Genomic DNA, 226,045 nt, shown 5'->3' on the forward strand with positions numbered 1-226,045 from the left:
CGAAAACCTGGTGCTCACCGGCACGGCGGCCGTCAATGGCAGCGGTAACGCCGGGAACAATGTGTTGACGGGGAATGCGGCCGCCAACACCTTGAAGGGCGAAGAAGGCAACGACACCCTGAATGGGGGGACAGGTGCCGACATGCTGGTAGGAGGCCTCGGTGACGACGCTTACACAGTGGATGACGTCGATGACGTGGTAGTGGAGCTCGCTGGTGAAGGTACGGACACGGTCAAGTCGTCCGTCAGCTACACGCTCGGTAGCGAAACTGAAAAACTGATACTCACCGGTACGGCCGTCATCAATGGTGCCGGCAACGCCGGGAACAATACCCTGACAGGCAATACGGCCGCCAACACCTTGACGGGCGGTCAAGGCAACGACACCCTGAATGGGGGCGCGGGCGCGGACACCTTGATAGGCGGTGCTGGCAATGACAGTTTCACAGTGGATGATGCCGGTGACGTGGTGTTGGAGCTTGCCGACGAGGGGACGGATACGGTCAAGTCGTCCATTAGCTATGTTCTCGGGGACAACCTTGAAAACTTGACCCTTACCGGAGTGGACGCCCTTGAGGGTATCGGCAACGCAAGTGCCAATACCCTGACCGGCACCGCGGGAGACGACCTTCTTGCAGGCAAGGCCGGCAAGGACAAACTTTTGGGCGGCGCCGGTAACGACACCTATCTTCTAGGTCGGGGTGACGACAGCGACACCATCCAGGAAAACGACGCCATGGCCGGCAATACCGACGTGCTCCAGTTCATGGTCGGCATCAACTCCAACCAGCTGTGGTTCCGCAAGGCGAGCAACAACCTGGAGGTCTGCATCATCGGAACAGCCGACAAGGCCACGGTCCAAAACTGGTACCTGGGCAATGCCTACCACGTGGAGCAGATCAAGGCCGGCGACGGCAAGCTGCTGCTGGACACGCAGGTGCAAAGCCTGGTGCAGGCCATGGCCGCCTTCGCGCCGCCGCCCATGGGCCAGACGACGCTGACAGCCGCCCAGCAAACAGCGCTGGCCCCTGTGCTGGCCGCCAGCTGGCATTGATTGATTCCCCCATACCATGGAGCCATGCCATGACAGTGATCGCCGTGCTTGCTGCCGTCCTGATAACGGCTTGCATTGTGTTTGTCGCCGCTTTTGTGCCCAGTGAAAGCAATACAGCCGGCAAGGATGCCGCCATCTTGGGCCTTGGGGACAACTGGAAAATCTACCTGGTGGCCTTGGCAGGCACGGCCGTGGCGCTGGCTTTGGGACGCCTTTGGCTGGAGGGGAAAACCTATACCCAGTTTTCCGATGCATTCATTTTCTACACTCCCTTGCTGGTGGTATCGCCGGGCGCCCGCAGGATGTACCGGCGGATGAAGGGTTTCTTCCTGCGACGCTGACTTTTAACGGCCCGGGTGTCAGGAGGCCGCATTCACGACGGTCTCAGCGCGCGGCCAGCGCCGCGCGGTTGGAGAGCAGGATATTGCCTTTCTCAAGCCGGCCGCCGGCTTCTATGGCCTTGATCCAGGCATCGGTCGACCCGGCCGCGGCAAAGCGCGAATGGAAGACCACGCTGAACACGCGGTGGATCTCTTCGGCGCTGGCGCTGCCGGCTTCGTTGGCGTAGGGCAGGGCGCCGGTGGCGTCGCTCAAAAACTCGACGTGCAGGCCGCGGTGCGTGGCTTCAAAGATGGTGGAGGCGTCGCAGTTGTGCGTCATGTAGCCGATCACGGTCAGGGTGTCTATGCCGCGCTGCTCCAGCCAGACGGCAAAGTCGGTGCCGGTGTAGACGCTGGGCCAGGCTTTTTCGATGTAGTGGTCGCGCGGGCGGCTGGCCACGGCCTCGTGCAGCGCCCAGGTGGCGGAGCCCTTGGCGAAGACCGGCGCGGCGGCGGATTCGCTGTGCTGCACCACGACGACCGGAATGCCGGCTGCGCGGGCGGCGTCCATGGCGCGGGCGATGTTGGGCAGGCTTTGCGCCACGGGCGGGTGTTCGATCAGCAGGCCGCCGCCGGCGAAGTACTCCATTTGCACGTCAATGACGACGAGGGCGCGGCGTGGGGCTTTGGGTGTGTTGCTTGCGGTCATGAAAAGTTTCCTGTGTTGAAAGCGGTGGTTGATGTAGGGATTGTTGGCCGGCGCCCGTTTTGTCGACAGTGGCCCAAATGCCAATACTCGATAGAATCGGGCCATGTCACCACGCACCCTGAAACCACGCCGAAAAGCTGCCAAACCTGCCAGGCCCGCAAAACAGGACGGCAGCGTGGCCGTGGTCGCATTCGACGGCATCAGCCCCTTTCATCTGTCGGTGCCCTGCATGGTGTTCGGCAACGATTTTTCGGGGGCCGACCTGCCGCGCTTCAAGCTGGTGGTCTGCACTGAAAAGCCGGGCACCTTGCATACCACTTCGGGCTTCGGCATCAGCGTGCAAAAAGGGTTGGGTGCGCTCGCAAAGGCGCAGACCATTGTGGTGCCGTCCTGGCGCGACGCGATGGAGCGCCCGCCCGAGGCCTTGCTAAAGGCTTTGCAGGCCGCGCATCAACGCGGCGCTCGCATTGTGGGTCTGTGCCTGGGCGCGTTTGTGCTGGCCGAGGCCGGCCTGCTCGACGGCCGACCGGCGACCACGCATTGGGCGCTGGCCGGCGAATTTTCCACGCGCTACCCGCAGGTGCGGCTGCAGCCCGATGTGCTCTATGTGGATGACGGCGATGTGCTGACTTCGGCCGGTACGGCGGCGGGCATAGACTGCTGCCTGCATGTGCTGCGCCTGGACTACGGCGCCGAGATGGCCAACCGCGTGGCGCGCCGCATGGTGGTCGCGCCGCAGCGCCAGGGCGGGCAGGCGCAGTATGTGGAGCAGCCCTTGCCCGCCACGGGAGCGGGCCACCGGCTGTCGACCATCCTGGCCTGGGTGCAGAAAAACCTGGACCAGCCGCACAGCCTGGACGCGCTGGCGGCGCGGGCGCTGATGAGCCGGCGCAGCTTCACGCGGCACTTCCGGCAGGTCACGGGCACCACGGTAGGCCAGTGGCTCACCAGCCAGCGCCTGGGCCTGGCGCAACGCCAGCTTGAATCGACGGACCGCTCCATGGAGCAGATCGCACTTGATGCGGGTTTTGGCTCGGCGGTGTCGCTGCGCCAGCATTTCGCGGCAACGCTGGGGACTTCGCCATCGGCCTACCGGCGCGAGTTTCGCTCCGCCTGATGTGTTGTAGGCGCGGGCGACGCCGCGGTGTCGGCCTTGGCGGCCAGGGTTTCCCGGCAAATATCGCCAGGCGCGAATACCGGCCCTTTTTGCGCGCCTAATGGGTGGTGATGGCGACGGGTTCCCGCCGCCGCGGACACACAGGCTCCTTTTGCGGAGCCAATTCCCAAGGCACAAGACACCCTATGGTCAGGCTTGAATTTTCCGCCGTGCTGGCCTACGAGGTGATGGCGCCGGGCTGCGATTTCATCTTCAACATCCAGGCCGCCTACACACCGCGGCAGCTGGTGATGCACGAATCCCTGGGCCTGAGCCAGCCGGTGGCCACCAGCAGCTACACCGACCCCGCCACGCAAAGCCGTTTTTTGCGCCTGCATGCCGAACCCGGCAACTTCACGCTGAGCTATACGGCGGTGGTGGACCTGGTCCACTACGAGGCGCAGCCGGGCTCGCTGCCTGAGCTGAGCCCGCTGGCCCTGCCTGGCGAGGTGCTGCCTTATTTGTATCCCAGCCGTTATTGCCAGTCGGACCGTTTGCTGGCCCTGGCCAACAGCCAGTTCGGCCACCTGCCGCTGGGTTACGGCCGGGCGCGGGCGATCTGTGACTGGGTGCAGCAGCATGTGAGCTTCCAGGGCAATACCAGCAACAGCACGACCTCGGCCATAGACACCCTGATAGAGCGGGTGGGTGTGTGCCGCGACTTCGCGCACCTGATGATCGCGCTGTGCCGCGCGGCCAGCCTGCCGGCGCGCATGGCCAGCGGCATGGACTACGGCGCCGACCCCGCGCTGGGCCCGCCGGATTTCCATGCCTATGTGGAGGTCTACCTGGGCGACCGCTGGTACCTCTTCGACCCTTCAGGCACGGCGATTCCCATGGGTTTTGTGCGTTTCGCCACCGGGCGGGACGCGGCCGACATCGCGTTTGCCACGATTTTCGGCAGCGTGCGCGCGGCGCAGCCGCAGGTCCACATCGAAGCCGTGCCCAACAGCATGGGGCAGCTGGTGCTGCCGCAGCATGTGAACTACGCGCTGTCGACCGATGGGCCCTGACCGCCTGAAGCAGGCCGCCCAATAAAAAAGCGCGCAGGCCTGCGCGCTTTTTTTCGGGTGGTCCTGCGCTCAGGCCTGCTGCGATGCCGCCTTGGCGGCATTGCGGCGGCGCTCCAGAAAGGCCTGCAGCTCGCCGATCACGCCCTTGCGGAAGGCCAGCACGCAGATCACAAAGATCACGCCGATGATGACGGTGACCCAGGAGCCGACCTTGTCGGCCAGCAGGTTTTGCAGCGCGATCACGATGCCCGAGCCCATGACCGGGCCGAAGAAGGTGCCGACGCCGCCCAGCAGCGTCATCAGGATGACCTCGCCGGACATGGACCAGTGCACGTCGGACAGCGTGGCAAAACCCATGACCAGGGTTTTCATGGACCCGGCCAGGCCCGCCAGCGCGGCCGACAGCACAAAGGCCAGCAGCTTGTAGCGGTCCACGTTGTAGCCCAGCGAGATGGCGCGCGGTTCGTTCTCGCGGATCATCTTGAGCACCTGGCCGAAAGGCGAATGCACGATGCGCGAGATGAACAGGAAGCAGGCCACAAAAATCGCCACCACCACGTAATACAGGTTGATGTCGGATTCGAGCGGCAACAGGCCGAAGAGCTTGCCGCGCGGCACGCCCTGCAGGCCGTCCTCGCCTCCGGTAAAGCTGGCCTGCAGGCAGACGAAATAAACCATCTGGGCGATTGCCAGCGTGATCATCGCGAAATAAATGCCCTGGCGGCGTATCGCCACCAGGCCGACCAGCAGGCCTATCAGCCCGGCCGCCACCGCGCCGGTTAGCAGGGCCAGCTCGGGCGTCCAGTTCTGCGACTTGATGAACCAGCCGGTGACATAAGCGGCCGAGCCGAAGAAGGCCGCGTGGCCGAAAGACAGCAGGCCGGTAAAACCCAGCAAGAGGTTGAAGGCGCAGGCAAACAGCGCGAAGCACAGCAGCTTCATCACAAACACCGGATACAGGCCCAGGAAAGGCGCGGCCAGCGCAAACGCCAGCAGGACGAAGTAGGTGATGCGCAGCATGCTGGCGGCTTTGGTGGAGAGGGCGCTCATGTTCAGGCTTCCTTTCCGAAGAGGCCGGCGGGCCGGAACATCAACACGATGACCATGATGACAAACACCACGATGTTGGAGGCTTCAGGGTAAAACACGCGGGTCAGTCCTTCGACGATGCCCAGGCCCAGGCCGGTGATGACCGAGCCGAGTATGGAGCCCATGCCGCCGATGACGACGACGGCGAAGACCACGATGATCAGGTTGGAACCCATGAGCGGGTTGACCTGGATGATGGGCGCGGCCAGCACGCCGGCCAGAGCCGCCAGCCCGGCGCCCGCGCCGTAGGTCAGCATGACCATCATGGGCACGTTGACGCCGAAGGCCTGCACCAGCGGCGCGTTTTCGGTGCCGGCGCGCAGGTAGGCGCCCAGCCGGGTGCGCTCGATCAGGAACCAGGTGCCCAGGCAGACCACCAGCGAGACCACCACCACCCAGGCGCGGTAAATCGGCAGGCGCATAAAGCCCAGGTCCATGGCGCCGGCCAGCAGCTCGGGCACGTTGTAGTTCTGGCCCGAGACGCCGTAGATTTCACGGAACACGCCTTCGAACACCAGGGCCAGGCCGAAGGTCAGCAGCAGGCCGTAGAGCGGGTCCAGCTTGTACAGGTGCTTGAGGAAAAGCCGCTCGATGACCACGCCGAGGATGCCGACCACCAGCGGCGCCAGTACCAGCGCGAACCAGTAATTCATGCCGAACTGGTCCAGCATGATCCAGGCGGCGAAGGCGCCCAGCATGTAAAGCGCGCCGTGCGCGAAGTTGACGATGCCCAGCAGCCCGAAAATCACCGCGAGCCCCAGGCTCAGCATGGCGTAGAAGGCGCCATTGACCAGGCCCAGCATCAGCTGGCCCATAAATGCTTGCAGGGGAATACCGAAAATTTCCATGGGAACCTGTCAGGACACCGATTGCCGTTAGTCGTGGCGAAAGCCGTAGGGACTTTGAAGGAAGCAGCCGGTCATTTCGCAGAAATGACCGGCTGGACCAAACCCCTCGTTCTTCTCCGTTTTCTCTCTTCTTGTCAGTTCAGGGCTTGCGCCATCACTTCTTCACGGCCGCGCACTTGGATTCGGCCACCGTGGTGAAGGCCTGCTCGCCCGGCACCTTGGCCACGGTCTTGTAGTAGTCCCATGGCGTGGTGGACTCCTTGGAACCCTTGACCTGGAACAGGTACATGTCGTGGATCATGCGGCCGTCGGCGCGGATCTGGCCCTTGTTGTAGAAGTCGTCGATCTTCATGCCCTTGAGCGTGCTCATGACCTTGTCGGAGTCGGTGGTGCCCGCGGCCTGCACGGCTTTCAGGTAGCTCATGGTGGCCGAGTAGTCGGCGGCCTGCAGGCTCGAAGGCATGCGTTTGTATTTGTCGAAGAAGCGCTTGGCGAACTTGCGCGAGGCGTCGTCCTGGTTCCAGTACCAGCTGTCGGCCAGTTGCAGGCCTTCGGTGTTGGCCAGGCCCAGGGAGTGCACATCGTTGATGAACACCAGCAGGCCGGCCACCTTCATGGTCTTGCCGATGCCGAATTCCTTGGCGGCCTTCATGGCGTTGGTGAAGTCGCCGCCGGCATTGGCCAGGGCCAGGATCTGCGCCTTGGAAGACTGCGCCTGCAGCAGGAAGGACGAAAAGTCGGAGGCGTTCAGCGGGTGGCGCACGGTGCCGGCCACGGTGCCGCCGTTGGCCTTGACCACGTTGGAGGCGTCGCCTTCGAGCGAGTAGCCGAAAGCATAGTCGGCGGTCAGGAAGTACCAGCTCTTGTTGCCGGCCTTGACCAGGGCGGAGCCGGCCACCTTGGCCAGCGAGACAGTGTCGTAGGCGTAGTGGACGGTGTAGGGCGAGCAGTCCTCATTGGTCAGGCGGGCCGAGCCGGCACCGATGACGATGAAGGGTTTTTTCTTTTCGGTGGTGACCTTGGACATGGCCAGCGCCGTGCCGGAATTGGTGCCGCCGATCAGCATCTGCAGGCCGTCCTTGTCTATCCACTCACGCGCCTTGGACGACGCGACGTCGGCCTTGTTCTGGTGGTCGGCGCTCAGCACCTCGATGGGGCGGTTCAGCACCTTGCCGCCGAAATCCTGCGCCGCCCACCTGAGCATTTCCGCGCCGGCGGGGCCGTCGATGTCGGCGTACAGGCTGGACATGTCGGTGATGATGCCGATCTTGATCGGGCCGGTGTTTTGCGCAAAGGCGGCGCCGGTAAGGCCTACGGCAAGTGCGGCAACAAGTGCTTTGAGTTTCATGGTGTCTCCTGGTATGGATGGGGTGAACGGGGGAATCAAAAAAATAAAAATGGACGGCCGCCGGCCTCAGACGCCAAGGTATTCCTGCAGCATGCCCATGTTGCCGGCCAGCTCGGCCTGGGCAAACTGCTTGACGATGCGGCCGTGTTCCATCACGTAGAAGCGGTCGGCCAGTGGCGCGGCAAAGCGGAAGTTCTGCTCCACCAGCACGATGGTGTAGCCCTTGGCCTTGAGCGTGAGGATCATCTCGGCGAGTTTTTGCACGATGACGGGCGCCAGGCCTTCGGAAATTTCATCAAGCAGCAAGAGGCGCGCGCCGGTGCGCAAAATGCGCGCCACGGCCAGCATCTGCTGCTCGCCGCCCGACAGGCGCGTGCCGGGGCTTGCGGCGCGCTCCTTGAGGTTGGGGAACATCGCGTAGATCTCGTCCAGGCTCATGCCGCCCGGGCCTATGGTGGGCGGCAGCATCAGGTTTTCCTCGGCCGTGAGGCTGGCAAAAATGCCGCGCTCCTCGGGGCAGTAGCCCACACCCAGCCGGGCTACCTTGTGCGGCGCGAGCTTGATGGCTTCTTCGCCGTTGATCTTGATGGAGCCCTTGCGCGCGCCCGTCATGCCGACGATGGCGCGCATGGTGGTGGTGCGGCCGGCGCCGTTGCGGCCCAGCAGGGTCACCACTTCACCTTCGTTGACCGTGAGGTTCACGCCGTGCAGGATGTGCGACTCGCCGTACCAGGCGTGCAGGTCTTCTATTTTGAGGAGCTCTTTGGTCATCTAGTGGGCTCCCTGCAGCTCGGTGTTCGCCGTGCCCATATAGGCTTCGATCACCAGCGGATTTTTGGCGACTTCGGCATAGGGGCCATCGGCGATGATGGCGCCGCGCTGCAGCACGGTGATACGGTCGGCAATCGACGACACCACGTTCATGTTGTGCTCCACCATCAGGATGGTGCGGCCGGCCGAGACTTTTTTGATCAGCTGCGTCACACGGTCCACGTCTTCATGGCCCATGCCCTGGGTGGGTTCGTCCAGCAGCATCAGCTCGGGCTCCAGCGCCAGCGTGGTGGCGAGTTCCAGCGCGCGCTTGCGGCCGTAGGGCAGGTTCACGGTGAGCTCGTCGGCAAACGCGCTGAGGTCGACCTCGGCCAGCAGTTCGCGGGCGCGGCCGTGCAGGTGGAACAAGCTGTCCTCGGCCTTCCAGAAATGGAAGGAGGTACCCAGGTTGCGCTGCAGCGCCGCGCGCACGTTCTCCAGCACCGTCATGTGCGGGAACACGGCAGAGATCTGGAAGGAGCGCACGATGCCGCGCCGCGCGGTCTGCGCGGGCTGCTCGAAGGTGATGTCGCTGCCGTTGTAGACGATGCTGCCGCGCGTGGGCGTCAGGAACTTGGTGAGCAGGTTGAAGAAGGTGGTCTTGCCGGCGCCGTTGGGCCCGATCAGCGCGTGGATATGCCCGCGCTGGACCTTGAGGTCCACGTTGTTGACGGCCACGAATCCCTTGAATTCCTTGGTCAGCCCTCGTGTTTCGAGAATGAACTCCACGGACAAATTGCTCTCCGGCAGGTAAGGGGTTGGACATCACGGTGCGCCAGGGCGGCCGCGACGGGTATGCAGCCGCGGGCATAGGCCCGTGAAACACAGCTGGTCATCCTAGCTATCCCCTCCCGCAGGCGGTACCCGGTCAGACCCTTAGGTAGTTTTGCGTGATCCCGCGCCGCCGGTTTATTGCTCGCGGTTTCGGTTGGGGTTTCCTTCGCCGCGTGCCTGGCGGGTGGGTTTGTCGGCGGCGGCCTCCCTGGCCTGGGCGGCTTCGCGCTGCGCCTGTTGCTGCTGCCGCCGCTGTTGCTGTTCCTGGGCTTGGGCTTGGGCTTGGGCTTGGGCCTGGTGCTGGCGTTGCTGCTCCTGCTGGGCACGTAGCTGTTGTTGCTGCTGCTGTTGCAGATGTTGTTGCTGTTGCTGCTGCTGCTGCCTTTGCGCGGCCTGTTGCTGGCGCGCGTTTTCCTGGTCGCGCTGGGCCTGCTCGCGCAGGGCGCGCTGGCCAATGGCTTCTTCACCCGAGCGGCGCTGCTGTTCCAGCTGGGGGGCTTGCAGCTTTTCCCGTTGCTCTCGCTGTTCCCTCTGCTCCCTTTGCTGGCGCTGCTGTTCGCGCTGGGCTTGCTGCTGGCTGCGCTGCGCCTGTTCGGCGGCATGGCGCTCGGCCTCGGCGCGGGCTTGCGCGCCGGCATTGGCATTGGCCGCCTGGGCGCGTTCCTGCGCCTCGTTGCGGGCCCGCGCGTCGCGCTGGGCCTGCTCGCGCAGCGCGCGCTGGCCTATGGGCTCTTCGCCCGAGCGGCGCTGCTGTTCCAACTGCGGGGCCTGCAGCTGTTCCTTCTGCTCTCGTTGCTGGCGTTGCAGTTCGCGCTGCGCGTGCTGGCTGGCTTCGGGGGTGCTGCGCTCCGGTGCGGGCGCAGGACGTGCGGCTCCCGCGGCAACGGGTGCGGCGGGGCCGGCGCGCCGTTCATCCCGGTTGTTGTCATCGCGGCGGCCGTCACGGCCATCACGGCGCTCATCACGCCTGTCGTCGCGGCTGCTGACGACGGGCACGGGCCGTGCAGCCACTGTCGGTGGCGGCAAGGCGGCTGCAGGGCGTTGCCGTTCGCGAAGCTCCGCTGGGTTGGGGCGGTGCGGCAGCGCGCCGCGGTCGGCCACAAGCTGCGCGCGGCCCAGGTCGGCGCGGCTCAGCGCCTGCTGCACACGCACCGGCCGGCCGCGCTCGAAGTCCTCGCGGCTGACGGCCGTCACGGCGGCGGGCTGGCGCTGGTAGCGGTACACATTGGTCACGTTGATCGTGTTGTTGACCACGATGTTGTTGTTCACCTGCGTGACGTAGCGCGGGCTCACGCGGTAGGCCGGACGGAAGGCCTCGCCGGGCGCCAGCGGGAACCAGCCCACGCCGGGGCGCGCCGCGCCGCCTATCGAGATGTTCCAGCTCACGCCGCCGTTGCTGCCGCCCACAAAGGCGACCAGCGCGGGCGCGTACACCGGGCGCGGCGCGAGCCGCCCCGGCACCCAGGCCCAGCGCGGGCCTATCTGCGCCCAGCGGCCGTAGTGAAAGGGCGCGAAGCCCCAGGGCGCGTCGTCCACCCAGGTCCAGCCCCAGGGCGAGACCCAGGCCCAGTGGCCCATGCGGTAGGGCGCCCAGTTGACGGGCACGGCGCGTGGTATCCAGATGGCGCCGTAGCTCGGGTCCTGGCTCCAGCTGCCGTAGCTGTCGAGCTGCTGGTAGCCCACGGTTTCGCGCGGCACATAGCGCGCGGACACCGACTGGTCCTCCAGCCGGTCGCGGTTGGCGGCCCACAGGTCGAAGTCATCCTGGCGCGAGGCGCCCGGCCCGGCCGGCACCAGCTGCGTGCCGCTGAAGTTGGCCTGCTGGCCGGCACTCAGGTTGACCGAGGCCGAGTTGTCGCCATAAATCACGCCACCGCCCGATTGCGCGATCACGCGCGTGGTATTGCCGGCCGGGTCCACGTCGAGGCGGTAGTCGCCGGGCTGCGAGACCACAAAGGCCAGGTTGGGCGTGTCGATTTCCAGGCGCTGGCCGTCAAACAGCTGGCGCACGCGCAGCTTGAGTGTGCCCTGGGCCAGGCGCAGCTGGGTGGTGTTGTCGTCCAGCGCGAGCAGGTCCAGGCTGGTCTGGTGGTTCATGCGCACGGCGGTGGAGCCGGCATGGAGTTCGGCGCGGGCCTGCGGGCCCGTCCACAGCCTGTCGCCGGCGGTCAGCGGGCGGTTCAGTGCGGCGGGTGTCCAGGCATCGTTGGCATCGGCGGGCGCGAAACTCACGGCGCCTTCAACCAGGTTGAGCCGGGCCACGCGGCCGGGCGGGTCCAGCGCATCAGCCTGCGGTGCGGGCTGCTGGGCCCAGGCCACGGGCTGCAGCAGCGCCAGCACGAAGGCGATCGCCAGCAGCACGAGGTACCAATAGAGGTCGGAAAAGCGAAAGCCCCGGAAATCATGGCCGGTGTCGCTGCGGGATGGTTCGATGTCGGTGCGGGTCATGGTGCACGCTCTCTTCCTGTCGTTGCGGGCTCATCGCTGACGAGGCCGGGGTGGAGGCTGTGGCCCTATGAGAACCACCATACCTAAGACAACGTGCCGCACGATGGATGGAGTGCTAACAAGCGGTAAAGATTGCGCCATTCGCGGGAGCGATGAAACAGGATGTAAGGCACGGGCACCGAAACACACCCAAACGATGTGCGACGATGTCGCCCATGCAAGATTTCTGGCCCTCCAGCGGCTTCAAGCAACTGCGCCGCACCCCGCGCGGCTGGCTGCAGCCCACCGACGATTACCTGCGGCTGTTCCTCGCGCGGCCCGAACTGGCCCTGGTGCCGGAGTCCTGCGAGGCCGAGCGCGCCCTGCATGCCGCGCTGGCGGCTGCGCCCTCAAAGCCGGTGGCGCCAGCTGAATTGCAGGCGCTGCAGGACGCCGACGCGCGGGACAACTATGCGCATTTCCTGCGTTTTCGCGACGGCCTGCTGGCGGCGGGCACGCTCGAGGCCTATTACCTGCGCCTGTTCCCGCGCGACGGCTCGGGCCGCGTGGACATACCGCCGCTCTTCATCGACCTGATGGTGCAGGCCATGCTGCGCAGCCTGCTGGACGATTGCACCGATGCCTATGAAGTGCGCGCGGCCGAAATGCTGTTTCGCCCGCAGCGCATCAGCACCGAAGGCGGCCGGGTGCTCAGCGGCGACCTGGCGGTGCTGGACATGCTCCATGAAACCGGCGGCGTGGGCGACTTCGGCCGCTTCCTGGCCGAGGCCGGCGCGCCAGTGCCCGCCATCGAACTGCGGGTGCTGGCTGAGGACAATGCGGCCGCCTATTGGCAAGAGACCGAAGAGGCCGAAGGGGCGGGCGGCCGTCGTTTTCTGCTGGACCTCACGCATGAGATCAACAATGAACTGGGCCACGGCCTGGTGCTGACCGTGGTGCGCGCGCACTCGGGCCTGAAAGCGCTGGCCGCCGTGCTGCAGAAATGGATTGCCCATTTGCTGGGTGTGGCCGTCACCGTACGCCCGGTGCAGAAGGTGGACGACGAAGCCTGGCGCTGGCATGTGGGGCTGGACGCCGGGGCCACGGCCTTGCTCAATGATTTGTACGAAGGCCGCGAGGTGGAGCCGGCGCGCCTGCAGCGGCTGGTCAGCCTGTTCCGGCTGGAGTTTGCCGACCCGCGCGAGATGCGCGCCGACGTGGCGGGCAAGCCGGTCTACCTGGGAATGACGATGGACGCCGGCGGCGTGCTCAGGCTCAAGCCGCAAAACCTGCTGGTCAACCTGCCGCTGACGGACGCGGCTTCCTGATCGCGCCGCAGGTTCAGTCGCTGCCCTCCACTTCGACCACCAGCACGCGGGCTTCGCCCACCGGCGAGGCGACATGCTCGGTGCCCGCGCTCGCGAAAAAGATGTCGCCGGTTTCCAGCATTACCGAGCATTGGCCGCAGTTGTCGCGGTAGCGCATCTCGACGCGGCCGTCGAGCACGGCGAACACTTCCTCGCCTTCGTTGATGTGCCACTTGTAGGGCTTGTCGGTCCAGTGCAGCCGGGTGGTGATGCCCTGCATATTGGCCACCGTCATCGCGCCCCAGGCGCGTGTTGCGGTGAAATCCTTGCTTCGAATGATCTTCATGTGGGTCTCCAACAGGTGAGCGCGTGGCGCAATGAAAGCCACGCCATGCTACGTCGCGGGGCCGCCGCAAACATGAATTCTTCGGTGTGGATTGATTCCGTATCCGCATCACTGACATGAGCGGCCGAGAGCTAAGATGACCGCATGAAAACCGTATTGCTGCCCGGTGGCGAAGCCGTTCCCGCCCTCGGAATGGGCACCTGGAACATGGGCGATGCGCCATCGCGCCGCGCCGACGAACTCGCGACCTTGCAGCTGGGCCTGGACCTGGGCTGCACGCTGGTCGACACCGCGGAAATGTATGGCGAAGGCCTGTCCGAGGAACTGGTCGGCGAAGCGCTGCAAGGCCGGCGCGACGAAGCCTTTGTCGTGAGCAAGGTGTATCCGCACAATGCGTCGAAGGCCAGCATGGTGGCGGCCTGCGAGCGCAGCCTGCGCCGCTTGCGCACCGACCGCATAGACCTTTATTTGCTGCACTGGCGCGGCTCGGTGCCGCTGGCCGAAACCCTGCAGGCTTTCATGGCGCTGCAAAAGGCCGGCAAGATCAGGCACTACGGCATCAGCAACCTGGACATTGCGGACATGAAAGAGCTGTGGGCCTTGCCCGGCGGCAAGGACGTGCAGGCCAACCAGCTGCTCTACAACCTCACGCGGCGCGGCATCGAATGGGACTTGCTGCCCTGGCTGCGCGAGCGCCGCGTGCCGGTGATGGCCTATTCTCCGATTGAGCAGGCGCGCCTCTTGCGCCATGCGGGCCTGGCCCGCTTTGCCAAAAGCCACGGCATGACGCCCTCCCAGGCAGCGCTGGCCTGGCTGCTGGCGCAGCAAGGCGTGATCGCGATCCCCAAGACCAGCCACTCGGACCGCTTGCGCGAGAACGTTGCGGCGGCCGGCATTCAACTCAGTGGCGGACAACTGGCTGAGCTGGACGCCTTGTTCAAGCCCCCGGCGGGCCCTGCGGCGCTTGAAATGCTCTAGGCCCATCGCCGGACGCGAGGCCGGCCCCCGCGGATCACGGTCCATCCAGGCCTTGTATAGACAGGTCGGCGAATAAAATCGAGAGTCAAAAACCGGCTGCACGCGGGGTGCCCATCTTGGCCTTATGCTTGCAAGCCCCATCTGGAGACCTTCCCCCATGCTTCGCAAAATCCTGTCCTTTCTGGCCCTCGCGTTCGTGCTCTGCGCCGCGCAGGCCCAGAGTTATCCCACCAAGCCCATTCGCCTGATCGTGCCTTTCCCGCCCGGCGGCGGCACCGACATCCTGTCGCGCCTGGTGGCCACCAAACTCACGGAGGCCAGCAAGTGGACGGTGGTGCCCGACAACCGCGGCGGCGCGGGCGGCACCATAGGCATTGCCGAAGCCGTGCGCGCCGCGCCCACGGGCTACGACATGGTCATGGGCCAGAAGGACAACCTGGTCGTCGCGCCCTGGCTCTATAAAAACCTGAGCTACGACCCGACCAGGGACCTGGTGGCCGTGGCCCACGTGGCCTACACGCCGGTGGTCATCGTCACGGGCGTGCAGTCGCGCTTCAAGACCCTGGCCGACGTGGTGGCGGCCGCCAAGGCCGCGCCCGACAGCGTGACCTACGGCTCGCCCGGCAACGGCACCACCATCCACCTGGCCGGCGAAATCTTCAACGGCGCCGCCAATATCAAGCTGCGCCACGTGCCCTACAAGGGCTCCAACCCGGCCATGATGGACGTGCTGGCCGGCAATGTGGACCTGATGGTGTCCTCGCTGCCCTCGGCCATCGCCCAGATCAAGTCGGGCAAGCTGCGCCCGCTGGCCGTCACTTCGGCGCGCCGCAGCACCTCGCTGCCCGAAGTGCCCACCGTGGCCGAGCTGGGCTACAAGGACTTTGACGTCAGCACCTGGTACGGCCTCTTCATGCCGGCCGGCACGCCCAAGGACATCGTGGCCACCGTCAATGCTGAGGTCAACAAGCTGCTGGCCACGGCCGACATGAAAGCCGCCATCCACGCCCAGGGCGCCGAGGTGCAGAACATGACGCCCGAGCAGTTCTCCAGCCTGCTCAAGACCGACTACCTGAAATGGAAGAGCATCGTGCAGGCTTCCGGCGCAACCATCGAATAAGCGCGTTTTCAGGCTTGCTTCCCGCATAAGGCGGCGCCCAGACGGGCGCCGCTTTTTTTTGACCGCAGTGCTACGTGTAAACCCTAGGAGGCTGAAGCTTTGCTACATGACATGATCTAGTCATCTATAGGACTAGATCAATCATGAGTGCCCCCACCCTGACCGTGGTGCCCGAGCCGGGCCAGAGCCGTTATGCCGCGCTGGCCGCCGCCTTGCGGACGCGCGTGGTGGCGGGCGAATGGCCGCCGGGCAGCGCGCTGCCGGCCGAGCAGACCCTGGCCGCCCAGCACGGCGTGGCGCTGGGCACGCTGCGCCGCGCGCTGGAACTGCTGGCCAGCCAGGGCCTGATTGAGCGCATCCATGGCCGCGGTACCTTTGTGCGCGCCGGCCTGGCGGGCGACACCATGATGCGTTTCTTCCGCTTCGGCGAGGGCACGGGCGAGGTGCCGGTCTCGCGCATCGTGTCGCGCCAGCTGCTGATCGCGCCCGCCGAGGTGGCGCGCCGCCTGGGCCTGGCGCCCGGTGACACGGCGCTGCGCCTGCAACGTGTGCGCTCGCTGTCGGGTCACCCCTGTGTTTATGAGGAAATCTGGCTGCCACTGGCCTTGTTCGCCGGGCTTGCCGAGGGGGATGCCGCCAGCTGGGGCGATCTGCTTTACCCCATGTTTGCCGAACGCTGCGGCGTGCGCGTGGCCCGCGCGATCGATGAAATCGCCTTCGGCGTGCTGACCGCGGCGCAGGCCGGGCACCTGGCCCTGTCGGCCGGCCACCCCTGCGCGCTGGTCACGCGCAGCGCCTACGACCTGGCCGGCCGCTGCGTGGAAGTGCGCCACACGCGCGGCGATGCCCATGCCTTTCACTACACCGTCACCATCACCTGAACGCGTTCTTGCGCGTCCTTGAACCATCCCTGAAACCGGAGAAACCATGCCAGCCAAAACCCATCACCCCGCACCCGCGGCCCGGCCGCTGAACCGCTCGCGCCGCCTCATGCTGCAGGCCACGGGCGCGGCCGTTGCCGCACCCTGGGCTTTTGCCGCCAGCGCGGCCGGCCAGATCGCCGGCGGCAAGCCGATCACGCTGGTTGTGTCTTACGCCGCGGGCGGCGGGGCCGACCTGATGGCGCGCCTGATCGCGCCGCGCCTGGCGGAATTCCTGGGCCAGCCCGTGCTGGTGGACAACAAGCCCGGCGCTGGCGGCCAGATCGCCGCCACCCAGGTGGCGCGCGCCACGCCCGACGGCACGCAGCTGCTGGTCGATGCCTCGTCCTTCGCAGTCAACCCCGCGCTCTATCCCAAGCTGCCCTACGACGTCGACACGGCCTTCGCGCCGCTGGCCGTGCTCGCGCAGTTTCCCAATGTGCTGGTCTGCACGCCCGGCTTTGAGGCCAAAAGCGTCAAGGACCTGATACGCATGGCCAAGGCCAAACCCGGGCAGATCGCCTATGCCTCTTCGGGCAACGGTTCGGCCCAGCACCTGGCCGGCGCGCTGTTCGAGGACTTGGCCGGCGTCAAGCTGGTGCATGTGCCCTACCGCGGCGGCGGCCCGGCCATGAACGACGTGATGGCCGGCCAGGTGCCGCTGTTCTTCGCCAACGTGGCCTCGTCGCTGGGGCAGATCCAGTCGGGCCGGCTGCGCCCCCTGGCGGTGACCAGCCGGCGCCGCACGCGCTCGCTGCCCGACATGCCGACCATGGAAGAAGCCGGCGTGCCGGCCTACGAGGTGCTCGAATGGAACCCGGTGCTGGCGCCGGCCGGCCTGGACGCCAAATCGAAGGCCGCGCTGGTCGCGGCCATCCGCAAGACCATGGCCGACCCCGAGGTGCTGGGCCGCATCCGCAGCCTGAGCGGCGAGGTCTTCCCCGACGGCCCCGAAGCGCTGACCGTGGCCTTTCTCAAGGCCCAGCAGCTCAAATGGGGCCGCATCATCAAAGACCGCAAGATCACCGCTGGATAAAACATGCGGCATGCAGCGATAGCCCCGGTGGCGCCCGGCTGGGACAGCCACGTGCATGTGTTCGATGCCCAGGCGCCCGTGGCCGCGGGCCACTACCGCCCTGTGCACCGGCCGCTGGCCGACATTGAGGAACTGGCCCAGGCCTACGGCTTCGGCCACCTGGTGCTGGTGCAGCCCAGCGTCTACGGCACCGACAACAGCGTGCTGCTCGGCGCGCTGCGCGCCGGCCGGGGCCGGCACCGCGGCGTGGTGGTGCTGCCGCCCTCGGTGGACGACGCGACGCTGGCCGACATGCATGCGCTGGGCGTGCGCGGCGTGCGTTTTAACCTGGTGTCGCCCGTCGGCGACAGCCTGAAAGCGGCGCAGGGCGGCGCGGCGGAGCGCTTCCAGGCCCTGGCGCCGCGCCTGCGCGCCCTGGGCTGGCATGTGCAGTGGTACGCCTCGCCCGAGGACCTGCCGGCGATCGCGGCCCTGCATGCCGCCCACCCGGTGCCCGCGGTGCTGGACCATCTCGCGGGCATGCACGCGGGGATTGGGCCCGGCCACCCGGCCTGGCGCGCGCTGGAGCAGCTCACGGCCCAGGATGCCTGGGTCAAGCTTTCGGGCTGGTACCGCCTGGGCGCGCAGGCGCCGTATGAGGCGCTTTATGACGTGGTCCGGCGAATGGCGGCGCTGTTCGGCCGGCGCCTGGTCTGGGGCTCCGACTGGCCGCATACCGCTTTCGCGCCCGATGCACTGCCGGCCTATGCCAGCACCTGGGAGCCCGTGTCGCGCGCGCTGACAACGGTTCAAAAGCAATGCGCCCGGGAGCAGGCGCCGGCCGCCCTGTACGGCTGATCGCCCCCTGGGGCGGCCCCGAGCCCGGAGTGGCTTAAAATCACGGGCTACGCCATTTTTAACCGGAGTTCTCCATGCCCAAGAAAATCAGAGTCGAAGCCGACATCTGCGCCCCAAAGCCAGTCCCTCCCAAGGGCTACACCATCACCACCGGCCGTGGCCAGAAGATCAGCCTGGAGCGTGGTTCGCACACCCGCAGCAAAAAGAACCCAGGCAAGCGTCCCCACCAGGGTTGAGCCGGTTTTACTGATGCGGCCCCAGAGGCTGCGTCCAAAAAAGCGCCCCCTCAGGGCGCTTTTTTCATGGTCCAGAGGTGACGCTCGATGAGTTTGGCTCAAATACCGGTCAATTCAGAGAAAAGATCTGGACTTGCAGTAGAAACGCCTCTTGACGGGAATCGGCCTTGATTTCTAATCGCCTTTGAAATCATCGGAGGGGATTAAAAAAATGTTGCCCAGAATTGCAGTGTTCCTGGCCCTGGGGTTGGGATGTTTTTCCATTTCAAGCGCCCAGCCGCTTGCAAACCCGATTGCAACAAGGCAGATAGGAACGCCGAACGCATTCCCGATGGCGATCTACAAAAACATCAAAGTGCAGGATTTGAATCAAATCCTGACTGATTCGTTTGTGGAATCCGGCTTCACCCTGCTTGCCGCAAAAAAAGACGCAGACAGTGCCACGGTCTTCCGGTTTTCTTATCCCGTGGACAAGAATGGCAAATACGGCGTTGTGATTTTTGGATTCAAGGTAGATGGCACCGTTGTCAATGGCCGGTGCATGAACTGTTTTTTGCGATGGGGAAAAATACAGGACGAAACGGACATCGGGAAATTTCCATGGATGGTCCAGTACGACCTGAGCAGCAGGCTCTACCCGGACATTGACCAGGCGTATTCGTCCATCAAAAACAAATCCCTGAACTACCTGGATCCCCAGCGCGGGTTTGATTACAAAAACGCATGGGGCGGAGAGCGTAATCGCTGGACTTACGACAACTCCTATGTCAAGGTCAAACTGCCGGATCTGAAGCGGGAGTGGGTCCGCGCCCTCACTGATTCCGGTTTCATCCTGTTACGCGACAGCAATCCTGCCGCCGATGCCTCTGATTCTGTTGTGGATTTTTCATTTCCCATCGACAGCGATAAACCCGGTGGGGTGGTTTATTCCATTCAATTCCGGAGCCAGTTTGATGCCGATGGGCTTTGCTACCCTTGTGAAGCCAGCCCGTGGTATGACCCCTACCAGACGTTGCCGCCCGCTGGTTTGTCTGCCATGCCCGGCAGGCTGACGCTGGCTTCGCGGTTTGAGGCCGGCCTCAACAGCGCATACGAGCAGATCAAGGCGTCGACGGAACGCAATCTTCGGCCAAGAACCCAATTCACCCGACCGCCAAAATACGTTCCACCTGGCTCTCCGCGGCCGCCTCCAGTCCCTATGGTTGTGACATGAACCTGCACTGGTCGGTCGATACCGCCAATCACGGCCCACTCCTCTACGGACCGTGGTTTGACAGGCTGTTTCTCTTTGGCACGGTCGGCATTGCGCTGGTCCTGGGCGCTTTGGCGATGATCTCGCCGGCGATGTTTTTGGCGGTAGTGCTGGTCGACGTCTGGCTGTTCGCCAGCCCCCACGTCATTGCCACCTACACCCGCATCGGGTTTGACAAAGCCCATGTCAAAAAGCACTGGTTCCTGATTTTTGGTTTGCCGCCCATCGTGCTTGTCGGGGTCACGATGGTCGCGCTGGCCTATGAGCTGGGCGGCCTGTTCACCCTGTACTTCATTGCGCAGACCTACCATGTCACCCGGCAGTCGTTCGGCATTGCAAGGGCGTACAGAAGGGCCGACCCGCAGGCCACGGGCCCGGATCGTTTGTCGGAAAGCCTGATCTATCTCTTCCCGCTTTGGGGCTTGATGCACCGGTGTACAACGGCCCCTGAATTCTTTTATAGCTACCCCATCTATCTTCCAGCCGTTGACGCCGCACTGGCTGACGCAACAGGCATAGTCGCGGTCCTTGCCGCCGCATGGTGGGCGTATCGGCAGATACGCCTTGCGCTGGCGGGGCGGCTTAACGCAAGGCACAGCCTGTTTGTGGCATCGCACCTGCTTGTCATCAGCGTGGCCTACCTGTGGGTCACGGACATCACGTCAGGGTGGCTGGTGGTCAATATCTGGCACAACCTGCAATACCTGCTGTTTGTCTGGCTGCAGAATGTCCGTCGCGATGCGCAACGGCCAGGTGCGGCCTGCGAGCGGTCCATTCACGGCCAAGACCTCGAGCGACTGACGAGGCCGCTAAGGAGTGCGGGTAAATACCTCGCACTGTGTTTGGTGGTGGGGGCGGCCATGTACCAGGCACTGTCGGTGGCCGGCCAGCAACTGGTCTGGCTGGGACTGCCCACCGTGTTCATCCTGCATTTCACCGTGAATTTCCACCACTACCTGGTAGACGGCGTGATCTGGAAAAGACCTAAACCCGGCGCGTGACGCATCCGGCGCGGGCCCGGCCGGTTTCAGCGCTCGAGCGCAGCCGCCATGCGGTGCGGCATGAGGCGTTCGCGTGGCGCCGCGCCGCCCCACAGGCTCAGCATCAGGTCCACGATGACCGGTCCGAAATCCTGGTGCGGAATTTCGACCGAGGTGAGCCACGGGGCGAGCCAGGCATTGATCGGGTTGCCGTCGATGCCGACCAGCTCGCAGTCGCCGGGCACCCGGATCCCGCTCTCGCGGGCCACGCGGTGCAGCCCATAGGCGACCTGGTCGCTGATGCACATCGCGCCACGCGGCCAGGCACCGGGCGCCGCGAACTGGGCCGCGGCGGCGTAGCCGATTTCCAGGTGCGAGATGCCGGGGGCCTCCACCCGGCGGATCCGGTCGGCTGACAAGCCCCTGGCGACGGCCCGCTCGCAAAAGCCCTGCACGCGTTCCCGGGTCGTGGACGATCCGCGCGACGGAAATACCACGGCCGGCGCGTCGATGCCGCGGTCGAGCAGGTAGTCTGCGGCGGCGGCGCCGGCCGCCAGGTTGTCAGGCCCCACGAAGGCGCAGGTGCCGAACGGGCTGCGCCGGCTCACGAAGACCATGGGCGCACCGCGCTCCACGAAGTCGCGCAGGCCGTCACTGGGCTGCGCCGCGACCATCACGTAGCCCTGCACGACCTGCGAACGCATGGCGTTGAGATAGTCGTCCTGCAGCTCAGGCCGGTCGTGCGTGTCGCACAGGATCATGGTGTAGCCGGCCTCGCGCAGCGCGGCCTCGGTGGAGGCGGCCAGCGTGGCCATCACCGGGTTGTCAAGGTTGGCGGCCAGCATCGCGACCAGGCGGCTCTCACGGCTGCGTAGCGCGCGCCCCAGCTGGTTCGGGTGGTAGCCCACGGTCTTGATCGCCTCGCGCACGCGCGCCAGCGTTTCCGGCGAAGCCCGCCGGGTTTCGCCGTTCACGATGCGCGAGACGGTGGAGATGGAGACGCCGGCCTGCACGGCGACTTCGCTCAGCGAAACCGGGCCGACGCCCTTGCGCCTGCGCGGGGTGTCGTCGGTCATCGCTGCGGGCGGCAGGCCTGCCGGGTCTGGGCGCCGCAGCGAATGTTGGGTTGGCGCGAAGGCCGGTCATGCGGCTGGCGAGGCGGGAGTCCGGCGAGTGGAAAGCGAGGCATCGATGGGGCGTATTGTGGGAAAACAAAGGGCGACGGCGGCCGGCCGACCGGCGGCGCGGCCGGTGCATGCCAGCAACTACATATAACCGAGAAAGCCGCCACAGACAAGTATGGCAAACGATTGCCAATCGTTGGCAAACGTTTGCCATAATAGCCCAAAGCCGACAACAATCGCAAGACGACGGCACAAGAAGACATGGTTTTCACCTCGCCGGCCGCCGGCGCGCATTCCTGAAGCCGACGACCGATCGGCCCCACCTTCCTTTTTTCCAGAAAGAGACAAACATGAACTTCCAGCTTCGTTCTCTCGCCAGGCACGCCATGCGCGCCGGCCTCCTGGGCGCCGCCGTCGCCACGCTGGGCACCAGCGCCTTCGCCGACATCCGTGTCATGTGCTACCAGGACGGCAATGAATGTGATGTCACGGCCGACCTGATCAAGCGCTATGAAGCCCAGAACGCCGGCGCCAAGGTGATCCTTGACGTGGTGCCCTACAAGACCGTGGTTGAGCAGCTGCCCGTGCAGCTCGCGGCCGGCCAGGGCCCCGACATCGCGCGAGTCGCCGAGATCGGCGGCCTGTCGAAGAACTACATCGACATCAGCGCCTATGTGAAGGACCGCAAGTACTGGGAAGACAACTTCGGCAGCACCTTGCCCTGGATGCGCAACAAGGCGGGCGACAAGGGCATTTACGGTTTCCTGTCGCAGATGACCATGACCGGCCCCTTCGTCAACAAGACCTTGTTCGAGCAGGCCAAGGTGCCCATGCCCGGCCCCAAGGCCACCTGGGAAGAGTGGGCCGATGCGGCGCGCAAGGTGGCCAAGGCCACGCAGACCCCGGCCGCCATGGCCTGGGACCGCTCGGGCCACCGCTTCGCGGGCCCGGCCGTCAGCTACGGCGCGAAGATCTTCGACGCCAAGGGCAACCTCACGGTTGATGCGGGCTACAAGACCGCCGTGGGCAAGTTCGTCGGCTGGCACAAGGACGGCACCATGCTCAAGGACGTCTGGGGCGGCTCGGGCGGCTCCAGCTATGCCGATGCCGTGGGTGAATTCAAGAACGGCCGTGTGGTGATGATCCTGTCGGGTTCATGGCAGATCAACCGCATGCAAAAGGAAATCGGCAATGCCTTCGACTGGGTCGCCGTGCCCAACCCTTGCGGCCCCGCGGCCTGCTCGGGCATGCCCGGCGGCGCGGCCTGGGTGGCGCTCAAGACCACCAAGTCTCCCAAGGAGGTCGGCCGCTTCCTGGACTTCATGGCGCAGGAAGCCAATGTCGCTGAATTCGCGTCGCGCACCAACACCATTCCGGCCCACGCCGGGGTGGCCAAGCGGGGCCTGGCGTACACCAGTGCGGGCCCGGCCGCCAAGGCGGCGCTGACCGTCTTTACCAACGGCACTGGCACCATCGCGGCCCCGGCCTACGCGCTGCAGGGCTACAAGTACAACCGCGCCCTGATGCTGCCGACCGTGACCCGCGTCACCCAGGCCATCGTGGGGGAAATCAGCGTGGATGAGGCCGTGACCAAGATCGGCACCGACATGGCCGAGGCGGTCAAACAAGCTGAGAAGTAGGCACACCCCCGTGGCGCGCACTGCGTGCGCGCCTCCCCCCTTGCAGGGGGCGACAGCTGCGGCCCGGCAAAGCCGGTTCCGCGCTGTCACTGGCATAAGGCCGGGGCGTAGCGAGTGCCCTTGGGACAGTAGATCGGAGTCGGTATGTCAGTCTTTTCGGCCTTTCTGGGCTTTTTGTTCAACCTGTTCGAGCCGGTTTTCCGGCTGGGCCAGAAATGGCTGGGCGCATCGCGCATAGGCTGGCTTTTTGTCGGGCCCAACCTGGTGATCATCAGCATCTTCACCTTTTTGCCCATCGTGGTGAACCTGGTGTATGCGGTGACCGGCGGGGTGAACCTGCTGCCCACACAGCGGCCTTTCACGGGGCTGGAGAATTTCGCCATCCTGCTCGAATGCCGCGACTATGCGGACCTGCAGACTTGCCGCACCGACATCTTCTGGCGCTCCATTGCCAACACGGTCAAGTTCAGCCTGATCCAGGTGGCCTTGATGGTGTTTTTCTCGCTGGCCACGGCCCTGGTGCTGAACCGAAAAATCATAGGCCGCGGTTTTTGGCGCGGCGTGTTCTTCTACCCGGTGCTGCTGTCGCCGGTGGTGGTGGCGCTGATCTGGAAATGGCTGCTGCAAAGCCAGGGCGTGTTCAATGCCGGCTTGGTGGCCATGGGCGGCTCGCCCATGGACTGGCTGCTGGACAGGCACTGGGCCTTCTTCTGGGTGGTGGTGGTGTCGATCTGGGCCCACATGGGTTTTTACACGCTGATCCTGCTGGCCGGCCTGCAGGCCATTCCGAAAGACGTGTATGAAGCCGCCGAGATGGATGCCGCGCCGCCCTGGCGCGTGCTCAGGCGCATCACGCTGCCGCTGCTCATGCCCAACCTGATCGTGGTGCTCGTGCTGGTGATGATCCGCGCGGTGCAGAGTTTTGACGAGGTCTTTGTGCTCACCGGCGGCGGCCCGGGCTCGGCCACCACCTTTATCGTGCAGTACATCTACCAGACCGGCTTTGCCGAGCAGATCCATCTCTACGGCCTGGCGGCAGCGGCCTCGCTGATCCTGGCCGCCGGCCTGATGGCCCTGACGCTTGCGCAGCTGCGACTGTCCAAAGCCGGTGAGGCCGGCAAGACCAAAAAATAACCCAGAAATAGGAAACGGTGATGGCAAATTTCTTCACCCGCACCAAGGGCCGCAAATACGGCGGTACCCACCTGCATTGGACCGACTGGGTCTCTTACGCCTACCTGCTGGCCGGCCTGATCGTGATGTTCGGCCCGGTGCTCTGGCTGGTGATGTCGTCCTTCAAGACTGAAAGCGCGCTGAGCCAGTTCCCGCCGACCTTTCTGCCCTACAGCCAGAAGGAAGTGGTGGTGGCCGGTTACGACAAGCCCCTGCCGCTGTTCCAGGCCAGGGACGAACAGGGCAAGACCCGCGAGCTGGCCCAGGTGCGCCGCATAGGCCTGGTCGCCACCATGGTCGACCCTGCGGCGCCGCAGACCGAGCTGCGCGTCAACATCAATGACCGCAAGCCGGTCAATGAACTTAAATTCGCCGGCGGCAACTACACCGAGCTGTTCGGCAAGTTCGCCTTCGGCACCTATTTGTGGAACAGCGTGTTCATCACCGTGGTGGCCACCCTGCTCACGCTGCTGTTCAACTCCATGGCGGCCTTCGCGCTGTCCAAGTACCAGTTCACCGGGCAGAAAACGGTCTTCGTGCTGATCATCGCCACGCTGATGATCCCGCCCACCATCATCCTGGTGCCGGCCTTCCTGGTGATCTCGGAACTGAACCTGCTCAACAACCTCTGGGGCGTGATCCTGCCCGCGGTGGCCACGCCCACCGGCGTGTTCCTGCTGCGCCAGTACATGCTGACCATTCCCGACGAGCTGCTGGAAGCCGCGCGCATGGACAACGCCAGCGAGTGGCGCATCTACTGGAAGATCATCCTGCCGCTGGCCGCGCCGGCCATGGCGGTGCTGGCCATCTTCTCTTTCATGTGGCGCTGGAACGATTTCCTCTGGCCGCTGATCGTGCTGTCCAAATCTGAGCACTTCACCCTGCAGCTCGCGCTCAACGCCTTCCAGGGCGAACTCAACACGCAGTGGCATTACCTGCTGGCGATGACCGTGATCACCTTGATCCCGATCACCCTGGTCTTCGCCTTCCTGCAGAAATACATCGCCACCGGCATTGCCAGTGCCGGCGTCAAATAAACCGAGGACTCTTTCGTGGCCACTCTTGAACTCGCCAACGTCGTCAAAACCTTCGACAAAGCCACCATCATCCATGGTGTGGACCTGGCCGTCTCCGACGGCGAATTTGTGGTCTTCGTCGGCCCTTCCGGCTGCGGCAAATCCACGCTGCTGCGCATCATCTCGGGCCTGGAGCCTGCCAGCAGCGGCGACATCCGCATAGACGGCCAGCGCGTCAACGACGTCTCCGCCGCGCACCGCGGCTGCTCCATGGTGTTCCAGTCCTATGCGCTGTACCCGCACATGAGCGTCTACGACAACATGGCCTTCGGCCTGGAAAACCTGGGCGTGGCCAAGGCGCTCATCGAAAGCAAGGTCAGCGCCGCCGCCGCCATGCTGCAGCTCACGCCGCTGCTGCAGCGCAAGCCCACCCAGCTTTCGGGCGGCCAGCGGCAGCGCGTGGCCATAGGCCGCTCCATCGTGCGCGAACCCAAGCTGTTTTTGTTCGATGAGCCGCTGTCCAACCTCGATGCCGAGCTGCGCGTCTCCATGCGCGCTGAAATCCGCGACCTGCACGCCCGCCTGGGCGCGACCATGATTTACGTCACCCACGACCAGGTCGAGGCCATGACCATGGCCGACAAGATCGTGGTGCTGCGCGCCGGCCGCATCGAGCAGGTCGGCTCGCCGCTGGAGCTGTACAACCGGCCCTGCAACCAGTTCGTGGCCGGTTTTATCGGCAGCCCGCGCATGAATTTTGTGCCGGCGGCCGAAATGCCCGGCGCCAAGGCCGGCGCCCAGACCGTGGGCATCAGGCCCGAGCATGCGAGGCTGGCGGACGACGGTCCGCTGCAGCTGGCGGTGTCCCAGGTCGAGCAACTCGGCAGCACCAGCATCCTGCACGGCAAGGTGGTGGAGGGCGTGCCTTTCGAGCTGATCCTGAGCGGCCAGACAAACATCAAGCGCGGCGACACCGTGCGGGTGAGCGCGCCCGCGGAGCAACTGCATTATTTCGACCAGAACGGCCTGCGCCTGTGAGCGCCATGCCCTCCCCACACAACACGCCCGCCATGCGCCTGGACCATCCCCCCGTATTCGCCCTGCAGTCCCGCAACGGCAACCACCTTGTGCTGGCCAGCGACGGCGCCGCCGTGGCCCACATCTGGGTGCTTGAAGAAGACATCGTGCGCGTGATGCTGCTGCCGCAAGGCCGGCCGCAGATGCCGCGCAGCTGGACGGTGGCGCCCGGCTTGGAGAACCTTCCCGCCGAAGGCCGCGACCGCTTTGACGTGAGCGGATTTTCGCTGCCCGCCTTTGCGTGTGAGCTTGAGCAGGACGGCGCGCAGCTGCGCATCAGCACCGCCGCCGTGCGCCTGAGCATCACGCTCAAGGGCTTCTTCTGCAATTGGGAAAGCCGCCACCAGGGCCGCTGGCAGGCCAGCGCCGCCGACCGCCCCACCCAGAGCTACAACTTCGGCTGGTGGGACGACAAGGTCTACCATTATTTGCAGCGTGAGCGCGGCGAGGCCTACTTCGGCCTGGGCGAGCGCGCCGGCGACGCCAACCGCGCCGGCCAGCGCTACCGCATGTGCAACCTGGACCCCATGGGCTACAGCGCGCGCAGCACCGACCCGCTGTACAAACACATCCCCTTCTACATCACCCGCAAGGGCGGCGAGAAGGATGCGGGCCTTTGCTACGGCCTGTTCTACGACACCCTGTCCGACTGCAGCTTCGACATGGGCCGCGAGATGGACAACTACCACGGCCATTACCGCTACTTTGTGGCCGACCACGGCGACCTCGACCTGTATTACATCGCCGGCGACGGCCCGGCCGCCATCACGCGCCGCTACACCTGGCTCACCGGCCGGCCCATCTTTCCGCCGCGCTACGCGCTGGGTTATTCGGGCTCGACCATGAGCTACACCGACGCGCCGAATGCGCAGGAGCGCATGGGCGAGTTCCTCGAGCGCTGCGAAGAGCATGACATTGCCTGCGACTCCTTCCACCTGTCCTCGGGCTACACCTCCATCGGTCCGGGCCGCTACGTCTTTAACTGGAACCGTGAGAAATTCCCCGATCCGGCGGCCTTTGTACAGAGCTACCTGGAGCGCGGCGTGCGCCTGGTGCCCAACATCAAGCCCGCGTTGCTCAGCAACCACCCGCGCTTCGAGGAAGCCCGGCAGGCCGGCCTGCTGGTGCAGGACCCGGACGGCCAGCCCACCGCCATCCAGTTCTGGGACGGCACCGGTGCCTACCTCGACTTCACCAACCCCAAGACCATTGCCTGGTGGAAAAAGCAGGTCACCGAACAGCTGCTGCAATACGGCATTCCCGCCACCTGGAACGACAACAACGAATACGAAATCTGGAGCGACAAGGCGCTGGCCCACGGCTTTGGCGCGCCGCGGCCCGCGCGCGAGGTGCGCCCGCTGCAGACCCTGCTGATGATGCAGGCTTCGCACGCCGCGCAGACCGAATTCGCGCCCGCCGAGCGGCCCTACCTGGTGTCGCGCTCGGGCGCCGCCGGCATGCAGCGTTATGTGCAGACCTGGTCGGGGGACAACTACACGGCCTGGGAAACCCTGCGCTACAACATCCGCATGGGCCTGGGCCTGGCGATGTCCGGCGTCTCCAACACCGGGCATGACATAGGCGGCTTCTCCGGCCCCGCGCCCGGGCCTGAGCTGTTGGTGCGCTGGGTACAGCACGGCATCTTTCTGCCGCGCTTCAGCATCCACTCCTGGAACGACGACAAGACCGTCAACGAACCCTGGATGTACCCCGAGGTAACCCCCCAGGTGCGCGCGCTGATACGCCTGCGCTACCGGCTCATGCCTTACCTCTACGACCTGGTGTGGCGTTACCACAGCGCTTACGAGCCCATCATCCGGCCGACCTACCACGACTTCCCCGAAGACGCGCGCTGCCTGGAGGAAAACGATGACATGCTGCTGGGCGCCAATTTGCTGGTGGCCTCGGTGGTCGAGCCCGGCCAGACGCGGCGTCCCGTGTGGCTGCCCGGCACCGGGGGCTGGTACGAGGTGCACACGGCGCGGCGCTTTGATGCCGGCCAGTCGATCACGCTGGAGGCGCCGCTGGACGGCCCGCCGCCCTTGCTTGCACGCGAAGGTTGCGCGATTCCGCTCAACCTCGGCGAGGTCCATTTCGCCAAGGCCCAGGATGTGCGCGGCTTCCAGCTCTTTCCTCTTAGGGGCGAGGGTAGTTTCGAAGCCAGCTGTTTTGAAGACGACGGCCATAGCCAGGCCTGGCGCAGCGGGGCTTATGGGCAGTGGCGCTTGCGTGTGGAGTCCACCACGCAAAGCTTGCACATCACGGTCTCTCGCGAGGGCCAGCGGCCGCCGGTGCAGGACACCTTGGTCTTGCTGCTGCCGGCCGCCGAGCAACGCAAGCTCAGCTTTGCCGGTGGGGCGCTCGCGCAGGAGCAGCAGGAAGGCGCCTGGCGGCGGCTGGCGCTAAAGCTCTAGCCCGGCGGCGCGACCGCGGCGCCCTCTATGTGATGGCGCGCCAGGGCCTCGGCCACAAAACCGCTGGCCTTCATGTCCTCAACAAAAGCGCGCAGCGCGTCGGCGGCCGCTTCGCCGCGCGTCTTGGGCACGCCCATGGCCTGCCGTATCACCATGAAGTGGCCCGGCAGCAAACGCAATCCGCCCCTCTGCCGGGCATCGGCCTCCAGCTGCTGCTTGACGCCGGCCGCGACATCGAGGTTTTGTTCGATAAAAGTGGCCACCGTGGTCGGCGAGCTTGGTGCCCTGACGATTTCGGCGTGCTTGAGCTCCCGGGTCAGAAACAGGTCATAGGCACTGCCCAGGCCTACCGCGACACGGCGGCCGGTTTTGTCCACCTCTTCATTCGCGCTTAACGGGGAGTCTTCGCGCACCAGGTAGCAGCCTTCGATCAGCACATAGGGCGCGGTGAAGGCGATCTCCTTGCCGCGCACCGGGTCGATCGCAAAAAAGCCGAAATCGGCACGCTCCTCGTTCACCGCCTGCACGGATTTGGCCGCGGTGTCCACCACCACCAGCTCCAGGGGTACGCCCAGCCGCTGCGCAAAGGCGTTCGCCAGGTCTATGGACACACCGAAGGGTGCGCCCGTGGCCGGGTCGGTATTGGCAAGAATCGGGTTGCCCAGGTTGATCGAGGCGCGCAGCGTTCCGGTCGGCGCGAAGAGCTTGGCAAGCGAGGCGTTGGTTGGCATCGGGTCTCTTTCTTCAGGTGCGAGGACTTTGGTGATTTTCTCCGGATTGTGCCGTGTGCTGCAAAGGTGCCCGCACTCCGGGAGACCGGACAGCTTCAATGACACCAAGCCCTAGCCCGCATGGCTCTGAACCTTGTAGACCTGCCAGGACCCGGACTTCTGCTTGCGCAGGTAGAAGCGAACCGAGCAATCAAAAAAATCGACGGTGACCTCCGCTGGATCCGGGTCCATGTTGCCGGCCAGGCGGCGAAGGCGGTTGCCGTTTGTCTGGAAGGGCGTGAACGATGTCGGTTTGACGCAGCTGCGCAGCCGGGCTTTCCAGCCGGCCTCAGCTTCTGCGCCTTCGATATAGGCATGGGTCGCGGCGATGGCTTCTGCCGGCCTGTGTTCGCGCTTGATCCAGAAAGCAAGCAGGGCCGCGCCGACAAAAAATGTGGCAATAAGGGGCATCAGGGCTTTGCGCATGGGCTGTTCACGGCTCCTGCAATATGCGACTGCTTACCGTATCACGGCGCGGGAACAAAGACTTCACCTGCCATCAGCCGGCGCGCGCTCCGGCTCATGACTGCCTTGGTCACGACCCAGCCATCGGGTGTCTCCTGAGCCTGCGCACCGACACTGAGCGCACCTGAGGGATGGCCGAAGCGTACAGCAGCACTGGAGCCTGAAGGAAGAAGGCGGCTCACCAGGGTGCCGGATATGGCGCCTGCCACTGCAATCGCCACGGCACCTGTTCCCGTCATTGCATGGTGCAGCTTGCCCATGGACATGATGCGTACCAGGATGTCGATGTCCGCCGCGGCAACAAACTTTCCATTCGATGATGTGTAGTCCAACGGCTTGGCCGCAAAAGCGAGTTTGGGTGTATGGAAGCGCTTTTCGGTCGCTTCGGCCGCGGTGCTTGCCAGCCCCATGAGAACCGCACAATGAGCACGGATGGCCTCGCAGCGTGCCAGGAACTCCGCGTTCGAATTGACTGCATCCTGCAACTCATTGCCTTTTAAACCCACTGTCGCGGCATCAATGAAGATGGTGGGGTTGCCGGCATTGATCAGGGTTGCCTCTACAGTGCCGACACCGGGAATGTCTATCTGGTCAATCATGTTGCCTGTCGGGAACATGGCGCCGCCTTCGCTGTCTTCGTCGGCGCCGGGGTCCAAAAACTCCAGCTTGATCTCGGCGGCTGGAAAGGTCACCCCGTCGAGTTCAAAGTCGCCCAGTTCCTGGACCTGGCCGCCAGCCATTGGCACATGGGCCACGATTTTTTTGCCGATATTGGCCTGCCAGATTCGAACCACGGCCACACCCTCTGAAGGCGCTTTGACCAGGCCGCGAGTGATCGCAAAAGGTCCTACAGCTGCGGTCAGGTTGCCACAATTCCCGCTCCAGTCAACCACGGCCGTGTCGATGGACACGGCGCCAAAAGAGTAATCCACGTCGCAGTCCGGCCGGGAGCTGGGGCCAACCAGAACCACTTTGCTGGTGCTGGACGTTGCGCCACCCATGCCGTCGATGTGTTTGCCATAAGGGTCCGGGCTTCCCACGACACGCAGCATGATGGCGTCGCGCAGCGCTGAATCCCTTTGAGCCGGGGCAGGCAGGTCCTCGGGTGTGAAGAAGACGCCCTTGCTGGTGCCTCCGCGCATATAGGTGGCTTTGATTCCGATCTGTTGTTGTGGGCTCATGGCTGTGCTTTCCTGAAGATAACGCAAACCGGGCTTTCGGTCTGAAGGAGTGGTTGAAATTTCAAAGCTTCGTGGCGGGTGGCGTTCAATGCCGCAGCCGTCAAGCTGTCGGTGTCTTCGTTGGCGGCCAGAAGCAGATCGTCATCGGGCATGCAACTGATAAAGCGAGGGGTCGCACCGCCTGTCGATGCCCACGTCGGGTCAGTCAAGGTTCCTGTGTCGCCGTCGACCCGGAAGGACGCAACGCTGTCATGTCCTCGGTTGGAAACATGCAAGGACCGGCCCGCGCTTGCGATGACGATGCCCGCGGCGGAGCCGGAATCGGCGCCGGCGGGTACGGTGGATACCGTATCCAGCAAGTCGAGCTCCCCGGTTGCGGGGTTGACCCGGCAGGCGGAAACCGTTCGATCCAGTTCGCCGACGACATAAGCCCTGGGCAAGCTTGGGTGCATGGCCATATGGCGTGGGCCGGTGCCGGATGGAAATTCCAGTGTGCCGGCAAGTTTGAGCTCACCGCTTCCTTCATGCAAAGACAAGCTGAATACCTTGTCCAGGCCTTTGTCGGGGACATACAGCCACCGACCCATGGAGTCCATGCAGATCTGGTGCGGATGCGATCCCTTCTGCTGGGAGTGTGGGCCGTGGGCGCCCGGCAGGCTCAGCGAACTGGCCATCTGCCCCAAGGAACCGTCAGGCCGCACTGGAAGTGACACCACATTTCCGGTCGCGTAGTTGGCGACCAGAAGCCAGCGCTGCGAACGGGAAAGCACCAGGTGAACCGGATTTTTTCCGCCCGCGTCTTGCTCTCCGGTCTGCTCCACCATGCCACTGCGCGGGTCGATGCTGAAAGAGCTGACGTGGCTGTGATCCCCATGCACGGTATAGAGCGCGGCCCCGGAGAACGCCAGGCACAGAAATGAAGGATTGACGAGGCCGGTGACCTGTTGCACCAGCGCCCACGGGCCGCTTGCGGGAACTCCGTAGACCGACAGCCCTTTTCCGCGGGCGTTGCGCTCGCGAGTGGTTCTGCAGCCGACGTAGGCAAACCAGCGATAGGCAGAAGCGGGCATCAAGCGGCCGCTTTCATGAACTCCGTTTCAATGCGCTGCAACAGGCCTCCAGCGGCAAAGATCTGCCGCTCCTCTTCGGTATCTATCCTGCACACCACGGGAACGCGCGCGACGGATCCTCCCAGGCGATGAATGACCAGCGTCAACTCTGAGCCAGGGCCTGGAGACGCCTCTTCAATTCCCTCGATGTCGAATGTTTCGGTTCCGTCAATTTCCAGGGTCTTTCTCGTCACACCCACGGGGAACTCAAGCGGCAGTACGCCCATGCCTACAAGATTTGTGCGGTGTATGCGTTCGAAGTTCTCGCAAACCACCACCTTGACGCCGATCAGCCGAACGCCTTTGGCGGCCCAGTCTCGTGATGAGCCCGACCCGTAGTTTTTGCCGGCAACGATGATGAGCGGCTGGCCCCGTTGCATATAGGTCTCGGCGGCGTCGAAAAGCCTCATCACGACACTGTCGGGCTGCAGGCGTGTGAGCGATCCTTCCCGGCCGGCCATTTCATTCTTCAGGCGGTGGTTGGCGAAGGTAGCGCGGATTGCCGCTATATGGTTGCCCCGGCGGGTACCGTATGAGTTGAAGTCCGCTGGCGCAACGCCGTGCGATTGCAGGAATTCTCCAGCGGCGCTGTCCGCGAGAATGGCGCCCGATGGCGACAGGTGGTCGGTGGTCACGTTGTCGCCGAGGACCGCAAGCGGGCGCAGGCCCGTGAACTTGCCCACTGTGGTGAATTCGTCCTCCCAGTAAGGCGGGCGGCGAATGTAGGTGCTGGACTCGCGCCAGGCAAACCGCACCGGTACTTCTTCCTCGGCTCCTGATGCCTCACCTGAACCGCGGTTGAACATGGGGTCATAGACGCTGGTGAACTGTTCGGGCTTGACGCTGGCTTGCAGCGCCTCGTCAATCTCGGCGTCCGAGGGCCAGAGCTGCGACAGCAGAACGTCCGCGCCGCCGGCATCTTTGGCCAGGACCCCCGACTCCATGTCGACGCGGATGGAGCCCGTGATGGCATAGGCCACGACCAGCGCAGGCGATGCCAGGAACGCTTCCTTGACATGAGGGTGCACCCGGCCGTCGAAGTTTCTGTTGCCGGACAGCACGGCGGTGGTATGCACCTTGCGGGAAAGAACCTCACTTTCAATGGCCGGCGCCAGCGGGCCCGACATGCCATTGCACGACGTGCACCCGAAGCCAATGATCCCGAAGCCCAGTTGTTGGAGCGGCTCCAACAGGCCGGCTGAAGCCAAATACAGCTCAACGGCTTTGGAGCCGGGCGCCAGTGATGTTTTTACCCAGGGCTTGCGTGTCAATCCCCGTTCGACGGCCTTGCGGGCCAACAGTCCCGCGGCGATCATGCTGCGTGGATTGGAGGTGTTGGTGCAGCTGGTGATCGCCGCGATCAGCACCGCACCGTCAGGTATCGGGCCGCTTGTCGGTACATTGGGCGATTCCTGGGCAATGCCTTTGGTTCTGAGGCTTGCCAGAGAAATCCGCTGATGGGGGTCGCTGGGTCCCGCCAACGACCGGACGACGGTTCCCAGGTCAAACGACAGCGTGCGGTCAAATTCCGCTTCGGAGAATTGATCGGCCCACAGGCCTTGCGCCTTGGCATAGGCACGAGTCAGGTCGACCTGCGCTAGGGTGCGCCCCGTCAGCAGCATGTAGTCGAGCGTGCGTTCGTCGATGGCAAACATCGCCGCCGTGGCGCCGAATTCCGGCGCCATGTTCGAGATGGTGGCTCGATCGGCCAGTGGAAGTGCCGCGGCACCGGAGCCGTGAAATTCAAGAATCGCGCCAACGACATTCTGTCCGCGCAGGAACTCGGTCAACGCAAGCACCACGTCGGTTGCGAGCACGCCAGGACGGACGGCTCCTTCAAGCTGCACTTTTATGAGTTGGGGCAGGCGCATCCAGATCGCACGGCCGAGCATGACTGACTCAGCCTCCAATCCGCCGACGCCCCATCCCACGACACCCAGGGCATCGATCATCGTGGTATGGCTGTCCGTGCCGACCAGCGTATCCGGATAAGCGATGCCTTTGTCCACCTGGATGACGGGCGACATGCGTTCGATATTGATCTGGTGGAGGATGCCGCTGCCTGGCATCAAGACATCCAGGTTGGTGAAGGCCTTCTTGCACCAGGCCAGGAATTCGAAGCGCTCGGCGTTCTTGTGCTGTTCGCTTTCCATGTTTCTGCTCATGGCGTCTGGTTCCGAGCCGGCCACTTCAACGTTGAGCGAATGGTCAACGACCAGCTGCGTTGGAACAACCGGGTTCACCCGGCGCGGGTCGCCGCCGGCTTCTGCAACCGCATCGCGCATTCCGGCCAGGTCAACCAGCGCCGGCGTGCCCAGCAGGTCCTGCAGTACGACACGGGCCGGATAGAACGGGAAATCCTTGTCGTGGCTGCGGGCGGCAAGCGCACTCAGGAGAGCGGGCAAGCCCTCCTTCAGGGCTTGCGCCGAGCTTTTCCTCAAGAGGTTTTCCGCGAACACGCGGGACGTATAGGGCAGTTTTACAAACGTGCCCGGGGCGACAGCCTCGATCGCGGATCGGACATCGTAGTAAGAGAGCTTGGCGCCAGGCAGAGGAATGGGGGCGATGGAGGTCATGGTTTGTCCGGATGAGCGGCGGGTTGATTCTTTGTTGATTGTATTTTATGATCACATTCAACAATCGTCAATCGACGTACTTATTGATAGGAGACGCCATGAACCCCATTGACCGCAGAGCCCTTCTCAAAGCCATGTCCGCTGCGGCACTGCCCACGCTTGGCGGATTTCTTCCCCTGGCAGCCGGTGCCCAGGGCCGCTATCCCAATAAGCCCATTACCCTGATCGTTCCGCAGCCCGCCGGCGGCGATGCGGATGCCGTATGCCGGACTCTCCAGGCCAAGATGCAGGAACTGCTGGGGCAGCCGGTCATCATCGATAACCGTGGCGGCGCTGCCGGGAACATTGGAACGGCGCTCGGGGCCAAGGCCGCGCCTGATGGCTACACCGTGACCTTTGTCAACCAGGGTACGATGGTTTTTAATCCGCACCTGTATCCCAATCCGGGTTTCAAGCTGGACCAGTTCGAGCCGGTCACCCAGCTTGCTTCGATCGACCTGGTGATCTGCGCGAATCCCGGGGTTCCCGCGAATACATTGAAGGAGTTGCTGGAGCTGGCGCGCAAGGAGCCGGGCCGGTTTACCTATGGCACGGCCGGCAGCGGCAGCGCGAACCACATGGCCGGCGAGATGCTCAAGGCCATGGCCAAGGTCGACCTGACCCACGTTCCCTATAGGGGCGGCGGCCCCGCCATCGTCGGCACATTGGGCGGCGAGACCAATCTGGTGCTGGCTTTCCCGCTGGGTGCGCTCCCCCATATCAGGGCCGGAAAACTCAAGGCTTTGGCCGTGACGGGCAGCAAGCGCTCCAAGGTGCTCCCCAATGTGCCGACAGTGGCAGAAAGCGGGGTGAAGGGTTATGAGTTTGCCTCCTGGTTCGGCCTGGTTGTCCCCAAGAGAACGCCACAAGAAGTGATTTCGCGGCTCAACTTCGCGGCAACCGGAGCGCTCAAGACGCCTGAAATCAGCGAGCGGCTGCAGTCCGGTATGACCGAACCGGTCGGTTCCAGTCCGCAGGATTTTGGACGGCTGATTGCGCAGGAAAGCGCGCGCTGGGCCAAGCTGATCAAGCAGCTCAACATGAAGATCGACTGACTCAGCGGAATTCAGGCGACGGGCTAGACTATGCTGATGAGTACTTCATCATCTCGCGAACTCACCCCCCTGCAAACCAAGGTTGCCAGGGAAATCGTCGCGCTTGTACGCCGGGAAGGCCGGCGCGCCGGTGAGCACTTGCCGGAGGTGCACCTGTCCGAGCAGATTGGAACCTCCCGATCCCCTGTGCAGGCCGCGCTGCGGCACTTGTCAAAACTCGGAGTCCTGCAGCAGGATCTCAACCGCGGCTATTTCCTGGTGCAGGACGCCAAGGCCTGGGACGCAGTCGCCGCCAGGTTCTCGAGCCAGCCAGACGATCCCTTGTATCTCGCCATCGCCGAGGAGCGCCAGGCGGGCAAGCTATCCGACGAGGTGACTGAAGCCGAGCTGATGCGCCGTTTTAATGTCGCGCGCAGCACCTTGCGCAAGGTGTTGGCGCGCATCAGCGAGGAAGGCTGGATCGAGCAGCGCGTGGGGCACGGATGGTGCTTCAGCTCGATGATCGATTCGCCCGAGGCCTATGAAGAGAGCTATCTATTCCGGCAGGCCGTGGAACCCACCGGCTTGCTGGGCCCATCATTCCGGTTCGACGCCGGCCAGTTGAGGGAGCTTCGCCGCGAGCAACAGCTCATCGTCGATGGCGGCTTCAAGACCATGACCGCCATTGAGCTGTTCGAAGCCAACAGCCGCTTTCACGAGACCTTGGCGCAGTGGTCAAACAACCGCTTTGTCCTGCAATCCGTCAAGCGAATCAACCAGCTTCGCCGCCTGGTGGAGTATCGGCAAGCTTCGAAACGTGGGGCGCGTCAAACGCAGGCGCAAGAGCACCTGGGCATCCTGGACGCCATCAATCAGCACGAGTTTCTGCAGGCCGCCTCGCTGATGCGGGCACACCTCGACGGTGCCCGCCGCGGAAAAGTCCACGGCAAGGACGTCTTCACTCGCTAAACCTTTGTTCAAGTTCAAATCAATAAGCACGCCTATTAATGTTGAAAGTGATCATTTAATACAAATTAATGGATCCTTGTTTTTGACATCCCGCTTCATCTTTCATCAAAACCTACAGGAGACAGATATGCATCCCACGATAAAAACCTTGGCCGGCAGGCTTGAAGGGCCGCAGCTGCTGCGGGCCGTTTCATGGTGGTCCATCAAGCGATGGGCCTGTCAGCGAGGCCGCCGGATCTTGATGGCCGGCCTGGTCGCGGCCACCTCCTTCGGGCTTGGCTCAATGGCCGTTGCACAACCCAGCTACCCATCCAAACCCGTCAAGATCGTCGTGGCCTTTGCGCCGGGTGGCGGCTCGGATTTCATTGCACGCCTTCTGGCAGTCAGGCTGGGCGAAAAGCTCGGGCAGCCCGTCATCGTGGAGAACAGGCCCGGGGCCGGCGGCAATCTGGGCGCCGAGCTGGCGCTGAAGGCACCCGCTGACGGCTACACGCTGTTCCTTGCCGCCGCGAGCTACACGGTCAACCCCAGCCTCTACAAGCTGTCCTTCGATTCTCTCAACGACATCACACCGATCGCGCAGTTGGCTCGTGGGCCCTTCATCGTTGCCGTCAATCCGAAGGTTCCGGCCAGGAACTTACAGGAACTGGTGGATTTGGCAAGAAAGCAGCCCGGAAAATTGACCTATGGCTCGGCGGGCAACGGAAGCATCGTCCACATGGTTTCCGAATACTTCCTGGACACCGCGGGCATTGAGGTTGTTCACGCCCCTTATAAGGGCACCTCGCCGGCCCTGACTGACGCGATCGCCGGCCACATCCAGCTGGTCTTCGGAACCGTGGCCTCCACAATGCCTTTCGTGAAGTCCGGGCAGCTGCGGGCGTTGGCCGTCACCACCCCCAAGCGCCTGCCCGCGCTCCCGGATGTGCCGACAGTGATGGAAGCGGGCTTTCCTGGCTACCAGGTCACCAACTGGCACGGTGTGGTGGCGCCAAAAGGGCTTCCGAAAGAAATTCAAGCCAAACTCAATCGAGCGATCAACGACGCGTTGACTGCGCCGGGCATGGAGGCGGGAATGGCACAGGACGGCCTGTCCGTGGCGGGTGGGAAGCCAGAGGAGTTCAGCGCGCTGCTCGCCAGCGAAATGACGCGGTGGGGCGCGCTAGCCCGAAAACGCGGCATTAAGGCTGAATAAGCACGGGTATTGCACCTCCTGTGAGTCTTCAGGGTGCTCCTTCGGACTGGCCCGTCAACCACTGGCGCAGTGATTGGATGACGGGCGCCTTGGCGCGCTCGTTCGTCGTCACCAGAAAGTAACTGCGCGGCGAAATGAAGGGCTTGTCATTGAGCTTGACCAGGCGCCCGGCTTGCAGCGCTGAGGCGCTCGCATAGTCCGGCGCCAATGCGACGCCCAGGCCGGCCTCTGCTGCCATCAACCCAAGCGACAGCAGGCCGTAGTGGGCGCCCGGCATCGGGACTTCTACAGACGCGCCCAGCTGCCGCAGGTAGGCTGCCCAGGAGTTGGGCGCCATGCTCTGGTGCAACAAGGGCAGCGCGGCCATTTGCGCACCCGTCAGCGGCGCCACCAGCCGGCTCAGCGTGGGCGCCGCAAGAGGAAAGGAGTGCAGGGGATGCAGCAGGTCGGCCACGCAGCCAGGCTCCGGCCCTTCACAGTGGACGATGGCTGCGTCCAGCCCCGAGTCGCGCATGCTGATGGGCCCGGTATGCGTGGCCACGTCCAGCTGGATCTGCCGGTGCGCGGTGGCGAAGGCGCACAGCCGTGGCATGGCCCACAGCGTGCCAAAGGTGGTGGGCACAGACAGCCGCAGTATCTTGCCCGGCATGGAGCCCATGGACGCGGCGATGGTTGCTGACTCCAGCTCGTCCAGCAGGGTTCGCACCCGCCGCAGGTAGCTGGCACCGTCAACCGTCAGCTCCATCCCGCTGGTTGTGCGCCGGCACAGCGCAACGCCGACAAAGCCCTCCAGGTCCGACAGCTGGCGGCTCACCGCGCTTTGCGTCAGGCCCAGTTCATCGGCGGCGGCAGTGATGCTCAGGCGACGGGCAATCACCTCGAAGGTGTTGAGGTTGACGATGGAGGGCAGGTGGCGCTGCGTCGGATATTTCATGGCGGTTACGGCCATTATTGGCATGGCATCGATTCGTCCGCAATGAAAAAGGCTGTGTGGTCATGAAATAAATGCAGGGGGGTATGCGCTTATTCCGTTGGACAGGCCATCGCGTATGTCAGATATTCAGGGCGCCCGGTAAGGCGCCCCTCAAGAACAGAAGTTGGAGTCATCGATGTCGAAATTTCAAGCACGCCTTGTACTGCTGCTGGCGGCGGCCACGCTGGCTGGCACCGCCCTGGCGGCGGATTGGCCCGCGACCCAGCCTATCAAATTGATCGTACCCTCGGCCGCCGGCGGCACGCCCGACCAGACCAGCCGCAAGCTGGCCTACTACCTGCAGGACAAGCTCAAGCAATCGGTGATCGTCGAGAATCGCCCGGGCGCGGCAGGCACCATCGCCATGCAGGCGGTGGCTACCGCGAAGCCCGACGGCTACACGCTGGGCTTCGGCAATATCGTGACCATGGCGATCAACCGCGGCCTGATTTCCAAGATGCCCTACAACCCCGACAAAGACTTGGTGCCGGTGGTGGTGCTCTCGCAGGTCCCCAATGTGCTGGTGGTCCGCCAGGGTTTGCCCATCACCTCGGTGCGCGAATTGGTCATCTATGCCAAGAGCCACCCGGGCCGCCTGGCCATGGGCTCGGGCGGCAACGGCACCACCAGCCACCTCAGCGGCGAAATCCTCAAGGAAAAAGCCGGCATCAGCTTCAGCCACATTCCCTACCGCGGGGCCCCGCAGGCACAGACCGACCTGATCGGCGGGCAGATCGACTTCATGTTCGACAACCTGCCGTCCATGGTGGGCGCCATTCAGTCGGGCAAGGTGCGTGCGCTCGCGATTACCAGCAAACGTCGCTCGGCGCTGCTGCCGGATGTTCCGACCATGGAGGAGGCAGGCATTGCAGGCTTCGAGGTAGTAGCCTGGGGCGGCATTGTGGCTCCGACGGGCACGCCCCGGCCGGTGATCCTGCGCCTGAACCGCGAGATCAACAACTGGCTGCAGGCGCCTGCGACAAAGGCCGAATTCGCGCAAGTAGGGCAGGTCGCACTCGGGGGAAGCCCCGAGTTTTTCAAGACGCATATCGACAGCGAGGCCAAAAAATGGGGTGACGTCATCCGTAACGCCGGAGTGAAGCTTGATTGATGTTGCCAGGCCTTTCGCGTAGGCCTGCAGTTGCGTTTCGGCTATTCGCTTCACACAAGGATGCGCTGATAGGCGCACCCCATACCAAACACACCTCAAAGACAAGCATGCTCAGCTCCTCCGTTCCCGCTACTCATGTTCTCGCGCACTGGGCCGCCACGGTCCCCAATCATTGGGGCGAATCCACCCTGCGCACGGCAGAGCACTCCCTGGAGGACACCATCGCCGCCATGGTGGCAGGTGCGGGGGATCCGGTTTGCGCCTCGGTACGGGCGGGATTGCGTGTCGCGGGACCGGTCCCGGTGGTGGGTAGCAACACCGGGACTTGTGCCGCCTTCAGTGCGCTGGCCAACGGCACGGCTGCCCATGCGCGGGAGCTGGATGAGATGTTTTTCGTTGCCGGTGGCCATTTTGGCTGCGCTGTGATCCCAGCCATCCTGGCGCAAGCCCACGAGATGGATGCCACACTGGACGCCGTGCTGGACGCGCTGATCGTCGGGAGCGAGGTGATGGCCCGCGTCGGGATGGCGATGGACCGGTCTCATGCCGAAAAAGGCTGGCACGGCACTCAAACCATTGGAGTGATCGCTGCCGCAGTAGCTTGCGGCAGACTGCTTGGGCTGGACGCGGCCAGGATGACGCATGCCCTGAGCCTGGCCGTTTCCATGGCAGCTGGACCCAAGGTCCAGTTCGGCACCGACACGAAACCCGTGCATGCCGGACTGGCGGCGCAAGGCGGTGTCCTGGCCGCATCGCTTGCAGCGTCGGGCGTCACGGGCAGCGAGAAAGCCCTGGAAGGCCCGCACGGGTTTGGCGCGCTCTACGCCGGGGGCTCTGCGGCCGACTGGCAATCCGTGGCTGCGGTCGGTGACGGCCCGCTGGCGATCGACAGCCACGGCCTGGCGTTCAAGCTGTATCCCAACTGTGCGTCCACGCACCGCTGCCTGGACGCGTTACAAGCCCTCGCCACCGAAAACCGATTCGGCATGGAGGACGTTGAGCATGTCGAAACATGGGTAGGGCGCGTCAACCTGGTGAACCTCAAATACCCGGAGCCCAGGAATCCCCGCGAGGCCATGTTCTCCATGCCTTACGCGGTGGCAACGATGCTCCGTTACGGCAGGGTCACGTTGGCCGACTTCACACCGCAAGCGGTGCATGACGATATGACCCGACGGCTCATGCCGCGCGTCGAATTGCGCTTGAACTCGACACGTGCAGAAACCGCGACGCAGCTGCTTCCCCACACCACAGCCGTGACCTTGAAGGGCGGACGACGCCTGGAGCGCGTCGTTCAACACGCCAAAGGGTCATTCCTGAATCCGTTTTCGGCCCTGGAGCGGAAAGTCAAATTCGAACAATGCACAACAGGCATTCTTCCGCAAGAGCGCCTGGCACCGCTTCGCGACAGCCTTGCCAGGCCGCAAGGCGTCAAGGTTCGCCAACTGCTGGCGCAGCTGCAGTTCGAGGCCGAGGTCGATGACGGTACACGTTTCGGTCGCCCACGAAGAGGCGGGCCAGAATCCCTTCTTTGATCCATGGAATACAGCCTTGCTGACCACTGATCGATACCCAGGTCCGTCAGATTTGCAGCACAAAAGGAAACTCTCATCATGCGCAAGCGTTGTTTATCGTCGGCTTTCGCCAAGGCCCTGACGGCACTGGCCGTGGCTGCCCTTGTGACGGGAGCTGGTCCGATACTCGCCGCCGAGATCGTGGTGGGACAGGTCGGCCCCATGTCAGGGCCGGAGGCCGGTCAGGGCCGCGCTTACGCCGCCGGCATGCAATTGCATTTCACCGCCCTGAACAAGGCCGGCGGCATCAACGGTCATAAGTTCACACTCCTGCGCAAGGACGATGGGGGAGCACCCGAGGACACAGTCACCTTGACAAAGCAGATGATTGCCGAAGATAACCCGATGGTCCTGGCCGGTTACTTTGGCGGCAGGAATCTGGCCGGTCTGTTGTCTGCGGGCATTTTGGCAAAAGAGAAGATTGCCCTGGTGGGCTACCGCACTTCGGAGATCCAGCCGGACGTTCCCTACCTGTATAGCGTGCGGGCAGGCCTGCGCGACGAGATTTCCAAACTCATTGAGCATCTGGCCACCATCGGGATCAAGCGCCTGGGGTTTTTCCATGAGGCTGGGCCGGGCTCGACTTCGGTCATCGCCGCGGCCGAGGATGCGGCCAGGAAAGCCGGGGCGACTATCGAGGGACGCGGCTCCTACGTCGCAAACACGGTCGGCGTCACTGACGCCGTGGACACTTTCATGAACATGCAGCCGCAAGCGATCATCATGGTTTCCAGCGGGGCTGCCGCGGCCGGCTTTATTGAGAAGTACCGTATCGCTGGCGGCGCGGCTCAACTGCTTGCGCATTCGGGCGCCGACATCGAGCAACTCTCTAAACGGCTGTCCCCGGAGCAGATGCAAGGTGTGGCTATCGCCCAAGTGACGCCAAGTCCGTACAAGGTCTCCAACCAGCTCGTCAAGGAATTTGCTGACACTGCAGCCAAGGTGCGCAGCCTGGAAGTGCCTGTGAGCTACGCCATGATGGAGGGCTACATCGCCGCTCGCGTCATTTCCGAGGCGATACGCCGCCAAGGCAGCAGGCCCAGCCGCGAAGGGACCGTTCTAGCCTTGGACGGCATGAGCAATTTTGACCTTGGTGGTTACGTGATCAGCTTTAAACCCGGACAGCACTCTGGCTCCAGCTTCGTCGAGTTATCCATCGTTACCAGTGCTGGAAGGATTCGTCAATAGCTCAAATAATTTGCCATTGATCAGTTGGGTCATAGCAGTCCCCGGCGATTTACATATTCCGCCGGTACTGCCCACCCACCTCAAACAGCGCATTGGTGATCTGCCCCAGCGAGCAGACGCGCACCGCGTCCATCAGCACCTCGAAGACGTTGATGTTTTCGATCACGGCCTGTTGCAGGCGCTTGAGCATGGCCGGTGATTCGGCGGCGTGGCGGCGGTGGAAGTCGTCCAGGCGCTTGAGCTGGTTTTGTTTTTCTTCCTCGGTGGAGCGGGCCAGCTCGAGCTTGTCCTGTACCGCGTCGCCGTGCGGGTTGCGGAAGGTGTTGACGCCGATGATGGGCAGCTCGCCGGTGTGCTTGAGCATCTCGTAGTGCATGGACTCGTCCTGGATGCGGCCGCGCTGGTAGCCGGTTTCCATGGCGCCCAGCACGCCGCCGCGCTCGGCGATGCGCTCGAACTCGCTGAGCACCGCTTCCTCGAGCAGCTCGGTGAGTTCCTCGATGATGAAAGCGCCCTGCGAGGGATTCTCGTTCTTGGCCAGGCCCCATTCGCGGTTGATGATGAGCTGGATGGCCATGGCGCGGCGCACCGATTCCTCGGTCGGCGTGGTGATGGCTTCGTCAAACGCGTTGGTGTGCAGCGAGTTGCAGTTGTCGTAAATCGCGATCAGGGCCTGCAGTGTGGTGCGGATGTCGTTGAACTGGATCTCCTGCGCATGCAGGCTGCGGCCCGAGGTCTGGATGTGGTACTTGAGCTTCTGGCTGCGTTCGTTGGCGCCGTACTTCTCTTTCATGGCCACGGCCCAGATGCGGCGCGCGACGCGGCCCATCACGGTGTACTCCGGGTCCATGCCGTTGCTGAAGAAAAAGCTCAGGTTGGGCGCGAAGTCGTCGATGTGCATGCCCCGCGCGAGATAGGCTTCGACAAAGGTGAAGCCGTTGGACAGCGTGAAGGCCAGCTGGCTGATGGGATTCGCGCCGGCCTCGGCGATGTGGTAACCGCTGATGGAGACGCTGTAGAAGTTGCGCACCCGGTTGTGCACAAAGTACTGGGCGATGTCGCCCATGACTTTCAGGCTGAACTCGGTGGAGAAGATGCAGGTGTTCTGGCCCTGGTCTTCTTTCAGGATGTCGGCCTGCACCGTGCCGCGCACATTCTCCTGCACCCATTCACGTATCTTGGCGGCTTCGGTGGCCGTTGGGTCGCGGCCGTTGTCTTTTTTGAATTTGTCCAGGTTCTGGTCGATGGCCGTGTTCATGAACATCGCGAGGATGGTCGGGGCCGGGCCGTTGATGGTCATGGAGACCGAGGTGGACGGGTTGCAGAGGTCAAAGCCGTCGTACAGCACTTTCATGTCGTCGAGTGTGGCGATGGACACGCCCGAGTTGCCGACCTTGCCGTAGATGTCGGGCCGTAGTGCCGGGTCGTTGCCGTAGAGCGTGACCGAGTCGAAGGCGGTGGACAAGCGCTTGGCGGCCATACCTTCGCTGAGCAGCTTGAAGCGGGTGTTGGTGCGGAAGGGGTCGCCCTCGCCGGCGAACATGCGGGTGGGGTCCTCGCCCTCGCGCTTGAAGGCGAAGGTGCCGGCGGTGTAGGGGTAGCTGCCGGGCACGTTGTCCAGCATCAGCCACTTGAGGATCTCGCCGTGATCTTCGTACTGCGGCAGGGCTACCTTGCGGATGGTGGTGCCGGAGAGCGACTTGGTGGTCAGCGCGGTGCGGATTTCCTTGTCACGGATTTTGACCACGTATTCGTCGCCGGCATAAGCGGCCTGCATGTCGGGCCACTGGGCCAGCAAGGCGCGCGCGTCGGCGTCCATGCGCGCCTTGCGGTGGCCGGCCAGGTCCAGCGCGGCTTCGGCGGCCGGTGCGCGGTCGGGCTTGTCGATTTTCAGCATGGTGGCGGCGGCCTTGAGCTGCTGCACCTCGCGCGCGAGCTGGGCCTGGGCGCGGGCGCGCTTTTTGTAGCCGCGCACCGTGTCGCTGATCTCGGCCAGGTAGCGCGTGCGCGCGGCCGGCACCACGGGCGTCTGGTTGGTGCTATGGCGCACTTCGGCCGCGGGCAGCACGCCGCCCTCAAGGGCCAGGCCCAGCGCGGCCAGGCGCGGCTTGAGCGCCTGGTAAAGCGCGGTGACGCCGTCGTCGTTGAAGCGTGCTGCCATGGTGCCGAAGACCGGCATCTTGTCGGCCGGCGTGCTCCAGGCTTCCTTGTTGCGTTGCACTTGTTTGGAGACGTCGCGCAAGGCGTCTAGCGAGCCCTTGCGGTCGAACTTGTTGATGGCGATGAATTCGGCGAAGTCCAGCATGTCGATTTTTTCCAGCTGGCTGGCCGCGCCGAACTCGGGCGTCATCACATACATGGGCACGTCCACATGCGGCACGATGGCGGCGTCGCCCTGGCCTATGCCCGAGGTCTCGACGACGATCAGGTCAAAGCCCGCGCATTTGCAGGCGGCGATCACGTCGGGCAAAGCCTGGCTGATTTCGGAGCCGAAGTCGCGTGTGGCCAGGCTGCGCATGAACACGCGCTGGCCGCTGTCGGCGTTCTTTTGGCCGGCCGCAGGAACGGTCCACGGGTTGATGGCGTTCATGCGGATGCGGTCGCCGAGCAGCGCGCCGCCGCTTTTGCGGCGCGAGGGGTCAATGCTGATGACGGCCACGCGCAACTTGTCGTTCTGGTCCAAGCGCAGGCGGCGTATGAGTTCGTCGGTCAGCGAGGACTTGCCGGCGCCGCCCGTGCCGGTGATGCCGAGCACGGGAATCTTGCGGCCGGCGGCCTGGTTGCGGACCGCATCGACCAGCGCCGCATCGGCTTTTCCATTCTCAAGCGCGGTGATCAGCTGGGCCAGCGCCCGCCAGTTCATCTCGCCATGGCCTTCAATGGCCTTGACGTTTTTGGGCGCAAAACCGGTCAGGTCCTTGTCGCAGCGCATGACCATCTCGCCGATCATGCCCGCCAGGCCCATCTTCTGGCCGTCCTCGGGGCTGTAGATGCGGGTCACGCCGTAGGCATGCAGCTCGCGGATCTCGGGCGGCACGATGACGCCGCCGCCGCCGCCGAAAACCTGGATGTGCTCGCCGCCGCGGCTCTTGAGCAGGTCGACCATGTACTTGAAGTACTCGACATGCCCACCCTGGTAGGAACTGATGGCGATGCCTTGGGCGTCTTCCTGCAGGGCTGCCGTCACGACCTCGTCGACGCTGCGGTTGTGGCCCAGGTGGATGACCTCGGCGCCCATGCTTTGCAGGATGCGCCGCATGATGTTGATGGCCGCGTCGTGCCCGTCGAACAGGCTGGCCGCCGTGATGAAGCGCACCTTGTGCGTGGGGCGGTAGCTGGCGAGCGCTTTGTATTCAGCGGACATGTCGGTCATGCGTGTCTCCGTAAGCGGCGGGGGCCGCCTGTGCCTGTGGCTTGTTGAATTGACGTTTACGTAAACGTCAATCTTAGCCGCTTAACAGAAGCCGATCAAGTGTGCGCCCCCGGGGGCGGCGGCGCCCAGGAAAAAGGGCGCCGCGGGGCGCCCTTTTTGTGTGAAGCCGGGGCTTGAGCGGCCCCGGGCTGTTTACCCGTACAGGTATTTGGGCAGCCAGAGCGTCAGGGCCGGCCAGATGTACATAAAGACCATGCACAGGATCACGATCAGCATGTAGGGCATCATGCCGGCGAAAATCTGGTTGATGGTCACATGCGGGGGCGACACCCCCTTCAAATAGAAGGCCGACATCGCGACCGGCGGCGACAGGAAAGCCGCCTGCAGGTTGACGAAAACCAGCACGCCCCACAGGATGGGATCGATCTGGAAATGTGCCAGCAGCGGCAGGAAGATGGGCACGAAGATCACGATGATCTCGGTCCACTCGAGCGGCCAGCCCAGGATGAAGATGATGGCCTGCGACAGCAGCAGGAACTGCAGCGGCGTGAGGTTCATGCCCATCACCCACTCCTCGACCACGCGCTGGCCGCCCAGCAGGGCGAATACCGCCGAGAACAGCGCCGAGCCGACAAACAGCCAGCAGACCATGGAGGTGGTCTTGCAGGTCAGGAACACCGCCTCCTTGATCTTCTGGAAGTCCAGCGTGCCGGCATGCCAGGCCATCAGGAAGGCGCCGGCCGCGCCGACGGCCGCCGACTCGGTGGCGGTGGTGATGCCGAACAGGATGACGCCCAACACCACGATGGTCAGCAAGGCCAGCGGCATGACCGAGCTCACCAGCATGCGCAGGATCTCGAACTGCTCGGCGTCGAAGCGCCGGTAGTACCACAGCAGCAGGCCCACTGCCAGCACGCAGGCGATGGCAAAGCCCGTGTAGAAGGACTCGGGCACGGGCGCGGTCTGCGGCCCCGAGCCGGAGGGCTCGCCGATTTCCTGCAGCGGCGCATCGGCCGCGGCCGCGGCCGCCGGCTTCGCATCTTCCGACCCCGGCGGCGCCTGCAGGCCGCCGGCTTCGGCCGGCTCCTTGGCCGCTGCGTCGCCGGGAGGCTCCTTGAGTCCTTCTTCCGCGGGCGGCTCCTTCACACCGGTATCAGCCGGCGGTTCCTGAACCCCGCCGGTGGCGGCAGGCGCCTGCAGGCCGCCGCCGGCCGGCGCCGCAGCCTTGGCGGCGCGCGCGGCCACCACCTGAGCGTTGTTGTCGGCCTGCGAATGGATGACCACATACCACCAGGTCCCGCCCAGGGTCACCAGCGCGAGTGCCAGCGGCACCAGGGCCGTGCCCAGGCTGCGCAGCAAAAAGCCGCGGCTGACCTGCGCGCCCGCCTGCAGCGCCTTGCCCGGAGCCGCGACAGCCATGGCCAGCGCCGGCAGCGCCCTGCGCGAATACACGGCGGTCACCTGTTGCAGCCAGGCCGGCACGGGCGCGCGGTTCTGCTCCGGCGGCAGCCTGGGTGCAATTTTGGGGTTGATGAGCACCCAGGCAATGATGTAGACGAGGTAGAGCAGCGCCAGGAAGAAGCCGGGGAACATGGCGGCGGCGTACAGCTTGACCACCGACTGGCCGGCCACGGCCGCATACACGATGATCATCACCGAGGGCGGGATCAGGATGCCCAGCGTGCCGCCGGCGGTGATCACGCCGGCCGCCAGCCGGGTGTCATAACCGGCGTTGAGCATGGGCCGCATGGCGATCACGCCCATCAGGACCACGACGGCGCCTACCAGCCCACTGGCGATGCCCCAGAAGGTGCAGATGATCAGCGTGGTGACGGCCAGCGAGCCCGGCACGCTGCGAAAGGCCAGCTGCACGCTGTGGAACATCTTGTCCACCAGCGCGCCGCGCTCCATCACATAGCCCATCAGCACGAACAGCGGGATGGACAGCAAGGTCTCGTTGGTCATCGCACCGAAGGCGCGCTGCACCATCAGGTCGAAGATCCGGTTGTCCCAGAAATGGACGGCTGGGTCGTAAAAGGCGACGAAGCCGAAGACCATGCCCAGGCCCATCAGCGTGAACGCCGTGGGAAAGCCCATCATGATCACGACCACGATCAGGCCGAGCATGGTCATGCCGAGAACAGCATTGCTCATGATTAACCCTTCACCGTGCGGGACTGCTCGATCGCCAGGCGCCGTGCTTCCTCGTCGACAAACTCGCTGCCGGCCAGTTGCTGCGCGACCACGTCGGACTCCTGCGCGTCCTGCAGCCGCGGCGTCCAGGCGCCTGTGCGTATGCAGACGATGCAGCGCAGGATTTCGGACAGCCCCTGCATCAGCACGATGGCGCCGGCCACCGGGATCACGAACTTGAAGGGATACAGCGGGATGGGAGTGGCATTGAAGGTTTGCTCGCGCATGGCCAGGGATTCGTTGAAGTAAGTCCAGCCGGCCCAGGTCAGCGCCAGGATGCCGGGCAGGAAAAAGACGATGTAGAGCACCAGGTCCAGCCAGGCCTGGGTGCGGGGTTTCATGGAGCCGTAGAAGAAGTCGCCGCGCACATGGCCGTCATGCGCCAGCGTGTAGGCGCCGCCCAGCATGAACAGCGTGCCGTAGAGCATGTTGTTGACGTCAAAGATCCAGGCGGTGGGCGCGTTGAGCGCGTAGCGCTTGAAAACCTCGGCGCAGACGACCAGCATCAGCACCACGATAAGCCAGGCGGCCGCCTTGCCGACCCAGGTGCTGATGTGGTCGGCGGTGTGCAGGATTTTTTGCGTATTCATAGTGAAGCGGTGTGCCCATCAAAAAGGCCAGCCGTCCAGGGGTGGAGGGCTGGCCGGCTTGGCCCCGGGATTGGCAGGGTCAGGCCTTCTTCTTGGCGAAGGAATGGTTGTAGGCCATCTTGAAGTCGACCATGTAGTCGTTCTGCCAGGGGATGGTGCGGGCGGCATAGGCCTTTTGCGAATCGATCACTTTCTTGAACAGCGGGTTGGCCTGGGCCTTTTCCTCGATGATCTTGTCCCAGGCTTCCAGCTGCGCCTTGAGCACGGCGTCGGGCGTCTTGTAGAACTTGATGCCCTGCTTCTTCATTTCGGCGTAGTCGGTGGAGTTGCGGTCTATGGCCTTCCAGCTCATGTCGGCGCTGGCGGCCTGCACGCCGTAGTCGATGATGGCCTTGAGCTCGGCCGGCAGCGCGTTGTACTTGGCCTTGTTGAACAGGATCTCGAACTGCTCGCCGCTTTGGTGGAAGCTCTGCAGCATGCAGTTTTTCACCACGTCGGGGAAACCCAGCACCCGGTCGGAGCTGGCGTTGTTGAACTCGGCCGCATCGATCAGGCCGCGGTCCAGGGCCGGCACGATCTCGCCGCCGGGCAGCGGGTTCACAGAGGTGCCCATGGCGGTGAAGATATCGACCGACAGGCCCACGGTGCGGAATTTCAGGCCCTTCATGTCGGCCACCTTGGCGATGGGCTTCTTGAACCAGCCCAGCGGCTGCGTGGGCATGGGCCCGTACAGGTAGGACACCACGTCCATGCCGATGGCCTTGTAGATTTCCTCGAGCAGGGCCTTGCCGCCGCCGTAGTTGTGCCAGGACAGGACCATGTTCGGGTCCATGCCGAAGGCCGGGCCCGAGCCCCAGAGGGCCAGGGCGTTGTTCTTGCCGTAGTGGTAGGCCACCACGCCGTGGCCGCCGTCCAGCGTGCCCTTGTTCACGGCTTCGAGCAACTGGAAGGCCGGCACGACCGCGCCCGAGGGCAGCACCTCTATCTTGAGGCGGCCGCCGGCCATGTCGTTGACTTTTTTGGCGAAGTCGTTGGCATATTCATGGAAGATGTCCTTGGCCGGCCAGGTGCTCTGGAAGCGAAAGGAGGTTGTCTGCGCCATGGCGACCATGGGGGCGGACAGGGCGCCGGCGGCAATCGCGGCGCCTTTCAGCAGGCCGCGCCTGCGGGGGCTTTTGCTCTCGGTCATGACTGTCTCCTGTTGTTGGAAAACATACGAACACTAAGAACACTCATCATTCCGCCTTGCCCAAGGCTTACAAAGAGGGTTTCCACCAACGCAGCGGCCGAATGGCTCTTCGATTACCCCCGATGCGGGTGAAACTGTTTTTGCAGTCCGGGCGGGAATCCACTGCAACGTGCCTGACGTGCTGTCAGACTCTTTGCAATCTTCTGAACCAGCGGACGCGGGCGAACCGGCTTTGCCGGGCGCCTCGCGTCGCCCCCTGTAAGGGGGTAGGCACTACACGCAGCGAAGCGAAGTGAGAACGGCGGGGGTTATTTAACTTTCACATTCTTGAGCGCGGGATCGCCGGGCGGAAAGCGCAGGCCCAGCTGCACCAGTGTGGCGCGGACCACGGTGGCGATCATCAGGTTGCGGTGGGTCTTGGAGTCGGCGGGCACCACCGTCCACGGCGCCCAGGGCGTGCTGGTGGCGCGCAGCAGGTCTTCGTAAGCCTGCTGGTACTGCTTCCACTGCTTGCGCGCCTCCAGGTCGTCGATGTTGAACTTCCACTGCTTGGTCGGGTCGTCCAGCCGTGCCTGCAGGCGCTCACGCTGCTCGTTGCGGCTGATGTGCAGCATGAACTTGAGGACCACGGTGCCGGTCTGCGCGAGCAGGCGCTCGAAGTCATTGATGTGGCGGTAGCGCTGCGCCGTCTGCGCCGGCGTGATCCAGCCCTTGACGGGCGGCACCAGCACGTCCTCATAGTGGCTGCGGTTGAAGAGGGTGATCTCGCCGGCCGCAGGCACTTGCTGGTGGATGCGCCACAGGTAGTCGTGGGCGCGCTCCGCCTCGTTGGGCGCGCGCCAGCTCACGGTGTGCACGCCCAGCGGGCTGATGCGGCCAAACACGCCGCGCAGGGTGCCGTCCTTGCCGGCGGTGTCGGTGCCCTGCAGGATGACCAGGAGCTTGAAGCGCTTGTCGGCGTAGAACAGGTTTTGCAGCTCGTCGAGTTCCGCCGCCAGGGTATCGACCAGGGCCTTGTCGCGCTGTTTGTCGCCGCTGGAAAAGGGCTTGGCGGCCGGGTCCAGGCCGGCCAGCGCCCAGGGCTTGCCGGCTTTTTGGCCGGACGGCGGCTGGCCGTCCATGCCGGTTTGCGGCGGCTGCCACCGGGCCAGCAGCCTGGCCAGGGCCTTGAGGTCCGCCTTGCCGGCCGCGGCGTCGGGGAAAAGAGGCGGGTCTGTGCGGGTGGTCGGCATTGATGTCTCCGGTAGGCGGTGGGCTGGCTTGCCGCTGTGATTGTGCATGCCGCGCTTTCTCCCTGCTGTTGCCGCGGGCCGCGGCCCGGGAATAAACTTGCCTGGACGCTTTCACTTTTCCCTTCTTCTTTTCTTTATATGACAGGCAATGACATGACCAGCTCTACTGCAGCGAACGCCGGCTCCCCGCTTCAAGTCCGGCCGGCCGCCGGCTATGCCGGGGACATCCCCGCGCGCCTGGCGTTTGAATGGGTGCAGTCGGGCCAGGCCGTGCTGGTGGACGTGCGCACCGATGCCGAGCGCGAATGGGTGGGCTATGTGCCCGGCGCCGTGCCGCTGGCCTGGAAGCAATGGCCGGGCATGGCGATGAATGCGGGCTTTGACGAGGGGCTGAAGGCGGCCGTGCCCGCCGGCAAGAAGGCCGTGCTGCTATGCCGCAGCGGTGTGCGTTCGGTGGCGGCCGCCAAACGCGCGGCGGAACTGGGCCTGGAGGCCTACAACATCCTGGAGGGCTTTGAGGGGGACGCCGACGAACAGGGACAGCGCGGCCATAGGGGAGGCTGGCGTTTGCAGGGCCTGCCATGGAAGCAGGGATAAAAAATTAAATGCCCGAAATATCCCCGGCAATGCCGGATGACCGTACCTTTTGTAACTTAGTCATGTAAGTCAATAGGTGAGAGCCTGGAAAAAATGAAGTGAATAGTTCACATTACATTTGCTGAAATTTGGTGTATGAGCGCGACCCCTGTCAGTTCTGACAGGGGATAACACGTATCAATTTGTTTGAGCGCTTTCAATGGGGGTTCCTCTTTCTAACGGAGCTCCCATGCAAGTACTCGAACGCGAACTTTCACCCGCCGCCAAGGCGCCCGTCAATCCCGCCCTGGGAGCCCAACTGAGCCAGCGCATCGCACGCGATTTCAAGCCGCGCTGGGACCAGCAATGGGGCGGGAAATTCATGCTCCACGGCCGCACGCCGGACTCCAACGCCATACGCCTGGACGGCAACGACTACCTGAGTATCACCGGGCATCCGCAGATCGTGCATGCCCAGGTCGAGTCCTTGCGCAAGGCGCAGGAGTTCGTGGTGCAGTCCGGCGTCTTCCACCTGAACCAGCACCCCACGCATGCCCTGGAGACGGCGCTGGCCGCCTGGGTCGGCAAGGACGACGGTTTCATCTGCCAGTCGGGCTACGCGGCCAACGTCGGCCTGCTGCAGGCAATTGCCGACGCCGAGACGCCGATCTACCTGGACACCCTGGCCCATGCCTCGCTGTGGGAAGGCGCCCACGCGGCGCGCGCGCCGGCTTTCGCTTTCCGCCACAACGACCCGGCCCACCTGGCGCGCATGATCGCGCGCAACGGCCCCGGCATCGTGGTGGTGGATTCGGTCTACAGCACCACCGGCGCCCTGTGCCCGCTGGTGGAAATGGTGGATGTGGCCGAGGCCCACGGCTGCATGATGCTGGTCGACGAGTCGCACTCGCTGGGCACGCACGGCCCCCAGGGGGCGGGCCTGTGCGCCGAACTGGGCCTGACGGACCGGGTGCACTTCATCACCGCCAGCCTGGCCAAGGCCTTCGCGGGCCGCGCCGGTTTCTTCACCGCCCCGGCCCATATGCGCTACTACATCCTGTGCTCGAGTTTTCCCAACATCTTCAGCTCCAGCCTGTTGCCGCACGAGATCGCGGGCCTGGCCGCGACGCTGGAGCTGATCCGGGGCAGCGATGACGCGCGCAAGCGCCTGCACGCGAACACGCGCCGGCTGCGCGCCTCGCTGAGCGAGCTTGGCTACCCGATCCACCAGGGCAGCCAGCAGATCATCGCGCTGGAAGTCGGCTCGGAAAGCGACACCATGGTGCTGCGCGACCGGCTGGAGGAGCGCAATGTGTTTTCCTCGATGTTCTGCGCGCCGGCCACCAGCGCCAAGCGCGCCATGATGCGCATGACGCTGAACGCCGGCCTGACCGAGTCGGAGCTGGAGCATGTGGAAGGCGTGGCCCGCGAGATCGCGCCCATCGTCAAGCCCTGGGACTGGCCGATCGCGCGGCGCGCCCGGGCCGGCCAGGCCGAGGCATAGGCCCCTAGTCTTGCAGTTGCCGCTCGCCGGAGGTAGCGATAAAGCGCTCGTGGCTGGTCATAAAGCCCGGGCTGAAGGCCTCGCCGACGCTGAACAGCGCGGCGTGCAGCACGGCCGTGCCCGAGGCGATGGTGAAGGCCTGGCGCGGCTGCGGCTTCTGGCCGGCGCCCAGCGCCAGCTGCAGTTCGAGGTCTATGAGTTTTTTGCCCGCGGCCACATCCTGCACGGTGGCCGCATCCCAGCCCTGGGACTCGGCGATCTCCGCGAGTTCGCGCAGGTTGGCCGCCGGCTCCAGTTGCAGCCAGCTGGCGCTGCCTTTGCGGTCCAGCGCCAGCACGCCGAAAGGCGCGCCTATCACCACATGCTCTATCCAGCCCTGGCGCAGCGCCAGGTTTTCGAGTTCCTGGGCGATCGTGGGTTCGCACAGCAGGGCGTGCTGCTCGCGCGACAGCGTGGAGCGCCAGGTCTGCTGGTGCCGCCCGTCGGGCTGGCGCAGCAGCGCCTGGATGGCGTCGGTCAGGCGCAGCCGGATCTCGGGGGACTGCTTGGGGATGAACTGCTCGATCAGCCCGCGGTTGAAGGCCGACACGGCAAGCTGTTCGTCGGCGCGCCCGGTCAGCAGCACGCGCGCGCCGGACCAGCCCGTCAGCTCGCTGAGCACCCGCAGCCCGCTCATCGCCGGCATCGAGTAGTCGACCACGCAGACCTGGGTAAGCGCAAAGCGCGCCGTGCCGTCTTCGCGCCAGTACTGCAGGATTTGCGGGATCAGGGCCGCGCCCTCGCGCCAGCGGTTGATGATTTCCTGCTGGCGCCAGGCGTCCGCTTCCCAGCGCGCCGGCTCTTTGAGCAGCAGGTCTATGCAGGCCACAGGCCGCAGGAACAGGCGCACATACCAGTCCAGCGGCATGACCTCGGCCAGCATTTCGAGATAGTCCGGGTCGTCGTCCAGAAAGACCACGCCTCCCGGTCGGCGGTAGAGTGCAAAGGACATGTTTGTCGTTTTAGGGTGGGTTGTCAAAAGCAGTCATACACAATTGCAGGCAGGCTATCAAGGGCATCAGGGCGCCATGGGCAGTTCGATGGTAAAAACAGCGCCCACGGCAAACTCGGATTTCACATGAATGTTGCCGCCTGCACTTTGTACCACTTGCTGGCAAAACGCCAAACCCAGGCCGTGGCCGGTGCCGCGGTTGCTGGAGAAAAAAGGTTTAAAAATCTGCGGCAACAAGGCGGCGTCTATGCCCATGCCCTCGTCCGCCACGATAATGCGGCCGCGATGCTGCGAATGGCCCACCTCGATGCGCAGCGCGCCGGCCGGGTATTTCGAGTCGGCCGCCATCAGGGAGTGCAGGGCGTTCTTGATCAGGTTGTCCAGCACCTGGGAAAACTGGGTGGCGGAAGAACGGAAACTGAAATCGTCATGAATGATGACCTTGACACAGTCGCGCTGGCGGCTCGACTGGTAGGGATAGGCCACCACAACGTCCTGCACCACCTTGCTGGCCCAGACCCGCTCGGTGTAGCGCGGCAGCTGCAGCAGCTTGGCGTTGGCGATCTGGGTGTCGATCTGGTGGTTCATGTTGCGCACCAGGGCGTGCAGGCGCAGCGCCAGCTTGTCCAGCTGCTGCGCGCGCGGGTTGTCGGGCTGGCGCTGCACCTCCAGCTGGATCGCGTCGCCCAGCAGGGCCGCCGTCGACAGCGGCGTGCGAAGTTCATGGGCCATGATGCCTATGGTGGTCAGCGTGCTGGAGAGTTGCTCCCGCCGCAGGTTGGCCGAGGACAGATTGAGCACCAGCGCGATCGACCAGGCAAAGGCGAAGACCACGGCGTGGACTGCGCGCTGCTCCGGCGGCAGCAGGGGAACCGCGGGCCCGATGGCCATGAAGGCCCCGAAGGCCAGCAGGCCCCCCGTGATGGTGCCCAGCGTGGCCAGGCGCCAGTCCGTCACGTGGTAGTAGATCAGCACCATGGCCGCCATGGTGGCCAGCCACACCGTGCTGCCGCTGTTGCACAGGTACATCCAGCTGAACAGCACCGGCAGTTCCACCCAGAACACCAGGCCGAACACCCTTTGCGCCAGGCGGCTGCTCGGGTCGTGGTTCACGCGCCGCGTCATCAGGCTGTAGCCCAGCAGGCTGGCCATCACGCGCAGGGGCAGGTTTTCATAGGGCTGGGGCAGCCAGGCCGACCAGATCCAGGCGAACAGGGCATTGCCCGAAAAAAAAGAAAGCCCCAGCCACCACAGACGCCGCGGCGATGGATGCAAAATGGGCTCCAGCGGGGCGAGTACCAGTTCCTCGCGCAGCCACTGGAGCAAGGGGCGCTGCGCCAGCCACGCGTGGAAGCGCGCGCTCCTCACTTTAAAGATCTCTCCAGCACAACAGGGAACCTGACTGATGATGCATTTGACATGTGACTGTATTGTCCCGGTTCTTTTTCCGTCAAGCTAATGCTATTACCTGCCAACTTTGACAGCGTGAGCCTCGATGGCGTCATCAGCGACTGGCTGTGCGCCCTGCGCGAATTTTCGGTCGAGGCCCTGATGGTGCTGGGCCCCGACCCTTTTGCGGGCCAGGAGGACCGGCTGGTGCTGGCCATCCACCCGCCGCGCCTGCTCGAGGCGGCCGAAGCCCTGGCCGAAAGCCGCGACTTCGGCGCTCCCTGGCGAGACTCCGATGCGCCCCTGGTGGCCTGGCAGGATATCTCCAAATCGGCTTTCGAGAGCCTGGGCCGCTGGCGCCGGCTCTGGCTGGCCCACGGCTACCAGAGCGTGGTGCGCATCGCCTTTCCGCTTACCGTGGGCCGCGCCTTCGAGTGCTACCTGTTCAGCCCGCGCCAGTGGCACGACCGCAGCGAGGCGGCCCTGCTGGCCTGGTCGGCGCTCAACATCTGGCCGCTGCTCAAGCGCGCGCTGGCCGAGGCGCGCAGCCCGCTGAGCCCGCGCGAACTCGAGTGCCTGAGCCTGGCCTTCCAGGGCATGACGGCGCGCGAAAGCGGCGAGCTGCTGGCCTGCAGCGAGCGCACCGTCAATTTCCACCTCTCCAATGCCATGACCAAGCTCAGGGTCGACAACAAGCTGGCCGCCATCCAGCGGGCCTGCTGGTTTGGCCTTATTTGACCCTGCATTCCCAAAGAAACCCTACTGGAAACCCCTAGGCCGCCGGCCGGGGCGCGGCGCCAAACCTGTTCATAATCCGCCAAATGACCTTCCTAGCGCTTGATGTGGGTAACACCCGCCTGAAATGGGCCCAGTACGAGGCGCCCGTGGCCGGTGCCAAGCTGCTGGCACAGGGGGCGGTGTTCCTGGAGAACATCGACAGGCTCGCGGAGGAGGAGTGGAACGGCCTGCCCATCCCTTCGCGCACCCTGGGCTGCATCGTCGCCGGCGACGCCATCAAGCGGCGCGTGGCCGAGCAGATGGAACTCTGGGACGTGGCGCCGCGCTGGGTGGTCTCCAGCCCGCAGGAGGCCGGCGTGAGCAACGGCTACGACCATCCGGCTCGCCTGGGCGCCGACCGCTGGGTCGCCATCATAGGGGCGCGGCACCGCCTGCTGGCGCGCGGCGTGCACAAGCCCTGCGTGGTCGTCATGGTGGGCACGGCGGTCACCGTCGAGGCCATAGACGCCTCCGGAAAATTCCTGGGCGGCATCATCCTGCCGGGCCACGGCATCATGCTGCGCGCGCTCGAGTCCGGCACGGCCGGCCTGCATGTGCCCACCGGCGAGGTGCGCGATTTCCCCACCAACACCAGCGACGCGCTGACCAGCGGCGGCACCTTCGCCATCGCCGGCGCCGTCCAGCGCATGGTCGAAAACATCACGCGCCACTGCGGCGAGACGCCCGAATGCATCATGACCGGCGGCGCGGGCTGGAAGATGGCGCCCAGCATGTCGGTGAAGTTCGAACTCGTGGACAGCCTGATTTTTGACGGGCTTCTAGAAATCGCTTCCCGCCGCTTTGCCCTCTGACCTGTTTTGACGGGCTGCGGGAAATAGCCGCGCGGCGCTTTGCCGCCTGAACTGGTTCACCCCTGTTGGGGCTCACTTCGTGTAGCCCCCTCTCCCCTTGCAGGGGACGGCGCCTGCGGCCTGGCAAAGCCAGTTCCGCGGCCCCCGCTGGATGGGGGATGCGCGCTCCACGCATCGCGGGCGTTCATTCACCCCAAGGCAGCATTAGCGTCACTATCGACAGCTTGGCGAATTCCGGCACAAACTCGTCAATGATGCGCTGCGGCTCCGGGCATAGCGTGCTGTCGGTGATCACGCCGAACTGCACGCCGCCGCCGTAGCTCAGGATGGAAACGCCCAGGCCCATGTCGCCCGACTGCGGCACCCAGAACATGCTTTGCTCCAGCGTTGAGCCGCAGAACTTGAGCTTTTCGCGCGGACCCGGCACATTGGTCATGACCGCCGTGGTCTTTTTCGCGAACAGGTTGAGCATCATGTCCTGGGCCGGCTTGATCAACAGGCCCGCCACCGCCAGCAGGCTGAAGGCCAGCAGCGGCTGGTAGCTGCCCTTGAGCGCGGCCATGCGGCGGCGCACCTCGTAGACGCGCTCGATCGGGTTGTCTATGCCTATGGGCAGCACCAGCGGCACCAGGCCGAAGCGGTTGCCCAGCTTGTGCGCCTGGTCCAGCGGCCGCAAATTCACAGGCACCATGGCGCGGATTTCCTGGCCCGCCACGTCGTCGCCGAAGGTCTTGAGGTACTCGCCCAGGGCGCCGGCCACGCAACTGAGCAGCACGTCGTTGATGGAGCAGTTGAGTGCCTTGCCCACGGCCTTGACCTCGTCCAGCGGGATCGGCTGGCACCAGGCCACTTTTTTGGCGCCACCGGGCTTGCCTTTGAGCCGCGTCTTGGAGTCGTCGGGCATCAGGGCCAGCGCGGCCGAGTCGGACAGCAGCTGGAACAGCACCTTGGCCATGTCGAAGGAGCCGCTCACGCCCTGCTCCATGCCTTTTTTCGGGTCGCCCAGCATGCCCAGCGAGCGCGCCGCGCCTTCGCCCACGGCACCCAGCGCCTTGACCGTGATGTCGGTAAAGGGCTTGAGCAGGGTGTCGGCGATCCAGTCTTCCGGGCCGGCGGCCGCCGCCTTCTTGCGCCGCTCGGGCGGCGGCGCGCCGCCGTCGACCAGCGACATGGTCACCGAAATCAGCGCGATGCCGTCGGCGATGCAGTGGTGGATGCGCACGATCATGGCGCTGCCCCTGACGCCGTCGGGCCCGGTGTAGTCCTCGACCAGGTGGATCTGCCACAGCGGGCGTTTCGGGTCCAGGCGCTGGGTGGCCAGCTCGGCCACGCGGTCCTGCAGGGCCTGCTCCTGGTTGGCCGATTTCGGCAGTTTCTCGGCCACCACATGGTTGGCCAGGTCGAAATTGCGGTCCATCACCCAGGTGGCGCCGGCCGCGTCTTCCATCACGCGCTGCTTGAAGCGGTCGTACTTGAGCAGGCTGCCCTCAATGCGCTCGCGGACCGCCGCGTGCTTGACGCCGGGTGCCAGCTGCCACACGCCCACGATCATCATGAGGTTGGCATCGTTGTCCATGCGCAGCCAGGCCGTGTCGACCTTGCTCATGCGCTCCCCCGAAATACCCAGGGTTCCCGAGACGGCCCGCTTGACGTTCTTCTGGACGTTTTTTGCCACTTTCCGGCCGGCGGCCTGGGCGGTAACGCGTGTAACCATGAGCACTCCCAAATGCAAAACTGCTGCGAATCCACCCCGGATGGGGTAAGTTCCCTATTTTGGCGGGAACGGCCTCGCTAAGATACCGGGCAGTTACCCCAAGCACCTCATTGGTGACCCACTTCTAAAAACGGAGATCCCCTCATGTCAGACCTGAAAGCCGCCTTCGACAAAGCCATGGCCGATTCGAAAAACCTCAGCGAGCGTCCTGACAACGCCACGCTGCTGAAGATATACGCGCTCTACAAGCAAGGCAGCAGCGGCGACAACACCGACAAAAAGCCCGGCTTCGGCGACATGGTCGCGCGCGCCAAGTGGGACGCCTGGAATAGTCTCAAGGGCACTTCGCAGGAAGATGCAATGCAGCAGTACATCGACCTGATTGCCGACCTGAGCTAAGCCCCGGCCTTTCGTACAACAAAAGCGGCACAGCCCCCGCGCAGTTTGCGCCGGGGCTGTGCCGCTTTTGTTGCTGCCCGTGGGCGGTTTCAGTCTGCCTTGATATTGGCCAGCTTCACAATCCGGCCCCACATCTTGCGTTCGCTGTCGCCCAAGGCGCCCAGCTCGGCCCCACTCATGACCACAGCCTTAGCCCCTTGCTCTTCGGCGCGCTTTTTGAAGTTCTCCGATTCCACCACCTGCTTGATCGCCAGCGAGAGCCGGCCCTGCAGGTCGGCGGACAGGCCCGTGGGGCCATAGACCGCGAACCACGAGGAGGCCACCAGCGGCACGCCGGCCTCGGTCGCGGTGGGCACATTGGGCTGGGCGGCCAGGCGTGTGCGGCCGGTCACCATCAGCGCCTTGAGTTTGCCCGCGCGTATGTGTGGCAGCAGCGGCGGCGGCGTGGTGATGGTGAAGTCCACCGTGCCGGCCAGCAGGTCGGTCAGTGCCGGGCCGGTGCCGCGGTAGGGGATGTGCACCATGAAGGTCTTGGTCAGGTCCTTAAGCAACTCGGTGGTCACATGCTGCAGCGAGCCGTTGCCGCTGGAGGCGTAGTTGACCTTGCCCGGGTTGGCTTTGACGTATTTGAGGAAGTCCGCGAAGTTGTCGGCCGGGAAGTTGCCGCGCACCACCAGCAGCTGCGGCGCATCGATCAAATGGCCCAGGGGTTTGAGGCTGGTCGCCGGGTCAAAGCCCGGCACCGGCTGGATCAGCGGCGTGATGCACTGGTAGCCCGAATACTGCACCAGCAGGCTGCTGCCGTCGGCCGGGCCGCGCGCCACCAGCTGGCCGGCGATGTTGCCGTTGCCGCCGCCGCGGTTGTCCACCACCACCGAGGTCTGCAAAATCTTGCCCAACGGTTCGGCCAGCATGCGCGCCGCGATGTCGGTGGTGCCGCCGGCCGCCGTGGGCACTACCAGCGTGATGGGCTTGCCGGCGAGCTGCGCGCGCACCGGATTCAGCCAGGCGACGGTGCTGAGCCCGGCGACGGTGAGCAGTGTCCTGCGGGAAATAAAAGTCATGGTCTTGTCTCCAGTCGTAGTTGTAGGTTTGCCGTTTTCAGGCGGGTTCGGAAATCTCGATGAGGTTCAGGTCCGGGTCGCGCACATAGACCGAGCGGATTTTTTGCGTCGCGCCGGTGCGCAGCACGGGGCCTTCAATCACGGGCCAGCGCTCGCGCTCAAGGCGGGTGATCACCTCGGCCAGGGGAACACTGGCCAGAAAGCACAGGTCCAGCGCGCCCGGCACCGGCAAATGGGCCTTGGGTTCGAATTCGCGTCCCCTGACATGCAGGTTGATCTTCTGCTGGCCGAATTGAAAGGCCTTGCGCTCCACGGGCGGCGTGCCGCCGGTAAAGGTCTCCAGCGTCATGCCCAGCACGCGGGTGTAAAAGTCCACGCAGGCCGCTTCGTCCGACGTGGTCAGTACCAAGTGGTCAAGGCTGCTGATCATGCCGATGCCGCCCTCAACTCCGCCACATAAGGCGGTGGTGCATGCAGGTCGGTGATGCGGCCGGCCTTGGCGACCTGGCCGGGGACTTCATGGCCGACGATGGCCGGCATTTGCCGCGCCACTTCCAGCAGCCGCGGGATGTCCATGCCGGTGTCGTAACCCATGGCGTCCAGCATGTGGATGGCGTCCTCGCTGCTGATATTGCCGCTGGCACCGGGCGCATAGGGGCAACCGCCCAGGCCGCCCAGCGAGCCGTCAAAGCGCGTGATGCCGCCCTGCACCGCGGCCAGCACATTGGCCAGGCCCATGCCGCGCGTGTTGTGGAAGTGCAGCGTCAGCTGCAGGCCGGCAAAGCGCTGCTGCAGCACCTCGACCATGCGGCTGACCTGCGCCGGGTGCGCCATGCCCGTGGTGTCGCAAATCGTGAGGCCACGCACGCGGTCCGCGCCGAAGGCGGCAAAACGCTCGCTCCAGCGCAGCACTTCCTCCTCGGCCACCTCGCCCTCCATGGGGCAGCCAAAGCAGCATGAGAGCGAGATATTGATGGGCGTGCGGCCATCGACATGGCGTATCACGTCGGACAGCGCGGCAAAACTTTTCTCGCGCGGCATGCGCAGGTTGGCCAGATTGTGGGTCTCCGAGACCGACATCACCAGGTTGAGCTCGTCGGCGCGCGATTCCAGCGCGCGCTCTGCCCCGCGCAGGTTGGGCACCAGCACCGTGTATTCCACGCCGGGCACGCGGCGTATGCGGCCCATGACTTCCTCGGCGTCGCGCAGCATGGGGATGGCCTTGGGCGAGGTGAAGGAGGTCACCTCGATTTTGGCGTAGCCGCATTCGCTCAGCGCATCGACCAGCGCGACCTTGTCGTCGGTCGGGATAAAGTTCGGCTCGATCTGGAAACCGTCGCGCGTGGCGACTTCATTGAAATAAATACGTTTTTTCATGCTGCGTCCTTGCCGGCCACGATGCCCTTGTCCTTCAAGGCCTGGATTTGCGCGGCGGAAAGTCCCATTTCGCGCAGCACCGCATCGGTGTCCTGCCCCACCTGCGGCGCATTGCGGCGGTGCCCGCCCGGCGTGCGCGAGAGCTTGGGCACGATGCCCGGCACGGCCAGCAGGCTGCCGTCGTCCATGCGCAGCTCGTCGAGCATGCCGCGCGCCCGGTAGTGCGGGTCGGCCGCGATGTCGGCCACGGTGTAGATGCGGCCCGCGGGCACCGACACCGTGTCGAGCGCCGCCAGCACCTCGTCCACCGTGAGGCCCAAAGTCCATTGGCCTATGGCCGCGTCGATTTCTTCCACGCGCGCCACGCGGCCGGCGTTGTCGGCCAGCGCCGGGTCGCTACCGAGGTCGCCCCGGCCTATGGTGGCCATGAGCCGCTTGAAGATGCTGTCGCCGTTGCCTGCCACCAGCGCGTAGCCGCCGTCCTTGCAGAGGTAGGCATTGCTGGGCGCGATGCCGGGCAGGGCGCTGCCGGCCGCGCCGCGCACCGCGCCGAAAGCGCTGTATTCGGGCAGCAGGCTTTCCATGCAGTTGAACACCGCTTCATACAGCGCCACGTCGATCACCTGGCCCTTGCCGGAGCGCTGGCGCTCCTGCATGGCCAGCAGGATGCCGATCACGCCGTGCAGCGCGGCCAGCGTGTCGCCAATGCTCACGCCCACGCGCACCGGCACGCGGCCCGGCTCGGCCGTCAGGTGGCGCAGGCCGCTCATGGCTTCGGCTACCACACCGAAGCCCGGTTTGTCGCGGTAGGGGCCGGTCTGGCCGTAGCCGCTGATGCGCAGCATGATGAGGCGCGGGTTCAGCGCCAGCAGTTCGTCCGGGCCCAGGCCCCAGCCTTCCATGGCGCCGGGGCGGAAGTTTTCGATCAGCACGTCGGCGTCAAGCGCCAGCCGGCGCACGATGTCCTGCGCCTCGGGGCTTTTGAGGTCCAGCGCCACGGAACGCTTGTTGCGCGACTGCACCTGCCACCACACGGACGTGCCGTCCTTGAGCAAACGCCATTTGCGCAGCGGGTCGCCCGCGCCCGGGGTCTCTATCTTGATGATGTCAGCACCGAAGTCCGCCAGCGTCTTGGCGGCGAAGGGCCCGGCGATCAGCTGGCCCAGTTCCAGTACCTTGAGGCCGGCGAGCGGGCCGGTGGCGGCGGGGGCGACGGGAGGGGAGGTTTCAGTGGAGGCCATGGCCGGCAGTGTGCCGCCCGGGGCCTGTTGCGTCCATTACCGCTTTGGGCCCCTGGCTTTCGCGTTTTGCGAAGGCTGGGCGCCTTTCGACCTCCCGGGCCCGGCGGGCGCCACCAGAAAGTCCACCAGCGCCGTGATGGCCGCATCGGGCTGGCCCGCCATGGTGGCTGCGAGCAGGCGGCGCCTGGCCCAGGCATCGGCCAGCGGCCGCCAGCCCAGCTTCATGCTTTTGATGAGAGGCAGCGTGGCGCCCTTGGGCAGCACGGCCACGCCCAGGCCCGAGGCCACCATGTGGCACACCGCGTCGAAGCTGCGCACCTGCATGCGCAATTTCAGCGGGCGGTTCGCGGCCAGCGCGGCCTGCTGCTGCTTTTGCAGCATGGCGGCACCGGCCGTCAGGCTGATCCATTCCTCGTCGAGCGCGTCGGCGAAAGCCAGCGGCGCCTTGCTGCGCGCCAGCGTATGGCCGGCCGGCAGTATCAGCACCAGCTCGTCCTCGCGAAACAGGCGCGTGTCCAGCCCCGTGGTGTCCGGCCCCTCGACAAACACCGCCGCGTCGGCCCGGCCTTCGCGCAGGGTGGCCACCACGGCCTCGGACACCTGCTCTTCCAGGTCTATGTGCACCTGCGGCTGCAGCTCGCCGTAGCGCGCCAGCAGCGGGGGCAAAAACTGGCTGATGGCGGCGCTGCTCGCGCACAGGCGTATGTGGCGCGCGATGCCGCGCCTCAGGTCGACCAGTTCGCCGCCCAGTTGCTCCATGGTCTGCAGCAGGGTCAGGCCGTGCTTGACGAAGACGCGGCCGGCCGCGGTGGGCAGCAGGCCGCGCGCGTGGCGCTCGAACAGGGCCTCGCCCAGGGCGTCCTCGAGCTCGCGTATGCGCCGGCTGGCCGCGGCCAGCGCCAGGTGCGAATCGCGCGCCGCCGCGGTCAGGCTGCCGGTCTGCGCGCAGGCCACGGCCAGGCGCACGGATACCAGGTCGAAGCGGGCGAGGTTGTAGCTCACGGGCCGCGCACTCGGTCTCAGGCCACCTTCTTTTTGGCGGCTGCCTTTTTTGCGGCGGGTTTTTTCGCGATCAGCGTGTCCAGGTTCTTCACGATCTCGCCTTCGATCTTGTCCTTGAAGGCGCCCAGCAGGAAGCCGAGCTTGGCGTTCAGGTCGAAGCTGTCCTTGGTGACCACCAGCGTGCCGCTGACGCCCGAGCGGGTGAAGCTCACGAGGTCTTCGGTCTTGCCTTCTTCATAGGTGCATTCCATGTCGAATTTTTCTTCGACCTGCTCGGCCCACTTGAAGGCGATTTTGCGTGCCTCGGCAAGGCCCAGGCCGTGTTCGCGCTGGATGTGGATGTCAGCCATTCGATGTCTCCGTGTTGTTGTGGATGTCAAGCGCCTTGCGCCGTTCTTCCTTGGGCAGGCCGGCCAGCCTTTTCACCGCATCATAAAACCGTTGCCAGTCGCGGCCCTCGCGCTCGAACAGCATTTCGAAGCCGGGCACCAGCTCATCATAGGCGGCCTGCGCGCCGAACGCCGCGTTGTTGGCGCGCGCCACCCAGGGGTCGTAGCCCGCGAAGCCGCCCCAGGAGGCCTTGAGTGCGGTGTAGTCCTCGCGAAAGCGCGAGAAGGCCTGGGCTTTCGAGGCCGCCTGCGCGGCTTTGTCGGCGTCCGTGGCCGGCTTCTGGTCGTAGATCGCGGCCAGTTCCAGCCGTGTGGCCAGCGCCAGCGCGCGGAACTGCCGGCGCCGCCCGTCGAACTGGAGGTAATCCTGGCGGGCTTTATCGTTGCCGTGAGCGGCCTCGCTGTCCAGCCAGCGCTGGCTGCCCATGCGCTCGACGGCGGTGGCGAAGGACTCGTTGAACATGGTGTCGTCTTTGGCGTAAACCACCTGGTGCGCGAGTTCGTGAAAGATCAGCCGCGCGAGTTCGCCCTCGGGATAGCCGATAAAGGTATTGAGCAGCGGGTCGCCGCCGGCCCAGTTCATCCAGCCTAGCGTGGAATAGGCCGGCACGCCGTAGACGCTGGTTTCCAGTCCTTGCGCCTTCAGCCGCTCGGCCTGGTCGCGCGCCTCGGCTTCGTTGAAATAACCGCGGTAGCCCACGCAGCCCGTGACCGGGAAACACCAGGTCTTGAGCGTCAATGAGAACTCGGGCGCGGCCACCACGTTCCAGACCACGGCGCTGCGGCGCAGGTCGGCATAACGCCGGTAGCTGGGGTTATCGGGCAGCTTGAGCTCGCTCACGGCGAAGCTGCGTATGCGCTGCGACAGCGCCAGCCGGTCTTTGAGCTGCCCGGAGGCCTGCGTGTCGCTCAGCCAGTCGTCCACCGGTCGGGCCGCGTTGAGCATCTGCAAATGGCCGCTGACGGACTGCCAGTAGTAGCCCAGGTCGGCGCAGCCCGCCAGGCCCAGGGCCGCGGCCAGCGCCACGGCCAGGGTCCGTTTCAGCGTGCCGCGTTTCATCGGCAAGCTCAGGCGGCCTGCGCCTCGCGCTGCACCTGCACCAGGCAGTCGTAAAACACCGGGCCGCGGCCCATGTCGGTGAGTTGCTGGCTGGTGAGCTCGTTGACGTTGGTGCCGTCCAGGCCCAGCTTGCGCCACCAGATGCCCAGGCCGTTGACCACGCCGGGGCGGGCCCGCGCGGAGACCTCGGCCTTGACCCGGTACTCGCCGCGCTGGTTGAACACCTTGACGATGGCGCCCGTGGTGATGCCGCGCGCGGCGGCGTCGTCGGCGTGGATTTCCAGCACCGGCTCGGCTTCGATGTCGCGCAGGCTTTTGACGTTGACGAAGCTCGAATTCAGGAAGTTGCGCGCCGGCGGCGAGATCATGGCCAGCGGGAACTGCGCGGAAGAGCCTGCGGCTTCATGGTTGGGCACATGGCCGGGCAGGCCGTCGGCACCTTCGGCCGCCAGCCGCGCGCTGAAAAACTCGCAGCGGCCCGAGGCCGTGGGGAAGCGGCCCTCGGCAAAGGGCGCGTCGGGCAGGTCCAGTGTGGCAAAACCCTTGTCCAGCAACTGCTGGAAATCGACCTTGTCGCCGAACACCGCGCGGCACAGCTGCTCGTCGCTGTCGGAAAAACACGGATCGGCAAACCCCATGTGGGCCGCCAGCTCGCGAAAGATCTGGGTGTTGGGTTTGGCCTGGCCCAGCGGCGCGATGGCCGGGCGGTTCAGCAGCGCGTCGGTGTGGCCGTAGGCGCCGTGCACGTCCCAATGCTCCAGCTGCGTGGTGGCCGGCAGGATGTAGTCGGCGTAGTCGGCGGTGTCGGTCTGGAAGTGTTCGAGCACCACGGTGAACAGGTCTTCGCGCGCAAAGCCCTGCACCACCTTACCGGACTCGGGTGCGACCGCCACCGGGTTGCTGTTGTAGACGATAAGGGCTTCGATCTTCGGGCCGAACTGCGGCGAGGCAGGCGCCAGCAGCGCATTGCCTATGGTGCTCATGTTGATGGTGCGCGGCTGCCGGCCCTTGAGCAGCTCGGGCCGCTGCAGCGCGGCCTTGTCCACCGGGAACAGGCCGGAACTGCTGAGCAGCACGCCGCCGGCGCGGTGCCGCCAGGCGCCCGTGAGCGCGGGCAGGCAGGCGATGGCGCGGGCCGCGTTGCCGCCGCCGTGCACGCGCTGCATGCCGTAGTTCAGGCGTATGGCCGCCGGTTGCCTGTTCACCATGCATTCGCCGTAATCACGTGCCAGCGAGCGGATCTGTTCGGCCGGCACGCCGCAGACGGCGGCGGCGCGCTCGGGGCTCCACTGCAGCGCGCGTTCGCGCAGCCCGCCCTGCGGGCTTTCCCAGCCCAGGGTGTGGCGCGCGATGTAGTCGTGGTCCAGCCAGTCGTGGATGATGAGCTCGTGCATCAGCGCGAGCGCCAGCGCGGCGTCGGTGCCGGGCAGCAGCGCGATGTGCTCATGGCATTTTTCGGCGGTTTCGCTGCGGCGCGGGTCTATGCAGACGAGTTTGGCGCCGTCGCGCTTGGCCTGCTGGGCATAACGCCAGAAATGCAGGTTGCTGCCTATGGAGTTGCTGCCCCAGATGATGATGAGTTTGGACTCGGCGAAAAACTCCACCCGCATGCCGACCTTGCCGCCCAGGGTCTGCACCAGGGCCTCGCCGCCGGCCGAGGAGCAAATCGTGCGGTCCAGGAAAGACGCGCCCAGCTGGTTGAAGAAACGCCCGGCCATGCTTTCACCCTGCACCTGGCCCATGGTGCCTGCATAGCTGTAGGGGACGATGGCCTCGGGGTCGCGCGCCGCGATGGCCTTGAGGCGCGCCGCGATGTCGGCCAGCGCGGCCTCCCAACTCACCGGCTCGAACTGCCCGCTGCCTTTGGGACCGCTGCGCTTGAGCGGGCCCAGCAGGCGCTCGGGGTGGTAGCTGCGCTCGGTATAGCGCGAAACCTTGTTGCACAGCACACCGCCGGTATGGGGATGCGCGGGGTTGCCCTGCACGCGGGTGGCGATGCCGTTCTCCACCGTGGTCAGCAGCGAACAGGTGTCGGGGCAGTCGTGCGGGCAGGCGCCCAGCACCTGCACGGCGCCCGGCTTCAGCCGGTTGTCAGGGTTGGCCTCGGTCCTAGGGGAGATGCTGATGGTATTGCTCATGGTTCAACTTTATATTGGCTTGATCGTCGCATCCCGGGGGAGACACAGCATGACAACAACAATGGACGGAATGCGGGCATTCCGCGCCGCCGCCAGAATCACCATGGTAGCGGCCCTGGCCGGCCTGTTCACGGCAGGGGCCAATGCCGAGGACGGCGTCAGCAAGACCGCCGTCACCCTGGGCCAATCCCTGGCCATGACCGGGCCCGGCGCCACGCTGGCCCTGCCTTTCGCGCAAGGCGCGCGGCTTTACTTCGAACGGGTCAACGCGGGCGGCGGCGTCAACGGCCGCAAGATAGAGCTCACCACGCTGGACGACATGGGCAACCCCGACACCACGGTGGCCAACACCAAAAAGCTGCTGGACCAGAAGGTGTTCTCGTTGTTCGGCTACTACGGCTCGCCGCAGGTCACCGCCGTCAATCCGCTGCTCAAGGATACGGACATCCTGCTGTTTGCGCCCATGGCCGGCGCCGACGAGCTGCGCGGTTCGCTCTATCCGAACGTCTATTCGGTGCGGCCCGGCTATTCCGAAGAGGCCGCGATGATCACGCGCCACGCCGAGACCCTGGGCATGCGCAAGCTGGCCATCCTGCACGGCAAGGACCTGGAGTCGCTCGCGGCGCTGGATTCGGCCGAGCGCACCATGGGCGGCATGGGCGCCAACCTGGTGGCCAAGTCGGCTCTTTCCGGCGGCAGCGTCGCCACCAGCGTGGACCAGGTGCTGGCCAAAAAACCGGAGTCGGTGCTGGTGATCAGCGACGCCTCGGGCGCGGCCAATGCCATACGCGACCTGCGCGCCAAGGGCTTTCGCGGGCCTATCTACGGTTTTTCAAGCACCGGCGAAAGCCTGCTGGCCGAACAGCTGGGCGCGGCCGGCGCCGGCGTGGTGGTGGTGCGCGTGACGCCCAAGTCGGACAACGCCAAAAGCGTGCTGGTGCGCGAATTGCAGGCCGATGCGCTGGCGGCCAAGCTCGGCAAGTCCAATGTCTACATGCTGGAAGGCTATATCGCCGCCTGGACTTACACCGAAGCCCTGCGCAAGGCCGGCAAGGACCCGACCCGGGCCAAGCTGCGCAAGGCGCTGGACAGCCTGCAGGACTTGAACCTGGGCGGCTTTCGCGTCCACTTCGACGGCGACCGCGTGGGCTCCAAGCTGGTTGAGCTGAGCCTGATCGACGCGATGGGGCGGGTCAGGGAATAGGGCGAAATAGCTTGGGAATAGGCTGGGAATAGGGCAGAACCCTCGAAAGCTGGCAATTTGCTGACGACCAGCCTTCCGTGTAAGCCCAAAGTAGTGACCTATCGCACAGGCTTTCCTCCTGTTACGCATGAGGGTAACCAGGCTGTAAGTTGTGTTGCGAGAATCGAGGGATGAACCTCACTCGCAGAAAATTTTCCATCCTTGCCGGCGCTTCCACGCTGGCTGGCTTTAACGTCGCCCATGCCCAGGCCGACAAGATCATCCTGGGCCAGTCCGCCGCTTTCACCGGTCCGGCCGCGCAGCTAGGCATACAGTTCCACCAGGGCGCCAAGGTCTATTTCGACCAGGTCAACGCCCAGGGCGGCATCGGCAAGCGCCTGATCGAGATCCGCAACCTCGATGACGGCTACGAGCCCGACCGCTGCGCCGAAAACACCCGCAAGCTGATCGCCGACGATGTGTTCGCGCTGTTCGGCTATATAGGCACGCCCACCAGCATCGCCGCGCTGCCGCTGGCGACCAAGGACAAGGTGCCGTTTTTTGCCCCCTTCACCGGCGCCATGGCGCTGCGCGACCCCTTCAACAAATACGCCTTCCATGTGCGGGCTTCGTACAACGACGAAACCGGCCTCATCGTCAAACAGCTGACCGGCCTGGGCCTGAAAAAAATCGCGGTGTTCTATCAGAACGATGCCTATGGCAAGGCCGGCCTGGACGGCGTGACGCTGGCCCTGGCGGCGCAAAACCTCAAGCCGGTGGCGTTGGCGACGGTGGAGCGCAACACGGTGAACGTGGCCGGCGCGGTCAAGACCCTGGTCGCGGCCGGGCCCGATGCGGTGGTGCAGATTGGTGCCTACAAGGCCTGCGCGGCCTTTATCCGCGAGGCCCGCAAGGCCGGCTACGGCGGCACCTTTTACAACGTGTCCTTTGTCGGCACGCAGGCGCTGGCCGACGAGCTCGGCAAGGACGGCGCGGGCGTGGTGGTCTCGCAGGTCATGCCCTCGCCCTACAACACGGCCCGCCTCATCGCGCGCGAGTTCGTCGATGCGGCCAAGGCGGCGGGCAACGCCCAGGTCAATTTCTCCAGCATGGAGGGTTATGTGGCCGCCAAGGTCTTTGTGGACGGCCTCAAGCGCGGCGGTGCCGCCAAGGTCAGCCGCGAGTCGCTGATCGCCGGCCTGGAGGGCATGGGCAGCCAGTCGCTGGGCGGTTTTTCCGTGACCTTCTCGCCGACGGACCACGTGGCTTCGAGCTTTGTCGAACTCTCAATGCTCACAGGTGACGGCCGCGTGCGGACCTGATACCTCTTACCTCTGGTCTCCCGCAAAAAAGCCTGACTGCGTCAGGCTTTTTTTGTTTAAGCGATCTGCCGGGTAGCGATCAAACCCTGCATGAAAGCCTGGCAGCGCGCCAGCTGCTCCAGGCTCACAAATTCGTCGGGCTGGTGCGCCTGGGTGATGCTGCCGGGCCCGCAGACTACGGTGGGAATGCCCGCGCCCTTGAAGATGCCCGCTTCGGTGCCGAAGGCCACCAGCGTGGTTTCCCGCGTGCCGGCCAGGCGCTGCGCGAGCCGGGTCACGTCGTCGCCGGCCGAGCCCAGGAAGGCCGGCACCTCGCAAATCGTCTCAAAGCTGAAGCCGGCATCGGGCGCGACTTTTTGCATCGCCGGCTGCGCGCGCTCCGCATAGGCCAGAATCTCTTTTTGCATCGCATGCGCGTCTGCCGTGGGCAGGTTGCGGAATTCATAGCGGAACTCGGCGTCGCGCGGCACCACGTTGTCGGCAATGCCGCCGTGGAACTGCCCGACGCTGGCGGTGCTGAAGGGCACGTCGAAACCCTCGTAGCGCGGCTCGCTGGCCTCAAAGCCCTCGGCCATGTCGCGCAGCTTGCCAACCACGCGCGCCGCCATCTCGATGGCATTGACCGACTGCGGCGTGAGCGAGGAGTGCGCCTCCTTGCCGCGCACGCAGCATTTGTAGCGGTATACGCCCTTGTGCGCGGTGGCCGGCACCATGTTGGTCGGCTCACCGACGATGCAGGCCAGCGGCGCGATGCCGGCGTCCTTCATGTCGGCGATCAGCTCCCTCACGCCCAGGCAGCCGACCTCCTCGTCATAGCTCAGCGCCAGGTGCAGCGCAAAGGGTGCCTGGCTGTTCAGGAAATCCCCGGCATGGGCCAGGGCCATGCCGATAAAGCCCTTCATGTCGCAGCTGCCGCGTCCGTAGAGCCGGCCGCCCTCGATGGCGGCCGACAGCGGGTCCAGCGTCCACTCCTGGCCGTCCCAGGGTACGGTGTCGGTATGGCCCGACAGGATGATGCCGGCCGGCCGGCCTTCGCCCAGCGTGGCGAACAGGTTGGCCTTGGTCTTGCCGGCGTTGGTGGTGATGCGGCTGGCCACGCCCAGCCGGGCGAGCTCGTCGCGCACGAAATGGATCAGTTCCAGGTTGCTGTTGTCGCTGACGGTGTTCATGCGCACCAGGGCCTGGATTAATTCCAGGGCGCGGGGCGAGACGGCGGGCAGGGCGATGGGGGAGGAAGGGGCGATGGTGGGGGAGGGTGCGAGAGCCATGGCCCCATTTTGGCCGTATTCGGGAATCGGCGGCGCTCAGTTATGCTTCAAGCTCGTTCTTCCCGGGGGTGTCCCGGGGTGTTACCCCTCTTTCCCGATGCCCTCTTCCTCTTCTTTCCTGCTGGCCCTGGTCCGCCTCATGCGGCCGCACCAGTGGCTGAAAAACGCTTTTGTGTTCGCCGGCCTGGTATTCAGCCAGAACTGGCAGGACATGGCGCTGGACTGGCACGTCCTCCATGCCTTTGCGGCTTTTTGCTGCCTCTCCAGCATGGTCTACATCATCAACGACTGGCATGACCGTGCCAGCGATGCCCTGCATCCCGGCAAACGCCACCGGCCCCTGGCCAGCGGCGCGGTGCCGGTGCCCGTGGCGCTGGTGCTGGCCGGCCTGCTATTGGTGGCCGGCCTGCTGCTGGCGGCGGGCAACCGCACCCTGCTGGCGCTGCTGGCGGCCTACGTGCTGCTCAACCTGGCGTACTCATGGCGGCTCAAGCAGGTGCCGGTGGTCGACGTGTCCATCATCGCCTCGGGTTTCATGCTGCGCCTTCTGGCCGGCACCGTGGCCGTCGGCATCCCGCCTTCGCGCTGGCTGCTGCTGACCGGCATTTTTGTGGCGCTGTTCCTCGGTTTTGCCAAGCGCAAGGCCGAAAGCTTCCATGAAGAGGCCAGCCAGCGCGCCGTGCTGGCCCACTACCCCTCGGCCCTGCTGGACACCTTTATGGCCGTGACCATGACCGCCACGCTGACCACCTACAGCCTGTTCGCCACCAGCCCCGAGGCGCAGCTGCAGCACGGCGAGCGCCTGCTCTATACCGTGCCGGTGGTGATTTTCGGCATGCTGCGCTATACCTACCAGGTGCACCGCGGCCATGGCGAAGACGTGGCGCGCGACATGCTGCGCGACCCCTGGATACTGGGGGCCGGCGCGCTCTGGCTGGCCATTTTCCTGAGCCGCTGGCTGTGAAGCCCGCGCCCGCTTCCTCCGCGCCGGTTGCGGCGGGCCTTCCCTTCAAGCGCCTGCTGCTGGTGCTGGGTGTGGTGGCCACGGCCTACGCGGCCGCGCTGCTGGTCTGGGGCGACAGCCCCAAAACCTCGCTGGCGCTGCTCTGGTCCTGGACGGGCGCGCAGGCCGCGGGCCTGTGCCTGCTCAACTACTTGCTGCGCGGCCTGCGCTGGCGGCTCTGGATGGCGCACTACGGCCGCCATTTCGGCTGGCTGCAGGGCTTGCGTCTTTACCTTGCGGGTTATGCCTTCACCCCCACGCCCGGCAATGTCGGCGAGGCGGCGCGCGGCCTGATGCTCGCGCGCCAGCCCCTGGGTGCCGGGCAAAGCCTGGCCATCTTCGGCGCTGAACGGCTGGCCGACCTGCTGTGCCTGCTGTTGCTGTGCCTGCCGGCCGCCGGCTGGGTGCTGCGGCATCCCGCGGTGCAGGCCGCATCCACGCTGCTGGGCGGCCTGCTGGCGGCGGCTGTGCTGGTGCTGCTGGCGATGCTGGGCCTGCTCTTCAAACACCGTGCCCGGCTGTTTGAGCGCCTGCCCTGGCTGCGGGAGGCCTGGCATTGCCTGGCGCTGCGTCCCTGGCTCTGGCTGGGGCTGACCCTGGCAGCCTGGGCGGCGCAAGGCGTCGCGGTCTGGCTGGTCTGCCGCGGCATGGGTGTGGGGCTGGATGTGCTGACCGCCACAGGCTTTTACGCCATCGCCATGGTGGCCGGCGCCCTGTCCGCGCTGCCGGCCGGCCTGGGCGGCACCGAGGCCGTGCTCACGGGCCTGCTGGTGGCGCAGGGCGCCACGCCCGCGGCGGCGCTGGCCGTCACCGTGCTGGCGCGGCTGCTGACGCTGTGGCTGGCCGTGGCCATAGGCGTGCTGGCCTTGCTTTATAGTGCGGCCATCCGCAAGGAAATCAGCTTGCGCTAGCCTGCCCCCGCCTTGTCCGCGGCCGCTTTGCCGCCGGCGCCGCTCCCGATTCTTAGCCTTCATGTCCCAGAACCAAGATTCCACCGCCCTTCCTGTCACGCTGAGCCGCTGGCTGCTGGCCGCCGGCCTGCTCTCGTTGCTGCTGCGGCTGTGGATTTCCGTGAGCTTCCCGGTCACCGGCGACGAGGCCTTCTTTTACTGGTGGGGTGTGTACCCCGACTGGGGCTATTCGGACCACCCGCCCATGGTGGGCTGGCTGATCGCGCTGATGCGCGCCACGCTGGGAGACAGCCTCTGGTCCATACGCCTGCCCATCGTGCTGCTGCCGCTGGCGCTGGGCGCGGCGCTGTGGTGGGCGCTGAAGGGCGCGGACCGGGTGCGTGCCGCCTGGGCTGTGCTGTTTTTCTGGCTGGCGCCGCTGAACTGGCTCAACACCCTGATCACCACCGACACGCCGCTGATCTTCTGGTCGGTGCTGTCGGTCGCCGCGCTGATGCGCGCCGAGCGCCGCGCCCAGATGGACCGCGCCGCCTGGGGCTTGTATGCGCTGTCGGGCGTGTTCCTGGGCTGCGCCTTTTTATCCAAGTATTTCTCGGTGGTGCTGGGTTTCAGCTACCTCGTGTACTTCGTGCTGTACCGTCGCGAGCGCCTGGCCGGTTTGGCCCTGCTGGTGCTGTGCGCCTTGCCGGGGCCGGCGATCAACATCGCCTACAACATGTCGCACGGCTGGTCCAACATCATGTTCAATGTGTACAACCGCAATGAAGATGCCCATTTTGAGTGGCGCAAGCCGCTGACCTACATCGGCATGATGGCCTACCTGGTCACGCCGGCCGCGCTGTGGATGGCCGTGCGCTATCGCCAGTCGCTGCTGGCCGCGGCGCGCTCGCAGCGCCTGCTGGCCTGCCTGGTGGTGGTGCCGCTGCTGTTCTTCGCGCTGCTGTCGGCCAAGAAGGTGATTGGCCTGCACTGGGTACTGTCGTTTTACCCCTTCGGTTTTGCCTTCCTGGCTTTTGCCTTGCCGGAGGGCAAACTCAAGGCCTGCGCCAAGGGCCTGGCCGTGTTCGCCGGCCTGCATGTGCTGGTGGTGGCGGGTCTCTACATGACCACTGTGGACACCTGGCGCAGCACCAAGCTCTATCCGCAAATCATCCGCAGCTACAAGACCGCCGAAATGCTCCAGCAGGTCACGGCGCCCGGCGTGGTGCTGATGGGCGAGGCCTACACACCGGCCTCGATATTCGGTTTTGAGCGCCGGCAGTACATGCCGGTTTTCGGCGTCGGCAAATTCCATGCGCGCCAGGACGACATGCTGGTCGATTTTTCGCTGTACCAGGGCAAGACGATTCGCATCATCCTCGCCGACAAGCCGCGCCTGGAGGAGTTTGCGCCCTATTTCGCCTCGGTGCGTGTGCTCAGCTTCGAGCAAAACGGCGTGCCGTTTTACGCCCTCGAAGGCACGGGCTTTAACTACCAGGCCTACCGTGAAGGCGTGCTGGGCACGGTGTTCAAGCGCTACTTCAATATTCCCAAGTGGCTGCCCATGACGGGCTGCCCTTTCTGCGAACGCTATTGCGGCCAGGTGCGATGCCCGAGCTAAGCGCCCAGGATGCCGGCCCGGTTGTCGCCGCCTTTGACTTCGACGGCACGCTGACCCGGCGCGACACCTTCACGGTTTTCCTCGCCCGCGGCCTGGGCTGGCCGCGCTTTGTGTGGGCCCTGCTGCGCTGCTCGCCCTGGCTGGCCGGCTATGCGCTGCGCATCGTGCCCAACAATGTCGCCAAAGGCAAGCTCATGCAGGCCGCGCTGACCGGCCGCAGCCTTGCCGAGATGCAGGACTGGACCACACGCTGGCTGGCCCAGGATTTCCCCGGCCAGCTGCGCGAGGACGCCATGGCCCGCCTGGCCTGGCACCGCGAGGCCGGGCACTGCTGCGTGATGGTGAGCGCCTCGCCCGACATCTATCTGGCGCAGGTGGCGCAGCAGCTGGGTTTCGACGCGTTGCTCTGCACCGAAATGGAAGTCATGGGCGAGGGCGATGCCCGCCACCTCACCGGCCGCATGCGCACGCCCAACTGCCATGGGGAGCAGAAGGTCGTGCGGTTGCGGGCCTGGGCGACAGGGCGATTTGGCGTCACAGGGCTGGAAGGTGTGACGCTGTATGCCTATGGGGATACTTCCGGGGACAAACCCATGCTGCGGCTGGCCCGGCATGCGTGGTACCGGGGGCAAACCTGGACGGGGTGATGCTGCTCAGTCCTCGAGCTCAGCCTTTGCCATCTCCACATCAAGCCTCTCCGTCGCATCCAGCGCCTTGCTGGCCGCCGCCTGCTCATACAACTTGGTGGCTTCCTTCATCTTCTTGTCGCCTTCGAGCATGACCATGCCGTTGGCATATTCGATCATGCCGATGGCCGAGCCGGGGTGCAGTTTCAGGGCGTCTTTGTAGAGCGACAGGCCCACGTCCTTCTTGGCGCCGTAGGTCATGCCGCCTATCAGCGAGCCGACCTTGTCGATGACCTCGGCGTGGAAGGCGGCCAGCGCGATGTGGGCGTCGGCGTGTTTGGGCGATAGCTTGATGGCCTGCTCCAGCGCGTTCTTCACCTTGGTGCCCAGTCCTTGCGCCAGGGCCTTGGCCACGCTGATGCCCTGGCTGTAGCGGCCCAGCGCATAAGCCTGCCAGTACCAGGCGTTGGCGTTTTTCGGGTCGTCCTTTTGCTGGGCCTCGGCGCGGGCGGCGACTTCCATGAAAAGGTCGAGTTTGGTCTTTTCCTTGGTTTCCAGGTAAGTGGCATACATGCTGGCGGCCTTGTTGGCCACCGTGATGCCGTCACCGCCGGCTTTGAGGCCCGCATCAGACGCCTTCTGGAATTCACCGTTGTGGAACAGCACCCAGGCCTGCAGCACATCGGCGTCCTTGGGCAGGGGTTCGCAGTCGCCCAGGTGCAGGCGGGCCCAGCTCTTTTTCAGGCTGGCGGCATCGAATGCGTAGTCGCCGGCATGGGGAAAGGCAGTCCATTTGGCCATGTGTCTTGTCTCCTTGGTAAAAATTGTTGGTGTTATGGATAAGGGCGGTTTGAAGGAACTCAAGCCGGGTTGCTGTAAGCGCCGACCAGGGCCTGCAGGTGCGCGCGCTGGCTTTGCTCCAGGTAGGGAATCAGCAAATTGAGCACGTGGTGGGCGCCGCGCAGCAGCGCGGCTTGGGCGTTGCCGGGCTCCAGCGCGTTGCGCGGGTCGCGCACGTACTCGAAGCTGAGCCAGTAGGTGAGCACCACCACCATGCTGGTGGCCGTTGCCTCGACCTCTCGCGAGTCGATGGTCATGGCGCCGGCGCGGCTCATGCCGTCGAGCAGGCCCTTGACGGCGCGCGTCTTGTTCTTGAGCACCCACTGGAAGTGGGTTTCCAGCCGGCGGTTCTTGCTGAGCAGGTCGTTGAGGTCGCGGTACAGGAAGCGGTACTGCCAGATCAGCTCAAACAGCGTGTGCATGAAAAACCAGGCGTCCTCCACGTCGCGCACGCCGTCGCTGGCGTTGAGCAGCTCGCTCAGGGATTTTTCGTAGCGGTCGAACAGCGAGTTGATGAGCTCGTCTTTGGCGGGGTAGTGGTAGTAGAGGTTGCCGGGGCTGATGTTGAGTTCGGCGGAGATCAGCGTGGTCGACACATTGGGCTCGCCAAAGCGGTTGAAGAGGTCCAGGGTGACCTCCAGAATCCGCTCTGCTGTACGGCGCGGCGCTTTTTTCGCCATAGTTGTCTACCTTGTATTGTTCTTTAACTCTAACCCAGCGCCTGCCGGCGCGAAACTAGGGAAGTCCACAAAACCTGGGTCCGCCCATAGAGAACCTTTGGGTTACGCCGCCACCACCGAGCGGGAAGTCGATTGCAGCGCATGGCTTAAATCTTCCATGACCTCCTCCAGCGAGGCGATGGCCCGGCCCACGCGGGTGGCGGCCGGCCTGGGGGCCACCAGGTGGCGTTTGGGGTCCTCCAGGACGTCCAGGTTCAGGCTCACGCCGTGCCGCGCGAGCTTGGCCGACAGCGTGGTCTTGCGCGAGCGCAGCATCTGCCGGGTCTTCTGGTAGGCGTGCTCGGCCAGTTGGCGGCGCTGCCGGTAGCTGAAGGTATTGGCCAGGAACATCTCGGCGTCGCGATGGTCGGGCTCCAGCAGCACGATGTCGGTGTCGGGGTAAGCGTGCTCGTAATGCTTCATGCCCAGCTCCAGCCGCGAATGGATCATGGAGCGAAAAGTCTGGCTCATGACCGCGGGCAGGCCGCCGCTGACGATGCGCGGTATGGCCTGTTTTTCGGGCGGCAGGCCGCGGCGCATGACGCGTTGGTCCATGGCCAGCTTGGGCGCGCGCGTGGAGTTGAAGGGCACCAGCGGGTTCAGGCAGAACATCAGGTCCACGCCCTCGTCCATGGCCACGCCGGCGTGCATGGTCTTCTTGAGGGCGCCGTCCACGTAGTAATGGTTGTCGATCTCCACCGGCGGGAACAGGCCGGGCAGGGCCGAGCTGGCCTGCACGGCCCTGGAAATCGGCACGTGGTCCCAGCCGGGACGGCCGAAAGGCGCGGCATCGCCGCTGTCCAGGTTGGTCGCCACCAGGGTCAGGCGGGTGCGGAGCTCGCGAAAGTCATTGGTGCGCCCGGGCTTGGAAAACAGTTTTTCGAGCTGGGTGTCGACTTCGTCGTTGGCAAAAATGCCCGTGGGCAAGGCCGGCCCCAGCGCTTCCAGCGCATGGACAAAAGACTTGCGCCCGAAGGTGGCGCGCCATGCGGCCGACGCGGCCAGGCCGGGCAGCGTGATGCCGCGCCGCAGGAATTCGCCGTAGGCGGGCACCATCAGCCAGGCCGGATCGAACACCTCCGAGGCCTTGTCGTCGTTTTCGATAAAGGCCGCGCAGAGCTCGCGCGGCGTCATGCCGTTGGCCAGGCCCGCCGCGATAAAGCCGCCGGCCGAAACGCCGACGTAATGGTGCAGTTCGGTGAAAGAGACGCCTTGCAGGGATTCATCGAGGGCGCAGAGCGCGCCTATCTCGTAGATGGCCCCCAACGGGCCGCCACCCGCCAGTGCCAGTGCAATGCGCGGCTGGCTGCTGGAGGGCTTGCTTTTTGAACGCTTGGCTGAAGTCATGAGGAGAAAGTGTAGACGGCGGCCCCGGGAATATTTGCTGCTTTGCAGCAAAGCGCATAGGCGAAAAAAAAGGGACGGTATGTCCCTTTTTGGTGAAGCTCGCCGTGCTTAGGCCGACTTGCGCGCGGCCGGGCGCTTGGCGGCCGGCGCCTTTTTCGCGGCGGGTTTTGCGGCGCTCTTGGCGGCGGGGGCCTTGCCGCTGAGTTTTTGCACATTGCGGTTGAGTTCGTCAATGCGTGCGATCAGCGCGTCCACATCCTTGGCGGAAGGCACGCCGAGCTTGTTCAAGGCCTTGGCGACGCGGTCTTCGAAGATGTTTTCCAGTTTGTCCCACTGGTGGCCGGCTTTGGACTGGATATCAGTGGCCATGGTGGCCATCTTGTTGGTGGCTTCGGAGATCTTTTCTTCGGCGACGGCCTGGGTCTTGCGCTGGATGGACAGGCCTTCCTTGACCAGGGTCTCGAAAACCTTGCCGCCTTCTTCCTGCGCCTTGGAGAATGCGCCCAGGCCGGCCAGCCAGATTTGCTGTGCGGACTCTTTGACGGCGCCCGAAAGCTGGGGGCCGGATTTTTTGTCGGCACTCATTTTTTGCAGTTTCTTGACCATGATGGACTCCAGACAGTGAGGGTTGTGGATTTGCGCGGACAGTATGCCGCATAGACCGCAAAATATAAGCCTTCCCCGCGGCGGTGTTTAGGTGCCCCGCTCTATGGAAAAGCAGGCCCCGCGCCGCTGAGCGCGGGTTTCTGCTGAATAGGGAGTCATGCGGTTTAAGCAAGAATCAGTTTTTTGATCGACAGTTCAGCGGAGAAAACACAACATGCATTATTTCGTCACGGGGGCCACAGGCTTCATCGGCAAACGCCTGGTCAAAAAACTTCTGGAACGAAAAGGCACGACCGTTCATTTCCTGATCCGCCAGGAAAGCGCCGGCAAGGTCGCGGCGCTGCGGGAATACTGGGGCGTAAGCGCCGCGCGGGCTGTCGCCATCCACGGCGACCTGACGAGCAAGAAGCTGGGCGTCAGCAGCGAGGACATCAAGAAACTCAAGGGCCAGGTTGGGCATTTTTACCACCTGGCCGCCGTCTACGACCTGGGCGCCGACGAGCAAAGCCAGATCGCCGTCAACATCGAGGGCACGCGCAGCGCGGTGGAGTTCGCCAAGGCCATAGACGCCGGCCACTTCCACCATGTGAGCTCCATCGCCGCGGCCGGCCTCTATGAAGGCGTGTTCCGCGAGGACATGTTCGAGGAGGCCGAGAACTACGACCATCCCTACTTCATGACCAAGCACGAGAGCGAAAAAATCGTGCGCAAGGAATGCAAGGTGCCCTGGACGGTGTTTCGCCCCGCCATGGTGGTCGGCGACAGCACCACCGGCGAGATGGACAAGATCGACGGCCCCTACTATTTCTTCAAGCTGATCCAGCGCATGCGCCAGCTGCTGCCGCCCTGGATGCCGGCTGTGGGGCTGGAAGGCGGGCGCATCAACATCGTGCCTGTCGACTTTGTCGTCGACGCGTTGGACCACATCAGCCACAAGACCGGCATCGCCAAGAAGTGCTTCCACCTGGTGGACCCGGTGGGTTACCGCGTCGGCGACGTGCTGGACATCTTCAGCCGCGCGGCCCACGCGCCCAAGATGAACCTGTTCATCAACGCCGCCCTGCTGGGTTTCATCCCGCGCGGCGTCAAGAAGAGCCTGATGGCGCTGGCGCCGGTGCGGCGCGTGCGCAATGCGGTCATGGCCGACCTGGGCCTGCCCGAGGACATGCTGACTTTCGTCAACTACCCGACGCGTTTTGACTGCCGCGAAACCATGGCCGCGCTCAAGGGCGCCGGCATTGAATGCCCCAACCTCAAGGACTACGCCTGGCGCCTGTGGGACTACTGGGAGCGCCACCTGGATCCCGACCTGCACATAGACCGCTCGCTGCGCGGCACCGTCGGCGGCAAGGTGGTGCTGGTCACCGGCGGCTCCTCCGGTATAGGCCTGGCCGCGGCGCACAAGTTCGCCGAAGCCGGCGCGACCACCATCATCTGCGGGCGCGACCAGGACAAGCTCGACGAGGCCTGCAAGGAAGCCAAGGCCAAGGGCTACCAGTTCGTGGCCTACCCGGCCGACATCGCCGACATGGCCGACTGCGACCGCTTCCTCAAGCTGCTGGTCGCCAACCACGGCGGCGTTGATTTCCTGATCAACAACGCCGGCCGCTCCATACGCCGCGCGATCGAGGCCAGCTACGACCGCTTCCACGACTACGAGCGCACCATGCAGCTCAATTATTTCGGCTGCCTGCGCGTGACCATGGGGCTGCTGCCCGGCATGGCGGCCAAACGCAAGGGCCATGTGGTCAACATCAGCTCCATCGGCGTGCTGACCAACGCGCCGCGCTTCTCGGCCTATGTGGCCTCCAAGGCCGCGCTGGACGCCTGGACGCGCTGCGCTTCGAGCGAGTTCGCCGACGTCGGCATCAGCTTCACCACCATCAACATGCCGCTGGTGCGCACGCCCATGATCGCGCCGACCAACCTGTACAACAACGTGCCGACGCTGTCCCCGGAAGAAGCCGCCGACATGATCGCGCAGGCCTGCATCTTCAAGCCGGTGCGTGTCGCCACGCGCCTGGGCATCACCGGCCAGCTGCTGCACGCGCTGGTGCCGCGCATCGCGCAGATCGCCATGAACACCAGCTTTCGCATGTTCCCCGACTCCTCGGCCGCCAAGGGCGAGAAGGGCGCCAAGCCGCAGCTGTCCGCCGAGGCCGTGGCCATGCAGCAGATGATGCGCGGCATCCACTTCTAGCCGTTGCCGCGGCGGCCGCCGGCCGCCTTTTCCGGCCTTGCCGCCCGCAGGCCAGGGGCATAATGTGTGCCGGTGCCGCACTGCAGCGGCGCATGGAAAGGCGAGCTCATGATTTTGGTTACAGGGGGAGCCGGGTTTATCGGCGCCAATTTTGTTCTTGACTGGCTGGCGGGCAGCGACGAGCCGGTCGTCAACCTGGACAAGCTCACTTACGCCGGCAATATGGAAACCCTGGCGCCCCTGAAGGGCGACCCGCGGCATATTTTTGTCCGGGGCGACATCGGCGACAGCACCCTGGTTGCGGACCTGCTGGCCAAGCACAGGCCGCGCGCCGTCGTTCATTTCGCGGCCGAGTCGCACGTGGACCGCTCCATCTCGGACCCGGAAGCCTTCATACAAACCAACATCGTCGGCACTTTTCGCCTGCTGGAGGCCGCGCGCCGCTACTGGTCGGAGCTGCCGGCCGGTGAGAAATCCGCCTTCCGCTTCCTGCAGGTGTCCACGGACGAGGTGTACGGTTCGCTGCAGCCGGCCGACCCCGCCTTCAGCGAAACCAACCGTTACGAGCCGAACAGCCCTTATTCGGCCAGCAAGGCGGCGAGCGACCACCTGACCCGGGCCTACCACCATACTTACGGCCTGCCGGTGCTCACCACCAACTGCTCCAACAATTACGGCCCCTACCATTTCCCCGAAAAACTGATCCCGCTCATGATCGTCAACGCCCTGGCCGGCAAGCCCCTGCCGGTTTACGGCGACGGCCAGCAGGTGCGCGACTGGCTGTATGTCAAGGACCACTGCAGCGGCATACGCCGCGTGCTCGAAGCCGGCAAACCCGGCGAGACCTACAACATAGGCGGCAACAACGAGAAGCCGAACATCGACATCGTCCACGCGGTGTGCGCCCTGCTCGACGAGCTGCGCCCGCGCGCCGGCGGCAGCTACCGCGAACAGGTGGCCTTCATCAAGGACAGGCCCGGCCATGACCGCCGCTACGCGATCGATGCCAGCAAGATGATGAGGGAGCTGGGATGGAAGCCCGCCGACACCTTTGAAACCGGCATCCGCAAGACCGTGCAGTGGTACCTGGACAACCCCGAGTGGGTCACGCATGTGCAAAGCGGCGCCTACCGCGACTGGGTCGAGGCCCAGTACGCCACGGCCGCGGCCTGAGCGCGCGCATGAAGATACTGCTTTTCGGCAAGAACGGCCAGGTCGGCTGGGAATTGCAGCGCAGCCTCGCGCCGCTCGGAGAACTGGTCGCGCTGGACCGCCACAGCACGGATTTCTGCGGCGACCTCGCCAAGCCGGACGGCATCCGCGAGACGGTGCAAAAAGTCCGGCCCCAGGTCATCGTCAATGCCGCCGCCTATACCGCTGTCGACAAGGCTGAAAGCGATACCGCCGCCGCGCATGCGGTCAATGCCGAAGCCCCGGGTGTGCTGGCCGAGGCCGCCAGCGCCGCCGGCGCGTGGCTGCTGCACTACTCGACCGACTATGTGTTTGACGGCAGCGGCAGCAAACCCTGGGAAGAGGGCGACCCGACCGGCCCGCTCAGCGTCTACGGCCGCACCAAGCTCGAAGGCGAGCAGCGCATCGCGGCCCGGTGTGCCCAGCACCTGATTTTGCGCACCAGCTGGGTCTATGCGGCGCGGGGCGGCAACTTCGCCAAAACCATGCTGCGCCTGGCCGCCGAGCGCGATCGCCTGACGGTCGTGAGCGACCAGTTCGGCGCGCCCACGGGGGCCGACCTGCTGGCCGACGTCACGGCCCACATGCTGCGCAGCGCGCTGGCCGGTCCCGCGGCTGCTTTTGCGGGCACTTACCACGTGGCGGCCGCGGGCGAGACTTCGTGGCATGGTTATGCGCGTTTTGTCCTCGAATGCGCCGCGAAAGGCGGCAAGGCGCTCAGGGCGTCGCCGGACACCGTGGACCCTGTCGCCACATCGGCCTTCCCGACGTCGGCTGTACGCCCGCATAATTCGCGTTTGAACACCAGCAAACTTCGCGGCGCCTTTGGCCTGCAGCTTCCGGCATGGCAGCAAGGCGTGGCCCGTATGCTGGCGGAAGTTGGCGGTGCCTCGACGACGCAACATTGAGACAGAAGGTACCGCCCTCTCGTTTCGCGCTTTTAAGGGGCGATCGGCTGGCCGGGCAGTTGCAAGTGGGATAAACAGCTGAACAGCTTTTAAGCGGGCAATCAGGAATGAGCCAGCTCTTCCGGGTTTGCCTCGAATTGGAATGGAATCAATGCCAAGTTTGGATCAACTGCAATGACCGAGTACGAGACGCTGAAATTGCAGCTCAGAAAAAATCCGCGTGCATGGTTGGTGACCGGCGTCGCGGGTTTTATTGGGTCTAACCTGCTCGAAGCCCTGCTGGCCCTGGATCAGCGGGTGGTCGGGCTGGACAGCTTCGCGACGGGCCGGCGTGAAAACCTCGAGCAGGTGGCACAAGCGGTGGGTGTCGCGCGGTGGGCGAATTTCCGGTTGGTGGAGGGCGATATTGCCGAGCTTGACGCGTGCCGAGAGGCCATCACCGGTGCCGATATTGTTCTGCACCAGGCCGCGCTGGGCTCGGTGCCGCGCTCACTGGAAGACCCGATTCGCACCAATCGGGCGAACATCGACGGCTTTCTCAATATGCTGGTCGCCAGTCGGGATGCGGGTATCCAGCGCTTCGTCTATGCCGCGTCGAGTTCCACCTATGGCGACCATCCGGACCTGCCGAAAATTGAAGACAGAATCGGCAAGCCTTTGTCGCCTTATGCGGTGACCAAGCTGGTCAATGAGCTGTATGCCGAGGTTTTCGGGCGTTGCTATGGTTTAAATACCATTGGTTTGCGCTACTTCAACGTTTTTGGCCCGCGGCAAAATCCCGCCGGAGCCTATGCCGCCGTGATACCCAAGTGGATTGCCGCGATGCTCAAGGGGGAGCCGGTATTCATCAATGGCGACGGTGAAACCAGTCGCGATTTTTGTTATGTGCAGAACGCGGTCCAGGCCAACCTGTTGGCCGCGACACGGGAAAATACCGACGCCTTCAATCAGGTCTACAACGTGGCCGTGGGCGACCGCACGACCTTGAACAGCCTGTACCATCTGATCAGAGGCGAACTTCAGCGGCACCTGCCCGGGCTGCAAGTGGGGGTGCCGCAATACCGCGATTTTCGGGAGGGAGATGTCCGGCATTCTTTGGCCAGCATCGACAAGGCCCGTTCGCGGCTGGGTTACCAGCCGACGCACACCATTGCAGAGGGCATGAAAGAGGCCATGGATTGGTATGTTCGTGATCTGGGTTCCAATACTCACTGATACTTTTGCGCATGATCATGAACGAAAAATTGAAACTCGCCATCATCGGCTTGGGCTACGTGGGGCTCCCGCTCGCCGTGGAATTTGGGAAGAAGCGCCCGGTCGTCGGGTTTGACATCAATGCCAAGCGCATTGCGGAGCTCCAGTCTGGCAAAGACCATACGCTGGAAACGGAACCCGACGAGCTGAAGCAGGCGCGGCACTTGAGCTTTTCGAAGGACATCGAAGACCTGCGTTCGTGCAATGTCTTTATCGTGACCGTTCCGACGCCGATCGACCAGTACAAGCGCCCTGACTTGACACCGCTGATCCGGGCCAGTGAAACGATTGGAAAAGTTCTCAAGCCCGGCGACATCGTGATTTACGAGTCCACGGTATACCCGGGCGCCACCGAAGAGGATTGCGTGCCTGTGCTGGAGAAAGTCTCCGGCCTGCGGTTCAACGAAGACTTCTTTGCCGGCTACAGCCCGGAGCGCATCAACCCCGGCGACAAGCAACACCGGGTAACGACGATCATGAAGGTGACGTCAGGATCCACCCCCGACGTGGCCGAAACCGTCGATGCGCTTTACAACGAAATCATCACGGCGGGCACGCACAAGGCGCCGAGTATCAGGGTTGCCGAGGCGGCCAAGGTGATAGAGAACACGCAGCGGGATCTCAATATCGCGCTCATCAATGAGCTCGCGATGATTTTCAACAAAATGGACATCGATACGGAGGCCGTGCTCAAGGCCGCCGGCACCAAATGGAATTTCCTGCCTTTCCGGCCTGGGCTGGTCGGCGGCCACTGCATTGGCGTTGACCCGTATTACCTGACGCACAAAGCGCAGGCGCTCGGCTACCATCCCGAGATCATTCTGGCGGGACGTCGTTTGAACGACGGTATGGGCGTGTACGCGGTAGCCCAATTGGTCAAATCAATGACAAAGAAGCGCATTCAGGTCGATGGCGCGCGTGTGCTGGTGATGGGGCTTGCCTTCAAGGAGAACTGCCCCGACTTGAGAAATACGCGGGTTGTCGATATCGTTGCGGAACTCCAGGAATACAACTGCAAAGTCGATATCTATGACCCGTGGGTTTCCGCGGAGGATGCTTTTGAGGAGTATGGGGTTTCTCCGATCAAGCAACCGGAGCCCGGTGTCTACGATGCGATTGTTCTTGCTGTTGCCCACAACGAGTTTCGTGCGATGGGCGCCCAGGCAATTCGCGCCCTCGGTCGACCGGTTAATGTGCTCTATGACCTCAAGTATGTGCTCCCGAGCAATGCCGTGGATCTGCGGTTGTGAGGCATAAAAATGCTCGCTGATTTCCGAATTAAGACTTCTCCAATGCTTCTGAAAGCCTGACATGCGCCGCTGGCCCGCCCCCATCACAGGCAGAAAAATCCGCTTTGCCGTCGTCGGTTGCGGTCGCATTGCCCGAAACCATTTTGCCGCGCTCAAGCAACATGCGGAATACGCGGAGCTGGTCGGTGTCTGCGACATCAACAGCGAGGCTTTGCGCGCCGCGGCGGCTGAAACCGGCGCCAAGCCTTACGGCAGCCTTGCCGACCTGCTGGAAGACACGAACGCGGACATCGTGGTGCTCACGACGCCCAGCGGCTCGCACCCCGAGCAGACCATGCTGGTGGCCGCGGCCGGCCTGCATGTCATGACGGAAAAACCCATGGCCACGCGATGGAACGACGGCTTGCAAATGGTCAAGGCCTGCGATGACGCCAACGTCCGCCTGTTTGTGGTCAAGCAGAACCGGAAGAACGCCACCTTGCAGCTGCTCAAGCGCGCCGTGCAGCAAGGGCGTTTCGGCCGCATCTACATGGTCAACATCAACGTGTTCTGGACACGGCCGCAGGAGTACTACGACAGCGCGGCCTGGCGCGGCACCTGGGAATATGACGGCGGCGCCTTCATGAACCAGGCCAGCCACTATGTGGACCTTCTCGACTGGCTGATCGGGCCCATCGAAAGCATCCAGGCCTATACGGCGACCTTGGCGCGCGATATCGAGGTGGAAGACTCCGGCGTCATCAGCGTCAGGTGGCGCTCCGGCGCGCTCGGCTCGATGAACGTGACCATGCTGACCTACCCGAAAAACCTCGAGGGCAGCATCACCATCATCGGGGAGAAGGGCACGGTCAAGGTGGGTGGTGTCGCGGTCAACGACATCCAGCACTGGCAGTTTTCCGATTCGCACGAAGACGACGACAAGGTCAAGGATGCGAGCTATGCCACCACCTCGGTCTATGGTTTTGGCCACCCCCTCTATTACGACAATGTCATCAAGGTGCTGCGAGGCGAGGCGGAGCCCGACACGGACGGCCGCGAAGGCCTGAAATCCCTCGAAGTCCTGATCGCCGCCTACCTCTCCGCGCGCGACGGCAAGCGCATCGCGCTTCCGCTGGACTACTGACGTGGGCATCACGATCCATCCCAGCGCCATCGTCGATGAGGGCGCGAGCATAGGCGAGGGAACGCGCGTCTGGCATTGGGTGCATGTCTGCGGCGGCGCGACGATAGGCAAGGGCTGCTCTCTCGGACAGAATGTTTTTGTGGGCAATGACGTGGTCATAGGCGACAACGTCAAGATACAAAACAACGTGTCCGTCTATGACGCCGTGAGGCTGGAGGACGACGTTTTTTGCGGCCCCAGCATGGTTTTCACGAATGTGTACAACCCCCGCTCCGCCATCACGCGCAAGGACGAATACCGCAAGACCCATGTGCGGCGCGGCGCGACCTTGGGCGCCAACTGCACCATCGTGTGCGGGGTGGAAATTGGTGCCTACGCTTTTGTGGGTGCCGGTGCCGTGGTCAACCGCGACGTGCCCGCTTATGCGTTGATGCTGGGAATGCCGGCGCGCCGCAAGGGCTGGATGTGCAAATGCGGCGTGCAGCTCAAGGGGGAGGGCGAGATCCATTGTGCTTGCGGCCTGGCTTATCGGATCGACAAAAACAGCTGCGTTGCCTTATGACATCCAAAATTGAATTCATCGACCTGAAGTCGCAATACGCGCAGATGCGCGAGCCCATCAATGCCCGCATCCAGCAGGTTCTGGACCACGGCCAGTACATCATGGGGCCCGAGGTCAAGGAGCTCGAGGACAGGCTGCAGGATTTTGTAGGTGCCCGGCATTGCATCACGGTGGCTTCGGGAACCGAGGCTTTGCTGATCGCGCTGATGGCGCTGGACCTGAAAGCCGGCGATGAGGTCATCACCACGCCGTTTACCTTCATCGCCACGGCGGAAGTCATTGTCCTGCTGGGCGCGATTCCCGTTTTTGTCGATATCGAGCCCGATACCTGCAACATCGACTGGCGCCTGATCGAAGCCAAGATCACCCCCAGGACCAAGGCCATCATGCCTGTGGGCCTGTATGGCCAGACCGCCGATATGGACGAGATCAACGCCATCGCGGCCCGCAATGGCAATATTGCCGTGATCGAGGATGCCGCCCAGAGTTTCGGGGCGACGTACCGGGGCCGCAAAAGCTGCAACCTTTCGACCATCGGCTGCACGAGTTTTTTCCCCAGCAAGCCGCTTGGCTGCTACGGCGACGGCGGCGCCATTTTCACCAATGACGACGGGCTGGCCAAGGCCATGCGCGAAATCCGCGTGCACGGCCAGGAAAGGCGCTACCACCACACCCGTGTGGGCGTGGGAGGGCGCATGGACACCCTGCAGTGCGCTGTTGTGCTGGCCAAACTGGAAACTTTCGAGGCGGAGATTCAAAGCCGGCTTGCCCTGGGCGAACGCTATGCGGAACTGATCCGCAAGGCCGGTGCGCCGGCCGGACTGCTGGCGGTCAGGCCCGACAGGACCTGTGTCTGGGCCCAGTTCACGGTGTTTATCCAGAATCGCGATGCGGTCCAGAAAAAACTGCAGTCGGCGGGTGTTCCCACGGCCGTCCACTATCCGGTCGCGCTCAACCGGCAGCCCGCGTACCTGCACCTGGGCAGCGCGGACAGCACCCCGCTCAGCGATGCGGCGGCCGGCACGGTGATCAGCCTGCCCATGCACCCGTATCTCACCGAATCGACGCAGGCGTTCATCGTGAACGCCCTCACCGACGCGCTTTCGGCTTGACGGCGTCGCCGGCTCAGGGCCGGAGCAGCTAAAATCAGCAATTCGGCATCTGGTGGGCATAGTGATGGCTCACATCGCCGGTCGAGGCCTGCAATCGGCCTGGCGCAGTTTTCTTCTAAACAAACAGGGTTCGCGATGGCAATCAAAGGCAAAAAAATCTTCATCACCGGCGGCGCTGGTTTTATCGGCTCCACGCTGGCGTCCCGCCTGTGCGCCGACAACGAGATGGTGCTGTTTGACAACCTCGATCGCAACACGCTGCAGCACTCCGAACTCGGCAAGAACAAAAACATCCGCCTGGTCAAGGGCGATGTACTCGACTTCAATGCGGTGAACCAGGCCATGGCCGGCGCCGACATCGTGGTGCACGCCGCCGCCATCGCGGGCATCGACACGGTGATCAAATCGCCTGTGCGGACCATGGAGGTCAACATGATAGGCACGGCCAACGTGCTCAAGGCCGCGCAGCAAAACAAGATCAAGGACCGTGTCCTGGACTTCTCGACATCGGAAGTGTTCGGCTCCATGGCCTATCGCGTTTCGGAAACCACACAAACCGTCGCGGGCTCCGCAGGCGAGGCGCGCTGGGTCTATGCCGTCAGCAAGCTGGCCGGCGAGCACCTTGCGCATTCCTATTTCAAGGAGTTCGGCCTTCCCGTGGTCACGGTGCGGCCCTTCAATGTCTACGGGCCCGGCCAGACCGGCGAAGGCGCGCTGCAGATATTTGTCCGCCGCGCACTCAAAAATGAACCCATCACCATTTACGGTGACGGAACGCAGATCCGCGCATGGTGCTATATCGACGACATGGTCGACTGCCTGATGCTGGCGCTCGAAGACAAGCGCGCGATCGGCGAGTCGTTCAACGTGGGCAATGCGCGGGCCGTGACAACCATCTTCGGCCTTGCCGAAGCCGTGTGCCGCGTACTGGAGTCCAAGTCCAAGATCGAATTCAAGCCGGCGCTGTCCGCCGACATCGAGTTGCGTATTCCGGAAACCGCCAAGGCCAAGGAGCTGCTGGGCTTTTCCGCCAAGGTCGATCTCGAAGAGGGCGTGCAGAAGACGGCCGTGTGGTTTCGGCAGAACCTGCTGTGATTCGCCTCGCCGTCCCTGATATTCGCGATGAGGACATCGCCCGCATGGTCGAGGTCGTCAAGAGCGGCCAACTCGTCCAGGGAAAGGCCGTTGAAGAGTTCGAAGCGGCGCTGGTCGAATTTTCGGGCATTCCTCACTGCGCCGCCGTGTCGTCGGGAACTTCCGCCTTGCACCTGGCGCTGCTCGCGCTGGGGATAGGCCCCGGCGACAAGGTCCTGGTGCCGGCTTTTACCTATCCGGCCACCGCCAATGCCGTCGAACTGGTCGGCGGCAAGGTGCTGCTGTGCGACGTCGATCCGCAAAGTTATGTGGTCACGCCGCAAGCCGTGGAAAAGGTGCTTGCCTCTCCCGAGGGGCGGGATATCAAGGCCATCATGCTGGTGCACGAGTTCGGTTTTCCCGTCGAGGTCAAACGCATCGCCGAGCTGGCCGCGAGCCGCGGCATCAAGGTCATCGAAGACGCCGCCTGTGCGCTCGGCACGGTCGCCGATGGCTTCCATCCGGGCTATTACAGCGACATGGCCTGCTTTTCCTTCCATCCGCGCAAGGCAATCACCACCGGCGAAGGCGGTGCGATGATGTCACGCAACGCCGAGCTGGTCACGCTGTCCAAACGCCTGAGAAACCACGGGACCCAGCCCGCCAACGGGCGCATGGACTTCACCGAGGCGGGGCTGAACTACCGACTAACCAATTTCCAGGCCGCGCTAGGCATCAACCAGATCGCAAGATTTGCGCAGGAGCTTGATTCCCGCAAGGAGATGGTCAAAACCTACTTTGCCCGATTGGCGGGCAACGCGCAGGTGGAATTACCGCAGGACAACGCGGGCCATTCCTGGCAGAGTTTTATGGTCGTCATCCGCGGCGGCGCGCGCGAGCGGGTCAAGGCGGCGATGGTCGATCTGGGGATTGAAGTCAATCTGGGTGCCCATGCCCTCAATTGCCTCACGTACTTCCAGCGCAAATACGGTGTTGATGCCGCAAGCTGCCCTGTGTCCACAATGCTTTACCAGGACGGGCTGGTTCTGCCTCTGCGTAGCATGCTGACGCCGGACGAGCTCCTGTTTATCTGCGACTCCCTGGAAAAAGTTGTAGGCCCCTGATGACTGCTCCAATTGGAATGTTCGCCGACTGACGGTAATGCACACATGACGGCCGAAATTCCAAACCTCGCGCGCACTGCGCAACTCATCAAGCAAGCGGTTCACAAGCTTGAGCTGGACCTGTCCGGTCTTACCGTGTTGACGGAAGCCGCAAGTGGTCCTTACGCCGTGACCCCGGTGATCGCCGCCATGGCCGGCGCCAAACGCGTGCTCGCCATCACGGCGGACTCCTCTTACGCGACTGCCGATGAGGTCATACGCCAGACCAGGTCGTTGGAGAGCCTGTGCGGCCTGCCGCAACGAGTCGAAATATTTCAGGAGCGCCACCTTGCGCTGTTTGCCGAGGCCGACATTGTGACCAACCTCGGATTTGTCCGCCCTCTGGACGCGAAGGTTGTACTGTCCATGCGCCGGGGAAGCGTGGTCCCGCTCATGTGTGAGGCTTGGGAGTACCGGCCGCAGGATCTGGATCTGCGCGCTTGCCAGCAACAAGGGGTGCATGTTTTTGCGACCAATGAAGATTTTCCGGCGATCGACGTTTTTGCCTACAGCGGATGGTTGGCTTTGAAGATGCTGTTTGAGGCCGGTATTGAAATCCACCGGAGCAAGGTGGTGGTTGTAAGCGGGGACAAGTTTGGGCGGGTCATAGAGCAGCGTCTACAGGCCAACGGTGTTGACGTCATGCGTGTCGACCGCCTGGATCGCGAAATCATTGCCGGCGCGGATGCCGTCATTCTGGCGGATTACGCCCGCCTTGATGAAATCATCGGTGAAGGTGGTGATGTGACGGCCGCCGACGTATCCCGATTCATGCCCGGTGGCGTGGTCATTTGTTTTGCGGGCCGCGCGGATGTCCGAGGCCTGGGCGCCAACGGCGTGCGGGTCCATCCGAATAGAGAGTTGCCCGCCCGCCGTATGGGATTAACGCTGGCGCATCTGGGCGCGCGTCCAGTGGTGGATTTACATGCCGCCGGCCTGAAAGTCGGTGAACTGGCTTGCCGGGGCGTTGAGGCAGACTCGGCATTTTCCGCGTTGATGCAAAAAATGTGACTGGTTAACCGGACGGCGAGATCGCACTTTATTGGCGGAGCCCCGGATGCGCCATGAACTAAAGATGAAGTAGCTTGCGCCCGCAACGCTCTTGCACCTGTGGGAATACGCGTTAACACCTGGGGCGTATTTCAACAACGGCGGCATTGCAGGCGCAGGCCGGTTTTTGGAACTGAGAGGGTAAAAATGCGCATAGCAATAATAGGGCGGACAGAAATTCTGTACGGGATGGTGCCAAGATTGATTTCGCAGGGGCACCAGGTGTCGCTGATCGTGACGGCAAAAGAAGCGCCCGAGTACTCCAAAACATCGGACGACTTCAAGGCGCTTGCCAACGGCTTGAACATTCCCTTCATTCATACTCCCCGTATTGAGGAGGTCGCCGCGCAAATTCGCTCGATGCCTGAAATTGATATCGGCGTCAGTCTGAATTACAGCGGTGTGATACCGCAATCGGTCATTGACCTCTTTCCCCTGGGAATCCTGAATGCCCACGCCGGTGATTTGCCGCGCTATCGCGGCAATGCGTGTCAGGCATGGGCGATCATCAATGGCGAGGAGCGGATCGGGCTTTGTATCCACCGGATGATTGGCGGCGAGCTCGATAGCGGCGACATAGTTGCGCGCGAATTTCTTCCCATCGATATCAATACGACCGTGACGCAGGCCTATGACTGGATGAGTGAGCGCATCCCATTTCTTTTTGAAGAAGCGCTGATGAGTCTCCAGCAAGACGCCGCCTACGTTGTAGAGCGCCAGTCGAAAGATCCCAAGGACGCCCTGCGCTGTTATCCAAGAAAACCAGAAGATGGGCGCATCAAATGGGGCGATAAAAACATTGATGTCCTGCGCTTGATCAATGCCAGTACCAAGCCATTTGCCGGAGCTTTTTGTTATCTTGAAGAAGCGAAGTTGATTGTCTGGGGCGCGGAACTGGCCCCCCAGGAAAATTTCCTCGCGATACCGGGGCAGGTCACCGAGATCGGAGAGGGCTTCGTGGATGTCGCGTGCGGCGCCGGGAAAATACGGTTGCTGAAGGTAGAGAGCCCCGATGGCATGACGGCGCCCAACAAGCTCTTTCGCTCGCTCAGGCAGCGTCTAAGTTAACGCCGGGCTCATGAGCCTCTAGATTTGAGAGACAACACTTGAATATTCTGATTGTTACGGCAATGTTCCCGCCCATAAGGACAGGGACGTCTTTTTATGCATTTAATTTATCGAATGCGTTGAAGGCGGGCGGCCATACAGTGGGTATCGTGACGGTGGAGACGCCGCAAGACGGTAGCCCCAATGCATTGCGACGTGACGAACTGGTAATAGCCAAATTGGGCGCGTTCAGGGTGCCGATGAAGAACTTCTTCAACCACCTGCGATTTGCCTCGCTCTTCCCGTCGAGTTATTCGCGGCTGTATAAGGCGTGCAAAGAGTTCAAACCCGATGTCATTTTTGTCGTCAATCACTACCTGGACATTGTTTTTCCCGCAATATTCGCGAGCAAGGCGCTGGGCATTCCTCTTGTTTGCTCGGTCGGTACGCAATTGCAGTCCGCGAATCCGAGGCGTGATCGATTGCTCAACATCCTGGATCGGATCATTTGCGGGTGGGGCGTTTTCCCTTTCTGTAAAAAAATTATTGCATGGGACCGAGAAATATTCCGCTATCTCTCCGACATCCAAGGGGATAGGGTCACCAAAAAAACGGCAATTGTGAACTTCGGCGTGAATGGAGACGAGGATGTGCTGTTTTCCCATGAGCATGATTACGAGGCCTGTACCCAGATATTGGGCGTGGGTGCCGTCACGGAGCAGCGCAACTTCTTTCCTCTGATCGAGGCCTTTTCAAGGCTGAGCCAGACATTTCCCCGGCTCAGATTGAAAATTGTGGGTCATGTGTACTACCAGGGAACGGTGGATCTGATCGAATCGCTGGGACTGTCGGGCAAAGTGGATTTGGTCGGGGAGCAGGCTCACGAGTTTGTGCTGCAGCAGATGCGGCAAAGCGCCTTGTACTTCATGTCGCTTTCCGGCCGGTACCTGGGGCTGGGAACCGCCACCCTCGAAGCGATGTTGCTAGGCTTGCCGGTGGTTGCCAACGTTCCTTTTGACCTTCTCGGCACCGCCGATCTGGTTAGCGGGGAAACCATCATGCTGAGTGACGGCCTGGACCCGCTCAAAATTGCCGCTGTGATGGAGTCATTGCTCCTCGATCCGGATATGCGCCGGCGTGTCGGCACCGGAGGCAAAAAATTTGCGCGCCAGAATCTCTATTGGAAAAAAGTGGCGCACGACATGAGCGAAGTGTTGGGTCAAGTCGTTCTTGATGCTGCGCCTAAGGCTTCGAAGTGAAGTACAAGAACATACTGGGGATGGGTTTTAGCCTGGGCCTGGCGGCCTGGATCATCTCCAGCTATGACATAGGCGACGTACTCAAGTACCTTTCAGGCGCCGATATCTCGTACTTGCTGGCGTTGCCCCTGCTTTTTCCAATTAACTATCTGCTGCGGGCCACGCGATGGCGGGCCTTGTTTCATGCGGATCTCAAGCCCAGAACCGGTACGCTGCTGCGGGCGCTGATGGTCGGCTATATGATGAACAACCTGCTGCCGGCAAGGGCGGGCGATATCGCCCGAATCTATTTACTCGGACGCCGCACCTCCATCTCAAAGAGCACCGTGCTCGCGACGGTGGTCGTTGAGAAGGTCGGTGATCTGCTGATTACCGCTTGCCTGATTGCGATGGTGCTGATTTTTCTTCCGGCCAGCGCGTGGATCCGCAGCGGTGGATATGTTTTGGCTGTCTCCTCGCTGGTTGGCTGCGTTGTTCTGGTGATGGTGCCGGTTTTTGGCGGTACCTTGCAAGCGCTGCTGGTGCGCTATCTCCGATTTCTTCCCGAGGGCATCTATAAACGGATTCTCGTTGTCGTGGATAACCTGATTTCAGGTATCAGAGATGGGATCAGGCCTCGAGAAATCGTTCTTTTCGCTGCTTATTCGCTGGCGATTTGGGCGCTGGAGGTTGTGATCATGTTATTGATTGCCCGCTCCATGGGCATACAGCTGGGCTTCATGCCTTTGCTTTTTGTGATGCTCGCCATTGCCGTTGGCACCATGATTCCTTCCTCGCCTGGATTTATCGGGACATTCGAATATTTCTCGCTCAAAGCGCTGGCCTTGGTCAGCGTGACGGGGCCCGCGGCCTTGGCCTTCACGCTTTTTTACCATGCCATCGTGTTGCTCGCGACGACGCTAGGGGGACTGTTTTTTGTGCTTCTGCCCGGGCGGGAAAAGATATTCGAGTTGCTTAAACGAGGTCGCGAGGTGGACCATGTTGGCTGATCAGGTGTTGAACTCTTTACGCACGGTGCCAGGTCCGGGCGAAGTTCTATGGAGTTGATTTTGAATAAACCAGACAAGTTGCATCGCATCCGGGATGGCCTGCTGCTGCTGTTGCTTTGCCTTTGGCTGATCGGGCTATTGCTCCTGGCCTGGGGCGCTACCCCTTTGCTGGAGTCGCCCGTCTGGCTCGCGCAGTTGGTGCAGAAATTCTTCCATCGTGACTACATTTTCTAATCTGTCGATTCTTCTCCTTGCGGCAAGTGCCGCAGGCCTCGTGGCTGTCTATGCAGTGACGGCCTGGTGCGCTGGACGCCTGTTCAGCTGGAAAGCCGAAGCACAGCAAAGCCTGGTTTTGACTTTTGCCCTGGGCCACGCTGTGCTCGCGATCATGTTGCAGCTCGTCGCGGTGGCCGGTTTGCTCCGATGGCCCGTGGTCGTCGCGCTGTTTGCCGCGCTGGTGATCGGCAGCCTGCTGCTTGTCCCGCTACGTTTGCGTCGATTCGATTTGACCGAGCTGCTCCCGCGTTCGCTGTTGTCCCGGATCCTTGCCTGCGGCGTCGTGGTGCTGGCGTTTGGTTTGTTGGCGGCATCGTTTTCCATGCCCGGCACGGACGCGCTTGCCTACTATATGGCCCAGCCCAAGCTCATGGCGGCCACCGGCTCCTACACCTTGTTGGCCGCCTATGAGTCGTTCGGTGTTCTTCCCGCAATTGCGGAAATGCCGTATGCCGCCCTGTACCTCTGGGGCGGCGACACGCTGGGCTTCGTCTCCGCCAAGTTTTCGATGTGGCCAGTGCTGCTGGCCATTCTTGCGTTGCTTTGGCAGTCCGCGAAGGCGGTCAAGGCTACCACCGATTCGGCCTGGGTGCTCGTGGCCTTCGCCATTACAAGCTCCGCGGTAACGCTTGTTGCATGGGACGGGAAAACCGACCTGGTCGGGCTGATGTATCTTCTCGCCGCTTTGCTGTACATGCCGGGACTCCTGTCGCCGTCGCTGATACGCCGCGAGATATTCCTGTTTGGGTTTCTGGCTGCTTGCGCGGTGATGGCCAAGCTGTCTTATGCGTTGATACTGCCGTTCGTGTTGGGTATTCCGTTGGTGGGTATTTGGTGGAAGGACCCCAAAAAACTCTGGACGATTGCGCTGATCGCGGCAGCTGCGGTTGTTTGCGCGTTTGTGCTCGGGTGGTGGCTCAAGAATGGGATTTTATTTGGCGACCCATTTGCCCCCTTTCTTCGCATGCGTGAAACTACGCCGAAGTTCGACGTGGACCAAGTCTGGTTCAATGCCGAGTACACCCGATGGATTGTGAGAACCTACCCATTTGCGGTGACTTTCGGCAAATACCCGATGCAGCACGGAGGCATTTCACCCATGTGGTTAATGCTGGTTCCCGCGTTGCTGATGAAACCCTGGCAATCCGAGGGTGGCCGAAAAGCGCTGTGGCTGGCCGCCGGTAGCGTAGTCGCCTTGTGCGTTTGGGTGCTGCTGAGGCCGTCAGTTATTGCGCCCCGCTACTTTTTCCCCGCATTGCTTATTCCCGGGCTCGTCTTGATTCTGGGATATCAACTATGGATGGAAAAGAAGCCGGCACTTGCCCGGCTTGCCGCGCTTGCCGTGTGCCTTCTGCTTGGGTTCAATATTCAAAGCACAAGGTTGGCCTTTCTCAATTTCACGGAGCCGCTCGTGGCGGCGTTGAAAGGTAATCTCTCTGTCGCACCGCTGTTATCTCGCATGCGATACCTGGATTCCGATCCTAGAAGTGATGTGAAGGTACTTCTTCTGTCTTACTCCAGTGAAGTTCTGCCGAGCCACATGTTGACGTCTTTCTACACCAGAAATGATCTCAATAAAGATGAAAACGTGTGGTCGTTTGTCATGCGTGAAAAAATCGATTACATCGTTTATGACCCGATGACGCATAAACGGCCGGATGTCGAGGGAGGCCCTCCCGCAGGCCTGTCGGTTAAACCCATCACTTTTGCTGCCGGGGCCTACTATCTCTATGCAATTGCGCGGCCGTCCGATCCACAGTAACCCGCCCTCTTCTTTTCGGGCCTAGCGCTTACGGCGAAGACACGCGGAGCGTTGCGAAAACGCGCTTCCAGCACACTCAAACTAATTCGCCTTCGGCTTTTCTTCGATGAGAAAATAGGAAATCGACATAGGGACCAAGGATTTTTATGATTAAACGCTTTATCCGCACCATCCTTCCTTCGCCAGTTCTGGCCTACCTGCGCGGTATCCGCGCGTCGGGTGCTGTGCCATCCGGCATCTCCCAAAAAACTCATCCGGACGGCAAGAGGGCCTCGCTGGATTTCGATGGAATTTATCAGCGCAACGGATTTGAAGGAACAGAATCAAGATCCGGTGGTGGTTCGACGCTTGAGCAAACTCGTGTGATCAGCCGTGAGATCCCGCTGTTGCTCAAGGAGTTGGGCGTCAAGCACTTTCTCGACGTGCCTTGCGGCGACCTGAACTGGATGCGTTATGTAGAGCTTGGTGACGTGAAATACACAGGCGGCGATATTGTTCAAACCATTGTCGATAAAAATACCGCGGAGTATGGCGACGAGAAGCGCAGCTTTCAGAGAATCAACATCATTACCGGTCCCCTGCCTGTTGCTGACATGATCTTTTGTCGGGATTGCCTGGTTCATTTGAGCTTTGCCGATGGTTTGTCCGCGCTTGAGCAGTTTCGCAATAGCGGAGCTAAATGGCTGTTGACGACCACGTTTACTGACCGGGCCTCCAATAGTGATCTTTACGAGGGGGATATCTGGCGTCCGTTGAATCTCGAAAAGGCGCCCTATAACCTGCCTAAGGCGGAGCGCTATATCAACGAAGCGTGCACCGAGGGTGGCGGGCTGTTTGGCGACAAATGCCTGGCACTATGGCGGATTGACTCGTAGATGAACGTACTGCAAGTGAATTACACCGATGTGATGGGACATCGGTTCAATGGAGGGGCTTTGACTTCCTGGCTGCAGAGCCACGGTCACCACGCACGGCAAGCTGTCAGTGTGAAGCAATCCACGAGTCCGGAATCCATTTCGCTTGTACCCGCCCGGATCAGCCGGGTTACCGAGTCACTTGCCTATAGGGTCCGCAAAGTCGAGAACGTGTTGGGTTTGCATAACGTCTTGTACCCGCAGTCTTTTCTGTTGCCATTTAATCAGGCGTTCAAGGATGCCGATGTTGTCCACTATCACATCATTCATAACCAGTTTTTCAGTTACCTTGCTTTGCCATGGTTAACGCGAAAAAAACCGAGCGTATGGTCGCTGCATGATCCGTGGGCCCTGACAGGCCATTGCATACATCCGCTGGATTGCGAAGGCTGGAAAACGGGGTGCGATCCATGTCCGCATCTGGACTATCCATTCGCACTCAGGCGAGACACCGCTGCACTCAATTTCAAGCTGAAGGATTTTTCGTACCGGAACTCGAAAATGCATCTTGTGGTTGCAAGCCAATGGATGCAGCGCCTTGTTGAGCAATCGCCGCTGCTCCGGCAGTTTCCGCTCCATTTGATCCCCTTCGGATTAAACCTGGGCATCTTTCATCCAGGAGAGAAGCTGGCGGCGAAGGCCAAACTGGGTTTGTCAGCGGACCGTCTTGTCATAGGCATGCGCGCTCTTGAGGGCGCGTTTAAAGGCTTCGAGTACGCACTGAAAGCTATCGAATTGTTGCCTGCGGATTTGCCCATACAAATACTGACCTGTCAGCGACAGGGCATGTTTTCCCGTATCGACGGAAAATTTCCGGTGCGCGAGCTGGGCGAAATCGAGGGTGATGAAGCGATGGCAGAGTTCTTTCATGCAACGGATATTCATCTGATGCCGTCTATGGCCGAGAGTTTTGGCATGATGGCGATGGAGGCTGCGGCATGCGGGGTTCCTTCTGTGGTTTTTGATGGAACACCGCTGCCGGACATCTGCTTTGCACCACTAGGGGGAATGGCCGTGCCGCGCGGCGACGCCAATGCCTTGTCTCATGCGCTATACAGGCTGGCAACTGATAGCGGACTGCGCCAAGAGATGGGTTTGAAGGCGCGTGAGCTCGCTGAAATCAACTACGGGTTTGACCGATACGCCAGATCGATGCTCGACGTGTACGAACAAACAATGGCGTCGCACGGCGAGAACTCCAGGCCTTGAAGGCGGTTGAAGACTGGTCGTGATACGGCCGTTGCCTCTCTATGCCGCGACACTCTTCACAAGTTGCTTGATTCGTCCCGCTACTGTCCGACTGTCAACTTCGCTTTCGACCAAGCGCAAATTCTTCCCGGTAAATTCCTCCACGGGGACATCGGACCTGAGCACGGCAAGTACTGCATTCGCCAGTATTTGCGCATCTCGTGGCGGCACAAGCAGTCCATTCTCATTGTGAGTTACCCACTCCCTGATTTGGGGGATGTCTCCCATGACGACTGGCACGCCACAAGCCATGGCTTCCAGCATGCAATTGGGCAGCGAGTCGTTCGATGATGGCGACACCATCACGTCCGCAGCGCGGTAATACAGCGGCATGGTTTTCCAGTCTACTTTGCCGTCGCGTCTCAAGTTCCCGGCGATGCCCAAGGCAGAAGCCCTTTGAAGATGCTCTTGCCACAGCTCCTCGCTTCCCACCCCCGATATAAAAACGAACAGTGTGTCGGGCACCTGCGCCAATACGAGGCTGGCGGCCTCGATGATCACGTCGCTGTTGAGGTAACCGCCAAGGCCGCGAGGGCACAGCACCACATTGCGTGCCGTGATCGCGAGTGCCTGTCTGGCTTCTTCCTGCGCAACCGAAGGGTTGAATAATTGCAGGTCCACACCGGGATAGCGGATCAGCTTGACCTTGTCCTCACTGGCACCATAGCCCAGGCAGGCATCCCGCGCGGCGCCGGAGTTGACCGTGATCGCCGCTGCGCGCCGGGAGGCGCGTTCGACCAATTTTTTCTTGAAGGCACGTTCGACGCCGTCATGCTGCGCCCACCAGGTGACATCGCCATTCCAGAAAGTGATCATCAGGGGAATTCTTCTGGGCAGCAACAGCGCCAGGTAGCAAGGGTAGAGCAAGGTCTGCACAAACACCAGGTCGGGCTTGAACTCGCGCGCATAACGCCTGACCATCAGCATGTCATTGAGCAGAACGCTGTGTTCCAGCAGTGTCGTGGTTTTGTCGAAAGGCTTCATGAGCCAATGCAGCGGGAGGGCGCGATTCCTGTTGATCCAGCGCTTGATGCGGCTCATCAGGTCATGCCTGGGCTCTTGCGCGGGCATGGCTTTTGAGAGGTAGTAGTTCTTCGCATTTCCGAACTCGTAGGCGAAGGTCGAGATGACCCCGACTTCAAACGACGGGTCCGCGGTGAATATCCCGATGCGGCGCCGCGCATGGATGGAGTCGCCCCACGCGAGAAACAGCACACGTGTTCGGGAGTTGCTGCTTGGCGGGGCGGAGGTGTCGGGAGTGTTCACGGCGAGCCTCGCATTTGCTACGCCATCGGAGCGGCCGGAGCGTCAAGCACCTCCCGGGCCCACAGCTCCGTCATCATCAGCAGCCAAGGTTGCGGCCAGCTTGCCGCGTTGGCGGAAAAACTGGACTTCAAGACGGCTACTGCCTCGGGATCAAAGAAGCCGCGCTTTGCGACGGACGCTGGCGACAGTGCGTCGTCAAACACATCCTTGAGCGGACCTTTGAGCCATGTGCCGAACGGCATGCCGAAGCCGCGCTTGGCTTGCTGGTCCATTCCGGGCGGCAGCAAGCCTTGCGCGGCATCGATCAGCACGCGTTTGGTCCCCGTATCCCGGTAACTGGCCGTTTCGGGGTTGGGAACGCCTGTCAGCTTGCCCAGCTTTGCCGACCGCGGGAGTGCCATGGCCAGGTCGGCCAGCAAAGGATCGAGAAACGGTACCCTCACCTCCAGGGAGTGGGACATCGACACGGCATCTATGTCGCGCAGCAACTGGTTCTGGGTGTAGCCGCGCATGCACAGGGCGGAAACCCTCTCGAGCGTGGTGGCACCGGGCATCTCGTCGGCCTGGAGAATGTCCAGGGAGGGTTCGCGGCCGACCGAGGCCTGGCTTCGATAGGCTTGCGCCAGAAATTTCCCGGCGCCCGCATTGCCGAAGATCTGGTAGATCCGCGCGAAGCGCGCCAGAAATCCATGTGAGTTTCGCGCCATTTCCAGCCGTGGACCGAGCCGGGTGCTGCTCATGCTGTCCCACATCGGGCTGCGGGCCACTGCCGCGAGCAATTTCGCGGGCAGGCTTGCGGCGCCCAGGGTTGCCTCCTGTTCGCCGTAATTGGTCATCGTGATGAACCAGGGGTAACCGGCAAAAAGCTCGTCGCCCCCTGTGCCCGAGATGGCGACGGTAACCGCCTGGCGCGCGGCCAGTGATACAAAGTAAGAGTTGACGCCGTCGACCGATGGTTGGTCCAGCGCGCCGGCGATATGGTGGATGCGGTCGCGAACTTCCTGCCCGGTGACCACCACGCGGGCATGGTCGGTGCCGATATAGGCGGCCGTGCGGGCCGCGTCATTGGACTCGTCCATCGAAGCCCCCTCGGCCTCGAACCCGACGGAGAAAGTCCTGACCCGGTGGCTGCTGTTGCGCGCCATCAGCGCAACCAGCAAGGAGGAATCGATGCCCCCGCTCAGGAAGGCGCCTACCGGGACATCACTGACCATCTGCAGCCTGACGCTCTCTTCGAGCGAGTCGCGCGTGATTGAGACGAGCTCCTCATACGGCAGGCCGGCGAGGTCGCCGCGGCGGCCGGTATCGAGCCGCCAGAACCGTTCAATGCGCTGGTTGCCGCCTTCTATCGTCAGGCGGTGCCCGGGCAACAGCATGTGCACGCCCTTGATCATGGTTTGCGGCTGGGCGACCGACCCGAAGGTCAGCAGCAGGCGCAAGGCCTCGGGGTTCACATGGGGGGCGACCATGCCGCTGGCGAGCAGGGCCTTGATTTCCGACGCGAAAATCAGCTTGCCGGCGCTTCCGCTGTAAAGCAGCGGCTTGATGCCCAGATGGTCGCGCGCGAGCAGGAATTTCTCTTTTCCCGGCCCCTTGCGCTTGTCGTAGATTGCCAGGGCGAACATGCCTCGCAGGCGGAGCAGGAAATCGTCTCCATACTCTTCGTACATGCGAAGGACAACTTCGGTGTCCGAACGTGACTGGAAGCTGTGCCCCTTCTTTTCCAGAAGGGCGCGTTCCTCGTGGAAGTTATAAAGCTCGCCGTTGTAGACGATCCATACAAGGCCATTGTGGGCGCACATCGGCTGGTGGCCGCCGGGGGTGATGTCGATGATTGCCAGCCGGGCCATGCCAAGTGCGACCCCGGGTTCATGGAACACGCCGGAATCGTCAGGGCCCCGGTGGTGCATGGCCTTGACCATCGCCGCGACCCGCTCGGGCGACGCCTGGCCGAGGATGCCTGCGATGCCGCACATCAGGCGGCCGGCCGCGGGTGCGGCGCTTGTTGCGGCTTGCGTGCGCGTGCTTCGACGCCGTTGCCCGCGTAATAAGCCTCTATCTCGTGCATGCCGCATTTCTCGAGATGGGTCTTGATTTCGTCCGCGCTTCTGAGGTGCTTGAAGAAATCGGTCACGGTGTCGTGCGTATCGAGCGTGGCCCATACCTTCAGCAGCGCCGGACCCAGCTGCGGATAGGCATCGTGGTAGTCCACAACCGGCGAGGCGCGTAAGAACCAAGGCCTGAGGCTACGCAAGACGGGCCTGGCGCGTCCCCACCAGAACAGGCGGTGCAGGGGCCACAGCAGCGCGGTCAGTGCGCTGCAGACCCGCAGCGGCCAGCGGCCCGGCAGTTTCAGCAGCACGGCGCGGACGATGCGCCTTGAAAGGGTCTCGGGATAGCCCTGGGTGTAATGATCGATCACAAGCAGGCCGCCCGGCTTGACCTGCCGGCACAGGGCTGACATGGTTTGCTCCGGGTTCGGCGTGTGCTGGATCACGCCGATGCAAACGACAACGTCGAATTGCTCCGGGGTGAAAGGCAGGGCCAGGATGCTGGCCTGGGACACCCGATAGTGTTCGAAGTGACTGCAGTTCTTATAGTTTGCGTCCACCGCGCTGGACAGGTCAACGGCAGAAAGATGAGCACCAGCTTTCAGCAAGAGTTCGCTGAAACGGCCCGCGCCACAGCCTGCCTCCAGGACCTGCTTGCCGGCAACCGCGTCGAAAGTCCCGCCCAGCAGGCGCCGGAGGCGGTCGGTGGAGATGGTCAGGCCGGTCTGCGAGTCGAGTTGGGTGGTCCGGTAGTAGTTCCATTGCAGGCCGAAGGCCGAGGCATAGTTGTCGGTGGGGACGAAGCGCGCGATGTGGCCCGAGACCGGAAACTGGCAACCCTCGGGGCATTTCAGATGGCCGCTGTGCGGCTCCAGCGGCAAAGCATGTTGCGGGCACGCCAGGGCCGGTTGTGATGTTGGGGTATCAGGCTGCATGTTGTAATTTTTCCAGGACCAGATCCGCGGCTCGTTCCGGTGAGAAGTATTGTTCTACATAACGACGGGAGTCCATGCCGATTTTCTCCCGGATTTCCCGGCTGGCGCTTAACCGCGTCAACTGGTCGCAGATTTCCTGTGCCGTTGCGGCGTGGCAAATGGGTGATTCCTCGCCCAATTCCCGTTTCAAGACCTCCGGACTGCAGCGAGTGATGACTGGCCGTCCGGTTGCCATCGCATCGAGCGTTCCCATGCCTATGCTTCCCTCGCCAAAATGTTCGGTCACGATATCCGCGGACTTGTACTCCTCATAGAGCTCGGTCTGGCTCATGGCTTCTAGCCAGGTGACCGAGTTCTCGAACCCTTCCTCCCGGATCAATTGCTCAGTCGCTTCGATGTCCGCACCCTTGCGGACGAGACGAATATCCAGGGCGGGTGCGCCCAGGTTATTTCGGATGAACAGGCCCAATCCGCGGATCAGCACGTCGGTGCCCTTGTAGTCGAGTTCGCAAATGAAATGTTCCCGGGGTTTTTTCCAGGTAATGCGGGCGACGTTGAGGATTCGCAGTTTGTTATTGGCGGGGTAAGGCGCATAGTCATAGCGCTCTATGTCGGAAAGCATGAAGAAGACACGATGGGCGGGCGGCGCGCCGATTTCATCCAGCAACCGGTCACCGTTCTTCAGCAAGCCCCTGGGGAAATAACTGAGGCCCGCGGCCTTGCGTATCCCGCTGCGCTGCCGGTCGATTTTGGCGCGTAATTGCTCGCGACTTCTGATTTGTAATCGGCGCGCCGTCCACTGCGAGCGGCGAAACAGCTGTCGCAGGTGAAAGCGCGGAAGAGGATAGGCGAAATCCAGGTATTGCAGGTCCGCCAGTATTTCGAGGTCCGTCCCCGTCAGCAAGGCGAAGGCGGGCTTCCCTATCCAGTCCGATACCGACGGAGCAAATTCATTGAGCACTACGGCATCACATGAGCGCAGGATATGAAGTGCCTGCTCGAGCAGGCCATCGCCTGGCGTGCTGTCCCACAAGCTGATGCCTTGGAAGTCCACGATCCAGTCGGGATAGGGTACGGTGATCTCCGGATAGCGGCTCTCCGGGCGGTTCAGCGGGCTGTCGCTGTCCACGAGAAATACGACCGAATGGCCCTTGCTTTTGAGGGCGCGCGCCAGTGTGAACGGGTAATTGTTGGCATTGCCTAGAAAGCCGATTTTCATGGGGCTGCGTTCATGTGTTTCTGCCCCTGCGGGCGATGGCAACGTGGTAAGGAGCCGTCGCCGGAAACTGTCTTGCCGGCAACCCCCTCTTCCCCGGGTTGGCCCGTTGGAGCTGCCGCTCGTTGCCCTGGGTCTTGTGCAAGCCCCACAGCACGCACTTCAGCCTATGAGCCTCGCGACAAAGAGCTTTCGCGTCAACTGCTGCGCCATTTCGTAGCGGGGGCTGTTGATGATCTTGTCAGTGATGGCCTGGTTGACGCCGTCATAGGACGAGAATGCGTCGTCAAAGCAGATCCAGCCGCCGGGCACCAGATGCCTTTCGACCCGCGCGATATCGCTGCAAACCGCTTCGTAGCTGTGGTCGCCGTCGATAAAGGCGAGTTTGCAGCGAAAGTTTTTCGGCGCCTGGCTGGAAAACAGTTCAAGGTCACCGCGGAACGGCGTGACCACGTCCTGCAGCCCCTGGTCGGCAATGCATTTCTGGAAAGTCTTGAGCAAACTCGGGTCGCGGTCGTACACCGGAACAATGTCGCGCTCGAAGGGCTCCTTCCAGACGGTTTGTTCGTGGTAGGCCTCGAAAACCTTGCCGCCTATCGTCACCTTGAACGAATAGGAACCATCCTTGTTCTCGTACCAGTCGGATTTCTCGGGGAACAGGTCGACGCAATGCACCTTGGTGCCTTTTCCGAGGCGCGCGGCGAAGCCAAGGGCGATGGCGGAGCGGCCGCACCAGGAGCCCAGTTCCAGGATGTCTCCCTCAAGCCCGGAGGTTGACATGCCCAGCATGAAGAGCGAATAGAGTTGGTCCAGCGGGGTCCAACCCGGCACGTCCTGGACTGCGCTTTCGATGGACTTGATGGCGGGAGTTTGTTGGGGCATGTTGGGTCCTGGGTATTCCAGTGATTGATGTGTAGAAAAGGAGAGAGGCGGAAGCTGTGGGTCAGATTTTCCACATGGACTGGAACAGGATGCGCTCAAACGGCTTGGTGGCGGTGAAAGCGGTCCTTCCGTGCAGGACTTTCTGGTCGTGGAAGCAGAGGCAATCACCGCTGTCGCAATGGATGAATTCAACGCTCGAGGTTTTCTCCCGTTTTTCGAGGTACGCAAAAAAGGCCTCGCACATGGCTTTGACGGCGGGATCGCTTTTGTCGGTGCGGTAGTAGTTCCAGAAAATGTTGGGCTCGGGCCGAAGTTTGATGATCGGGGTCTTGTTGAAGTATTCACCCGCGCCTTTTTGGATGGTGACTTCGACGGAGGTGAGATCCGCGAGCAAGGCGGGTTCATCATCGGCAAGGTCGGACATCAGGCGGTCCAGCGCATAGATTGATTGTTCGCCACCGGACAGCGCCTGCTTTTCGATGACGAAGAAGTTTATTTCCGCTGGGTCCGAAAACCAGGAGTTGTCGTTGTGCAGCGGATGCCGGGTATTGCTGTGCGCATACACCGTCGATTTGTCCGGCTGGTAGGAAATTTCCCACCAGCGAGAGTGCTCGATTTTTTCCGCGAGGTTGTATTGCCGTGTATCGAGCTTCAAGCCGCAGTTCTCCGCCAGGAATTTGGCCCAGCCCTCTTTGTCGAACAGGTCCATTCCCTTGCGGATGAGAAGAACGCCTCCGTCTTTGCCTAGGGCTTTTATTTCACTCGACAGTTCGGCCAGATCGTATGCGGGGGTCAGAATTTTGCTCATGATGTGATGAGGGTTGGGGTTGAAGGTTGGGCTGGTTTGGAGCTCATTCGATGAGTTCGTAGCTCTGCAGATGCTGTTTTGCGCCCGTAAATCCTACCTGCATTAAGAGGTCAATGATGGACAAATGGGGGACAAATTTGGGCGCTGCTTGAGAATAATCAAAGGATGAGGTCGAGATGAAGCGCAAATCAATGCCCCGCCGTGCAAAAGCGGCCGGATCATAAATGGCCTTTCCGCCGATTGCATTGACATAGGTGCCCGCTTCCTCGGTCTCGCAGATATCCAGAACCCGGTCCTGCCCCGACAGATGACGATTGTCATAGCTTGCGCTGCTGAGCGCAAACTCCGTATCGATGTCCAGCAAGCCCGCGAGTGTACTGATCTGGTGGGCCAGGTAGGCGGACAGGCTGGGTGTCTCGTGCCGGATCAGGTTCTCAATGGAGGGAAATACCTCGGAGAAAAAGGGGGCTCTTCCGTAAGAGAGTGCGACCATTTTGGCCAGCTTGCCTCGCCACCGGCCACTTCCATCCACGTTGGTTTCCGCAATGGTCTTGTAGGGCGAGGCCCTTTCGAGCGGGACGGTGATGTAGGTGGGCTCCGCGTTTACCAGGATACGGTTGCGGTTGATCCAGCCGCTCTTGATGTAATTCACGTCGTCATAGATGACGAACTTGTCGACGGCGCTGATCAGCTGCCAGTACCCCAGGTACGGGAAGAAATAGGGCTGCATGATGGCCAGGCTGCGCACGATGCTTGCCGGCTTACCCGCTGATGAGCTGGACGATTTCTTCGATCTGGGCCGCCGAGAGGCCCGGGTAGATCGGCAGGCACAGTATTTCTTCGGCGGCCTGGTGGGCCACCGGGAGCAATGAGGGGTCGGAAGACGGCATGTTCCGGTACGGCGTCAGGTCGCTGATCAGCGGGTAGAAATAGCGCCGCGAAAAAATCCCCGCGTCCTTGAGTTTTTGGTACAGCTCGTCCCTGCTGGTCGGGTAGTCTTTCCGCACGCGAAGGGGGAAGTAGGAATAACTGGTTTCCTGTCCCTCTATCAGAGGCAGGATTTTTATCCCCTTCACCGGTGCCAGCGCGCGGCGGTAGTGCGCATCCACCAAGCGGCGCTGCTGCCGGGCTTCGTCAATGTGCTTGAGCTGCAGCAGGCCGAATGCCGCGTGAATCTCGCTCATCTTGCCGTTCAGGCCCGCGCTTTCAACGGTGACCTCGTTGACGTAACCAAAGTTTTTGAGGCGGTCGATCTTTTGCTTGGTGGCCAGGTCGGGGGAGATGATGGCGCCGCCCTCAAAGGTATTGAACACCTTGGTGGCATGAAAACTCAGGACCGACAGGTCGCCCTGGTTGAGAAGGCTCTGGCCCTGAAAATTCACCCCGAAGGCATGCGCCGCGTCGTACAGCACCTTGAGCTTGTGGGTTTCGGCGATCTTGCGGATGGCCGTCACGTCGCATGGGTAACCATAGCAATGCACCGGCAGTATGGCGGTCGTTTGCGGCGTGATCGCGGCCTCGATACGCGCGGGATCGAGGTTCAGGGTGTCCGGCTCAATATCGACAAAGACGGGCTTGAGTTTGTTCCATAGCAGCGAGTGCGCCGTGGCGACAAAGGAGTAGGGGGTGGTGATGACCTCTCCCTCGACCTCCAGGGCCTGCAGCGCCGTTACCAGCGCGATCGTCGCATTGGTGAACAGCGACAGGTGCTCGACGCCCAGGTATTCACAAAGCGCTTTTTCCAACTGCTGGTGAAACGGCCCACCGTTGGTCAGGACTTTGCTGTCCCAGATCGCCTGCAGGGACGGAATGAACTCCTCCAGGGGCGGGAGGAAGGGCTGGGTGACGTAGATCGGCTTTTTGTTCATGTGTTCAAACCCGCGAAAAATCCCACTGAAGCTTGGGCCGCACTGCTCCTGGGAGTTCCCCCATCCAGGAATTGGCGACTCGCCGATCATCTTGAACTTCAAACACGAGGGGATTCTCCATCTCGAACAGCACGGTATTGCCGTCTCGCACAAAGTAGATGTGGAGCGTGTAAGTGCCGGTGTTTAACAGATTGGGCGGAATGTGGCAAACGCTGGAATACCGGCCCTTGCCGACCTGCCGCGGGTCCTGCGAGCTCACAAAAATGCATTCCCCCGAGATGGTTCTGAGGTGAAAACTTGCATAAAAGAGCACGTCGTCCAGCAGCAGGCTGTAGCTCAATTCCACTTGCAGCGCGGTCGCGACCGTCAGTGCTGCTTGCGGATTTCCCTGTGCGGACACCATGATTTTGTGAACTGTGACGTTCTCGTTACCCGGTGCAGGCTCATCGTCGGCCCAGGAGAGTTCATGGGTGTTTCGAAAGCCATGGCCCAGGTATTCGTCGACGACTGAAGCTACCGGGCCGGCGCGGACGATTTTTCCCTTGGAAAGGCTGATCGCGCTGTTGCACAGCGACTTCACCGCCGCCAGGTTATGGCTCACGAAAATGACGGTGCGGCCCTGTGAGCCGGTTTCCTTCATTTTGCCGAGGCATTTTTTCTGGAACTGGGCGTCGCCCACGGCGAGCACTTCGTCGAGGATCAGGATTTCCGGTTCCAGATGTGCGGCAACGGCGAAAGCCAGGCGCACGTACATGCCGCTGGAATAGCGCTTGACGGGGGTGTCGATGAATTTTTCGATCTCGGCAAACGCCACAATCTCGTCGAACTTGGCCAGTATCTCGGCTTTGCGCATGCCGAGGATGGCGCCGTTCAGGAAAACGTTTTCACGGCCAGTCAGCTCCGGATGAAACCCGGTGCCGACTTCAAGCAGGCTGGCGATGCGGCCATTGAGCCGGACTGACCCGCGTGTCGGGGCCGTGACCTGCGAAAGAATCTTGAGCAAGGTGGACTTGCCGGCACCGTTGTTGCCGATGACGCCGAGCACATCTCCCTGCTGGACCTGGAAGGACACGTCGTCAAGCGCCAGGAAATGGGCATTTTCGGTGGCCGATTCGTTTGCATGGAGGCTGGCGTTGGGATCTTCCTTGCCACGCACGCGCGCCCACCAGCTCTGCAGGTCGTGGGACAGCGTGCCGTGGTTGATGGTCCCGAGACGGTATTCCTTGCTGATGTTTTCAACGCTGATGGCAATGGTCATGGTCAGACGGTATCCATCACGGTTTTTTCAACTCTGACAAAGGCCAGTATCCCCAAAAACAGGATCACGGCCGTTTCGGCGACGCTGACGGCCAGCATGGGCAGGTTCAGCGTGCCCGAGCCAAGCACGACGTGGCGCAGCGTTTCAACCACCGGCGTCATGGGGTTGGCGGCGACAAAGGGATAAAGGTTGGCTGGCACTTGCGACAACGGGTAAACCACCGGGGTGGCGTACATCCAGAGTTGCATGCCAAAGGCCAGGGCAAAGGCCAGGTCCCGGTAGCGGGTGGTCAGCGCGGAGATCAGGACGCCCAAGCCCAAACCCAGCGCGGCCATTTGAAGAATAAGCAGGGGGACGACAACGATAGCCCAGGGCGAGGGGTGAATTGCCGCACCCTGCCAGCCGAAGTAGGCCATGAGGGCCAGCAGGACGCCGCCCTGGATGGCAAAGGTCAGCAGGCTGATCAGGACGATGGACACCGGGACGACGAGGCGCGGAAAGTAAACCTTGCCGAAAATACCGGCGTTCGCGGTAAAAGTGTCCGAGGTCTTGGTCAGGCAGGCGGCAAAATAGTTCCAGCCCAGAAGACCCGACAGGTAAAACAGCAGCGGCGGTGCGCCATCGGTGGGGATTTTGGCGATCTGGCCGAAAATCACGCTGAAAATCAGCGCCGAGACCAGGGGTTGCACCACATGCCAGAGCGGCCCGAGTATGGTTTGTTTGTAAAGCGCGAGGAAATCGCGCTTGACCAGCAACATGATGAGGTCACGATAGCGCCACAGCTCGTCCAGGCGCAGGTCAAACCAGCCCCGGCGCGCGCTAATTGTTCTGGTCCATTGCATATTGTTTGACAAGAGAGCCTGTGGGGTGTCGTGGCTTTGTAAAGACGGGCTCCCGGCCCGTCCGGCTGGTCTGCCTGCACCATGCTGACATGCATGCCGGCAAAGGCGCTTGCGCACCGCGGAGCCCCAGCTGTAGCCGATTTCCCCAATGGTAACATTGCCCCGGACCCTGGCCTGCGGCACGAGGGAGGCGCCCCAAATTGGGGCATGCTGGATTAATGAGCGAAAGAGAGCTATGAGACTGTTGGTGCTCGGGGTTACCGGAATGCTGGGCAGCGCGATGTTCAGGACACTCGCGGCCGGGGCTGGCGGGCACGAGGTGGTGGGAACGATGCGCGGTACTCCCGCATCGTCCACGTCGGGGGCAAAGGGAAAAGCGCGCATTCTGGGCGGCGTCGACGTGGAAAACCACGATTCCCTGGTGCGGGCCTTCTCTGAAGTGCGCCCGGATGCGGTCATCAACTGTGTCGGCCTGGTCAAGCAACTGGCCGATGCCAACAACCCGCTTCTGGCCGTCCCCATCAATACCCTGCTTCCGCATCGGCTTGCGGCCCTGTGTTCCGTCGCCGGCGCCCGGCTGGTCCATATCAGCACCGATTGTGTGTTCTCGGGTTCCAGGGGGGGTTACCTGGAGTCCGACTTCCCGGATGCCTACGACCTGTACGGGCGTTCCAAGCTGCTGGGCGAGGTGGACTATCCGAATGCGATCACCTTGCGCACCTCCATCATCGGCCATGAGGTGTCGGGCAGCCGCAGCTTGGTCGGCTGGTTTCTGGCGCAGGAAGGCCGCGTAAAGGGGTTCACGCGGGCGATTTTCTCGGGCTTGCCGACGGTGGAGCTTGCCCTGGTGGTGCGCGACTTTGTCCTGCCCCGGCCGGAGCTGCGCGGGCTGTACCACGTGGCGGCTGAGCCCATTGACAAGTTCAGGCTGCTGACGCTGGTCGCGCAGGTCTACGGCAAGAAAATCGAGATTGTTCCCGACAGCGATTTTGCGATTGACCGCTCGCTGAACGGCGAGCGTTTTAAGGCCGCGACGGGCTATGTGGCGCCGCCATGGCAGACGCTGATAGAGCGTATGCACGAGCAGCGCTGAGCAACAACTTAACCAATGCAACCTATCGGTTGGCGGGGCGACACATGTTCAAAGACAAAGTATTGATGATCACGGGCGGCACGGGCTCGTTCGGCAACGCGGTGCTGCGCCGTTTCCTGGAGACCGACGTGCGGGAGATCCGCATCTTCAGCCGGGATGAAAAAAAGCAGGAAGACATGCGCATTGATTTCAACAATGCCAAGCTGAAGTTCTACATCGGCGATGTGCGCAATTCCGACAGCCTTCACGACGCCATGAAGGGCGTCAACTACGTGTTTCACGCGGCGGCCCTCAAGCAGGTCCCTTCGTGCGAGTTTTATCCGATGGAAGCCGTCAGGACCAATGTCCTGGGCGCGGAAAACGTCATGAACTCCGCCATCGCCGCGGGCGTGGAGCGGGTGGTCGTGCTCAGCACCGACAAGGCGGTGTACCCCATCAACGCCATGGGGCTGTCCAAGGCCATGATGGAAAAGCTGATGGTGGCCAAGGCGCGCAGCCGCACGGAAAACGAAACGGTGCTGTGCGCCACCCGCTACGGCAACGTGATGGCGTCCCGCGGCTCGGTCATTCCCCTGTTTGTAGGACAGATCAAGGCGGGCAAGCCGCTGACCCTGACGGACCCCTCCATGACCCGTTTCCTGATGTCGCTGGAAGACTCGGTGGACCTGGTGCTCCATGCCTTCGAGCACGCGCGGCAAGGCGACATCTTCGTGCAAAAGGCGCCGGCCTCCACGGTGGAGGTGCTGGCCCAGGCGCTCAAGGAAATCTACAGCGCCGAGACCCCGGTCCGGGTGATAGGCACCCGCCACGGCGAAAAGCTGTACGAATCCCTGGTCTCGCGCGAGGAGATGGCCAAGGCCGAAGACATGGGCCAGTATTACCGCATTCCCGCGGATAACCGCGACCTGAACTACAACAAGTTTTTCATCGAAGGTGAAACCGGTATGGCCGCCTTTGACGACTACACCTCGCACAACACCGAGCGCCTTGAAGTCGAGGGCGTCAAGAAGCTGCTGCTCAAGCTCGATTTCATTCAGGAGCAGCTCAATGCTTAAGGTGATGACTATTGTGGGCACGCGCCCCGAGCTCATCAAGATGAGCCGCGTCATTGCCGAGCTGGATGCCCATACCCGGCACGTGCTGGTCCATACGGGGCAGAACTACGACTATGAGCTGAACCAGGTTTTTTTCGACGACCTGAAGATACGCAAACCGGACTATTTCCTGGAGGCCGCCGGCGGCAACGCGGCGCAGACGATCGCCCAGGTCATCGCGAAGTCCGACGAAGTGATGGAAAAAGAGGCCCCTGATGCGGTGATGCTGTACGGCGACACCAACTCTTGCCTCGCGGTGCTGTCGGCCAAGCGCCGCAAGATACCGGTGTTCCACATGGAGGCCGGCAACCGCTGCTTTGACCAGCGGGTTCCGGAGGAACTCAATCGAAAGGTACTGGACCATCTCTCCGACATCAACATGGTGTTGACCGAGCATGCGCGGCGCTATTTGCTGGACGAAGGCATCCGGCCGGAAACGATTTTCAAGACCGGCTCGCACATGCGCGAAGTGCTCGACTATTACCAGCCCGGCATCGAAAAATCCGACATCCTGAGCCGGCTGTCCCTGAACGCGCAGCAGTACTTCCTGGTCAGCGCGCACCGCGAAGAAAACGTCGATTCGCCGGCCGCCCTGGCGGACCTGCTCGACACGCTGGGCGCGCTGGTGGAGGCCTACGGCTTTCCCGTCATCGTGTCCACCCATCCGCGCACGCGCAAGCGCCTGGAGGAGATGGACCGGTCCGTGCTGAGCGACAAGATTGTCTTCAGCAAGCCCTTCGGTTTCCTGGACTATGTGCACCTGCAGACCAAGGCCTTTTGTGTGCTGTCCGACAGCGGCACCATCACCGAAGAATCCTCGCTGCTGAACTTTCCCGCCATCACGATCCGCAATGCGCACGAGCGCCCCGAAGGCATGGACGTGGGCACGCTGATCATGAGCGGCCTCAAGCGGGAGCGGGTGCTGGACGCCGTCAAGGTCGTGGCCAGCCAGGCCGTGGCGGGCGGGCGCGCGGTGCTGCCGGTGGCCGACTACGAGAATCCGCACGTCTCCAAACAGGTTTTGCGGATTGTCTTCAGCTATGTGGACTACATCAACCGCGTCGTGTGGTCCAAACCATGACTGACACGCAGGCCGGTGCGGCAGCCGCCGTCGGTCCTGTTGTCAGCGTGATCCTGCCCACGTACAACCGTGGGAACTTCATTGGTGAAGCGGTCGAGTCCGTGCTGTCGCAAGGCTTCACCAGCTTCGAGCTCATCGTGGTCGATGACGGGTCGAGCGACAACACCGCCGAGGTGATGCAGGGCCTGGCCGATCCCCGCGTCATTTACCTGCGGCAGGCCAACAAAGGCCGCTCCAATGCCAGGAACCATGCGCTGTCGCGCGCGCGCGGCCGCTACATCGCCTTTCTCGATTCGGACGACCTCTACATGCCCGGCAAGCTGGCCATGCAGGTCGAGTACCTCGACGCCCATCCCGCAACAGGCATGGTCTATACCTCGGCCCATTGCATCGACTATTCCGGCAACCCGCTCCCTGAAAACTACCGGGCCTCGGTATCGGGCTGGATCTACACGTCCATCGCCTTTTTCCGGCCCGTGACGATCACCCTGCCCACCGTGATGGCCAGGCGCGAACTGTTCGAAAAAGCCGGGGGCTTTGACGAGAACATGCACCGCTTCGAAGACACCGACATGTGGCGGCGCATCTCCAAGCTGGCGCGCATAGATGCCATGCCGGCCTTCACCTGCCGGCTCAGGACGCATACGGAAAACAGCCTGGCCGCGCAGGATCCGGCGCAAATCGTGGGGGCGCTGGACTACTACGTCCGCAAGATCCTGGCGGAGGACACCGCGGTGGGCACACTGGTCAAAAAGCGGGGTATCGGCTCCCTCTATTACTACTACGGCCGCGCCTTCCTGACCGTGCCGGCCTGGAAGGCGGCCGGCCGGCAGCTGCTGCGCACCGCCTACCGCTACTGGTTCTTTCTCTGGTTCAGGCAACTGGCGGTCACGGCCTACCACTGGGTTTCACCGGATAATGTGTCCTGGCTCCGGCGGTCCAGGGCGGCCGCCCTGGAATCCCGGAAAAAGAACGATGATCGACCCCCCGAATGAACCTGCCAAGCTCCGCCTTAGTCTCCATAGTCATTCCCGTCTATAACGGTAGCAACTACCTTGCCGAGGCCATCGATAGCGCCCTGGCCCAGACCTATCCCCATGTCGAAGTGGTGGTCGTCAACGACGGCTCCAGCGACGACGGGCGGACCGAGCAGGTGGCCTTGTCGTACGGCGACCGCATCCGCTATTACAAGAAGGAAAACGGCGGAGTCGCCTCGGCGCTGAATTACGGCATCGAGAAGATGGCCGGGGACTATTTCTCGTGGCTGAGCCACGACGACCTCTATATGGCCGACAAGGTCGCCCGGCAGATGCAGGCGCTGGCCGGCGCCGCCAGCCCGCGCACCATCATCTACAGCAATTACGCGGTCTTCAGCGACGACCCGGGCAGCGCGGTGTCGGTGGCCTTGAAAGGCGTTCCTCCGCAAGCGTTCCGCTATTGGCTGACCGTGGAAAATGCGCTGCACGGCTGCGCGCTGCTGATTCCCAAGGCGGCTTTTGCGGAATGCGGAACCTTTGACCTCACGCTGCGCACCACCCAGGATTACGACCTGTGGTTTCGCATGGCCGCATCGTTTTCCTTTGTGCATATTCCCGACACCCTGGTCAAGGCCAGGAGCCATGCGCAGCAGGACAGCCTCAAGATGGGCGCCATCGTGCTCCAGGAGTGCAACGCCCTTTTGTCGGGGTTCACCGTGAAGCTGGGCGAGGCGGAATTGAGGGACGCTTCGGGCGAGCCGGTCCCGCTGGCCTATGCCAGGATTGCCTCGAGCATGTGGCAGCGCGGTTTCTTTCAGGCCGCGATGGTGGCTTCCCGGCTCGGCCTGGGAGCGCTTGCGGGCCTGCCCTTGCGCGTCAAGGCCCGGGTGCTGGCCAGGCTGGCGCTGGGCCCGCTCACCTACTGCGTGCTCCATCCCCTGCGGCGCTTGCTGCCGGCGCGCGCGCGCGGCATCATCCGGCGCGTGTTCAGCGGCGCTGCCAGGGTGCGGCCCCCACCCGCGGAGACGGTACAGGGCCTTGCGCTCAAGGAAAAATTTTCCGAGGTCTACGCCAAGAACATCTTCGGCGGCGGCAAGTCGCGCTCCGGCGAGGGCTCGGACATGGTGCAGACGGCCGTCATACGGCGCGAGATACCGCGCCTGCTCAAGAGCCTGGACATCAAGACTTTTCTGGATGCGCCCTGCGGGGACTGGTACTGGATGCGCCATGTCGACCTGCCTGTCGAGCGTTATGTCGGCGTCGATATCGTCGAAGGCCTGATCGCCAAAAATCAGAGCGAATTCGGCAACGAGAAAGTCAGCTTCCAGTGCCTGAACCTGGCCAGCAGCGAGCTGCCGGCCGCCGACCTGATTTTTTCCAGGGATTGCCTGGTTCACCTGTCATTCGCCGACGCGCAGAAAATCATCGCGAACTTCAAGCGTTCGGGCGCCAAATACCTGCTCACCACCACGTTCACCGAGCGCAAGGTGAATGAAGACCTTGGAACCGGCTTCTGGCGGCCCCTGAACAAGCAGTTGCCGCCCTTCAACTTTCCGCCGCCCCAGCTGCTGATCAACGAAGGCTGCACCGAGGGCAACAACATGTTCACGGACAAGTGCCTGGGTCTCTGGAAACTTGAGGACATCGAACTGGCGCAGGCCTAGCGCGGGGAGGGGCGGTTCAAGGCCCCTCGAACCTCGCTAAACTGCGGTATCGCTTTAACCCGGAGCCCCTGCATGGCCGCAGGTGTTATCCAATGCCGACTGAACCATCCGGACCCATACCCATGACTCAACGCAAAGGCATTATTCTTGCCGGTGGTTCGGGCACCCGCTTGCACCCTGCCACGCTGGCCATCAGCAAACAGCTGCTGCCGGTCTACGACAAGCCCATGGTGTACTACCCGCTGAGCACCTTGATGCTGGCGGGGATCCGTGAGGTGCTCATCATCAGCACGCCGCAGGACACACCACGTTTTGAGCAGCTCCTGGGTGACGGCTCGCAGTGGGGCATGAAGCTGCAATACGCGGTCCAGCCGAGCCCCGACGGGCTGGCGCAGGCCTTCATCATCGGCGAGAAGTTCCTGGCCGGCGCGCCTTCCGCGCTGGTGCTGGGCGACAACATTTTCTACGGCCACGACCTGCATACCCTGTTGATGGACGCCGACGCGCAGCAGGAAGGTGCCACGGTCTTTGCCTACCATGTGCAAGATCCCGAGCGCTACGGCGTCGTGGCTTTCGATACGGTCGGCAAGGCCAGCAGCATCGAGGAAAAACCCGCAGCGCCCCAAAGCAATTACGCCGTGACGGGGCTTTATTTCTACGACCACCAGGTCGTGGAGATCGCCAAGTCCATCAAGCCGAGCGCGCGCGGCGAACTGGAAATCACGGCGGTCAACCAGGTGTACCTGGAGCGCGCCCAGCTGAAGGTGCAAATCCTTCAGCGCGGCTACGCCTGGCTGGACACCGGCACGCACGACAGCCTGCTGGACGCCGGCCAGTTCATCGCGACGCTGGAGCACCGGCAGGGCCTGAAAATCGCCTGCCCGGAAGAAATTGCCTGGCGCAACGGCTTCATCGATGATGTTCAGTTGGCGAGGCTGGCGGCGCCGCTTTCCAAGAATGGTTACGGCCAGTATTTGACGCGCCTGCTCAAGGAAGGAGGGCGGCGATGAAAGTCACCCCCACGGCCATCCCCGATGTCCTGGTCATCGAGCCCCAGGTTTTCGGAGATTCACGCGGCTTCTTCTTTGAAAGTTTCAACCAGCGCGCCTTCGATGCCGCGACCGGCACGGCGCACAGCTTCGTGCAGGACAACCACAGCCGATCGGCCAAGGGCGTGCTGCGCGGGCTGCATTACCAGCTGGGCCAGCCGCAAGGCAAGCTTGTCCGTGTCGCGCGGGGCGCGGTGTTTGACGTGGCCGTGGACATCCGCCCCGGTTCACCGACCTTCGGGCAATGGGCAGGCCTGGAACTGAGCGAATCCAACAACCTGCAGCTCTGGATACCGCCCGGCCTGGCGCACGGCTTTCTGGTGCTCAGCGACAGCGCCGATTTTCTCTACAAGACCACGGACTACTACGCGCCCAAACAGGAGCGCTGCATTGCCTGGAACGACCCGACGCTGGCCATCCGCTGGCCGCTGGACGGAGCGCCCACGCTGTCGGCCAAGGACGGCGCCGGCCAGGCTTTCAAGGCCGCCGACTTGTAGGCGCCTGCCCTAGGCGCCCGCCAGGCTGACAAGGTCGCTGTCCTGCTCGTCCGGCGTGAAGCCGCTCACGCGCTTGAGCAAAATGGCCCGCAAGGCCGCCGTGTCGTTCACGGCGACGGCCCGCTCGAGTTGTTCCAGGTCGGCCCGGAACTCCGCCCAGGGCGCGAAGTCTTCGTGTGCCTTCAGGATGCGCGGATGGACGGTCGGCGCCGGGTTGTCGCCGATCAGCAATTCCTCATACAGCTTTTCCCCGGGGCGCAGGCCCGTGACCTCGATGGCGATGTCGCCGTCCGGGCGGCTGTCGTCCCGCACGGTGAAGCCGGAGAGTTTGACCATGCGGCGGGCCAAGTCGATGATTTTGATGGGCTCGCCCATGTCCAGCACAAACACCTCCCCGCCTTCGGCCATGGCGCCGGCCTGCAGCACCAGCTGGGCGGCTTCGGGAATGGTCATGAAGTAGCGCGTGACATCGGCATGCGTCAGCGTGATGGGGCCGCCGCTTTCGATTTGGCGCCGGAACAGGGGCACGACGCTGCCGCTGCTGCCCAGCACGTTGCCGAAACGCACCATGGAAAAACAGGTGCGGTTGCCGGCCGGGCGGCCCTCCTCGAAGGCGACGGCTGGCATGGCCGAGAGGGCCTGCAGCACCATTTCGGCCAGGCGCTTGCTGGCACCCATGACGTTGGTGGGGCGCACGGCCTTGTCGGTGGATACCAGCACGAACTGGCTGACGCCGGTTTCGACGGCCGAGCGCGCCGTGCTGAGCGTGCCGAGCACGTTGTTCGCGATGCCTTCGGCCGGGTTGTGTTCCACCAGGGGCACGTGCTTGTAGGCCGCGGCGTGGAACACCGAATGGGGCCGGTAGGCGCGAAAAATCTCGAGCATGCGCGTGTAGTCCCGCACATTGGCCAGCAGGGGAACCAGTTCCACATGGACGCCGGAACGCTCGGCCAGGCGCAGGCACTGCTGCTGCAGTTCCTGCTGCAGGGTGTAGAGGCCGAATTCGCTGTGCTCGATGAGGACCAGGCGCGCCGGGTGCTCCTGCAATATCTGGCGGCAGAGCTCGCTGCCTATGCTGCCGGCGGCGCCGGTGACCAGCACCACCTTGCCGCTCAGGCTGCGGGCCAGCAATGCGCGGTCGGGCGGAACCGCATCGCGGCCGAGCAGGTCTTCCACCTCGAGGTCCTTGATGTCGGCCAGGGCCACGCGGCCATGGGCCAGGTCGGTAAGGCCGGGCAGGGAGCGCACATGGACCGGCAGGGGCTGCAGCCCGTTGATGATTTCATTGCGGCGGGACCTGCTGACCGACGGCAATGCCAGCAACAGGTCGGTGATGCCGTATTTCCCGACCAGGGCGGGAAGCTCGGCCGGCGCGTAGACCGGTACGCGGTTGATGGTCAGGCCCTGCAGTGTCGGGCTGTCGTCGACGAAGCCGAACAGCTTGAACTCGTGCGAGGTGGCGATCGCATTGGCGATCTGCACGCCTGCGGAGCCCGCGCCGTAAATCAGCAGGTGGCTGACCGGCAGGCTGTGGCGCTGGACGGCTGAAAGGCCGCTCAGCCACTGGCGCGCGACGGCACGGCTTGCGCCAATCAGCAGCATCAGTATCAGCGGCTGCAGCAATCCGATGGAGCGGGGCACGTCGGGCCAGGCCGCCAGCATCAGGACGCCGAAGAACAGCACGCAGTACAGCGACACAGCCACGGCCAGCGCCCGCATGGCCGCCATGCCGCTGTGCCGGAACACGGCGTGGTAAAGCCCGTTGCGCCAGAAGATGGGCGCGGCCAGCACCGGCGCCAGCAGGTAGGGCCACCACTGGTGCAGGCTGTAGGGCCAGTGAAGGGTATCGAGCCGCAGCGAATAGGCGGCCCACACGGCGGCGACGCCCATCACGGCGTCGGCAAGCAGCGCCACCACTTGCTTGACGGCGCGTGGCTGGCTCAGCAGTTTGTTTTTGATCATGGCCTGTATACAGAAAGTCGGTTGGCGGCGCGCCTCAGTGGGACACGCCGTCACGGCGCAATACCTTGATGGCGGTCAGCCACAGGATGTGCAGGTCGAATCCCAGCGAGCGGCGGCGCAGGTACTCCGCGTCCAGCGCCACTTTGTCCGGTATCGGCAGTTCGTCGCGGCCGTTGACCTGCGCCCAGCCGGTAAGCCCCGGAACCAATGCGTCCACGCCGTGCGCCGTGCGCAGGGCGATCAGGTCGGCCTGGTTGAACAGGGCCGGCCTCGGGCCGACAAAACTCATGTCGCCGGTGAGGATGCTCCACAGCTGCGGCAGTTCGTCCAGGCTGCTTTTGCGCAGGAAGGCGCCGATGGGCGTCAGGTGCGCCTGGGGGTTGCTCAGTAAATGCGTCGCGACGGCCGGCGTGCCCACGCGCATGCTGCGGAACTTGGGCATCCTGAAAATCTGGTTGCGGCGGCCCACGCGGTCCGACCAGTACAGGGCGGGTCCGGGCGAGGTCAGGCGGACCAGCGCGGCCACGACCAGGATGGGAAGTGCCAGCACGCCGGCCAGAAGCACGGCCAGCACCAGATCAAATGCCCGCTTCAAAGGCCCCCCGTACCCTAATGTTGCGCCCATGGGCGATCCTCTTTTCTCGATGCTCCGCGCGGGCCGGCCCGCCTTGCCGGCGGGGGGCCAGGAAATGATGGTGTGGTGTTTCCCGGGCGGGCCTATGGCTGGTTGATGTTGTTTTCACAAGGTTTCGCGCCCGGTTGCATAGAATAACGCGTCATCGGCGGACAAAGCAGGATTGCGTCAGGCCTGATTCTATGCTGCCGGCCTGACGCGCCAAGGCTTTGCGGCCCGAACGCACGGGCAGGCCGCCAGGGCCTTGTGCCCCCGTCCCCCAGGGATGGAATGCCCGTGCCGCCGCGGCCGTTATCGTTACGGAGGCTGTGCAAGCTGCCATGGCTTTGAAGACCATTGTTATTGCCGGAGCTTCGGGTTTCGTCGGGGCTCACCTGGTGGACGCCTTGCTGCGCGCGGGCGGGTACCGGGTCAAGGTGCTTTCCCGCTCCCTGAGTACCAAGGCCACGCGGGCCCCGTGGCCGGCCGGCGTGGATATCGTGCGGGGCGACCTTCGCGACCCTTCCTCGCTCCAGGGGGTTTTCGAGCCCGGTTGCACGGTCATCAACCTGGTGTACCTGCGGGATGCGGGCGAAGCTGAAAACCTGGCCATCATGGGCCACTTGCTGGCGGCCTGCCGGGCGGCCGGGGTCTCACGGATCATCCATTGCAGCACCGCCGATGTCGCGGGGCGCACGCCGCATCGGCGCGTCACCGAGTCCAGCCCCTGCTATCCCAGGACACCCTATGCGGCGGCCAAGCTGAAGATGGAGGACGCCGTCCTGGCGTATGGCCAGGAGGGCTGCGACGTGGCCGTCCTGCGGCCCACGGCGGTGTTTGGTTCCGGCGGGCAGAACCTGAAGAAACTGGCGCAGGATACCCTTGGCGGCAGCCGCTGGCGAAATGCCGCCAGGGCCTGCGTTTTTGGGCGCAGGCGCATGAACCTGGTGTACATCGATAATGTCGTCGCGGCGATTGTTTTTCTGGCCGATCCCGACCGTGCGTTGGGCAAGGAAATTTTTATTGTTTCTGATGACGACGTCCCCTCCAATGAATTCTCCAGCGTCGAATTCGCCATGATGCGGGGTTTGGGAATCCAGGCTTCGCCGCGGCCGCGGATTTTCCTGCCGCCTTGGGCGCTGTCGCTGATGCTTCGCATCCTGGGGAAAGACAACGTCGACCCCCTGCGCACCTACGAGTCCGGCAAACTGCGCTCATGGGGCTTTGAGCCGCCTGTGCCATTCGAGGACGGCCTGGCCCGCTACGCGGCCTGGTACCGCTCCGAGTGCCGGGGCGAGCCGGGAAAGGCCGGCCTTTAGTGCGCGTACTCAATGTGAGTTCTTCCCTGGGCCTGCTCAACGGCGGGGGAACGGCCGAAAGAACTTTTCAGATGAGCCGCTTCCTGGCGCGGCGCGAGGTGGCCTGCACGGTGCTCACGCTCGGTGCCGGGCTGGACGCGGCACGTATCGCCGCGCTGGCACCGGCGGCCGTGGTGGCGCTGGACTCGTGGTGGGATCGATTTTTCGTGCCCCGCGTGGGCTGGCGCACCCTGCGCAAACTCGTGGATGAGGCCGACATGATTCACCTGATCGGCCACTGGGGAGTGCTCAACGCCATGGTGTACTTTGCGGCGCGCGCCGCGGGCAAGCCTTATGTCGTGTGTCCTGCCGGGGCCTTGCCTTTGTTCGGCCGCTCCGCCTGGCTCAAGCGGCTCTACAACCTGCTGGCCGGAAAGGCCATGATCCGCAACGCCGCCGGCTGGATCGCCGTTACGCCGGGCGAATTCGCGCATTTCGAAAGTTACGGCGTGCCGGCTTCCCGCGTGATGGTGATACCGAACGGGGTGTCGCAAGAAGACTTCCCGCCGGGCGATCGGGCGGCCTTCCTGCGGTCCCAGGGCCTGGCGGACGCGCCTTTCATCCTGTTCATGGGGCGCCTGAACCCGATCAAGGGCCCCGACCTTTTGCTCGAAGCCTTTGCGCGGGTTTGCGACAAGCTGCCGGTGCACCAGCTGGTGTTTGCCGGGCCCGACGGCGGGATGCTGCAGGCCCTGGGCGCCAGGGCCGGGCAGCCCGGGCTTGCGGGCCGCGTGCATTTCCTGGGCCACGTGGACGGCGCGGCCAAGGCCGGCGCCTACCGCTTCGCGCAATTGCTGGTCGTGCCTTCGCGCCAGGAGGCCATGTCCATTGTGGCGCTGGAGGCGGGTATCTGCGGCACGCCGGTGTTGCTGACGGACCAATGCGGCTTCGATGAAATCGCTGGGATAGACCGCCGGCTGATCGTTACGGCCAGCAGCGAAGGCCTCGCCGCGGGACTGCTCGCGCTGCTGGAAGATGCCGCCGCGCTCCGGGAAACGGGGCAGCGCATCCAGGCCTTTGTGCAGGCCCGCTATGCCTGGCCCATCATCGTCAACCGTTACCTGGACCTGTACCGCCGGATTCTCGGCGGCGGGCCGAGCGCATGAAGCTGCTGGTCGTCTCGCAGTATTTCTGGCCCGAGGATTTCATCGTCAACGACCTGGTGCGCAAACTCGTGGCGCAGGGGCATGAGGTGGTGGTGGCCACCGGCAAGCCCAATTACCCTGACGGCAAGGTATTCGCGGGTTACCGCGCCGGGGGCGTGCAGCGTGAACGCTACCTCGACCAGGTCGATGTGGTCCGTGTGCCGATCTGGCCCAGGGGCAAAGGCGGCGGGTTCAACCTGGCGATGAATTACCTGTCCTTCGTGGTCTTCGGCCTCTTATGCTTTCCCTGGCTGCTGCGTTCGCGCTCCTTCGACGCCATCGTGGTATTCGCTCCCTCGCCCATCATCCAGGCCATCCCCGCCATCCTGCTCAAATGGCTGAAGCGGGCGCACCTGGCCGTGTGGGTGCAGGACATGTGGCCTGAAAGCCTGGAAGCCACCGGTTTTGTCCGCAACCGCGCCGTGCTGAACGGGGTGGGCGTTCTGGTTCGCTGGATCTACGCCATGAGCGATACCTTGTTGCTGCAGTCAAGGGCTTTCGACGAGCCGATCGCCCAGTACGCCGGCCGCGGCAAGCTGGTCTATTTCCCCAATGCCCTTGACCCGGATTCGACGGCGGTCTCCGTCTCCGCGCAGGGGCTGGCGCCTGAGTTGCTGGACGCGCTGGGGCAGGGCTTCAGCATTGTTTTTGCCGGCAATATCGGCAAGGCCCAGGCGATCGAGACGCTGGTCGAGGCGGCCGCCCTGCTGCGGGGCGAAACCGGCATACGCCTGGTGCTGGTCGGAAGCGGCAGCATGCTGGACTGGGCGCGCGAGCAAAAAGCGCAGAGGAAGCTGGACAATCTCATGTTGCCGGGCCGTTTCCCGGCGGCCCTGATGCCGCGGCTGTTCGACAGGGCTTCGGCCTTGCTGGTATCCCTGAAAAGCGGGGGAGCGCTCGCTTACACTGTGCCCAGCAAGGTGCAGGCCTATCTGGCGGCCGGCCGGCCCATCATCGCGGCGCTGCATGGCGAAGGCGCGAAGGTCGTGGGCGAGTCCGGCGCCGGCATGGTGTGCGAGCCCGAAAATGCCCAGGCGCTGGCGGCCTGTATCCGCGGCCTTACGGCCTTGGCGGCAACGGAAAGAGCGGCAATGGGCCACAACGGGCAACGTTATTTCAGTGAGCATTTTGATATGAACCGCCAGGCGGCGCGGCTTGTGGAGATCCTGCAGGCGCGCCGCGCCGGCATGAAGGCATGATGAAGAATGTGGCGACCAGTATTTCAGGAGGCGGCGGGGCCGCTTGCACCGGCGGCATCCGCCACCCCGTAAGCGGGATCGTTTCGCGCACATAAGGACGCATACCCCGGGCTTGCCGGAGCGCGCCGCGACGCGGCGAAACCGGCTCGCCGGGCTGCAGACATGAAGACAACCATGCAATCCAGAACCAATCAGGCACTCCTTTGGCTCGTCGCCATCGGGCTGCTGTTTCCACTTTTCATCCAGCTCTCAGGCGGCGTTTACGTCAATACCGCGCTGGTGACCGACTCCAGCGGCGTGCTCAGCAAGCTGCCGCTGCCGATTTCCATCTTGGCGGCGGCTTTCGGCGTGCTGTTCTTCCTGAAAAACTACCGCCAGGCCGCGCCCGCGATCAGCTTCGTCGCGGCGCTGGTGGCCGCCATGCTGCTGTCCATCCTGTTTGCCAGCGAAACCCTGGACGTCGAGTCGCGCAAATTGCTGCTGGCCGCGCAGTTCCTGCTGCCCACCATGGGACTGCTGCTGGGCCAGCTGGTGCGCGACGAAACGGACGTGATTCCCCGGGCCTTTATGTGGCTGCTGGCGGTGATGGTGCCCGTCCAGTTGCTCGCGGGCTGGTGGCAAGGCACCTTGACGCTGACGCACTACCTGTACGTCTTCAGCATTTACCAGCATTTCCAGTTTGTGCCGGTCATTTTTGTCGCGGCCTTTTGCCTGGCCCTGGCCTATTTGTGGGACCGGTACAAGCCCCTGCTGCGGATTTTGACGGTCGTGATGGGCATCTATGTGATGGCCAGCGCCGCCTTTCTGGCCATAGGCCTTTACATCATGTTTGTGCCCCTGTTTTTCCTGCGCAGGATGTCGCGGCTGAAATTGCAGCGCTGGGCGGTTGTGGCGCTGCTTGGCGCCGGCGTCGTGGCCGCGGTGGGCGGCGCGACGCTGTACTACAGCATCGCGAAACACAACAACAACCTGATCGGCGACCACGGCCAGTACCTGGGCAAATTCCAGACCCTGGCCGAGGGCAAGATGCCGGTCAATATCCGGGAGCGCCTGGGCGACTGGAAGATGTACGGGTCCTGGATCACGGAAAGCCCGCGCACGCTGCTGTTTGGCCATGTGTCGCCTCCGGCGCGCGAGGTCCGGACCAGCGCCCACAACTGGTACCTGGATTTCACCTACAACTTCGGGCTGATCTCCCTGCTGCCCTTCCTGGCCCTGATCGCCTACACGGCCCGCCTGGTTTGGCGCTGGCGCGCATCCCTGCCCGAAGAGGTGCTCTGGTGTGCCGGCATCGTGGCTTTCCTGGTGCTGGTCGACAGCAGCTTCAAGGTGACGCTGCGGCAGCCCTATTCGGGCATATTCGCCTTTTTCCTCTGGGGCCTGCTGCTGTCGCGACTGCGCTTGCCGGCGGCATCCCGGCCGGGCGTCTAGCGCTGCCGCATGCGTGCGCTCCCGGCAAGCCTGAAAAGCGGCGTTCTCGCGAGTACCGCGGGTGTCTTTGGCTCGGCCTTTTTATGGCTCCTGAGTTTTAAGGCCATGGCCTACTGGATGGGGCCCGAAGGTGTCGGCCTGTTCTCGCAGCTGCGGCAGATGGCCCAGGCCGCCACGGTGGGCGCCACCTTCGGCGGGACCAATTCGGTGGTCCAGGGGCTGGCTGAACGCCGGGATGAAGCGGCGCGCAGGCAGTTCCGCGCCACTGCTGCCAGGCTCATCGGCCTGTCGGGCGCGGCCGTGGTGCTGGCCATCGCCGCCGCGGCGCCTCAGCTGACGCAATTCTTCCTGTCGTCCCAGGCCCCCGAGCTCGTGGCGACGGTGCGCTGGATCGCCCTGGCCGTGCTGCTCAACGTCGCGGGCACTTACGCCCTGGCCGTGCTCAACGGCTACCGCTCTTACCACTACCTGGCCCTGGCGCAGATTGCCGGCCCCGTCGCGCTGGTGGCGCTGCTCGCCTTCGCCGGGTGGTGGCGCCTGGCGCCGGACCCGGAATTGCTGGCGGCCGCTTTTGTGCTGTGTTTTGGCGTGACCTGCCTGGTGGGCGCGTGGGGTGTCTCGCGCCTGCCCGGGCTGGCGGCAGGGGCCGCGCGGCCTGAGCCCCTGCCCAAGGCGCAAAGCCGCGCTTTCGTGCGCTTCGCCCTTTCCAACCTGGTGGCGGCCCTGTCGACCACCATCGCGCTGCTGCTGATACGGTCCTGGGTGATCGAGGCCAAGGGGCTGGCCTTTGCGGGGCTGTTCGACGCCGGCTGGACTTTGACCTTCAACTACACCACCTTGTTCCTCACGGCCTGCAGCGCCATCTACCTGCCGATGCTGACGGCCGCGACCCGCCCCGAGGCGCAGAAGGCCTGCATGCTCAAGACGGCCTACCTGGTACTGGGCGCCAGCATCCTGATCTGCCACGCGATGGTGCTGCTGAAAGCGCCTTTGATCACGCTGCTGTACAGCCCGCAATTCCAGGCTTCGGGCCAGGTGTTGATGGTGCTGGTCATCGCGGTGATATTCCGGGGTGCTTCATGGGTCTACGGAACCATGATCCTGGCGACGCGCAATTCGCGCGTGCTGGTGGTGTCCGACGTGGCCCTGAACCTGTCGCTGCTGGCCGCGACCCGCTACGCGCTGGGCAGCTTCGGCTCGCTGGAGGCGCTGAGCTGGGCTTTTGTCGTGCCGAATTTTCTTTACCTCGTATTCGTGGTGGAATATGCGCGGATGAAAAACAAGCTCATGCGGCGGCGCCAGATCTGGCCTTTCCTGGCGGCCGGGACGGCGCCGCTGTTTTACCTGGCATTTGCGTCCGCGGGTCCGCAGTCGGCATACTCGGAACTCGCCACGTGGCTGTGCCTTGCCATGGGCGTGGCTGCCAGCCTCGCGGCATTGTTCGCCTACAAGAAAGTGGTTCTGTGAAGAAATTGCGGTCCGATATCGAGCGCTACTACGGCATGCGCGGCCACCAGGGGGCGGTGTCCACCGCCACGCTGGTCCTCGCCTGCTTCAACCCGCGGATGGCGCCCGTCGCCCTGCTGCGGTTTGCCGAGTTTTTTCATGAGCGGCGCTGGGGCCTGCTCGCGAAGTTCTTCTCCATGCTCAACGTCCTGGTTTTCGGCATCGAGGTGTCTCCACAGGTGCAGATAGGCGGCGGCCTGTTCCTGCCGCACACCGTCGGCACGGTCCTGGGCGCTGCGCGCATCGGCGACAACTGCACCATCATGCAGGGCGTGACCCTGGGAACCAGCGAGCCCGACATGGGTTTCACCGTCTCCGAGCGCCCCGTCATCGGCAACCATGTGCTCATAGGTGCCGGCGCCAAGGTGATAGGGCACATCACGGTCGGCGACCACGCCAAGATAGGCGCCAACGCCGTGGTGCTGCGCGACGTGCCGGCTTTTTCGCTGGCCGTGGGCGTGCCGGCGACCATCGCGCCGCTCAAGGGCCCAGGCGCTTCCGGGGAAACGGCGCCATGAGCCAGCCCCTGGTGATCAGCGCGTCGCTGGTGGTTTACAAACCCGATTTGCCGACGCTCGAACGCACCTTGCTGGCGCTGCAGAAGGCCGCGCAGCTTGCTGGGCAGCACTACGCGCTCGAGTGGTCCCTGACGCTGGTCGACAACTCGGACGAGCCGGCCGTGCACAGCCAGCTGGCCGGGTGGCTGGAGGGCGTGCGGCCGGCGGCGCCGGACTGGACGCTGCGGCTGCTGAACGCGGCGGGTAATGTGGGATACGGCCGCGGCAACAACCTCGTCATTGAAGGCGTTCGCTCCGACTACCACCTTGTCGTGAATCCCGACCTGTTTGTCGATGCCGACGCCTTGCTCGAATCGCTGCGTTTCATGGAGGGCCACCGCGATGTGGGCCTGCTGAGCCCCGCCGTCTATGGCGAGGAGGGCGAGCGCCATTACCTTTGTAAGCGCAACCCGACCTTGCTGGTCATGTTCCTGCGCAGTTTCTCGCCGCCGTGGCTGCAGTCAAAGCTGGGTTTCGTCATTGACGAGTTCGAGATGCGCGACTGCGACTATGACAAGGTGATCCATCCTCTGGAGTACCCCACGGGGTGCTTCATGTTCTTTCGCACCGCGCCGCTGCAGGCCATAGGCGGCTTTGACCCGGACTTCTTCCTGCATTACGAAGACGCGGACATAGGCCGGCGAATGCTCAAGACGGCCCGCGTGGTCTACGTGCCCGCCGTCCGCGTGGTGCACCAGTGGGCGCGCGATACGCACCGCTCCTTCCGCTCCAAGCTGATCACGGTCAAGTCGGGCTGGCTCTACTGGCGCAAATGGGGCGGGATTTTCCGCAGCAGGCCCGCCGCCGAACTGCCCCCGGCGCCGCCCATCATGGACCCGGCTCCGGCCGACGGCTCCACCGCCGTTTCAGGCCACCGCGTGCTGGTCACGGGGGCCAGCGGATTTATCGGCCAGGCCGTCTGCGCCGACCTGCCATCCCGCGGCTATGAGGTGCTGGGCGCCGTCCGCAAGAACTCCGGCACCGGCGGCCCTGCGGCCGTGCAGCACCTGGCGCTGGGCGACATGGACGAGCAGACCGACTGGACCGCCGCGCTGGCGGGTGTCGACAGCATCGTGCACCTGGCGGCGCGGGTGCACCTCATGCGCGAGACCGCGCTGGACCCGCTGGCGGAGTTTCGCCGCATCAACGTGGCGCTGACGATGAACCTGGCGCGCCAGGCCGCCGCGGCCGGCGTCAAACGGTTTGTTTTTGTCAGCTCGGTCAAGGTCAACGGGGAAGCCACGCCCGTGGGCCAGCCCTTCGAGGCGGACGACACGCCCGTGCCCATGGACTCCTACGGTGTGTCAAAGCTCGAGGCGGAACAGGCGCTGATGCAGCTGGCCCAAGAAAGCGGCATGGAGGTCGTCATCATCCGGCCCGTGCTGGTTTACGGCCCCGGGGTGAAGGCGAATTTCCACACCATGATGCGGTGGGTGGTGCTGGGCATTCCCCTGCCGCTCGGCTCCCTGGGCAACCAGCGCAGCCTGGTCGCGATCGACAACCTGGTGGACCTGATCGCCACCTGCCTGCGCCATCCGGCCGCGGCCAACCAGACGTTTTTGGTCAGCGACGGCGAAGACCTGACGGTCACCGCGCTGCTGCAGCGCACGGCGGCGGCCTTCGGCCGGCCCGCGTTCCTGTTGCCCGTGCCCATGTTCATCCTGAGGATGGGCGGCCGCGTGCTGGGCAAGGAGGCCGTGGTCCAGCGCCTGTGTGAAACCCTGCAGGTCGACATCACCAAGACCCGGCGCCTGCTGGGCTGGCAACCCCCGGTCTCGGTCGACGGCGCGCTGCGCAAGACCGTGCGGCAACTGCTCAAGGAATGACGATGGCGACAGGCCGGCAGGGCGGGGTTTTTGTCACGGGCGCAACCAGCACCATCGGGTCGCTGCTGCTGCCTCTGCTGCATGAACGCGGCGTGGCCGTGCAGGCCCTGGGCCGCAACCCGGTGGCGGGTGAAAATTGCGCCTGGCATTTCCTCGACCTGGCCGACAAGGCCTCAGACGTCCCGGCAGTCCAGGCCGATGCCCTGATCCACACCGCCAGCCTCTGGCTGCTGCCGGGCTGGCTTGAGAAGTTTCATGCCCGCGGCGTGCGGCGCGTCATTGCCTTCAGCTCGACCAGCCGCTTCACCAAGCTGGCCTCGGCCAGCCCTTATGAGCTGGAGGTGGTCAACAAGCTGATCGCGGCCGAGGAGCACCTGGCCGCCGAATGCGAGCGGCTGGGCATGGCCTGGACGATTTTCCGGCCCACGCTGATTTACGGCGGCGCCGGCGGGGACCGCAACGTGGCCGACATCGCGCGCCTGGTACGCCGCTTCGGCTTTTTTCCGCGCTTTGGCCAGGCCCTGGGCCGGCGCCAGCCGGTGAATGCGCGCGACCTGGCTCTGGCCTGCGTGCAAAGCCTGGACGTGCCCGCCAGCTTCAACAAGGCCTACAACCTCAGCGGCGGCGAAACCCTGGCTTATGTCGACATGGTGCGGCGCATTTTTGAGACCCTGGGCCGCAAGCCGGTGTTCATCCCCGTCCCGATCTGGGCCTTCCGTGTCGCGGTGCGGCTGGCGCGGCTGCATCCGCGCTTTTCGCACCTGACGGCCGACATGGCCCTGCGCATGCAGGCCGACTTGGTGTTCGACCACCAGGACGCCACGCGCGACTTCGGCTACCGCCCGGGCCGCTTTGATCCGGCCTACCTGACCACGCTGCGCTGACCCGGCAGCCCGGTGCCTTGGAAGCGCCGGCTATGTTGCACAATGGCGCCATCCTCTCTTCTCTCTTTTTAGACCTTTGGCCATGAGCGACACCCCCATGACTGATCCTGACCTCTCCCACGTCGGCCCGCGCGACAAAGCCGAAATCCTGGCCCAGGCCCTGCCCTACATCCGCAAGTTCCACGGCAAGACCCTGGTCATCAAATACGGCGGCAACGCCATGACGGACCCGGCCCTGCAGGCCGACTTCGCCGAGGACGTGGTGCTGCTCAAGCTGGTGGGCATGAACCCGGTGGTAGTGCACGGCGGCGGCCCGCAGATCGAGGCCGCGCTGAACCGCCTGGGCAAAAAAGGCCACTTCATCCAGGGCATGCGCGTTACCGACGAGGAAACCATGGAAGTCGTCGAATGGGTGCTGGCCGGCCAGGTCCAGCAGGACATCGTCGGCCTGATCAACCAGGCCGGCGGCAAGGCCGTGGGCCTGACCGGGCGTGACGGCGGCTTGATCCGCGCGCAAAAGCTCAAGATGCTGGACAAGGACGACGCCTCCAAGGAGCACGACATCGGTTTTGTCGGCGACATCGTCAGCATAGACCCCAGCGTGGTCAAGGCCCTGCAGGACGACGCCTTCATCCCCGTCATCAGCCCCATAGGCTTCGGCGAGGAAAACGAGAGCTACAACATCAACGCCGACGTGGTCGCCGGCAAGCTGGCCACGGTGCTCAAAGCCGAGAAGCTGGTGCTGCTGACCAACACGCCCGGCGTGCTCAACAAGGCCGGCGAGCTGCTCACCGACCTGAGCGCCCGCGAGATCGACGAACTGTTCGCCGACGGCACGATTTCGGGCGGCATGCTGCCCAAGATCGAGGGCGCGCTGGACGCCGCCAAGAGCGGCGTGAACTCGGTGCACATCATCGACGGCCGGGTGCCGCACGCCATGCTGCTGGAGATCCTGACCGACCAGGCCTACGGCACCATGATCCGTTCGCACTGAGAAAAGCGGCGGGAAGGCCGGCGGCCGCCCGCCGTCAGCCTGGTGAAAGTGCGACTCTGTCAGACTGCGGGCTGGCGGACCGGCGCGGGGCCGAAAAGAACAAGGACAGGCCGGGCGCTCTGTAGATAAGCATTTGGCAGCGAACCGGACAATTCGTGATGCGACTCCTCCTGGTTGAAGACGACGTGATGGTGGCCAGCGGCATCAAGCTGGGGCTTAGCGACGCCGGTTATGCGGTCGACTGGGTCGGCAGCGCCGAGCGGGCCGAGGAAGTCCTGCAGGGCGAAACCTTTGACGCCGCCATCATCGACATCGGCCTTCCGCGCATAGACGGGCTGGAGCTGACCCGGCGCCTGCGCCGCGGCGGCCTGGCCATGCCGGTGCTGATCCTGACCGCGCGCGACGCCCTTCAGGACCGTGTCCAGGGCCTGGACCTGGGCGCCGACGACTACATGGTCAAACCCTTTGAGCTGCCCGAACTGCTGGCGCGCCTGCGCGCGCTGCTGCGCCGCTCGCAGGCCGCCACCAGCGCTACCTTGAGCTTCGGCGCGCTGGAGCTGGACACCGCCAACCGCGAGGCGCGCGCCAACGGCCAGCTGATAGAGCTCGGCCCGCGCGAATGGACGGTGATGGAATACCTCTTGATTAACGCCCCCAAGCCCGCCAGCAAGGACAAGCTCCTGCAGGCCATGACCGGCTGGGACAAGGAGATCACGCCCAATGCCATCGAGGTCTATATCTCGCGCCTGCGCGGCAAGCTGGAGCCGCACGGCATTGCCGTGCGCTCCATTCGCGGTTTTGGCTACCGCCTGGAATTGACGGAAGCCGCGCCCGGCTTGCCCGGCGCGGGTGCCGAGTAAGCGCCGCGCGCATGGACACCCCCGGCCGTTCCTGGGCCGACCGCCTCAAGGCCCGCCTGGCCGTCCTGGCCGCGCGAGCCGGCAACAGCCGCCTGGTGCCGCCGGCCATGAAGTCCGGCCTGCAGCGCCGCCTGCTCTTGCTGCTGCTGGTGCCGCTGGGGATTTTTGCGCTGGTCAGCGTTTACTTCGACTACCAGACCGCCGGCAACGTCGCGCTGCAAAAAGACCAGCAGCTGGCGCGGCTGATCCCGCTGCTGGCCGATTCCGTGGTCGGGCCCGGCATCACGCCCGGCGGGCGCGAACCCCTGCTGCTGCTGGCGCCCCCCGTGGACGACTTCCTCAAGGGCCGCATAGGCTCCGCCGGGTTCCGGATCTCCGATGTCCAGGGTGAATTCATGGCGGGAGAGGAATGGATTCCCGAACTCCTGCCGGCCACGCATGAGACCGAGTTCCACAGCATCGAACACAAGGGCGTGACCTACCGCATTGCGGCCCAGCGCGCGAACACGGCCGCGGGCGAGCTGATCGTGCAACTGGCTGACGGCTCGGACCCGCGCCAGCAGTGGGTGCGCTCCGTGCTGCTCAAAGTCATACTGCCCAACCTCATCCTGGTGATGGCCGCGGGTTTTGCGCTCAACTGGGCCGTCACGCGCGCGCTCAAGCCGCTGATCGAACTCAAGGACGCGGTGGAGCGCCGCAGCCCGCGCGACCTGAGCGCCATAGACCCGCAGACCACGCCCGCCGAAGTCCAGCCGCTGGTCAGCGCACTGAACCGGCTGTTCAGCCTGGTGAACGACCAGGCCGAGGGCCAGCGCCGTTTTGTGGCCGATGCCGCCCACCAACTGCGCACACCGCTCGCCGGCTTGCAGGCGCAGGTCGAGGCCTGGGCCCAGGCGGCCCGGGTGGCGCAGGCCGCGGGTTCGGACGGCGCCGTCACGCTGTCGGCCGAGAAAATCACCAAGCTGCGCAACGCGACCCGGCGCACCTCGCAGCTGGCCAACCAGCTGCTGGCGCTGTCGCGCGCCGACGCCACAGCCGCCGCCGCCCAGCCCATGCAGCGGGTGGACCTCAAGGACCTGTGTGAGTCCATACTGCCGCTGCATCTGGACGCCGCCGCCCGCAAGGGCATAGACCTGGGGCTGGAGGCCGAGCCCGCCCAGACCACGGGCTACGAGTGGCTGCTGCGCGAACTGCTGGGCAATCTGGTCGACAACGCCGTCAAGTACACGCCGGCCGGTGGCACCGTCACCCTGCGCTGCGGCCTCAGTGCCGGCACGCCGCCGCCGGACGCCGGCGGCGACCCCGAGCATCCGCGCTGGGGCGTGTTCCTGGAAGTTGAGGACGACGGCCCCGGCATTGCGCCCGATGAGCGCGCCAAGGCCTTGCAGCGCTTTTACCGGGTCCAGGGCACGGAGGGCGAGGGCAACGGCCTGGGCCTGGCCATCGCCAGCGAAATTGCCCGCGTCCACCATTCGCAGCTGGAACTGGGCGACGGCGGCACCGAGGCCTCGGGACCGCGCGGATTGCGGGTGCGCCTGAGTTTGTAGTCCGCCCGCCACAGTGAGCGCTCGCTGTTACGAAACAGAACGTTGTAGCTACGCCTCACGCGTTAAAACCCGGGCTGCTCAAGCCCTGAACCGTCACTTCCCTGTGCGAGAATGAATTGCAACGATATCCGGTTTTTTGAAACATTCTCCACTCGATCGCCTATGTCCGACCTTGCGCCTGAATCCGAACTGAGCCCCCAGGCTACGCCAGCCTCCGCCGAGCCTGCGGTGCGCAAGCGCCCCAAACCGGGGGAGCGCCGGGTCCAGATCCTGCAGGCGCTGGCGACCATGCTGGAGCAGCCGGGCGCCGAACGTATCACCACCTCGGCCCTGGCGGCCAGGCTGGAGGTCAGTGAAGCGGCGCTTTACCGCCATTTCGCCAGCAAGGCCCAGATGTTCGAGGGCCTGATCGAATTCATAGAGCAAAGCGTCTTCACCCTGATCAACCAGATCGGCGAACGTGAGCCTGACCACTCGATTCGCACCCGCAAGCTGGTGGTCATGGTGCTGCAGTTCGCCGAGAAAAACCCCGGCATGACCCGCGTCATGGTCGGCGACGCCCTGGTGTTTGAAAACGAGCGCCTGCAGGAGCGCATGAACCAGTTCTTCGACAAACTGGAATCCAGCCTCAAGCAAAGCCTGCGCGACGCGGCAGCCGCCAGCGGCGCCGCCACCCCCACGGTGGACGCCCAGGTCCGCGCCTCGGTCATCGTGGCCTTTATGGTCGGGCGTTTGCAGCGTTTTGCCCGCTCGGGCTTCAAGCGCCTGCCGTCCGAGCACCTCGAAGCCAGCCTGGCGACGATCCTGGCCTAAAGCAGACGACTCCTATCTAGTGGGGCCGTGGAACTGGCTTTGCCAGGCCGCAGGCGCCCGATAGGGGTGATTCTTCCTCCAGTGGGGGCCGGGATCCGGCTTTGCCGGTTCCAAGGCGCCCGTCCCCTGGAAGGGGAAAAGGCGCGACACGAAGTGTGCGTCCGATAGGGGTGAACCTCGTCACCAGTTCCAGAGAGTCCCGTCATGCTGCAAGCGGTTCACCGGCAGGTAGGCGCGCTGGTACGGGTATTTGGCGGCCAGCTTCTCGTCGATCTCCACGCCGTGGCCCGGCGTCTCGCCGCAATGCATAAAGCCTTTGTCAAAGCGGTAGCTGTGCGGGAAGACCTCGTCGGTCTGCTCGGTGTGGCGCATGTATTCCTGTACGCCGAAGTTGGGCACCCAGGTGTCGAAGTGCAGTGCCGCGCCCATGCACACCGGTGACAAATCGGTCGCGCCGTGGCAGCCGGTGCGCACCTGGTGCAGGGATGCGAAGTCGGCGATGCGCCGCAGGTGGGTGATGCCGCCGGCATGCACGACGGTGGCGCGTATGTAGTCGATTAGCTGGTTCTGGATCAAGTCCTTGCAGTCCCAGATTGTGTTGAAGATCTCGCCCACGGCCAGCGGGGTGGTGGTGTGCTGGCGTATTAGGCGGAAAGCCTCCTGGTTTTCGGCCGGCGTCGCGTCCTCCAGCCAGAACAGGTGAAACGGCTCCAGCGACTTGCCCAGCCGGCCCGCTTCTATGGGTGTCAGGCGGTGGTGGGCGTCGTGCAGCAAATGGATGTCCGGCCCCACGGCGCGCCGCACCGCGTCGAACAGCTTGGGCGTGTGCAGCAGGTATTTTTCGCTGCTCCAGTCGTGCTCGCTGGGCAGGTTGCCGTCGGCCGGCTCGTAAAACATGCTGCCCTTGCCCACGCCGTAGACTTTTTCCAGGCCCGGCACGCCGCTTTGCGCGCGTATCGCCTGGTAGCCCATTTCCTTGTAGCGCAGCACCTCGTCCACCGTGTGGGCGATGTCGCTGCCGTTGGCGTGGCCGTACACCATCACGCCGTTGCGGCTGCGCCCGCCCAGCAGCTGGTACAGCGGCAGGCCGGCGGCCTTGGCCTTGATGTCCCAGAGGGCCGTGTCCACCGCGGCGATGGCGCTCATGGTCACCGGGCCGCGGCGCCAGTAGGCACCCTTGTAGAGGTATTGCCAGATGTCCTCGATCTGGTGCGCGTCGCGGCCTATCAGGCAGGGAATGACGTGCTCGGTCAGGTAGCTCACGACCGCCAGCTCGCGCCCGTTGAGCGTGGCGTCGCCGATGCCGGTCAGGCCTTCGTCGGTTTCTATCTTGAGGGTGACGAAGTTGCGGCCGGGGCTGCAGACAATGACGCGGGCGTTGGTGATTTTCATGAAAAGTCGATGGGTGATAAAAAAATGAAAGTCGGACGGGCTGCGATGTTCAGCCGTTCCATCCCAGGTGGCCGAGGAAATCGCGGGTGCGCGCCACCGTGGGGTGCTCGAAAATCTGCGCGGGCGGGCCTTCCTCCAGGATGGCGCCGTTTTCAAACACTACCACCCAGTTCGCCACGCGCTGCGCAAAACTCATTTCGTGCGTGACCACGATCATGGTCATGCCTTCCTGGGCCAGCTTCTTCATCACGTTGAGCACCTCGCCCACGGTTTCCGGGTCCAGCGCCGAGGTCGGCTCGTCGAACAGCATCACCTCGGGCTCCATGGCCAGCGCGCGGGCGATCGCCACGCGCTGCTGCTGGCCGCCCGAGAGGTTGGCCGGGAAGTTGCCGGCCTTGGATTCCAGCCCCACCTTCTCGAGCAGCACCATGGCGCGTTTGCGTGCGTCGGCCTCGCTCATGCCCAGCACGGTGACGGGGCCCATGGCCACGTTGTCCAGCGCCGTCTTGTGCGGGAACAGCTCAAAGCTCTGGAACACCATGCCCATGCGCTGGCGCACCTTGCGCACCTCGGTTTCCCGCGTGGGCAGCGGAATGCCGTCCAGCAGCACGCGCCCGCCGTTCAGGGTTTCGAGCGCGTTGGTGCAGCGCAGCAGCGTCGACTTGCCCGAGCCCGAGGGCCCGATCAGGCACATCACCTCGCCCTTGTTGACCTGCAGCGAGACGCCGTTGAGCGCCACAAAATCGCCGTAGAGCTTGCGCACGTTTTCATAGACCAGCACGGGCGGCTGGTCCGCGCCCTTGCGCGCCCTGGCGGCGGGGGCCGTGCCTTGTGGGGTAGCTGATGTCATTCTTTGACTCCGTATTTTTTGTGGATCCAGTCCACGAGTTTTGCCTGGGGGTAGCCCATCAGCCAGTAAATCGCGGCCATGGCGGTCAGCATTTCCAGCACCCGGAAGGTCTGGGCGCGTATCTGCATGGAGGTATAGGCCAGCTCGCTGACCGCGATCACCGACACCAGCGAGGTGTCCTTGAACAACGAAATCCAGGTGCTGGCCAGCACCGGCAGGATGCGGCGCGCCGCCTGCGGGATCACCACCTTGAACATGGCCTGGCGGCGCGACATGCCCATGGCCAGCGCTGCCTCCATCTGGCCCTTGCGTATGGAGTTGATGCCGGCGCGGAAGGTTTCGGCGTTGTAGGCCGAGATATTCAGCACCAGCGCGACCAGCGCCGTCGTCAGCGCCGAGAACTGCACGTCGAAGGCGATCGGCATCACGTAAAACGCCCAGTAGATCACCAGGATCAGCGGCAGGTTGCGGAAAAACTCCACAAAGGCCAGCGAGATGGAGTTCAGCAACTTGTTGGACGACAGCCGCATCAGCGCCAGCAGGATGCCGCCCGGCACGGCCAGCAGCATGGTCAGCACCGTCAGGCCCACGGTCATGAGGGCACCGTCCCACAGCGCGCCGCGATGCGTCCAGATGACGTTCCAGTCGAAGTTCATGAGCGCCCCAGGTGTGCGAGTTTTTGGTACATGCGGTCGACGACGCGGGTCACCGGGAACAGCACCAGGAAGTACAGCACCATGACGGCCGTGAACACCTCGACCGGCCGGTAGCTCTGGCCGGCCACGGTTTCGGCGCGGTGCATCAGCTCGGGCACGGCGATCACGGTGGCGATGGCCGTGTCCTTGATCGCCATGGTCAGCACCGAGCCGAAGGCCGGAAGCATGCGTATCGTGGCCTGCGGCAGGATGATCTTGCGCAAAATCTGCGCGCGCGACATGCCCAGCGCCAGCCCGGCGCGCGTCTGCCCGGGGCGTATCGATTCAATGCCGGCGCGGATGATCTCGGAAGCATAGGCCGCGATGTGCAGCGTCAGCCCCACCAGCGCGGCCCAGAAGGGCGGAAAGGTCACGCCGGCCAGCAGCGGGAAGGCGAAGTAAATCCACACCAGCACCACCAGGATGGGAATGGCGCGCATGGTGTCCACGTAAAACACCAGCACGGCGCTGAGCCAGCGCGGGCCGTACAGGCGCAGCAGCGCGATCACCAGCCCGGTCAGGATGCTGGTCACCGCGCTGACCACGCTGAGCAGGACAGTGATGCCCAGCCCGCCGGCGAAAAAACGCCAGTTCTCGATGATCGGTGAAAAATCCACGTCCATGAAAGTCCGTCCGGGGTGAAAGAGGAATGGCGCGGCCCACCTGGCCAGGCAGAGGGCCGCGATGTGACAGGACGCGGATTACTTCAGGTTCTGCGTCATGCGCGCTTCTTCGGCCTGCAGTTGCGGCTCCATGCGTTTTTCGACTTCACGCAGCCAGTCCAGGTAGACCTGCTCGTTCTTGTTCACGCCCATGCCGGTCTTGATCTCGAAGATCTTGCTGTCCTGGCAGTTGTTTTCTTTCGGGAACACCGCCAGGCCCTTGACCTTTTTGTTGATGTTGGGCCAAAGCATGCGGTTCAGCGGCGCCACGTCCGAGCGGCCGGCCAGCACCTCCTCAATCGGCGCGACCGAGCCCGAATTGGCCACGCCGCGCAGCTTGGCTTTGGAGAACTGCTCACGCACCAGCGGCTCTTCGCCCGCGCCCGAGAAGTACGCCATGGTGATCTCGGGCTTGTTGAAGTCTTCCAGCGTCTTGGCGTTGGTGAACTTCGGGTTGTCGGCGCGGCCGAACATGCACACGCCGGTGCTCGAGAAGGTCACAAAGTCGATGATCTTGGCGCGCTCGGCATTCTGGTTCAACGGGCCGATCATGATGTCCATCTGGTTGGCGATCAGCGCCGGCACCTTGGTTTCATGGCTGACCGGAACCGGCACCATCTTCACGCCCAGCAATTTGGCGAACTCCTTGCCCAGCAGCCAGGACGGGCCGGACCAGGGCTCGCCCTCGCCGGTGGTGTTCTGCGCCAGCCAGGGCGGGTTGTTGACCACGCCCACGCGCAGCACGCCGGCCTTTCGGATCGCATCAATGCGCGGGCTGGCGCCGGGCGCGGGCGGTGTCTGGGCCAGGGCGGCGGTCGATACGCCGGCGGCGACGGCAGCCAGCGCGAAATGGCGGCACAGGCGCAGGGAGGAGCTGAAGCGGTTCATGGTGTTGTCTCTTTCTCTTTGAATATTTTGAAAATCGGGGGGGGGCGGCGTTGGCGCTTACTTGAGCGACTCGATCACGCGCTTTTCCTCTGCGGCGAGTTTGGGTTCCAGCGTTTTTTCCACCGCGCGCAGCCAGTCGAGGAAGGCTTGCTGGTTCTTGTCAACGGCCAGGCCCACGGGCGAGGCTTTTTCCTTGCTGCCCTGGCAGTTGTTCTCCTGCGGGTAGACCGTCAGGCCCTTGACCTTCTGGTTCAGGTTGACCCAGGGCACGCGGTTGATGGGTGCCGCATCGGCGCGCCTGGCCATGATTTCTTCCACGGGCGCGGTGGCGCCCGAGCTGGCAACGGCGCGGAACTTGGCCTTGGGGAAACGCTCCTTGACCCAGTTCTCTTCGGCGCCGCCCGTGAAGTAGGCAATCGTGATGTCGGGGCTGTTAAGGTCATCCACCGATTTCACCTTGGCCAGCTTGTCGTTGCCCGCGCGGCCGAACATACAGACGCTGGTGGTCGAATAGACCACGAAGTCCACCACCTTGAGCCGCTCCGGCGTCTCGCCCAACGGGCTGATAGTCATGTCGACCTGGTTGGCCGCGAGCACCGGCACCTTGGTCTCGTGCGATACCGCCACCGGCACCAGCTTGACGTTCAAGAGGCGCGCGTATTCGGTCGCCAGCGTCCAGGCTGGGCCGCTCCAGGCCTGGCCGCCACCGCTGGTGTTCTCCAGCAGCCAGGGGGAGTTCTGCAAAACCCCCACACGCAGCTCGCCGGATTTTTTGATCGCGTCTATGCGGGGGCTGGCGCCGGGCGCCGGTGGTGTCTGGGCCAGCAGCGCGGCGCTTGCCAGGCCCATCGCCAAGCCGGTCAGGGTGGATTTGAGTTTCAGTTTGGGCATGTTCATCTTGTCTCTCGTTGTGTTGTTGGGGGAAGAACTCTCGGTGCTTAAAGGCGGTGGAGCGGCGTCATCTCCAGGCCTGGGCGAACTCGCTGATCACTCGTTCGAGGTGGGCGCGCATGGCAGCTCTGGCGGCAATCGGGTCGCGCGCCAGCAAGGCCTTGAAGATGCGCTGGTGGTCGGCGTGCGAGGCCAGGCGCAGCTCGGGCGTGTGGAAGTGGTGCTCTATCTTGGTCCAGACGGGGCCCTTGGCCTGGGCCCACATGGCGCTCACCATCTGCAGCAGCACGCTGTTGCCGGTGGATTCGGCGATGCGCAGGTGGAACAACTGGTCGGCCGCCTCGTTTTCTTCCTTGTTGTCGATGTGCTCGCGCATGTCGCTGAGCGCCGTGAAGATGCGGTCCAGGTCGCCGTCCTTGCGGGTTTCCGCCGCGACCGAGGCGATTTCCGACTCGATCAGGCAGCGCGCGCGCAGCAGTTCAAAAGGGCCGGGGCCGGTTTCGGAGATGAAGGGCGACGTGCTGGAGTTGCTGCGCACCTGCATGACATAGATGCCCGAGCCGCCGCGCACTTCGACCACGCCCTGCAGCTCCAGCGCGATCATGGCTTCGCGCACCGAGGTGCGGCTCACGTCAAAGCGTTCGGCCAGCGCGCGCTCCGACGGAAGCCGCTCGCCGAGCTTGAACTCGCCCTGCGCGATCAGCGCCAGCAGCTGCGTGGCCAGCCGCTGGTAAGAGCGGTCGGACAGCGCCCGGGGCGCCGTGGAGCTGTCGTCAGGGGAAGCCGGTTGGATGAGTTGAAGTGCCATGATGGGTTCCAAAGTGGTTGGACCAATTATCGGATTCTGTGCCAATAAAGGCCAATAGTGGTTTACCACTATGGATAAGTGGTCAGTCCAATTGTTCAATAAAGTCCTTTCATCGGCAGACCACAGGCATGCGCGCACTCTCCCAAACCGTTCTCGACGACCGGGCGGTTCCACCCTCCCTGCACCTCCCTGATTACCCGCGAAGCGCCCTGGTGCCCGGCGTGCTGCATCTGGGCCTGGGCGCCTTCCACCGCGCCCACCAGGCTGTGGTGTTTGACGCCTTGCTCCAGGCCGGCGATACGCGCTGGGGTGTGTTGGGCGTGGCCATGCGCAGCACCGAACTGGCCGACGCGCTGGCCCGCCAGGACGGGCTTTACACCTTGCAAATTGCGAGCGCCGAAGGGCGGCGCTGGCAGCTGGTGGGCGCTGTGCTGGACACCTGCGTCGCGGCGCGCGAGCCTGACCGCGTCACGGCGGCCATCGCCGCGCCCGCCACCCGCTGGCTCACGCTCACGGTGACCGAAAAAGCCTACGGCCCCGTGCTCGCGGCGCAACTCGTGGCCGGCCTGGCCGCGCGCCATGCGGCCGGCCTGGGCGGCCTGACCATCGCCTCCTGCGACAACCTGAGCGGCAACGGCGGCAAGCTGCGCCAGCTGTGCCTGGACACGGCCGCGGCCCTGGACACCGTGCTCGCGCAGTGGATAGAGAGCCACTGCGCTTTTCCCGACAGCATGGTGGACCGCATCGTCCCCGCCGCCACCGCCCAGCACCGCGAGGATGCCGCGCGCATGACGGGCCTGGACGACGCTTGCGCCCTGGGCACTGAAGCCTTCTGGGAGTGGGTGATAGAGCGCCACTTCGTGGACCCCGCCGACGGCGCCGCGCTGGCGGCCGCGGGCGTGCAGGTGGTGGAAGACGTCAGGCCGTTTGAGGAGGCCAAACTGCGCATGCTCAACGGCAGCCATACCGCCATCGCGCTGATGGGCGCCGTCATGGGCCTGCCCACGGTGGCCGACTGCGTGGCGAATGCCGACATACGCTGGTTTGTGCACCACCTGATGACCGACATCGTGATGCCGCAGCTGCAGCGCCCCGGCCTGCCGGCTTACCGCGATGCGCTGCTCGCGCGTTTCGCCAACCCGGATTTGCGCCACAAGGTGCACCAGATCGCCTCGGACAGCTCGCTCAAGATTCCGCTGCGCTGGCTGCCCACGCTGCAAACCCGGCTGGCCGCCGGCGCCGATGTCGAGCCGCTGGCTTTCGGGGCGGCTGTGTGGATGCGCTACCTGCTGGCCGAAGATGAGCAGGGCCAGCCCTATGCGATTTCAGACCCTGCCGGCGAACGCCTGCAAGCCATCGCGCGGCGGCACCGCGGCGATGCGCCCGCCACGGTGGCGGCTTTGCTGCGGCAACCGGCCATCTGGGGCGAGGCGCTGCTCGCCAACCCGCGCTGGGTTTCCAGCGTGGGCTTCTGGCTGGAACGCATCCAGGCCCTGGGCCTTGGCGCGGCGCTCGCGCAATTCAAGGCCGGACATGCCACCCACCTCAACACTGAACACGGAAACACCTGAACCATGATCCCCAAACATCCCCCCATCCAGGACCAGGTCGCCCTTGTGACCGGCGCCAATGCCGGCATGGGCCTGGCCACCGTGCGCGCGTTGCTCGATGCGGGCTACCGCGTCGCGGCCACCGATCTGCGCACCGAAGCCGTGGCCGCCGAGCTGGCCCACCACGGCGACCGGCTGGCCTGTTTTGTCATGGACGTGAGCGACTACGCCCAGGTGCAGTCGGCCTGCGACCAGATTGAGAAACACTTCGGCCGCATCGACGTCTGCGTCAACAACGCGGGCTTTTTGCAGTACGCCAACTGCGAACAGACCACGCCCGAGCTTTGGCACAAGACGCTGAGGATCAACCTGGACGGCGTGTTCTATGTGAGCCAGCGCGTGGCCCCGGGCATGAAGGCGCGCGGCTTCGGCCGCATTGTCAACATATCGTCTTTTGGCGCGAAGACCGGTGGCCTGTCACCGCTGCCCGCTTACGCGGCCAGCAAGGGAGGCGTCACTTCCCTGACCTTCAGCTTCGCGCGTGAATACGCGCCCTTCGGCGTGACCTGCAATGCGCTGGCCCCGACCTTTGTCAAAACCCAGATGCTGACCGAGCAGGTCAGCGCCGAGCGGCAGGCCGAGCTGCGCCAAAAAATCCCGGTAGGGCGTTTTTGTGAGCTTGAAGAGCTGGCCCACAGCGTGCTGTTCCTGGCCCACCCGATGAGCGGCTTTATCACCGGTGAGGTGCTGGACCTCAACGGCGGCCTGCAGTTCGACTAGAGCCACTCACAAAACCCTCCTGGCGTCGTTGCGCCGCCTTGCCGTGCTGTAGCACTGTCTGCGGCGGCGCGCCTAGCCAGGACCGCTACGCTGGGTTTTGTGAGCGGCTCTAAACGCCTAGTTCGCCAGGCCCACCTTGCCGGCCGCACCCACAATTTCTTCCCAGGTGCTGGCATCAATGTCTATGCCCTCACGCTCGCGCTCCACGCGCGCGCGGCGTTCGGGCTCGCCGGCAATCAGCACGCCGTGCTCGCCGTCGGCCGGCGGGCTTTTGCGCAGCCATTCCACAAAGGCCAGGGCCTCGGTTTCCATGGACGACTGCGTGCCCAGCTTGCCCGGGTCAATCAAGATGGTCAGCATGCTGTTGTAGACGGCGCGCGTGTTCACCGCCGGGTGGTGCCACGTGCCGCCACCGGTCAGCGCGCCGCCCAGCAGCTCGCAGGCCACGGCCAGGCCGTATCCTTTGTGCTCGCCAAAAGGCATGAGCGCGCCGAAAAAACCATTGGCCTGCGGCACCACCACCACGCCGGGGTCGGTGGTCGGCTGGCCGTGCTCGTCGATCAGCAGGCCGGGCGGAACGGACTTGCCCTGGTTGTGGGCCACGCGCATCTTGCCCTGGGCCACGCGGCTGGTGGCGAAGTCCAGCACAAAGGGCGGGGCGTCCTTGAGCGGCACCCCTATGCAGCAGGGATTCGTGCCGTAGCGGCCGTCGGCGCCGCCCCAGGGCGCGACCACGGGGCGCGTCAAGACGTTCACGAAGTGCAGCGACACCAGGCCTTGCGCCACCGCCATCTCGGCGAAGTGGCCTATACGCCCCAGGTGGTGAGATTCGGCCAGCGCCAGGATGCAGCTGCCCTGTTCCTTGGCGCGGGCCATGCCCAGCAGCATGGCCTGCTCGCCGACCACCTGGCCGTAGCCGTGCTGGCCGTTGAGGCTCAGCAGCGCGCCGGCGTCGAGCACGGTCTTGACCTGCGCATTGGGCGTGAGGCCGCCTTCGAGCACCGCGTCCACATAACGCGGCAGCATGCCCACGCCGTGCGAGTCGTGGCCGCTGAGGTTGGCCATGACCAGGTTGGAGGCGACTTTGTCGGCTTCTTGCGCCGAGCTGCCGGCCGCGACGAGGATGCGGGCGCAGTGGGCGCGCAGGGCTGAAGCTTGGATGTTTTTTTGCATGGGCCTTGGAAGATAAGGGTGGGGTTTACATCACGGCGCCGACTTGCCAGGGCACGAACTCGTTCTGGCCGTAGCCGTGTTTTTCGCTCTTGCTGGGTTCGCCCGAGGCCGTGGCCAGCACCATCTCGAAAATGCGCTGCCCCATTTCCTGCACCGACACGCCGCCGTCGATGATCTCGCCGCAGTTGATGTCCATGTCTTCTTCCTGCCGCTGCCACAGCGCCGAGTTGGTGGCCAGCTTGAGCGAAGGCGAGGGCGCGCAGCCGTAGGCCGAGCCGCGGCCGGTGGTAAAGCAGATGATGTTGGCGCCGCCGGCCACCTGGCCTGTGGCGCTGACCGGGTCGTAGCCCGGCGTGTCCATATAGACAAAACCGTGCGCGCCCACGGGCTCGGCGTATTCATACACCGCCTCAAGGTTGGAGGTGCCGCCCTTGGCGACCGCGCCCAGCGATTTTTCAAGGATGGTGGTCAAGCCGCCGGCCTTGTTGCCGGGCGAGGGGTTGTTGTTCATCTCGCCATCGTTGATCTCGGTGTAGTGTTCCCACCACTTGATGCGCGAGATCAGCTTTTCGGCGATCTCGGGCCGCACCGCGCGCCGCGTGAGCAAATGCTCGGCGCCGTAGATTTCGGGTGTCTCGCTGAGGATGGCGGTGCCGCCGTGGGCCACCAGCAGGTCCACCGCCGCGCCCAGCGCCGGGTTGGCGCTGATGCCCGAATAGCCGTCGGAGCCGCCGCACTGCAGGCCTATGGTGATGTGGGCGGCGCTGCAGGGCTCGCGTTTCACAGCGTTGGCCTGCGGCAGCATCTCCTTGATCATGGCGATGCCCTTGGCCACGGTCTTGGCCGTGCCGCCCGTGTCCTGGATGCTGAAGACGCGCAGCGTTTCGCCCTCGCGCAGGCTGCCGTGGGCCAGCCAGGCATTGATCTGGTTGGATTCGCAGCCCAGGCCCACCACCAGCACGCCCGCGAAGTTGGGATGCGTGGCATAACCGGTCAGCGTGCGCTGCAGGATCTGCAGGCCCAGGCCGTCGGAGTCCATGCCGCAGCCCGTGCCGTGCGTGAGCGCCACCACGCCGTCGACGTTGGGAAAGTCTTTCAGCGCCGAGGGGTTGTTCTGCCGCGAAAAATGGTCGGCAATCGCACGCGCGGCCGTGGCCGAGCAGTTGACGCTGGACAAAATACCGATGTAGTTGCGCGTGGCCACGCGACCATCGGGCCGCTTGATGCCCATGAAGGTCGCCTCGCGCCTGGCGGGCGCCGGCTTCACGTCGGCGCCGAAGGCGTAGTCGCGCACAAAACTCCCAGTACTGGCGCCTTTGTCGGGCCCCATGTCCAGGTTGTGCGTGTGCACATGCTCGCCGGGCGCAATCGGCTTGCTCGCGAAACCGATGATCTGGTTGTAGCGCCGCACCGGCTCGCCAGCGGCCAGCGCGCGCGTGGCGATCTTGTGGCCGGAGGGGATCAGTCCGCGCACGGTGATGTTTTCGACCTGGGTGCCGCCCACCAACTGGGCGCGAGCAATCAGGACGTCGTCGGCGGGGTGAAGGCGAATAAACGGCGTGGCAGGGGGCTTGGTGGTAGTCGTCATGGAAGTCATCGTGAATGTATGGACGGTTGTACCCCAGTTAATAAAACATCTTGGGCAACCAGAGTACTGCCCGGGGGAAGTAGGTAATGATGCCCAGGCTCAGCAGCAAGGGCACCAGCCAGGGCAGTATGGCGACGGTGGTGCGCTCCACCGAAAGATTGGCCACGCGCGCCAGCACAAACAGCACCATGCCCATGGGTGGGTGCAGCAGGCCTATCATGAGGTTGAGCACCATCACCAGACCGAAGTGCACCGGGTCTATGCCCAGCTGCGCGGTGATGGGCAGCAGGATGGGCACCAGGATAGTGATGGCGGCGGTGGGCTCCAGGAAGCAGCCGACAAACAGCATCAGCAGGTTGGCCAGCAGCAAAAACACCCAGGGGCTCTGGGTAAAGCCCAGCACCCAGGCGGCGATCGCGGTGGTCACGCCGGTAGCCGTCAGCATCCAGCCGAAGATGGACGCGGCCGCCACGATGAACAGCACGGTGGAGGTGGTCTCGACCGTGTCCAGGCAGACCTTGACGAACATCTTGAACTTCAGCGCCTTGTACCAGAAGAAGCCCAGCACCATGGCCCAGACGCAGGCCGCGATCGCGCCCTCGGTGGGCGTGAAGAGGCCCGTCGTCATGCCGCCTATCAGCAGCACCGGCGTCATGATGGGCAGCACGGCCTCGAACTTAAAAATCTTGTCGAGAACGAACAGCGCGACCAGCCCGGCAATCACGGTGACCTGGGCGGGTGCCCCGGCCTTGGTGATCAGCAGCCACAGCACCAGCGGCCAGGCCGCCACCACCGCCAGCTCGACCAGGGCCTTGGCCAGCTTGCTGCCCGAGAACTTGATGTCGGCGCCCCATTTGTTCTTGTGGGCGAAATAGGCCACGGTCAGCATCATCAGCACCGCCATCAACAGGCCCGGCAGCAGCCCGGCCAGGAACAGTGCGCCTATGGATACATTGGCCATCATGCCGTAGATCACAAAAGGCAGGCTGGGCGGAATGATGGGCCCCAGCGTGGCCGAGGCGGCCGTCACGCCGACCGCGAATTCCGAGGAATAGCCATGCTCCTTCATGGCCTTGATCTCGATGGTGCCCAGGCCGGCTGCGTCGGCGATCGCCGTGCCGCTCATGCCGGCGAAGATCACCGAGCCCAGCACGTTGACGTGGCCCAGGCCGCCCTTGAGCCAGCCCACCAGCGCCAGCGCGAAGTTGTAGATGCGGGTGGTGATGCCGGCGTTGTTCATGAGGTTGCCGGCCAGAATGAAGAAGGGCACGGCCAGCAAGGGGAAGCTGTCTATGCCCGACACCATGCGGTGTATCACCACAAAAGGCGGCAGGTTGCCGGTGACCAGGATGTAGACCAGCGAGGCGCCCGCCATGGCGATGGCGACCGGGATGCCGGCACCCATGAAGATCAGGAAAAATAGTTTGAGCATGATATGAGGAATCTGTCGCGTTCAGCGGTCTTGCATGGTGGATTCGGGGCGCTCCAGCACGCTGTAGCCGCGGCGGTAATGGACCAGCGCAACCTGCAGCGAGCGCAGCAGCATGGCGGCAAATCCCAGCAGGCACACGCCGTAGACGATGTTCATGGGCAGATCCACAATGGTCATGCGGGTCTGGTTGCCGATCTTTTCCATCATCTGGAAGGTCATGAACACCGCCGCGCCGTAAAAGGCGATGCGCAGCACGTCCGTGACCGTCGACATGATGCGGCCCATCTTTGCCGGCATATGGCGGTAGAAAAAATCCACCTGGATGTGGTTGTTCTTGGCCACGCCTATGGCCGCGCCTATGAACACCACGGCGATCAGCTCATAACGCGCGATCTCCTCGGTCCAGGCGGCCGAGTCGTTAAAAACATAACGCGTGACGAACTGGTACAGCACCGTGGCGCCCAGCAGCCAGAAAAAAGCCAGGGCCACCCAGCCCTCGGCCGTGGTGGCGGACAAGTCCACCGCCTCGTCCTCGGTGTGGAATGAACCGTCGTCGCTGATGATTTTTTCGGTCATCGTGTTTCCTTTATCGGGATTTCAACGTCGCAAGGTCGTCCGGAAAGCGTAGCGAGCGGGCCGAGGTCGCGTCGAGAAGCGCAGCCGTACATCAGTACGGCGAGCATCGCAGGCGCGAGATCGGCCCGCTCAGTAGCTTTACGGGCGGCTACCTATTTCAGGTTAATGATGCGGTCGTAATCGGCCTGGCGGTAACCCTGGTCCGCAGGTGTGGTGCTCTTGAGCACCGCCGCGCGGAAGGCGTTCTTGTCGACCGTGATCACGTTGTTGCCCTTCTTTTTGAACTCATCGACCAGCCGGGCCTCGGAGGCGATGATTTCGCGGCCGGTTTTTTCGGCGGCTTCCAGCATCACGTCGCTGAAGATCTTTTTCTCGTCGGCGGTCAGCTTGCCCCAGAGCTGGCCCGAGACCACGGTCAGCAGCGAATCGACGATGTGGCCGGTCAGCGAGATGTTTTTCTGCACCTCATAGAACTTCTTGGCTTCTATGGTGGGCAGCGGGTTTTCCTGTGCGTCCACCGTGCCGTTTTGCAGCGCCAGGTAGACCTCGGCGAAGGCAATCGGCGTGGGGTTGGCGCCCAATGCCTTGGGAAAAGCCATATAGGCCGGCGCGTCGGGCACGCGGATCTTCAGGCCCTTCATGTCTTCAGGCTTGGTGATGGGGCGCGCCGCGCTGGAGGTCACATGGCGCGCGCCGTAGTAATTGAGCGCGGTGATGTGGTTGCCGCTTTTCTGGTCGTAGCCGGCTGCCAGCTCCTTGAAGACGTCGCTGTTGGCGAACTTGAGCTGGTGCTCGGCGTCGCGGAAGATGAAGGGGAAATAACCGATGGCCAGCGGCTGGTAGGTACGGCCGGCAAAACTCGCGCCCGTGAGGATGATGTCCACCGTGCCCAGCGTCAGGCCTTGGTTGATGTCGGCCTCCTTGCCCAGCGTGGAGGCCGGGAATACCTGGATTTCGTACTTGCCGTTGGTGCGTTTCTTGATCTCGTCGCCGGCCCAGACCGACCATTTGTGGAAGGGCTCGGAGGTTTCATAGACGTGCGCCCATTTCAGTTTGGTCTGGGCCGCGGCCATGCCGGAAAAGCCCAGGGCCCCCGCCATCAGCGCGCAGGCGGCCAGGGTTTTGACGGCGAATCGTTTGTTGTGGAATGTCTTCATGGTTGTCTCCTCAAAGGGTGTGCTGGCATGAAAGGGAAAACCGGCCTGCGCGCCAGCGCGCAGGCCGTGAAGCCGCTGCCTCAGTTCTTCAGGTTGAGCTTGGTCACCAGTTGTTTGAAGGTGTCGTTGTCGCGCACCATCTGCGCCTTGAAGGCCGGGCCGTCGGCATAGGCATAGCCCAGGTTGAGTTTGTCCATGACCTCTTTCATGATGGGTTCGTCGGCGGCCTTTTGGGTCATGGCGCGTATGTAGTCCACCACTTCCGGCGGCGTGCCCTTGGCCACGCCCAGGCCGCGCCAGGTGCCTATGGACAGGTCTATCTTGCGTTCCTTCATCGTGGGCACGTTCTCAAAGCCCTTGACGCGCTGGTCGGCCATCACGCCCAGGATCTTGAGCTTGCCGGCGGCCACGTGCACCGCGACTTCGGCCGGGCTCACGCCCACGGCGTCCACATGGCCGCCCAGCAGGGCCAGCACGGCGGGGCCCGCGCCCTGGAAGGGAATATGGTTGAACCTGGCGCCGGTTTTTTCCTCCAGCGAGGCGGCCGCCAGGTGCCAGATGGAGCCGTTGCCGGCGTTGCCGACCTTCACGTCGCTGCCGGTCTTTTTGGCGGCGGCGAGGAAATCCTCAATCGTGTTGTAGGGCGAGTCGGCGCGCACCGTGATGGCGGCCGGGTCGGCATTGAGGCGGGCAATCGGGATGAAGTCGTCCTGCGTGATCTTGGTGATGCCCATGTGCGGGAGGATGGTGACCTCCACGAAAAGCATGGCGATCTTGTAGCCGTCGGGCTTGGCGTTGACCACGTCGGCCAGGCCTATGGCGCCGCTGGCGCCGGGCTTGTTGTAGACCACCAGCGACTGGGTGGTGTATTTTTTGGCCGCTTCGGCATAGGCGCGCGCTAGCGAGTCGGTGCCGCCGCCGGGCTGGAAGGCCACCATCACTTCAATCGGCTTGTTCGGGTAAGGCTGGGCCGTGGCGATGGCGCACAGGCCCGTGGACAGCAGCAGCGCCGCGGCCAGTCGCTTGGTGTGGGTCAGGAAATTCATGTTTGTCTCGCTTTCTTTTCTTGTAGTGCCAAGTTGCGGTTGAGGGAAATCTCCGGGTGCGGGAATGCTTCTTCTTATTTTTTGGGTGTCTTCTGCTGCTTGGTCCGGCGCCAGCTCACGCTGAAGCGTTTGTGCGAATGGTCCATGTGTTCATGCATGGCCGCGCGCGCGGCGTCGGGGTCGTGGTTGCGCACCGCCTCATAAATCGCCTGGTGCTCCGCGATGGCCGAGCGCCAGGATTCCACGGTTTCAAAATGGCCGCCCAAACGCTCGAACAGCGGGCCGCGGCGCGAATCCCAGAAGCGCTGTACGGTTTCGATCAGCACCACATTGCCGCAGGACTCGACGATGGCGCTGTGAAAAGCCCGGTCGCCATCGAGCGGCAGCACGCCGCGGTCGGCATCGGCTTGCATGCTGGCGATGGCCTTGTCCATCGCCTCCAGGTGTTTGCGTTTGGCCTGGGTGGCGGCCATGGCGGCGACTTCGCCTTCCACCACGCGGCGCGCGCGTATCAGTTCCAGCGGGCCCCATTCGTCGGGGGGTATCTCCCCGGCCCGGCCGTTGGCCAGGCTGGGCGCGCCGCTGCGGTCCAGCACATAGACGCCCGAGCCGGTGCGCACCTCGACCCAGCCCTCGACTTCCATCGCAATCAGCGCCTCGCGCACCGAGGGCCGGCTCACGCCCAGCTGGCGCGCCAGGTCGCGCTCGGCCGGCAGGCGCGTGCCCACGGCCCATTCGCCGGCGGAGATCAGCGTGCGCAGCTGCTCGGCGATCTGGCGGTACAGGCGTTGTGGTTCGACGGTCTGCAGGGGCATGGAAGGCGATGTGGAAGGGGTAAAGGGAAAGAATGGGCGGCTTAAGGGTAAGCCAGAATTGGACAAGTGGTCAGACCAATTGATAATCCCATGAAACCCCCGGGACAACATCCGGCAAAACCCTGTAGGAGCATTGATGAGACTTGAAGGAAAGAAGGCCCTGATTACCGCGGCCGGCCAGGGCATCGGGCGCGCCAGCGCGCTGGCGCTGGCGGCTGAAGGCGCGCAGGTTTGGGCCACCGACCTGAACCCCAAGCTGCTGGAAAGCTACCAAGGCGTGGCCAATATCACCGCGCTGCCGCTGGACGTGCTCGACAAGGCCGCCATCCACAAGCTGGTGGGCGGCCTGCCGGCGCTGGACGTGCTGTTCAATTGCGCGGGTTTTGTGCACGGCGGCACCGCGCTGCAGGCCACCGATGAAGAGCTCGAGTTCGCCTTTCAGCTCAATGTGCGCGCGCAGTTCTGGATGATCCAGGCCGTGCTGCCGAAAATGCAGGCCCAAAAACGCGGCAGCATCATCAACATGGCCAGCGTCTGCGGCAGCATCAAGGGCCTGCCCAACCGCTTTATCTACGGCACGACCAAGGCCGCGGTGATAGGCCTCACCAAAAGCGTGGCGGCCGATTTTGTGGCCGACGGCGTGCGCTGCAATGCGATTTGCCCCGGCACCGTCGACACCCCCTCGCTGCAGGACCGCATCAACGCCAATGCCGACCCGGTGGAGGCGCGCAAGGCCTTTATCGCGCGCCAGCCGCTGGGGCGATTGGCCCAGGCGCATGAAATCGCGCCGTTGGTGACCTTCCTGGCCAGCGACGAATCCGCCTTTGTGACCGGCCAGGCCTACAACATCGACGGCGGCATCACCATATGAACCAGCTCGACCTGAAAGGTCGGCACGCGGTGATCACGGGCGGCGCGGTCGGCCTGGGTTTTGCGATTGCGCAGCGCATGCTGGCTTCGGGCGGCACCGTCACCTTGTGGGATATCAAGCCCGAGGCGCTGGAGAAAGCGAAGTCCGCCCTGGGCGCAGGCGTGCACACCGTGGCGGTTGACGTCGGCAGCCATGCCAGCGTGGTGGAGGCGGTCAAACAGACGCTTGCCCACAATCCGGTGATAGACGCGCTGGTCAACTCGGCCGGCATCACCGGCCCCAACGTCAAACTCTGGGACTACCCGCCCGAGCAGTGGATGCAGGTGCAGCAGGTCAACCTCAACGGCCTGTTCTTTTGCTGCCGCGAAGTCGTGCCGCGCATGCGCGCGCGCAACTACGGGCGCATCGTCAACATCGCCTCGGTCGCCGGCAAGGAGGGCAACCCCAACGCCAGCGCCTACAGCGCCAGCAAGGCGGCGGTGATCGCGCTGACAAAATCGCTGGGCAAGGAACTCGCCGACACCGGCGTGCGCGTCAACTGCGTGACGCCGGCCGCGGTGAAAACCCCGATTTTTGAGCAAATGACGCCCGAGTTCATCCAGTTCATGCTCTCCAAAATCCCCATGGGCCGCTTCGGCACGCCCGATGAGGTGGCGGCCATGGTCAGCTGGCTGTGCACCGAAGATTGTTCTTTTTCGACCGGTGCGGTGTTCGACCTTTCGGGCGGCCGCTCCACTTACTGATTTCACCGATTCACCAAAAAGGAAAACCATGAAACTCGTTCGTTATGGCAACCCCGGCAAGGAAAAACCCGGCCTTATCGATGCCAATGGCAAGCTGCGCGACCTCAGCAGCGTCATCAAGGACATAGGTCCCGACCAGCTCGGCGACGCCGCGCTGGCCAAGCTGGCCAAGCTCAAGACCGACAAGCTGCCGCTGGTCAAGGGCTCGCCGCGCTACGGCAGCCCCGTCACCGGCACGCGCAAATTCATCGCCATCGGCCTGAACTACGCCGACCATGCCGCCGAATCCGGCTTGCCGATTCCGGCCGAGCCCGTCGTCTTCATGAAGGCCACCAGCTGCATCCAGGGCCCCAACGACCCCATCATGCTGCCCAAGAACTCGGTCAAGACCGACTGGGAAGTCGAGCTCGGCGTGATCATCGGCAAGCAGGCCCGCTATGTCTCGCAAAAAGAGGCGCTCAACCACGTGGCCGGCTACTGCACCATCAACGACGTCAGCGAACGCGAATTCCAGATCGAGCGCGGCGGCACCTGGGACAAGGGCAAGGGCTGCGACACCTTCGGCCCCCTGGGCCCCTGGCTGGTCACGCGCGACGAAGTGCCGAATCCGCAAAAACTGTCCATGTGGCTGGAAGTCAACGGCAAGCGTGTGCAGAACGGCAGCACCAAAACCATGATCTTCAGCGTCGCCAAGATCATCAGCTACGTGAGCCAGTTCATGACCCTGGAACCCGGCGACGTGATCACCACCGGCACGCCGCCCGGCGTGGGCCTGGGCATGAAGCCGCCGGTGTTCCTGAAAAAGGGCGACACGATGTCGCTGGGCATTGAAGGCCTGGGTGAGCAGCACCAGACCGTCGTGCCCTTCAAACTCAAGAAGTAGAACCCCCACGCTGGGGGGGGTACTTCACCAGTGGGGGCCACGGAACCGGCTTTGCCGGGCCGCAGGCGCCCGCCCCTGGAAGGGGGGAACGGGCTACACGCAGTGAGCCCGGACGGGGGTTTACCCTATTCGCGGTTAGAGCTGGGTCCCTATAAACAGGTACCCAACAACCCCGGCTTGCCCATGGTCATCAAAGTGTTGCAAAATAGAACGACCGTTCGTTTTATTTTGTAGCACCTCATGCCCGTCACAGAACTTCCCGCCAAAGCCTCCCGCGCCCCCGCTCCGGGCAGCGCCGTGGCCAAAAGCCAGCAAAAAGGCCAGCAGACCAAGGCGGCCATCGTGGATGCGGCCCTGGGCCTGGCCACGCAGATCGGGCTGGAGGGCCTGAGCATAGGCGCGCTGGCCGAGGTCATGCGCATGAGCAAGTCCGGCGTGTTCGCCCATTTCGGCTCGCGCGAGGAACTGCAGATCTCGGTGATCCGCGAATACCACGTGCGTTTCGAAGAAGAAGTCTTCTTCCCGGCTCTGCAGCAGCCGCGCGGCCTGCCGCGCCTGGCGGCACTGTTCCACAACTGGATGAAGCGCACCTCGCTGGAAATTGATTCAGGCTGCCTTTACATCAGCGGCGCCGTCGAGTTTGACGACAGGCCGGGCCCGGTGCGCGACGCGCTGGCGGGCTCGGTGCGCACCTGGCTGGCGGCCATGTACCGCGCGGTGGTGCAGGCCAAGGAAGCCGGCCACCTGCGGCCCGATGCCGATGAGCACCAGATGGCGTTTGAAATCCACGGCCTGATCCTGGCGCTGCACTACGAGGCCCGCTTCCTGAAAACGCCGGGTTCCATGGACCGCGCCAACACGGGCTTTGCCAACATCCTGGCGCGCTATGGCGACGCCACGGCCGCTTCTTCCACCCCTTCTACCGCTTCGCCCAAAAAAGCTTCGGGCAAAGCCTCCCCTTCCAAACCGGTTTAACGCTAAAGGACCTACCGACCATGCCCCAGTACAACCCACCCTTGCGCGACATGCAGTTCGTCATGCACGAAGTGCTCAAGGTCACCGATGAATTCAAGGCCATCCCCAAGCATGCGGAGGTCGATGCGGACACCATCAACGCGGTGCTCGAGGAAGCCGGCAAGTTCGCCGCCGAAGTGACCTTCCCGCTGAACATCAGCGGCGACGAAGAGGGCTGCAAGCTCGACAAGACCACCCACGAAGTCACGCCGCCCAAGGGCTTCAAGGAAGCCTATGCCAAGTACGTTGAAGGCGGCTGGGCCGCGCTGAGCTGCGACCCGGAATACGGCGGCCAGGGCCTGCCTTTTGTGGTGAACCAGTGTTTGTACGAAATGCTGAATTCGGCCAACCAGGCCTGGACCATGTACCCGGGCCTGTCGCACGGCGCCTACGAGGCCCTGCATGCCCACGGCACCGACGAACAGAAAAAGCTTTACCTGCCCAAGCTGACCAGCGGCGAATGGACAGGCACCATGTGCCTGACCGAGCCGCACTGCGGCACCGACCTGGGCCTCTTGCGCACCAAGGCTGAGCCGCAGCCTGACGGCACCTACCGCCTGACCGGCAACAAGATCTTCATCAGCGCCGGTGAACACGACATGGCCGCCAACATCGTGCACCTGGTGCTGGCCCGCCTGCCGGACGCGCCTCAGGGCAGCAAGGGCATCAGCCTGTTCGCCGTGCCCAAGTTCAACATCGGCAAGGACGGCGCCATCGGTTCGCGCAATGACATCTACTGCGGTGGCCTGGAGCACAAGATGGGCATACACGGCAACGCCACCGCGCAGATGGTGCTCGAAGGCGCCGTCGGCACCATGGTGGGCGCGCCCAACAAGGGCCTGGCCGCGATGTTCGTGATGATGAACGCCGCCCGCCTGGGCGTGGGCAACCAGTCGCTGGGCCTGACCGAAGTGGCTTACCAGAACGCGCTGGCCTACGCCAAGGACCGCATCCAGATGCGTTCGCTGTCCGGCGTCAAGGCCAAAGACAAGCCGGCCGACCCCATCATCGTGCACCCCGACGTGCGCAAGATGCTGCTGACCGCCAAGGCTTATGCCGAAGGCGGCCGGGCCCTGGCGATCTACTGCACGCTGCTGCTCGACAAGGAACTGAACCACCCCGACGAGAAAGTGCGCAAGGATTCCGGCGAGATCGTCGCCCTGCTCACGCCCATCGTGAAGGCCTTCCTGACCGACAACGGCCACATTGCCACCAACGCCTGCATGCAGGTCTTCGGCGGCCACGGCTTCATCAAGGAATGGGGCATGGAGCAGTTCGTGCGCGACAACCGCATCAACATGATTTATGAAGGCACCAACACCATCCAGTCGCTGGACCTGCTGGGCCGCAAGATCCTGGGCAACAACGGCGCCACGCTGAAGAAGTTCGGCAAGGTGATCGCCGCGCTGATCGCCGAGGAAGGCGTCAACGAGAAGATGGCCGAGTTCATCAACCCGCTGGCCTACCTGGCCGACCAGATGACCAAGTTCACCACCGAGCTGGGCTTCAAGGGCTTCCAGAACCCTGACGAAGTGGGCGCCGCCGCCGTCGACTACCTGCGCGTGGCCGGCCATCTGGTGTTCGGCTACTTCTGGGCGCTGATGGCGCAGACCGCGCTGCGTGAAATCGCCGCCGGCAACACCGACAAGTTCTACGTGGCCAAGCTGCAGACCGCGCGGTTTTACTTCGCCAAGCTGTTCCCCGAGACCGCGACGCTGATGCGCACCGCGCGCGCCGGCAGCAAGTCGCTGATGGAAACCGACGAAGCGCTGGCTTGAATCTCTTGAACAGATCGACGGGAGAGACCATGAAAAGAAAATTGTTGATGATCGTTCTGGGCCTGATGGCCATCCCGGCCTTGGCCCAGAACACGCCAGTGGGTCTGTGGCGCGGCTTCGACGAAAAAACCGGTGATCCCAAATTCGAGGTCCGTATCGCTGAAGCCGGCGGTGTGCTGAACGGCAAAGTCGAAAAGCGCATGTCCCCCGGCGTCAAACCCGACGACGTTTGCACCGAATGCACCGACGACCGCAAGGACAAGCCACGCCTGGGCCTGGAAATCATTCGCGGTGCCAAGAAGTCGCCCGACGGCGACGTCTGGGAGGGCGGCAAGATTCTCGATCCTGATAACGGCAAAAGCTACACCCTCAAGATGACACCTATTGAGGGTGGCAAGAAGATGGAAGTGCGCGGCTCCATCGGCCCTTTCGGCCGCACCCAGACCTGGACACGCCTGCAATGAACTCCACGGAACTGAAGGCCTGCCATGGGTGAAGCAATTTCTCGCTTGCGGTCCATGACTTTTGGCGATGCTGCAAGCACCCCGCCGGCCGCGCGCCGCTGGTATGGGCATTACCTGCTCAAGAAGCCGTTTTTCGGCCGCTTCATGAAACCCTGGCGCTGGCCCGCCGACGTGCCGCAGGAAGGCTGGGAGCGGGTGCGCATCACCAGCCGCAGCACCAGCCGGCTCGAGGCCATTGTGGCGCGCACGCCGCTGCCTCCGCGCGGCGTCGTGGTCTGCGCCCATCCCATGGGTTTTGCCTGCAAGGGTTTCTGGCTGCGCCACGGCCATGCCCAAGCGCTGCTCGATGCGGGCTTTCATGTGGTGGCTTTCGACTTCAACGGCTTTGGTGAAAGCCCGTCGACGAATTTTGATTTTCCGGGCGATGCGTTATCGGTGGGGCAGTGGGCGCGCGGCGCTTTTGCCGGCCTGCCGGTGCATGCGCTGACGGCCTCCTTCGGCGCGATCAACACGCTGAGCGCGATTGCCGAGGCGGATTTTCCTTACGACAAAGTGGTGGCTGAAGGCTGCCCGCCCACGCTGCCCGATTTCTGGAAAGCTTACCCCTTTGCCCATGCGGTGCTCAACATCAGCCGGCGCATCAGCCCGCAAGGCGAGCTGCACCTGCGGCCCGTGCACCACCTGGCCAGGATGCGCGACGTGGACGTGTTGCTGATCCACAGCCGGGCCGACCGCTGGACCCCGGTGCATTTCGGCGATGCCCTGCAACAGGCCGCCTCGAGGCCCGAGCGCATCCAACGCGTGATCCTCGACAAGGCCGAGCACACCCACGGCATGCGTGACGAGCCGCAGCGCTACTGGAACGCGGTGCTCGAATTTTTCAACCAGTCATCCCCAACAAGGTCTTAACCATGTCACGATTTCAAGTCAAAAAAGTCGCCGTGCTCGGCGCCGGCGTCATGGGCGCGCAGATCGCCGCCCACCTGGTCAACGTCAAGGTGCCGGTGGTGCTGTTCGACCTGCCCGCCAAGGAAGGCCCCAAGAACGGCATCGTCATCAAGGCGATCGAAGGCCTCAAGAAACTCAAGCCGGCCCCGCTGGGCGTGCCCGAGGACGCGGCGCTGATCCAGCAGGCCAACTATGAAGAAAACATGGAGCTGCTGCGCGAATGCGACCTCGTCATCGAGGCGATTGCCGAGCGCATGGACTGGAAGACCGACCTGTACCACAAGATCGCCCCCTTCATCGCCGACGGTGCCATCGTGGCCAGCAATACCTCGGGCCTGTCCATCACCAAGCTCAGCGAGGCTTTGCCTGAATCCATCAAGCCGCGTTTTTGCGGCATCCATTTCTTCAACCCGCCGCGCTACATGACGCTGGTGGAATTGATCAACACGCCGACCACCGAACCCAAGGTGCTGGACGACCTGGAAGCCTTTGTCACCAGCGCGCTCGGCAAGGGCGTGATACGCGCCCACGACACGCCCAACTTCATCGCCAACCGCGTGGGCATTGCCAGCATGCTGGCCACCATCAAGGAAGCCGAAGCCTTCAAGCTCACCTATGACGTGGTCGACGACCTGACCGGCAAGAAGCTGGGTCGCGCGAGCTCGGGTACCTTCCGTACCGCCGACGTGGTGGGCCTGGACACCATGGCCCACGTCATCAAGACGCTGCAGGACAACCTGGGCCCCGGCAAGGTGGAAGACCCGTTCTCCGACATCTACGGCACGCCGCCCGTGCTGGCCAAGCTGCTGGAATCCAAAAGCCTGGGCCAGAAGACCGGCGCCGGTTTCTACAAAAAGCAGGGCCGCGACATCCTGCGCCTGGACCCGGAGAGCATGGAATACGTGCCGGCCGGCGCCAAGGCCAACGAGGTTGTGGGCCGCATGCTCAAAAAGCCCGCGGGCGAGCGTCTGAAGCTGTTGCGCGAAGCCGAGGGCGCCGAAGCGCGTTTCCTCTGGGCCATTTTGCGCGACCAGTTCCACTACGCCGCCGTGCACCTCGAAAGCATTGCCGAAACCGCGCGCGACATCGACTTCGCGATGCGCTGGGGCTTTGGCTCCAAGCAGGGCCCGTTTGAGCTCTGGCAGCAGGCCGGCTGGAAGCAGGTCGCCACCTGGATCCAGGAAGACATTGACGCCGGCAAGGCGCTGTCCAAGGCGCCGCTGCCCGAGTGGGTGTTCAAGGGCCCGGTGGCCGAGGCCGGTGGCGTGCACACGCCAGAAGGCTCGTGGAGCGCCTCGGCCAAAAAATTCGTCCCGCGCCGCAAGCTGCCGGTGTACGAGCGCCAGTTCTTCCCCGAGGACGTGCTGGGTTCGAAGGCGCCCGCGTTCGAAACCGCCGGCACCACCTTGCATGAGGGCGACGCGATACGCCTCTGGACGCTGGACGGCGCGAACGCCGACGTGCTGATCGCCAGCATCAAGACCAAGATGCACGCCATCAGTCCCGACGTGGCCGAGGGCCTGGCCATGGGCGTGGACCTGGCCGAGAAAAGCTACAAGGGCATGGTCATCTGGTCCAACGACGAGATGTTCTCGGCCGGCGCCGACCTGCAGGCCATGCTGCCCGCCTTCATGATGGGCGGTGCCAAGGCCATCGAAGGGGCCGAGGCCGAGCTGCAGAACGTGATGCTCAAGCTGCGCTACGCGGCCGTGCCCGTGGTGTCGGCAATTCGCGGCATCGCGCTCGGCGGCGGCTGCGAAATGGCGGTGCATTCGGCCAAGCGTGTGGCCGCGATGGAAAGTTACATCGGCCTGGTCGAAGTCGGCGTGGGCCTGGTGCCCGGCGCCGGCGGCCTGGCTTACATCGCGCGCCGCGCGGCCGAAAACGCCAGCACCTCGACCAACAAGGACATCCTGCCCTTCCTGACCGAAGGTTTCACCGCCGCGGCCATGGCCAAGGTCGGCACCAGCGCGATTGAAAGCCGCAAGATCGGCTACTTGCTCGACAGCGATGTGATCGTGCCGAACAAGGATGAATTACTGTTTGTCGCGCTCAATGAGGCGCGCGCGCTGTTCAACTCGGGCTACCGCGCGCCGCACAAGCGCCAGTTCCCCGTGGTGGGCCGCAACGGCCTGGCCACCATCAAGGGCCAGCTGGTCAATATGCGCGACGGGGGTTTTATCAGCGCCCATGACTTCCACATCGCCGGCCTGATCGCGGGTGTGGTGTGCGGCGGCGACGTGGATGCCGGCACCTTGGTGACGGAAGAGTATTTGATGACCTTGGAGCGCAAGGCCTTCTGCTCGCTGCTCGAACATCCCAAGACGCAAGAACGCATCATGGGAATGATGAGCACCGGAAAACCGGTTCGTAACTGATGAACGATTACTCACCCAACCGCCTGGCGCGGCAACTGCAGCGGCTCGATGAAGTGCCGGCTTTTGCGCGCCCCTGGTTTCGCAGCGTGGTGTTGCGCCGCGCTGTGCCGTTTACCGGCACCGCCGGCCTGGACTTCCTCGAAATGGGCACGGGCCGGGTCGAGATCGGCATCAGGAACGAGAAGAAGGTGCAAAACCACATAGGCGGCGTGCATGCCTCGGCCATGAACCTGCTGGCGGAAACCGCCACCGGCATGGTGGTGGGCATGAATGTGCGCGACGACTGCATCCCGCTGGCCAAGGAACTCAAGATGGCGTTCAAGAAGCGCGCCACCGGCGCCCTGCGCGCCGTGGCCACGCTGAGCGACGAACAGCGCGCGGCCATGCAGGCCAGCGACAAGGGTGAGGTCAATGTGCCTGTCACCGTGACCGATGAAGCCGGCGTGAACCCGGTCGAATGCGAATTTGTCTGGGCCTGGATTCCCTCCGGCCCACGGAAAAGTTAACCGAGAAATTGAAGGAAACCATCATGGCCAAACAAGTCCAGGAAGCCTACATCGTCGCCGCCACGCGCACGCCCATAGGGCGCTCGCACAGGGGCTATTTCCGCAACACGCGGCCCGACGACCTGCTGGTCAAGGCGCTGCAGGCCGCGCTCGCGCAAGTGCCCTCGCTGGACCCCAAGGCGATTGAGGACATCATTTGCGGCTGCGCGATTCCCGAAGGCCCGCAGGGCCTGAACGTGGCGCGCATAGGCGCGGTGCTGGCCGGCCTGCCGACCAGCGTGGGCGGCATCACCGTCAACCGTTTCTGCGCCTCGGGCCTCTCGGCCATCCAGATGGCGGCCGACCGCATCCGTGTGGGCGAAGCCGACGTGATGATCGCCGCCGGCACCGAGAGCATGAGCATGGTGCCCATGTCGGGCAACTCGCCCTCGCTCTCGCCAAACATGTTCATGAATGATGAAAACGTCGGCATCGCCTACGGCATGGGCCTGACCGCCGAGAAGGTGGCCCAGCAGTGGAAGGTCTCGCGCGAGGCGCAGGACCAGTTCGCGCTCGAATCGCACCTCAAGGCCATCAAGGCCCAGCAGGCCGGCGAGTTCAGCAATGAAATCACGCCCGTCGAAGTGACCGACCGCACGGCCAACCTGGAAACCGGTGAAGTGGTCGCCAAGACCCGCACCGTGAGCCTGGACGAGGGCCCGCGCCCCGACACCTCGCTCGAAGGCCTGGCCAAACTCAAGACGGTGTTTGCCGCGCGCGGCTCGGTCACCGCCGGCAACAGCTCGCAGACCTCCGATGGCGCGGGTGCACTGGTGCTGGCCAGCGAAAAAGCCGTCAAGCAGTTCGGCCTCAAGCCGCTGGCGCGTTTCGTGAGCTATGCCGCCAAGGGCGTGCCGCCTGAAATCATGGGCATAGGCCCCATCGAAGCCATTCCCGCTGCCCTGCGTTATGCCGGCCTCACGCAGGACGACATGGACTGGATCGAGCTGAACGAAGCCTTTGCCGCCCAGTCGCTGGCCGTCATCAACACGCTCAAGCTGGACCCGGCCAAGGTCAACCGCATGGGCGGCGCGATTGCGCTGGGCCATCCGCTGGGTGCGACGGGCGCAATCCGGGCCGCGACCGTGATTCATGCATTGCACAGGCACCAACTGAAATACGGCATGGTGACCATGTGCGTAGGCATGGGACAGGGCGCAGCCGGCATCTTCGAGCGCGTGTAGCGTGGGGCTACTGCGCGGGCGCATTGCGTCGTTGCAGCCCAAAGAAAATCCTCACGACCCTGAAGGTCGCTCCGGTTTTCTGCGGGCACCCGCGCCTCGCACTGCATCCCGCTCGCTACGCCCTTGAGGCTGTTGCGGGGGGCGTGGCGCCGAGTTAGTTGACGGTAGTTGCTGATACTTTCAGGAGACATCGATGCAAATCCAGACTCTGGCCACCGGCACCGCGCAGCTCTCGCTGCGCGTGTATGACGCAACGCTCGCCGCCCACACCAGCGTGGTCATAGGCGGCGCCATGGGCGTGCGGCAGCACTACTACGCGCCGTTTGCGCAGTGGCTGTCCAGCCAGGGCTTTCGGGTCACGACGTTTGACTATCGCGGCTCGGGCGATTCGCTGCCGGCCACGGCCGGTGGCAGCCTGCGCGGCTTCAAGGCCGATTTGCTGGACTGGGCCGGCGACTACGAGGCCGTGGTCGATGAGGCCAAGGCGGCCTTGCCCGACGCGCCGCTTTACCTCTTGGGCCATAGCCTGGGCGCGCAGCTGCCGGGCTTTCTCAAAAACCAGGACAAGATTGACGGCCTGGTTAGCATCGCGGCGGGCAGCGGCTACTGGCGCGACAACGCACCGCAGCTTAGGCGCATGATTTTGTACTTTTGGTATGTGCTGGTGCCACTGGCGACGCGGCTTTTCGGCTATTTCCCGGGGCGCTCGCTGCGCAAGGTCGGCGACCTGCCGGCCGGCGTGATGATGCAGTGGCGCAAGTGGTGCTTGAACCCGCAGTACAGCGTGGGCGCCGAGGGCGAAAGCGCGCGCCTGAGTTACGGCAAGGTCAGCTTCCCGGTCACGGCGCTGTCCATCGCTGACGACGAGCTGATGACCTGGCGCGGCACACAAAACCTGATCAACCTGTACGCCAATGCGCCGCGCACGTTTGAGCGCATCACGCCGGCGGACCTGAAGGTCAAGCGCATAGGCCATTTCGGATTCTTTCGAGAGCAGTTCAACAACACCCTGTGGCCGCGCGCCCAGCAAATCATCGAAGGCATGGCCGGCGTCGCCAGGACGACGGCCTGAGCCGCGAAGCCAGGGCACACTTGAGGACATGACAAGTACGCATTCTTTTGACCAGGCGCTGCGGCTGGCAGCCGCCGGCGCCGACAGGCCCGACACCTGGCTGGGCCACAGCAGCCCCGACTACTGGAACATGGTGGGGCCCTTCGGCGGCACCACGGCGGCCACGGCCCTGCGCGCCATCCTGCTGCACCCGGCCTTGCTGGGCGAGCCGGTGGCGCTGACGGTGAACTACGCGGCAGCCATGGCCGAAGGGCCCTTCAGCGTGACGGCCAAGCCGGTGCGCACCAACCGCTCCACCCAGCACTGGACGGTGGAGCTGTCGCAGGACGGCGATGCGGCCGGCGCCGTGATGACGGCCACGGCCGTCACGGCGGTACGCCGCGAGACCTGGAGCCTTAGCGACACGCCCATGCCCGCGGTGACTTTGGCTGATGCGACGGGCCGCTTGCGTTTTGCCACATCGGCCTGGACCAATCGCTACGACATGCGGCCGGTGCGCGGCGTGATCCCACAGGTCTGGGATGGCAGCGGCGTGGACAGCCTCACGCAGTTGTGGGTGCGCGACGACCCGCCGCGCCCGCTGGACTTCCCGGCGCTGGCCGCCATGTCCGATGTGTTCTACCCGCGCGTCTGGCTGCGCCGCGCCACGCGTGTGCCGGCCGGCACGGTCTCCATCACCACCTACTTCCATGCGGACAGCCGGCAGCTTGCCGAATGCGGCGATGGCTTTTTGCTGGGCCAGGCCAAGGCCCAGGCTTTTCGCAACGGCTTTTTCGACCAGACGGCGCAGCTGTGGAGCGAAGCCGGCGTGCTGCTGGCCACCAGCACGCAGGTCGTCTATTACAAGGAATGAGACACTTGATGTCTTGACGGAAAACACCATGAACACTCCCACTTCTATCCCCGAAATCCTGAGCCATGTCGACGCCGGCGTGATGACCATCACGCTGAACCGCCTGGACAAGAAAAACTCCATCACCTCCGCCATGTACGGCGCCATGGCCGACGCGCTGGAATCTGCCAACCACGACGCGGCGGTGCGCGCCGTGGTCATCCAGGGCCATGAAACGATTTTTTCGGCCGGCAACGATATTGCCGACTTCCTGAACAAGCCGCCCGCAACGCAGGACTCGCCGGTGTTCCGCTTCCTGCGCGGCATCAGCAGCTTTCCCAAACCGCTGGTGGCCTCGGTCTGCGGCCCGGCCGTCGGCATTGGCACCACGCTGCTGCTGCACTGCGACCTGGTGTATGCCGGCGACAACGCCGCCTTTTCCATGCCTTTTGTGAACCTGGGCCTGTGCCCCGAGGCGGCGTCCAGCCTGCTGGTGCCCCAGCTCATGGGCTACCCGCGCGCGGCCGAGGCGCTGCTGCTGGGCGAGCCCTTCATGGCCGAGACCGCGCTCGAAATCGGTCTGATCAACCGCATCGTGCCGCCCACCGAAGCCAATGCGCTGGCCCAAAGGCAGGCGCAAAAACTGGTGGCCAAGCCGCTGAGCGCGCTGATGGAAACCAAGCGCCTCATGAAAAAAGGCAACGCCACCCTGGTGGCCGAGCGCATGGCCGAAGAGGGCGCGAGTTTCGGCCGCATGCTGGGTGAGCCGGCCGCGCGCGAGGCGTTTTCGGCCTTCCTGGACAAGCGCAAGCCAGACTTCAGCGCAGTCTGAAGCCTGCGTTTCTCATTCCTTCCCCCAGCGGGGAAAGGCGTCACACCAAGCTGCGCCGCCTGGCCGCCGGCTTGCGAGCCTTGGCCTGCGGATCGGATTGCCGGATGGATTCCGCCGTCAGGCGCAGGCAGGCCATCAACTGCTCGCTGCTGGGTGTCAGCCGCCGTCCCCGCACGGTGATGAGCCCTATGGGCGGCAGTTCGATCGGAACCTCGATAGCCAGGACGTCGAACAAACCCTCCCGCTGGAAGTGCAGGGCGACCGAGCGTGCCAGGAATCCGGCCGCGTCACGCTGCTGCACAAAGGTGCTGAGCGCCAGGAAGGACGATGTCTCGATGATGTCGCTGGGCGGGTTCAGGCCGTGGCGAAAAAAAGTCTGTTCGAGCTTCACGCGCAGCGATGCCCAGGGCGGGGGCAGCACGCAGGGCATGCCGGCCAGGTCGTTCCAGCTGGGTTTTTTCTGGCGCGTGAGCGCATGGCCGTGCTTGACCACGGCCACCATGGGCTCGCCGAACAGCGCCTCCGTCACCAGGTCGGGGGCGGCGTAGCCGGGTTCCAGGCGGCCGACGAACAGGTCCAGCTCGCCCATGCGCAGCCGCGGCAACAGCCGCGTCAGGTCGCCTTCCTCGACCAGCACGGTCGCCAGGGTTGAACGCTGCTTGAGCAGCTTGACGGCGCCCGCCAGCAGCACGGGCATGGCCACCACCATGGCACCCACACGCGTGCGTCCGGCCGCGCCGCTGGCCACGGCGGAAATCTCGTCGCGTGTGCGTTCGTACTCGGCCAGCACCGAGCGGGCAAACCGGATCAGCGCCTGGCCGCTGGAGGTCGGCTCGGTGCCTCGGGTGGAGCGGTCGAACAGGGTCAGCTCTAGCATGCTCTCGACCTCGGAGAGCATTTTCGAGACGGCGGGCTGGCTGACCGACAGGAACTCGGCGGTCCGGCCCAGGTGGCGGAACTGGTCCAGCGCCACCAGCAGCTGCAGGTGGCGCAGCTTGATGTTGGAGCGCAGGGCGCGGTCTATCTGGGTCATGAATCATGTTAACCGAAAGGCTATGAAGAGATTCTGAAATTCGATTGGATTGTTATGAGGAAGCCGACAAGAATCGGGGAACAAGAAATGCGCAAAGCAGCAGCCATCGCCGTGGCGAATACCGCGCACGGCATCCACCCAGAGGCAGACAAACCCGATGAAAACGACCCCCCAGCTTCCCCTTGTTCCCTTCAACGCCAGGCGCCGCAGCCTGCTGATCGGCGGCGCCGCGCTCGGCGCCGCGGCGCTGATCAAGCCCCTGGGTGCCGCGGCCCAGGGCTATCCCGAACGGCCCCTCACCTTCATCTGCCCCTGGCCCGCGGGCGGCACCGCCGACCAGTCCATGCGCGCCCTGTGCCAGATCGCGTCGCGGGTGCTGGGCCAGGCGATCGCGGTGGAAAACAAGGCCGGTGCTTCCGGCATGATCGGCACCCGGGCCATGGCCTCGGCCAAGCCCGACGGCTACACCATCGGCCAGATTCCGATTTCCGTCACGCGCTTTTCGCAGCTGGGTACCCTGCAGCTGGACCCGCTCAAGGATCTGACCTACCTGGCCCGCACCTCGGGCCAGACTTTCGGCATGGCCGTCCCCGCGGAATCACGCTTCAAGTCGCTGCAGGAACTTGTCGCCTTTGCCAGGGCCAACCCCGGCAAGGTCACCTATGCCCACGCGGGTGTCGGCGGCGCCACGCATGTGGGCATGGAAGAGTTCGCGCTTGCCGCGGGCATCCAGTTCAACCATGTTCCCTACAAGGGCGGGGCCGAGGCGCTGCAGGCCGTGCTCGGCGGTCATGTGGACCTGCTGGCCGATTCCAGTTCCTGGGCGCCGCACGTCGAGGCGGGCAAGCTCAGGCTGCTGGCCACCTGGGGCGAACGCCGTGCTTCGCGGTTCAAGGATGCGCCCACGCTCAAGGAGCTGGGCTACAACGTCGTGGTCGATGCGCCCAACGGCATAGGCGCGCCCAAAGGCCTGGACCCGGCCGTCGCGATGAAGCTGCGCGAGGCCTTCCGTGTGGCCGTGGCCAGCCCCGAGTTCAAGCAGGTGGCTGACAGGATAGACGCGCCCGTGCTTTACCTGGACGGCCCCGACTACGAAAAATACGTGGCCGCCATGTACCAGAAAGAAACCACCCTGATCGACAAGCTCAAGCTCAAGGAATTGATGAAGAGCTAGGGGCGCCGAGCGCCGAAAGAAACCATGACCGCCACCACGACCCCCTCTTTCCCCGACTCCCCCGCCACCAGCCCGCTGATCCGCCTGCACGCCAACGACAACGTGCTGGTCGCCAAAACCGCGCTGTCGCTGGGCCAGGAGCTGCCGGGGGCCGGCGCGCGCGCGCGCGCGCAGGTGCCGGCGGGGCACAAGGTCGCGGCCCGCCGCATCGCGCGGGGCGAGCGCATCCTGAAGTACGACACGGTGATTGGCGTGGCTGCACGCGACATCGAGGCGGGCGACTATGTGCATTCGCACAACATGGCGCTGGTGGATTTTGAACGCGACCCGGCCTTCGGGCAGGACGTGCGGCCGGTGGACTATGTGCCGCAGGCCGAGCGTGCCAGCTTCATGGGCTTTGTGCGCCCCGACGGCCGCGTGGGCACCCGCAATTTCATCGGCATCCTGTCCTCGGTCAATTGCTCGGCCACCGTCATCAAGAATATCGCGGCCCACTTCACGCCAGAGCGGCTGGCGGCCTTTCCGCATGTGGATGGCGTGGCGGCCTTCGCGCAAACCAGCGGCTGTGGCATGTCTTCCCCCAGCGAGCATTTCGACGTGCTGCGCCGCACCCTGGCCGGCTATGCGCGCCACCCCAACCTGGCCGGCGTGCTGATCGTCGGCCTGGGCTGCGAGCGCAACCAGGTGTCGTCGCTGGTGGAGTCGCAGGGCCTGGAGACCAGCAAGCTGATGCGCACCCTGGTGATGCAGGAAGTCGGCGGCACCCGCGCCACCATCGAAGCCGGTATCGCAGCTATCTGCGAAATGCTGCCCGAGGCGAATGCGGCCAGGCGCCGGCCCGTGCCGGCGAGCCACCTGAAGATAGGCCTGGAGTGCGGCGGCTCGGACGGTTTTTCCGGGATCACGGCCAACCCGGCGCTGGGCGCGGCCATGGACATCCTGGTGCGCCACGGCGGCACCGCCATTCTCTCGGAGACGCCTGAAATCCACGGCGTCGAATACATGCTGACTCGCCGCGCCGTCACGCCCGAAGTGGGGCAAAAGCTGCTGGACCGTCTGGCCTGGTGGGAAAAATACACGGCGGGCCACAACGCCCAGTTCAACGGCGTGGTCGGCCACGGCAACCAGGCCGGCGGGCTGGCCAATATTTTTGAGAAATCGCTGGGCTCGGCCATGAAAGGCGGCACCACGCCGCTGCAGGCGGTCTATGAATATGCCGAGCCGATCACCCAGAACGGCTTTGTCTTCATGGACTCGCCCGGCTACGACCCGGTGGCCTCGACCGGCCAGATCGCCAGCGGTGCCAATCTGATCTGCTTTACCACCGGCCGGGGCTCCATGTTCGGCTCCAAGCCGGCGCCCACGATCAAGCTGGCCAGCAACACGCCGATGTTCAAGCGCCTTGAAGAAGACATGGACATCAACTGCGGCGCCATCCTGGACGGCGAGCTGGACGTCGCGCAGATGGGGCAGCGGATTTTTGAGGAGATCCTGCGCCATGCCTCGGGCGAGCCGACCAAGAGCGAGGCGCTGGGCCTGGGCGACCACGAATTTGTGCCCTGGCACCTGGGCATTGTCAGCTGACCTGCGCATCGGCTGCCGACACCTTGGCCTGCGCACCCAGTATCCCTGCCGGGAGCTGCCCGCCGGGCGGCACATGGCAAGTGGCCGGAGGGCTGGCCCGGGCGATCCGCCTGAAATGCCCTCGAAGCGCTAGACCGTTTGAAAAATACACAAGGAGACAACGACCATGCCAAGCCTTACTCCCGCCGTGCGGCGCACCGCCCGCCGCATGCTGCTGCTTGCCGCCCTGGCTGCTTGCGCGCTGGGCCCGACCGCCTACGCGCAAAGCGACTATCCCAACAAGCCCTTGACCCTGCTGGTGCCTTACCCCGCCGGCGGCGCCAACGATGCCGTGGCGCGCCTGGTGGGGCAGAAGATGGGCGAGAGCCTCAAGCAACCGGTCATCATCGACAACCGCCCCGGCGCCGGCACCACCATCGGCACCGCCGCGGCGGCCAAGGCCGCGCCCGACGGCTACACGCTGGTGCTGGGCTCGCTGGCGAGCCACGCGGTCAGCCCTCACCTCTACGCCAAGCCCGGTTATGACGCCATCGCCGACTTCAGTCCCGTGGGCACCATAGGCGTGGTGCCCATGGTGCTGATCGTCGCCAAGGAGTCGCCTTACACCGACCTGCGCTCGCTGGTCGAAGCCGCGCGGCGCCAGCCGAACGCGCTGAACTATGGTTCCGCCGGCAACGGCTCCCCGCTTCACCTGGCGGCCGAGCTGTTCAAGCAGAGCGCGCACATCCAGATCAGCCATGTGCCCTATAAGGGCGGCAATGCCCACACCATGGACTTGTTGGGCGGCCGGCTCGACATGATCCTGGATACCTTGACCAGCGCCGCGCCGCTGATCAAGGGCGGCAAGGTCCGGGCCCTGGCCGTCGCAGCGCCCTCGCGCCTGTCTGAACTGCCGGGCGTTCCCACTTTTTCGGAGGCGGGTTACCCCGGCTTTGAGGTCAATGCCTGGTATGCGCTGTACGCGCCTGCCAAGACCAGTAAAGAAGTCATCAGCCGCCTCAACGCGACGCTGGTGGCGGTGCTCAAACAGCCCGACGTCCTGGAAAAATTCGGCAACCTGGGTGTGCGGACACAGCCCGGCGCGCCGCAAGACCTGGCCCGCTTTACCCAGGAAGAATGGGACCGCTACGGCAAGCTCATTCTGGCCAGCGGCATCCGCATAGACTGAGCCCATGGACGCCACTTTCCAGGTTCTCGTCACCGCTGCCCACTGGGCCCCGTCCGCGCAGGACATCGTGCGCGGCGCGGGCGGGCAGATCACCTTTTTGCCGGATCCCGTGACCGAAGACCTGCTGGCCGCGCGCCTGGCGGCCACCGGCGCGCGGGCCCTGGTGTTGCGGGGCTCCAAGCCGATTTCGGCGCGTGTCCTGGCCGCGGCCCCGGCGCTGAAGATCGTCGCCAAAAATGGGGCGGGCGTGGACAGCGTGGACCTGGCCGCCGCCCGCCAACGCGGCGTTGCCGTCGCCGTGGCGCCCGCCGCCAACGCCGATGCCGTGGCCGAGCACGCGCTGGCGCTCATGCTTTCGCTCACGCGGCAGCTGCCCCTGCTCGACGGCATGGTGCGCGGCGGCCGCTGGGCCGACAGCAGCTGGCAGGGGCGTGATTTCCGCGGCGCCGTGGTCGGCATCGTGGGTTACGGCGGCATAGGCCGCCGCACGGCGCGGCTTGCCGCCGCGCTGGGCGCCCGGGTGCTGGTGCTGCGTCCCCATGGGCAGGCGGACGGCCACGCCACGGAGCCCGACCTGGACCGCTTCCTGGCGCAGGTCGACATCCTGAGCCTGCACTCCCCGCTGACCGACCGCACGCGCGGCCTGATCGGCCGGCGCGAGCTGTCGCTCATGCGGCGCGGCGGCCTGCTCATCAATACGGCACGCGGCGCCGTCGTGGACGAAGCGGCGCTGCTGGAGGCCTTGCAATCCGGCCACCTGGATGGCGCCGGCCTGGACACCTTCGACACCGAGCCCCTGCCTGTCGGCCACCCACTGCTGGCACTGCCCAATGTGCTGCTCACGCCGCATGTTGCGGGTGTCACCCGCGACGCGGCACTGCAGGTGGCGAACATCACCGCGCGTAACATCGTGGATTACCTGGCCACCGGCACCTTGCCCGCCCATCATCTCGTGGCGGCTTGAGCCGGTCCGGTCGCCCATTCTTTTCTGGACCCGCACTTCCATGCCCGCCAACAATCCCTTTAAAACTGCCCTCGCTGCCCGCCGGCCCCAGGTCGGCCTCTGGCTTTCCATGGCCGATCCTTACCTCGCCGAGGTCAGTGCCACGGCCGGCTTTGACTGGCTGCTGATCGACGGCGAGCATGCGCCCAATGATTTGCGCAGCACGCTGGCTTCGCTCCAGTCCGTGGCGCCTTACCGCGCGCAGCCCGTGGTGCGCGCGGTGGCCGGCGAGGTGCCGCTGATCAAGCAATTGCTGGACATAGGCGCGCACAACCTGCTGGTCCCCATGGTCGACACGCCCGAACAGGCACGGGCCATGGTCAGCGCCACACGCTATCCGCCGCTGGGTATACGCGGCGTCGGCAGCGCCGTGGGGCGCGCTTCGCGCTGGAGCGCGCGCACCGATTACCTCGACACGGCGGATGACGAAGTCTGCCTGCTGGTGCAGGCGGAAACCGTGACTGCCCTGGGCAACCTGGAGGCCATTTGCGCGGTGGAGGGTGTGGACGGCGTTTTTATAGGCCCCGCCGACCTGGCTGCTTCCATGGGCCACCGCGGCAAACCCGGCCACCCCGAGGTGCAGGCCGCGATCGAAGGGGCCATGAAAACCATCATCGCTTCGGGCAAGGCGGCCGGCACGCTGACCTCTGACACGGCGCTGGCCAGGCGTTACCTGGCGCTGGGCTGCACTTTTGTGGCCGTCGGCGTCGACGTCCTGGTCTATGCCAACGCCGCCAGGCGCCTGGCTTCGGATCTTGTGCCGTCCGCTACCGTGCAGGCGGCCGCGCCCGGCGCGGCCTACTGACTGATATCAAATGTCAAAGCGTATGCCCTGGGCCAGCGGCAGGCTTGAGCCGTAGTTGACGGTATTCGTCGCACGCCGCATATAGGCCTTCCACGAATCCGATCCCGACTCGCGGCCGCCGCCGGTTTCTTTCTCGCCGCCGAAGGCGCCGCCTATCTCGGCGCCGCTGGTGCCTATGTTGACGTTGGCGATGCCGCAGTCCGAGCCGCGCGCCGAGGTGAAGAGTTCGGCCTCGCGCAGGTCCTGCGTGAAGACGGCCGATGACAGGCCGTGGGCCACGGCGTTGTTCATGGCGATTGCGTCCTCAAAGCTGTCGTAAGGCACGACGTAGAGGATGGGCGCGAAGGTCTCGTGCAGCATGGGGCCGGCCTGCTCTTTCAGCTCCACAATCGCGGGGCGCACATAGTGCGCCGTGCCTTCGCCAGGCTGTTTGTCGCCGAAGTGCACTTGGGCTCCGAGCTTTTTGGCCTCGGCCAAGGCAGATTGCATGGCATCAAAAGCGCGGCCGTCGATCAGCGGGCCGACCAGCGTGCCGTCCTTGAGCGGGTTGCCAATCGGCAGGCGTTCAAACACGGCGACCAGGCGTTTGACCAGGTCCGGGTAGATGGAGCGGTGCACGATGAGGCGGCGCAAGCTGGTGCAGCGCTGGCCGGCGGTGCCGGCGGCCGCGAAGGCCGCGCCGCGCACCACGAGTTCCAGGTTGGCTGAAGGGGCGACGATGGCCGCGTTGTTGCCGCCCAACTCCAGCAGCGAACGTTTGAACAGGCCCGCGCAGGCCATGGCCACGTTTTTGCCCATGGCGGTGGAGCCGGTGGCGCTGACCAGCTTGACGTGAGGGTGCTTGACCAGCGCCTCGCCGGTGGCGCGCTCGCCTATCAGCAGCTCGCTGAGGCCTTGCGTCGCTAGGCCTAGCTCTTTGGCCGTCTGCAGCAGCAGGCCGTTGAGCGCGATGGCCGACAGCGGGGTTTTTTCCGAAGGCTTCCAGGCCAGGGTGTTGCCGCAGACCAGGGCCAGCGCGGCATTCCAGGCGAACACGGCCATCGGGAAGTTAAAGGCCGAGATGATGCCGACCACGCCCACGGGATGCCAGGTTTCCAGCAGCTTGTGGTCGGGGCGCTCGCTGGCAATCGTCAGGCCGTAAAGCTGGCGCGACAGGCCCACCGCGAATTCGCAGATGTCTATGACTTCCTGCACCTCACCCAGGCCTTCCTGCAGGATCTTGCCGGTTTCCAGCGAGATCAGCTGGCCCAGTTCGGCCTTGTGGCGGCGCACGGTTTCGCCGAAGGCGCGCACCAGTTCGCCGCGCTTGGGTGCGGGCACATTGCGCCATTCGGTGAAACGCTGTTGGGCGGCGTTAAGCGCGCCATCGACTTCGGCGGCGTTGTGCACGGCCACGCGGGCCAGCTGGCTGCCGTCTATGGGTGTGGCCACGGTGATGGCCGAGGCCGCCTTGCTGTTCAGTTCAGCGGCCAGGCCCAGGGCTTTGAAGAGGGATAAAACGTCGTTGGCGTGACTCATGATGAAGTCCTTTCTTGGTGTGTCTTGAAATCAGTTGTTCGCGGCTTTGGCGGCGAGCTCGCGCAGGCCGCGGCCCAGGCGTTCGGCGCCCTGCCGCAGCGCCTGGTGCGCGGGGTTGGCAAAACTCAGGCGCAGCCAGGGCTGTGCGGCGCCGCTGATGCAGAAGGCGGCACCCGGCACCACCAGCACTTGGTTGGCGAGGCCGAAGTCCACCCAGGCCTGGGTGGGCAGCAGCGGCAGCGCGCTGGAGAGCTTTGCCCATATGAACATGCCGCCTTGCGGCTTGTCAAATTCAAGCAGCTCGCCGCAGTGCGTGCGCAAGGCCTGGTCCAGCGTATCGCCTTTGGCGGCATAAGCCGGGCGCAGCATGTCCAGGTGCGATGCCAGGCGGCCCGAGGTCAGCATGGCTGCCAAGGTCAGTTGCTCCAGCGAGCCGCTGTGCACATCGGCCGCCTGCTTGGCCAGCACCACGCCGCGCGCAATCTCGGCCGGCGCAAGCAGCACACCCAGGCGCAGGGCCGGGGCGACCACCTTGGAGTAGCTGGTCATGTAAGCGACCTGCGCGGGCGAGCCGGCCTGCTGGTTGAGCTGCGCGAGTGAAGGCGGCGGCGCCGCGTCAAACCAGAGTTCGCCGTAGGGGTCGTCCTCGAGCAGCGTCACACCATACTGCGCGGCCAGTTCCAGCAGGCGCAGGCGGCGCGCCAGCGGCATCACGGCGCCGGTCGGATTGGCGAAATTGGGAACCACATACAGCACGCGCGGGCTTTCGGCCCGCAGCAGGGCTTCGAGCTTTTCGACGTCCATGCCTTGCGCATCGGTCGGCACTTCGACAAGGCGCGCACCCGCGAAGCGAAAGGCCTGCAGCGCGGCCGGGTAGTTGAAGGATTCCACGGCCACGCCTTCGCCGGGCTCGACCAGCACGCGCGCGAGCAGGTCTATGGCCTGTTGTGAGCCGGTGGTGATCAGCAGGTTTTCGGCCTGTGCGGCCAGGCCGCGCTCTTGCAGCAGCGCCGCGCTGGCTTCGCGCAGCGCGGGCAGGCCTTCTGTCGCGCCGTATTGCAGGCTGCGGCCTTGCAGCGTGCCCGCTACTTCCAGCAGCGATTCGCGCAGCCACTCGGCCGGCAGCAGCGCCGGGTCGGGATGGCCGCCGGCCAGTGACACCATGCCCTCGCGGCCGGCCAGCGCCAGCATGGCGCGTATCGGCGAGCCGCTGGCCTGCGCGTAGAGCGGGCGCAGCGGCCCGCGCGCGGCCGTCATGCGCGGGCGGCCGTCATGCCAAAAATGCCGGTGGCATTGCCGGCGTCAAAAGCCAGGTCCAGGCGTGGCTGCACCGGGTCGTTGGCCGCGCCGGCCGTGTGCAAGGCATCGCGCGTGATGAATTCATAAAACGAGCCGGGCACTTCGCGCGAGACGCGGCCTTCAGCGGTGATGAACTCGCGCTGCACGCCTGCGGCGCGAAAGGCCGTCTGGCGCACGCGGCCGCTGGCCGAGACTTCGACCTTGTCCTTGATGGGCCGGCCCAGCGCGCGCTGGCGTGCCGCCACCGCGTCCACATCGTCCACACGGTCGGTCGCGTGGTTGAAGGCATTGCCCTCCGTCGATATCCAGGCCATCTCGGCGGATTCGGCCAGCAGCAGTTCGTAGTCATCCAGCGCGAATACGCCATGCTGGCGGTCAAAGCATTGCAGCAGCTGCGGCAGCAGGCGCAGCGCCTGCGCCAGCGGCAGCACGCCGTCGCGCGTGAGCTGCTCCAGGTCGGCGATGTCCTGCGGGCCCAGCGGGTCGCGCGAGGTCGACAGCACACGCGTGACGGCGGACTGGAAGGGCGCGGAGAACTGCTCGGGGTGCAGCTCGGAGACAAAAAACTGCGCGATCTCTTCGGGGAAATCGCGGTGGCTGTAGGCCCGGCCCGTCATCTTCAGGCGCGGCAGCGGGTAAGTGCCCTGCAATTCAAAACCCAGCGGGCGCAGCACGCGCGTGAAGGCCGCCTCGCCGGCCGGCAGGGCGCCGCTGGGCCAGCGCACGGTGCGCAGCGCGCCGTGGTCGAACACCACCTTGCGCTGCTGGCCCAGCACGTCGCTGGCGATGTAGTCCTGCCCGGCCGGCACCCGCAACACCAGGCCGTGGAACAGCGCCATATTGAGCGCCTGGGCCAGTTCCGCGCGGCTTACGCTGCCCGTCGCGGCCTGCTGCAGACCCGAGTGAACGTACATCTGTTCATGGATGGTTTGGACGGCTTCGGGCGGAAGGCAGGCGGCAAGCAGCTTCTGGAGATGGGTCATTTCAGGTATGTTTTTGGCGAGGAAAGCCGGATTTTCGGCAGTTTCAGCCATGCAGACAAAGGATCAATTTCAATGGATGCATGAGATATATTCATGCCATGCGCCGAAAAATCCCCTCCACCCAGGCCCTGCTGGCTTTTGAGGCGGCCGCCCACCGCGGCAGCTTTACCCTGGCGGCGCAAGACCTGTCGGTGAGCCAGAGCGCGGTCAGCCACCAGATCCTGGGGCTGGAGCAGGAGCTGGACGTGAGCCTGTTTCGCCGCCTGCCGCGCCAGCTGGAGCTGACCGACGCCGGCCGCTCGCTGCTGGCGCGGGTCAGCCCTGCGCTGGATGCGCTGGAAGCCGCGATGCTGGACCTGGTCTCGTCCAAAGGCGAGGGCGGCACGCTGGAGCTGGGCGTGGTACCCACTTTTGCCACCAAGTGGCTGATCCCGCGCATGCCGTCTTTCCTGAGGGCGCACCCGCATGTGACCCTGAACCTGGCGACGCGCCTGCAGCCTTTTGATTTTTCATTGACGGGGCTGGATGCCGCCATCCACTACGGCCGGCCCGACTGGCCGGGCACGGAATCGGAATACCTGATGGGCGAGGACAGCGTGGTGGTCTGCAGCCCGGCATTGATCCAGGAGCGCCGGCTGCGCAGCCCCGCCGACGTGCTGAACTTCACCCTGATCCACCAGAGCACGCGCCCGCACGCCTGGCGCGACTGGTTCCAGCTGGCCGGCATTGACGATGCGCAGGGCGCCGGCACCGGCCCCAAGTACGAGCTGTTTTCCATGATCGCCCAGGCCGTCAAGGCCGGCCTGGGCCTGGCCGTGCTGCCGCGCTTCCTGGTGGCCGACGACATCGCCGACGGCACGCTGGCCGTGCCTTTTGAACTCTCGCTGAGTTCGGACTTCGCCTACTACCTGGTCTGGCCTTCGCAGAAAACCAGCTGGCGGCCGCTGGTGCAGTTGCGCGAGTGGTTGCGAGAACAAGCCGCCATGCCTTGAAGCCTCAAGCTTTGTCAGCAGGCGCCAGGCTTTGCGCGGGCCGGCGCAAGGTGCTGTCAAAAGGGTTGATCTGCGCGCCTATGGCCGTGGCCTCGCGCTTGAGCAGTTCCACTACCGTGGGCAGGCGGTCCGGGCTCAGGCGCGAGGAAATCGTGCCCACGCTGAGCGCGGCGACGGCGCGGCCGTCGCGGTCCAGCACCGGCACGCCGACGCCGGCCATGCCGTCCAGCAGGTTGGTGTTGCGCCCGGCGTAGCCGAGCTCGCGCACGCGCTCTATCTCGGTGCGCAGGTAGACCTCGTCATACACGCCGAACTCGCGCACGCGCGGCAGGTTGTAGCGGATCACTTCCTCGCGTTCGGTTTCGGGCAGGAAGGCCAGGATGGCCAGGCTGCCCTGGCCCATGCCCAGGGCCACGCGCCCGCCTATGTCGCCGGTGAAAGAGCGTATCGGGAAGGGCCCCTCGCTGCGGTCCAGGCAGACCGCGTCAAAGCCGCTGCGCACCAGCAAAAAGATGGTGTCGCCCAGGCTGGCGCACAGGCGCAGCATGGACGGCCGGCACAGGCCGCGCAGGTCCATGCTGTTGCCGGCCTGGGCGGCCAGCGCGAAAAATTCGATGCTCAAACGGTAGAGCTTGGAGCCGGCTTCCTGTTCCACCACACGCTCGGCCACCAGGCTTTGCAGGATGCGGTGGGTGGTGGCCTGGGTCAGGCCCGTGGCCTTGGCGATGTGGGTGATGCGCCCGCCCTTGGCCTGTGTCGCGGCCAGCGCCCGGATGATGGAAAAGGCGCGCTGCACGCTGCTGGAGCTATTGTCTTCGTCTTTCACAGCCTCTCCTTTGGCGGAATCAGTATTGGCTTAAGTGTATATAAATTCCATTAAACGGAATAAATCAAATAAAGATATCTCTATACGGAATAACCTATTGACGATTTTTTCGTACATGCCCTAGCATGAAGTCATCAAGGTGTCACCGTTTTGTATGTCGTTTGGAACGTACGGCGCTGGCCACCCCCTTGTTGCAGAGGTGCTCCCCATGTCCTTTTTGACCCTGGCAAATGTGAACAAGTCCTATGGCGCGACACGTGCCGTGGCCGACATGAACCTGTCGGTGGACAAGGGCGAATTCGTCTCGCTGCTGGGCCCCTCGGGCTGCGGCAAGACCACCACCTTGCAGATGATTGCGGGCTTTTGCGAGGTCACGTCCGGCCAGGTCACCCTGGACGGCCGCGACATCACCCATGCCAAACCCAACTCGCGCGGCCTGGGCATCGTGTTCCAGAGTTATGCGCTGTTCCCGCACATGAGTGTTTACGACAACGTGAGCTTCGGCCTGGAGATGCGCCGCGTGCCCAAGGAAGAGCGCGCCGAACGCGTGAAGGCCGCGCTGGCCCTGGTGCACCTGGAGGCCCATGCCGCGCGCTACCCGCGCGAACTCTCGGGCGGGCAGCGCCAGCGCGTGGCATTGGCCCGTGCCCTGGTGATTCAGCCGCCCGTGCTGCTGCTGGATGAGCCGCTGTCCAACCTGGACGCCAAGCTGCGCGAGGAAATGCAGTTCGAGCTGCGCCAGATACAGCGCAAGGTCGGCACCACCACCATCATGGTCACGCACGACCAGACCGAGGCCATGTCCATCAGCGACCGTGTGGTCGTCATGGAAACCGGCCGCGTGACGCAGATCGACCAGCCGCACCGGCTCTATGAACATCCGCAGACCCGCTTCATCTCGAATTTTGTCGGCAAGGCCAATTTGCTGGAAGGCCGCGTGGCGGCCACCGGCCCCTGGGCCACGGTGAATGTGGGTGGCAATGTGCCGGTCGAAGTCGAAGCCGCCGGCGTGTCGCAGGGCGACGCGGTGGTGCTGAGCCTGCGTCCCGAAAAAATCCGCCTGGTACATGAGTCCCAGGGCCGCATAGGCGGCACCGTCAAGGAGCGTTTCTTCCTGGGCAGCCAATGGCTCTACCAGGTGTCCACCGCCGCCGGCCAGCTTGCGGTGGTCTGCCCCAACGACGGCACGGCACCGGCCGAAGAGGGCGCGAACGTGGGCCTGGACTGGGCCGCGCAACAGGTGCGCCTGCTGCCCGGCGCGCAAGGGGTGCCGGCATGAGCGGCGCCGCCGCGGCCGCGCCGCCCCGGGTGAGCGCTTCGCGCGCGCCCTGGCTGCTGTCGGCGCCGGCCTTCACGCTGTTCGCCTGCCTGCTGCTGGTGCCGCTGGCGCTCACCGCCGTGCTGTCCTTCCAGGTCTTTGACCACGCCACCGGCGTCAAGAACAGCTTCACGCTGGCGCATTACGCCGCCGTGCTGACGGACGACTATTACCACGGCATTTTCTGGCGCACGCTGTGGATTTCGGCGCTGACCACGCTGATCTGCGTGCTGGTGGGTGCGCCCGAGGCTTATGTGCTGAGCCGCATGCGCAGCCCCTGGCGTTCCATCTTGCTGCTGGTGGTGCTGGCGCCGCTGCTGGTGTCGGTGGTGGTGCGCGCCTTCGGCTGGAGCATGCTGCTGGGACCCGAGGGTGTGGTCAACCAGCTCATGCGCGCCGTCGGCCTGCCGTCCATGCGCATTCTCTATACCGAAGCGGCCGTGGTCATCGCGCTGGTGCATGTGATGCTGCCTTTTATGGTGATCCCGGTCTGGACCTCGCTGCAAAAGCTGGACCCGGGCGTGGAAGACGCGGCGCTCTCGCTACAGGCCTCGCATTTCACCACCTTGCGCCGCATCATCTTTCCGCAGGTGTTGCCGGGTGTGCTCTCGGGCAGCCTGATCGTCTTCGGCCTAAGCGCCAGCGCCTTCGCGATTCCCGGCCTGCTGGGCGGGCGGCGCCTGAAGATGGTGGCCACCGTGGTCTATGACGAGTACCTGCACGAACTCAACTGGCCGCTGGGCGCGGCCATCGCGCTGACTTTGCTGCTGGCCAACCTGGCCATCATGCTGAGCTACAACCGCGTGCTCGAGCGTTCCTACAAAAAATCGCTCGGATAAGGAGCGCGCAACATGTCCAAAAACGGTCCCATTGCGCTGCTTTTCAACGCGCTCGTCATCACCTTCATGCTGGCGCCGCTGGTCATCGTCTGCGTGGTGGCTTTCACGCCCGGCAACACGCTGGCCATCCCGACCACGGAGTTTTCCCTGCGCTGGTTTCGCGCGGTGTTCGCGCATTCGGATTTTGTGCAGTCCTTCAAGAACAGCCTCTGGCTGGCCTCGATTTCGGCCACGCTGGCCACGGTGCTGGCCGTGCCGGCCGGGCTGGCGATCGCGCGCCACAGCTTCCCCGGCCGAGATTTCCTCAACGGCCTGTTCCTCTCGCCGCTCATCATTCCGCACCTGGTGCTGGGCGTGGCGCTGCTGCGCACCTTCTCATTGATAGGCGCGACCGGCAGCTTCTTCTGGCTGGCACTGGCGCACGTGGTCATCATCACGCCCTATGTGCTGCGCCTGGTGCTGGCCTCGGTGGAGGGCAGCGACCGCAGCGCCGAGCAGGCCGCCCTCTCGCTGGGCGCCAGCCAGGCCACGGTGTTCACCCGCGTCACCCTGCCGATGATTTTGCCCGGCGTCACCGGCGGCTGGCTGCTGGCTTTTATCAACAGCTTTGACGAGGTGACCATGTCCATCTTCGTCACCGCGCCTTCCACCGTGACGCTTCCGGTGCGCATGTATATGTACGCGACCGAGTCCATAGACCCGCTGATGGCGGCGGTCTCCGCGCTCATGGTGGCGCTCACAGCGGTGGCCATGCTGGTGCTGGACCGCATCTACGGCCTTGACAAGATTCTGGTGGGACACAAATGAAGCCATCCGTCGAAACCCCCGGCACAGCCGGGAAACCCAAGGCCTTGCTGCAGCGCGTGGCCGAAGGCGGGCGCAAGCCCGTGGGTTTTGTGCTCAACGGCCAGCCGCTCACGGCGTTGGCCGGCGACACCGTGCTCACGGCGGTGCTCACGCACAGCGCGCGGCTGCGCTTCAGCGAATTCAGCGGCGAGCCCCGTGCCGGCTTTTGCCTGATGGGCGCCTGCCAGGACTGCTGGGTCGCCACCGAGTCGGGCAAGCGCCTGCGCGCCTGCGGCACCTTCATCGAAGAAGGCATGCGGCTGGTGACCGGCGCGGAGGGCCTGGCATGAGCCTGCGGCCCGTCATTGTGGGTGCCGGCCCGGCCGGCGTGCGCGCGGCCCAGGCGCTGGTGGCGCACGGCCTGCGGCCGGTGGTGGTGGACGAGGCGCCGCGCTGGGGCGGGCAGATCTATCGCCAGCCGCCCGAAGGGTTCACGCGGCCCAAAGAGGCGCTGTATGGTTTTGAGGCCGGGCGTGCCGATGCGCTGCACGGCGCCATGGCGGCTATCCTGGACAAGGTGGACTACCGGCCCGACACCCTGGTCTGGAGCGCCGAAGGCGGCAAGCTGGACCTGTTGCACCAGGGCGCCATGAGCACGCTGCCCTATAGCCATCTCATCGTCGCCACCGGCGCGACGGACCGCGTGCTGCCCTTTCCGGGCTGGACACTGCCCGGCGTCTACACGCTGGGCGCCGCGCAGGTGGCGCTCAAGTTCCAGGGCTGCGCCATCGGCTCGCGTGTGGTCTTTGCCGGCACCGGGCCGCTGCTGTACCTGATCGCCTACCAATATGCCAAGGCCGGCGCCAAGGTCGCGGCGGTGCTTGATACCGCAAGCTTTGCGGGCAAGGCCGCCGCCGTGCCCGCCATGCTGCGCCAGCCGGCGCTGCTGGCCAAGGGCCTGTATTACCTGGGCTGGCTGCGCGCGCACGGCGTCTCGGTGCACCAGGGCGTGGAACTGGCTGCTGCCGAGGGCGGCGAGCGCGTGCAGGCCATGCACTGGCGCAAGGCCGGCCGTGAGCACCGCATCGCCTGCGACGCCGTGGGTTTTGGTTACGCGCTGCGCTCGGAGACGCAGCTGGCCGACCTGCTGGGCTGCCGCTTTGCCTATGACGGCCTGCAGCGCGGCGCATTGCCCGAGCGCGACGCGGCCGGGCGTTCCAGCGTGGCGGGTGTTTACCTGGCCGGTGACGGCGCCGGCATCATGGGCGCCGATGCGGCCGAGTGGGCCGGCGAGCGCGCGGCACTGGCCCTGCTGGCCGATACCGGGCAGCTCATGGACAACTCGCGCGCCTTATGGCTGGAGCAGCGCCTGGCGCGCGTCGCCGCGTTTCGCCGGGGGCTGGAGCGCGCCTTTCCTTTTCCGCACGGCTGGGCCGCGGCCGCGCCGAATGAGCTGGTGGTGTGCCGCTGCGAGGAAATCACCGCGGGTCAATTGCGCCGCTGCGTGGCCGACACCGGCGCGCGCGAGATGAACCGCCTCAAGGCGCTGACGCGCGTCGGCATGGGCCGCTGCCAGGGCCGCAGCTGCGGCGTTGCGGCCGCCGAGATTCTTGCGCAGGCCTGCGCCGTACAGCCCGATGCCGTGGGCCGGCTGCGCGGCCAGTCGCCCATCAAGCCCTTGCCGTTTTCGGCCATGGCCGCGCCGGCGCCCCGGCAGGAGGCCGCATGATGGAGCGCATCACGGCCGACGTGGCGATTGTGGGCGGCGGCATCATGGGTGCATCGGCCGCGCTGTTCTTGCGCCGCATGGGTTTTACGGTGGTGCTGCTCGAGCGCGACCTTTGCGGCTCGCGCTCCAGCGGCGTGAACTACGGCGGCGTGCGCCGCCAGGGCCGCCCGGTCAGCCAGTTGCCGCTGTCGCAGCGCGCGCAAGGCTTGTGGGCGCGCTTGCCCGAGCTGATAGGCACGGACGGCGAATACATCCAGTCCGGCCACCTGAAGATCGCGCGCAGTGAAGCCGACCTGGCTTCGCTGGAAAGCTACCGCGAGCGCACGCAGGAGTTCGGCATGGATTTGCGCATGCTGTCCACGCGCGCCCTGCGTGAGCGCTGCCCCTGGCTGGGCCGGGCCGCCGTCGGCGCCTCGCTGTGCCCCGGTGACGGCCAGGCCAACCCGCGCCTGGTGTCGCCGGCCTTCGCGCTGGCCGCGCACAGGCTGGGCACCCATATCCGCGAACAGACCCGTGTGGACGAGGTCGCGCGCGACGGGGACGTTTTTGTGCTGCGCTCGGGCGACGCGCTGGAAGTGCGCGCCAAACATTTGCTCAATTGCGCCGGCGCCTGGGCGGACCGCATCGCCGCTCAGTTCGGCGAGACCGTGCCCATGGAATCGGGCCACCCCGAGATGGCGGTGACCGAGCCGTTGCCCGTCTTTATGGACCTGAGCCTGGGCGTGGAGGGCGGCGGCGTTTACGCCCGCCAGGTGGCGCGCGGTAATTGCGTCATAGGCGGCGGCCGGGGTTATGCGCTGGACGACCAGCGCGCCCGCGTGCAGCGCAGCGGCCTGGCCGGCCTGATGCAGCAGACCGTCGAGCTGCTGCCGGCGCTGAAGAACGCCCACATCATCCGCACCTGGAGCGGCACCGAAGGCTACCTGCCGGACCGCCTGCCGGTGCTGGGCCCCAGCGCCACCACACCGGGCCTGATTCATGCATTCGGTTTTGCCGGCGGCGGCTTCCAGCTGGGGCCGGGGGTTGGCGCGGTGCTGGCCGACCTGGTCTGCGAAGGCCGCAGCACCACGCCGATAGACGCTTTTTCGATCCAACGCTTTTCCGCAAGCCCGCGTGTGACAACCACCGGGCCCGCCTCTGCCACTGTTGTCTAGTTTTTTCTTCACCCACGCCACCAGGAGCTTTCCATGAACATCTCCCCACGATTCCCGTCCGCCCGCGCTGCCGCGGTGTCGCTTGCCGTCCTTGCCGGCCTGGCCTGCGGCAACGCCATGGCCCAGACCAAGACGCTGTACATAGGCATGAACGGCGGCACCATGGAAAAAACCTATACCGAACATGTGTTCGGCGCCTTCGAGAAAGCCAACAACGTCAAGGTCGTGGTCGTGCCCGGCACCTCCTCGGACATCCTGGCCAAGGCCCAGGCCAACAAGGACAACCCACAGATGCACGTGATGTTCCTGGACGACGGCATCATGTATCGCGCCATCGGCATGGGCTTGTGCGAAAAAATGCAGGCCAGCCCGGCGCTGAACGACCTGTTCCCGACCGCGCGCTTCAAGGGCGACATGGCCGCCGGCGTCAACATCGGCATGACCGGCATCGCCTACAACAAGAAAATGTTCACCGAAAAAGGCTGGGCGCCGCCCACCTCGTGGATGGACATGGCCAACCCCAAGTACAAGGGCAAGGTGGTGTTCCAGTCGCTGTCCTCGTCGACCTTCGGCCTGCACGGCTTTTTGCTGTTCAACCGCATCCAGGGCGGCAACGACAAGAACGTGGAGCCTGGCTTCAAGGCCTGGCCCACCACCATTGGCCCGAACGTGCTCGAATACATCCCAAGCTCGGCCAAGCTCGCTGAAATGGTGCAGACCGGCGAAGCCGCGATGTTCCCGCTCACGCCCACCGCCGTCGGCGTGCTCAAGGACAAGGGCCTGCCCGTGGAATACGTGCAGCCCAAGGAAGGCTCGGCCGTGCTGACCGTCGGTGAATGCGTGATCGCCAAGAACAGCGAACCCGCGCTGGCCCACAAGCTGGCCCAGTACCTGCTGTCCCCCGAAGCCCAGGCCGCCGCGCTCGAGCACGGCGACCAGATACCGTCCAACCCCAAGACCAAGGCCGGCGGCAAGGCTGGCGCGCTGGTGGCGCAGATGAACGAGTACATGAAGACCGCGACCACGGTGGACTGGGACGCGATCAATGAAAACCGCCCGGCCTGGAACGCGCGCTGGAACAAGACGGTCGAGCGCTGAGATTTTCCGAACCGGCCCGCATGTTGCGCGGCCGGCATGAAACCCGAAGCCGCTTCACGCGCTTCGGGTTTTTCTTTGGGCGGCCCTTTAAGGCCGCCGGCGCGCGTTCGTCGTGATCGCGCGGCATGGACCTTGTTGCCGTGATATCCCGCTTATCCATGCCGCCGTATATCCCTGGGCAACAAGCGCTCCTAGAATCGGACCGGCCAGATGGCGCCAACGACGGTGCCAACGCCAACGGAGGCGCCAGCCGCTTATTGCCTTGTCCTATTTTGCCGCCCATACCCTGCTGAAGGCTGGAGTTTCCGAGCCCGTGGCGCGTAGCGTTGCTGCCCAGCTCGCTTTCCGGGGCTACGACACGCAGCAGGTTATCTGGGCCAGGGGCGCGGAAGTGCAGTCCTGGCAATTCATCATCTCGGGCCTGGTGGCGGCCACCACCCCGACGCAGGAGGAACGCTCGGTCCCCATCACCATTTATGGCGCCGATTCCTGGTTTGGCGAAAAGCCCATCCTCAACCGCATGCCGGCACGTTTTGAATATGTGTGCCTGTCGGAGACCCAGGTTCTTGTGATGCCGGCGGCCGTGTTCCAGAAACTTTTTGATACGGAACCCGGCTTCTCGCGCTACCTCGCGAAGCTGACCACCTGGCGCGCGCAAAGGAGCGCGGAAATGCTGACCTTGATGAAACTGGGCAATCCCCCCTTGCGTGTCGTCATGGGCATCGCGCAATTCGCCGAAGCCCTGGCCTCCCGCTCGGAGCGGCCGCCCACGGTCGGCCTGGATGGGGGCATTGCCATTCCGGTTTCCCAGGCGGTCATTGCTCAGCTGTGCGGGGTTTCGCGGGCGGTGTTCTCCGAGTACGTGCAGCCGCTGGCGCTTGATGGCTGGCTGGCCATCCGCTATGGAAGCATAGAACTGCTTTCCATCGCGACCTGGCAGCGCTTTTCCAGCGCCCGGCGCGCGCTGCCCACGGACCACATCAACCCGACGATGGCCGAATTGCTGGCGGAGCTGCATCGCGCCTCCGGCATGTAAACACAGGTGTTGGGAAACGGCGCCAGGAATGCGCTCCTCGGCCGCCCCGTCTTCATGCGGTTCTCAAGGCCGCTGCCGTTGCTGCTGGCGCAGCAGCCGCAAACCGTTGCCCACCACCAGCAGGCTGGCGCCCATGTCGGCGAACACCGCCATCCACATCGTGGCCGTGCCGAAGACGGCCATCACCAGGAAGATACTTTTGATGCCCAGCGCCAGGCTGATGTTCTGCCACAGGATGGCGTGCGTGCGCCGCGACAGGCGCACGGTTTCGGCCACGCGCTCCAGCTGGTCGTTCATGATGACCACGTCGGCCGCTTCCATGGCGGTGTCGGCGCCGGCCCCGCCCATGGCGAAGCCGATGTCGGCCTGGGCCAGCGCGGGCGCGTCGTTGATACCGTCGCCCGCCATGCCGGTGGCGCCGTAGCGCTGCTGCATTTCGCGAATCGCCTCAAGTTTGGCTTCGGGCAACAGGTCGCCGCGGGCGTCTTCAATGCCGGCCTGGGCCGCAATCGCGCGCGCCGTGGCGGCGTTGTCGCCGGTCAGCATCACGGGCGTGACGCCCAATGCCTTGAGGTCGGCAATCGCCTGGCGCGAGCTTTCCTTGAGGGTGTCGGCCACCGCGAACAGGGCCAGCACGCGGCTTTCTTCGGCCAGCAGGGTCACGGTGCGGCCCTGCTGTTCGTGGCGGGCCAGCTCGGCTTCCAGCTCCACGCCGCACAAATCCATTTCATGGATCAGGCGGTGGTTGCCCAGCACCAGGCGCCGGCCGCCGGCCACACCCGAGGTGCCGCGACCCGGCAAGGCCTTGAAGTCCTGCACATCGGCGGCCTCGCTCTTCAAGCCGGCCGCGATCGCCTTGGACACCGGATGGTCGGAGCGCGCGGCCATGCCGGCGGCCAGCTGCGTGAGGTTCGCGGGGCCGGCGCTGCCCCAGGCGCGCCAGTCCACGAGTTGCGGCTTGCCCTCGGTGATGGTGCCGGTCTTGTCGAGCGCGACGGCCTTGAGCAGGCGCGCCTGCTCAAGGTAGGTGCCGCCCTTGACCAGGATGCCGCGCCGCGCGGCGGCCGACAGGCCGCTGACGACGGTGACCGGCGTGGAAATCACCAGCGCGCAGGGGCAGGCAATCACCAGTAGCACGAGGGCCTTGTAGAGCGACTCCTGCCAGCTTAAGGCAGCGAGCAGCGGCATCAGCACCGCGACCGCAACGGCGATGGCAAACACCGCGGGTGTGTAAACGGCTGCAAAGCGATCGACAAAACGTTGCGTGGGCGCGCGGCTGCCCTGGGCTTGCTCGACGGCATGGATGATGCGGGCCAGCGTGGTGTTGCCGGCCGATGCGGTGACGCGGATGCTGATCTCGCCGGTTTCGTTGATGGTGCCGGCAAACACCGCGTCGCCGATTTCCTTGTCGACCGGAATGCTCTCGCCGGTGATGGGCGCCTGGTTGATGGCACTGCTGCCCTGGGTGACCACGCCGTCCAGCGGCACGCGCTCGCCGGGGCGTATGCGCAGCACAGCCTGCAGCGGCACGGCGGCCACCGGCGTGACGGCCCAGGCGCCGTCCTCGCTTTGCATCAGCGCCTGTTCGGGCGCCATGTCCAGCAGGCCCTTGATCGCGTTGCGGGCGCGGTCCACCGCGCGCGCTTCGATCAGCTCGGCAATGGCGTACAGCGCCATCACCATCGCGGCTTCCGGCCACTGGCCTATCAGGAAGGCGCCGGTGACGGCCACCGCCATCAGCGCGTTGATGTTGAGCTTGCCGCGCAGCAGGGCGGCCAGGCCTTTTTGGTAGGTGTCCAGGCCGGCCAGGGCAATGGCCAGGGCCGCCACTGCCATGCCGGCGATTTTCCAGGCCAGCAGGTCCGGGGCGAAAAAGGACAGGGCCTCGGCGCCCGCGGCCAGCGCCAGGGCCGTAACCAGGCGGGTGGCGCCGCCAAAACTGCCGCCGTGGCTGTGGTCATGGCCTTCATGGCTGTCCGCTTGCGGGGCGGCGGACTGAGCCGGCTGCGGGTCAAAGCCGGCTTTGCGAATTGCGTCCAGGGCAGGCGCATAGGCTTCCTCGCCGGCATCTATGCGCAGCGTGCGCGCCCCCAGCTGGAAGCCCAGCGAGCGTATGCCGGCGATGGGCTCCAGCGCGCGGCGTATGTCCGATTCCTCGGCGCTGCAGTCCATGGTGGCGATGCGAAATAGCCGGCCCGCGGCGCCGGCTGCCATGGGGGTCGGGGCATGTGCGGCATGAGCGCCGCCACAGCAGTCGCCGGTAGGGGCATCCAGGGTGGAAACAAGGTGTTTTTCAGATTTCATGGCTTAATTGGAAACCCTGTAGCGGCCTTAGAGTCAAGCGAGACTCCAGCAGTGACCCTACAGCGATGTGGGGCAGTGTTCAAGGAGGTCGCCATGAAAATCGGAGAACTGGCCAAAACCGCGCAGACCCAGACGGAAACCATACGCTACTACGAGCGCGAGGGCTTGCTGCCCGAAGCGGCGCGTACCGGCTCGAACTACCGCATTTACGACGAAAGCCATGTGCAGCGCCTGGCCTTCATACGCCACTGCCGCTCGCTGGACATGACGCTGGCCGAGATCCGCACGCTGCTGAACTTCAAGGACGCACCTGCCGGCAGCTGCACCGACGTCAACACCTTGCTTGATGAACACATCCACCACGTCGCCACGCGCATACGCGAGCTCAAGGCGCTGGAAAAAGACCTGAAGCTGCTGCGCGAGCAATGCGCCAGCGGCCAGGCCGCCGGCGACTGCGGCATCCTCAGCGGCCTGGAAAAAGCCGCGCTGCAGCAAAGCCGGAACCGCACGCCGGCGGAGCGCGGCGATGCGGCGCACATCCACGGCGCGCACCCGCAGGTAGGCGCCCCTGCCGGTGGCAAGGCGGGCGGCCCACACAAGTGACCTGGTGAGGAAAGCCGGCCTTCGGTATTTTTACAAAGCGCTTGCTTGCTAAAAATATTGGATTTTGCTATGGTCCGTCCTTATGGACAAACCCGCCGCGCGTTCGCGTACCGCCGCACGCGCCCCTCGCCCTTCACAAACCCTTGCCGCCGCCGCTGAAAAGCGCCCGCGCGGCCGCCCGCGCAAAACCCTGGACGAGCGCGATGACGGCAACCGCCGGCTCGAGCTCATCACGGCCGCCGCCCGGCTGTTCCGCAAAAAAGGCTTTGACGCCACCAGCACGCGCGACATCGCGGCCGCCGTCGGCATGCACAGCGGCTCGCCCTTCTACCACTTCAAAAGCAAGGGCGCGCTGCTCCATGCGGTGATGGAGGAGGGCATGCGCTCGGCCCTGCAGCGCCAGGCCCAGGCGCTGCAATCGGCCGCGCTGCCCGACGGCGATGCGCCGGCGCTGCTGCGGCTGCTGGTGCGCAACCACTTCGGCGTGCTGCTGGGCCCCGGCAGCGATTTCATCCCGGTGATGCTTTATGAGTCACGTTCCATCACGGCCCGCCAGCGCGCCGTGCTGACCAAGCTGCAAGGCGACTATGAAGCCGTCTGGGAGCCCGTGCTCCAGGCCCTGGCGCGGGCGGGGCAGCTCAAGGGCCCGGTGAAGCTGGCGCGCCTCTTGATGTTCGGCGCGCTCAACTGGTCGGTGCAGTGGTTTGACCCCAGGCAATCCGCCACGCTGGACGACCTCACCGACGCGGCCATGGCGCTTTTTATCCACGCTCCCGCGCAGGGCAAACCCTCAAAGGCTTAGGCATGAGCTACCAATCCGTTTTCCGGCCGGGCCTGTTTGCCGGCCAGGTCATCGTCGTCACCGGCGGCGGCTCGGGCATAGGGCGCTGCATCGCGCACGAACTCGCCGCGCTGGGCGCGCATGTGGTGCTCATAGGCCGCAAGATCGACAAGCTGCATGGCGTGGCCGGCGAAATCGTGGCGCAGGGCGGGCGGGTCAGCTTCCACCCCTGCGACATACGCCAGGAAGAAGCCGTCAGGACCACCATCACCGCCGTCGTGGCGGCCCAGGGCCGTATCGACGGCCTTGTCAACAATGCCGGCGGCCAGTACATCACGCCGCTGGAAGCCATCAGCGCCAAGGGCTGGGAAGCCGTCATCAACACCAACCTCACGGGCGGCTTCCTGATGGCGCGCGAGTGTTACCTGCAGGCCATGCGGGACAAGGGCGGCAGCATTGTCAACATCGTGGCCGACATGTGGGGTTCCATGCCCAACATGGGCCACAGTGGCGCGGCGCGCGCCGGCATGGTGAGCTTCACCGAGACCGCCGCGGCCGAATGGGCCAAAAGCGGCGTGCGCGTGAACGCGGTGGCGCCGGGCTACATCGCCTCCAGCGGCATGGACCACTACCCGCCCGAGGCCGGCCCCATGCTGCGCGAGATGCGAAACACCGTGCCGCTGGGTCGCTTCGGCACCGAAAGCGAAACCTCGGCGGCCGTGGTGTTCTTGCTCAGCAAGGCCGCGAATTTCATCAGCGGCAGCACGCTGCGCGTGGACGGCGCCAGGCCTCAGGTGCGCATGGGCTGGCCCATGCAGCAGCCCGATGCCGAGGCCTTGCAGCGCGAAACCATCAAGCCCTTTGACGGCTTTCACCTGGCCGAAACGCCGAAAGTCTTCCAGTCATGACGCTGTTCCAGTCCGCCTGGAATGCGCAGTCGCCGCAGGCCTTGCGGCGGCGGGGCGCCATGCTGGCGCGCATAGACGCGCTGCGCGCGCTGGAAGAACGCAGCGCCGCCGCTTCGGCGAAATCGCGCCCCGCCTTTGACAAGCGCGGTCAGCTCTTGCCGCGCGAGCGCGTGGCGCTGCTGCTGGACGCCGGCGCGCCCTGGCTGCCGCTGTGTTCACTGGCGGGCTATCTGCAGGACCACAAGGACGCGGCGCAGTCGGTGCCGGGCGGCGGCGTGGTGGCCGGCATCGGTTTTGTCAGCGGCGTGCACTGCATGGTGGTGGCCAGCGACTCGGGCATAGAGGCCGGCGCCGTGCAATCCATGGGCCTGGAAAAAATCCTGCGCGTGCAGGAGATTGCCTTGCAGGGCAAGTTGCCTTTTGTGCACCTGGTGGAAAGCGCGGGCGCCAACCTCATGCGCTACCGGGTCGAGGGTTTTGTGCAGGGCGGCGCGCTGTTCCGCAACCTGGCGCGCCTGTCGGCGGCCGGTATTCCCGTCATCACCGTGCAGCACGGCTCGGGCACGGCCGGCGGTGCCTACATGCCGGGCCTGAGTGACGTCGTCATCATGGTGCGCAACCGTTCGCGCGCCTTCCTGGCCGGCCCGCCGCTGCTGATGGCCGCCACCGGCGAAGTGGCGACAGAAGAGGAGCTGGGCGGCGCGCTGATGCACAGCGCCGTGTCCGGCCTGGGCGAGCAGCTGGCCGGGGATGACCGTGAGGCGCTGGGCCTGGCGCGCGAAGTCGTGGCGCGCACTGGGTGGGCGCAAGCCGCCGCCAGGAACGGGGCACCAGACCCGCTGTACCCGGCGGAAGAATTACTGGGCCTGGTGCCCGACGACCTGCGCCAGCCGATGGACATGCATGAAGTGATTGCGCGGCTGGTTGACGGCTCGGATTTTTTGCCTTTCAAGGCGCTTTACGGCGCGGCCACGGTCTGCGTGCAGGCGTCCCTGGGCGGGCATGCCGTCGGCATCCTCAGCAACAACGGCCCGATTGACGTGGCCGGTGCCAACAAGGCCACCCATTTCATCCAGCTGATGTGCCAGCTGGGCCACCCCATCCTCTACCTGCAGAACACCACGGGCTATATGGTCGGCAAGGAAAGCGAGCAGGCCGGCATGATCAAGCACGGCTCCAAGATGATCCAGGCCGTCACCAACGCCACGGTGCCGCAAATCACCCTCCAGTGCGGCGCCTCCTTTGGCGCGGGCAACTACGGCATGTGCGGCCGCGGCTACGCGCCGCGCTTTCTCTTCAGCTGGCCAAGCGCCAAAACGGCCGTGATGGGCGGCGAGCAGGCCGCGCGCACCATGCAAATCGTTAGTGAGGCGGCGCTGGCGCGCAAGGGCATCGCACCCGACCCGGCCCAGTCGCAGGCCCAGTACGACAAGATCGTCGCCATGTTCGAGGCCCAGGCCGATGTGTTCTACACCTCGGGCCTGGTGCTGGACGACGGCGTGATAGACCCGCGCGACACGCGCGCCGTGCTGGTGCAGTGCCTGGACATCTGCGCCCAGGCCGAGGCACGGCAAACAAGGCCGATGCAGTTCGGCGTGGCGCGCATGTAGGCGGCGCGAAACAAAAAAAGAAACGGAGACAAAAATGCAATACAGCCACGAACACCTGGAAATCCAGAAAACCCTCAAACGTTTTATAGACGCCGAGATCAACCCGCATGTCGATGAATGGGAAGCGGCCGAGATATTTCCCGCGCACGAGGTGTTCAAACAACTCGGCAAGCTGGGCCTGCTGGGCCTGACCAAACCCGAGGAATATGGCGGTGCCGGCCTGGACTATTCCTACGGCATGGCCATGGCCGAAGCCCTGGGCCATATAGACTGCGGCGGCGTTCCCATGGCCATAGGCGTGCAGACGGACATGTGCACGCCGGCGCTGGCGCGCTTTGGCAGCGACGAGCTCAAGCGCGAGTTCCTGGCGCCCGCGATTGCCGGCGACACCGTGGGCTGCATAGGCGTGAGCGAGCCCGGCGCGGGCAGCGACGTGGCCTCCATCAAAAGCCAGGCGCGCAAGGACGGTGGCGACTATGTGATCAGCGGCCAGAAGATGTGGATCACCAACAGCCTGCAGGCCGACTGGATGTGCATGCTGGTCAACACCGGTGAGGGGCCCGCGCACAAGAACAAAAGCCTGGTGATGGTGCCCATGCGCGAAAACGGCAAACTGCGCAAGGGTATTGAAGCAGCGAAGAAGATCAAGAAGATCGGCATGAACTCGTCCGACACCGGCCTGATCTATTTCGACGAGGTGCGTGTGCCGCAGCGCTACCTGATAGGCAGCGAAGGCTCGGGCTTTGTCTACCAGATGATGCAGTTCCAGGAGGAGCGTCTCTGGTGCGCGGCCAGCTGCATACAGTCGCTGTCCAACTGCATTGAATGGACGGTGGAGTGGGCGCATGAGCGCAAGCTCTTCGGCGCCGCGCTGGCCGACCAGCAATGGGTGCAGTTCAAGCTGGCCGAGATGAAGACCGAGGTTGAAAGCCTGCGCGCCATAACTTACCGCGCCTGCGAGCTCTATGTGCAGGGCCAGGACGTGACCGAACTCGCCTCCATGGCCAAGCTCAAGGCCGGGCGGCTCAACCGCCTGGTGCCCGACACCTGTCTGCAGTTCTGGGGCGGCATGGGCTACACCTGGGAGAACAAGGTGGCGCGCATGTTCCGCGACGGTCGGCTGGCCTCCATAGGCGGCGGCGCCGACGAAGTCATGATGGGCATCATTGCCAGGATCATGGGTGTGGCCAAGTCCGCCAAGAAAGCCGCCTGAGCTATGGCCCTACTGGATGTGGTGCGCCAGGGCGCTACCGAGACCTGGACCCTGAACGATCCCGCCACCCGCAATGCCTTGAGCGAAGCGCTGGTGCGGGACCTGCAAGCCGCCTGCGAACGCGCGGCCCAAGACAGCTCGCTGCGTTTTGTCGTGCTGGCTGGCGCAGGCGGGGCATTTTGCGCGGGCGGCAGCCTGGGCGGTTTTGCCGAGGCCATAGGCCAGGCCTTGTCGCCGGGCACGCCCGACCCGCTGGCGGCGATGAACCGGCGTTTTGGCGCGCTGCTGCAATCCCTGTGCGACCTGCCGCAGGTTCTGGTGGCCGTCGTCAATGGGTCCGCGATGGGCGGTGGCCTGGGCCTGGTGTGCTGCGCCGACTTTGTGCTGGCCGGCTATCGCGCGGTGCTGGCCGCGCCCGAGGTCACGCTGGGCGTGGTGCCGGCGCAGATCGCGCCCTTTGTGCTCAGGCGCCTGGGCGACCGGGCGGCGCGCCAGTGCCTGCTCACCGGCCGCAAGTGGACGGCGTGGGAAGCGCTGCAGCTGGGCCTGGTGGACGAGGTGCATGCGGCCGACGAGCTGCCGGCGGCCTTGCAGGCGGTGCTGGCGCGCCTGGGCCAGGCCGGGCCGCGCGCGCTGGCCGCGACCAAGGAACTGCTGGCGGCATCACAGGGCCAGGGCTTGCCCGACGTGCTGGACCAGGCGGCGGTCTTGTTTGCCGGCAGCCTGCGCGGCGCCGAAGCCGCCGAAGGCCTGCGGGCTTTCTCGAGCAAGGCCACACCCGGCTGGGGCTTATGACAAGCATCACAAGCCTGCTGGTGGCCAACCGCGGCGAGATTGCCCGCCGCGTCATTCGCACGGCCCATGCCATGGGCATCAACACGGTGGCCGTGTATTCGGATGCCGATGCCAGCGCCCTGCATGTGCGCGAAGCCGGTATGGCCTGTGCGCTGGGTGGGGACAGCTCGGCCGATACCTATTTGCGGATTGACAAGCTCATTGCCGCGGCGCAAGCCTGCGGTGCCGACGCGGTGCATCCCGGCTATGGTTTTCTCAGCGAGAACGCGGCCTTTGCCGAAGCGGTGATTGCGGCGGGGTTCACGTGGGTGGGACCACCGCCGGCCGCGATACGGCAACTGGGCAGCAAGTCGGCCGCCAAACAGCTGGCACAGGCGCAAGGCGTTCCCTGCCTGCCCGGCTACCAGGGGGCGGACCAGTCGGACGCGCGTTTTGAGGCCGAGGCCGGTCGCATAGGCTATCCCGTCATGGTCAAGGCCGTGGCGGGCGGCGGCGGGCGCGGCATGCGGCTGGTAGAGGCCGCCGGGGATTTGCGGGCGGCTTTGCACAGCGCGCGTTCGGAAGCCGCGTCGGCCTTCGGCAGTGAAGAGCTGTTGATCGAAAAGGCCTTGCTGAACCCCCGCCATGTCGAGGTGCAGGTATTCGCCGACGCGCACGGCCGCTGCATCCACCTGGGTGAGCGCGATTGCTCCGTGCAGCGGCGCCACCAGAAACTCATTGAGGAAACGCCAAGCCCCGCCGTCGACGCGGCCCTGCGCGCGCGCATGTGCGGCGCCGCGGTGGCGCTGGCCCAGGCGGCGGCTTATGTGGGCGCCGGGACGGTGGAGTTTCTGCTTGAAGGCCGTGATTTCTTTTTGATGGAGATGAACACCCGCCTGCAGGTTGAACATCCGGTGACCGAGGCGGTGACAGGGCTGGACCTGGTCGAATGGCAGTTGCGTGTTGCGCGGGGCGAGGCCTTGCCGCTGGCGCAGGACGAGGTGGCGTTTACCGGCCATGCCATCGAAGTGCGCCTGTGTGCCGAGGATGAGGACTTCAGGCCGCATGCGGGCACAGTCCAGCGTTTTCGCGAGCCGGGCGGCGTACGCTTTGACCATGCATTGTTTGGCGGCCTGGTGGTAACCCCGCACTATGACTCCATGCTGGGCAAGCTGGTGGCGCATGCCGCGACGCGCGATGAGGCCGTGGACAAGCTTGTCGCGGCGCTGGGCCGCACCGAAGTGCTGGGCCTGCCGACTAACCGGGGCTTTCTGGCCCGCTGCCTGGCGCATCCGGTGTTCGGCGCCGGCGATGCCTTGATTCCTTTCCTCGCGGAGCAGGGCGCCGCTTTGCGCGAGACGTTGCAAAAAGAGCAAACGCAGGCCTTGTTGCCGCTGGGGCTCGCGGCGCTTTTCCCCGAAGTGACCGATTTGCCATGCCCATTCCCGAAGCCGCTCAGGCTGCGGCATCGCGGCGAGGTGCTGGAGTTGCGCGTGCGGGAGCAGGGCGGGGGACGGTTGGCGCTTGAAGTCGATGGACAGGCGCTACACGCGGTGGTCACGCCGGGCGCCGGCGGTGCCACCACGGTTCGTGTGGGCGGCACACAGCAGCGCGCGGCTGCCGTACGCATTCAGGGCGCCGTAGGACAGGCAGTGAGGCACTGGCATATCCAGGCGGACGGTGTCGACCTGTTTCTGGAAGACGCGAGTTTTGACGCCGCGGCCTCGGGCGGCGCGGTAGCCTCGCAGGAGCTGCGCGCGCCCTTTAACGGCAAGGTCATCACGGTGCATGCTGCACCCGGCCAGGCCGTGCGGCGCGGCGAGACCCTCTTGGTGATCGAATCCATGAAACTCGAACATTCGATCAATGCCCCGCATGATGCGGTGCTGGCGGCCGTGATGGTGGAGTCCGGCCAGCAGGCCGCGACGGGCCAGGTCTTGCTGAGGTTTGAGACATGAGCGCGCCTTGCGCCGTCCACGGTGAAGATGACGAGGCTGTCGCCGCCACGGCCGACACCGTGCGGCGCTTTGCAGAACGCGAGATCGCGCCGCATGCCACGGCATGGGACGAAGCCGGCGAGTTTCCACGCGCGCTCTATGCGCAAGCCGCCAGCCTGGGATTACTGGGCCTGGGTTATCCCGAGACGCTGGGCGGCACACCGGCCTCCTGGCGGCTGCGCAATGCAGTCACGCTGGCGCTGTGCCGTTATGGTGGCAGTGGTGGCGTCATGGCCAGCCTGTTTTCCCACAACATTGCCTTGCCGCCCGTGCTGCGCCATGGCAGCCCGGCGCTGCAGCAGAAAGTCATCACACCCGTGTTGCGCGGCGAAAAAATCGCCGCCCTGGCGATTACCGAACCCGGCGGCGGCTCGGATGTGGCCGCACTGCGCACCACGGCGCGGCGGGATGGCGGCGACTATGTGATCGACGGCGAAAAAGTTTTTATCACCTCGGGCATGCGCGCCGACTTCCTGACCGTGGCCGTGCGCACCGGTGAGGTCAAAGGTCCTGCCGGCATCTCACTGCTGGTGGTGCCGGGTGATGCGGCGGGCCTGTCGCGCAGCCCTTTGCAAAAAATGGGCTGGTGGTGTTCGGACACGGCGCAGCTGCGTTTTGATAATGTGCGTGTGCCTGCCCACTACCTGATCGGCGAAGAAGGCGCGGGCTTTCGCATGGTCATGGGCAACTTCAACGGCGAACGCCTGGCGCTGGCCGCGGCCGCGCTGGGTTTTGCCGAAGCCTGTTATGACGAGGCACTGGACTGGGCGCGCCAGCGCAAGACTTTCGGCGCGGCCCTGGTCGAGCGCCAGGCGGTGCGCCACAAGCTGGTGGACATGCAAATGCGCATTGCTTCCACCCGCGCCTGGGCCGACGCGCTGGCGCTGCGCGCCGATGCAGGTGATGAGGTTTCAGGCAACGCCGATTGGGTGGCCCAGGTCTGCCTCTTGAAGAACCACGCCACACAAACCATGCAGTTTTGCGCCGACCAGGCGGTGCAAATCCTGGGCGGCATGGGTTATATGCGCGGCACCAAAAGCGAACGCATTTACCGCGAGGTCAAGGTCATGATGATAGGCGGCGGCGCCGAGGACATCATGAAGGACCTCGCTGCACGACAATTAGGACTATGACCAAAGCACATCCTGACCCCATCGGCGCGATTGAGTTCGAGCCCGAATTCGTTGCCGGCCTTAAAGACCTGTTTGAGGAAAAAATCGTTTTTAACAAGCTGCTGGGGCTCAGGATCACCTCGATGACGGCTGAAAGGGTCACGGCCCGCATAGACATGCGCAACGAGCTGATAGGCCACTACGCTCACAATCGCATCCACGGCGGCGTGATCAGCGCCGGGCTGGACGCCATGGGCGGGCTGGCCGTGATGGCCGCCATAGGCGCGCGCCACATGGACGAGCCGCCGCTGCAGCGCCTACATCGCTTTACCAAACTGGGCACCATAGACTTGCGCATCGACTATTTGCGGCCGGGGATCAGTGAGTACTTTGAGTTACGGGCCGAGGTGATGCGGCTAGGGTCGCGCGTCGCAAGCACGCGGATGGAATTTTTGGGCGCTGATGGGAAGTTGTTTTCTACTGGGGCTGGAGCTTATATCGTTTCTTAGCCGGGTCTTGTTCCCGGCTTGCGCTCTCTCTGCTGAGGGCGGCTACCCCCGGCCAGCTGAACTCAACAAAAAGCGCAAAGGCCGAAGCAAGACCCGGCCAGACTAAGCTGGCCCCTCAAAACCTAGCGCATTCAAAAACTCCCTCCGCCACCAATGCACATCATGCTCACGAATGTTCTTGAGCAGTTTCTGGTGCCGCGCCTGACGTTCCTCCAGCGGCATCTGCAGCGCGCGCTGTATGGTGCCGGCCGTGCCGTCAATGTCGTAGGGGTTGACGAGCAGCGCGTCTTCGAGCTGCTCGGCCGCACCCGCGAAGCGCGAGAGCACCAGCACGCCCGGATCGGCCGGGTCCTGGGCGGCGATGAATTCCTTGGCCACCAGGTTCATGCCGTCGCGCAGCGGCGTGACCAGTGCCACCCGCGCCACGCGGTACAGGCCAGGCAGGCGTTTGCGCGCCACGTTGCGGTGGATGTAGCGTATCGGCATCCAGTCGAGTTCACCAAAATTGCCGTTGGTGGCACCGCACAGGCTTTCAAGTTCCTGCAACAGGTCGGTGTAGGTTCCCATGTCTTCACGGCTGGGCGCGGCGATCTGGATCAGGGTGGCGCTGCGGATGTTTTCGGGATACTTCGTCAGCAGGGCCTCAAATGCCTTCAGGCGTTGCGGCAGGCCTTTGGAGTAATCGAGCCGCTCCACACCCAGCAGCAGCTTGCGGCGTGAATACTCCTCTTTCATGCGCTCGTACATGTCGCGTGCGTCCTGCGCATGGGTAAGCGCGGCGAATTCATCCACGTCTATGCCTATCGGGAAGGCGCCCGCGCGCACGGTGCGGTGAAAGGCCCTGAAGCGGTTGCCATCCAGTGCCACGGCGCCGGCCTCGGCCTGCACGTAGCGCGAGAAGTGCAGCAGGTCGTTCTCGCTCTGGAAGCCCACCAGGTCGTAGGCGAACAGCGCGCGCATCAGCCATTCATGCTGGGGAATGGCCGCCAGTATCTGCTGCGGCGGCAGCGGGATGTGCAGGAAAAAACCGATGCGGTTGTTGCAGCCCATGGCGCGCAGCTCGGCGGCCATGGGGATCAGGTGGTAGTCGTGGATCCAGATGATGTCGTCGGGCTTGAGCAGGGGCATCAGCTTGTGCGCGAACAGCCGGTTCACGCGGCGGTAGGCCTCGATAAAACCCGTGTCGAAACGCGCCAGGTCCAGCCGGTAATGGAACACCGGCCAGAGCACGCCGTTGCTGTAGCCCAGGTAATAGCCCGCATGGTCTTCGGCCGACAGGTCCACCGTGGCGAGCTTGACGTTGCCGGCCTGCTGCACATGCAGCTCGCCTTCACCCGGCGCGCCGCCTTCGACGACGTTGCCGCTCCAGCCGAACCAGAGGCCACCGGTGGCATTGAGCGAATCGCCCAGTGCGACGGCCAGGCCGCCGGCGGCGGCCTTGCGCGGATCTGCCACGCGATTCGAGACAACAACCAAACGACTCATGACAAATAGCCCTCAGCACCAGCAGGGGCCGCGGAACCGGCTTTGCCGGGCCGCAGGCGCCAGCCCCCTGCAAGGGGGGGAGGTGCTACACGAAGTGAGCATCCGGCGGGGGTGTTCATACCTGGGATTCCCAGGGGGTTGAGAGCCTTACGGCAGCATTGATGATCCCCACCATGGAATAAGTCTGCGGAAAATTGCCCCACATCTCGCCGGTCAGGGGATGGGTGTCTTCCGACAGCAGGCCCACATGGTTGCGCGCGGCCAGCATGGTGTTGAAGATTTCGCGGGCCTGCTCCTTGCGGCCTATGCGGGCCAGCGCGTCTATGCGCCAGAAGGTGCAGATGTTGAAGGCGGTCTCGGGTTTGCCGAAATCGTCGGGTGCCTCGTAGCGGCGCATATAAGGGCCGTCGCACAAATGGGTTTCCAGCGCGTCCACCGTGGCGATGAAGCGCGGGTCCTTGGGGTCGATAAAACCGACCTCGATCATCAGCAGCACGCTGGCGTCCAGGTCGCGCCCGCCGAAGCTTTCGGCAAAGGACTGGCGCTCCTCGCTCCAGGCCTCGCGCAGTATGTGTTCCTGCATGACGGAGGCATGGCCCTGCCAGTAGGCGGCGCGCTCCGGCTGCTTGAGCACCAGCGCGATCTTGGCCAGCCGGTCGCAAGCAGCCCAGCACATCAGGGCCGACGAAGTGTGGATGCGCGCGCGCGTGCGCAGCTCCCACATGCCGGCGTCGGGCTTGTCGTAGTTGCGCACGGCCTGCTCGCCGACGTCCTCCAGCCGCTTGAACTCGGCAAGGCCCGCGCGGTGCAGCAGGCGGTGGTCGTGAAAGGACTGGGCCGCGCCCAGCACCACATTGCCGTAGACGTCGTGCTGGAAGTGCTCCTGCGCCTGGTTGCCGACGCGCACCGGGCCCATGCCTCGGTAGCCGCCCAGGTGCACCATGATGGATTCGGGCAGCTCGCGCTCCAGGCCTATGCCGTAGAGCGGCTGGATATGCCCGCCCTTGGACTGCACCACCACGTTGCTGAGCCAGCGCAGGTAGTCCTCCATGGTGCCGACTTCCGAGAGGCTGTTGAGCGCGCGCACCACAAAAAAGGCGTCGCGCAGCCAGCAGTAGCGGTAGTCCCAGTTGCGCTGGCTGCCGGGCGCCTCGGGAATGCTGGTGGTCATGGCGGCGACGATGGCGCCCGTGTCCTCAAACAGCGAAAGCTTGAGCGTGATGGCCGCGCGTATCACGGCCTCCTGCCACTCCAACGGAATGTGCAGGCGCTGGCTCCACTTCTTCCAGTAGGAGATGGTCTCCTGCTCAAACAGGCGCGCGGTGTCGGCAATGCCGTCGGTCAGCGATTCGTCGGCGCCCAGCAGGAAATTGTGCTCACGCGTCAGCACAAAAGGCTGTTTTGACAGCAGGTGGGAAAGCGAGGCGTCGGTGTTCAGGCGCAGCGTGAGTTCGTCGCCCACGTAGCGCAGGTGGTTGCTGCCCTGGGTGACCAGTGGCTTGCGCCGGCCCCAGTCGAAGCGGATGTCCAGCGCCACGCGTATGCGCGGCGCGCCGTGGATGGGCTTGACCCGGCGCACCAGCGTCATGGGCCTGAAAAAGCGCGAGCGGCTGAAAAACCGCGGCGCGAAGTCAGTGATCTCTATGCCCTGGCCGCGCTTGTCGAAGAGCTGGGTGCGCAGCACGGCGGTATTGGGCTCATACCACTGCCTGGCTTCGGCGAAGTCCTCGATCTCGATGGCGAAGGCGCTGGACTGCGAATCCTGGATGCCGGGCATGGTGGTTTCGCCTTGCTCCGGCTGGGGCTCGAGCAGCGCGTTGAAGACCGGGTCGCTGTCAAAGCGCGGCAGGCAGCACCAGACGATGCGCCCGCGCGCGTCGATCAGGGCGCTGAAGCCGCAGTTGCCGATCACACCCATGGCCAGGGACGGCTTGGCGGGCGACGTGAAATGCAGGGAGTCGGCGGCGACGTTCATGGGCGGCCTCCTGGCGCGGCGGCCGGCGCCTCATCAGTCTCCCGCGACATGCCGCCAAAGGCCGCGTGCAGCCATTCGCGCAGCGCGTCGGGCGATGCGCAGCGGTGGCGCGCCACGGTCGCGCCTTCGCCGACCTTGATGCCTTCACCGCCCAGTGACTGCACGGCGGCAAAGCCGGCTTCGTCGGTGGTGTCGTCGCCGGCGAACAGCGGCAGGCGGCCCGCAAACGGGGGCTCGCGCATGAAGGCCTTGATTGCCGATCCCTTGCTGACATTCGCTGGTTTGACTTCAAACACATACTTGCCGCACAGCAATTCGACGCCGGGTGTGCGGTCGGCGGCTTGCTGCATGACCCGCAGGCACAGCGACTCCAGTTCGGGCGCATGGCGGTAGTGCAGGGCGACGGCAGCCTGCTTGATTTCAATGCGCAGTCCGTCATGGTGAGCTGCGAACTCGGCGGTGCTGCGCGCGAGCTCGCTCAAGTCAGGTTCCGCGAGGCTGACCACCCGGCCTTGTATGTCGCGGCGCTGCGCGCCGTGCTCGCTGGCCAGGGGTAGCTGCAAGGGCGCAAGAAAGTCGTCCAGGTCGGCGAGCCTGCGGCCCGACACGATCGCCAGGGCGCCGCCCAGCTGGCCCGACAGTCGGAGCAGGGCCGGGATCACGCCCGAGACCAACTGGACCGCGTCGGGTTCGGGTGCCAGGTCGGCCAGTGTTCCGTCAAAGTCCAGGAAGAGGGCGGTCCGCGCGCCTATGGCCGGCAGCTGCCCGGAAAGTGCCGAACGCGATGAAGGCAGGGCCGGCGATGGGGAAGGTGATAACTGCATCGCCATTCACCTTAGCAGGCCCCCTGTCAAAGCGCTGTAGGCCGGCTTCGCTTTTTCAGGTTCCGGGGGGCGATGGCTGCTGCGTCGCGGTGCCGGCCAGGCTGTCCTGCACCGCTTTGACGCGCGCCTGGTGGATCACGTCGCCGATCTGCTTGCCGCCGCGTCCCGCTGCCTGCGCCTGGAGTGCCAACGGCTGCGTTTGTACCGCCTGGGCCGCGGCCAGGGCCGCCAGCAGGCGCGGGCGCTGCGGGTAGGGCGAATCGTGCAGGCCCAGTCGGCCGCGCGCGTCGCATTCGCAGGCCAGCAGGATGTCGGCAAAGCGCTGGGGCTTGCGAAATGCATCGCAGCGCTCCAGCAGCCGCACCAGGGCCGCGGCGCCCAGGCTTTCGCTGCGGTGCACATTGCCGTGCTCGCGCGCCACCACGTCGGCGATCTCGCGGCAGTCCACCGGCACGCGCAGGCGCTCGCACACCTCCTTCAACAGGCGTGCGCTGCGTTCTTCGTGGCCGATGTGGCGCGGCAAGGCCTCGGCCGGTGTCGTGCCCTTGCCCAGGTCGTGGCACAGGCAGGCAAAGCGCGCGGCCAGGGGCGCCTTGAGCTGCGCCGACATGTCCAGCACCATCATCAGGTGGATGCCGGTGTCGACCTCGGGATGGTGGGCGGCGGGCTGGGGCACACCCCAGAGGCGCGCCACCTCGGGCAGCAGCTTGTCCAGCGCGCCGCTGTCACGCAGCACCTCGAACAGGCGCGAGGGCTTGTCCTCCATCAGCCCGCGCGCGAGCTCCTGCCACACGCGTTCGGGCACCAGCGCATCGACCTCGCCCTCGGCCACCATGTCCCGCATCAGCACCAGGGTCTCGGGTGCCACCGAAAAGCCGGAAAAACGGGCGGCAAAGCGGGCCAGCCGCAAAATGCGCACCGGGTCTTCGCGGAAGGCATCGGTGACATGGCGCAGGATTTTGGCCTGGAGGTCTTTTTGCCCGCCGAAGGGGTCTATCAGCGCGGCAAAGTCGGGCTCGAAGCGGCCGGGCGCGCTGTCGCCGCGGGCTGGGGCCGCGATGGCATTGATGGTCAGGTCGCGCCGCGCCAGGTCCTGCTCCAGCGTCACGTCGGGATCGGCATGCACCGCAAAGCCGCGGTAGCCGCGCGCCGTCTTGCGCTCGGTGCGGGCCAGCGCGTACTCCTCGCGGGTCTCGGGGTGCAGGAAGACAGGGAAGTCCTTGCCCACGGGCAGGTAGCCCTGGGCCGCCAGTTCCTCGGGTGTGGCGCCCACGACCACCCAGTCGTGGTCCTGCACGGGCAAGCCCAGCAAGGCATCGCGCACCGCGCCACCGACCATGAATATTTCCATCAAGCCAGTTTAGCGGCTAGTGGCCCGATCGAAGCCGGCCCTTAGAAGCTGTTCACAGCCTAAACGCGGCCCCGTTTAGGCCGTGAACAGCTTCTTATTCAGGAAAACACCGGCCGGAAGAAGCTGCGCTCGTAGCTGACGATGCAGCCGGTGGTTTCGGCGTACTTGAAGGCAGCCAGGCAATCCTGGTCCGAAAAAGAGCGCTGGCGGTAAGTCTCGTAGGCCGCCAGGCTGTCGAAGGTGAACAGCGCCAGTGCGATGTTGTTGGCGCCTTCGCTGGGCATGAAATAGCCGTGGTGCTTGCCGCCGAATTTTTCGACCAGCGGAATCCACAGCTTGCCGTAGTGCTCGAACTCCTTGAGTTTTGCGGTGTTGAGCACGTAGCGCAGGTAAATCGTGACCATGGGAGCTCCTGCTTCAGCGTTTGACGCGGTAAGGCTCTTCAAATTCGCGGAAATCGTTTTCGGCAAGCGCGTCATTTATCCAGGCCTTGACGCCGGATAGGGCGCTGACACGCTGGATATAGGCGCTGATCTCTGCCGGCACCGGCAGCGCGTAACGGCTCAGGCGCATGCACACGGGTGCAAAAAAGGCGTCGGCAATGCTGAATTCGCCGAACAGCATGGGGCCTTTGTATTGCGCCAGCAACTCGGTCCACATGTCGACAATGCGCTGCACGTCGGCGCGCACGGCCGATTTGTCGCGCCAGATCAGCTGGCCCATGTCGGACAGGTCGGCCTCGATGTTCATGGGACAGGCCGACCGCAGCGCGCCGAAGCCGCTGTGCATCTCGGCGCAGATGCTGCGCGCCCGGGCGCGGGCCTTCACGTCCTGCGGCCAGAGTTTTTTCTCGGGAAAGCGCTCGGCCAGGTATTCGGCGATGGCCAGCGTGTCCCAGACCACAAAACCATCGTCATCCAGCGCCGGCACCCTGCCGGTCGGGTTCACGCCGCCGATTTTTTCCTTGAAGCTCGAGTTGGCGTCGAAGGAATCGAAGCGCAGCTTGATTTCCTCAAAGGGAATGCCGGCCTGCTTGAGCAGCACCCAGGGGCGCATGGACCAGGAGGAGTAGTTTTTATTGCCGATGTAGAGCTTGAGCATGGAATCCTCGTCTGCTGGTGATGAAGGCCAAAATGAAACGACTTTCGATGCTACAACCCCGCCAGCGCGCCATTGATGCAAAAAAATCGAAAAATTGATGCCGCCCGCACCGGGCGCGAGGTGAAATTCCGCCAAATCACGCTACAGTGTGCGCACTGTCAACACCGTCGGCAGCCGCTGCGGCGGTAAAAAATGAGGTTCAACCATGATTCTGGGTGATGTACTGCGGGCGCTGCTGGGGGGCTTGTTTCGGAGCCGCCGCCGGGGTGCTTCCTCGAAGTCGGCCGCTGCGGGCGTGCTTGCCATTCTTCCCAAGCTTTTGGAACCCGAGAAAAGCAAGGTGCCCAGCTTCTTTTTCCCCGTGTTTTGGGGGACGACGGACGACCAGGCGGTGACCGAGAGCATGAAGTCGGTGACCCAAAAGCTGGTGGGTGGCTATTACTTCGCCGACAACCTGTTGACCTGGGTGCGCAATCTGTCCATGTTCGATGACGGCCCGTTTGTGCAGGCCTGGAAGGATAACGTCGAGAGCGACTCCGACAAAGCCATTGTGTGGCGGCGCTACGTGCTGGCCTGCGCGGCCTACCACTGCGTGCAGCTGGATGGGGATTTCGTCGAGTGCGGCGCTTACACCGGGGTGGGTGTCAAAACGGTGGTCGACTACCTCGGCGGCCCGGCATTCCCGAAAACCTTCTGGTGCTACGACCTTTTTGAGCACGACAGCAGCATGGCCAACCACGCCATGCCTGAGCACGGCGAAGGCCTGTATGCGCGGGTCTGCGAGAAATTCATGCCCTATCCCCAGGTCCAGGTCATGAGAGGGAAAATCCCTGAAGTGTTCGCCAGCGGCTGCCCTGAGCGCATCGCCTACCTGCACATCGACCTGAACCAGGCACCCGCCGAGATTGCGGCCCTGGAACACCTGTTCGACCGCATGGTCCCGGGCGGCATTTTGATTCTCGACGACTACGAATGGGCCGGCGGCTACCGCGGGCAGAAGATCGCCGAGGATGCTTGGTTCGATGAGCGGCAGTACCGCGTGATGCCGCTACCCACGGGGCAGGGGCTGATCATCAAGCGTTAGCCGGTGCACACCCGGCCGGGATCGCCGTTTCCGAAGCCTGCTAGAACCTTCCCGCCGTCTTGCGCTTGGCCGTCAACCCGCTGCGAAGGCCCTGCTCGCCGAGGTAAGAAGGCCCGATGGCGTCCAGCGACGCCGGGTGTATACCCAGCGCCTGCAGGCCGGGCAGCTTGCCCGTGGCCACGTTGTCGCTGGCCATGGCGTCGAGGTTGTCGCGGCTGAGCATGGGTTCGCCGGGGGCCAGTTCCATGAGGCCGGCCTGCAGACGGGCCAGCGGCGCGGGTAGTGCGATCACCGGCCGGCCCTTGCCGCCGTTGACGCCGGCGTAGCGGCCCGCCAGTTTCACGAGCTGCCTGAGCGTGAACACCTCGGGCCCGTAGACTTCATAAATCTGCCCCGCGGTGTCGGCATCCCGCAGGCAGTGCAGGATGGCGTCCGCCACGTCTTCCACCCAGACGGGCTGGAAGCGCGCATCGGCGGCGGCCAGCGGAATCACCGGGAACAGCTGCTGCAGCCGCGCGAAGGTGTTGAGGAATTTGTCTTCGGCGCCGAAGATCACACTGGGCCGCAGCACGGTCACGTCCAGGCCGGTGCTCAGCATCACGGCCTCGCCGCGCGCCTTGCTGCGCTGGTACATGGACGGCGAGCCGGGCGAAGCGCCCAGCGCGCTGATGTGGACGATGCGCCTGAGGCCGCTGGCCTCGCAGGCGCGCGCCAGCTCCAGCGGCAGCTGCACATGCGCCTTGTCGAAGGCGGCCTGCGAGCCGTGCAGGATGGCGACCAGGTTGACAACGGCATCGTGGCCGGCCAGCAGCGGCGCCAGCGAGCTGCTGTCGTGGGCGTCGGCCTCGACCACGTCGACCAGCGGCAGCATCTGCAGGTGGCGCGCGTTGGCCAGCCGGCGCGTGACCACGGTGACACGGCATTGCAGCCGCGCCAGCTTTTCGCACACATGGCGTCCGACAAAGCCGGTGCCGCCCAGAAGAAGGATTTTGTTCATAGGCCCCTAATTTAGCGCTTTTGCCCTGCCTTGCGCTGAAATCCGGTCTTGGCCTACACGCCGCGGACGTCCGGCTTCCCATACTTCGCGGATGAATATCTTTGAAGCACTGCGAATCAGCCACGACACCCAGCGTGCCCTGGCCGACCACCTGGTGAAGACGCAAGGCGACAGCCCGGACCGGGACTCCCTGTTCAAGGAGCTCAAGCGCGAACTGGCGGCGCATGCGGCGGCTGAGGAGCGTTTTTTTTATGTCCCGCTGATCGCGCACGACATGACCCAGGAGCCTTCACGGCACGGTATCGCGGAACACCACCAGATGGACAAGCTGGTGGAAACGCTGGCGAACACCGACTTCAGCTCACCGGCCTGGCTGGCCACGGCCAGGGAGCTGCACCACAAGATCCACCATCACCTCGAGGATGAAGAGCAGGGCATCTTCCAGCTTGCGGGCAAGGTGCTCAGCGAGGCCGAGAAGCTGTCGCTGGCCAAGGGTTACGAAGGCGAATTTGTCTCGCAGCGCACCAAGGACTGAAGCGATACGGCAGGCATGCCGCGTGCCTTGCGGCATCACTCTGGCCGCTTTCAGGGATGGATTTTTTCGCCACGCTGCAGCATGGCGAAAAACAGCGCGAGCCGGCGTTCGCGTGTCTCGGCTTTTTTGGCGGTCTGCAGCCTGAACAGGATGGCGAAGCGGTTGCGCGAATCCAGGGATTCAAAAAAAGCCTTGGCCTTGGGCTTTTTTGCCAGCAGGGCCGCCAGGTCCTCGGGCACGGTGATCCTGCTCTGCGCGTCATAGGCCGCGTCCCAGCGGCCGTCGGCCTTGGCGCGCTCGACCTCGGCCAGGCCCGCGGGCTGCATGCGGCCCGAGGCGATCAGTGCCATGGCCTTGTCGCAATTGATCTTGGACCAGGTGCTGCGCGCGCGGCGGGGCGTGAATTTTTGCAGGAAGAACTGGGCGTCCATGGCGTTGCGCTGGCCGTCTATCCAGCCCTGGCACAGCGCGGCTTCCAGCGCCTCAGCATGCGTGGTGGACGCGATGCCTGAATCCTTTTTGGCGATCTGCAGCCAGATGCCGGCGCTGCTGGCATGGTGCCTGGCCAGCCAGGTTTCCCAGCTTTTGGTGGTTTTGCAGTGGAGGGTGGCGAGGGTGTCGGGTGAGGCGGGCATGCGGCATTGTGCGTGACGCGTCCGCACGGCGGCAAGCCCAGGGCCCATGAAAAAACCGCCCGAAGGCGGTTTTGCGCGAGGCCGTGAAGGCCGGTCACGGCGCTCAGTGCGTGATGTAGTCCGACACCACTTTCCAGCGCCCATCCTGCAGTTGGGACAGGCGCGACTGGTTGTTGCCCAGGCGTTTTTGCGGGCCGAACTTGCCTTCGGCGCTGCCGAAGATGTCGGCCGGGATCACCATGGTGTCCATGGCCTTGATGAAGCTGTCGGTGCTCAGGTTGGCGCCGGCTTTTTGCGAGGCGCGGATAAAGCTGTCGACCACCGTGTAGCCGTAGACCGAGAACACCGTGGGATCTTCATTGAAGGCGGTCTTGTATTTGTTGGCCCAGAAGCGTATCGGCTGCGAGGCCTCATCGAGATAGGGGTTTTGCACCGTCATGGTCGCGTAAAGCCCGTCCATGGCCTTGCCGCCCAGCTTGTGGATCAGGTCGGTGTAGGCGGCGCTGGAGCCCAGGAAGACCGGGTTGTAGCCCAGTTTGCGCGCCGTGCCTATGCCGCCTATGGTTTCGCGGATGATGGTGCCCAGCACCACGAGGTCGCATTCGGAGGCCTTGAGTTTGGCGACCTGCGACGAAAAATCGGTGGCGCCGCGCTTGAAGGAGGTTTTCTCGACCATGGTCATGCCAATGGTTTTGAGGCCATCGTCGGCGCCGCGCTGCACTTCCAGGCCGAACTCGTCGTCCTGGTACATGGAGCAGACCTTCTTGGCGTTCTTTTCCTTGACCAGCTTGGGCACGGCGGCCTTCATCTGGTCGTAGTAGGTGGCGGCGAACGAATACTTGAGCTTGTGGAAGGGCTCGTACATCTCGCGGGCGGCCGTCACCGGGAAGAAATTAATGACGTTTTTCTCGAACTGCACCGGCATGGCCGCCAGGTTCTGCGCCGTGCCCAGGTGGCCCACCATGGCGAAAATCTTGTCCTGGTTCACGAGCTTTTGCGCCGCCAGCACCGCCTTCTTGGGGTCGTAGCCCGAGTCTTCGACGATGAGCTTGATCTTGCGGCCGTTGATGCCGCCCTGCTCGTTGAGCTCGTCCACGCGCAAGGTCATGCCGTTGCGTATCTGCTTGCCGAAGCCCGCCAGCGGCCCCGACAGGTCCTGGATGGAGCCCAGCGTGATTTCGGTTTTGCTCACGCCCTGGCTTTGCGCCAGCGCCGGTGACGCGGACAGGGCGGCAGCGCAGGCCAGCGCGGAAAGGGCGGCGATTGACTTCAGTTTCATGCTTGTCTCCTTAAAGGTTTTTTATCCACTCGGTGCTCAATACATGGCCTCGATGTGCGGGGCGTATTTTTGTTCTACGAGCTTGCGCTTGAGCTTCATGGTCGGCGTGAGTTCTTCGTCCTCCGCCGTGAGCTGTGTATCGAGCAGGAAAAATTTCTTGATCTGCTCGACCCGCGCAAACTTCTTGTTGACCCGGTCGATCTCCGACTGGATCAATTCTTGCACTTCGACCGCCCGCGTCAAGCTGGCGTAATTACTGAAGGGTATGTCCGCATCCTGGGCGAATTTCTCGACGTTTTCCTGGTCGATCATGATGATGCAGGTAAGGTAGGGCCGCTTGTCGCCTATGACCACTGCATCGGTGACGTAGGGCGAGAACTTGAGTTCGTTCTCCAGCTCGCTGGGCGTCACGTTCTTGCCGCCGGCGGTGATGATGATGTCCTTCATGCGGTCGGTGATCCTGAAATAGCCGTCCTCGTCCACCACGCCCACGTCGCCGGTATGCAGCCAGCCCTCCGCATCCAGGGTTTCGGCGGTTTTTCCGGGCTGGTTCAGGTAGCCCATGAAGACATTGGCGCCGCGCACCAGGATCTCGCCGGTGGCAGGGTCCAGGCGCATCTCGTTGTAGCCGGCCGCCGGGCCTATGGAGCCGGGCTTCATGCGGCTGGCCGGCACGCCGCTGGCCGCGCCGCAGGTTTCCGTCATGCCCCAGACCTCCAGCATGGGCACGCCCAGCGCCATGTACCACTTGACCAGGTCGGGTGAAATCGGCGCCGCGCCCGTCACGCAAAAGCGCGCGCGGTGTATGCCGATCAGCTTGCGCGTGTTGTTGAGCGCCAGCCAGCGCGCCAGCGTGAACTGCAGCTTGAGCCCGGCGCTGACAGTCTTGCCCGCCAGCACGGTGTCAGTGATGCGCATGCCCACGCCTATGCTCCAGGCGTAAGCGGCCTGCTGCAGCCAGCTGGCTTCCTTGAGCGCGATCATCACGCCGGAGTAAAACTTCTCCCACACCCGGGGGACGGCGGTGAACACCGTGGGCGCGATCTCGCGCACGTTCTCGGGAATGGTCTCGGGGTTCTCGACGAAGTTGAGTTTGGCGCCCGCATACAGCGAAAAATACTCGCCGCCCATGCGTTCGGCGATGTGGCACAGCGGCAGAAAGCACATGCGCTCGTCGTCCTCGTCCTGCGCCACCAGCGTGTTGTAGCCTCGCGCGGTGAACACCAGGCCGCGCTGGCTGTGCATCGCGCCCTTGGGCTTGCCGGTGGTGCCCGAGGTGTAGACCAGGATGGCGAGATCCTCGGGCTGGCACTCGGCGGCGCGTTCTTCCACCGCGTCGGGGTGTGCGGCCAGGTGGGCGCGGCCCAGCGCGCGCAGCGCGTCCAGGCTCATCACGCCCGGGTCGTTCAGCTCGCGCAGGCCTTCCATGTCGAACACGATCACCTGGCGCAGCAGCGGCAGTTGCGGCCGCACTTCCAGCGCCTTGTCAAGCTGTTCGTCGTCTTCGACAAACAGCAGCGTGCTGCGCGAGTCCTCGCAGAGGTAATGCACCTGGGAAGCCGCGTCGGTCGGGTAGATGCCGCTGCAGACGCCGCCGCAGCTGAGCACGGCGAGGTCGGCCAGCACCCATTCGATGACGGTGTTGGAAAGGATGGAGGCGCACTCGCCGCGTGCGAAGCCCAGGCTCAGCAGGCCGGCCGCGATCTCGCGCACCGCGTCGCCGGTTTGTGTCCAGGTCCAGCTGCGCCAGATGCCCAGCTTTTTCTGCCGCATCCAGGTCTTGGCGCCGCGCTGCTCCACCGCATTCCAGAAAATCGCGGGAATCGTCTCGCCCGGCATGACGATGTCATATTCGGGCTGGATATGGCTGAGGTCCCAAAGATTGCTCATACAGTCACCGCCAGGTTTTCTTTTTCTTCCAGCGACGTTCGCCTCGTACGCCGTCTTCCTTCATGCCCAGGTAGAACTCCTTGATGTCGTCCTTCTCGCGCAGGCGGGCGCAGGTGTCTTCCATCACGATGCGGCCGTTTTCGAGCACATAGCCGTAGTCGGAGGCGTTGAGCGCCATGTTGGCGTTCTGCTCGACCAGCAGGATGGTGGTACCGCGCTCGCGGTTGATGCGCACCACGATCTCGAAGATCTCCTTGGTGAGCTTGGGCGACAGGCCCAGGCTGGGCTCGTCGAGCAGGATCAAATCGGGCGATGCCATCAGCGCGCGCGAGATCGCCAGCATCTGCTGCTGGCCGCCCGAGAGCAGGCCGGCGTCCTGCAGCGCGCGCTCCCTGAGGATGGGGAAGTAGCCGTAGACCGCCTCCATGTCCAGCGCCACGCCGTCGCGGTCCTTGCGGGTGTAGGCGCCCATCAGCAGGTTGTCCCGCACGCTGAGCAGCGGGAACACCTCACGGCCCTCGGGCACATGGCTCAGGCCCTGCTGCACGATGAAAGCCGGGTCCTGCGCCGTGATGTCCTGGCCTTTGAAGTCGATGGAGCCCTTGCGCGGGTCCAAAATGCCCGAAATGGTTTTGAGGATGGTGGACTTGCCCGCGCCGTTGGAGCCCAGCACGGTAGCGATTTCGCTGCGCCGCACCTGCAGGCTCACGCCGCGTATGGCCTTGATCGGGCCGTAGGCGCTCTCGACGTTGAGCAGCTTGAGGACCGGCTGGTCGCTGACGGGCGGCGGAACCGCGCTCATGCTGTTCTCCTGAGGGAAGACACTTCATCGACCGAGCCCAGGTAGGCCTCGATAACGCCGGGGTCGGTCTGCACCTCGCGCGGCGTGCCCACGGCCAGCACCTCGCCCTGGTTCATGGCCAGCACACGGTCGGAGACGCGCGAGACCAGCGACATGTCGTGCTCGACCATCAGCACCGTGATGCCCAGCTCGTGCTGGATGTCCTGTATCCAGAAGGCCATGTCGCCGGTTTCCTCCACGTTGAGGCCTGATGAGGGCTCGTCGAGCAGCAGCAGGCGCGGTTCGGTGCACAGCGCGCGCGCCAGTTCCACCACCTTGCGCACGCCGTAAGGCAGGCCCGCCACCATGGCATCGCGGTGGTGCTGCAGGTCCAGGAAGTCGATCACCTGCTCGGCTTTTTCGCGCGCCTGCAGTTCGGCTTCGCGCGCCTTGGCGGTGAAAAAGAGGTCATGCAGCAGGCTGGTCTGGCGATGCGTGTGCCGGCCTATCAGCAGGTTGTGCAGCACGGTCGCGTGCTCGAACAGCTCGATGTTCTGGAAGGTGCGGGCGATGCCCAGCGCGGCGATCTTGTGCGGCGGCTGGCCCGTGAGCTTTTCGCCGCGGTATTCGATCTCGCCGCTGGTCGGCGTGTAAATGCGGCTGATCAGGTTGAACACCGTGGTCTTACCCGCGCCGTTGGGGCCTATCAGCGTGAAGACCTCGCCCTCTTTCACGTCAAAGCTCACCTGGTTGACGGCCAGCACGCCGCCAAAGCGCACGCTGAGGTTTTGGGCGGAGAGGAGTGTCGTGCTCATTTCAGGCGATCCGATTTCTGGAAGGATTTCTGCCGCTTGAATAGGCCCTTGCGGTAGAAAGGAAACAGCTGGAAGTAGGTGCGCACCTTGAGCCAGCGGCCGTAAAGCCCCAGCGGCTCGAACAGCACAAAGGCGATCAGCACGATGCCGTAGACGGCCGCCTGCAGGCCCGGCGCCTGGCCTATGGCCGCGGGCAGGTGGTCCTTGCTGAGGGCGATCACCTGCGGCATGGAGATCAGGAAGATGGCGCCCAGGAAGGCGCCGTGCACCGAGCCCACGCCACCTATGACGATCATCAGCAGCAGGTCTATGGACTGCAGGATGTTGAACTGGTCGGGCGAGATGAACTGCAGCTTGTGCGCATACAGCGCGCCGGCAATGCCGGCCAGCGCCGCCGACAGCGCGAAGGACAGGGTCTTGTAGCGCGCCAGGTGTATGCCCATGCTCTGCGCCGAGATTTCGGAATCGCGTATCGCCACAAAGGCCCGGCCCGTGGGCGAGCGCAGCAGGTTGAGGATGGCCAGCGTGGCGGCCACGGTGATCAGGAGGCAGAGGAAATAAAAGGACTCGCCGCTGGCGAGCTTCCAGCCGAACATGTCGGGCACCTTGATGTGGATGCCGGCATTGCCGCCGGTCACGCTTTCCCAGCGCGCAAACACCTCTTCGACGATAAAACCGAAGGACAGCGTGGCCATGCCCAGGTAGATGCCTTTGACGCGCAGCGCCGGCAGCCCCACCACCAGGCCCACGGCGGCTGAGAGACCTGCGGCGCAGGCCAGCGCGATGGGAAAGGGCAGTCCTGCGTTCGTCAGCACGGCCTGGGTATAAGCACCCACGCCCAGGAAGGCCGCGTGGCCCAGTGAGAACAGGCCGGTAAAACCCGCCAGCAGCATCAGGCCCAGGCCGGCGATGGCGTAAATCATCACAAAGGTTAGCTGCGCGAGCCAGTACTCGGCAACCAGCCAGGGTGCGGCCAGCAGCGCCAGCATGAGCGCGCCATACCAGAACACATGGCCCGGGTGTTTGGCAAGCTTGATGTCCTGCGCATAGTCGGTTTTAAAAATGAAGCGCACTAGAAAGCTCCCCCCCGAAGCGCCTTCGGCGCTACCCCCTCAGGGGGCGCCACCTGCGGCCCGGCAAAGCCGGTTCCGCGGCGGCCTCGCTGTAAGAGGTGGGATGCATCGGCCTGTTCGTTCTTCATACTTTTTTTCTCAGCTTTTCGCCGAACAGGCCGCTGGGCTTGACCATCAGCATGATGAGCACCACCACATAGGCGGCGACGTCCTTGAAGCCGTCCGGCAGGTAAAAGCCAGAGAGCGATTCGACCAGGCCTATGACCAGGCCGCCGACGATGGCGCCCGGCAGGCTGCCGAAGCCGCCGACCACCGCGGCCGGGAAGGCCTTGAGCCCGATAAAACCCATGTTGGCGTGCACAAAGGTGATGGGCGCCAGCAGCAGGCCGGCAATCGCCGCCACGGCGGAAGCCAGGCCCCAGACCAGGCCGTTGAGCCGCTTGACCGGAATGCCCATGTAGTAGGCGGCCAGCTGGTTTTGCGAAGAGGCCTGCATGGCGATGCCCAGCTTGCTGTACTTGAAGAGCGCGAACAGCGCCAGGCACAGCACCGCCGTGCTGGCGATGATGGCCACCTGCTCGACGTTGATGACCAGCGCGCCGGCGTTCCAGATCTGGTCCTTGTAGGGCACGGGCAGCACATAGGTTTCGGTGCCTATGCCGGGAATCATGGTGATCAGGCCGCGCGCCGTGTAGCCCACGCCTATGGTCAGCATGACGATGGAAAAAGCCGGCTGGCCGAGGATGGGGCGTATCACGAGGCGCTCCAGCAGCATGCCGAACAACGCCATGCCGGCGATCGCGCTGAGCACCGCGAGCCAGAAGGGAAAACCCAGCAGGCTCATGCAGGCCAGGCCGGCGAAGGCGCCCAGCATCATCAGCTCGCCCTGCGCAAAACTGACCGTCTCGGTGGCTTTGTAGATCAGTACAAAACCCAGCGCGATCAGCCCGTAGATACAGCCTTGGGCGATTCCGCTGATGAGCAGCTGCAGGAATTGCAAGTCGCGGTCTCCCCTGTTATGAGACTTGGTTATAGCTGTCGCCAAAAGCTCTGTCGCTAGGGGTTGTTCCGAATACGTGTCGCATGGGTGATCAAGCGTAATGAAGGCATGCCAGCAAATGTTCGGATAGGCGCGGGCCTGGGTTTCTACGGCGACGCGTGGGAACCCGTGGCCGCGAGCATAGAGCGCGGCGGCGTGCATTACATCGCGAGCGACCATCTCGCGGAACTGACGCTGGCCATCCTGCAGAAGGACCGGCAGCGCGACGCGGCGCTGGGCTATGCGCGCGACGTGGTCCCCATGTTGATGAGGTTGTGGCCCTTGATGCAGGCGCGCGGCGTCAAATTCATCTGCAATGCCGGCGGGCTGAACCCGGCCGGTGCGGCGGCGGCTCTGCGCGCGGCGTTTGCGGCCAAGGGCTGGAAGGCGCGCATCGCGGTGGTCACCGGCGATGAAGTCCTGCCGCGGCTGGCGGCGCTGGCGCCGCCGCATATGTTCAACGCTCAGCCCTATGAGTTGGTACGCGAGCGCATGGTGTTTGCCAACGCCTACCTGGGCGCGCGGCCCATCGTCTCGGCGCTGCAGCAAGGCGCCGACATTGTGGTTACCGGCCGCGTGGCCGACGCGGCATTGTTTCTCGCGCCGCTGGTGCATGAATTCGACTGGAAGCTTGAGGGCGCCGCCACGCAGCCCGAGCTGGACCGGCTGGCCCAAGGGCTGGCGGTCGGGCATTTGCTCGAATGCTCGGGCCAGGGCAGCGGCGGCAACTTCGGCAGCCAGGGCGCATGGAAGGCGATTCCCGACCTGGCGCACATAGGCTACCCGATCGCCGAGGTCGGCGAGGACGGCTCGGCGCTGATCACCAAGGCCCCGGGCACGGGCGGGCGCGTCAACTTCGACACCGTGCGCCAGCAGCTGCTTTATGAGGTGCACGACCCGACACGCTATATGTCGCCCGACGTGGTACTGGATATGTCGGAGCTGAAGCTGGAGGACCTGGGTGAGGACAGGGTGCGCATGACGGGCGCGCGCGGCCATTCGCGGCCGGCGCAGCTCAAGCTGGTAGGCGGCTTTCGCGAGGGCTACAAGGCCGAGGTGACCTGGGGTTTCAGCTGGCCCGATGCCTGGGACAAGGCGCAGGCGGCGGTCGCCATGGTGAAGGCCCAGCTGGCCGACAGGCGCATGGCGCATGACGAACTCTTCGTCGAATATCCGGGGCTCAACTCCGCCCACGGCCCGCTGGCGCCGCTGCCCGCGCCCGAGGCGCTGGCCGAGCTCAACGAGGTCTGGGTGCGCCTGGTGGTGCGTACGCAGGACAAAGCGGTGGCCGACGGCTTCGGCCGGTTGTTTCCATGGATGGCGTTGAGCGGGCCGGCCTATACCTGCGGCTTTCACGGCCTGAACAACAGCAGCGAGCTGCTGGGCATCTGGCCCGCGCTGGTCGGCCGCGAGGTGGTCGAGGCGGCGGTGCGTGTGGAGCTTGTGTCCCCATGAAAGTGCAACTGGCAAAACTTGCGCATGCGCGTAGCGGCGACAAGGCAGACTGGGTGGACTTTGGACTCTTTGCCTGGAACGAGGCGGGCTACCGCCTGATCGCGCGCGAAGTCACGGCCGAACGCGTGCAGGCGCATTTCGCGCCCTGGCTGCCCGGCACGGTGCAGTGCTGGGCCCTGCCCAACATCCTGGCGCTCAAACTCGTGCTTCAGGGCGCGTTGCAGGGCGGCGGGGCGCGCAACCTGCGCATGGACAACCTCGGCAAGGCCATGGCGGCGGCCTTGCTGCGCATGGAGATCGAGGTCAGTGCCGCCGAATTCGCCGAAGCCTGCGCCGCGCCGCGCGTGGGCTGGTGGCCGGAGGCGCCATGAGCATTCACATATCAAGGGAAGGGCCGGTCACCGTGGTCACGCTGGACCGGCCCGAGGTGCGCAACGCGGTGGATGCCGAAACGGCGCGCGCGCTGCACGAGGCCTTCGTCGCTTTTGACGAGGATGAGGAAGCGCGCGTGGCGGTGTTCCACGGCGCTCACGGCCATTTCTGCGCGGGCTGGGACCTGCAGGCCGGCGCGCGCCTGGCCGGGCAAGCCGGCGGCGACCAGGCGCTGGGGCAGCTCGACTTTTCGCCCGGCGACAACAAGCCGCCGGCGCCCATGGGCCCGTCGCGCCTGCTGCTGTCCAAGCCGGTGATTGCCGCCGTCAGCGGTGCGGCCGTGGCCGGCGGCATGGAGCTGGCGCTGTGGTGCGACATGCGCGTGATGGAGGAGGACGCCTATTTCGGCGTCTACTGCCGCCGCTTCGGCGTGCCGCTGATAGACGGCGGCACGGTGCGCCTGCCGCGGCTTATCGGCATGGGCCATGCGATGGATTTGATCCTGACCGGGCGCAAGGTGGAGGCGGCCGAGGCTTTGCAAATGGGGTTGGCCAACCGCGTCGTGCCCACGGGCGGCGCGCGCGACGCCGCGGTTGCATTGGCGCGGCAGCTCAGCGGCTTTCCGCAGGCCACGATGCGGGCCGACCGCCTGAGCGCCTACCGGCAATGGGACCTGCCCCTGGAGGAGGCTTTGCACCAGGAGTGGGAGCGCGGCAAGCAGCGCCTGCCGGATGCTCTTGCCGGCGCCGCCCGTTTTGCCGCCGGGCAGGGGCGGCATGGGGAATTCGAATAAGCCTCAGTCCTTGGCGATTTTTCGCGGCTTCCCGAAATCATCAATCGCCACATAGGTCAGACTGGCCTCGGTGACCTTGATGTAGCGGCCCTGGGCCCGGAAGCGCTCGGCATAGACCTCGACCTGCACCGTGATGGAGGTGGTGCCTATGCGGGTGAGGCTGGAGAAGAACGACAGGATGTCGCCCACACGCACCGGCTGCTTGAAGATGAACTGGTTGACCGCCACCGTGGCCAGCCGGCCGTCGACATGGCGGGCCGGCACGACGGAGCCGGCCAGGTCGACCTGGGCCATGACCCAGCCGCCGAAGATGTCGCCGTTGGCGTTGCAGTCGGCCGGCATGGGAATGACCTTGAGCACCAGCTCCTTGTCGGTGGGCAGTTGGACGTTCAGGGCGTCCTCGGCGTGAATGTCCGTATGGGTGCTTGATTCGGTAGACATAGGCACAATCTGAAAAAGTTATTACAACAACCCTCACGATTGTCCCTCATGCGCTCCCGAGCCTCCGCCGCCGATTCTTCCCTTGCCGTGCCCGCCACGCCCGTGCCGGGCGCCGGCAAGGCGCCGGCACCCCAGCGCTCCGACCTGGACACCCTCAAACGCCTTTTCCCCTACCTGTGGGACTACAAATGGCGCGTGCTGGCGGCGCTGAGCTTCATGGTGGGCGCCAAGCTGGCCAATGTGGGTGTGCCGCTGCTGCTGAAAAACCTGGTCGATGCCATGAACTTCAAGCCCGGCGACGCGCAGGCCGTGCTGGTGGTGCCGGTGGCGCTTTTGCTGGCCTACGGCCTGCTGCGCCTGTCGACCACGTTGTTCACCGAATTGCGCGAGCTGGTGTTCGCCAAGGCCACCGAGGGCGCGGCGCGGCGGATCTCGCTGGAGGTGTTCCGCCACCTGCACGCGCTCAGCTTGCGCTTTCACCTGGAGCGGCAAACCGGCGGCATGACGCGCGACATCGAGCGCGGCACGCGCGGCGTGCACTCGCTGATTTCGTACTCGCTCTACAGCATCATCCCGACGCTGATTGAAGTGACGCTGGTGCTGAGCCTGCTGGCCGTCAAGTTCGACGTGTGGTTCGCCGCCATCACCGGCATTGCGTTGGTGTTCTATATCTTCTTCACCGTCACGGTGACCGAATGGCGCACGCAGTTCCGCAAGACCATGAACGAGCTCGATTCTTCGGCCCACAGCCGGGCCATAGATTCGCTGCTCAATTACGAAACCGTCAAGTACTTCAACAACGAGGAGTTCGAGGCCGCCCGCTACGACGAAAACCTGCTGCGCTACCGGCGCGCTGCCATCAAGAGCCAGAACACCCTGAGCCTGCTCAACGCCGGGCAGCAGCTGATCATCGCCATCGGGCTGGTCGCCATGCTGTGGCGCGCCACGCAAGGCGTGGTCGACGGCCGCATGACGCTGGGCGACCTGGTCATGGTCAATGCCTTCATGATCCAGCTTTACATTCCGCTGGGCTTCCTGGGCGTGATCTACCGCGAGATCAAGCAAAGCCTGACCGATCTCGACAAAATGTTTGTGCTGATGGAAAAAGAGCGCGAAATCGCCGACCTGCCGAACGCCCGGCCCATTGCCATCGAGGGTTCGCCGGCGGTGCGCTTTGAGAACGTGAACTTCGCCTACGACCCGGCGCGCCCCATCCTGCACAACGTGAGCTTTGAGATCCCGCCGGGCAAGACCGTGGCGGTGGTGGGCTCCTCGGGCGCCGGCAAGTCCACGCTGGCGCGGCTGCTTTACCGTTTTTACGACGTGCAGCAGGGCCGCATCACCATCGCCGGCCAGGACATCAAACAGGTCACGCAATCCAGCGTGCGCCAGGCCATAGGCATAGTCCCGCAGGACACGGTGCTGTTCAACGACACCATCGAATACAACATCGCCTACGGCAAGCCGGGCGCCACCCACGAAGAGGTCGAGGAAGCCGCGCGTTCGGCGCGCATCCACGGCTTCATCGCCTCCACGCCGCTGGGCTACCGGACCATGGTGGGCGAGCGCGGGCTCAAGCTTTCGGGCGGCGAAAAGCAGCGTGTGGCGATTGCCCGCACCCTGCTGAAAAACCCTCCGGTGGTGATTTTTGACGAGGCCACCTCGGCGCTGGACTCGGCCAACGAGCGCGCCATTCAGACCGAGCTGCGCGCCGCCGCGCAGAACAAGACCACGCTGGTGATCGCGCACCGGCTTTCCACCGTGGTCGACGCGCATGAAATCCTGGTAATGGACGGCGGGCGCATCGTCGAGCGCGGCACGCACGCGCAGCTGCTGGAAACCGAAGGCGCTTATGCGCGCATGTGGGCGCTGCAGCAGAGCTCTGCCGAGGCCTGAGCGGCCCGCCGCGAGCGGGTTTGTATTTCCGGGGACATTTCGCGCCGGGTATTTGCGGAGAATGCCGTTCCATCGCCCGGCCATGGGATTCCCCGTAGGCCTAAATGCCTCACAGGCTCGCATAATCGGAGGACCCGGCGGCCGATGTGACCGCTTGGTTTGCTTTTTGGAGCCCGCATGAGCCTTCACGCCAGTGACTTTGAACGCCCGCGCCCCGTTTTGCCGGCGCACGCCATGACGACCCGTCCGGGCGTGTCCAACCGCGGTCGCTAGGTCTATGGAAACCAAATGGCTGGAAGATTTCGTCAGTCTGGCTGAAACCCGCAGTTTCAGCCGCTCTGCCCAACTGCGCCACGTCACCCAGCCGGCGTTTTCGCGGCGTATCCAGGCGCTGGAGGCCTGGGCCGGCACCGACCTGGTGGACCGAAGCTCTTATCCCACGCGCCTGACGCCGGCCGGCGAAACCCTGTACAGCCAGTCGCTGGAAATGCTGCAGGGCCTGCAGTCCACCCGCGCCATGCTGCGCGGCCACACTTCGGCCGGGCAGGACGTCATCGAGTTCGCCGTGCCGCACACGCTGGCTTTCACCTTTTTTCCGGCCTGGGTCAGCAGCCTGCGCGAGAAATTCGGCCCCATCAAGAGCCGGCTGATCGCGCTCAATGTGCACGATGCGGTGCTGCGCCTGGTCGAGGGCAGCTGCGACCTGCTGATTGCCTACCACCACGATTCCCAGCCCTTCCAACTGGACCCGGACCGCTACGAGATGGTGTCGCTGGGCCAGGAAGTGCTGGCGCCCTTTGTGCGGGCGACCGCCTCGGGCGACCCTGAGTACAGCCTGCCGGGGCGCGCCGGCCAGCCCCTGCCTTACCTCGGTTATGCGCCCGGCGCCTACCTGGGCCGCATGGTGGACATGCTGCTCAAGCAGTCCAGCACAGCCATCCACCTGGACCGCGTCTATGAGACCGATATGGCCGAGGGCCTCAAGGCCATGGCCCTGGAAGGCCACGGCATCGCGTTTTTGCCGCTCAGCGCCGTCAAAAAGGAGCTGCGGGCCAAAAAACTCGTGAGCGCCGGCGGCAACCTCGAAATGACCATGGATGTGCGCGTTTACCGCGAGCGGCCGACCTCCCGGGAATCCGCCAAAAGCCATGCCCAGGCCTTGTGGAGCTACCTGCAGGCGCAAACCAGCAACCGGGAAAAAGCCGCGTCGCGTGGGGGGGCTGGCCCGGCCGCGCGCTAGGGTATTAGATACATACACTAGTAGTAACCCTAGGTGGTTATAAGAAAAATGCATGGAAGATCGTTGAAACAGCATTGGTGTTTTGAGACCCGCAAATTTACAGTTCGTGACGTTCAAAATTTGATGGTTGCCCGTGCCCCCAGACTCTTCCTTCACCCCGCTTGCCGAGCCCGCTCCCACGCCTGCGGCGGCCACGCGCACCGAGCACGACTTCCTCGGTGAAAAGCAGATTCCCGTAAGCGCCTATTGGGGCGTGCACACGGCGCGCGCGGTTGAAAACTTCCCGATCTCCGGCACCCGCATTTCGGCCATGCCCGACCTGATACGCGCGCTGGGCTTTGTCAAAAAGGCCGCGGCGCGCACCAACCAGCAGCTGGGCACGCTGGACGCCAGGCGGGCCGCCGCCATCATGAGCGCCTGTGAAAAGCTCATTGCCGGCCAGTACCACGACCAGTTCGTGGTCGACGTGATCCAGGGCGGCGCCGGCACTTCCACCAACATGAACGCCAACGAGGTCATCGCCAACCTCGCGCTCGAAAAGCTGGGCGTGGAAAAAGGCCGCTACGACGTGCTGCACCCCAACGACCACGTCAACGCCTCGCAAAGCACCAACGACGTCTACCCCACGGCGGTGCGCATCGCCCTGTGGTTTGCCATCGAGCGTCTGCTGGCTTCCATGGCCATTCTGCGCGGCGGCTTCGAGGCCAAGGCGCATGAGTTCCGGGACGTTCTCAAAATCGGCCGCACCCAGTTGCAGGATGCCGTGCCCATGACGCTGGGCCAGGAATTTCTCACCTATGCGGTCATGATTGGCGAGGACGAGGCCCGCCTGCGCGAAGCGCGCGCGCTGATCCAGGAAATCAACCTGGGCGCCACGGCCATAGGCACCGGCATCAATGCGCCGGCCGGCTACGCCGACATCGTCTGCCGCCATCTCGCCGAGGAATGCGGCGTGCCGGTCGAAAAAGCCGCCAACCTGATCGAGGCCACACAGGACACCGGTGCCTTCGTGCAGCTTTCCGGCGTGCTCAAGCGCGTGGCCACCAAGCTCAGCAAAATCTGCAACGACCTGCGCCTGCTCTCCAGCGGCCCGCAGGCCGGTTTTGGCGACATCCGGCTGCCGCCGCGCCAGGCGGGCTCGTCCATCATGCCCGGCAAGGTCAACCCGGTGATCCCCGAGGTCATGAACCAGGTTGCCTTTGAAGTGATAGGCAACGACATGACCGTGACCATGGCCTCCGAGGCCGGCCAGCTACAGCTCAACGCCTTCGAGCCCATCATGGGATGGAGCCTTTTCAAGAGCATCGAACACCTGAGCCAGGCCTGCCTGACGCTGCAGACCCACTGCGTGGCCGGCATAGAGGCCAACCGCGAATTGCTGGCCAAACGCGTGCGCGAATCGGTCACCCTGGTCACGGCGCTCAACCCCATCATCGGCTACGAAAAGGCCGCGCTCATTGCCAAAACGGCCATCGCCACAGGCGCGCCGATTGCCGAGATCGCGGAGTCGCTGGGCATCATGACGCAGGCCGAGGTCGAGGCCTTGCTGGTGCCCGACAAGCTCACGCAGCCCCTTCCGCTGGTCGCCTGAGCGCTGGCACAAAGACTGCTTGTATCTGCCGTATAGTTCCGGACTTCTCATGCGCGCACCACTTTGGAAAAACCCGGCAATCGCCGCTTTGCGCGGGTTTGCCGCCAGACACCGCCCGCGCGGTCCGCTTTCCCCCGTGTGAGAGGCCGGGTAAACCTAGGCCAGTCCCGGGTACCATCTCTCTAGAATAGTTCGCTAACCGTTTCATTCATTACAGGAGATTCCATGAAACTCAAGCTTGTCGCTCTGTCCGTCGCCTTGCTCGCCACCGGCGCCGCATTTGCCGACACCCTTTCCAAAGTCAAGGCTTCCGGCGTTGTCACCATGGGCGTTCGCGATTCTTCGGGCGCGCTGTCCTATACCCTGGGTGACGGCAAATACACCGGCTACCACGTTGAGATCTGCCAGCGCATCCTGGCCAACCTCGAGAAGGCCGCCGAACGCAAGCTGGAAGTCAAATACCAGCCCGTGACCTCGCAGAACCGCATCCCCCTCGTGCAGAACGGCACGGTCGACATCGAGTGCGGCTCCACCACCAACAACGCGACCCGCCAGAAAGACGTGGCTTTCGTCGTGACCACCTTCGTCGAGGAAGTCCGCATCGCCGTGAAGGCCAATTCCGGCATCACCTCAGTGGCCCAACTGAGCGGCAAGACCGTGGCGACCACCACCGGCACCACCTCCGTGCAGACGCTGCGCAAGAACAAGCGCGCCACCGGCGTCGAGTTCAAGGAAATCTTCGGCAAGGACCACTCCGACAGCTTCCTGCTGCTCGAGTCGGGCCGCGCCGATGCCTTCGTGATGGACGGCTCCATCCTGGCCGGCAACATCGCCACCGCCAAGAAGCCTTCGGACTTCAAGATCGTCGGTGAAGTGCTGAGCGTCGAGCCCATCGCCATCATGATCCGCAAGGAAGACCCGCTGCTCAAGCGCCTGGCCGACGACACCGTCAAGGGCATGATCAAGTCGGGCGAAATGAACAAGCTGTGGACCAAGTGGTTCCTGTCGCCGATTCCTCCGAAGAACACCAAGGTCGGCCTGGCCCTGAGCGCCAGCACCAAGGCGGCTTGGGACAACCCGAACGACAAGCCCATGGAAGAATACGCACAGAAGTAATTCTGGCCAGGTAAATTGAACAACCCCGCCGGTCGCCTTGCACTGGCGGGGTTTCCCGTTTACCGTCGCAGGGAAAACAACACAACAACCATTTGCTGGAGCCGTGATGACTTGGGATTGGCAGGTATTTTTGAATGATGACGGTAGCGGTCGAACCTACCTGCAGTGGATGTTTGATGCCTGGGGCTGGACGCTGTCCGTCGCCGGCGCATCCTGGGTGATCGCCATGCTGTTTGGCGCGATCATAGGCACGCTGCGCACCTTGCCGAACAGCCCCTGGCTTGTGCGTTTCGCCAATGCCTGGGTCGAGCTGTTTCGCAACGTTCCCCTGCTGGTCCAGATTTTCATCTGGTATTTCGTGGTTCCCAAGGTTTTCCCCGCCATGAAGGAACTGCCCAGCTTCATCCTGGTGGTGTTCGCCCTGGGCTTTTTCACTTCGGCGCGTATTGCCGAGCAGGTCAGGGCGGGCGTGCAGGCGCTGCCGCGCGGCCAGCGTTATGCCGGCATGGCCATGGGTTTCACGACCCTTCAGACCTACCGCTACGTGATCCTGCCCATGGCTTTTCGCATCATCATCCCGCCGCTCACCAGCGAGTCGATGAACCTCTTGAAGAATTCCTCCGTCGCTTTCGCGGTGTCCATCGCGGAGCTCACCATGTTCGCCATGCAGGCGCAGGAAGAAACCTCGCGCGGCATTGAAATCTACCTGGCGGTGACGGCGCTGTACGCCGTCTCGGCCTTCGCGGTCAACCGGGTCATGGCCTTTGTCGAGAAGCGGGTGCAAATCCCGGGCTTCGTCGTCGCCGGCTCAACGGGCGGAGGTCACTGACATGCTTGGACTCGACATGAGCTTCCTGAACTGGGACATGATCTCCCAGTTCGTTGTCAAGGGCTTTATCTTCAGCATTGAATTGACCGTGATCGCCACCATAGGCGGCATCATCTTCGGTACCGTGCTGGCCCTGATGCGCCTTTCCGGCAAAAAATTTCTGACCATCCCCGCGACTTTTTACGTTAACGGCATGCGCTCGATTCCGCTGGTCATGGTGATCCTGTGGTTCTTCCTGCTGGTACCGGCGTCGTTTTACAGCCTGATTCCCGGCGGCAGCAACTACCGCGCTGAGATCTCGGCCATCATCACCTTCGTCGCTTTCGAGGCCGCTTATTTCAGTGAAATCATGCGCGCGGGCATACAGTCCATCTCGCGCGGCCAGGTCAACGCTGGTCGCGCCCTGGGCATGACTTACGCGCAGAACATGAAGCTGATCATCCTGCCGCAGGCTTTCCGCAACATGGTGCCCATCCTGCTGACGCAGACCATCATCCTGTTCCAGGACACCTCGCTGGTTTACGCGATCGGTGCTTACGACCTGCTCAAGGGTTTCAGCACCGCCGGCAAGATTTACGGCCGTCCTGAAGAGGCCTACCTGCTGGCCGCCGTGATTTATTTCGTGATCTGCTTCGGGCTGTCCTATATGGTCAAGCGCCTGAACAGCAGAATCGCCATCATTCGCTGAGACCGCGTTTCGTCAAGACACGCAAATCTCAAAGAGCACACCGGAGAAGAACATGATTGAGTTGAAAGAAGTTTCCAAATGGTACGGCGACGTGCAGGTTCTCAACAGCTGCACCACCAGCATCAAAAAGGGTGAAGTGGTTGTGGTTTGCGGGCCTTCGGGTTCGGGCAAGTCGACCCTGATCAAGACCATCAACGCGCTGGAACCCTTCCAGAAAGGCCAGATCTTCGTCGATGGCAAGGCCGTGCACGATCCCAAGACCGACCTGCCCAAGCTGCGCAGCCGCGTCGGCATGGTGTTCCAGAATTTCGAGCTGTTCCCGCACCTGAGCGTCACCGAAAACCTGACGCTGGCGCAGGTCAAGGTGCTGGGCCGCAAGGTCGACGAGGCCAAAAAACACGGCCTCAAGTACCTGGACCGCGTGGGCCTGATGGCGCACAAGGACAAATTCCCCGGCCAGCTCTCGGGCGGCCAGCAGCAGCGCGTGGCGATCGCCCGCGCGCTCAGCATGGACCCCATCGCCATGCTGTTTGACGAACCCACTTCCGCGCTGGACCCCGAAATGGTCGGCGAGGTGCTGGACTGCATGATGGGCCTGGCCGTCGAAGGCATGACCATGATGGTGGTGACCCACGAAATGGGTTTTGCCCGCAAGGTCGGCAGCCGCGTGATCTTCATGGACGTGGGCGGTAAGATCCTGGAAGACTGCTCCAAGGACGAGTTCTTCAACCATCCCGAAAACCGCAAGGCGCGCACCAAGGACTTCCTCAACAAGATCCTGTCCCACTGAAAAAGCATTGGGCGCGCTGAAAGATCACCGCAACTGCCAAAAAAGAAGAAAAAACCAAAAAAGCCCCGCATGCGGGGCTTTTTTCATGGCGAGCCTTGCCGGCTTTTGCGGCCCCGGGGCGGTGCGACAATTCAGTCCATGACCTCCGCCCCCCGCCCCCCTGTTTCAACCCTGACCCTGACCCGCCCCGACGACTGGCACCTGCATGTGCGCGACGGGGAAGCCTTGCTGACCGTGGTGCCGCACACCGCCGCGCAATTCGGCCGCGCCATCATCATGCCCAACCTGCGCCCGCCGGTGACCACCGCGGCACAGGCCTCGGCCTACCGCGAGCGCATACTGGCCGCCGTGCCGGCCGGTGTGCAGTTCGAGCCGCTGATGACGCTTTACCTCACCGACAACCTGCCGCCCGAGGAGATCGCCCGCGCCAAAGATGCCGGCGTGGTTGCGGCCAAGCTCTACCCGGCCGGCGCCACCACCAACAGCGACGCCGGCGTGACCGACCTGCGCAAGACCTACAAAACGCTGGAAGCCATGCAAAAAGCCGGCATGCTGCTGCTGGTGCACGGCGAGGTGACCTCGTCCGACATCGACCTGTTCGACCGCGAGGCCGTATTCATAGACACCCAGCTGATCCCGCTGCGCCGCGATTTCCCCGAACTCAAGATCGTGTTCGAGCACATCAC

206 protein-coding genes (1 of these 206 cut by a window edge) are annotated in these 226,045 nt (G+C 64.3%); 123 read left to right on the forward strand and 83 right to left on the reverse strand.

What is annotated here, in order from left to right; all coding sequences use genetic code 11:
• Both BLQ85_RS08275 and BLQ85_RS08280 read left to right on the forward strand, forming a co-directional pair.
• Positions 1 to 1,054 (forward strand): calcium-binding protein (locus tag BLQ85_RS08275; RefSeq protein ID WP_305790506.1); only part of this gene is annotated, 1,054 nt, incomplete at its 5' end.
• Positions 1,055 to 1,083: 29 nt separating this feature from the next.
• Complete coding sequence (locus BLQ85_RS08280) at positions 1,084 to 1,395, forward strand: hypothetical protein (RefSeq protein WP_074575882.1); 312 nt, start codon at positions 1,084 to 1,086, stop codon at positions 1,393 to 1,395.
• A 43-nt stretch (positions 1,396 to 1,438) separates the two neighbouring features.
• On the opposite strand, the gene BLQ85_RS08285 is transcribed toward BLQ85_RS08280, so the two are convergent.
• Positions 1,439 to 2,083 carry an isochorismatase family protein gene (locus BLQ85_RS08285; RefSeq protein WP_074575883.1) on the reverse strand — a complete coding sequence of 215 codons (645 nt, stop codon included), beginning with the start codon at positions 2,081 to 2,083 and terminating at the stop codon, positions 1,439 to 1,441.
• Positions 2,084 to 2,186: 103 nt separating this feature from the next.
• On the opposite strand from BLQ85_RS08285, the gene BLQ85_RS08290 reads away from it, so the two are divergent.
• Positions 2,187 to 3,200: a GlxA family transcriptional regulator gene (locus BLQ85_RS08290; RefSeq protein ID WP_175456072.1), complete on the forward strand. Its 1,014-nt coding sequence runs from the start codon at positions 2,187 to 2,189 to the stop codon at positions 3,198 to 3,200.
• 185 nt (positions 3,201 to 3,385) lie between these two features.
• Positions 3,386 to 4,252: a transglutaminase-like domain-containing protein gene (locus BLQ85_RS08295; RefSeq protein ID WP_074575884.1), complete on the forward strand. Its 867-nt coding sequence runs from the start codon at positions 3,386 to 3,388 to the stop codon at positions 4,250 to 4,252.
• Between the two features lie 69 nt (positions 4,253 to 4,321).
• Here the strand turns inward: BLQ85_RS08295 and BLQ85_RS08300 are convergent, their stop codons facing one another.
• The 6 genes from BLQ85_RS08300 to BLQ85_RS08325 form a co-directional block, all read right to left on the reverse strand.
• Positions 4,322 to 5,302, reverse strand: a complete 981-nt coding sequence (locus tag BLQ85_RS08300; RefSeq protein WP_175456073.1) for a branched-chain amino acid ABC transporter permease — start codon at positions 5,300 to 5,302, stop codon at positions 4,322 to 4,324.
• A 2-nt stretch (positions 5,303 to 5,304) separates the two neighbouring features.
• Positions 5,305 to 6,189 (reverse strand): branched-chain amino acid ABC transporter permease, encoded by an 885-nt coding sequence (locus BLQ85_RS08305; protein ID WP_074575885.1) that lies wholly within the window; start codon positions 6,187 to 6,189, stop codon positions 5,305 to 5,307.
• Between the two features lie 154 nt (positions 6,190 to 6,343).
• Positions 6,344 to 7,537, reverse strand: coding sequence for an ABC transporter substrate-binding protein (locus tag BLQ85_RS08310; protein ID WP_074575886.1), 1,194 nt, complete (start codon positions 7,535 to 7,537; stop codon positions 6,344 to 6,346).
• 66 nt (positions 7,538 to 7,603) lie between these two features.
• Entirely contained in the window at positions 7,604 to 8,308 is a 705-nt protein-coding gene (locus tag BLQ85_RS08315; RefSeq protein WP_074575887.1) for an ABC transporter ATP-binding protein, read from the reverse strand.
• Complete coding sequence (locus tag BLQ85_RS08320; RefSeq protein WP_074575888.1) at positions 8,309 to 9,082, reverse strand: ABC transporter ATP-binding protein; 774 nt, start codon at positions 9,080 to 9,082, stop codon at positions 8,309 to 8,311.
• Positions 9,083 to 9,256: 174 nt separating this feature from the next.
• A complete protein-coding gene (locus tag BLQ85_RS08325; protein ID WP_074575889.1) occupies positions 9,257 to 11,569 on the reverse strand; it encodes a DUF6600 domain-containing protein in 2,313 nt (770 codons plus the stop codon).
• A gap of 215 nt (positions 11,570 to 11,784) precedes the next feature.
• Here BLQ85_RS08325 and BLQ85_RS08330 point away from each other — a divergent pair, with 215 nt between their 5' ends.
• Positions 11,785 to 12,876, forward strand: coding sequence for a DUF6352 family protein (locus BLQ85_RS08330; protein WP_074576734.1), 1,092 nt, complete (start codon positions 11,785 to 11,787; stop codon positions 12,874 to 12,876).
• 13 nt (positions 12,877 to 12,889) lie between these two features.
• Here BLQ85_RS08330 and BLQ85_RS08335 read toward each other — a convergent pair whose 3' ends face one another.
• Complete coding sequence (locus tag BLQ85_RS08335) at positions 12,890 to 13,201, reverse strand: cupin domain-containing protein (protein ID WP_074575890.1); 312 nt, start codon at positions 13,199 to 13,201, stop codon at positions 12,890 to 12,892.
• Positions 13,202 to 13,345: 144 nt separating this feature from the next.
• Here BLQ85_RS08335 and BLQ85_RS08340 point away from each other — a divergent pair, with 144 nt between their 5' ends.
• The 8 genes from BLQ85_RS08340 to BLQ85_RS08370 all read left to right on the forward strand — a co-directional run bounded on the left by BLQ85_RS08340 (position 13,346) and on the right by BLQ85_RS08370 (position 20,581).
• The gene (locus tag BLQ85_RS08340; RefSeq protein ID WP_074575891.1) at positions 13,346 to 14,179 is read left to right on the forward strand and encodes an aldo/keto reductase; all 834 of its coding nucleotides are present in this window, start codon (positions 13,346 to 13,348) and stop codon (positions 14,177 to 14,179) included.
• Between the two features lie 157 nt (positions 14,180 to 14,336).
• Positions 14,337 to 15,299, forward strand: coding sequence for a Bug family tripartite tricarboxylate transporter substrate binding protein (locus BLQ85_RS08345; RefSeq protein ID WP_074575892.1), 963 nt, complete (start codon positions 14,337 to 14,339; stop codon positions 15,297 to 15,299).
• Positions 15,300 to 15,442: 143 nt separating this feature from the next.
• Complete coding sequence (locus tag BLQ85_RS08350) at positions 15,443 to 16,180, forward strand: GntR family transcriptional regulator (protein ID WP_074575893.1); 738 nt, start codon at positions 15,443 to 15,445, stop codon at positions 16,178 to 16,180.
• Positions 16,181 to 16,226: 46 nt separating this feature from the next.
• On the forward strand, positions 16,227 to 17,255 hold the full coding sequence (locus BLQ85_RS08355; protein ID WP_074575894.1) for a tripartite tricarboxylate transporter substrate binding protein: 1,029 nt from the start codon (positions 16,227 to 16,229) through the stop codon (positions 17,253 to 17,255).
• A gap of 3 nt (positions 17,256 to 17,258) precedes the next feature.
• On the forward strand, positions 17,259 to 18,092 hold the full coding sequence (locus tag BLQ85_RS08360; RefSeq protein ID WP_074575895.1) for an amidohydrolase family protein: 834 nt from the start codon (positions 17,259 to 17,261) through the stop codon (positions 18,090 to 18,092).
• 74 nt (positions 18,093 to 18,166) lie between these two features.
• Positions 18,167 to 18,328, forward strand: a complete 162-nt coding sequence (locus BLQ85_RS24560) for a hypothetical protein (protein ID WP_007863796.1) — start codon at positions 18,167 to 18,169, stop codon at positions 18,326 to 18,328.
• Between the two features lie 211 nt (positions 18,329 to 18,539).
• A complete protein-coding gene (locus BLQ85_RS08365) occupies positions 18,540 to 19,541 on the forward strand; it encodes a hypothetical protein (protein WP_139200927.1) in 1,002 nt (333 codons plus the stop codon).
• Complete coding sequence (locus tag BLQ85_RS08370; protein WP_074575896.1) at positions 19,538 to 20,581, forward strand: hypothetical protein; 1,044 nt, start codon at positions 19,538 to 19,540, stop codon at positions 20,579 to 20,581. The genes BLQ85_RS08365 and BLQ85_RS08370 overlap by 4 nt, the downstream gene beginning before the upstream one ends.
• A 26-nt stretch (positions 20,582 to 20,607) precedes the next feature.
• Here BLQ85_RS08370 and BLQ85_RS08375 read toward each other — a convergent pair whose 3' ends face one another.
• Positions 20,608 to 21,636, reverse strand: a complete 1,029-nt coding sequence (locus BLQ85_RS08375) for a LacI family DNA-binding transcriptional regulator (protein WP_074575897.1) — start codon at positions 21,634 to 21,636, stop codon at positions 20,608 to 20,610.
• Between the two features lie 398 nt (positions 21,637 to 22,034).
• Here BLQ85_RS08375 and BLQ85_RS08380 point away from each other — a divergent pair, with 398 nt between their 5' ends.
• From BLQ85_RS08380 to BLQ85_RS08400, 5 genes are all read left to right on the forward strand, one after another.
• Complete coding sequence (locus tag BLQ85_RS08380; protein ID WP_254806383.1) at positions 22,035 to 23,324, forward strand: ABC transporter substrate-binding protein; 1,290 nt, start codon at positions 22,035 to 22,037, stop codon at positions 23,322 to 23,324.
• Positions 23,325 to 23,468: 144 nt separating this feature from the next.
• Positions 23,469 to 24,458 (forward strand): carbohydrate ABC transporter permease, encoded by a 990-nt coding sequence (locus BLQ85_RS08385; RefSeq protein ID WP_083336788.1) that lies wholly within the window; start codon positions 23,469 to 23,471, stop codon positions 24,456 to 24,458.
• A gap of 20 nt (positions 24,459 to 24,478) precedes the next feature.
• Positions 24,479 to 25,534 carry a carbohydrate ABC transporter permease gene (locus BLQ85_RS08390; protein ID WP_074575899.1) on the forward strand — a complete coding sequence of 352 codons (1,056 nt, stop codon included), beginning with the start codon at positions 24,479 to 24,481 and terminating at the stop codon, positions 25,532 to 25,534.
• Positions 25,535 to 25,549: 15 nt separating this feature from the next.
• A complete protein-coding gene (locus BLQ85_RS08395; RefSeq protein ID WP_074575900.1) occupies positions 25,550 to 26,551 on the forward strand; it encodes an ABC transporter ATP-binding protein in 1,002 nt (333 codons plus the stop codon).
• A gap of 32 nt (positions 26,552 to 26,583) precedes the next feature.
• On the forward strand, positions 26,584 to 29,004 hold the full coding sequence (locus tag BLQ85_RS08400; protein ID WP_074576739.1) for a glycoside hydrolase family 31 protein: 2,421 nt from the start codon (positions 26,584 to 26,586) through the stop codon (positions 29,002 to 29,004).
• Here BLQ85_RS08400 and BLQ85_RS08405 read toward each other — a convergent pair.
• The 5 genes from BLQ85_RS08405 to acnA all read right to left on the reverse strand — a co-directional run bounded on the left by BLQ85_RS08405 (position 29,001) and on the right by acnA (position 35,105).
• Positions 29,001 to 29,735 carry an ABC transporter substrate-binding protein gene (locus tag BLQ85_RS08405; protein WP_074575901.1) on the reverse strand — a complete coding sequence of 245 codons (735 nt, stop codon included), beginning with the start codon at positions 29,733 to 29,735 and terminating at the stop codon, positions 29,001 to 29,003. The two genes, BLQ85_RS08400 and BLQ85_RS08405, sit on opposite strands and share 4 nt — an antisense overlap.
• A 111-nt stretch (positions 29,736 to 29,846) precedes the next feature.
• The gene (locus tag BLQ85_RS08410; RefSeq protein WP_074575902.1) at positions 29,847 to 30,200 is read right to left on the reverse strand and encodes a hypothetical protein; all 354 of its coding nucleotides are present in this window, start codon (positions 30,198 to 30,200) and stop codon (positions 29,847 to 29,849) included.
• Positions 30,201 to 30,241: 41 nt separating this feature from the next.
• On the reverse strand, positions 30,242 to 31,420 hold the full coding sequence (gene prpF, locus BLQ85_RS08415) for a 2-methylaconitate cis-trans isomerase PrpF (RefSeq protein ID WP_074575903.1): 1,179 nt from the start codon (positions 31,418 to 31,420) through the stop codon (positions 30,242 to 30,244).
• Positions 31,417 to 32,490: a lactonase family protein gene (locus BLQ85_RS08420; protein ID WP_074575904.1), complete on the reverse strand. Its 1,074-nt coding sequence runs from the start codon at positions 32,488 to 32,490 to the stop codon at positions 31,417 to 31,419. The genes prpF and BLQ85_RS08420 overlap by 4 nt, the downstream gene beginning before the upstream one ends.
• Positions 32,490 to 35,105 carry an aconitate hydratase AcnA gene (gene acnA / locus BLQ85_RS08425; RefSeq protein ID WP_074575905.1) on the reverse strand — a complete coding sequence of 872 codons (2,616 nt, stop codon included), beginning with the start codon at positions 35,103 to 35,105 and terminating at the stop codon, positions 32,490 to 32,492. Before acnA ends, BLQ85_RS08420 begins: the two co-directional genes overlap by 1 nt.
• 98 nt (positions 35,106 to 35,203) lie before the next feature.
• Here acnA and BLQ85_RS08430 point away from each other — a divergent pair, with 98 nt between their 5' ends.
• The 3 genes from BLQ85_RS08430 to BLQ85_RS08440 all read left to right on the forward strand — a co-directional run bounded on the left by BLQ85_RS08430 (position 35,204) and on the right by BLQ85_RS08440 (position 38,342).
• The gene (locus BLQ85_RS08430) at positions 35,204 to 36,199 is read left to right on the forward strand and encodes a Bug family tripartite tricarboxylate transporter substrate binding protein (protein WP_074575906.1); all 996 of its coding nucleotides are present in this window, start codon (positions 35,204 to 35,206) and stop codon (positions 36,197 to 36,199) included.
• A 36-nt stretch (positions 36,200 to 36,235) separates the two neighbouring features.
• Entirely contained in the window at positions 36,236 to 37,147 is a 912-nt protein-coding gene (locus BLQ85_RS08435; protein WP_083336817.1) for a GntR family transcriptional regulator, read from the forward strand.
• Between the two features lie 127 nt (positions 37,148 to 37,274).
• Positions 37,275 to 38,342 carry a tripartite tricarboxylate transporter substrate binding protein gene (locus BLQ85_RS08440; protein ID WP_083336790.1) on the forward strand — a complete coding sequence of 356 codons (1,068 nt, stop codon included), beginning with the start codon at positions 37,275 to 37,277 and terminating at the stop codon, positions 38,340 to 38,342.
• 28 nt (positions 38,343 to 38,370) lie between these two features.
• Here BLQ85_RS08440 and BLQ85_RS08445 read toward each other — a convergent pair whose 3' ends face one another.
• The gene (locus BLQ85_RS08445; protein ID WP_175456074.1) at positions 38,371 to 39,276 is read right to left on the reverse strand and encodes a LysR substrate-binding domain-containing protein; all 906 of its coding nucleotides are present in this window, start codon (positions 39,274 to 39,276) and stop codon (positions 38,371 to 38,373) included.
• Positions 39,277 to 39,451: 175 nt separating this feature from the next.
• Between BLQ85_RS08445 and BLQ85_RS08450 the strand changes: the two genes are divergently transcribed.
• From BLQ85_RS08450 to BLQ85_RS08460, 3 genes are all read left to right on the forward strand, one after another.
• Complete coding sequence (locus BLQ85_RS08450; RefSeq protein WP_074575909.1) at positions 39,452 to 40,426, forward strand: Bug family tripartite tricarboxylate transporter substrate binding protein; 975 nt, start codon at positions 39,452 to 39,454, stop codon at positions 40,424 to 40,426.
• Between the two features lie 107 nt (positions 40,427 to 40,533).
• Positions 40,534 to 41,961, forward strand: coding sequence for an MmgE/PrpD family protein (locus tag BLQ85_RS08455; RefSeq protein ID WP_175456075.1), 1,428 nt, complete (start codon positions 40,534 to 40,536; stop codon positions 41,959 to 41,961).
• 78 nt (positions 41,962 to 42,039) lie between these two features.
• Entirely contained in the window at positions 42,040 to 43,188 is a 1,149-nt protein-coding gene (locus tag BLQ85_RS08460; protein WP_074575911.1) for an ABC transporter substrate-binding protein, read from the forward strand.
• 49 nt (positions 43,189 to 43,237) lie between these two features.
• On the opposite strand, the gene icmF is transcribed toward BLQ85_RS08460, so the two are convergent.
• The 5 genes from icmF to BLQ85_RS08485 all read right to left on the reverse strand — a co-directional run bounded on the left by icmF (position 43,238) and on the right by BLQ85_RS08485 (position 51,765).
• On the reverse strand, positions 43,238 to 46,561 hold the full coding sequence (icmF, locus tag BLQ85_RS08465; RefSeq protein ID WP_074575912.1) for a fused isobutyryl-CoA mutase/GTPase IcmF: 3,324 nt from the start codon (positions 46,559 to 46,561) through the stop codon (positions 43,238 to 43,240).
• 192 nt (positions 46,562 to 46,753) lie between these two features.
• On the reverse strand, positions 46,754 to 48,715 hold the full coding sequence (locus tag BLQ85_RS08470; RefSeq protein ID WP_074575913.1) for a TRAP transporter large permease: 1,962 nt from the start codon (positions 48,713 to 48,715) through the stop codon (positions 46,754 to 46,756).
• 2 nt (positions 48,716 to 48,717) lie between these two features.
• Entirely contained in the window at positions 48,718 to 49,344 is a 627-nt protein-coding gene (locus BLQ85_RS08475; RefSeq protein WP_074575914.1) for a TRAP transporter small permease subunit, read from the reverse strand.
• 79 nt (positions 49,345 to 49,423) lie between these two features.
• Positions 49,424 to 50,533 carry a TRAP transporter substrate-binding protein gene (locus BLQ85_RS08480; protein ID WP_074575915.1) on the reverse strand — a complete coding sequence of 370 codons (1,110 nt, stop codon included), beginning with the start codon at positions 50,531 to 50,533 and terminating at the stop codon, positions 49,424 to 49,426.
• 308 nt (positions 50,534 to 50,841) lie between these two features.
• A complete protein-coding gene (locus BLQ85_RS08485; protein ID WP_139200928.1) occupies positions 50,842 to 51,765 on the reverse strand; it encodes a PPK2 family polyphosphate kinase in 924 nt (307 codons plus the stop codon).
• 153 nt (positions 51,766 to 51,918) lie between these two features.
• On the opposite strand from BLQ85_RS08485, the gene BLQ85_RS08490 reads away from it, so the two are divergent.
• On the forward strand, positions 51,919 to 52,362 hold the full coding sequence (locus BLQ85_RS08490) for a rhodanese-like domain-containing protein (protein ID WP_074576747.1): 444 nt from the start codon (positions 51,919 to 51,921) through the stop codon (positions 52,360 to 52,362).
• A gap of 229 nt (positions 52,363 to 52,591) precedes the next feature.
• Entirely contained in the window at positions 52,592 to 53,845 is a 1,254-nt protein-coding gene (gene cqsA, locus BLQ85_RS08495; RefSeq protein WP_074575916.1) for an alpha-hydroxyketone-type quorum-sensing autoinducer synthase, read from the forward strand.
• Positions 53,846 to 53,849: 4 nt separating this feature from the next.
• Here cqsA and BLQ85_RS08500 read toward each other — a convergent pair whose 3' ends face one another.
• Both BLQ85_RS08500 and BLQ85_RS08505 read right to left on the reverse strand, forming a co-directional pair.
• Positions 53,850 to 54,836 carry a response regulator gene (locus tag BLQ85_RS08500; RefSeq protein ID WP_074575917.1) on the reverse strand — a complete coding sequence of 329 codons (987 nt, stop codon included), beginning with the start codon at positions 54,834 to 54,836 and terminating at the stop codon, positions 53,850 to 53,852.
• Positions 54,837 to 54,902: 66 nt separating this feature from the next.
• Positions 54,903 to 56,204, reverse strand: a complete 1,302-nt coding sequence (locus tag BLQ85_RS08505; RefSeq protein ID WP_083336792.1) for a sensor histidine kinase — start codon at positions 56,202 to 56,204, stop codon at positions 54,903 to 54,905.
• Between the two features lie 90 nt (positions 56,205 to 56,294).
• Here BLQ85_RS08505 and BLQ85_RS08510 point away from each other — a divergent pair, with 90 nt between their 5' ends.
• Both BLQ85_RS08510 and BLQ85_RS08515 read left to right on the forward strand, forming a co-directional pair.
• Entirely contained in the window at positions 56,295 to 56,963 is a 669-nt protein-coding gene (locus tag BLQ85_RS08510) for a helix-turn-helix transcriptional regulator (RefSeq protein ID WP_074575918.1), read from the forward strand.
• Positions 56,964 to 57,046: 83 nt separating this feature from the next.
• Positions 57,047 to 57,814 (forward strand): type III pantothenate kinase, encoded by a 768-nt coding sequence (locus BLQ85_RS08515; protein WP_074575919.1) that lies wholly within the window; start codon positions 57,047 to 57,049, stop codon positions 57,812 to 57,814.
• Positions 57,815 to 57,998: 184 nt separating this feature from the next.
• Here the strand turns inward: BLQ85_RS08515 and BLQ85_RS08520 are convergent, their stop codons facing one another.
• Entirely contained in the window at positions 57,999 to 59,528 is a 1,530-nt protein-coding gene (locus BLQ85_RS08520) for a wax ester/triacylglycerol synthase family O-acyltransferase (protein ID WP_139200929.1), read from the reverse strand.
• 144 nt (positions 59,529 to 59,672) lie between these two features.
• On the opposite strand from BLQ85_RS08520, the gene BLQ85_RS08525 reads away from it, so the two are divergent.
• A complete protein-coding gene (locus BLQ85_RS08525; RefSeq protein ID WP_074575921.1) occupies positions 59,673 to 59,927 on the forward strand; it encodes an acyl-CoA-binding protein in 255 nt (84 codons plus the stop codon).
• Between the two features lie 89 nt (positions 59,928 to 60,016).
• Here BLQ85_RS08525 and BLQ85_RS08530 read toward each other — a convergent pair whose 3' ends face one another.
• Genes BLQ85_RS08530 through BLQ85_RS08565 form a run of 8 tightly spaced genes read right to left on the reverse strand, consistent with a single transcriptional unit; the run spans position 60,017 to position 68,198 of the window.
• Positions 60,017 to 60,991, reverse strand: a complete 975-nt coding sequence (locus BLQ85_RS08530) for a Bug family tripartite tricarboxylate transporter substrate binding protein (RefSeq protein WP_074575922.1) — start codon at positions 60,989 to 60,991, stop codon at positions 60,017 to 60,019.
• 37 nt (positions 60,992 to 61,028) lie between these two features.
• A complete protein-coding gene (locus BLQ85_RS08535) occupies positions 61,029 to 61,421 on the reverse strand; it encodes a VOC family protein (RefSeq protein ID WP_074575923.1) in 393 nt (130 codons plus the stop codon).
• Positions 61,418 to 62,368 (reverse strand): hydroxymethylglutaryl-CoA lyase, encoded by a 951-nt coding sequence (locus BLQ85_RS08540; protein ID WP_074575924.1) that lies wholly within the window; start codon positions 62,366 to 62,368, stop codon positions 61,418 to 61,420. The genes BLQ85_RS08535 and BLQ85_RS08540 overlap by 4 nt, the downstream gene beginning before the upstream one ends.
• Positions 62,365 to 63,609, reverse strand: a complete 1,245-nt coding sequence (locus tag BLQ85_RS08545) for a CaiB/BaiF CoA transferase family protein (protein ID WP_074575925.1) — start codon at positions 63,607 to 63,609, stop codon at positions 62,365 to 62,367. The genes BLQ85_RS08540 and BLQ85_RS08545 overlap by 4 nt, the downstream gene beginning before the upstream one ends.
• 36 nt (positions 63,610 to 63,645) lie before the next feature.
• On the reverse strand, positions 63,646 to 64,611 hold the full coding sequence (locus BLQ85_RS08550; protein ID WP_074575926.1) for a LysR family transcriptional regulator: 966 nt from the start codon (positions 64,609 to 64,611) through the stop codon (positions 63,646 to 63,648).
• Between the two features lie 17 nt (positions 64,612 to 64,628).
• Positions 64,629 to 64,961 (reverse strand): polyhydroxyalkanoic acid system family protein, encoded by a 333-nt coding sequence (locus BLQ85_RS08555; protein WP_074575927.1) that lies wholly within the window; start codon positions 64,959 to 64,961, stop codon positions 64,629 to 64,631.
• Positions 64,954 to 66,060 carry an aminopeptidase gene (locus BLQ85_RS08560; RefSeq protein ID WP_074575928.1) on the reverse strand — a complete coding sequence of 369 codons (1,107 nt, stop codon included), beginning with the start codon at positions 66,058 to 66,060 and terminating at the stop codon, positions 64,954 to 64,956. The genes BLQ85_RS08555 and BLQ85_RS08560 overlap by 8 nt, the downstream gene beginning before the upstream one ends.
• An 8-nt stretch (positions 66,061 to 66,068) precedes the next feature.
• Positions 66,069 to 68,198, reverse strand: coding sequence for a molybdopterin-containing oxidoreductase family protein (locus BLQ85_RS08565; protein WP_083336793.1), 2,130 nt, complete (start codon positions 68,196 to 68,198; stop codon positions 66,069 to 66,071).
• Positions 68,199 to 68,247: 49 nt separating this feature from the next.
• Between BLQ85_RS08565 and BLQ85_RS08570 the strand changes: the two genes are divergently transcribed.
• Together BLQ85_RS08570 and BLQ85_RS08575 are read left to right on the forward strand one after the other, a co-directional pair.
• Positions 68,248 to 69,402, forward strand: a complete 1,155-nt coding sequence (locus BLQ85_RS08570) for an ABC transporter substrate-binding protein (protein WP_074575929.1) — start codon at positions 68,248 to 68,250, stop codon at positions 69,400 to 69,402.
• A gap of 170 nt (positions 69,403 to 69,572) precedes the next feature.
• Positions 69,573 to 70,703, forward strand: a complete 1,131-nt coding sequence (locus BLQ85_RS08575; RefSeq protein ID WP_074575930.1) for an ABC transporter substrate-binding protein — start codon at positions 69,573 to 69,575, stop codon at positions 70,701 to 70,703.
• A gap of 56 nt (positions 70,704 to 70,759) precedes the next feature.
• Here BLQ85_RS08575 and argE read toward each other — a convergent pair whose 3' ends face one another.
• Positions 70,760 to 71,971, reverse strand: a complete 1,212-nt coding sequence (gene argE / locus BLQ85_RS08580; protein ID WP_074575931.1) for an acetylornithine deacetylase — start codon at positions 71,969 to 71,971, stop codon at positions 70,760 to 70,762.
• A 97-nt stretch (positions 71,972 to 72,068) separates the two neighbouring features.
• Between argE and BLQ85_RS08585 the strand changes: the two genes are divergently transcribed.
• The 4 genes from BLQ85_RS08585 to BLQ85_RS08600 all read left to right on the forward strand — a co-directional run bounded on the left by BLQ85_RS08585 (position 72,069) and on the right by BLQ85_RS08600 (position 76,132).
• Entirely contained in the window at positions 72,069 to 72,935 is an 867-nt protein-coding gene (locus tag BLQ85_RS08585) for a decaprenyl-phosphate phosphoribosyltransferase (protein WP_074575932.1), read from the forward strand.
• Entirely contained in the window at positions 72,932 to 73,885 is a 954-nt protein-coding gene (locus BLQ85_RS08590; protein ID WP_074575933.1) for a lysylphosphatidylglycerol synthase transmembrane domain-containing protein, read from the forward strand. Before BLQ85_RS08585 ends, BLQ85_RS08590 begins: the two co-directional genes overlap by 4 nt.
• A gap of 61 nt (positions 73,886 to 73,946) precedes the next feature.
• Positions 73,947 to 75,485 carry an ArnT family glycosyltransferase gene (locus tag BLQ85_RS08595; RefSeq protein WP_074575934.1) on the forward strand — a complete coding sequence of 513 codons (1,539 nt, stop codon included), beginning with the start codon at positions 73,947 to 73,949 and terminating at the stop codon, positions 75,483 to 75,485.
• Positions 75,473 to 76,132: an HAD-IB family hydrolase gene (locus BLQ85_RS08600; RefSeq protein WP_074575935.1), complete on the forward strand. Its 660-nt coding sequence runs from the start codon at positions 75,473 to 75,475 to the stop codon at positions 76,130 to 76,132. The genes BLQ85_RS08595 and BLQ85_RS08600 overlap by 13 nt, the downstream gene beginning before the upstream one ends.
• Before the next feature lie 6 nt (positions 76,133 to 76,138).
• On the opposite strand, the gene BLQ85_RS08605 is transcribed toward BLQ85_RS08600, so the two are convergent.
• From BLQ85_RS08605 to BLQ85_RS08620, 4 genes are all read right to left on the reverse strand, one after another.
• The gene (locus BLQ85_RS08605) at positions 76,139 to 76,912 is read right to left on the reverse strand and encodes a tetratricopeptide repeat protein (protein ID WP_074575936.1); all 774 of its coding nucleotides are present in this window, start codon (positions 76,910 to 76,912) and stop codon (positions 76,139 to 76,141) included.
• 59 nt (positions 76,913 to 76,971) lie between these two features.
• Positions 76,972 to 77,631 (reverse strand): TetR/AcrR family transcriptional regulator, encoded by a 660-nt coding sequence (locus BLQ85_RS08610; RefSeq protein ID WP_007873932.1) that lies wholly within the window; start codon positions 77,629 to 77,631, stop codon positions 76,972 to 76,974.
• 102 nt (positions 77,632 to 77,733) lie between these two features.
• Positions 77,734 to 79,017 carry a patatin-like phospholipase family protein gene (locus BLQ85_RS08615; protein ID WP_074575937.1) on the reverse strand — a complete coding sequence of 428 codons (1,284 nt, stop codon included), beginning with the start codon at positions 79,015 to 79,017 and terminating at the stop codon, positions 77,734 to 77,736.
• Positions 79,018 to 79,125: 108 nt separating this feature from the next.
• Positions 79,126 to 79,623 carry a phasin family protein gene (locus tag BLQ85_RS08620; RefSeq protein WP_074575938.1) on the reverse strand — a complete coding sequence of 166 codons (498 nt, stop codon included), beginning with the start codon at positions 79,621 to 79,623 and terminating at the stop codon, positions 79,126 to 79,128.
• A gap of 214 nt (positions 79,624 to 79,837) precedes the next feature.
• Between BLQ85_RS08620 and BLQ85_RS08625 the strand changes: the two genes are divergently transcribed.
• From BLQ85_RS08625 to BLQ85_RS08710, 18 genes are all read left to right on the forward strand, one after another.
• The gene (locus tag BLQ85_RS08625; protein ID WP_074575939.1) at positions 79,838 to 81,823 is read left to right on the forward strand and encodes an SDR family oxidoreductase; all 1,986 of its coding nucleotides are present in this window, start codon (positions 79,838 to 79,840) and stop codon (positions 81,821 to 81,823) included.
• A 108-nt stretch (positions 81,824 to 81,931) separates the two neighbouring features.
• Positions 81,932 to 82,996, forward strand: coding sequence for a dTDP-glucose 4,6-dehydratase (gene rfbB / locus BLQ85_RS08630; RefSeq protein ID WP_074575940.1), 1,065 nt, complete (start codon positions 81,932 to 81,934; stop codon positions 82,994 to 82,996).
• Between the two features lie 8 nt (positions 82,997 to 83,004).
• Positions 83,005 to 83,922 carry a dTDP-4-dehydrorhamnose reductase gene (rfbD, locus tag BLQ85_RS08635; protein WP_074575941.1) on the forward strand — a complete coding sequence of 306 codons (918 nt, stop codon included), beginning with the start codon at positions 83,005 to 83,007 and terminating at the stop codon, positions 83,920 to 83,922.
• Between the two features lie 174 nt (positions 83,923 to 84,096).
• Entirely contained in the window at positions 84,097 to 85,137 is a 1,041-nt protein-coding gene (locus BLQ85_RS08640) for an SDR family oxidoreductase (RefSeq protein ID WP_074575942.1), read from the forward strand.
• Between the two features lie 14 nt (positions 85,138 to 85,151).
• A complete protein-coding gene (tviB, locus tag BLQ85_RS08645; RefSeq protein WP_305790508.1) occupies positions 85,152 to 86,426 on the forward strand; it encodes a Vi polysaccharide biosynthesis UDP-N-acetylglucosamine C-6 dehydrogenase TviB in 1,275 nt (424 codons plus the stop codon).
• Positions 86,427 to 86,487: 61 nt separating this feature from the next.
• Positions 86,488 to 87,549, forward strand: coding sequence for a Gfo/Idh/MocA family protein (locus BLQ85_RS08650; protein ID WP_074575944.1), 1,062 nt, complete (start codon positions 86,488 to 86,490; stop codon positions 87,547 to 87,549).
• 7 nt (positions 87,550 to 87,556) lie between these two features.
• Positions 87,557 to 88,111, forward strand: a complete 555-nt coding sequence (locus BLQ85_RS08655) for an acyltransferase (RefSeq protein WP_217631816.1) — start codon at positions 87,557 to 87,559, stop codon at positions 88,109 to 88,111.
• Between the two features lie 8 nt (positions 88,112 to 88,119).
• On the forward strand, positions 88,120 to 89,223 hold the full coding sequence (locus BLQ85_RS08660) for a DegT/DnrJ/EryC1/StrS family aminotransferase (RefSeq protein WP_175456099.1): 1,104 nt from the start codon (positions 88,120 to 88,122) through the stop codon (positions 89,221 to 89,223).
• Positions 89,224 to 89,358: 135 nt separating this feature from the next.
• A complete protein-coding gene (locus BLQ85_RS08665; RefSeq protein ID WP_074575947.1) occupies positions 89,359 to 90,318 on the forward strand; it encodes an NAD-dependent epimerase/dehydratase family protein in 960 nt (319 codons plus the stop codon).
• A complete protein-coding gene (locus BLQ85_RS08670; RefSeq protein ID WP_074575948.1) occupies positions 90,315 to 91,421 on the forward strand; it encodes a DegT/DnrJ/EryC1/StrS family aminotransferase in 1,107 nt (368 codons plus the stop codon). The genes BLQ85_RS08665 and BLQ85_RS08670 overlap by 4 nt, the downstream gene beginning before the upstream one ends.
• A 45-nt stretch (positions 91,422 to 91,466) precedes the next feature.
• Entirely contained in the window at positions 91,467 to 92,471 is a 1,005-nt protein-coding gene (locus BLQ85_RS08675; protein WP_074575949.1) for a hypothetical protein, read from the forward strand.
• A 186-nt stretch (positions 92,472 to 92,657) separates the two neighbouring features.
• The gene (locus tag BLQ85_RS08680) at positions 92,658 to 93,578 is read left to right on the forward strand and encodes a methionyl-tRNA formyltransferase (RefSeq protein ID WP_074575950.1); all 921 of its coding nucleotides are present in this window, start codon (positions 92,658 to 92,660) and stop codon (positions 93,576 to 93,578) included.
• Between the two features lie 38 nt (positions 93,579 to 93,616).
• On the forward strand, positions 93,617 to 94,816 hold the full coding sequence (locus BLQ85_RS08685; RefSeq protein ID WP_074575951.1) for a glycosyltransferase family 4 protein: 1,200 nt from the start codon (positions 93,617 to 93,619) through the stop codon (positions 94,814 to 94,816).
• Positions 94,813 to 95,805: a lysylphosphatidylglycerol synthase transmembrane domain-containing protein gene (locus tag BLQ85_RS08690; protein ID WP_074575952.1), complete on the forward strand. Its 993-nt coding sequence runs from the start codon at positions 94,813 to 94,815 to the stop codon at positions 95,803 to 95,805. Before BLQ85_RS08685 ends, BLQ85_RS08690 begins: the two co-directional genes overlap by 4 nt.
• 60 nt (positions 95,806 to 95,865) lie before the next feature.
• On the forward strand, positions 95,866 to 96,039 hold the full coding sequence (locus BLQ85_RS24565) for a hypothetical protein (RefSeq protein WP_175456076.1): 174 nt from the start codon (positions 95,866 to 95,868) through the stop codon (positions 96,037 to 96,039).
• Positions 96,023 to 97,843 carry a hypothetical protein gene (locus tag BLQ85_RS08700; protein WP_139200930.1) on the forward strand — a complete coding sequence of 607 codons (1,821 nt, stop codon included), beginning with the start codon at positions 96,023 to 96,025 and terminating at the stop codon, positions 97,841 to 97,843. The genes BLQ85_RS24565 and BLQ85_RS08700 overlap by 17 nt, the downstream gene beginning before the upstream one ends.
• A gap of 146 nt (positions 97,844 to 97,989) precedes the next feature.
• The gene (locus tag BLQ85_RS08705) at positions 97,990 to 98,718 is read left to right on the forward strand and encodes a class I SAM-dependent methyltransferase (protein ID WP_139200931.1); all 729 of its coding nucleotides are present in this window, start codon (positions 97,990 to 97,992) and stop codon (positions 98,716 to 98,718) included.
• Positions 98,719 to 99,966, forward strand: coding sequence for a glycosyltransferase (locus BLQ85_RS08710; protein ID WP_074575956.1), 1,248 nt, complete (start codon positions 98,719 to 98,721; stop codon positions 99,964 to 99,966).
• Positions 99,967 to 100,005: 39 nt separating this feature from the next.
• Here the strand turns inward: BLQ85_RS08710 and BLQ85_RS08715 are convergent, their stop codons facing one another.
• The 10 genes from BLQ85_RS08715 to BLQ85_RS08760 form a co-directional block, all read right to left on the reverse strand.
• Positions 100,006 to 101,271 carry a glycosyltransferase gene (locus tag BLQ85_RS08715; protein ID WP_139200932.1) on the reverse strand — a complete coding sequence of 422 codons (1,266 nt, stop codon included), beginning with the start codon at positions 101,269 to 101,271 and terminating at the stop codon, positions 100,006 to 100,008.
• Positions 101,272 to 101,288: 17 nt separating this feature from the next.
• Positions 101,289 to 103,247, reverse strand: a complete 1,959-nt coding sequence (gene asnB / locus BLQ85_RS08720) for an asparagine synthase (glutamine-hydrolyzing) (protein ID WP_074575958.1) — start codon at positions 103,245 to 103,247, stop codon at positions 101,289 to 101,291.
• Positions 103,247 to 104,257, reverse strand: a complete 1,011-nt coding sequence (locus BLQ85_RS08725; protein WP_083336796.1) for a class I SAM-dependent methyltransferase — start codon at positions 104,255 to 104,257, stop codon at positions 103,247 to 103,249. The genes asnB and BLQ85_RS08725 overlap by 1 nt, the downstream gene beginning before the upstream one ends.
• On the reverse strand, positions 104,247 to 105,476 hold the full coding sequence (locus tag BLQ85_RS08730) for a glycosyltransferase family 4 protein (RefSeq protein ID WP_074575960.1): 1,230 nt from the start codon (positions 105,474 to 105,476) through the stop codon (positions 104,247 to 104,249). The genes BLQ85_RS08725 and BLQ85_RS08730 overlap by 11 nt, the downstream gene beginning before the upstream one ends.
• A 159-nt stretch (positions 105,477 to 105,635) precedes the next feature.
• On the reverse strand, positions 105,636 to 106,355 hold the full coding sequence (locus BLQ85_RS08735; protein WP_074575961.1) for a class I SAM-dependent methyltransferase: 720 nt from the start codon (positions 106,353 to 106,355) through the stop codon (positions 105,636 to 105,638).
• A gap of 61 nt (positions 106,356 to 106,416) precedes the next feature.
• On the reverse strand, positions 106,417 to 107,163 hold the full coding sequence (locus BLQ85_RS08740; RefSeq protein ID WP_074575962.1) for a TauD/TfdA family dioxygenase: 747 nt from the start codon (positions 107,161 to 107,163) through the stop codon (positions 106,417 to 106,419).
• Between the two features lie 43 nt (positions 107,164 to 107,206).
• Positions 107,207 to 107,911 (reverse strand): WbqC family protein, encoded by a 705-nt coding sequence (locus tag BLQ85_RS08745; protein WP_083336797.1) that lies wholly within the window; start codon positions 107,909 to 107,911, stop codon positions 107,207 to 107,209.
• Between the two features lie 13 nt (positions 107,912 to 107,924).
• Entirely contained in the window at positions 107,925 to 109,031 is a 1,107-nt protein-coding gene (locus BLQ85_RS08750) for a DegT/DnrJ/EryC1/StrS family aminotransferase (RefSeq protein ID WP_074575963.1), read from the reverse strand.
• Positions 109,032 to 109,035: 4 nt separating this feature from the next.
• Positions 109,036 to 110,289 (reverse strand): ABC transporter ATP-binding protein, encoded by a 1,254-nt coding sequence (locus tag BLQ85_RS08755; protein ID WP_074575964.1) that lies wholly within the window; start codon positions 110,287 to 110,289, stop codon positions 109,036 to 109,038.
• Positions 110,290 to 110,291: 2 nt separating this feature from the next.
• On the reverse strand, positions 110,292 to 111,515 hold the full coding sequence (locus BLQ85_RS08760; RefSeq protein WP_254806384.1) for an ABC transporter permease: 1,224 nt from the start codon (positions 111,513 to 111,515) through the stop codon (positions 110,292 to 110,294).
• Here BLQ85_RS08760 and BLQ85_RS08765 point away from each other — a divergent pair.
• The 7 genes from BLQ85_RS08765 (at position 111,412) to rfbC (ending at position 118,586) form a co-directional block, all read left to right on the forward strand.
• Positions 111,412 to 112,224, forward strand: coding sequence for a dTDP-4-dehydrorhamnose reductase family protein (locus tag BLQ85_RS08765; RefSeq protein ID WP_371327275.1), 813 nt, complete (start codon positions 111,412 to 111,414; stop codon positions 112,222 to 112,224). The genes BLQ85_RS08760 and BLQ85_RS08765 overlap by 104 nt on opposite strands.
• Positions 112,225 to 112,268: 44 nt before the next feature.
• On the forward strand, positions 112,269 to 113,279 hold the full coding sequence (locus tag BLQ85_RS08770) for a polysaccharide biosynthesis protein (protein ID WP_074575969.1): 1,011 nt from the start codon (positions 112,269 to 112,271) through the stop codon (positions 113,277 to 113,279).
• The gene (wecB, locus tag BLQ85_RS08775; protein WP_074575972.1) at positions 113,272 to 114,399 is read left to right on the forward strand and encodes a non-hydrolyzing UDP-N-acetylglucosamine 2-epimerase; all 1,128 of its coding nucleotides are present in this window, start codon (positions 113,272 to 113,274) and stop codon (positions 114,397 to 114,399) included. Before BLQ85_RS08770 ends, wecB begins: the two co-directional genes overlap by 8 nt.
• Positions 114,396 to 115,394 (forward strand): glycosyltransferase family 2 protein, encoded by a 999-nt coding sequence (locus BLQ85_RS08780; RefSeq protein ID WP_074575974.1) that lies wholly within the window; start codon positions 114,396 to 114,398, stop codon positions 115,392 to 115,394. The genes wecB and BLQ85_RS08780 overlap by 4 nt, the downstream gene beginning before the upstream one ends.
• Positions 115,391 to 117,040: a glycosyltransferase gene (locus tag BLQ85_RS08785; RefSeq protein WP_074575976.1), complete on the forward strand. Its 1,650-nt coding sequence runs from the start codon at positions 115,391 to 115,393 to the stop codon at positions 117,038 to 117,040. The genes BLQ85_RS08780 and BLQ85_RS08785 overlap by 4 nt, the downstream gene beginning before the upstream one ends.
• A 122-nt stretch (positions 117,041 to 117,162) precedes the next feature.
• On the forward strand, positions 117,163 to 118,050 hold the full coding sequence (rfbA, locus tag BLQ85_RS08790; protein ID WP_074575978.1) for a glucose-1-phosphate thymidylyltransferase RfbA: 888 nt from the start codon (positions 117,163 to 117,165) through the stop codon (positions 118,048 to 118,050).
• Positions 118,047 to 118,586, forward strand: a complete 540-nt coding sequence (rfbC, locus tag BLQ85_RS08795) for a dTDP-4-dehydrorhamnose 3,5-epimerase (RefSeq protein ID WP_074575980.1) — start codon at positions 118,047 to 118,049, stop codon at positions 118,584 to 118,586. The genes rfbA and rfbC overlap by 4 nt, the downstream gene beginning before the upstream one ends.
• A 9-nt stretch (positions 118,587 to 118,595) precedes the next feature.
• On the opposite strand, the gene BLQ85_RS08800 is transcribed toward rfbC, so the two are convergent.
• Entirely contained in the window at positions 118,596 to 120,548 is a 1,953-nt protein-coding gene (locus BLQ85_RS08800; protein WP_074575982.1) for a polysaccharide biosynthesis protein, read from the reverse strand.
• 34 nt (positions 120,549 to 120,582) lie between these two features.
• Positions 120,583 to 121,143, reverse strand: a complete 561-nt coding sequence (locus BLQ85_RS08805; RefSeq protein ID WP_074575984.1) for a sugar transferase — start codon at positions 121,141 to 121,143, stop codon at positions 120,583 to 120,585.
• 359 nt (positions 121,144 to 121,502) lie between these two features.
• Here BLQ85_RS08805 and BLQ85_RS08810 point away from each other — a divergent pair, with 359 nt between their 5' ends.
• From BLQ85_RS08810 to slmA, 12 genes are all read left to right on the forward strand, one after another.
• Entirely contained in the window at positions 121,503 to 122,480 is a 978-nt protein-coding gene (locus BLQ85_RS08810; protein WP_083336798.1) for an NAD-dependent epimerase/dehydratase family protein, read from the forward strand.
• A gap of 14 nt (positions 122,481 to 122,494) precedes the next feature.
• Positions 122,495 to 123,625, forward strand: coding sequence for a glycosyltransferase (locus BLQ85_RS08815; protein ID WP_256375436.1), 1,131 nt, complete (start codon positions 122,495 to 122,497; stop codon positions 123,623 to 123,625).
• Entirely contained in the window at positions 123,622 to 124,863 is a 1,242-nt protein-coding gene (locus BLQ85_RS08820) for a glycosyltransferase family 4 protein (protein WP_074575988.1), read from the forward strand. Before BLQ85_RS08815 ends, BLQ85_RS08820 begins: the two co-directional genes overlap by 4 nt.
• 174 nt (positions 124,864 to 125,037) lie before the next feature.
• Positions 125,038 to 126,294 (forward strand): hypothetical protein, encoded by a 1,257-nt coding sequence (locus BLQ85_RS08825; protein WP_074576758.1) that lies wholly within the window; start codon positions 125,038 to 125,040, stop codon positions 126,292 to 126,294.
• Positions 126,295 to 126,303: 9 nt separating this feature from the next.
• Positions 126,304 to 127,761, forward strand: a complete 1,458-nt coding sequence (locus BLQ85_RS08830) for an MATE family efflux transporter (RefSeq protein WP_139200933.1) — start codon at positions 126,304 to 126,306, stop codon at positions 127,759 to 127,761.
• The gene (locus BLQ85_RS24915) at positions 127,758 to 128,318 is read left to right on the forward strand and encodes a serine O-acetyltransferase (RefSeq protein WP_305790507.1); all 561 of its coding nucleotides are present in this window, start codon (positions 127,758 to 127,760) and stop codon (positions 128,316 to 128,318) included. Before BLQ85_RS08830 ends, BLQ85_RS24915 begins: the two co-directional genes overlap by 4 nt.
• Complete coding sequence (locus BLQ85_RS24960) at positions 128,315 to 130,183, forward strand: NAD-dependent epimerase/dehydratase family protein (protein WP_083336799.1); 1,869 nt, start codon at positions 128,315 to 128,317, stop codon at positions 130,181 to 130,183. The genes BLQ85_RS24915 and BLQ85_RS24960 overlap by 4 nt, the downstream gene beginning before the upstream one ends.
• Before the next feature lie 2 nt (positions 130,184 to 130,185).
• Entirely contained in the window at positions 130,186 to 131,067 is an 882-nt protein-coding gene (locus BLQ85_RS08850) for an NAD-dependent epimerase/dehydratase family protein (protein ID WP_074575992.1), read from the forward strand.
• A gap of 97 nt (positions 131,068 to 131,164) precedes the next feature.
• Entirely contained in the window at positions 131,165 to 132,061 is an 897-nt protein-coding gene (argB, locus tag BLQ85_RS08855) for an acetylglutamate kinase (RefSeq protein ID WP_074576764.1), read from the forward strand.
• A 158-nt stretch (positions 132,062 to 132,219) separates the two neighbouring features.
• Positions 132,220 to 132,921, forward strand: a complete 702-nt coding sequence (locus tag BLQ85_RS08860) for a response regulator (RefSeq protein WP_074575994.1) — start codon at positions 132,220 to 132,222, stop codon at positions 132,919 to 132,921.
• A 107-nt stretch (positions 132,922 to 133,028) separates the two neighbouring features.
• Positions 133,029 to 134,468 carry a sensor histidine kinase gene (locus tag BLQ85_RS08865; RefSeq protein ID WP_074576765.1) on the forward strand — a complete coding sequence of 480 codons (1,440 nt, stop codon included), beginning with the start codon at positions 133,029 to 133,031 and terminating at the stop codon, positions 134,466 to 134,468.
• 162 nt (positions 134,469 to 134,630) lie between these two features.
• On the forward strand, positions 134,631 to 135,281 hold the full coding sequence (slmA, locus tag BLQ85_RS08870) for a nucleoid occlusion factor SlmA (protein WP_139200934.1): 651 nt from the start codon (positions 134,631 to 134,633) through the stop codon (positions 135,279 to 135,281).
• 180 nt (positions 135,282 to 135,461) lie between these two features.
• Here the strand turns inward: slmA and manD are convergent, their stop codons facing one another.
• From manD to BLQ85_RS08905, 7 genes are all read right to left on the reverse strand, one after another.
• A complete protein-coding gene (manD, locus tag BLQ85_RS08875) occupies positions 135,462 to 136,673 on the reverse strand; it encodes a D-mannonate dehydratase ManD (protein ID WP_074575996.1) in 1,212 nt (403 codons plus the stop codon).
• A 49-nt stretch (positions 136,674 to 136,722) separates the two neighbouring features.
• Positions 136,723 to 137,523: an amino acid ABC transporter ATP-binding protein gene (locus BLQ85_RS08880; protein WP_083336800.1), complete on the reverse strand. Its 801-nt coding sequence runs from the start codon at positions 137,521 to 137,523 to the stop codon at positions 136,723 to 136,725.
• Positions 137,520 to 138,179, reverse strand: coding sequence for an amino acid ABC transporter permease (locus tag BLQ85_RS08885; protein WP_074575999.1), 660 nt, complete (start codon positions 138,177 to 138,179; stop codon positions 137,520 to 137,522). The genes BLQ85_RS08880 and BLQ85_RS08885 overlap by 4 nt, the downstream gene beginning before the upstream one ends.
• Entirely contained in the window at positions 138,176 to 138,841 is a 666-nt protein-coding gene (locus BLQ85_RS08890; RefSeq protein ID WP_074576001.1) for an amino acid ABC transporter permease, read from the reverse strand. Before BLQ85_RS08890 ends, BLQ85_RS08885 begins: the two co-directional genes overlap by 4 nt.
• Before the next feature lie 78 nt (positions 138,842 to 138,919).
• A complete protein-coding gene (locus BLQ85_RS08895) occupies positions 138,920 to 139,768 on the reverse strand; it encodes a transporter substrate-binding domain-containing protein (RefSeq protein WP_074576003.1) in 849 nt (282 codons plus the stop codon).
• A 57-nt stretch (positions 139,769 to 139,825) separates the two neighbouring features.
• Positions 139,826 to 140,659 (reverse strand): substrate-binding periplasmic protein, encoded by an 834-nt coding sequence (locus BLQ85_RS08900; RefSeq protein WP_074576771.1) that lies wholly within the window; start codon positions 140,657 to 140,659, stop codon positions 139,826 to 139,828.
• 67 nt (positions 140,660 to 140,726) lie between these two features.
• A complete protein-coding gene (locus tag BLQ85_RS08905; RefSeq protein WP_074576774.1) occupies positions 140,727 to 141,467 on the reverse strand; it encodes a FadR/GntR family transcriptional regulator in 741 nt (246 codons plus the stop codon).
• Between the two features lie 128 nt (positions 141,468 to 141,595).
• Between BLQ85_RS08905 and BLQ85_RS08910 the strand changes: the two genes are divergently transcribed.
• Positions 141,596 to 143,038 carry a mannitol dehydrogenase family protein gene (locus tag BLQ85_RS08910; protein WP_074576005.1) on the forward strand — a complete coding sequence of 481 codons (1,443 nt, stop codon included), beginning with the start codon at positions 141,596 to 141,598 and terminating at the stop codon, positions 143,036 to 143,038.
• A gap of 3 nt (positions 143,039 to 143,041) precedes the next feature.
• A complete protein-coding gene (locus BLQ85_RS08915) occupies positions 143,042 to 143,797 on the forward strand; it encodes an SDR family NAD(P)-dependent oxidoreductase (RefSeq protein WP_074576008.1) in 756 nt (251 codons plus the stop codon).
• Positions 143,798 to 143,914: 117 nt separating this feature from the next.
• Here the strand turns inward: BLQ85_RS08915 and BLQ85_RS08920 are convergent, their stop codons facing one another.
• The 7 genes from BLQ85_RS08920 to BLQ85_RS08950 form a co-directional block, all read right to left on the reverse strand.
• Entirely contained in the window at positions 143,915 to 144,970 is a 1,056-nt protein-coding gene (locus tag BLQ85_RS08920) for a malate/lactate/ureidoglycolate dehydrogenase (protein WP_074576010.1), read from the reverse strand.
• A 25-nt stretch (positions 144,971 to 144,995) separates the two neighbouring features.
• Positions 144,996 to 146,558, reverse strand: coding sequence for a UxaA family hydrolase (locus BLQ85_RS08925; protein WP_074576777.1), 1,563 nt, complete (start codon positions 146,556 to 146,558; stop codon positions 144,996 to 144,998).
• A gap of 37 nt (positions 146,559 to 146,595) precedes the next feature.
• Complete coding sequence (locus BLQ85_RS08930) at positions 146,596 to 147,990, reverse strand: TRAP transporter large permease (protein ID WP_074576012.1); 1,395 nt, start codon at positions 147,988 to 147,990, stop codon at positions 146,596 to 146,598.
• Between the two features lie 21 nt (positions 147,991 to 148,011).
• Positions 148,012 to 148,566, reverse strand: a complete 555-nt coding sequence (locus BLQ85_RS08935; protein ID WP_074576015.1) for a TRAP transporter small permease — start codon at positions 148,564 to 148,566, stop codon at positions 148,012 to 148,014.
• A 152-nt stretch (positions 148,567 to 148,718) separates the two neighbouring features.
• A complete protein-coding gene (locus BLQ85_RS08940; RefSeq protein WP_074576017.1) occupies positions 148,719 to 149,723 on the reverse strand; it encodes a sialic acid TRAP transporter substrate-binding protein SiaP in 1,005 nt (334 codons plus the stop codon).
• Between the two features lie 80 nt (positions 149,724 to 149,803).
• A complete protein-coding gene (locus BLQ85_RS08945; protein WP_074576019.1) occupies positions 149,804 to 150,769 on the reverse strand; it encodes a tripartite tricarboxylate transporter substrate binding protein in 966 nt (321 codons plus the stop codon).
• Between the two features lie 74 nt (positions 150,770 to 150,843).
• On the reverse strand, positions 150,844 to 151,584 hold the full coding sequence (locus BLQ85_RS08950; protein ID WP_074576022.1) for a FadR/GntR family transcriptional regulator: 741 nt from the start codon (positions 151,582 to 151,584) through the stop codon (positions 150,844 to 150,846).
• A gap of 136 nt (positions 151,585 to 151,720) precedes the next feature.
• On the opposite strand from BLQ85_RS08950, the gene BLQ85_RS08955 reads away from it, so the two are divergent.
• From BLQ85_RS08955 to BLQ85_RS09015, 13 genes are all read left to right on the forward strand, one after another.
• Positions 151,721 to 152,455: an SDR family oxidoreductase gene (locus tag BLQ85_RS08955; protein WP_074576024.1), complete on the forward strand. Its 735-nt coding sequence runs from the start codon at positions 151,721 to 151,723 to the stop codon at positions 152,453 to 152,455.
• Positions 152,452 to 153,198: an SDR family NAD(P)-dependent oxidoreductase gene (locus BLQ85_RS08960; RefSeq protein ID WP_074576026.1), complete on the forward strand. Its 747-nt coding sequence runs from the start codon at positions 152,452 to 152,454 to the stop codon at positions 153,196 to 153,198. Before BLQ85_RS08955 ends, BLQ85_RS08960 begins: the two co-directional genes overlap by 4 nt.
• A gap of 28 nt (positions 153,199 to 153,226) precedes the next feature.
• Entirely contained in the window at positions 153,227 to 154,081 is an 855-nt protein-coding gene (locus BLQ85_RS08965; RefSeq protein ID WP_074576029.1) for a fumarylacetoacetate hydrolase family protein, read from the forward strand.
• Between the two features lie 240 nt (positions 154,082 to 154,321).
• Entirely contained in the window at positions 154,322 to 155,056 is a 735-nt protein-coding gene (locus BLQ85_RS08970; RefSeq protein WP_074576031.1) for a TetR/AcrR family transcriptional regulator, read from the forward strand.
• A 20-nt stretch (positions 155,057 to 155,076) separates the two neighbouring features.
• Entirely contained in the window at positions 155,077 to 156,873 is a 1,797-nt protein-coding gene (locus BLQ85_RS08975; RefSeq protein ID WP_074576033.1) for an acyl-CoA dehydrogenase C-terminal domain-containing protein, read from the forward strand.
• A 29-nt stretch (positions 156,874 to 156,902) separates the two neighbouring features.
• Positions 156,903 to 157,337: a DUF2147 domain-containing protein gene (locus BLQ85_RS08980; RefSeq protein WP_074576035.1), complete on the forward strand. Its 435-nt coding sequence runs from the start codon at positions 156,903 to 156,905 to the stop codon at positions 157,335 to 157,337.
• A gap of 24 nt (positions 157,338 to 157,361) precedes the next feature.
• Positions 157,362 to 158,246 carry an alpha/beta hydrolase gene (locus BLQ85_RS08985; RefSeq protein ID WP_074576037.1) on the forward strand — a complete coding sequence of 295 codons (885 nt, stop codon included), beginning with the start codon at positions 157,362 to 157,364 and terminating at the stop codon, positions 158,244 to 158,246.
• Between the two features lie 2 nt (positions 158,247 to 158,248).
• Positions 158,249 to 160,663, forward strand: a complete 2,415-nt coding sequence (locus BLQ85_RS08990; protein ID WP_074576039.1) for a 3-hydroxyacyl-CoA dehydrogenase/enoyl-CoA hydratase family protein — start codon at positions 158,249 to 158,251, stop codon at positions 160,661 to 160,663.
• Positions 160,663 to 161,169, forward strand: a complete 507-nt coding sequence (locus tag BLQ85_RS08995) for a DUF4442 domain-containing protein (RefSeq protein ID WP_074576041.1) — start codon at positions 160,663 to 160,665, stop codon at positions 161,167 to 161,169. The genes BLQ85_RS08990 and BLQ85_RS08995 overlap by 1 nt, the downstream gene beginning before the upstream one ends.
• Before the next feature lie 23 nt (positions 161,170 to 161,192).
• On the forward strand, positions 161,193 to 162,392 hold the full coding sequence (locus BLQ85_RS09000; protein ID WP_074576779.1) for an acetyl-CoA C-acyltransferase: 1,200 nt from the start codon (positions 161,193 to 161,195) through the stop codon (positions 162,390 to 162,392).
• Positions 162,393 to 162,585: 193 nt separating this feature from the next.
• Positions 162,586 to 163,464, forward strand: coding sequence for an alpha/beta hydrolase family protein (locus BLQ85_RS09005; RefSeq protein ID WP_074576043.1), 879 nt, complete (start codon positions 162,586 to 162,588; stop codon positions 163,462 to 163,464).
• Positions 163,465 to 163,492: 28 nt separating this feature from the next.
• Positions 163,493 to 164,317: an acyl-CoA thioesterase gene (locus tag BLQ85_RS09010; RefSeq protein WP_074576045.1), complete on the forward strand. Its 825-nt coding sequence runs from the start codon at positions 163,493 to 163,495 to the stop codon at positions 164,315 to 164,317.
• A gap of 28 nt (positions 164,318 to 164,345) precedes the next feature.
• Positions 164,346 to 165,128 (forward strand): enoyl-CoA hydratase, encoded by a 783-nt coding sequence (locus BLQ85_RS09015; protein ID WP_175456077.1) that lies wholly within the window; start codon positions 164,346 to 164,348, stop codon positions 165,126 to 165,128.
• A 40-nt stretch (positions 165,129 to 165,168) separates the two neighbouring features.
• On the opposite strand, the gene BLQ85_RS09020 is transcribed toward BLQ85_RS09015, so the two are convergent.
• Positions 165,169 to 166,161, reverse strand: a complete 993-nt coding sequence (locus tag BLQ85_RS09020) for a LysR substrate-binding domain-containing protein (protein WP_074576047.1) — start codon at positions 166,159 to 166,161, stop codon at positions 165,169 to 165,171.
• A 157-nt stretch (positions 166,162 to 166,318) separates the two neighbouring features.
• Between BLQ85_RS09020 and BLQ85_RS09025 the strand changes: the two genes are divergently transcribed.
• The 5 genes from BLQ85_RS09025 (at position 166,319) to hpaI (ending at position 171,895) form a co-directional block, all read left to right on the forward strand.
• Positions 166,319 to 167,335 carry a tripartite tricarboxylate transporter substrate binding protein gene (locus tag BLQ85_RS09025; protein WP_074576049.1) on the forward strand — a complete coding sequence of 339 codons (1,017 nt, stop codon included), beginning with the start codon at positions 166,319 to 166,321 and terminating at the stop codon, positions 167,333 to 167,335.
• A gap of 24 nt (positions 167,336 to 167,359) precedes the next feature.
• The gene (locus BLQ85_RS09030) at positions 167,360 to 168,919 is read left to right on the forward strand and encodes a UxaA family hydrolase (protein WP_074576051.1); all 1,560 of its coding nucleotides are present in this window, start codon (positions 167,360 to 167,362) and stop codon (positions 168,917 to 168,919) included.
• Positions 168,920 to 169,085: 166 nt separating this feature from the next.
• Positions 169,086 to 170,087, forward strand: coding sequence for a Bug family tripartite tricarboxylate transporter substrate binding protein (locus BLQ85_RS09035; protein WP_074576053.1), 1,002 nt, complete (start codon positions 169,086 to 169,088; stop codon positions 170,085 to 170,087).
• A 4-nt stretch (positions 170,088 to 170,091) separates the two neighbouring features.
• Positions 170,092 to 171,051 (forward strand): NAD(P)-dependent oxidoreductase, encoded by a 960-nt coding sequence (locus tag BLQ85_RS09040; protein WP_074576055.1) that lies wholly within the window; start codon positions 170,092 to 170,094, stop codon positions 171,049 to 171,051.
• Between the two features lie 40 nt (positions 171,052 to 171,091).
• Complete coding sequence (hpaI, locus tag BLQ85_RS09045) at positions 171,092 to 171,895, forward strand: 4-hydroxy-2-oxoheptanedioate aldolase (protein ID WP_074576057.1); 804 nt, start codon at positions 171,092 to 171,094, stop codon at positions 171,893 to 171,895.
• A 6-nt stretch (positions 171,896 to 171,901) separates the two neighbouring features.
• Here the strand turns inward: hpaI and BLQ85_RS09050 are convergent, their stop codons facing one another.
• The 3 genes from BLQ85_RS09050 to BLQ85_RS09060 are packed head-to-tail and all read right to left on the reverse strand — an operon-like array spanning position 171,902 to position 175,626.
• Positions 171,902 to 173,413 (reverse strand): L-piperidine-6-carboxylate dehydrogenase, encoded by a 1,512-nt coding sequence (locus BLQ85_RS09050; protein ID WP_074576060.1) that lies wholly within the window; start codon positions 173,411 to 173,413, stop codon positions 171,902 to 171,904.
• Between the two features lie 30 nt (positions 173,414 to 173,443).
• Entirely contained in the window at positions 173,444 to 174,670 is a 1,227-nt protein-coding gene (locus BLQ85_RS09055; RefSeq protein ID WP_074576062.1) for an aminotransferase-like domain-containing protein, read from the reverse strand.
• Positions 174,667 to 175,626: a DUF1338 domain-containing protein gene (locus BLQ85_RS09060; RefSeq protein ID WP_074576783.1), complete on the reverse strand. Its 960-nt coding sequence runs from the start codon at positions 175,624 to 175,626 to the stop codon at positions 174,667 to 174,669. Before BLQ85_RS09060 ends, BLQ85_RS09055 begins: the two co-directional genes overlap by 4 nt.
• A 167-nt stretch (positions 175,627 to 175,793) precedes the next feature.
• Between BLQ85_RS09060 and BLQ85_RS09065 the strand changes: the two genes are divergently transcribed.
• Positions 175,794 to 176,687 (forward strand): LysR family transcriptional regulator, encoded by an 894-nt coding sequence (locus tag BLQ85_RS09065; RefSeq protein WP_074576064.1) that lies wholly within the window; start codon positions 175,794 to 175,796, stop codon positions 176,685 to 176,687.
• Between the two features lie 4 nt (positions 176,688 to 176,691).
• Here BLQ85_RS09065 and BLQ85_RS09070 read toward each other — a convergent pair whose 3' ends face one another.
• Entirely contained in the window at positions 176,692 to 177,513 is an 822-nt protein-coding gene (locus BLQ85_RS09070; RefSeq protein WP_074576066.1) for an IclR family transcriptional regulator, read from the reverse strand.
• Positions 177,514 to 177,721: 208 nt separating this feature from the next.
• Between BLQ85_RS09070 and BLQ85_RS09075 the strand changes: the two genes are divergently transcribed.
• The 8 genes from BLQ85_RS09075 (at position 177,722) to BLQ85_RS09110 (ending at position 185,473) form a co-directional block, all read left to right on the forward strand.
• Entirely contained in the window at positions 177,722 to 178,792 is a 1,071-nt protein-coding gene (locus BLQ85_RS09075) for an ABC transporter ATP-binding protein (protein WP_074576068.1), read from the forward strand.
• Complete coding sequence (locus tag BLQ85_RS09080) at positions 178,789 to 179,670, forward strand: ABC transporter permease (RefSeq protein ID WP_074576070.1); 882 nt, start codon at positions 178,789 to 178,791, stop codon at positions 179,668 to 179,670. The genes BLQ85_RS09075 and BLQ85_RS09080 overlap by 4 nt, the downstream gene beginning before the upstream one ends.
• A 12-nt stretch (positions 179,671 to 179,682) precedes the next feature.
• Positions 179,683 to 180,477 carry an ABC transporter permease gene (locus BLQ85_RS09085; RefSeq protein WP_074576072.1) on the forward strand — a complete coding sequence of 265 codons (795 nt, stop codon included), beginning with the start codon at positions 179,683 to 179,685 and terminating at the stop codon, positions 180,475 to 180,477.
• Complete coding sequence (locus BLQ85_RS09090) at positions 180,474 to 180,806, forward strand: (2Fe-2S)-binding protein (protein WP_074576074.1); 333 nt, start codon at positions 180,474 to 180,476, stop codon at positions 180,804 to 180,806. The genes BLQ85_RS09085 and BLQ85_RS09090 overlap by 4 nt, the downstream gene beginning before the upstream one ends.
• Positions 180,803 to 182,185, forward strand: coding sequence for an NAD(P)/FAD-dependent oxidoreductase (locus tag BLQ85_RS09095; RefSeq protein ID WP_074576076.1), 1,383 nt, complete (start codon positions 180,803 to 180,805; stop codon positions 182,183 to 182,185). Before BLQ85_RS09090 ends, BLQ85_RS09095 begins: the two co-directional genes overlap by 4 nt.
• The gene (locus BLQ85_RS09100) at positions 182,182 to 183,339 is read left to right on the forward strand and encodes an NAD(P)/FAD-dependent oxidoreductase (protein WP_074576078.1); all 1,158 of its coding nucleotides are present in this window, start codon (positions 182,182 to 182,184) and stop codon (positions 183,337 to 183,339) included. Before BLQ85_RS09095 ends, BLQ85_RS09100 begins: the two co-directional genes overlap by 4 nt.
• A gap of 33 nt (positions 183,340 to 183,372) precedes the next feature.
• The gene (locus tag BLQ85_RS09105; RefSeq protein ID WP_074576080.1) at positions 183,373 to 184,437 is read left to right on the forward strand and encodes an ABC transporter substrate-binding protein; all 1,065 of its coding nucleotides are present in this window, start codon (positions 183,373 to 183,375) and stop codon (positions 184,435 to 184,437) included.
• 313 nt (positions 184,438 to 184,750) lie between these two features.
• The gene (locus BLQ85_RS09110) at positions 184,751 to 185,473 is read left to right on the forward strand and encodes a Crp/Fnr family transcriptional regulator (RefSeq protein WP_254806387.1); all 723 of its coding nucleotides are present in this window, start codon (positions 184,751 to 184,753) and stop codon (positions 185,471 to 185,473) included.
• A gap of 63 nt (positions 185,474 to 185,536) precedes the next feature.
• Here the strand turns inward: BLQ85_RS09110 and BLQ85_RS09115 are convergent, their stop codons facing one another.
• Complete coding sequence (locus tag BLQ85_RS09115; protein ID WP_139200935.1) at positions 185,537 to 187,777, reverse strand: heavy metal translocating P-type ATPase; 2,241 nt, start codon at positions 187,775 to 187,777, stop codon at positions 185,537 to 185,539.
• Positions 187,778 to 187,870: 93 nt separating this feature from the next.
• Between BLQ85_RS09115 and cadR the strand changes: the two genes are divergently transcribed.
• From cadR to BLQ85_RS09160, 9 genes are all read left to right on the forward strand, one after another.
• Complete coding sequence (cadR, locus tag BLQ85_RS09120) at positions 187,871 to 188,380, forward strand: Cd(II)/Pb(II)-responsive transcriptional regulator (RefSeq protein WP_074576785.1); 510 nt, start codon at positions 187,871 to 187,873, stop codon at positions 188,378 to 188,380.
• Positions 188,381 to 188,462: 82 nt separating this feature from the next.
• Positions 188,463 to 189,182, forward strand: a complete 720-nt coding sequence (locus BLQ85_RS09125) for a TetR/AcrR family transcriptional regulator (RefSeq protein ID WP_074576086.1) — start codon at positions 188,463 to 188,465, stop codon at positions 189,180 to 189,182.
• A gap of 2 nt (positions 189,183 to 189,184) precedes the next feature.
• Positions 189,185 to 190,069: an SDR family oxidoreductase gene (locus BLQ85_RS09130; RefSeq protein ID WP_074576088.1), complete on the forward strand. Its 885-nt coding sequence runs from the start codon at positions 189,185 to 189,187 to the stop codon at positions 190,067 to 190,069.
• Positions 190,066 to 191,679, forward strand: coding sequence for an acyl-CoA carboxylase subunit beta (locus BLQ85_RS09135; protein ID WP_074576090.1), 1,614 nt, complete (start codon positions 190,066 to 190,068; stop codon positions 191,677 to 191,679). Before BLQ85_RS09130 ends, BLQ85_RS09135 begins: the two co-directional genes overlap by 4 nt.
• A 34-nt stretch (positions 191,680 to 191,713) precedes the next feature.
• Positions 191,714 to 192,892, forward strand: coding sequence for an acyl-CoA dehydrogenase family protein (locus tag BLQ85_RS09140; RefSeq protein ID WP_074576092.1), 1,179 nt, complete (start codon positions 191,714 to 191,716; stop codon positions 192,890 to 192,892).
• A 3-nt stretch (positions 192,893 to 192,895) separates the two neighbouring features.
• Positions 192,896 to 193,687 (forward strand): enoyl-CoA hydratase/isomerase family protein, encoded by a 792-nt coding sequence (locus BLQ85_RS09145; RefSeq protein WP_074576094.1) that lies wholly within the window; start codon positions 192,896 to 192,898, stop codon positions 193,685 to 193,687.
• On the forward strand, positions 193,684 to 195,624 hold the full coding sequence (locus BLQ85_RS09150; RefSeq protein ID WP_074576096.1) for an ATP-binding protein: 1,941 nt from the start codon (positions 193,684 to 193,686) through the stop codon (positions 195,622 to 195,624). Before BLQ85_RS09145 ends, BLQ85_RS09150 begins: the two co-directional genes overlap by 4 nt.
• Positions 195,621 to 196,796: an acyl-CoA dehydrogenase family protein gene (locus BLQ85_RS09155; protein WP_074576098.1), complete on the forward strand. Its 1,176-nt coding sequence runs from the start codon at positions 195,621 to 195,623 to the stop codon at positions 196,794 to 196,796. Before BLQ85_RS09150 ends, BLQ85_RS09155 begins: the two co-directional genes overlap by 4 nt.
• Positions 196,793 to 197,284: a thioesterase family protein gene (locus tag BLQ85_RS09160; RefSeq protein WP_074576100.1), complete on the forward strand. Its 492-nt coding sequence runs from the start codon at positions 196,793 to 196,795 to the stop codon at positions 197,282 to 197,284. The genes BLQ85_RS09155 and BLQ85_RS09160 overlap by 4 nt, the downstream gene beginning before the upstream one ends.
• A gap of 102 nt (positions 197,285 to 197,386) precedes the next feature.
• Here BLQ85_RS09160 and otsA read toward each other — a convergent pair whose 3' ends face one another.
• The 6 genes from otsA to BLQ85_RS09190 all read right to left on the reverse strand — a co-directional run bounded on the left by otsA (position 197,387) and on the right by BLQ85_RS09190 (position 204,020).
• Positions 197,387 to 198,769 carry an alpha,alpha-trehalose-phosphate synthase (UDP-forming) gene (gene otsA / locus BLQ85_RS09165; protein ID WP_074576102.1) on the reverse strand — a complete coding sequence of 461 codons (1,383 nt, stop codon included), beginning with the start codon at positions 198,767 to 198,769 and terminating at the stop codon, positions 197,387 to 197,389.
• 115 nt (positions 198,770 to 198,884) lie between these two features.
• Positions 198,885 to 200,744 (reverse strand): glycoside hydrolase family 15 protein, encoded by a 1,860-nt coding sequence (locus BLQ85_RS09170; RefSeq protein WP_074576104.1) that lies wholly within the window; start codon positions 200,742 to 200,744, stop codon positions 198,885 to 198,887.
• The gene (gene otsB / locus BLQ85_RS09175) at positions 200,741 to 201,568 is read right to left on the reverse strand and encodes a trehalose-phosphatase (protein WP_074576787.1); all 828 of its coding nucleotides are present in this window, start codon (positions 201,566 to 201,568) and stop codon (positions 200,741 to 200,743) included. The genes BLQ85_RS09170 and otsB overlap by 4 nt, the downstream gene beginning before the upstream one ends.
• 55 nt (positions 201,569 to 201,623) lie before the next feature.
• A complete protein-coding gene (locus tag BLQ85_RS09180) occupies positions 201,624 to 202,919 on the reverse strand; it encodes a multifunctional CCA addition/repair protein (RefSeq protein WP_074576105.1) in 1,296 nt (431 codons plus the stop codon).
• 98 nt (positions 202,920 to 203,017) lie between these two features.
• Positions 203,018 to 203,323: an NIPSNAP family protein gene (locus BLQ85_RS09185; protein ID WP_074576107.1), complete on the reverse strand. Its 306-nt coding sequence runs from the start codon at positions 203,321 to 203,323 to the stop codon at positions 203,018 to 203,020.
• A gap of 13 nt (positions 203,324 to 203,336) precedes the next feature.
• On the reverse strand, positions 203,337 to 204,020 hold the full coding sequence (locus tag BLQ85_RS09190; RefSeq protein WP_074576109.1) for a glutathione S-transferase family protein: 684 nt from the start codon (positions 204,018 to 204,020) through the stop codon (positions 203,337 to 203,339).
• Positions 204,021 to 204,360: 340 nt separating this feature from the next.
• Between BLQ85_RS09190 and BLQ85_RS09195 the strand changes: the two genes are divergently transcribed.
• Positions 204,361 to 205,104: a class I SAM-dependent methyltransferase gene (locus tag BLQ85_RS09195; RefSeq protein WP_254806388.1), complete on the forward strand. Its 744-nt coding sequence runs from the start codon at positions 204,361 to 204,363 to the stop codon at positions 205,102 to 205,104.
• 40 nt (positions 205,105 to 205,144) lie between these two features.
• Here BLQ85_RS09195 and BLQ85_RS09200 read toward each other — a convergent pair whose 3' ends face one another.
• A complete protein-coding gene (locus BLQ85_RS09200; protein WP_074576113.1) occupies positions 205,145 to 206,101 on the reverse strand; it encodes a complex I NDUFA9 subunit family protein in 957 nt (318 codons plus the stop codon).
• Positions 206,102 to 206,192: 91 nt separating this feature from the next.
• Between BLQ85_RS09200 and BLQ85_RS09205 the strand changes: the two genes are divergently transcribed.
• On the forward strand, positions 206,193 to 206,636 hold the full coding sequence (locus BLQ85_RS09205; protein WP_074576115.1) for a hemerythrin domain-containing protein: 444 nt from the start codon (positions 206,193 to 206,195) through the stop codon (positions 206,634 to 206,636).
• A 50-nt stretch (positions 206,637 to 206,686) separates the two neighbouring features.
• On the opposite strand, the gene BLQ85_RS09210 is transcribed toward BLQ85_RS09205, so the two are convergent.
• The 7 genes from BLQ85_RS09210 to BLQ85_RS09240 form a co-directional block, all read right to left on the reverse strand.
• Positions 206,687 to 207,271 (reverse strand): YdeI/OmpD-associated family protein, encoded by a 585-nt coding sequence (locus BLQ85_RS09210; protein WP_074576117.1) that lies wholly within the window; start codon positions 207,269 to 207,271, stop codon positions 206,687 to 206,689.
• A gap of 103 nt (positions 207,272 to 207,374) precedes the next feature.
• The gene (locus BLQ85_RS09215; protein WP_074576119.1) at positions 207,375 to 208,550 is read right to left on the reverse strand and encodes an ABC transporter substrate-binding protein; all 1,176 of its coding nucleotides are present in this window, start codon (positions 208,548 to 208,550) and stop codon (positions 207,375 to 207,377) included.
• Positions 208,551 to 208,586: 36 nt separating this feature from the next.
• Positions 208,587 to 210,440 (reverse strand): AMP-dependent synthetase/ligase, encoded by a 1,854-nt coding sequence (locus tag BLQ85_RS09220; RefSeq protein WP_074576122.1) that lies wholly within the window; start codon positions 210,438 to 210,440, stop codon positions 208,587 to 208,589.
• Positions 210,441 to 210,444: 4 nt separating this feature from the next.
• Entirely contained in the window at positions 210,445 to 211,242 is a 798-nt protein-coding gene (locus tag BLQ85_RS09225) for an ABC transporter ATP-binding protein (protein ID WP_074576124.1), read from the reverse strand.
• Positions 211,239 to 212,036, reverse strand: coding sequence for an ABC transporter ATP-binding protein (locus BLQ85_RS09230; RefSeq protein WP_074576126.1), 798 nt, complete (start codon positions 212,034 to 212,036; stop codon positions 211,239 to 211,241). Before BLQ85_RS09230 ends, BLQ85_RS09225 begins: the two co-directional genes overlap by 4 nt.
• Positions 212,033 to 213,109 carry a branched-chain amino acid ABC transporter permease gene (locus BLQ85_RS09235; RefSeq protein WP_074576128.1) on the reverse strand — a complete coding sequence of 359 codons (1,077 nt, stop codon included), beginning with the start codon at positions 213,107 to 213,109 and terminating at the stop codon, positions 212,033 to 212,035. The genes BLQ85_RS09230 and BLQ85_RS09235 overlap by 4 nt, the downstream gene beginning before the upstream one ends.
• Before the next feature lie 124 nt (positions 213,110 to 213,233).
• Entirely contained in the window at positions 213,234 to 214,109 is an 876-nt protein-coding gene (locus BLQ85_RS09240) for a branched-chain amino acid ABC transporter permease (RefSeq protein ID WP_074576130.1), read from the reverse strand.
• A 108-nt stretch (positions 214,110 to 214,217) separates the two neighbouring features.
• Between BLQ85_RS09240 and BLQ85_RS09245 the strand changes: the two genes are divergently transcribed.
• From BLQ85_RS09245 to BLQ85_RS09255, 3 genes are read left to right on the forward strand one after another with little or no spacing between them, the layout of a single operon-like run.
• On the forward strand, positions 214,218 to 215,603 hold the full coding sequence (locus BLQ85_RS09245; RefSeq protein ID WP_074576792.1) for an acyclic terpene utilization AtuA family protein: 1,386 nt from the start codon (positions 214,218 to 214,220) through the stop codon (positions 215,601 to 215,603).
• On the forward strand, positions 215,600 to 215,974 hold the full coding sequence (locus BLQ85_RS09250) for an AtuA-related protein (protein ID WP_074576131.1): 375 nt from the start codon (positions 215,600 to 215,602) through the stop codon (positions 215,972 to 215,974). The genes BLQ85_RS09245 and BLQ85_RS09250 overlap by 4 nt, the downstream gene beginning before the upstream one ends.
• A complete protein-coding gene (locus BLQ85_RS09255; protein WP_074576790.1) occupies positions 215,971 to 216,768 on the forward strand; it encodes a crotonase/enoyl-CoA hydratase family protein in 798 nt (265 codons plus the stop codon). Before BLQ85_RS09250 ends, BLQ85_RS09255 begins: the two co-directional genes overlap by 4 nt.
• A gap of 3 nt (positions 216,769 to 216,771) precedes the next feature.
• On the opposite strand, the gene BLQ85_RS09260 is transcribed toward BLQ85_RS09255, so the two are convergent.
• Positions 216,772 to 217,209 (reverse strand): acyl-CoA thioesterase, encoded by a 438-nt coding sequence (locus BLQ85_RS09260; RefSeq protein ID WP_007864700.1) that lies wholly within the window; start codon positions 217,207 to 217,209, stop codon positions 216,772 to 216,774.
• Positions 217,210 to 217,257: 48 nt separating this feature from the next.
• On the opposite strand from BLQ85_RS09260, the gene BLQ85_RS09265 reads away from it, so the two are divergent.
• From BLQ85_RS09265 to pyrC, 8 genes are all read left to right on the forward strand, one after another.
• The gene (locus BLQ85_RS09265; protein WP_074576133.1) at positions 217,258 to 219,105 is read left to right on the forward strand and encodes an ABCB family ABC transporter ATP-binding protein/permease; all 1,848 of its coding nucleotides are present in this window, start codon (positions 217,258 to 217,260) and stop codon (positions 219,103 to 219,105) included.
• A gap of 277 nt (positions 219,106 to 219,382) precedes the next feature.
• A complete protein-coding gene (locus BLQ85_RS09270) occupies positions 219,383 to 220,345 on the forward strand; it encodes a LysR substrate-binding domain-containing protein (RefSeq protein WP_074576135.1) in 963 nt (320 codons plus the stop codon).
• 133 nt (positions 220,346 to 220,478) lie between these two features.
• Complete coding sequence (locus BLQ85_RS09275; protein ID WP_074576795.1) at positions 220,479 to 221,936, forward strand: aspartate ammonia-lyase; 1,458 nt, start codon at positions 220,479 to 220,481, stop codon at positions 221,934 to 221,936.
• 225 nt (positions 221,937 to 222,161) lie between these two features.
• A complete protein-coding gene (locus BLQ85_RS09280) occupies positions 222,162 to 223,052 on the forward strand; it encodes a transporter substrate-binding domain-containing protein (RefSeq protein ID WP_074576137.1) in 891 nt (296 codons plus the stop codon).
• Between the two features lie 106 nt (positions 223,053 to 223,158).
• Positions 223,159 to 223,881 (forward strand): amino acid ABC transporter permease, encoded by a 723-nt coding sequence (locus BLQ85_RS09285; protein WP_074576139.1) that lies wholly within the window; start codon positions 223,159 to 223,161, stop codon positions 223,879 to 223,881.
• 1 nt (position 223,882) lies between these two features.
• Positions 223,883 to 224,569, forward strand: a complete 687-nt coding sequence (locus BLQ85_RS09290) for an amino acid ABC transporter permease (RefSeq protein WP_007864719.1) — start codon at positions 223,883 to 223,885, stop codon at positions 224,567 to 224,569.
• 52 nt (positions 224,570 to 224,621) lie between these two features.
• On the forward strand, positions 224,622 to 225,359 hold the full coding sequence (locus tag BLQ85_RS09295; RefSeq protein ID WP_074576141.1) for an amino acid ABC transporter ATP-binding protein: 738 nt from the start codon (positions 224,622 to 224,624) through the stop codon (positions 225,357 to 225,359).
• Between the two features lie 138 nt (positions 225,360 to 225,497).
• Positions 225,498 to 226,045: the 5' portion of a dihydroorotase gene (gene pyrC / locus BLQ85_RS09300; protein WP_074576144.1), read on the forward strand. Its footprint extends 520 nt past the window's final position; 548 of the gene's 1,068 nt are visible here — the first part of the coding sequence; the start codon lies at positions 225,498 to 225,500; the stop codon falls past the right edge of the window.

The sequence above is a fragment of the Polaromonas sp. JS666 genome (assembly GCF_900103405.1).
Taxonomy (GTDB): domain Bacteria; phylum Pseudomonadota; class Gammaproteobacteria; order Burkholderiales; family Burkholderiaceae_C; genus Polaromonas.

Excerpts from the sequence above, each read along its gene's own strand:
- BLQ85_RS08375 (WP_074575897.1), bottom strand. The coding sequence starts at position 21,636 with ATGACCGACGACACCCCGCGCAGGCGCAAGGGCGTCGGCCCGGTTTCG.
- BLQ85_RS08515 (WP_074575919.1), top strand. The coding sequence starts at position 57,047 with ATGACCTTCCTAGCGCTTGATGTGGGTAACACCCGCCTGAAATGGGCC.
- BLQ85_RS08460 (WP_074575911.1), top strand. The coding sequence starts at position 42,040 with ATGCGCAAGCGTTGTTTATCGTCGGCTTTCGCCAAGGCCCTGACGGCA.
- BLQ85_RS08980 (WP_074576035.1), top strand. The coding sequence starts at position 156,903 with ATGAAAAGAAAATTGTTGATGATCGTTCTGGGCCTGATGGCCATCCCG.
- BLQ85_RS09180 (WP_074576105.1), bottom strand. The coding sequence starts at position 202,919 with ATGGAAATATTCATGGTCGGTGGCGCGGTGCGCGATGCCTTGCTGGGC.
- BLQ85_RS08755 (WP_074575964.1), bottom strand. The coding sequence starts at position 110,289 with ATGACCATTGCCATCAGCGTTGAAAACATCAGCAAGGAATACCGTCTC.
- BLQ85_RS08675 (WP_074575949.1), top strand. The coding sequence starts at position 91,467 with ATGACGGCCGAAATTCCAAACCTCGCGCGCACTGCGCAACTCATCAAG.
- rfbB (WP_074575940.1), top strand. The coding sequence starts at position 81,932 with ATGATTTTGGTTACAGGGGGAGCCGGGTTTATCGGCGCCAATTTTGTT.
- BLQ85_RS08455 (WP_175456075.1), top strand. The coding sequence starts at position 40,534 with ATGCTCAGCTCCTCCGTTCCCGCTACTCATGTTCTCGCGCACTGGGCC.
- BLQ85_RS08740 (WP_074575962.1), bottom strand. The coding sequence starts at position 107,163 with ATGAGCAAAATTCTGACCCCCGCATACGATCTGGCCGAACTGTCGAGT.
- BLQ85_RS08825 (WP_074576758.1), top strand. The coding sequence starts at position 125,038 with ATGCAATCCAGAACCAATCAGGCACTCCTTTGGCTCGTCGCCATCGGG.
- BLQ85_RS08890 (WP_074576001.1), bottom strand. The coding sequence starts at position 138,841 with ATGGACGTGGATTTTTCACCGATCATCGAGAACTGGCGTTTTTTCGCC.
- prpF (WP_074575903.1), bottom strand. The coding sequence starts at position 31,420 with ATGAGCCCACAACAACAGATCGGAATCAAAGCCACCTATATGCGCGGA.
- BLQ85_RS08315 (WP_074575887.1), bottom strand. The coding sequence starts at position 8,308 with ATGACCAAAGAGCTCCTCAAAATAGAAGACCTGCACGCCTGGTACGGC.
- BLQ85_RS08535 (WP_074575923.1), bottom strand. The coding sequence starts at position 61,421 with ATGATCAGCAGCCTTGACCACTTGGTACTGACCACGTCGGACGAAGCG.
- BLQ85_RS08705 (WP_139200931.1), top strand. The coding sequence starts at position 97,990 with ATGATTAAACGCTTTATCCGCACCATCCTTCCTTCGCCAGTTCTGGCC.
- BLQ85_RS09035 (WP_074576053.1), top strand. The coding sequence starts at position 169,086 with ATGCCAAGCCTTACTCCCGCCGTGCGGCGCACCGCCCGCCGCATGCTG.
- rfbA (WP_074575978.1), top strand. The coding sequence starts at position 117,163 with ATGACTCAACGCAAAGGCATTATTCTTGCCGGTGGTTCGGGCACCCGC.
- BLQ85_RS08540 (WP_074575924.1), bottom strand. The coding sequence starts at position 62,368 with ATGAAAAAACGTATTTATTTCAATGAAGTCGCCACGCGCGACGGTTTC.
- BLQ85_RS09185 (WP_074576107.1), bottom strand. The coding sequence starts at position 203,323 with ATGGTCACGATTTACCTGCGCTACGTGCTCAACACCGCAAAACTCAAG.
- BLQ85_RS08570 (WP_074575929.1), top strand. The coding sequence starts at position 68,248 with ATGACAACAACAATGGACGGAATGCGGGCATTCCGCGCCGCCGCCAGA.
- BLQ85_RS08785 (WP_074575976.1), top strand. The coding sequence starts at position 115,391 with ATGAACCTGCCAAGCTCCGCCTTAGTCTCCATAGTCATTCCCGTCTAT.
- BLQ85_RS08735 (WP_074575961.1), bottom strand. The coding sequence starts at position 106,355 with ATGCCCCAACAAACTCCCGCCATCAAGTCCATCGAAAGCGCAGTCCAG.
- BLQ85_RS09130 (WP_074576088.1), top strand. The coding sequence starts at position 189,185 with ATGAGCTACCAATCCGTTTTCCGGCCGGGCCTGTTTGCCGGCCAGGTC.
- BLQ85_RS08585 (WP_074575932.1), top strand. The coding sequence starts at position 72,069 with ATGCCCTCTTCCTCTTCTTTCCTGCTGGCCCTGGTCCGCCTCATGCGG.
- BLQ85_RS08925 (WP_074576777.1), bottom strand. The coding sequence starts at position 146,558 with ATGACGACTACCACCAAGCCCCCTGCCACGCCGTTTATTCGCCTTCAC.
- BLQ85_RS08355 (WP_074575894.1), top strand. The coding sequence starts at position 16,227 with ATGCCAGCCAAAACCCATCACCCCGCACCCGCGGCCCGGCCGCTGAAC.
- BLQ85_RS09010 (WP_074576045.1), top strand. The coding sequence starts at position 163,493 with ATGACAAGTACGCATTCTTTTGACCAGGCGCTGCGGCTGGCAGCCGCC.
- BLQ85_RS08450 (WP_074575909.1), top strand. The coding sequence starts at position 39,452 with ATGTCGAAATTTCAAGCACGCCTTGTACTGCTGCTGGCGGCGGCCACG.
- BLQ85_RS08565 (WP_083336793.1), bottom strand. The coding sequence starts at position 68,198 with ATGAGCAATACCATCAGCATCTCCCCTAGGACCGAGGCCAACCCTGAC.
- BLQ85_RS08595 (WP_074575934.1), top strand. The coding sequence starts at position 73,947 with ATGTCCCAGAACCAAGATTCCACCGCCCTTCCTGTCACGCTGAGCCGC.
- BLQ85_RS08940 (WP_074576017.1), bottom strand. The coding sequence starts at position 149,723 with ATGAAGACATTCCACAACAAACGATTCGCCGTCAAAACCCTGGCCGCC.
- BLQ85_RS08470 (WP_074575913.1), bottom strand. The coding sequence starts at position 48,715 with ATGAGCAATGCTGTTCTCGGCATGACCATGCTCGGCCTGATCGTGGTC.
- BLQ85_RS08780 (WP_074575974.1), top strand. The coding sequence starts at position 114,396 with ATGACTGACACGCAGGCCGGTGCGGCAGCCGCCGTCGGTCCTGTTGTC.
- BLQ85_RS09225 (WP_074576124.1), bottom strand. The coding sequence starts at position 211,242 with ATGAGCGCGGTTCCGCCGCCCGTCAGCGACCAGCCGGTCCTCAAGCTG.
- BLQ85_RS09250 (WP_074576131.1), top strand. The coding sequence starts at position 215,600 with ATGAAAGTGCAACTGGCAAAACTTGCGCATGCGCGTAGCGGCGACAAG.
- BLQ85_RS08990 (WP_074576039.1), top strand. The coding sequence starts at position 158,249 with ATGTCACGATTTCAAGTCAAAAAAGTCGCCGTGCTCGGCGCCGGCGTC.
- BLQ85_RS09245 (WP_074576792.1), top strand. The coding sequence starts at position 214,218 with ATGCCAGCAAATGTTCGGATAGGCGCGGGCCTGGGTTTCTACGGCGAC.
- BLQ85_RS08820 (WP_074575988.1), top strand. The coding sequence starts at position 123,622 with ATGAAGCTGCTGGTCGTCTCGCAGTATTTCTGGCCCGAGGATTTCATC.
- BLQ85_RS09280 (WP_074576137.1), top strand. The coding sequence starts at position 222,162 with ATGAAACTCAAGCTTGTCGCTCTGTCCGTCGCCTTGCTCGCCACCGGC.
- BLQ85_RS09015 (WP_175456077.1), top strand. The coding sequence starts at position 164,346 with ATGAACACTCCCACTTCTATCCCCGAAATCCTGAGCCATGTCGACGCC.
- BLQ85_RS08955 (WP_074576024.1), top strand. The coding sequence starts at position 151,721 with ATGAGACTTGAAGGAAAGAAGGCCCTGATTACCGCGGCCGGCCAGGGC.
- BLQ85_RS08545 (WP_074575925.1), bottom strand. The coding sequence starts at position 63,609 with ATGGCCTCCACTGAAACCTCCCCTCCCGTCGCCCCCGCCGCCACCGGC.
- BLQ85_RS08305 (WP_074575885.1), bottom strand. The coding sequence starts at position 6,189 with ATGGAAATTTTCGGTATTCCCCTGCAAGCATTTATGGGCCAGCTGATG.
- BLQ85_RS08310 (WP_074575886.1), bottom strand. The coding sequence starts at position 7,537 with ATGAAACTCAAAGCACTTGTTGCCGCACTTGCCGTAGGCCTTACCGGC.
- BLQ85_RS09125 (WP_074576086.1), top strand. The coding sequence starts at position 188,463 with ATGGACAAACCCGCCGCGCGTTCGCGTACCGCCGCACGCGCCCCTCGC.
- BLQ85_RS09065 (WP_074576064.1), top strand. The coding sequence starts at position 175,794 with ATGCGCCGAAAAATCCCCTCCACCCAGGCCCTGCTGGCTTTTGAGGCG.
- BLQ85_RS08445 (WP_175456074.1), bottom strand. The coding sequence starts at position 39,276 with ATGAAATATCCGACGCAGCGCCACCTGCCCTCCATCGTCAACCTCAAC.
- acnA (WP_074575905.1), bottom strand. The coding sequence starts at position 35,105 with ATGACCTCCATCGCCCCCATTCCTCTGCCTGGCGCCAAGCTCTCTTAC.
- BLQ85_RS08680 (WP_074575950.1), top strand. The coding sequence starts at position 92,658 with ATGCGCATAGCAATAATAGGGCGGACAGAAATTCTGTACGGGATGGTG.
- BLQ85_RS08665 (WP_074575947.1), top strand. The coding sequence starts at position 89,359 with ATGGCAATCAAAGGCAAAAAAATCTTCATCACCGGCGGCGCTGGTTTT.
- BLQ85_RS09140 (WP_074576092.1), top strand. The coding sequence starts at position 191,714 with ATGCAATACAGCCACGAACACCTGGAAATCCAGAAAACCCTCAAACGT.
- otsB (WP_074576787.1), bottom strand. The coding sequence starts at position 201,568 with ATGCAGTTATCACCTTCCCCATCGCCGGCCCTGCCTTCATCGCGTTCG.
- BLQ85_RS08285 (WP_074575883.1), bottom strand. The coding sequence starts at position 2,083 with ATGACCGCAAGCAACACACCCAAAGCCCCACGCCGCGCCCTCGTCGTC.
- BLQ85_RS09145 (WP_074576094.1), top strand. The coding sequence starts at position 192,896 with ATGGCCCTACTGGATGTGGTGCGCCAGGGCGCTACCGAGACCTGGACC.
- BLQ85_RS08725 (WP_083336796.1), bottom strand. The coding sequence starts at position 104,257 with ATGCAGCCTGATACCCCAACATCACAACCGGCCCTGGCGTGCCCGCAA.
- BLQ85_RS09105 (WP_074576080.1), top strand. The coding sequence starts at position 183,373 with ATGAACATCTCCCCACGATTCCCGTCCGCCCGCGCTGCCGCGGTGTCG.
- BLQ85_RS09155 (WP_074576098.1), top strand. The coding sequence starts at position 195,621 with ATGAGCGCGCCTTGCGCCGTCCACGGTGAAGATGACGAGGCTGTCGCC.
- BLQ85_RS08405 (WP_074575901.1), bottom strand. The coding sequence starts at position 29,735 with ATGCCAACCAACGCCTCGCTTGCCAAGCTCTTCGCGCCGACCGGAACG.
- BLQ85_RS08995 (WP_074576041.1), top strand. The coding sequence starts at position 160,663 with ATGAACGATTACTCACCCAACCGCCTGGCGCGGCAACTGCAGCGGCTC.
- BLQ85_RS08345 (WP_074575892.1), top strand. The coding sequence starts at position 14,337 with ATGCTTCGCAAAATCCTGTCCTTTCTGGCCCTCGCGTTCGTGCTCTGC.
- BLQ85_RS09025 (WP_074576049.1), top strand. The coding sequence starts at position 166,319 with ATGAAAACGACCCCCCAGCTTCCCCTTGTTCCCTTCAACGCCAGGCGC.
- BLQ85_RS08340 (WP_074575891.1), top strand. The coding sequence starts at position 13,346 with ATGAAAACCGTATTGCTGCCCGGTGGCGAAGCCGTTCCCGCCCTCGGA.
- BLQ85_RS09210 (WP_074576117.1), bottom strand. The coding sequence starts at position 207,271 with ATGCCCGCCTCACCCGACACCCTCGCCACCCTCCACTGCAAAACCACC.
- BLQ85_RS08380 (WP_254806383.1), top strand. The coding sequence starts at position 22,035 with ATGAACTTCCAGCTTCGTTCTCTCGCCAGGCACGCCATGCGCGCCGGC.
- BLQ85_RS08410 (WP_074575902.1), bottom strand. The coding sequence starts at position 30,200 with ATGCGCAAAGCCCTGATGCCCCTTATTGCCACATTTTTTGTCGGCGCG.
- argB (WP_074576764.1), top strand. The coding sequence starts at position 131,165 with ATGACTGATCCTGACCTCTCCCACGTCGGCCCGCGCGACAAAGCCGAA.
- BLQ85_RS09220 (WP_074576122.1), bottom strand. The coding sequence starts at position 210,440 with ATGAGCAATCTTTGGGACCTCAGCCATATCCAGCCCGAATATGACATC.
- BLQ85_RS08985 (WP_074576037.1), top strand. The coding sequence starts at position 157,362 with ATGGGTGAAGCAATTTCTCGCTTGCGGTCCATGACTTTTGGCGATGCT.
- BLQ85_RS24960 (WP_083336799.1), top strand. The coding sequence starts at position 128,315 with ATGAGCCAGCCCCTGGTGATCAGCGCGTCGCTGGTGGTTTACAAACCC.
- BLQ85_RS08920 (WP_074576010.1), bottom strand. The coding sequence starts at position 144,970 with ATGCAAAAAAACATCCAAGCTTCAGCCCTGCGCGCCCACTGCGCCCGC.
- BLQ85_RS08770 (WP_074575969.1), top strand. The coding sequence starts at position 112,269 with ATGTTCAAAGACAAAGTATTGATGATCACGGGCGGCACGGGCTCGTTC.
- BLQ85_RS08865 (WP_074576765.1), top strand. The coding sequence starts at position 133,029 with ATGAAGTCCGGCCTGCAGCGCCGCCTGCTCTTGCTGCTGCTGGTGCCG.
- BLQ85_RS09160 (WP_074576100.1), top strand. The coding sequence starts at position 196,793 with ATGACCAAAGCACATCCTGACCCCATCGGCGCGATTGAGTTCGAGCCC.
- BLQ85_RS09205 (WP_074576115.1), top strand. The coding sequence starts at position 206,193 with ATGAATATCTTTGAAGCACTGCGAATCAGCCACGACACCCAGCGTGCC.
- BLQ85_RS08530 (WP_074575922.1), bottom strand. The coding sequence starts at position 60,991 with ATGACTTTTATTTCCCGCAGGACACTGCTCACCGTCGCCGGGCTCAGC.
- BLQ85_RS09095 (WP_074576076.1), top strand. The coding sequence starts at position 180,803 with ATGAGCCTGCGGCCCGTCATTGTGGGTGCCGGCCCGGCCGGCGTGCGC.
- BLQ85_RS09200 (WP_074576113.1), bottom strand. The coding sequence starts at position 206,101 with ATGAACAAAATCCTTCTTCTGGGCGGCACCGGCTTTGTCGGACGCCAT.
- BLQ85_RS08485 (WP_139200928.1), bottom strand. The coding sequence starts at position 51,765 with ATGCCGACCACCCGCACAGACCCGCCTCTTTTCCCCGACGCCGCGGCC.
- BLQ85_RS08960 (WP_074576026.1), top strand. The coding sequence starts at position 152,452 with ATGAACCAGCTCGACCTGAAAGGTCGGCACGCGGTGATCACGGGCGGC.
- icmF (WP_074575912.1), bottom strand. The coding sequence starts at position 46,561 with ATGACCGACATGTCCGCTGAATACAAAGCGCTCGCCAGCTACCGCCCC.
- BLQ85_RS09270 (WP_074576135.1), top strand. The coding sequence starts at position 219,383 with ATGGAAACCAAATGGCTGGAAGATTTCGTCAGTCTGGCTGAAACCCGC.
- BLQ85_RS08935 (WP_074576015.1), bottom strand. The coding sequence starts at position 148,566 with ATGACCGAAAAAATCATCAGCGACGACGGTTCATTCCACACCGAGGAC.
- BLQ85_RS08605 (WP_074575936.1), bottom strand. The coding sequence starts at position 76,912 with ATGGCCAAATGGACTGCCTTTCCCCATGCCGGCGACTACGCATTCGAT.
- BLQ85_RS08750 (WP_074575963.1), bottom strand. The coding sequence starts at position 109,031 with ATGAACAAAAAGCCGATCTACGTCACCCAGCCCTTCCTCCCGCCCCTG.
- BLQ85_RS08500 (WP_074575917.1), bottom strand. The coding sequence starts at position 54,836 with ATGTCCTTTGCACTCTACCGCCGACCGGGAGGCGTGGTCTTTCTGGAC.
- BLQ85_RS08730 (WP_074575960.1), bottom strand. The coding sequence starts at position 105,476 with ATGAAAATCGGCTTTCTAGGCAATGCCAACAATTACCCGTTCACACTG.
- BLQ85_RS08475 (WP_074575914.1), bottom strand. The coding sequence starts at position 49,344 with ATGAATACGCAAAAAATCCTGCACACCGCCGACCACATCAGCACCTGG.
- BLQ85_RS09050 (WP_074576060.1), bottom strand. The coding sequence starts at position 173,413 with ATGAGTCACGCCAACGACGTTTTATCCCTCTTCAAAGCCCTGGGCCTG.
- BLQ85_RS09135 (WP_074576090.1), top strand. The coding sequence starts at position 190,066 with ATGACGCTGTTCCAGTCCGCCTGGAATGCGCAGTCGCCGCAGGCCTTG.
- BLQ85_RS08910 (WP_074576005.1), top strand. The coding sequence starts at position 141,596 with ATGCGCGCACTCTCCCAAACCGTTCTCGACGACCGGGCGGTTCCACCC.
- BLQ85_RS09170 (WP_074576104.1), bottom strand. The coding sequence starts at position 200,744 with ATGAACGTCGCCGCCGACTCCCTGCATTTCACGTCGCCCGCCAAGCCG.
- BLQ85_RS08880 (WP_083336800.1), bottom strand. The coding sequence starts at position 137,523 with ATGACATCAGCTACCCCACAAGGCACGGCCCCCGCCGCCAGGGCGCGC.
- BLQ85_RS08360 (WP_074575895.1), top strand. The coding sequence starts at position 17,259 with ATGCGGCATGCAGCGATAGCCCCGGTGGCGCCCGGCTGGGACAGCCAC.
- manD (WP_074575996.1), bottom strand. The coding sequence starts at position 136,673 with ATGAAAATCACCAACGCCCGCGTCATTGTCTGCAGCCCCGGCCGCAAC.
- BLQ85_RS08610 (WP_007873932.1), bottom strand. The coding sequence starts at position 77,631 with ATGGCGAAAAAAGCGCCGCGCCGTACAGCAGAGCGGATTCTGGAGGTC.
- BLQ85_RS08760 (WP_254806384.1), bottom strand. The coding sequence starts at position 111,515 with ATGCGCGCTTTTCCCTTTGCCCCCGACGTGGACGATGCGGGAGTACCG.
- BLQ85_RS08950 (WP_074576022.1), bottom strand. The coding sequence starts at position 151,584 with ATGCCCCTGCAGACCGTCGAACCACAACGCCTGTACCGCCAGATCGCC.
- BLQ85_RS08885 (WP_074575999.1), bottom strand. The coding sequence starts at position 138,179 with ATGAACTTCGACTGGAACGTCATCTGGACGCATCGCGGCGCGCTGTGG.
- BLQ85_RS09285 (WP_074576139.1), top strand. The coding sequence starts at position 223,159 with ATGACTTGGGATTGGCAGGTATTTTTGAATGATGACGGTAGCGGTCGA.
- BLQ85_RS08915 (WP_074576008.1), top strand. The coding sequence starts at position 143,042 with ATGATCCCCAAACATCCCCCCATCCAGGACCAGGTCGCCCTTGTGACC.
- BLQ85_RS09265 (WP_074576133.1), top strand. The coding sequence starts at position 217,258 with ATGCGCTCCCGAGCCTCCGCCGCCGATTCTTCCCTTGCCGTGCCCGCC.
- asnB (WP_074575958.1), bottom strand. The coding sequence starts at position 103,247 with ATGTGCGGCATCGCAGGCATCCTCGGCCAGGCGTCGCCCGAGCGGGTC.
- BLQ85_RS08385 (WP_083336788.1), top strand. The coding sequence starts at position 23,469 with ATGTCAGTCTTTTCGGCCTTTCTGGGCTTTTTGTTCAACCTGTTCGAG.
- BLQ85_RS08615 (WP_074575937.1), bottom strand. The coding sequence starts at position 79,017 with ATGACTTCAGCCAAGCGTTCAAAAAGCAAGCCCTCCAGCAGCCAGCCG.
- BLQ85_RS08575 (WP_074575930.1), top strand. The coding sequence starts at position 69,573 with ATGAACCTCACTCGCAGAAAATTTTCCATCCTTGCCGGCGCTTCCACG.
- BLQ85_RS08895 (WP_074576003.1), bottom strand. The coding sequence starts at position 139,768 with ATGAACCGCTTCAGCTCCTCCCTGCGCCTGTGCCGCCATTTCGCGCTG.
- BLQ85_RS08620 (WP_074575938.1), bottom strand. The coding sequence starts at position 79,623 with ATGGTCAAGAAACTGCAAAAAATGAGTGCCGACAAAAAATCCGGCCCC.
- BLQ85_RS08765 (WP_371327275.1), top strand. The coding sequence starts at position 111,412 with ATGTTCAGGACACTCGCGGCCGGGGCTGGCGGGCACGAGGTGGTGGGA.
- BLQ85_RS09055 (WP_074576062.1), bottom strand. The coding sequence starts at position 174,670 with ATGACGGCCGCGCGCGGGCCGCTGCGCCCGCTCTACGCGCAGGCCAGC.
- BLQ85_RS09030 (WP_074576051.1), top strand. The coding sequence starts at position 167,360 with ATGACCGCCACCACGACCCCCTCTTTCCCCGACTCCCCCGCCACCAGC.
- BLQ85_RS08625 (WP_074575939.1), top strand. The coding sequence starts at position 79,838 with ATGCATTATTTCGTCACGGGGGCCACAGGCTTCATCGGCAAACGCCTG.
- BLQ85_RS09080 (WP_074576070.1), top strand. The coding sequence starts at position 178,789 with ATGAGCGGCGCCGCCGCGGCCGCGCCGCCCCGGGTGAGCGCTTCGCGC.
- BLQ85_RS09100 (WP_074576078.1), top strand. The coding sequence starts at position 182,182 with ATGATGGAGCGCATCACGGCCGACGTGGCGATTGTGGGCGGCGGCATC.
- BLQ85_RS09000 (WP_074576779.1), top strand. The coding sequence starts at position 161,193 with ATGGCCAAACAAGTCCAGGAAGCCTACATCGTCGCCGCCACGCGCACG.
- BLQ85_RS08490 (WP_074576747.1), top strand. The coding sequence starts at position 51,919 with ATGACCAGCTCTACTGCAGCGAACGCCGGCTCCCCGCTTCAAGTCCGG.
- BLQ85_RS08975 (WP_074576033.1), top strand. The coding sequence starts at position 155,077 with ATGCCCCAGTACAACCCACCCTTGCGCGACATGCAGTTCGTCATGCAC.
- BLQ85_RS09075 (WP_074576068.1), top strand. The coding sequence starts at position 177,722 with ATGTCCTTTTTGACCCTGGCAAATGTGAACAAGTCCTATGGCGCGACA.
- BLQ85_RS09150 (WP_074576096.1), top strand. The coding sequence starts at position 193,684 with ATGACAAGCATCACAAGCCTGCTGGTGGCCAACCGCGGCGAGATTGCC.
- rfbD (WP_074575941.1), top strand. The coding sequence starts at position 83,005 with ATGAAGATACTGCTTTTCGGCAAGAACGGCCAGGTCGGCTGGGAATTG.
- BLQ85_RS08330 (WP_074576734.1), top strand. The coding sequence starts at position 11,785 with ATGCAAGATTTCTGGCCCTCCAGCGGCTTCAAGCAACTGCGCCGCACC.
- BLQ85_RS09040 (WP_074576055.1), top strand. The coding sequence starts at position 170,092 with ATGGACGCCACTTTCCAGGTTCTCGTCACCGCTGCCCACTGGGCCCCG.
- BLQ85_RS08365 (WP_139200927.1), top strand. The coding sequence starts at position 18,540 with ATGTTGCCCAGAATTGCAGTGTTCCTGGCCCTGGGGTTGGGATGTTTT.
- BLQ85_RS08520 (WP_139200929.1), bottom strand. The coding sequence starts at position 59,528 with ATGGTTACACGCGTTACCGCCCAGGCCGCCGGCCGGAAAGTGGCAAAA.
- BLQ85_RS08970 (WP_074576031.1), top strand. The coding sequence starts at position 154,322 with ATGCCCGTCACAGAACTTCCCGCCAAAGCCTCCCGCGCCCCCGCTCCG.
- BLQ85_RS24560 (WP_007863796.1), top strand. The coding sequence starts at position 18,167 with ATGCCCAAGAAAATCAGAGTCGAAGCCGACATCTGCGCCCCAAAGCCA.
- BLQ85_RS08930 (WP_074576012.1), bottom strand. The coding sequence starts at position 147,990 with ATGCTCAAACTATTTTTCCTGATCTTCATGGGTGCCGGCATCCCGGTC.
- BLQ85_RS09190 (WP_074576109.1), bottom strand. The coding sequence starts at position 204,020 with ATGCTCAAGCTCTACATCGGCAATAAAAACTACTCCTCCTGGTCCATG.
- BLQ85_RS08350 (WP_074575893.1), top strand. The coding sequence starts at position 15,443 with ATGAGTGCCCCCACCCTGACCGTGGTGCCCGAGCCGGGCCAGAGCCGT.
- BLQ85_RS08830 (WP_139200933.1), top strand. The coding sequence starts at position 126,304 with ATGCGTGCGCTCCCGGCAAGCCTGAAAAGCGGCGTTCTCGCGAGTACC.
- BLQ85_RS08600 (WP_074575935.1), top strand. The coding sequence starts at position 75,473 with ATGCCCGAGCTAAGCGCCCAGGATGCCGGCCCGGTTGTCGCCGCCTTT.
- cqsA (WP_074575916.1), top strand. The coding sequence starts at position 52,592 with ATGCAAGTACTCGAACGCGAACTTTCACCCGCCGCCAAGGCGCCCGTC.
- BLQ85_RS08850 (WP_074575992.1), top strand. The coding sequence starts at position 130,186 with ATGGCGACAGGCCGGCAGGGCGGGGTTTTTGTCACGGGCGCAACCAGC.
- BLQ85_RS08905 (WP_074576774.1), bottom strand. The coding sequence starts at position 141,467 with ATGGCACTTCAACTCATCCAACCGGCTTCCCCTGACGACAGCTCCACG.
- BLQ85_RS08510 (WP_074575918.1), top strand. The coding sequence starts at position 56,295 with ATGCTATTACCTGCCAACTTTGACAGCGTGAGCCTCGATGGCGTCATC.
- wecB (WP_074575972.1), top strand. The coding sequence starts at position 113,272 with ATGCTTAAGGTGATGACTATTGTGGGCACGCGCCCCGAGCTCATCAAG.
- BLQ85_RS08370 (WP_074575896.1), top strand. The coding sequence starts at position 19,538 with ATGAACCTGCACTGGTCGGTCGATACCGCCAATCACGGCCCACTCCTC.
- BLQ85_RS08640 (WP_074575942.1), top strand. The coding sequence starts at position 84,097 with ATGACCGAGTACGAGACGCTGAAATTGCAGCTCAGAAAAAATCCGCGT.
- BLQ85_RS09005 (WP_074576043.1), top strand. The coding sequence starts at position 162,586 with ATGCAAATCCAGACTCTGGCCACCGGCACCGCGCAGCTCTCGCTGCGC.
- slmA (WP_139200934.1), top strand. The coding sequence starts at position 134,631 with ATGTCCGACCTTGCGCCTGAATCCGAACTGAGCCCCCAGGCTACGCCA.
- BLQ85_RS08325 (WP_074575889.1), bottom strand. The coding sequence starts at position 11,569 with ATGACCCGCACCGACATCGAACCATCCCGCAGCGACACCGGCCATGAT.
- BLQ85_RS08860 (WP_074575994.1), top strand. The coding sequence starts at position 132,220 with ATGCGACTCCTCCTGGTTGAAGACGACGTGATGGTGGCCAGCGGCATC.
- BLQ85_RS08800 (WP_074575982.1), bottom strand. The coding sequence starts at position 120,548 with ATGATCAAAAACAAACTGCTGAGCCAGCCACGCGCCGTCAAGCAAGTG.
- BLQ85_RS09215 (WP_074576119.1), bottom strand. The coding sequence starts at position 208,550 with ATGAAACTGAAGTCAATCGCCGCCCTTTCCGCGCTGGCCTGCGCTGCC.
- BLQ85_RS08440 (WP_083336790.1), top strand. The coding sequence starts at position 37,275 with ATGCATCCCACGATAAAAACCTTGGCCGGCAGGCTTGAAGGGCCGCAG.
- BLQ85_RS08300 (WP_175456073.1), bottom strand. The coding sequence starts at position 5,302 with ATGAGCGCCCTCTCCACCAAAGCCGCCAGCATGCTGCGCATCACCTAC.
- BLQ85_RS08430 (WP_074575906.1), top strand. The coding sequence starts at position 35,204 with ATGAACCCCATTGACCGCAGAGCCCTTCTCAAAGCCATGTCCGCTGCG.
- otsA (WP_074576102.1), bottom strand. The coding sequence starts at position 198,769 with ATGAGTCGTTTGGTTGTTGTCTCGAATCGCGTGGCAGATCCGCGCAAG.
- BLQ85_RS08390 (WP_074575899.1), top strand. The coding sequence starts at position 24,479 with ATGGCAAATTTCTTCACCCGCACCAAGGGCCGCAAATACGGCGGTACC.
- BLQ85_RS08335 (WP_074575890.1), bottom strand. The coding sequence starts at position 13,201 with ATGAAGATCATTCGAAGCAAGGATTTCACCGCAACACGCGCCTGGGGC.
- cadR (WP_074576785.1), top strand. The coding sequence starts at position 187,871 with ATGAAAATCGGAGAACTGGCCAAAACCGCGCAGACCCAGACGGAAACC.
- BLQ85_RS09060 (WP_074576783.1), bottom strand. The coding sequence starts at position 175,626 with ATGTACGTTCACTCGGGTCTGCAGCAGGCCGCGACGGGCAGCGTAAGC.
- BLQ85_RS08400 (WP_074576739.1), top strand. The coding sequence starts at position 26,584 with ATGCGCCTGGACCATCCCCCCGTATTCGCCCTGCAGTCCCGCAACGGC.
- BLQ85_RS08280 (WP_074575882.1), top strand. The coding sequence starts at position 1,084 with ATGACAGTGATCGCCGTGCTTGCTGCCGTCCTGATAACGGCTTGCATT.
- BLQ85_RS08650 (WP_074575944.1), top strand. The coding sequence starts at position 86,488 with ATGCGCCGCTGGCCCGCCCCCATCACAGGCAGAAAAATCCGCTTTGCC.
- BLQ85_RS08560 (WP_074575928.1), bottom strand. The coding sequence starts at position 66,060 with ATGAAACGCGGCACGCTGAAACGGACCCTGGCCGTGGCGCTGGCCGCG.
- BLQ85_RS09090 (WP_074576074.1), top strand. The coding sequence starts at position 180,474 with ATGAAGCCATCCGTCGAAACCCCCGGCACAGCCGGGAAACCCAAGGCC.
- BLQ85_RS09020 (WP_074576047.1), bottom strand. The coding sequence starts at position 166,161 with ATGACCCAGATAGACCGCGCCCTGCGCTCCAACATCAAGCTGCGCCAC.
- BLQ85_RS09255 (WP_074576790.1), top strand. The coding sequence starts at position 215,971 with ATGAGCATTCACATATCAAGGGAAGGGCCGGTCACCGTGGTCACGCTG.
- hpaI (WP_074576057.1), top strand. The coding sequence starts at position 171,092 with ATGCCCGCCAACAATCCCTTTAAAACTGCCCTCGCTGCCCGCCGGCCC.
- BLQ85_RS08900 (WP_074576771.1), bottom strand. The coding sequence starts at position 140,659 with ATGCCCAAACTGAAACTCAAATCCACCCTGACCGGCTTGGCGATGGGC.
- BLQ85_RS08945 (WP_074576019.1), bottom strand. The coding sequence starts at position 150,769 with ATGAATTTCCTGACCCACACCAAGCGACTGGCCGCGGCGCTGCTGCTG.
- BLQ85_RS08710 (WP_074575956.1), top strand. The coding sequence starts at position 98,719 with ATGAACGTACTGCAAGTGAATTACACCGATGTGATGGGACATCGGTTC.
- BLQ85_RS08965 (WP_074576029.1), top strand. The coding sequence starts at position 153,227 with ATGAAACTCGTTCGTTATGGCAACCCCGGCAAGGAAAAACCCGGCCTT.
- BLQ85_RS09290 (WP_007864719.1), top strand. The coding sequence starts at position 223,883 with ATGCTTGGACTCGACATGAGCTTCCTGAACTGGGACATGATCTCCCAG.
- BLQ85_RS09115 (WP_139200935.1), bottom strand. The coding sequence starts at position 187,777 with ATGAAATCTGAAAAACACCTTGTTTCCACCCTGGATGCCCCTACCGGC.
- BLQ85_RS08555 (WP_074575927.1), bottom strand. The coding sequence starts at position 64,961 with ATGGCTGACATCCACATCCAGCGCGAACACGGCCTGGGCCTTGCCGAG.
- BLQ85_RS08420 (WP_074575904.1), bottom strand. The coding sequence starts at position 32,490 with ATGCCCGCTTCTGCCTATCGCTGGTTTGCCTACGTCGGCTGCAGAACC.
- BLQ85_RS08525 (WP_074575921.1), top strand. The coding sequence starts at position 59,673 with ATGTCAGACCTGAAAGCCGCCTTCGACAAAGCCATGGCCGATTCGAAA.
- BLQ85_RS08295 (WP_074575884.1), top strand. The coding sequence starts at position 3,386 with ATGGTCAGGCTTGAATTTTCCGCCGTGCTGGCCTACGAGGTGATGGCG.
- BLQ85_RS08435 (WP_083336817.1), top strand. The coding sequence starts at position 36,236 with ATGAGTACTTCATCATCTCGCGAACTCACCCCCCTGCAAACCAAGGTT.
- BLQ85_RS08290 (WP_175456072.1), top strand. The coding sequence starts at position 2,187 with ATGTCACCACGCACCCTGAAACCACGCCGAAAAGCTGCCAAACCTGCC.
- argE (WP_074575931.1), bottom strand. The coding sequence starts at position 71,971 with ATGGCTCTCGCACCCTCCCCCACCATCGCCCCTTCCTCCCCCATCGCC.
- BLQ85_RS09295 (WP_074576141.1), top strand. The coding sequence starts at position 224,622 with ATGATTGAGTTGAAAGAAGTTTCCAAATGGTACGGCGACGTGCAGGTT.
- BLQ85_RS09260 (WP_007864700.1), bottom strand. The coding sequence starts at position 217,209 with ATGTCTACCGAATCAAGCACCCATACGGACATTCACGCCGAGGACGCC.
- BLQ85_RS09230 (WP_074576126.1), bottom strand. The coding sequence starts at position 212,036 with ATGAGCACGACACTCCTCTCCGCCCAAAACCTCAGCGTGCGCTTTGGC.
- BLQ85_RS08480 (WP_074575915.1), bottom strand. The coding sequence starts at position 50,533 with ATGACCGAGAGCAAAAGCCCCCGCAGGCGCGGCCTGCTGAAAGGCGCC.
- BLQ85_RS08810 (WP_083336798.1), top strand. The coding sequence starts at position 121,503 with ATGGCTTTGAAGACCATTGTTATTGCCGGAGCTTCGGGTTTCGTCGGG.
- rfbC (WP_074575980.1), top strand. The coding sequence starts at position 118,047 with ATGAAAGTCACCCCCACGGCCATCCCCGATGTCCTGGTCATCGAGCCC.
- BLQ85_RS09085 (WP_074576072.1), top strand. The coding sequence starts at position 179,683 with ATGTCCAAAAACGGTCCCATTGCGCTGCTTTTCAACGCGCTCGTCATC.